Annotated in this window: 210 protein-coding genes and 1 pseudogene (2 of these 211 cut by a window edge); 137 read left to right on the top strand and 74 right to left on the bottom strand. The window is 72.6% G+C overall.

Features of this window, described 5'->3' with window-relative positions; all coding sequences use genetic code 11:
* Positions 1-546, top strand: partial view of a serine/threonine-protein kinase gene (locus tag ACFO0B_RS13760; RefSeq protein ID WP_378612790.1) — the end only. The gene continues 1,872 nt to the left of window position 1, outside the view; only the last 546 of its 2,418 coding nucleotides appear in the window; the start codon falls outside the window, past its left edge; its stop codon occupies positions 544-546.
* A gap of 107 nt (positions 547-653) precedes the next feature.
* On the opposite strand, the gene ACFO0B_RS13755 is transcribed toward ACFO0B_RS13760, so the two are convergent.
* Positions 654-1,010, bottom strand: a complete 357-nt coding sequence (locus ACFO0B_RS13755) for a DUF1707 SHOCT-like domain-containing protein (protein ID WP_378612789.1) — start codon at positions 1,008-1,010, stop codon at positions 654-656.
* Between the two features lie 7 nt (positions 1,011-1,017).
* On the bottom strand, positions 1,018-1,521 hold the full coding sequence (locus ACFO0B_RS13750; protein ID WP_378612788.1) for a hypothetical protein: 504 nt from the start codon (positions 1,519-1,521) through the stop codon (positions 1,018-1,020).
* Positions 1,522-1,823: 302 nt separating this feature from the next.
* On the opposite strand from ACFO0B_RS13750, the gene ACFO0B_RS13745 reads away from it, so the two are divergent.
* Positions 1,824-2,558 (top strand): MerR family transcriptional regulator, encoded by a 735-nt coding sequence (locus tag ACFO0B_RS13745; protein WP_378612787.1) that lies wholly within the window; start codon positions 1,824-1,826, stop codon positions 2,556-2,558.
* Between the two features lie 11 nt (positions 2,559-2,569).
* On the opposite strand, the gene ACFO0B_RS13740 is transcribed toward ACFO0B_RS13745, so the two are convergent.
* Complete coding sequence (locus tag ACFO0B_RS13740; RefSeq protein ID WP_378612786.1) at positions 2,570-2,920, bottom strand: hypothetical protein; 351 nt, start codon at positions 2,918-2,920, stop codon at positions 2,570-2,572.
* A 586-nt stretch (positions 2,921-3,506) separates the two neighbouring features.
* Here ACFO0B_RS13740 and ACFO0B_RS13735 point away from each other — a divergent pair.
* From ACFO0B_RS13735 to pdxS, 10 genes are all read left to right on the top strand, one after another.
* Positions 3,507-5,714, top strand: coding sequence for a solute carrier family 23 protein (locus ACFO0B_RS13735; RefSeq protein WP_378612785.1), 2,208 nt, complete (start codon positions 3,507-3,509; stop codon positions 5,712-5,714).
* Positions 5,715-6,001: 287 nt separating this feature from the next.
* Positions 6,002-6,364 carry a TIGR02611 family protein gene (locus ACFO0B_RS13730; protein WP_378612887.1) on the top strand — a complete coding sequence of 121 codons (363 nt, stop codon included), beginning with the start codon at positions 6,002-6,004 and terminating at the stop codon, positions 6,362-6,364.
* Complete coding sequence (locus tag ACFO0B_RS13725) at positions 6,361-6,981, top strand: (2Fe-2S)-binding protein (RefSeq protein WP_378612784.1); 621 nt, start codon at positions 6,361-6,363, stop codon at positions 6,979-6,981. Before ACFO0B_RS13730 ends, ACFO0B_RS13725 begins: the two co-directional genes overlap by 4 nt.
* A gap of 159 nt (positions 6,982-7,140) precedes the next feature.
* Positions 7,141-9,195 (top strand): threonine--tRNA ligase, encoded by a 2,055-nt coding sequence (gene thrS / locus ACFO0B_RS13720; protein WP_378612783.1) that lies wholly within the window; start codon positions 7,141-7,143, stop codon positions 9,193-9,195.
* Positions 9,192-9,761 (top strand): HIT family protein, encoded by a 570-nt coding sequence (locus tag ACFO0B_RS13715; protein WP_378612782.1) that lies wholly within the window; start codon positions 9,192-9,194, stop codon positions 9,759-9,761. Before thrS ends, ACFO0B_RS13715 begins: the two co-directional genes overlap by 4 nt.
* Before the next feature lies 1 nt (position 9,762).
* Positions 9,763-10,428 (top strand): phosphatidylinositol phosphate synthase, encoded by a 666-nt coding sequence (gene pgsA / locus ACFO0B_RS13710; RefSeq protein WP_378612781.1) that lies wholly within the window; start codon positions 9,763-9,765, stop codon positions 10,426-10,428.
* 103 nt (positions 10,429-10,531) lie between these two features.
* A complete protein-coding gene (locus ACFO0B_RS13705; RefSeq protein WP_378612780.1) occupies positions 10,532-11,482 on the top strand; it encodes a phosphatidylinositol mannoside acyltransferase in 951 nt (316 codons plus the stop codon).
* Positions 11,479-12,603 (top strand): glycosyltransferase family 4 protein, encoded by a 1,125-nt coding sequence (locus ACFO0B_RS13700; protein ID WP_378612779.1) that lies wholly within the window; start codon positions 11,479-11,481, stop codon positions 12,601-12,603. The genes ACFO0B_RS13705 and ACFO0B_RS13700 overlap by 4 nt, the downstream gene beginning before the upstream one ends.
* A complete protein-coding gene (locus ACFO0B_RS13695) occupies positions 12,603-13,646 on the top strand; it encodes an NUDIX hydrolase (protein WP_378612886.1) in 1,044 nt (347 codons plus the stop codon). The genes ACFO0B_RS13700 and ACFO0B_RS13695 overlap by 1 nt, the downstream gene beginning before the upstream one ends.
* A gap of 357 nt (positions 13,647-14,003) precedes the next feature.
* Positions 14,004-14,906 (top strand): pyridoxal 5'-phosphate synthase lyase subunit PdxS, encoded by a 903-nt coding sequence (pdxS, locus tag ACFO0B_RS13690; RefSeq protein WP_269821865.1) that lies wholly within the window; start codon positions 14,004-14,006, stop codon positions 14,904-14,906.
* A gap of 57 nt (positions 14,907-14,963) precedes the next feature.
* Here pdxS and ACFO0B_RS13685 read toward each other — a convergent pair whose 3' ends face one another.
* Entirely contained in the window at positions 14,964-15,149 is a 186-nt protein-coding gene (locus ACFO0B_RS13685) for a hypothetical protein (RefSeq protein ID WP_378612778.1), read from the bottom strand.
* Between the two features lie 362 nt (positions 15,150-15,511).
* On the opposite strand from ACFO0B_RS13685, the gene ACFO0B_RS13680 reads away from it, so the two are divergent.
* From ACFO0B_RS13680 to ACFO0B_RS13670, 3 genes are read left to right on the top strand one after another with little or no spacing between them, the layout of a single operon-like run.
* Positions 15,512-16,780, top strand: coding sequence for a helix-turn-helix domain-containing protein (locus ACFO0B_RS13680; protein WP_378612777.1), 1,269 nt, complete (start codon positions 15,512-15,514; stop codon positions 16,778-16,780).
* Complete coding sequence (locus ACFO0B_RS13675) at positions 16,777-17,106, top strand: 4a-hydroxytetrahydrobiopterin dehydratase (protein ID WP_378612776.1); 330 nt, start codon at positions 16,777-16,779, stop codon at positions 17,104-17,106. Before ACFO0B_RS13680 ends, ACFO0B_RS13675 begins: the two co-directional genes overlap by 4 nt.
* A 23-nt stretch (positions 17,107-17,129) precedes the next feature.
* A complete protein-coding gene (locus ACFO0B_RS13670; RefSeq protein WP_378612775.1) occupies positions 17,130-18,116 on the top strand; it encodes a hypothetical protein in 987 nt (328 codons plus the stop codon).
* Positions 18,117-18,129: 13 nt separating this feature from the next.
* Here the strand turns inward: ACFO0B_RS13670 and ACFO0B_RS13665 are convergent, their stop codons facing one another.
* Positions 18,130-18,399, bottom strand: a complete 270-nt coding sequence (locus ACFO0B_RS13665) for a hypothetical protein (protein WP_378612774.1) — start codon at positions 18,397-18,399, stop codon at positions 18,130-18,132.
* Between the two features lie 51 nt (positions 18,400-18,450).
* A complete protein-coding gene (locus ACFO0B_RS13660) occupies positions 18,451-19,059 on the bottom strand; it encodes a hypothetical protein (RefSeq protein WP_378612773.1) in 609 nt (202 codons plus the stop codon).
* Between the two features lie 81 nt (positions 19,060-19,140).
* On the opposite strand from ACFO0B_RS13660, the gene ACFO0B_RS13655 reads away from it, so the two are divergent.
* Genes ACFO0B_RS13655 through ACFO0B_RS13645 form a run of 3 tightly spaced genes read left to right on the top strand, consistent with a single transcriptional unit; the run spans position 19,141 to position 21,400 of the window.
* Positions 19,141-19,965 (top strand): acyl-CoA thioesterase, encoded by an 825-nt coding sequence (locus ACFO0B_RS13655; RefSeq protein ID WP_378612772.1) that lies wholly within the window; start codon positions 19,141-19,143, stop codon positions 19,963-19,965.
* The gene (gene pdxT / locus ACFO0B_RS13650; RefSeq protein WP_378612771.1) at positions 19,962-20,591 is read left to right on the top strand and encodes a pyridoxal 5'-phosphate synthase glutaminase subunit PdxT; all 630 of its coding nucleotides are present in this window, start codon (positions 19,962-19,964) and stop codon (positions 20,589-20,591) included. Before ACFO0B_RS13655 ends, pdxT begins: the two co-directional genes overlap by 4 nt.
* Before the next feature lie 56 nt (positions 20,592-20,647).
* A complete protein-coding gene (locus tag ACFO0B_RS13645; RefSeq protein WP_378612770.1) occupies positions 20,648-21,400 on the top strand; it encodes a YebC/PmpR family DNA-binding transcriptional regulator in 753 nt (250 codons plus the stop codon).
* A 2-nt stretch (positions 21,401-21,402) separates the two neighbouring features.
* Here the strand turns inward: ACFO0B_RS13645 and ACFO0B_RS13640 are convergent, their stop codons facing one another.
* On the bottom strand, positions 21,403-21,888 hold the full coding sequence (locus tag ACFO0B_RS13640; RefSeq protein ID WP_378612769.1) for an SRPBCC family protein: 486 nt from the start codon (positions 21,886-21,888) through the stop codon (positions 21,403-21,405).
* Between the two features lie 195 nt (positions 21,889-22,083).
* Here ACFO0B_RS13640 and ruvC point away from each other — a divergent pair, with 195 nt between their 5' ends.
* From ruvC to ACFO0B_RS13620, 4 genes are read left to right on the top strand one after another with little or no spacing between them, the layout of a single operon-like run.
* On the top strand, positions 22,084-22,653 hold the full coding sequence (ruvC, locus tag ACFO0B_RS13635; protein ID WP_378612885.1) for a crossover junction endodeoxyribonuclease RuvC: 570 nt from the start codon (positions 22,084-22,086) through the stop codon (positions 22,651-22,653).
* On the top strand, positions 22,650-23,249 hold the full coding sequence (ruvA, locus tag ACFO0B_RS13630) for a Holliday junction branch migration protein RuvA (protein WP_378612768.1): 600 nt from the start codon (positions 22,650-22,652) through the stop codon (positions 23,247-23,249). The genes ruvC and ruvA overlap by 4 nt, the downstream gene beginning before the upstream one ends.
* Positions 23,250-23,252: 3 nt before the next feature.
* Positions 23,253-24,338 carry a Holliday junction branch migration DNA helicase RuvB gene (ruvB, locus tag ACFO0B_RS13625; RefSeq protein WP_378612767.1) on the top strand — a complete coding sequence of 362 codons (1,086 nt, stop codon included), beginning with the start codon at positions 23,253-23,255 and terminating at the stop codon, positions 24,336-24,338.
* A 34-nt stretch (positions 24,339-24,372) separates the two neighbouring features.
* Positions 24,373-24,888 carry a GtrA family protein gene (locus ACFO0B_RS13620; RefSeq protein ID WP_378612766.1) on the top strand — a complete coding sequence of 172 codons (516 nt, stop codon included), beginning with the start codon at positions 24,373-24,375 and terminating at the stop codon, positions 24,886-24,888.
* Here ACFO0B_RS13620 and ACFO0B_RS13615 read toward each other — a convergent pair.
* Both ACFO0B_RS13615 and ACFO0B_RS13610 read right to left on the bottom strand, forming a co-directional pair.
* The gene (locus tag ACFO0B_RS13615; RefSeq protein ID WP_378612765.1) at positions 24,885-25,481 is read right to left on the bottom strand and encodes a DivIVA domain-containing protein; all 597 of its coding nucleotides are present in this window, start codon (positions 25,479-25,481) and stop codon (positions 24,885-24,887) included. The two genes, ACFO0B_RS13620 and ACFO0B_RS13615, sit on opposite strands and share 4 nt — an antisense overlap.
* Positions 25,482-25,588: 107 nt before the next feature.
* On the bottom strand, positions 25,589-26,227 hold the full coding sequence (locus tag ACFO0B_RS13610) for a TetR/AcrR family transcriptional regulator (protein ID WP_378612764.1): 639 nt from the start codon (positions 26,225-26,227) through the stop codon (positions 25,589-25,591).
* A 78-nt stretch (positions 26,228-26,305) separates the two neighbouring features.
* Between ACFO0B_RS13610 and ACFO0B_RS13605 the strand changes: the two genes are divergently transcribed.
* The 27 genes from ACFO0B_RS13605 (at position 26,306) to ACFO0B_RS13475 (ending at position 58,274) form a co-directional block, all read left to right on the top strand.
* Positions 26,306-27,793: a flavin-containing monooxygenase gene (locus ACFO0B_RS13605; protein WP_378612763.1), complete on the top strand. Its 1,488-nt coding sequence runs from the start codon at positions 26,306-26,308 to the stop codon at positions 27,791-27,793.
* Positions 27,794-27,873: 80 nt separating this feature from the next.
* Positions 27,874-28,257 carry a preprotein translocase subunit YajC gene (gene yajC, locus ACFO0B_RS13600; RefSeq protein ID WP_378612762.1) on the top strand — a complete coding sequence of 128 codons (384 nt, stop codon included), beginning with the start codon at positions 27,874-27,876 and terminating at the stop codon, positions 28,255-28,257.
* Between the two features lie 114 nt (positions 28,258-28,371).
* Complete coding sequence (gene secD, locus ACFO0B_RS13595; RefSeq protein ID WP_378612761.1) at positions 28,372-30,150, top strand: protein translocase subunit SecD; 1,779 nt, start codon at positions 28,372-28,374, stop codon at positions 30,148-30,150.
* Between the two features lie 5 nt (positions 30,151-30,155).
* Positions 30,156-31,397: a protein translocase subunit SecF gene (gene secF, locus ACFO0B_RS13590; protein ID WP_378612884.1), complete on the top strand. Its 1,242-nt coding sequence runs from the start codon at positions 30,156-30,158 to the stop codon at positions 31,395-31,397.
* Between the two features lie 57 nt (positions 31,398-31,454).
* The gene (locus ACFO0B_RS13585; RefSeq protein WP_378612760.1) at positions 31,455-33,158 is read left to right on the top strand and encodes an ABC transporter substrate-binding protein; all 1,704 of its coding nucleotides are present in this window, start codon (positions 31,455-31,457) and stop codon (positions 33,156-33,158) included.
* Between the two features lie 20 nt (positions 33,159-33,178).
* Positions 33,179-33,712, top strand: a complete 534-nt coding sequence (locus ACFO0B_RS13580) for an adenine phosphoribosyltransferase (RefSeq protein WP_378612759.1) — start codon at positions 33,179-33,181, stop codon at positions 33,710-33,712.
* 148 nt (positions 33,713-33,860) lie between these two features.
* Positions 33,861-35,462 carry an ATP-binding cassette domain-containing protein gene (locus ACFO0B_RS13575; RefSeq protein WP_378612758.1) on the top strand — a complete coding sequence of 534 codons (1,602 nt, stop codon included), beginning with the start codon at positions 33,861-33,863 and terminating at the stop codon, positions 35,460-35,462.
* 86 nt (positions 35,463-35,548) lie between these two features.
* Positions 35,549-36,484, top strand: a complete 936-nt coding sequence (locus tag ACFO0B_RS13570; protein WP_378612757.1) for a hypothetical protein — start codon at positions 35,549-35,551, stop codon at positions 36,482-36,484.
* A complete protein-coding gene (locus ACFO0B_RS13565) occupies positions 36,481-37,767 on the top strand; it encodes an adenylosuccinate synthetase (protein WP_378612756.1) in 1,287 nt (428 codons plus the stop codon). The genes ACFO0B_RS13570 and ACFO0B_RS13565 overlap by 4 nt, the downstream gene beginning before the upstream one ends.
* A gap of 24 nt (positions 37,768-37,791) precedes the next feature.
* Positions 37,792-38,463, top strand: a complete 672-nt coding sequence (locus ACFO0B_RS13560; protein WP_378612755.1) for an NUDIX hydrolase — start codon at positions 37,792-37,794, stop codon at positions 38,461-38,463.
* 46 nt (positions 38,464-38,509) lie between these two features.
* Positions 38,510-40,897: a RelA/SpoT family protein gene (locus tag ACFO0B_RS13555; protein WP_378612754.1), complete on the top strand. Its 2,388-nt coding sequence runs from the start codon at positions 38,510-38,512 to the stop codon at positions 40,895-40,897.
* A 359-nt stretch (positions 40,898-41,256) separates the two neighbouring features.
* Entirely contained in the window at positions 41,257-42,861 is a 1,605-nt protein-coding gene (locus ACFO0B_RS13550; RefSeq protein WP_378612753.1) for a cutinase family protein, read from the top strand.
* A gap of 271 nt (positions 42,862-43,132) precedes the next feature.
* Positions 43,133-44,230: a hypothetical protein gene (locus tag ACFO0B_RS13545; RefSeq protein ID WP_378612752.1), complete on the top strand. Its 1,098-nt coding sequence runs from the start codon at positions 43,133-43,135 to the stop codon at positions 44,228-44,230.
* A 15-nt stretch (positions 44,231-44,245) separates the two neighbouring features.
* Positions 44,246-45,019 (top strand): hypothetical protein, encoded by a 774-nt coding sequence (locus ACFO0B_RS13540; protein ID WP_378612751.1) that lies wholly within the window; start codon positions 44,246-44,248, stop codon positions 45,017-45,019.
* Positions 45,016-45,672: a hypothetical protein gene (locus ACFO0B_RS13535; protein WP_378612750.1), complete on the top strand. Its 657-nt coding sequence runs from the start codon at positions 45,016-45,018 to the stop codon at positions 45,670-45,672. The genes ACFO0B_RS13540 and ACFO0B_RS13535 overlap by 4 nt, the downstream gene beginning before the upstream one ends.
* 46 nt (positions 45,673-45,718) lie before the next feature.
* Entirely contained in the window at positions 45,719-46,012 is a 294-nt protein-coding gene (locus tag ACFO0B_RS13530; protein WP_067656720.1) for a hypothetical protein, read from the top strand.
* Positions 46,009-46,266 carry a hypothetical protein gene (locus ACFO0B_RS13525; protein WP_378612749.1) on the top strand — a complete coding sequence of 86 codons (258 nt, stop codon included), beginning with the start codon at positions 46,009-46,011 and terminating at the stop codon, positions 46,264-46,266. The genes ACFO0B_RS13530 and ACFO0B_RS13525 overlap by 4 nt, the downstream gene beginning before the upstream one ends.
* Positions 46,267-46,295: 29 nt before the next feature.
* A complete protein-coding gene (locus ACFO0B_RS13520) occupies positions 46,296-46,916 on the top strand; it encodes a hypothetical protein (RefSeq protein ID WP_378612748.1) in 621 nt (206 codons plus the stop codon).
* Between the two features lie 19 nt (positions 46,917-46,935).
* Positions 46,936-47,754 (top strand): hypothetical protein, encoded by an 819-nt coding sequence (locus tag ACFO0B_RS13515; protein ID WP_378612747.1) that lies wholly within the window; start codon positions 46,936-46,938, stop codon positions 47,752-47,754.
* A 28-nt stretch (positions 47,755-47,782) separates the two neighbouring features.
* On the top strand, positions 47,783-49,264 hold the full coding sequence (locus ACFO0B_RS13510) for a hypothetical protein (RefSeq protein WP_378612746.1): 1,482 nt from the start codon (positions 47,783-47,785) through the stop codon (positions 49,262-49,264).
* Positions 49,261-50,751, top strand: coding sequence for an SCO6880 family protein (locus ACFO0B_RS13505; RefSeq protein WP_233019328.1), 1,491 nt, complete (start codon positions 49,261-49,263; stop codon positions 50,749-50,751). The genes ACFO0B_RS13510 and ACFO0B_RS13505 overlap by 4 nt, the downstream gene beginning before the upstream one ends.
* 7 nt (positions 50,752-50,758) lie before the next feature.
* Positions 50,759-53,401, top strand: coding sequence for a hypothetical protein (locus ACFO0B_RS13500; RefSeq protein WP_378612745.1), 2,643 nt, complete (start codon positions 50,759-50,761; stop codon positions 53,399-53,401).
* Positions 53,402-53,429: 28 nt separating this feature from the next.
* Positions 53,430-53,738 carry a transposase gene (locus ACFO0B_RS13495; protein ID WP_378612744.1) on the top strand — a complete coding sequence of 103 codons (309 nt, stop codon included), beginning with the start codon at positions 53,430-53,432 and terminating at the stop codon, positions 53,736-53,738.
* 7 nt (positions 53,739-53,745) lie between these two features.
* The gene (locus ACFO0B_RS13490; protein ID WP_378612743.1) at positions 53,746-55,431 is read left to right on the top strand and encodes a peptidoglycan DD-metalloendopeptidase family protein; all 1,686 of its coding nucleotides are present in this window, start codon (positions 53,746-53,748) and stop codon (positions 55,429-55,431) included.
* Positions 55,432-55,466: 35 nt separating this feature from the next.
* A complete protein-coding gene (locus tag ACFO0B_RS13485; RefSeq protein WP_378612742.1) occupies positions 55,467-56,024 on the top strand; it encodes a hypothetical protein in 558 nt (185 codons plus the stop codon).
* A gap of 31 nt (positions 56,025-56,055) precedes the next feature.
* A complete protein-coding gene (locus ACFO0B_RS13480) occupies positions 56,056-57,894 on the top strand; it encodes a type IV secretory system conjugative DNA transfer family protein (protein WP_378612741.1) in 1,839 nt (612 codons plus the stop codon).
* Complete coding sequence (locus tag ACFO0B_RS13475) at positions 57,891-58,274, top strand: DUF4913 domain-containing protein (protein WP_378612740.1); 384 nt, start codon at positions 57,891-57,893, stop codon at positions 58,272-58,274. The genes ACFO0B_RS13480 and ACFO0B_RS13475 overlap by 4 nt, the downstream gene beginning before the upstream one ends.
* A 38-nt stretch (positions 58,275-58,312) precedes the next feature.
* Here ACFO0B_RS13475 and ACFO0B_RS13470 read toward each other — a convergent pair whose 3' ends face one another.
* Both ACFO0B_RS13470 and ACFO0B_RS13465 read right to left on the bottom strand, forming a co-directional pair.
* A complete protein-coding gene (locus ACFO0B_RS13470; RefSeq protein WP_378612739.1) occupies positions 58,313-58,870 on the bottom strand; it encodes a hypothetical protein in 558 nt (185 codons plus the stop codon).
* A gap of 232 nt (positions 58,871-59,102) precedes the next feature.
* Entirely contained in the window at positions 59,103-59,975 is an 873-nt protein-coding gene (locus ACFO0B_RS13465; RefSeq protein ID WP_378612738.1) for a peptidylprolyl isomerase, read from the bottom strand.
* A 121-nt stretch (positions 59,976-60,096) separates the two neighbouring features.
* Here ACFO0B_RS13465 and hisS point away from each other — a divergent pair, with 121 nt between their 5' ends.
* The 3 genes from hisS to ACFO0B_RS13450 all read left to right on the top strand — a co-directional run bounded on the left by hisS (position 60,097) and on the right by ACFO0B_RS13450 (position 63,196).
* The gene (hisS, locus tag ACFO0B_RS13460; protein ID WP_378612737.1) at positions 60,097-61,365 is read left to right on the top strand and encodes a histidine--tRNA ligase; all 1,269 of its coding nucleotides are present in this window, start codon (positions 60,097-60,099) and stop codon (positions 61,363-61,365) included.
* Positions 61,366-61,462: 97 nt separating this feature from the next.
* Positions 61,463-62,092, top strand: coding sequence for a hypothetical protein (locus ACFO0B_RS13455; RefSeq protein ID WP_378612736.1), 630 nt, complete (start codon positions 61,463-61,465; stop codon positions 62,090-62,092).
* 93 nt (positions 62,093-62,185) lie between these two features.
* A complete protein-coding gene (locus ACFO0B_RS13450; RefSeq protein WP_378612735.1) occupies positions 62,186-63,196 on the top strand; it encodes a malate dehydrogenase in 1,011 nt (336 codons plus the stop codon).
* 81 nt (positions 63,197-63,277) lie between these two features.
* Here ACFO0B_RS13450 and ACFO0B_RS13445 read toward each other — a convergent pair whose 3' ends face one another.
* The 4 genes from ACFO0B_RS13445 to ACFO0B_RS13430 all read right to left on the bottom strand — a co-directional run bounded on the left by ACFO0B_RS13445 (position 63,278) and on the right by ACFO0B_RS13430 (position 68,412).
* The gene (locus ACFO0B_RS13445) at positions 63,278-64,330 is read right to left on the bottom strand and encodes a 2-oxoacid:ferredoxin oxidoreductase subunit beta (protein ID WP_378612734.1); all 1,053 of its coding nucleotides are present in this window, start codon (positions 64,328-64,330) and stop codon (positions 63,278-63,280) included.
* Positions 64,327-66,264, bottom strand: coding sequence for a 2-oxoacid:acceptor oxidoreductase subunit alpha (locus ACFO0B_RS13440; RefSeq protein ID WP_378612733.1), 1,938 nt, complete (start codon positions 66,262-66,264; stop codon positions 64,327-64,329). The genes ACFO0B_RS13445 and ACFO0B_RS13440 overlap by 4 nt, the downstream gene beginning before the upstream one ends.
* A 99-nt stretch (positions 66,265-66,363) precedes the next feature.
* Positions 66,364-67,377 carry an Rv2578c family radical SAM protein gene (locus ACFO0B_RS13435; RefSeq protein ID WP_378612732.1) on the bottom strand — a complete coding sequence of 338 codons (1,014 nt, stop codon included), beginning with the start codon at positions 67,375-67,377 and terminating at the stop codon, positions 66,364-66,366.
* A gap of 21 nt (positions 67,378-67,398) precedes the next feature.
* Positions 67,399-68,412, bottom strand: a complete 1,014-nt coding sequence (locus ACFO0B_RS13430; RefSeq protein ID WP_378612731.1) for an NAD-dependent epimerase/dehydratase family protein — start codon at positions 68,410-68,412, stop codon at positions 67,399-67,401.
* Positions 68,413-68,549: 137 nt separating this feature from the next.
* Here ACFO0B_RS13430 and ACFO0B_RS13425 point away from each other — a divergent pair, with 137 nt between their 5' ends.
* Together ACFO0B_RS13425 and ACFO0B_RS13420 are read left to right on the top strand one after the other, a co-directional pair.
* Positions 68,550-68,867 carry a type VII secretion target gene (locus ACFO0B_RS13425; RefSeq protein ID WP_378612730.1) on the top strand — a complete coding sequence of 106 codons (318 nt, stop codon included), beginning with the start codon at positions 68,550-68,552 and terminating at the stop codon, positions 68,865-68,867.
* Positions 68,864-70,510 carry a hypothetical protein gene (locus ACFO0B_RS13420; RefSeq protein ID WP_378612729.1) on the top strand — a complete coding sequence of 549 codons (1,647 nt, stop codon included), beginning with the start codon at positions 68,864-68,866 and terminating at the stop codon, positions 70,508-70,510. Before ACFO0B_RS13425 ends, ACFO0B_RS13420 begins: the two co-directional genes overlap by 4 nt.
* A gap of 36 nt (positions 70,511-70,546) precedes the next feature.
* Here the strand turns inward: ACFO0B_RS13420 and ACFO0B_RS13415 are convergent, their stop codons facing one another.
* Together ACFO0B_RS13415 and ypfJ are read right to left on the bottom strand one after the other, a co-directional pair.
* Positions 70,547-71,074, bottom strand: a complete 528-nt coding sequence (locus tag ACFO0B_RS13415; RefSeq protein WP_378612728.1) for a hypothetical protein — start codon at positions 71,072-71,074, stop codon at positions 70,547-70,549.
* 54 nt (positions 71,075-71,128) lie between these two features.
* Positions 71,129-72,049: a KPN_02809 family neutral zinc metallopeptidase gene (ypfJ, locus tag ACFO0B_RS13410; protein WP_233019310.1), complete on the bottom strand. Its 921-nt coding sequence runs from the start codon at positions 72,047-72,049 to the stop codon at positions 71,129-71,131.
* A 166-nt stretch (positions 72,050-72,215) separates the two neighbouring features.
* On the opposite strand from ypfJ, the gene aspS reads away from it, so the two are divergent.
* Complete coding sequence (gene aspS, locus ACFO0B_RS13405; RefSeq protein ID WP_378612727.1) at positions 72,216-74,027, top strand: aspartate--tRNA ligase; 1,812 nt, start codon at positions 72,216-72,218, stop codon at positions 74,025-74,027.
* Positions 74,028-74,137: 110 nt separating this feature from the next.
* Here the strand turns inward: aspS and ACFO0B_RS13400 are convergent, their stop codons facing one another.
* The gene (locus ACFO0B_RS13400; protein ID WP_378612726.1) at positions 74,138-74,830 is read right to left on the bottom strand and encodes a hypothetical protein; all 693 of its coding nucleotides are present in this window, start codon (positions 74,828-74,830) and stop codon (positions 74,138-74,140) included.
* Between the two features lie 418 nt (positions 74,831-75,248).
* Here ACFO0B_RS13400 and ACFO0B_RS13395 point away from each other — a divergent pair, with 418 nt between their 5' ends.
* From ACFO0B_RS13395 to ACFO0B_RS13365, 7 genes are all read left to right on the top strand, one after another.
* Positions 75,249-76,418: a phosphotransferase family protein gene (locus tag ACFO0B_RS13395; protein ID WP_378612725.1), complete on the top strand. Its 1,170-nt coding sequence runs from the start codon at positions 75,249-75,251 to the stop codon at positions 76,416-76,418.
* A gap of 49 nt (positions 76,419-76,467) precedes the next feature.
* Positions 76,468-77,859 carry a replication-associated recombination protein A gene (locus tag ACFO0B_RS13390; protein WP_378612724.1) on the top strand — a complete coding sequence of 464 codons (1,392 nt, stop codon included), beginning with the start codon at positions 76,468-76,470 and terminating at the stop codon, positions 77,857-77,859.
* Between the two features lie 11 nt (positions 77,860-77,870).
* The gene (gene alaS / locus ACFO0B_RS13385; RefSeq protein ID WP_378612723.1) at positions 77,871-80,537 is read left to right on the top strand and encodes an alanine--tRNA ligase; all 2,667 of its coding nucleotides are present in this window, start codon (positions 77,871-77,873) and stop codon (positions 80,535-80,537) included.
* Complete coding sequence (gene ruvX / locus ACFO0B_RS13380; RefSeq protein ID WP_378612722.1) at positions 80,537-81,112, top strand: Holliday junction resolvase RuvX; 576 nt, start codon at positions 80,537-80,539, stop codon at positions 81,110-81,112. The genes alaS and ruvX overlap by 1 nt, the downstream gene beginning before the upstream one ends.
* Positions 81,113-81,141: 29 nt before the next feature.
* On the top strand, positions 81,142-82,686 hold the full coding sequence (locus ACFO0B_RS13375) for an endolytic transglycosylase MltG (RefSeq protein ID WP_378612721.1): 1,545 nt from the start codon (positions 81,142-81,144) through the stop codon (positions 82,684-82,686).
* Positions 82,676-83,527, top strand: a complete 852-nt coding sequence (locus ACFO0B_RS13370) for a shikimate dehydrogenase (protein WP_378612720.1) — start codon at positions 82,676-82,678, stop codon at positions 83,525-83,527. The genes ACFO0B_RS13375 and ACFO0B_RS13370 overlap by 11 nt, the downstream gene beginning before the upstream one ends.
* 104 nt (positions 83,528-83,631) lie before the next feature.
* Positions 83,632-84,087: a B-4DMT family transporter gene (locus ACFO0B_RS13365; RefSeq protein WP_378612719.1), complete on the top strand. Its 456-nt coding sequence runs from the start codon at positions 83,632-83,634 to the stop codon at positions 84,085-84,087.
* Between the two features lie 107 nt (positions 84,088-84,194).
* On the opposite strand, the gene aroB is transcribed toward ACFO0B_RS13365, so the two are convergent.
* The 4 genes and pseudogenes from aroB to ACFO0B_RS13345 form a co-directional block, all read right to left on the bottom strand.
* Positions 84,195-85,313, bottom strand: a complete 1,119-nt coding sequence (gene aroB / locus ACFO0B_RS13360) for a 3-dehydroquinate synthase (protein ID WP_378612718.1) — start codon at positions 85,311-85,313, stop codon at positions 84,195-84,197.
* A gap of 593 nt (positions 85,314-85,906) precedes the next feature.
* A pseudogene (locus tag ACFO0B_RS13355) lies at positions 85,907-86,425 on the bottom strand (shikimate kinase); the annotation flags it as partial.
* A complete protein-coding gene (gene aroC / locus ACFO0B_RS13350; protein ID WP_378612717.1) occupies positions 86,422-87,630 on the bottom strand; it encodes a chorismate synthase in 1,209 nt (402 codons plus the stop codon). The pseudogene ACFO0B_RS13355 and the gene aroC, both read right to left, overlap by 4 nt.
* A 55-nt stretch (positions 87,631-87,685) precedes the next feature.
* A complete protein-coding gene (locus ACFO0B_RS13345; protein WP_378612716.1) occupies positions 87,686-88,159 on the bottom strand; it encodes a prepilin peptidase in 474 nt (157 codons plus the stop codon).
* Between the two features lie 129 nt (positions 88,160-88,288).
* On the opposite strand from ACFO0B_RS13345, the gene ACFO0B_RS13340 reads away from it, so the two are divergent.
* The 6 genes from ACFO0B_RS13340 to ACFO0B_RS13315 all read left to right on the top strand — a co-directional run bounded on the left by ACFO0B_RS13340 (position 88,289) and on the right by ACFO0B_RS13315 (position 93,330).
* Positions 88,289-89,446: a M24 family metallopeptidase gene (locus ACFO0B_RS13340; RefSeq protein WP_378612715.1), complete on the top strand. Its 1,158-nt coding sequence runs from the start codon at positions 88,289-88,291 to the stop codon at positions 89,444-89,446.
* A 50-nt stretch (positions 89,447-89,496) separates the two neighbouring features.
* Positions 89,497-90,060: an elongation factor P gene (efp, locus tag ACFO0B_RS13335; protein WP_378612714.1), complete on the top strand. Its 564-nt coding sequence runs from the start codon at positions 89,497-89,499 to the stop codon at positions 90,058-90,060.
* A gap of 20 nt (positions 90,061-90,080) precedes the next feature.
* On the top strand, positions 90,081-90,593 hold the full coding sequence (gene nusB / locus ACFO0B_RS13330; protein WP_378612713.1) for a transcription antitermination factor NusB: 513 nt from the start codon (positions 90,081-90,083) through the stop codon (positions 90,591-90,593).
* 165 nt (positions 90,594-90,758) lie between these two features.
* Entirely contained in the window at positions 90,759-91,649 is an 891-nt protein-coding gene (locus ACFO0B_RS13325) for a hypothetical protein (RefSeq protein WP_378612712.1), read from the top strand.
* Positions 91,650-91,678: 29 nt separating this feature from the next.
* The gene (locus ACFO0B_RS13320) at positions 91,679-92,371 is read left to right on the top strand and encodes a hypothetical protein (RefSeq protein ID WP_378612711.1); all 693 of its coding nucleotides are present in this window, start codon (positions 91,679-91,681) and stop codon (positions 92,369-92,371) included.
* Positions 92,372-92,421: 50 nt separating this feature from the next.
* Positions 92,422-93,330, top strand: coding sequence for an inositol monophosphatase family protein (locus ACFO0B_RS13315; protein WP_378612710.1), 909 nt, complete (start codon positions 92,422-92,424; stop codon positions 93,328-93,330).
* 45 nt (positions 93,331-93,375) lie between these two features.
* Here ACFO0B_RS13315 and ACFO0B_RS13310 read toward each other — a convergent pair whose 3' ends face one another.
* Positions 93,376-94,593 carry an ArsB/NhaD family transporter gene (locus tag ACFO0B_RS13310; RefSeq protein WP_378612709.1) on the bottom strand — a complete coding sequence of 406 codons (1,218 nt, stop codon included), beginning with the start codon at positions 94,591-94,593 and terminating at the stop codon, positions 93,376-93,378.
* A 62-nt stretch (positions 94,594-94,655) separates the two neighbouring features.
* Between ACFO0B_RS13310 and ACFO0B_RS13305 the strand changes: the two genes are divergently transcribed.
* Positions 94,656-100,343, top strand: coding sequence for a TIR domain-containing protein (locus tag ACFO0B_RS13305; RefSeq protein ID WP_378612708.1), 5,688 nt, complete (start codon positions 94,656-94,658; stop codon positions 100,341-100,343).
* Positions 100,344-100,409: 66 nt separating this feature from the next.
* The gene (locus ACFO0B_RS13300; protein WP_378612707.1) at positions 100,410-100,967 is read left to right on the top strand and encodes a DUF4334 domain-containing protein; all 558 of its coding nucleotides are present in this window, start codon (positions 100,410-100,412) and stop codon (positions 100,965-100,967) included.
* A 50-nt stretch (positions 100,968-101,017) separates the two neighbouring features.
* Here ACFO0B_RS13300 and ACFO0B_RS13295 read toward each other — a convergent pair whose 3' ends face one another.
* Together ACFO0B_RS13295 and ACFO0B_RS13290 are read right to left on the bottom strand one after the other, a co-directional pair.
* A complete protein-coding gene (locus tag ACFO0B_RS13295; RefSeq protein WP_378612706.1) occupies positions 101,018-101,761 on the bottom strand; it encodes an HD domain-containing protein in 744 nt (247 codons plus the stop codon).
* A 47-nt stretch (positions 101,762-101,808) separates the two neighbouring features.
* Positions 101,809-102,432 carry an alpha-ketoglutarate-dependent dioxygenase AlkB gene (locus ACFO0B_RS13290; protein WP_378612705.1) on the bottom strand — a complete coding sequence of 208 codons (624 nt, stop codon included), beginning with the start codon at positions 102,430-102,432 and terminating at the stop codon, positions 101,809-101,811.
* Positions 102,433-102,601: 169 nt separating this feature from the next.
* Between ACFO0B_RS13290 and pyrR the strand changes: the two genes are divergently transcribed.
* From pyrR to ACFO0B_RS13195, 19 genes are all read left to right on the top strand, one after another.
* Positions 102,602-103,210 (top strand): bifunctional pyr operon transcriptional regulator/uracil phosphoribosyltransferase PyrR, encoded by a 609-nt coding sequence (gene pyrR, locus ACFO0B_RS13285; RefSeq protein ID WP_378612704.1) that lies wholly within the window; start codon positions 102,602-102,604, stop codon positions 103,208-103,210.
* Positions 103,210-104,172: an aspartate carbamoyltransferase catalytic subunit gene (locus ACFO0B_RS13280; protein ID WP_378612703.1), complete on the top strand. Its 963-nt coding sequence runs from the start codon at positions 103,210-103,212 to the stop codon at positions 104,170-104,172. Before pyrR ends, ACFO0B_RS13280 begins: the two co-directional genes overlap by 1 nt.
* Positions 104,169-105,476, top strand: coding sequence for a dihydroorotase (locus ACFO0B_RS13275; protein WP_378612702.1), 1,308 nt, complete (start codon positions 104,169-104,171; stop codon positions 105,474-105,476). The genes ACFO0B_RS13280 and ACFO0B_RS13275 overlap by 4 nt, the downstream gene beginning before the upstream one ends.
* Positions 105,476-105,985, top strand: a complete 510-nt coding sequence (locus tag ACFO0B_RS13270; protein ID WP_378612701.1) for a PH-like domain-containing protein — start codon at positions 105,476-105,478, stop codon at positions 105,983-105,985. The genes ACFO0B_RS13275 and ACFO0B_RS13270 overlap by 1 nt, the downstream gene beginning before the upstream one ends.
* Complete coding sequence (gene carA / locus ACFO0B_RS13265) at positions 105,982-107,097, top strand: glutamine-hydrolyzing carbamoyl-phosphate synthase small subunit (protein ID WP_378612700.1); 1,116 nt, start codon at positions 105,982-105,984, stop codon at positions 107,095-107,097. The genes ACFO0B_RS13270 and carA overlap by 4 nt, the downstream gene beginning before the upstream one ends.
* A gap of 1 nt (position 107,098) precedes the next feature.
* Positions 107,099-110,461 (top strand): carbamoyl-phosphate synthase large subunit, encoded by a 3,363-nt coding sequence (gene carB / locus ACFO0B_RS13260; protein ID WP_378612699.1) that lies wholly within the window; start codon positions 107,099-107,101, stop codon positions 110,459-110,461.
* Positions 110,458-111,276: an orotidine-5'-phosphate decarboxylase gene (gene pyrF, locus ACFO0B_RS13255; RefSeq protein WP_378612698.1), complete on the top strand. Its 819-nt coding sequence runs from the start codon at positions 110,458-110,460 to the stop codon at positions 111,274-111,276. The genes carB and pyrF overlap by 4 nt, the downstream gene beginning before the upstream one ends.
* Before the next feature lie 450 nt (positions 111,277-111,726).
* Positions 111,727-112,047 (top strand): integration host factor, actinobacterial type, encoded by a 321-nt coding sequence (gene mihF / locus ACFO0B_RS13250; protein WP_067657004.1) that lies wholly within the window; start codon positions 111,727-111,729, stop codon positions 112,045-112,047.
* Between the two features lie 8 nt (positions 112,048-112,055).
* Positions 112,056-112,640, top strand: a complete 585-nt coding sequence (gene gmk / locus ACFO0B_RS13245; RefSeq protein ID WP_378612697.1) for a guanylate kinase — start codon at positions 112,056-112,058, stop codon at positions 112,638-112,640.
* A gap of 136 nt (positions 112,641-112,776) precedes the next feature.
* Complete coding sequence (gene rpoZ / locus ACFO0B_RS13240; RefSeq protein WP_378612696.1) at positions 112,777-113,052, top strand: DNA-directed RNA polymerase subunit omega; 276 nt, start codon at positions 112,777-112,779, stop codon at positions 113,050-113,052.
* Positions 113,053-113,074: 22 nt separating this feature from the next.
* Positions 113,075-114,292, top strand: a complete 1,218-nt coding sequence (coaBC, locus tag ACFO0B_RS13235; RefSeq protein WP_378612695.1) for a bifunctional phosphopantothenoylcysteine decarboxylase/phosphopantothenate--cysteine ligase CoaBC — start codon at positions 113,075-113,077, stop codon at positions 114,290-114,292.
* A 210-nt stretch (positions 114,293-114,502) separates the two neighbouring features.
* Positions 114,503-115,723: a methionine adenosyltransferase gene (gene metK, locus ACFO0B_RS13230; RefSeq protein WP_378612694.1), complete on the top strand. Its 1,221-nt coding sequence runs from the start codon at positions 114,503-114,505 to the stop codon at positions 115,721-115,723.
* A gap of 99 nt (positions 115,724-115,822) precedes the next feature.
* A complete protein-coding gene (locus ACFO0B_RS13225; RefSeq protein ID WP_449289791.1) occupies positions 115,823-118,030 on the top strand; it encodes a primosomal protein N' family DNA-binding protein in 2,208 nt (735 codons plus the stop codon).
* 177 nt (positions 118,031-118,207) lie between these two features.
* Positions 118,208-118,870, top strand: coding sequence for a PadR family transcriptional regulator (locus tag ACFO0B_RS13220; RefSeq protein WP_378612693.1), 663 nt, complete (start codon positions 118,208-118,210; stop codon positions 118,868-118,870).
* A gap of 198 nt (positions 118,871-119,068) precedes the next feature.
* The gene (locus ACFO0B_RS13215; RefSeq protein WP_378612692.1) at positions 119,069-120,097 is read left to right on the top strand and encodes an esterase/lipase family protein; all 1,029 of its coding nucleotides are present in this window, start codon (positions 119,069-119,071) and stop codon (positions 120,095-120,097) included.
* A gap of 60 nt (positions 120,098-120,157) precedes the next feature.
* Entirely contained in the window at positions 120,158-120,703 is a 546-nt protein-coding gene (def, locus tag ACFO0B_RS13210) for a peptide deformylase (RefSeq protein WP_378612691.1), read from the top strand.
* Positions 120,703-121,626, top strand: coding sequence for a methionyl-tRNA formyltransferase (gene fmt, locus ACFO0B_RS13205; protein WP_378612690.1), 924 nt, complete (start codon positions 120,703-120,705; stop codon positions 121,624-121,626). The genes def and fmt overlap by 1 nt, the downstream gene beginning before the upstream one ends.
* Positions 121,623-123,203, top strand: a complete 1,581-nt coding sequence (locus tag ACFO0B_RS13200; protein WP_378612689.1) for an RsmB/NOP family class I SAM-dependent RNA methyltransferase — start codon at positions 121,623-121,625, stop codon at positions 123,201-123,203. The genes fmt and ACFO0B_RS13200 overlap by 4 nt, the downstream gene beginning before the upstream one ends.
* Positions 123,204-123,278: 75 nt before the next feature.
* Complete coding sequence (locus ACFO0B_RS13195) at positions 123,279-123,620, top strand: MmcQ/YjbR family DNA-binding protein (protein ID WP_378612688.1); 342 nt, start codon at positions 123,279-123,281, stop codon at positions 123,618-123,620.
* Here the strand turns inward: ACFO0B_RS13195 and ACFO0B_RS13190 are convergent, their stop codons facing one another.
* Together ACFO0B_RS13190 and ACFO0B_RS13185 are read right to left on the bottom strand one after the other, a co-directional pair.
* Positions 123,621-124,556 carry an RNA polymerase sigma factor SigF gene (locus tag ACFO0B_RS13190; protein WP_378612687.1) on the bottom strand — a complete coding sequence of 312 codons (936 nt, stop codon included), beginning with the start codon at positions 124,554-124,556 and terminating at the stop codon, positions 123,621-123,623. It lies immediately after the preceding gene.
* A gap of 14 nt (positions 124,557-124,570) precedes the next feature.
* Entirely contained in the window at positions 124,571-124,993 is a 423-nt protein-coding gene (locus tag ACFO0B_RS13185) for an ATP-binding protein (protein ID WP_378612686.1), read from the bottom strand.
* 111 nt (positions 124,994-125,104) lie between these two features.
* On the opposite strand from ACFO0B_RS13185, the gene rpe reads away from it, so the two are divergent.
* The 5 genes from rpe to ACFO0B_RS13160 all read left to right on the top strand — a co-directional run bounded on the left by rpe (position 125,105) and on the right by ACFO0B_RS13160 (position 128,758).
* A complete protein-coding gene (gene rpe, locus ACFO0B_RS13180) occupies positions 125,105-125,770 on the top strand; it encodes a ribulose-phosphate 3-epimerase (RefSeq protein WP_378612882.1) in 666 nt (221 codons plus the stop codon).
* 60 nt (positions 125,771-125,830) lie between these two features.
* Positions 125,831-126,442 (top strand): riboflavin synthase, encoded by a 612-nt coding sequence (locus ACFO0B_RS13175; RefSeq protein ID WP_378612685.1) that lies wholly within the window; start codon positions 125,831-125,833, stop codon positions 126,440-126,442.
* An 89-nt stretch (positions 126,443-126,531) separates the two neighbouring features.
* Complete coding sequence (locus ACFO0B_RS13170; RefSeq protein ID WP_378612684.1) at positions 126,532-127,776, top strand: bifunctional 3,4-dihydroxy-2-butanone-4-phosphate synthase/GTP cyclohydrolase II; 1,245 nt, start codon at positions 126,532-126,534, stop codon at positions 127,774-127,776.
* A gap of 14 nt (positions 127,777-127,790) precedes the next feature.
* Positions 127,791-128,270, top strand: coding sequence for a 6,7-dimethyl-8-ribityllumazine synthase (ribH, locus tag ACFO0B_RS13165; protein WP_378612683.1), 480 nt, complete (start codon positions 127,791-127,793; stop codon positions 128,268-128,270).
* 2 nt (positions 128,271-128,272) lie between these two features.
* Entirely contained in the window at positions 128,273-128,758 is a 486-nt protein-coding gene (locus ACFO0B_RS13160) for a PH domain-containing protein (RefSeq protein ID WP_378612682.1), read from the top strand.
* A 66-nt stretch (positions 128,759-128,824) separates the two neighbouring features.
* Here the strand turns inward: ACFO0B_RS13160 and ACFO0B_RS13155 are convergent, their stop codons facing one another.
* Entirely contained in the window at positions 128,825-130,765 is a 1,941-nt protein-coding gene (locus ACFO0B_RS13155) for a gamma-glutamyltransferase family protein (RefSeq protein WP_378612681.1), read from the bottom strand.
* A gap of 98 nt (positions 130,766-130,863) precedes the next feature.
* On the opposite strand from ACFO0B_RS13155, the gene ACFO0B_RS13150 reads away from it, so the two are divergent.
* The 8 genes from ACFO0B_RS13150 to tpiA all read left to right on the top strand — a co-directional run bounded on the left by ACFO0B_RS13150 (position 130,864) and on the right by tpiA (position 139,924).
* The gene (locus ACFO0B_RS13150; protein WP_378612881.1) at positions 130,864-131,541 is read left to right on the top strand and encodes an HAD family hydrolase; all 678 of its coding nucleotides are present in this window, start codon (positions 130,864-130,866) and stop codon (positions 131,539-131,541) included.
* A 48-nt stretch (positions 131,542-131,589) separates the two neighbouring features.
* On the top strand, positions 131,590-133,650 hold the full coding sequence (gene uvrC / locus ACFO0B_RS13145) for an excinuclease ABC subunit UvrC (RefSeq protein WP_378612680.1): 2,061 nt from the start codon (positions 131,590-131,592) through the stop codon (positions 133,648-133,650).
* 143 nt (positions 133,651-133,793) lie between these two features.
* Positions 133,794-134,744, top strand: a complete 951-nt coding sequence (gene rapZ, locus ACFO0B_RS13140) for an RNase adapter RapZ (RefSeq protein ID WP_378612679.1) — start codon at positions 133,794-133,796, stop codon at positions 134,742-134,744.
* Positions 134,741-135,811 (top strand): gluconeogenesis factor YvcK family protein, encoded by a 1,071-nt coding sequence (locus ACFO0B_RS13135; RefSeq protein WP_378612678.1) that lies wholly within the window; start codon positions 134,741-134,743, stop codon positions 135,809-135,811. Before rapZ ends, ACFO0B_RS13135 begins: the two co-directional genes overlap by 4 nt.
* Positions 135,802-136,785 carry a DNA-binding protein WhiA gene (whiA, locus tag ACFO0B_RS13130; protein ID WP_067657057.1) on the top strand — a complete coding sequence of 328 codons (984 nt, stop codon included), beginning with the start codon at positions 135,802-135,804 and terminating at the stop codon, positions 136,783-136,785. Before ACFO0B_RS13135 ends, whiA begins: the two co-directional genes overlap by 10 nt.
* 91 nt (positions 136,786-136,876) lie before the next feature.
* On the top strand, positions 136,877-137,896 hold the full coding sequence (gene gap / locus ACFO0B_RS13125; protein WP_233019261.1) for a type I glyceraldehyde-3-phosphate dehydrogenase: 1,020 nt from the start codon (positions 136,877-136,879) through the stop codon (positions 137,894-137,896).
* A 5-nt stretch (positions 137,897-137,901) separates the two neighbouring features.
* Positions 137,902-139,137, top strand: a complete 1,236-nt coding sequence (locus ACFO0B_RS13120; protein ID WP_378612677.1) for a phosphoglycerate kinase — start codon at positions 137,902-137,904, stop codon at positions 139,135-139,137.
* Position 139,138: 1 nt separating this feature from the next.
* Entirely contained in the window at positions 139,139-139,924 is a 786-nt protein-coding gene (tpiA, locus tag ACFO0B_RS13115; protein WP_378612676.1) for a triose-phosphate isomerase, read from the top strand.
* A gap of 51 nt (positions 139,925-139,975) precedes the next feature.
* Here tpiA and ACFO0B_RS13110 read toward each other — a convergent pair whose 3' ends face one another.
* Positions 139,976-140,761 (bottom strand): META domain-containing protein, encoded by a 786-nt coding sequence (locus ACFO0B_RS13110; RefSeq protein ID WP_378612675.1) that lies wholly within the window; start codon positions 140,759-140,761, stop codon positions 139,976-139,978.
* A gap of 99 nt (positions 140,762-140,860) precedes the next feature.
* Here ACFO0B_RS13110 and ACFO0B_RS13105 point away from each other — a divergent pair, with 99 nt between their 5' ends.
* Together ACFO0B_RS13105 and secG are read left to right on the top strand one after the other, a co-directional pair.
* The gene (locus tag ACFO0B_RS13105; RefSeq protein WP_378612674.1) at positions 140,861-142,459 is read left to right on the top strand and encodes an MFS transporter; all 1,599 of its coding nucleotides are present in this window, start codon (positions 140,861-140,863) and stop codon (positions 142,457-142,459) included.
* Positions 142,460-142,501: 42 nt separating this feature from the next.
* Positions 142,502-142,735 (top strand): preprotein translocase subunit SecG, encoded by a 234-nt coding sequence (gene secG, locus ACFO0B_RS13100; protein WP_067657074.1) that lies wholly within the window; start codon positions 142,502-142,504, stop codon positions 142,733-142,735.
* Positions 142,736-142,741: 6 nt separating this feature from the next.
* Here secG and ACFO0B_RS13095 read toward each other — a convergent pair whose 3' ends face one another.
* Positions 142,742-143,575: an SDR family NAD(P)-dependent oxidoreductase gene (locus ACFO0B_RS13095; protein WP_378612673.1), complete on the bottom strand. Its 834-nt coding sequence runs from the start codon at positions 143,573-143,575 to the stop codon at positions 142,742-142,744.
* A 55-nt stretch (positions 143,576-143,630) separates the two neighbouring features.
* On the opposite strand from ACFO0B_RS13095, the gene ACFO0B_RS13090 reads away from it, so the two are divergent.
* Positions 143,631-144,587 (top strand): alpha/beta fold hydrolase, encoded by a 957-nt coding sequence (locus ACFO0B_RS13090; RefSeq protein ID WP_378612672.1) that lies wholly within the window; start codon positions 143,631-143,633, stop codon positions 144,585-144,587.
* Here the strand turns inward: ACFO0B_RS13090 and ACFO0B_RS13085 are convergent.
* The 7 genes from ACFO0B_RS13085 to tkt all read right to left on the bottom strand — a co-directional run bounded on the left by ACFO0B_RS13085 (position 144,584) and on the right by tkt (position 153,810).
* Positions 144,584-145,066, bottom strand: coding sequence for a hypothetical protein (locus ACFO0B_RS13085; protein ID WP_378612671.1), 483 nt, complete (start codon positions 145,064-145,066; stop codon positions 144,584-144,586). The two genes, ACFO0B_RS13090 and ACFO0B_RS13085, sit on opposite strands and share 4 nt — an antisense overlap.
* 109 nt (positions 145,067-145,175) lie before the next feature.
* Complete coding sequence (locus tag ACFO0B_RS13080; protein ID WP_378612880.1) at positions 145,176-147,221, bottom strand: thiamine pyrophosphate-dependent enzyme; 2,046 nt, start codon at positions 147,219-147,221, stop codon at positions 145,176-145,178.
* 118 nt (positions 147,222-147,339) lie between these two features.
* The gene (gene pgl / locus ACFO0B_RS13075; protein WP_378612670.1) at positions 147,340-148,068 is read right to left on the bottom strand and encodes a 6-phosphogluconolactonase; all 729 of its coding nucleotides are present in this window, start codon (positions 148,066-148,068) and stop codon (positions 147,340-147,342) included.
* The gene (gene opcA / locus ACFO0B_RS13070) at positions 148,058-148,969 is read right to left on the bottom strand and encodes a glucose-6-phosphate dehydrogenase assembly protein OpcA (protein WP_378612879.1); all 912 of its coding nucleotides are present in this window, start codon (positions 148,967-148,969) and stop codon (positions 148,058-148,060) included. The genes pgl and opcA overlap by 11 nt, the downstream gene beginning before the upstream one ends.
* Positions 148,966-150,522, bottom strand: a complete 1,557-nt coding sequence (gene zwf / locus ACFO0B_RS13065; RefSeq protein WP_378612669.1) for a glucose-6-phosphate dehydrogenase — start codon at positions 150,520-150,522, stop codon at positions 148,966-148,968. Before zwf ends, opcA begins: the two co-directional genes overlap by 4 nt.
* A 4-nt stretch (positions 150,523-150,526) precedes the next feature.
* Positions 150,527-151,663 (bottom strand): transaldolase, encoded by a 1,137-nt coding sequence (gene tal, locus ACFO0B_RS13060; RefSeq protein WP_378612668.1) that lies wholly within the window; start codon positions 151,661-151,663, stop codon positions 150,527-150,529.
* A gap of 5 nt (positions 151,664-151,668) precedes the next feature.
* A complete protein-coding gene (gene tkt / locus ACFO0B_RS13055; RefSeq protein ID WP_378612667.1) occupies positions 151,669-153,810 on the bottom strand; it encodes a transketolase in 2,142 nt (713 codons plus the stop codon).
* A 260-nt stretch (positions 153,811-154,070) separates the two neighbouring features.
* On the opposite strand from tkt, the gene ACFO0B_RS13050 reads away from it, so the two are divergent.
* A complete protein-coding gene (locus ACFO0B_RS13050) occupies positions 154,071-154,958 on the top strand; it encodes a heme o synthase (RefSeq protein ID WP_378612878.1) in 888 nt (295 codons plus the stop codon).
* On the opposite strand, the gene ACFO0B_RS13045 is transcribed toward ACFO0B_RS13050, so the two are convergent.
* Positions 154,955-155,920, bottom strand: a complete 966-nt coding sequence (locus ACFO0B_RS13045; RefSeq protein WP_378612877.1) for a quinone oxidoreductase family protein — start codon at positions 155,918-155,920, stop codon at positions 154,955-154,957. The genes ACFO0B_RS13050 and ACFO0B_RS13045 overlap by 4 nt on opposite strands.
* 62 nt (positions 155,921-155,982) lie before the next feature.
* Between ACFO0B_RS13045 and ACFO0B_RS13040 the strand changes: the two genes are divergently transcribed.
* The gene (locus tag ACFO0B_RS13040) at positions 155,983-156,333 is read left to right on the top strand and encodes a hypothetical protein (protein ID WP_378612666.1); all 351 of its coding nucleotides are present in this window, start codon (positions 155,983-155,985) and stop codon (positions 156,331-156,333) included.
* A 385-nt stretch (positions 156,334-156,718) separates the two neighbouring features.
* Here ACFO0B_RS13040 and ACFO0B_RS13035 read toward each other — a convergent pair whose 3' ends face one another.
* The 7 genes from ACFO0B_RS13035 to ACFO0B_RS13005 form a co-directional block, all read right to left on the bottom strand.
* Complete coding sequence (locus ACFO0B_RS13035) at positions 156,719-157,600, bottom strand: universal stress protein (RefSeq protein ID WP_378612665.1); 882 nt, start codon at positions 157,598-157,600, stop codon at positions 156,719-156,721.
* A gap of 325 nt (positions 157,601-157,925) precedes the next feature.
* Positions 157,926-158,894, bottom strand: coding sequence for a COX15/CtaA family protein (locus ACFO0B_RS13030; RefSeq protein ID WP_378612664.1), 969 nt, complete (start codon positions 158,892-158,894; stop codon positions 157,926-157,928).
* Between the two features lie 41 nt (positions 158,895-158,935).
* On the bottom strand, positions 158,936-159,721 hold the full coding sequence (locus ACFO0B_RS13025; RefSeq protein WP_378612663.1) for an ABC transporter permease: 786 nt from the start codon (positions 159,719-159,721) through the stop codon (positions 158,936-158,938).
* A complete protein-coding gene (locus ACFO0B_RS13020) occupies positions 159,718-160,650 on the bottom strand; it encodes an ABC transporter ATP-binding protein (RefSeq protein ID WP_378612662.1) in 933 nt (310 codons plus the stop codon). Before ACFO0B_RS13020 ends, ACFO0B_RS13025 begins: the two co-directional genes overlap by 4 nt.
* Positions 160,647-162,323, bottom strand: coding sequence for a polyprenol phosphomannose-dependent alpha 1,6 mannosyltransferase MptB (gene mptB / locus ACFO0B_RS13015; RefSeq protein WP_378612661.1), 1,677 nt, complete (start codon positions 162,321-162,323; stop codon positions 160,647-160,649). Before mptB ends, ACFO0B_RS13020 begins: the two co-directional genes overlap by 4 nt.
* A 101-nt stretch (positions 162,324-162,424) precedes the next feature.
* Complete coding sequence (locus ACFO0B_RS13010) at positions 162,425-163,681, bottom strand: RNA polymerase sigma factor (RefSeq protein WP_378612660.1); 1,257 nt, start codon at positions 163,679-163,681, stop codon at positions 162,425-162,427.
* 1 nt (position 163,682) lies between these two features.
* Positions 163,683-164,105 (bottom strand): YciI family protein, encoded by a 423-nt coding sequence (locus ACFO0B_RS13005; RefSeq protein ID WP_378612659.1) that lies wholly within the window; start codon positions 164,103-164,105, stop codon positions 163,683-163,685.
* Positions 164,106-164,357: 252 nt separating this feature from the next.
* Here ACFO0B_RS13005 and ACFO0B_RS13000 point away from each other — a divergent pair, with 252 nt between their 5' ends.
* The 9 genes from ACFO0B_RS13000 to ACFO0B_RS12960 all read left to right on the top strand — a co-directional run bounded on the left by ACFO0B_RS13000 (position 164,358) and on the right by ACFO0B_RS12960 (position 171,747).
* Positions 164,358-165,137 (top strand): helix-turn-helix transcriptional regulator, encoded by a 780-nt coding sequence (locus ACFO0B_RS13000; RefSeq protein WP_378612876.1) that lies wholly within the window; start codon positions 164,358-164,360, stop codon positions 165,135-165,137.
* Positions 165,134-166,570: a Fe-S cluster assembly protein SufB gene (gene sufB, locus ACFO0B_RS12995; protein ID WP_378612658.1), complete on the top strand. Its 1,437-nt coding sequence runs from the start codon at positions 165,134-165,136 to the stop codon at positions 166,568-166,570. The genes ACFO0B_RS13000 and sufB overlap by 4 nt, the downstream gene beginning before the upstream one ends.
* A complete protein-coding gene (gene sufD / locus ACFO0B_RS12990; RefSeq protein WP_378612657.1) occupies positions 166,570-167,745 on the top strand; it encodes a Fe-S cluster assembly protein SufD in 1,176 nt (391 codons plus the stop codon). The genes sufB and sufD overlap by 1 nt, the downstream gene beginning before the upstream one ends.
* 31 nt (positions 167,746-167,776) lie before the next feature.
* A complete protein-coding gene (gene sufC, locus ACFO0B_RS12985; RefSeq protein WP_378612656.1) occupies positions 167,777-168,547 on the top strand; it encodes a Fe-S cluster assembly ATPase SufC in 771 nt (256 codons plus the stop codon).
* Between the two features lies 1 nt (position 168,548).
* Positions 168,549-169,805 carry a cysteine desulfurase gene (locus tag ACFO0B_RS12980; protein WP_378612655.1) on the top strand — a complete coding sequence of 419 codons (1,257 nt, stop codon included), beginning with the start codon at positions 168,549-168,551 and terminating at the stop codon, positions 169,803-169,805.
* A gap of 3 nt (positions 169,806-169,808) precedes the next feature.
* The gene (sufU, locus tag ACFO0B_RS12975) at positions 169,809-170,270 is read left to right on the top strand and encodes a Fe-S cluster assembly sulfur transfer protein SufU (protein ID WP_378612654.1); all 462 of its coding nucleotides are present in this window, start codon (positions 169,809-169,811) and stop codon (positions 170,268-170,270) included.
* Positions 170,267-170,632 carry a metal-sulfur cluster assembly factor gene (locus ACFO0B_RS12970; RefSeq protein ID WP_378612653.1) on the top strand — a complete coding sequence of 122 codons (366 nt, stop codon included), beginning with the start codon at positions 170,267-170,269 and terminating at the stop codon, positions 170,630-170,632. Before sufU ends, ACFO0B_RS12970 begins: the two co-directional genes overlap by 4 nt.
* Positions 170,633-170,742: 110 nt before the next feature.
* Positions 170,743-171,183, top strand: a complete 441-nt coding sequence (locus ACFO0B_RS12965; protein ID WP_378612652.1) for a DUF4189 domain-containing protein — start codon at positions 170,743-170,745, stop codon at positions 171,181-171,183.
* 63 nt (positions 171,184-171,246) lie between these two features.
* The gene (locus ACFO0B_RS12960) at positions 171,247-171,747 is read left to right on the top strand and encodes a GNAT family N-acetyltransferase (RefSeq protein ID WP_378612651.1); all 501 of its coding nucleotides are present in this window, start codon (positions 171,247-171,249) and stop codon (positions 171,745-171,747) included.
* Between the two features lie 209 nt (positions 171,748-171,956).
* On the opposite strand, the gene ACFO0B_RS12955 is transcribed toward ACFO0B_RS12960, so the two are convergent.
* A complete protein-coding gene (locus ACFO0B_RS12955; protein WP_378612650.1) occupies positions 171,957-173,324 on the bottom strand; it encodes an FAD-dependent oxidoreductase in 1,368 nt (455 codons plus the stop codon).
* An 85-nt stretch (positions 173,325-173,409) separates the two neighbouring features.
* Here ACFO0B_RS12955 and ACFO0B_RS12950 point away from each other — a divergent pair, with 85 nt between their 5' ends.
* Together ACFO0B_RS12950 and ACFO0B_RS12945 are read left to right on the top strand one after the other, a co-directional pair.
* Positions 173,410-173,967, top strand: coding sequence for a TetR/AcrR family transcriptional regulator (locus ACFO0B_RS12950; protein ID WP_378612649.1), 558 nt, complete (start codon positions 173,410-173,412; stop codon positions 173,965-173,967).
* A gap of 60 nt (positions 173,968-174,027) precedes the next feature.
* Positions 174,028-174,744 carry a siderophore-interacting protein gene (locus ACFO0B_RS12945; protein WP_378612648.1) on the top strand — a complete coding sequence of 239 codons (717 nt, stop codon included), beginning with the start codon at positions 174,028-174,030 and terminating at the stop codon, positions 174,742-174,744.
* Here ACFO0B_RS12945 and ACFO0B_RS12940 read toward each other — a convergent pair.
* From ACFO0B_RS12940 to ACFO0B_RS12915, 6 genes are all read right to left on the bottom strand, one after another.
* Positions 174,719-175,333 carry a dihydrofolate reductase family protein gene (locus ACFO0B_RS12940; RefSeq protein ID WP_378612647.1) on the bottom strand — a complete coding sequence of 205 codons (615 nt, stop codon included), beginning with the start codon at positions 175,331-175,333 and terminating at the stop codon, positions 174,719-174,721. The two genes, ACFO0B_RS12945 and ACFO0B_RS12940, sit on opposite strands and share 26 nt — an antisense overlap.
* 139 nt (positions 175,334-175,472) lie before the next feature.
* Positions 175,473-177,005, bottom strand: coding sequence for an acyl-CoA synthetase (locus ACFO0B_RS12935; protein WP_378612646.1), 1,533 nt, complete (start codon positions 177,003-177,005; stop codon positions 175,473-175,475).
* Between the two features lie 90 nt (positions 177,006-177,095).
* Entirely contained in the window at positions 177,096-177,779 is a 684-nt protein-coding gene (locus ACFO0B_RS12930; protein ID WP_378612645.1) for a hypothetical protein, read from the bottom strand.
* A gap of 2 nt (positions 177,780-177,781) precedes the next feature.
* Positions 177,782-179,071, bottom strand: a complete 1,290-nt coding sequence (locus ACFO0B_RS12925; protein ID WP_378612644.1) for an acyl-CoA dehydrogenase family protein — start codon at positions 179,069-179,071, stop codon at positions 177,782-177,784.
* 2 nt (positions 179,072-179,073) lie between these two features.
* A complete protein-coding gene (locus ACFO0B_RS12920; protein WP_378612875.1) occupies positions 179,074-179,745 on the bottom strand; it encodes a TetR/AcrR family transcriptional regulator in 672 nt (223 codons plus the stop codon).
* Between the two features lie 2 nt (positions 179,746-179,747).
* Entirely contained in the window at positions 179,748-180,488 is a 741-nt protein-coding gene (locus ACFO0B_RS12915; RefSeq protein ID WP_378612643.1) for an SDR family NAD(P)-dependent oxidoreductase, read from the bottom strand.
* Between the two features lie 150 nt (positions 180,489-180,638).
* Here ACFO0B_RS12915 and ACFO0B_RS12910 point away from each other — a divergent pair, with 150 nt between their 5' ends.
* The 3 genes from ACFO0B_RS12910 to ACFO0B_RS12900 all read left to right on the top strand — a co-directional run bounded on the left by ACFO0B_RS12910 (position 180,639) and on the right by ACFO0B_RS12900 (position 184,485).
* The gene (locus ACFO0B_RS12910) at positions 180,639-182,828 is read left to right on the top strand and encodes a malate synthase G (RefSeq protein WP_378612642.1); all 2,190 of its coding nucleotides are present in this window, start codon (positions 180,639-180,641) and stop codon (positions 182,826-182,828) included.
* 57 nt (positions 182,829-182,885) lie between these two features.
* The gene (locus ACFO0B_RS12905) at positions 182,886-183,647 is read left to right on the top strand and encodes an NAD(P)H-dependent oxidoreductase (protein WP_378612641.1); all 762 of its coding nucleotides are present in this window, start codon (positions 182,886-182,888) and stop codon (positions 183,645-183,647) included.
* Positions 183,648-183,912: 265 nt separating this feature from the next.
* Positions 183,913-184,485, top strand: a complete 573-nt coding sequence (locus tag ACFO0B_RS12900) for a hypothetical protein (protein WP_378612640.1) — start codon at positions 183,913-183,915, stop codon at positions 184,483-184,485.
* A gap of 7 nt (positions 184,486-184,492) precedes the next feature.
* On the opposite strand, the gene ACFO0B_RS12895 is transcribed toward ACFO0B_RS12900, so the two are convergent.
* The 13 genes from ACFO0B_RS12895 to ACFO0B_RS12835 all read right to left on the bottom strand — a co-directional run bounded on the left by ACFO0B_RS12895 (position 184,493) and on the right by ACFO0B_RS12835 (position 201,057).
* On the bottom strand, positions 184,493-186,037 hold the full coding sequence (locus ACFO0B_RS12895) for an LVIVD repeat-containing protein (RefSeq protein ID WP_378612639.1): 1,545 nt from the start codon (positions 186,035-186,037) through the stop codon (positions 184,493-184,495).
* Positions 186,038-186,212: 175 nt separating this feature from the next.
* A complete protein-coding gene (locus ACFO0B_RS12890) occupies positions 186,213-188,318 on the bottom strand; it encodes a UvrD-helicase domain-containing protein (protein ID WP_378612638.1) in 2,106 nt (701 codons plus the stop codon).
* 83 nt (positions 188,319-188,401) lie between these two features.
* The gene (locus ACFO0B_RS12885; protein WP_378612874.1) at positions 188,402-189,214 is read right to left on the bottom strand and encodes a 3-methyladenine DNA glycosylase; all 813 of its coding nucleotides are present in this window, start codon (positions 189,212-189,214) and stop codon (positions 188,402-188,404) included.
* Positions 189,215-189,414: 200 nt separating this feature from the next.
* Positions 189,415-190,479 carry a hemolysin family protein gene (locus ACFO0B_RS12880; protein WP_378612637.1) on the bottom strand — a complete coding sequence of 355 codons (1,065 nt, stop codon included), beginning with the start codon at positions 190,477-190,479 and terminating at the stop codon, positions 189,415-189,417.
* A complete protein-coding gene (locus ACFO0B_RS12875) occupies positions 190,472-191,857 on the bottom strand; it encodes a hemolysin family protein (protein WP_378612636.1) in 1,386 nt (461 codons plus the stop codon). The genes ACFO0B_RS12880 and ACFO0B_RS12875 overlap by 8 nt, the downstream gene beginning before the upstream one ends.
* 254 nt (positions 191,858-192,111) lie before the next feature.
* On the bottom strand, positions 192,112-193,548 hold the full coding sequence (locus ACFO0B_RS12870; protein ID WP_378612635.1) for a GuaB1 family IMP dehydrogenase-related protein: 1,437 nt from the start codon (positions 193,546-193,548) through the stop codon (positions 192,112-192,114).
* 19 nt (positions 193,549-193,567) lie between these two features.
* Complete coding sequence (locus ACFO0B_RS12865; RefSeq protein WP_378612634.1) at positions 193,568-194,431, bottom strand: DMT family transporter; 864 nt, start codon at positions 194,429-194,431, stop codon at positions 193,568-193,570.
* Positions 194,432-194,724: 293 nt separating this feature from the next.
* The gene (locus ACFO0B_RS12860) at positions 194,725-196,296 is read right to left on the bottom strand and encodes a DEAD/DEAH box helicase (protein ID WP_378612633.1); all 1,572 of its coding nucleotides are present in this window, start codon (positions 196,294-196,296) and stop codon (positions 194,725-194,727) included.
* A 261-nt stretch (positions 196,297-196,557) separates the two neighbouring features.
* The gene (locus ACFO0B_RS12855; protein WP_378612632.1) at positions 196,558-197,496 is read right to left on the bottom strand and encodes a M56 family metallopeptidase; all 939 of its coding nucleotides are present in this window, start codon (positions 197,494-197,496) and stop codon (positions 196,558-196,560) included.
* A 62-nt stretch (positions 197,497-197,558) separates the two neighbouring features.
* Positions 197,559-197,975 carry a BlaI/MecI/CopY family transcriptional regulator gene (locus ACFO0B_RS12850; RefSeq protein WP_378612631.1) on the bottom strand — a complete coding sequence of 139 codons (417 nt, stop codon included), beginning with the start codon at positions 197,973-197,975 and terminating at the stop codon, positions 197,559-197,561.
* 78 nt (positions 197,976-198,053) lie between these two features.
* Positions 198,054-198,905: an ABC transporter ATP-binding protein gene (locus ACFO0B_RS12845; protein ID WP_378612630.1), complete on the bottom strand. Its 852-nt coding sequence runs from the start codon at positions 198,903-198,905 to the stop codon at positions 198,054-198,056.
* Entirely contained in the window at positions 198,902-200,020 is a 1,119-nt protein-coding gene (locus tag ACFO0B_RS12840) for a FecCD family ABC transporter permease (protein ID WP_378612629.1), read from the bottom strand. Before ACFO0B_RS12840 ends, ACFO0B_RS12845 begins: the two co-directional genes overlap by 4 nt.
* On the bottom strand, positions 200,017-201,057 hold the full coding sequence (locus ACFO0B_RS12835; protein ID WP_378612628.1) for a FecCD family ABC transporter permease: 1,041 nt from the start codon (positions 201,055-201,057) through the stop codon (positions 200,017-200,019). The genes ACFO0B_RS12840 and ACFO0B_RS12835 overlap by 4 nt, the downstream gene beginning before the upstream one ends.
* A gap of 125 nt (positions 201,058-201,182) precedes the next feature.
* On the opposite strand from ACFO0B_RS12835, the gene ACFO0B_RS12830 reads away from it, so the two are divergent.
* From ACFO0B_RS12830 to ACFO0B_RS12805, 6 genes are all read left to right on the top strand, one after another.
* Positions 201,183-201,968: a hypothetical protein gene (locus ACFO0B_RS12830; protein ID WP_378612627.1), complete on the top strand. Its 786-nt coding sequence runs from the start codon at positions 201,183-201,185 to the stop codon at positions 201,966-201,968.
* Positions 201,969-202,528: 560 nt separating this feature from the next.
* Positions 202,529-202,912: a PaaI family thioesterase gene (locus ACFO0B_RS12825; protein ID WP_378612873.1), complete on the top strand. Its 384-nt coding sequence runs from the start codon at positions 202,529-202,531 to the stop codon at positions 202,910-202,912.
* Positions 202,913-202,985: 73 nt separating this feature from the next.
* Positions 202,986-203,288 carry an urease subunit gamma gene (locus ACFO0B_RS12820; RefSeq protein WP_378612626.1) on the top strand — a complete coding sequence of 101 codons (303 nt, stop codon included), beginning with the start codon at positions 202,986-202,988 and terminating at the stop codon, positions 203,286-203,288.
* Positions 203,285-203,611, top strand: coding sequence for an urease subunit beta (locus ACFO0B_RS12815; RefSeq protein ID WP_378612625.1), 327 nt, complete (start codon positions 203,285-203,287; stop codon positions 203,609-203,611). The genes ACFO0B_RS12820 and ACFO0B_RS12815 overlap by 4 nt, the downstream gene beginning before the upstream one ends.
* Positions 203,608-205,329, top strand: a complete 1,722-nt coding sequence (locus ACFO0B_RS12810; RefSeq protein ID WP_378612624.1) for an urease subunit alpha — start codon at positions 203,608-203,610, stop codon at positions 205,327-205,329. Before ACFO0B_RS12815 ends, ACFO0B_RS12810 begins: the two co-directional genes overlap by 4 nt.
* A gap of 23 nt (positions 205,330-205,352) precedes the next feature.
* Positions 205,353-206,021 carry an O-methyltransferase gene (locus tag ACFO0B_RS12805; protein ID WP_378612623.1) on the top strand — a complete coding sequence of 223 codons (669 nt, stop codon included), beginning with the start codon at positions 205,353-205,355 and terminating at the stop codon, positions 206,019-206,021.
* 85 nt (positions 206,022-206,106) lie between these two features.
* Here the strand turns inward: ACFO0B_RS12805 and ACFO0B_RS12800 are convergent, their stop codons facing one another.
* Entirely contained in the window at positions 206,107-207,120 is a 1,014-nt protein-coding gene (locus tag ACFO0B_RS12800; protein WP_378612622.1) for a zinc-binding dehydrogenase, read from the bottom strand.
* A gap of 62 nt (positions 207,121-207,182) precedes the next feature.
* Positions 207,183-207,854: a TetR/AcrR family transcriptional regulator gene (locus tag ACFO0B_RS12795; RefSeq protein ID WP_378612621.1), complete on the bottom strand. Its 672-nt coding sequence runs from the start codon at positions 207,852-207,854 to the stop codon at positions 207,183-207,185.
* 78 nt (positions 207,855-207,932) lie between these two features.
* Between ACFO0B_RS12795 and ACFO0B_RS12790 the strand changes: the two genes are divergently transcribed.
* The 5 genes from ACFO0B_RS12790 (at position 207,933) to ACFO0B_RS12770 (ending at position 212,415) form a co-directional block, all read left to right on the top strand.
* The gene (locus ACFO0B_RS12790) at positions 207,933-209,438 is read left to right on the top strand and encodes an MFS transporter (protein ID WP_378612620.1); all 1,506 of its coding nucleotides are present in this window, start codon (positions 207,933-207,935) and stop codon (positions 209,436-209,438) included.
* A 218-nt stretch (positions 209,439-209,656) separates the two neighbouring features.
* Positions 209,657-210,199, top strand: a complete 543-nt coding sequence (locus ACFO0B_RS12785; protein ID WP_378612619.1) for a hypothetical protein — start codon at positions 209,657-209,659, stop codon at positions 210,197-210,199.
* A gap of 161 nt (positions 210,200-210,360) precedes the next feature.
* Positions 210,361-210,990 carry an urease accessory protein UreF gene (locus ACFO0B_RS12780; protein ID WP_378612618.1) on the top strand — a complete coding sequence of 210 codons (630 nt, stop codon included), beginning with the start codon at positions 210,361-210,363 and terminating at the stop codon, positions 210,988-210,990.
* 17 nt (positions 210,991-211,007) lie between these two features.
* A complete protein-coding gene (gene ureG / locus ACFO0B_RS12775) occupies positions 211,008-211,715 on the top strand; it encodes an urease accessory protein UreG (protein WP_378612617.1) in 708 nt (235 codons plus the stop codon).
* A 1-nt stretch (position 211,716) separates the two neighbouring features.
* A complete protein-coding gene (locus tag ACFO0B_RS12770) occupies positions 211,717-212,415 on the top strand; it encodes an urease accessory protein UreD (protein ID WP_378612616.1) in 699 nt (232 codons plus the stop codon).
* A 262-nt stretch (positions 212,416-212,677) separates the two neighbouring features.
* Here ACFO0B_RS12770 and ACFO0B_RS12765 read toward each other — a convergent pair whose 3' ends face one another.
* The 4 genes from ACFO0B_RS12765 to ACFO0B_RS12750 form a co-directional block, all read right to left on the bottom strand.
* Positions 212,678-213,454, bottom strand: a complete 777-nt coding sequence (locus tag ACFO0B_RS12765) for a hypothetical protein (protein ID WP_378612615.1) — start codon at positions 213,452-213,454, stop codon at positions 212,678-212,680.
* 143 nt (positions 213,455-213,597) lie between these two features.
* Complete coding sequence (locus ACFO0B_RS12760; protein ID WP_378612614.1) at positions 213,598-215,130, bottom strand: NAD(P)/FAD-dependent oxidoreductase; 1,533 nt, start codon at positions 215,128-215,130, stop codon at positions 213,598-213,600.
* 166 nt (positions 215,131-215,296) lie between these two features.
* Complete coding sequence (locus ACFO0B_RS12755; RefSeq protein WP_378612613.1) at positions 215,297-216,148, bottom strand: tat pathway signal sequence; 852 nt, start codon at positions 216,146-216,148, stop codon at positions 215,297-215,299.
* 132 nt (positions 216,149-216,280) lie between these two features.
* Positions 216,281-216,487: a hypothetical protein gene (locus ACFO0B_RS12750; protein WP_378612612.1), complete on the bottom strand. Its 207-nt coding sequence runs from the start codon at positions 216,485-216,487 to the stop codon at positions 216,281-216,283.
* A gap of 248 nt (positions 216,488-216,735) precedes the next feature.
* On the opposite strand from ACFO0B_RS12750, the gene recC reads away from it, so the two are divergent.
* Genes recC through recD form a run of 3 tightly spaced genes read left to right on the top strand, consistent with a single transcriptional unit; the run spans position 216,736 to position 225,328 of the window.
* Positions 216,736-220,095: an exodeoxyribonuclease V subunit gamma gene (gene recC, locus ACFO0B_RS12745; protein ID WP_378612611.1), complete on the top strand. Its 3,360-nt coding sequence runs from the start codon at positions 216,736-216,738 to the stop codon at positions 220,093-220,095.
* Entirely contained in the window at positions 220,092-223,433 is a 3,342-nt protein-coding gene (locus ACFO0B_RS12740; RefSeq protein ID WP_378612610.1) for a UvrD-helicase domain-containing protein, read from the top strand. Before recC ends, ACFO0B_RS12740 begins: the two co-directional genes overlap by 4 nt.
* Positions 223,430-225,328 (top strand): exodeoxyribonuclease V subunit alpha, encoded by a 1,899-nt coding sequence (recD, locus tag ACFO0B_RS12735; protein WP_378612609.1) that lies wholly within the window; start codon positions 223,430-223,432, stop codon positions 225,326-225,328. Before ACFO0B_RS12740 ends, recD begins: the two co-directional genes overlap by 4 nt.
* On the opposite strand, the gene ACFO0B_RS12730 is transcribed toward recD, so the two are convergent.
* On the bottom strand, positions 225,325-226,017 hold the full coding sequence (locus ACFO0B_RS12730; protein WP_378612608.1) for a TetR/AcrR family transcriptional regulator: 693 nt from the start codon (positions 226,015-226,017) through the stop codon (positions 225,325-225,327). The genes recD and ACFO0B_RS12730 overlap by 4 nt on opposite strands.
* 136 nt (positions 226,018-226,153) lie before the next feature.
* Here ACFO0B_RS12730 and ACFO0B_RS12725 point away from each other — a divergent pair, with 136 nt between their 5' ends.
* Together ACFO0B_RS12725 and ACFO0B_RS12720 are read left to right on the top strand one after the other, a co-directional pair.
* Positions 226,154-227,704, top strand: a complete 1,551-nt coding sequence (locus tag ACFO0B_RS12725; RefSeq protein WP_378612607.1) for a succinic semialdehyde dehydrogenase — start codon at positions 226,154-226,156, stop codon at positions 227,702-227,704.
* 11 nt (positions 227,705-227,715) lie between these two features.
* Positions 227,716-228,549 carry an SDR family oxidoreductase gene (locus ACFO0B_RS12720; protein WP_378612606.1) on the top strand — a complete coding sequence of 278 codons (834 nt, stop codon included), beginning with the start codon at positions 227,716-227,718 and terminating at the stop codon, positions 228,547-228,549.
* Here the strand turns inward: ACFO0B_RS12720 and ACFO0B_RS12715 are convergent.
* Together ACFO0B_RS12715 and ACFO0B_RS12710 are read right to left on the bottom strand one after the other, a co-directional pair.
* Complete coding sequence (locus ACFO0B_RS12715; protein WP_449289790.1) at positions 228,527-229,462, bottom strand: methyltransferase; 936 nt, start codon at positions 229,460-229,462, stop codon at positions 228,527-228,529. The genes ACFO0B_RS12720 and ACFO0B_RS12715 overlap by 23 nt on opposite strands.
* Before the next feature lie 41 nt (positions 229,463-229,503).
* Positions 229,504-230,165 carry the 3' portion of a YdcF family protein gene (locus ACFO0B_RS12710; RefSeq protein WP_378612605.1) on the bottom strand. It continues 208 nt past the right edge of the window, so only the last 662 of its 870 coding nucleotides appear in the window; the start codon falls outside the window, past its right edge; the stop codon is at positions 229,504-229,506.

The raw sequence follows: 230,165 nt of genomic DNA, 5'->3' as shown, positions 1-230,165 counted from the left end.
GCCGAACTCGCGCTGAGCGAGCCGGGGGAGGCCGAGCGCTGGAGCGCGGCGGCGATCGAGTACTACCGCACCGTGTGGCGCACCGACCGGGGCGCGGTGAGCGCGGCCTTCGGGCTGGCCAGGCGGCTCGCCGCCGAGCAGCGGGTGCCGGAGGCCGTCGAGATCCTCGACCAGGTGCCCGATGCCTCGCGCTACCACGGGATCGCCCGGCTCACCGGGTGCCTGCTGCTGGTCTCGCGCCCGGCCGCCGAGATCACCGAGGCCGATCTGGCCGAGGCGGCGGCCAGGCTGGAGGCCGCGCCGGACGAGCCGCGCGCGCTGCAGCTGCGGATCGTCGTCCTCGGCGCCGCGCTGCAGTCGCTGGACGCCGAGCCGCGCACGGTGCGGGCGGACAGCACCATCCTCGGTACCCCGTTCACCCGGCCCGGGCTGCGCGCGGGGCTGGAGACCGCGCTGCGCGCGCTCGCCCGCGGCGCGCCGCAGCGGCTGCACCGGTACCGCCTCGTCGACCTGGCCAACTACGTCCGGCCCCGGACCCGGTTCTAGCCCGGCGGCTCTCGTCGCGGCGCGAGGCGTAGCCCCGGTTCGCAGCTCGCCGCGGCGCACTACGAGGCGCACCCGAGCCCGGCGGCGACCGGTACCGCGCCGGGAGTTCAGCCCGGTCGCACCAACACCGGGCGGAGCAGCAGCGGGACGGCGAGCAGCCCGAGCAGCCAGGCCCACTGGCCCGTGAGCACGGTCAACAGCAGCGCCAGACAGGCGAGTGCGGTGGCGAGCACCGCCCGCCGCACCCCGGGGCGCGGAGCCGGTCCGGGCGGCCCCGGCGGCACCCCGGCGGGCAGGTCGGCGAAGGACTCGGCCAGCTCCGCCCTGCTCTCCGCCGCCGCCACCGCGGCGCTGCGCACCTCGAACTCCGGCAGGCTCAGCCTGCCGGAGCCCAGGTGCTCGGTGAGCTCGCGCATGGCGCGCTCGCGGTCGGCGTCGCCCGCACGCGGATCGGATGCGGCCACGGCCTGCTCAGATCAGCATGCCGTCGTAGCACAGGCTGGACGAGCGCCAGGACGGCTGCGGCCCGGTCCCATGATCGAAGCGCCACTGCGCGATCGGTGCGGCGGCCTTCCAGAACGGCGGTCCGCTCGCCCCCCAGACCACCTCGTAGACGTCCTCGGCACCCTCGATCAGCTGGCTGCCGACGCAGTAGTCGGTGTAGGCGGTCCCCGGTTGCAGCGCACCGCCGCTGAAGCTGCCGGACGGCGCCGAGCCGGCGCCCGGATTCGGCACCGTGCTCGGCGCGCCGGTCCGGCCGCCGCGGAACCAGTGCGAGCTGAGCCCGTCCCAGCCGCACTCGAAGCTCCAGCCGCCTGCCACGACCTCGGACAGGTAGGGGTGCGAGACGCCGGCCCAGAGACAGGCGATGCCCTCGTCGGCCTGCGCCGCACCGCCGCCGAGCCCGGTGCCGATCGCACCCGCGGCCACCGCAACGCACGCGGCCATCGCCCGTGCCGCGAACCTCGTGAACATCGAAGCCTCCACTCCCGCGGCGCGCTACATGCCGCTATATAACGAGACGTTATCCATGGGTAAACTGTGCTGTCGAGCGCCTCGCCTTCCCGGCGCTGGGAAATCGCGGGCGCCGATGCGGTTGCCCGGGACTTGCGCCGGGCCGGAAGGGCCGCCGTTCCGTGCCGGGTCACCGGGTTCGGGTCGCGATGTCCGGCCGGGCGCGCGCGGCGTTGTGCGGAGTCACGAATCCGGCGCCGCGCCCCGGCGGGGCGGCGCGCGGCGCGCCGTGCCCGGCACGCCGGATATGGTTTCCTTAGTGCATGTCTGCGGGTGTTGAGTACACGATCGATGAGCTGGCGCGTGCGGCTGACACGACGGTTCGCAGCGTGCGCGTGTACCACGAGCGCGGCGTGCTCCCCCCGCCGCAGGTGAAGGGGCGCACCGGTTTCTACAGCCGGGAGCACCTGAACCGGATTCGCACCATCAGCCGATTGCTGGATCGCGGAATCAAGCTCAACGGGATCCGGGAGCTGCTGGAGGCGTGGGACCGGGGCGACGATCTCGGCGACGTGCTCGGGGTCTCCGAGGCCGAGGAGCTGGACGGCGCCGCGGCGGGCAGCGGCGAGACCATCTCCGCCACCGACCTCGACGAGCGGTACCGCGCGGTACCGAACGGGCTGACCAGGGTGGTCGCCGCCGGGCTGTACGAGCCGGTGGACGCGACCACCTACCGGATCGCCGACCCGCAGCTCATCGCCGTTGCCGAGCAGCTCGGCGCCGCCGGTGTCCCGGTCGCCGACGTGCTCGACGAACTGGACCGGTTGCGCGGCGATTGCGAGCGCATCTCGCGCCGCTTCGTCGAGCTCTTCCAGCGCACCGCGTGGCAGCCGTTCCTGGAATCGGAGCGCACCGCCGCCGACGTCGCCGAGCTCGCCGAGCGGGCCGAGGTCACCAGAACCGCGCCGGGGCGGCTCGCCGCCGAGCTGGTGAACCGGTACACCGCGCGCTACCTGGCCCAGGACACCGAGCTGAACGAGGCGCTGCCCGGCGCCTGAGCCGCACGCCCCTAGCAGTAGCGGGCCTGCGGCTTGCAGACCGTCCAGCCGTCCTCGTTGTCCGAGCGCGACCAGGTGGTGTTGTCATTGCCCCCGCTGCCGGAGTTCACCGACTGCCCCGGGTAGTTCTCGGCGTAGTAGGCCCTGCGGTTGTCCCTGGTCTCGGCCCGCGAGCGCGGGTCGTCCGACCCGTGGTGGTAGCCCCTCGGGTCGATGTGGTCCCAGCCGGTGTCGTCGCGGCCGAAGCGCGAATCCCGCGGTGCGGCGCCCGCGGTACCGGCAGCGCCCGCGATGACGCCGGCGACGGTGCCGGTCAGCGCGAGGGTGGCGAGGATGCGGCGGGTGGTCGAACTGGTGGTCATCGGGAACTCCATTCGAATAAGTGCACACTCTGTAGTGCGCCGTTATCCAACGGTACGTTGAAGACGTGTCGATGCGCGGAGAGTCGTTCCCGCTGCTGGGAAGCTCCACACTATGTGGACGGTCACAGGTTGATTGTGTGCGCCATTCGTCCGACCTGGGACTTTCCACATGCTTTGGTTCATCTTTACTATTGGGGCGACCTCAGCGTCACGGTCACGTACCAAGGGCGCCGCGCTCCCGCGCGGCGCGTTCGATGCCGCACATGTTCCGCCGATGAACCGGGGTTCGGCCCCGGCGAAGGAGAAATATGTTCACCGACACCGACGTCGCCCCGCGTCTCCGCCCGACGGGCGAGAAATGTTGAAGCGCAAGGGTTTCAGAACGTCCGCGTAGCAATCCGCCCGGCAGCGGAGTTCTCAGGCTTTGCTAAGTCATTACCAATACCCTTGCTTTTCATTGCACCCCGGCCCGTAGCAGCGCCGGGGCATCGCTCCACCGCGACTGCCGGTTCGCGGTCTGCTCCCCGTCGGATTTCGTGATCGTCAACCGACCCCGGCTGTGCCCGGGGTCGGCGAAGGAGAAGACATGGCAATCGAGAACGACCTCGCTCCACCCGGCCGCCCCGCCCTGCGGGAGCGGATGAATTCCGTTCTGCGCCACGATGTCCCCGCCTCCATCGTGGTGTTCCTGGTCGCGCTCCCGCTCTCGCTCGGCATCGCGGTCGCCTCCGGCGCGCCGGTGGAGGCCGGGCTGATCGCCGCGGTCGTCGGCGGCATCGTGGCCGGGCTCCTCGGCGGGTCGGTGCTGCAGGTCAGCGGCCCCGCCGCGGGGCTGACCGTGGTGGTCGCCGAGTCGATCAACCAATTCGGCTGGCGCAACACCTGTTTCATCGTGGTTGCCGCCGGCGTGCTGCAGATCCTCTTCGGGCTGAGCCGGGTGGCGCGCGCCGCGCTCGCGGTGGCTCCGGTGGTGGTGCACGCCATGCTGGCCGGGATCGGCCTGACCATCGCGCTGCAGCAGGTGCACGTGCTGCTCGGCGGCGCATCGCAGAGCAGCGCCTGGCGCAACATCACCCAGCTGCCGGAGCAGGTCGTGCACCTGCACGTCTGGGATGCCGCCATCGGGCTGGTCGTCGTCGCGATCATGATCGGCTGGCGCCGGGTGCCGAAGCGGCTCGCGGCCGTGCCCGGCCCGCTGGTGGCCGTCGTGATCGCCACCGTGCTCTCCCTGGTACTCCCCACCGATGTCGAGCGCATCGTGCTGAACGGCTCGCTCTTCGACGCCATCGCGCTGCCGCAGATCCCCGACGGCGGCTGGGCGGCCGTCGCGCTCATGGTGCTCACCATCGCGCTGATCGCCAGCGTGGAGAGCCTGCTCTCGGCGGTCGCCATCGACAAGATGCACGACGGCAAGCGCACCGACTTCGACCGCGAGCTGATCGGCCAGGGCTCGGCGAACGTGCTCTCCGGCCTGGCAGGCGGGCTGCCGGTGACCGGCGTCATCGTGCGCAGCGCGACCAATGTGGCGGCAGGGGCGCGCAGCCGGGCCTCGGCGATCATGCACGGCGTCTGGCTGCTGCTCTTCTCGGTGGTGCTCGCCTCGCTCGTGGAGCAGATCCCGCTCGCCGCGCTCGCCGGGCTGCTCATCGTGATCGGCATCCAGCTGGTCAAACTCGCGCACATCAAGCTCGCCAAGCGCACCGGTGACCTGCTGATCTACGTTTCCACCATTCTCGGCGTCGTCTTCCTGAACCTGCTGGAGGGGGTGCTCATCGGGCTCGCGCTCGCCTTCGCGCTGCTGCTCTGGCGGGTGGTCCGGATCCACGTGCACGCCCAGCAGGTGCCCGGCTCCGAGCAGTGGGTGGTGCGGATCGACGGCTCCTGCACCTTCCTGGCGCTGCCGAAGCTCACCGGCGAGCTGGGCAAGGTGCCCGCGGGCGCCGATGTGACGGTGGAGATGACGGTCGACTTCCTCGACCACGCTGCCTTCGAGGCGCTGGAGGAGTGGGTGCGCCAGCAGGAGAACGGCGGCGGCTCGGTGCACTTCGTCGAGATCGGCAGCGCGCGGATGGCCGACGCCACCGCGGGTCCGCCCGCCCGCGGCATGGGCCGCGCCATCTGGGACGACATCCTCGGGCCGTGGCGGCACGAGGAGGCGCCGGAGGACAGGGTGACCGCGGGGGTCGCGGCCTACCACCGCAGCCACGCGCACGTGGTGCGGCCGCACCTGGACGAGCTGCGCGACCGGCAGGACCCGGATTCCTTCTTCCTCACCTGCGCCGATTCCCGGATCGTGCCGAACGTCATCACCAACAGCGGCCCCGGTGACCTGTTCACCGTGCGCAACGTCGGCAATCTGGTCCCGGTCGCCGGTGACCCGTCGGTGGAGGCGGCGCTGCTCTTCGCGCTGGCCGAGCTGGACGTGCGCAGCGTCGTCGTCTGCGGCCACTCGTCCTGCGGGGCCATGAAGGCGCTGCACTCCGGCGCGGAGGCCGGTCCGGAGATCGACGCCTGGCTGGCGCACGCCGCGCCCAGCCTGGAGCGGTTCCGGCGCGGCCACCCGGTCGCGCTCGCCGCCCGCGCGGCCGGCTTCGGCGAGGTCGACCAGCTGAGCATGGTGAACGTGGCCGTGCAGCTGGAGACGCTGCGCGCTCATCCGGCCGTGCTCGAGCGCGGCGCGGTGGTCACCGGGCTGTTCTTCGACATCGCCAGCGCGCGGGTGGTCGAGGTGACCGTGGACGGGATCGCGCAGATCGACGAGCGCGGGCAGCGGCGCGTGCTCGAACCGGTGTGACACCGTGGCTCGCCCGGTGCCGTCCGGGCGGGCCGGGTCACCGGCCCGCCGGGCGGGTTCGCCGCTGTGACCGGCGCGCTGAGTCGGCGGGCTGTGGTGGCCCGGCCCGCTGAGCGGGCGAGCCGCGGTGCTCGGCCCGCCGAGTGGGTGCGTTCGCACTGCCCCGCGCACTCGGCTCGTACGCTGGGCTGGTGACCATCGAGCCGGACCCCGTCGCGCCCGCGCCGCCCGACGACTCCACGGAGACTCGCGCCCGGCGCGAGCACAAGTACGCCTGGCGGCGCCGGATCGCGGAGCGCCGCGGCGTCGAGTTCGGCTATCGGATCCTGGTCGCGCTGGCCGGGGCCACGGTGCTCGTGCTCGGCATCATCGCCATTCCCTACCCGGGGCCGGGCTGGGCCCTCGTCTTCGCCGGGCTCGGCATCCTGGCCAGCGAATTCGCCTGGGCCCAGCGTGTCCTGCGGTGGCTTCGCGGGCGGTACCGGCAATTCATGGCATGGTTCTCGGCGCGCGGCCCGCTGGTGCGCGCGCTCGCGGCGCTCGGTACCTTCCTCCTCGTCGTCGCGACGCTCTGGGTGCTGAATACGTTCTCGCTGGTCGGCGGCTGGATCGGAGTGGAATGGCCATGGTTGCGCAGTCCTCTGAAGTGACCGGGACGATCGGTGGCGCCGCGCTGCGCGACCCCGCGTGGGTCACCGCGCGGATCGCGGAGATGGGCCGGAGCTGGGGCACCGACTCCTGTCGCGCCGCAGGCACGCTGTGGTGGTGCATGGTCGCGTCAGCACTGGTGAAGCCGGTGGTCGGGGCCTACGCCGCGCGGTCGGCGGTGCCGACGGTCGAGCTGGACCGGATCAACTGCCCGGTGCGTGCCGACGGCGGCATCGAAACGATCTCGCTCGCCGACGATCCCGCGCCCGACCCGCGCGCGGCCGCCCAGGCGTTGCGCGCCAGCCTGATCTCGGTGATCGCCACCGTCGCCCAGGCATCGGGTGCGGGCATCCCCGCACTCTGGGCGGTGGTCGCCGACGCCATCGGCAACCGGGCCATCGACGCGGGCGCCCCCGCGATCGCCCCCACGCTGGCGCACGACGTCGGCGGCAAGCTGCCGACACCCCGCTTCCAGGAGGTCGCGGGCCGCACCTTCGTCAAGCGGATCTCCTGCTGCCTGGTCTTCGAAGCCCCCGGCTGCGCCATGTGCACCAGCTGCCCCAAGCGCCCCGCCGCCGAGCGCGAGCAGCTGCTGACGGCACTGACCACCGGGAACTGACTCCCGGCGAACCCACGGCGGCGGTGTCCGTCGGCGCACCCGCCCGGCGGTGCCGATAGCATGGCAGCGCCGGAGCACACGGGTGCCCGGCATCGACGCGGGATCCGCCCCCCCGAGGCGGGAAAGCCCGTGCCCGACGACGCCGAGGAGAGCTCAGCCGTGACCATCTCAGCCCCGATCAGTCCTGCCACCCACGTCCGGGTGCCTGCCGGGACGACGGCGGGTGCCGCGGTGCGCGAGGCGGGGCTGCCGACCAAGGGCCCGGACACCATCGTGGTGGTGCGCGACGCCGATGGCCTCAAGGATCTCTCCTGGGTCCCCGAGGCCGACGTCGAGGTCGAGGCGATCGCCGCGAACACCGAGGCAGGCCGCAGCGTGATCCGGCACTCCGCCGCGCACGTGCTGGCCCAGGCGGTGCAGCAGGAGTTCCCCGAGGCCAAGCTCGGCATCGGCCCGCCGATCAAGGACGGCTTCTACTACGACTTCCGGGTCGACCGGCCGTTCACCCCGGAGGATCTGGCCAAGCTGGAATCCCGGATGAAGAAGATCGTGAAGGGCGCCCAGCGCTTCGCCCGCCGCGTGGTCGACGTCGAGGAGGCCAGGGTCGAGCTGGCGGGCGAGCCGTTCAAGCTGGAGCTGATCTCCGACAAGTCCGGCATCGACGACCCCGAGGTGATGGAGGTCGGCGGCAAGGAACTCACCATCTACGACAACCTGGACCCGCGCTCCGGCGAGCGGATCTGGGGCGACCTCTGCCGAGGCCCGCATATCCCGACCACCAAGTTCATCCCGGCCTTCAAGCTCACCCGCAGCTCCGCCGCGTACTGGCGCGGCGACCAGAGCCGCGAGGGGCTGCAGCGCGTCTACGGCACCGCGTGGGAATCGCCGGAGGCGCTGGAGCAGCACCTGCACCTGCTCGCCGAGGCCGAGCGGCGCGACCACCGCAAGCTCGGGCTGGAGCTCGACCTCTTCAGCTTCCCGGACGAGCTCGGCTCCGGGCTGCCGGTCTTCCACCCGAAGGGCGGGATCATCCGCAAGGAGCTGGAGGAGTACTCGCGGGCGCGGCACGTCGCGGCGGGGTACGAGTTCGTGAACACCCCGCACGTCACCAAGGGGCACCTGTTCGAGGTCTCCGGCCACCTGGACTGGTACCGGGACGGCATGTTCCCGCCCATGCAGCTCGACGCCGAGTACAACGAGGACGGCACCGTCCGCAAGCCCGGCCAGGACTACTACGTCAAGCCGATGAACTGCCCGATGCACAACCTGATCTTCCGCTCCCGCGGCCGCTCGTACCGCGAGCTCCCGCTGCGGCTCTTCGAGTTCGGGTCGGTGTACCGGTACGAGAAGTCCGGCGTGATCCACGGCCTCACCCGGGTGCGCGGCATGACCCAGGACGACGCGCACATCTACTGCACCAAGGAGCAGATGCACGCCGAGCTGACCAGCACGCTGCAGTTCGTGCTCGGGCTGCTCGCCGACTACGGCCTGGACGACTTCTACCTGGAGCTCTCCACCAAGGACCCGGTGAAGTTCGTCGGCTCGGACGAGATCTGGGCGGAGGCCACCGAGACGCTCGCCAAGGTCGCCGCGGCCTCCGGGCTCGACCTGGTGCCCGATCCGGGCGGCGCCGCCTTCTACGGCCCGAAGATCTCGGTGCAGGCCAGGGACGCGCTGGGCCGCACCTGGCAGATGTCCACCATCCAGCTCGACTTCAACCTGCCCGAGCGGTTCCAGCTGGAGTACACCGCCGCCGACGGCACCAAGCAGCGGCCGGTGATGATCCACCGCGCGCTCTTCGGCTCGATCGAGCGGTTCTTCGGCGTGCTCACCGAGCACTACGCGGGCGCCTTCCCGGCCTGGCTGGCGCCGGTGCAGGTGGTCGGCATCCCGGTGGCCGACGCCTTCGCCGAGCACCTGGACGCGGCGGTCGAGCGGCTGCGCGACGCCGGGATCAGGGCCCAGGTGGACCGCACCGACGACCGGATGCAGAAGAAGATCTTCAACCACACCGCGCAGAAGGTGCCGTTCATGCTGCTGGCGGGGGAGCGCGACGTCACCGCGGGCGCGGTGAGCTTCCGCTTCCGCGACGGCAGCCAGGTGAACGGCGTCCCGGTGGACGACGCCGTCGCCACCATCCTCGCCTGGATCGCCGCGCGCGAGAACGCGTCGCCGAGCGCGGAGGGCTTCGAGGTCCGGAAGGCGGGCATATGAGCGAGGAGTTCGTGGTCCGGGGGGCGGGGGAGCCGGATCGGCTCCAGCGGCTGTGGACCCCGTACCGCATGTCCTACATCTCCGAAGCCGCCACCGCGACGCCGAAAGCCGACTCCACCGGCCACCCCTTCACCGACATCCCGCTGATGACCGACGAGGACGGCCTGGTCATCGCGCGCGGCGAACTGGTGTACGCGGTGCTGAACCTGTACCCGTACAACCCCGGCCACCTCATGGTGGTGCCGTACCGCAGGGTCGCCAAGCTGGAGGATCTCACCGACGCGGAGGCCGCCGAGCTCATGGCCTTCACCCAGGAGGCGATCCGCACCATGAAGCGGGTCTCCTCCCCGCACGGCTTCAACGTCGGGCTGAACCTGGGCGGGGTGGCGGGCGGTTCGCTCGCCGACCACCTGCACCAGCACGTCGTCCCGCGCTGGGGCGGCGACGCCAACTTCATCACCGTCATCGGCGGCGCCAAGGTGATGCCGCAGCTGCTGCGCGACACCAGGGCGCTGCTCGCCGACGCGTGGAAGAACCCCGAGCCCGCCGCGAAGGATGTCGAGTGAGGTGCTGAGCTTCTTCGGCCGCGCGACCTTCGCCAAGGCCACCGCCCCGCTCGGCCGCGCCCTGGTGAGCACCGGGCTCACCCCCGACGCGGTGACGCTGATCGGGACCGCGGCCACCATCGCGGCGGCGGTCACGCTCTTCCCGGCCGGGCACCTGTTCTGGGGCACCATCGTGATCTGGCTGTTCGTCATGTTCGACATGCTGGACGGCGCCATGGCCAGGGCGCGCGGCGGCGGCACCAGGTACGGCGCGGTGCTCGACGCCACCTGCGACCGGGTCGCCGACGGCGCCATCTTCGGCGGGCTGGCCTGGTGGGCGGTGTTCCACGAGAACAGCAAGCTGCTGTTCGCCGCGACGCTGGTGGTGCTGGTGACCTCGCAGGTCATCTCCTACGCCAAGGCGCGCGCCGAGGCGAGCGGGCTCTCCGCCGACGGCGGGCTGATCGAACGGCCGGACCGGCTGATCATCGTGCTGGTCGGCGCCGGGCTCACCGGAATGGCCGGGTACTGGGGCATCGAGTGGCTCACCTGGGCGGTGCACGTCGCCATGTGGATCCTCGCGGTGCTCAGCATCATCACGGTCTTCCAGCGGGTGCTCGCGGTGCGCAGCTCACCCGGCGCCCGCGACCTGCTCCCGCCGGCGGCGCCAACGGCGGAAGCCGGATGAGCGCGCGGCTCGCTGTGCGCGGCCCGCGCAACGGAGTCCCCGCGGTGCCGCGTGCCGGTGCGCCCGCATCGACTGCGGGCCCGCGTCGGTCCGGGAGTCTCGGATGAGCCTCGGCGAGCGGGCGGCCGCACTCGGCTACGCCGCGGGCTGGCGCGTCGTCCGCGCACTGCCGGAGGGTCTGGCGCGCAATGCGTTTCGCATCGGCGCGGATCGCGGCGCCCGCAACGGCGGCCCGGATCAGCTGCGCCGCAACCTCGCCCGGGTCCTCGGCGTCGCCCCGGACGCGGTACCGGACACGCTGATCCGCGATTCCCTCCGCTCCTACGCCCGCTACTGGCGCGAGGCATTCCGCCTCCCGACCATGGACCACGCCGCACTCGGCCGCTCCCCGCTGCTCCCGGTCGAGGGCCGGGCCAACCTCGACGCCGCCCTGGCCCGCGGCAAGGGCATGCTGCTGGTCCTCCCGCACTCCGGGAACTGGGACATGGCCGGAGTCTGGCTGGTGCAGAACTACGGCGGCCTCTCCACCGTGATGGAGCGGCTGAAGCCGGAGTCGCTCTTCGAGCGGTTCGTGGCCTACCGCGAGAGCCTCGGCTTCGAGATCTTCCCGCTGACCGGCGGCGAACAGCCCCCGTTCCGCACCCTCGCCGCCCGCCTGCGGGCCAACGGCATCGTCTGCCTGCTCGGCGAGCGCGACCTCACCGGCCGCGGCGTCCCGGTCACCTTCTTCGGCGAGCGCACCTGGATGCCGGGCGGCCCCGCCGCGCTCGCCGTCGAGACCGGCGCCGCGCTGCTCCCGGTGCACCTCTGGTTCCGCGAGACCGAGGACGGCACCGAGGCGTGGGGGCTGCGCGTCGGCGCCGCCATCGACACCGCGGCGGGCGTCGCCGCCGCCACCCAGGCCCTCGCCGACTCCTTCGCCACCGGCATCGCCGAGTACCCCGCGGACTGGCACATGCTGCAACCACTCTGGGAGGGCGACCTCTCCGACCGCAGGCGCGCGCTGATCGAGGCCGCGCGGGCGGGCAGCCCCGATGTCGAGGCGGACGGATGAGGATCGGCATGGTCTGCCCGTACTCGTTCGACGTGCCCGGCGGCGTGCAGGCGCACGTCGTCGAGCTGGCCAGGGTGCTGATCGAGCGCGGCCACCGGGTGAGCGTGCTCGCGCCCGCCGCCGACGAGACCGAGCTGCCCGACTTCGTGGTCTCGGCCGGCCGCGCCGTGGCCATCCCGTACAACGGCTCGGTCGCCCGCCTCGCCTTCGGCCCGATGGCCTACACCCGGATCCGGCGCTGGATCGAGACCGGCGACTTCGACGTGCTGCACATCCACGAGCCGAACGCACCGAGCCTCTCCATGCTGGCGCTGAAGATCGCCGAGGGGCCGATCGTCGCCACCTTCCACACCTCGACCACGAAATCGCTGGTCCTCAGTACTTTCCAAGGCGTGCTGCGGCCGTACCACGAGAAGATCACCGGCCGGATCGCCGTCTCCGAGCTGGCTCGGCGCTGGCAGGTGGAGGCGCTCGGCTCGGACGCGGTGGAGATCCCGAACGGCGTCGACGTGCAGGCCTTCGCCCGCGCGCCGATGCTGCCCGGCTACCCGCGCCCCGGCGGCACCGTGCTCTTCCTCGGCCGCTACGACGAGCCGCGCAAGGGCATGGCCGTGCTGCTCGCCGCGCTGCCCGCGTTGGTGGCCGGGCACCCCGACGTGCGGATCCTGGTGGTCGGGCGCGGTGACGAGGAGCGGCTGCGCCGCGAGGCCGGGCCGCACGCCGACCGGCTGCACTGCCTCGGCCAGGTCTCGGATGCCGAGAAGGCCGCCGCCATGCGCAGCGCCGACGTCTACGTCGCGCCGAACCTGGGCGGCGAGAGCTTCGGCATCATCCTGATCGAGGCCATGGCCGCAGGCACCGCGGTGGTCGCCAGCGAACTGGACGCCTTCCGCCGGGTGCTGCGCGACGGCGCCGCGGGCGTGCTGGTCCCGATCGGCGACGCCGCCGCGCTCGCCACCGCGCTCGGCGACCTGCTCGCCGACGCGGAGCGCCGCGACGAGCTCGTGCGGACCGCGACCAGGGTGGTCGGCGAGTACGACTGGCCGGTGGTGGCCGAGCAGATCCTGCGGGTCTACGAGACCGTCACCGTCGGCGACGAGGGCGTGCGGGCCGCCGGATGATCACCTTCTCGGCCACAACGGTCCTCGTCCTCGCGATCGTCGTCGCGGCGCTGGCCGCGCTGGCGCTCTGGGCCTACGCCACCGCCAACCGGCTGGACCGGCTGCACGTGCGCAACGACCAGTCCTGGGCCGCACTGGAATCCGCGCTGGCCCGCAGGGCGGTGGTCGCGCGGGCGGTGGCGCTCGCCATCGCGGGCCCGGTCTCCGACCCGGCCGTCACCGAGCAGGCACGCAGGCTCACCGCGCTGGCCGGCCGCGCCGAGCGCGCCGAACGCGGGGAGCGGGAGGTGGCGGAGAACCGGCTCGGCGCCGCGCTCGCGGCCGTCGACATCGAGCACCTGCGCCCGCAGCTCATCTCCGAGCTGGCCGACGCCGAGGCGAGGGTGCTGATCGCCCGCCGCTTCCACAACGACGCCGTGCGCGACACCCTCGCGCTGCGCACCAGGCGCCCGGTGCGCTGGCTGCACCTCGGCGGCACCGCCCCGCTGCCCACCTACTTCGAGATCCCCGAGCGCACCACCCCTGCCGCGTCGACGGGGCTCGCCGTCGACACCAGCCGCACCTCCGCCCGCGTGGTGCTGCTCGACCACTCCGGCCGGGTGCTGCTCATGCGCGGCTCCGACCCGAAGACCCCGGAGACCGCCTTCTGGTTCACCATCGGCGGCGGCGTCGAGCCGGGGGAGACGCTGCGCCAGGCCGCCGTGCGCGAACTGCACGAGGAGACCGGGCACATCGCCGACCCCGCCGCGCTGCGCGGCCCGATCTGGCGCCGGGTCGCGGTCTTCCCGTTCGACGGCGAACTCATCCGCGCCGAGGAGCTCTTCTTCGTGCTCCGGGTGCCCGCCTTCGCGCCGAACCCGGCCTCGCTCACCTTCGTCGAGCGCCGCTCGATCTCCGGCAACAAGTGGTGCACGCCCGACGACATCGTGGCACTGGACCGCTCCGGCGAGACCGTCTATCCGTACCAGTTGGACGAGTTGCTGGCCGAGGCGTCGGCCGTCGCCGATGGCGGTGACGAGCCCGAGGTGCGCTCGATCCGCTGAAACATACCTGTGATCTGCTGCACAATCGAGGGGCATCGGGGTGCCCGGCTCCCGGGGTCGGGTACCCCTGAACGGACGCGCGTCTTTCGGGGGCGCGCAGAGGTGGAGGTAGCACATGTCGTATCTGCTGTTCGATTTCCTGACGCCGCTGATCGGCCCGGCCGCCGCGACGTACTGGGCCGAACTGCTGGTCGTCGCTCCGCTGTAACGGTCGTCACGATCGCGGCGGGGTTGCTGTAAGTGTCGGTCCGGTACCAGACCAGTGGTGCCGGACTGGCTATCAAGTGGCCTGCCTGGCACGCCTAGAATCGGGAGCGTCCCCCCGATCGATTGGCGCACATGACCCAGGAGTTTGCCGTGACCACCCCCGAACCCACCCCGACCACCGGTACCGCCCGCGTCAAGCGCGGCATGGCCGAGATGCTCAAGGGCGGGGTGATCATGGACGTCGTCACCCCCGACCAGGCGAAGATCGCCGAGGACGCGGGCGCCGTCGCGGTGATGGCGCTGGAGCGGGTCCCCGCCGACATCCGCGCGCAGGGCGGCGTCTCCCGGATGAGCGACCCCGACATGGTCGAGGGCATCATCGCCGCCGTCTCCATCCCGGTGATGGCCAAGGCCAGGATCGGCCACTTCGTGGAGGCGCAGATCCTGCAGAGCCTCGGCGTCGACTACATCGACGAGTCCGAGGTGCTCACCCCCGCCGACTACGCCAACCACATCGACAAGTGGAAGTTCACCATCCCCTTCGTCTGCGGCGCCACCAACCTCGGTGAGGCCCTGCGCCGGATCACCGAGGGCGCGGCCATGATCCGCTCCAAGGGCGAGGCCGGTACCGGTGACGTCTCCAACGCCACCACCCACATGCGCAAGATCCGCCAGGAGCTGCGCCGCCTCTCCTCGCTGCCCGAAGACGAGCTCTTCGTCGCCGCCAAGGAACTCCAGGCCCCCTACGAGCTGGTCCGCGAGGTCGCCGAGACCGGCAAGCTGCCGGTCGTGCTCTTCACCGCGGGCGGCATCGCCACCCCCGCCGACGCCGCCATGATGATGCAGCTCGGCGCCGAAGGCGTCTTCGTCGGCTCCGGAATCTTCAAGTCCGGCAACCCCGCTCAGCGCGCCGAGGCGATCGTCAAGGCGACCACGTTCTACGACGATCCGGACGTGCTGGCGAAGGTGTCGCGCGGGCTCGGCGAGGCCATGGTCGGCATCAACGTCGAGGAGATCCCCGAGCCCCACCGCCTCGCCGAGCGCGGTTGGTGATCTTCTTCCCGAGTGCTGCCCGGTACCGAAAAGTGCCGGGCAGCAGTCGTTTCGGTGTCACCGCTCCCACAGAGTCGCGCAGGGAATCATGGGCAGCTCGTCGGTGAGCTGATCGTCGACGGTTATCTCCGCGTCCGGCGACCAGTCGCGGAGGGTGCTCTCGAGCCGACCGGCCGCGGTGTCGCTGACGCGGTAGTCGAAGATCGCCCCACCCGCATACTTGATCCGTATGTGCCTATCCACGGCTACTCCCACTCGTCCCCGGCGGCCGGTTCGGATAGGCAGGCCAGCGCCGCAATTCCCGGTAAGCAGTCGTGGGCGGGGCCGTGGTGGTGAAATTGGAGGATCAGCGCAGCAGCCTGTGGCGTCAGATGATCGGGATCGAATCCGCAATTCAGCCATCGTTCGTCTACCGCCCCCATGCCGCGCCCCGCCTTTTCTGTTGGCTCGATCGCTCAACGGTCTCCCGCGCGCGGACGCCGCGACAGGTACCGAGTGGGTACCTGTCGGGTACGCGCCGCGTAGGAGGAACTGTTTTCGCTGAGTGGCTAGGCTGAGCGCACCATGAGGCGATGCCGGGTCGAGTCCGGCGAACGGGGGAGCTGATGGGCGTGATCGGGAAGTGGACCGGACGCGAGGTCACCGTCCTTCGACAAGCTTTGGGCATGCGACAAGAGGCATTCGCTGCTCACACGGGGGTGTCGGTGGAATTGGTACGCAAGTGGGAGAAGCGCAAGGAAACCATCACGCTGAGCGTCCCGTACGCGGCGCGGATGGACCGCAAACTTCAAGAAGCCGGAGAGGCCGTCGCTGAACGCTTCTGGAAGCTACTGTCGCTCGAGCGGTCTACCGTAGGGGCGAGTTCCCTCGGGCTCGGAGGGGAGGGCCCCGTGCAACGTAAGAGATTTCTGCAGGTGATGACCGGCTCTGCTACGGGGCTGGCGCTCGCCGCGCACTCCGATTCCCGGAGAGGAATCGGCTCGGCACCCGAGTTGATGGACTATTTCCGCAACCAGCTCGCGGGGCACTACACCGCTGATGCTCTCCTGGGCCCGGTTCACCTGATTCCTACGGTGCAGGCGCAGACCGAACTCCTCATTGCGATGGCGCGCGAAGGAAATGTGGCCATCCGCAGCGATCTACTCGAAATCGGGGCATCCTTCGCGGCTTTGCTCGGATGGCTCTACCAGGATGCGGGAAAGCTCAGCAGCTCGCTGCAGTGGCGGCATACCACCCTGGCGCTCGCTCACCGCAGCGGCCGACCCCGGATTATTTCCTACGCCTTGTCGAACATGGCGATGCTGGCGCTCGACAACGGTGACGGTGCCATGGTGGTCGAGTACGCGCAGGCCGCGCAAGCGGTCGGGACGAGCCTATCTCCCAAGTGCCGGGTTCTGGCCCTGCAGCACGAAGCACACGGTCACGCTATGTGCGGCGAGCGGGCCGCCGCGGATCGATTGCTGGACAAGCTCGACGCACTCATCCCGAAAGTCGATGACCAGGACCCCTGGGGCAATGCCTGCCGACGAACGCCGCACTACGTCCACGTTCAGCGAGCGACCTGCTACGGGCGCACCGGTGCCAAGCGAGATGGTGTCGCCGCGGCCGACCTCTGGGACGAGGTCATGGACTCGATGCCGGATCGCGCGCGCCGCGACAACGCCGTATTTCGCGCGCGGCAGGCCGCTGCGCTGGCGAAAGTGCCCGACCCCGATCGAGCCGTTCGGGCCGCTGCCGAGGCGGCCGAGGCTTACGCATCGACCGGTTCGGTCCGGCTTCGCCGCGAACTGGAGGTCGTCGGCTCCCGTGCCGCCGGCTGGTCGGATTCGTCGGCAGGCCGCGAGCTGCGGACGATCCTAGGATCGGTCACATGAGCACCCCGCCTGTTCCGCTCGACGACGACCAGATCGCCGAGGCGCTCGCGACCGTGCCCGGGTGGACACGCGAGGGCAATGAGATCACCCGGACCTTTGCTCACACCTATCACGAGTGCGTTCACCTCGCGGTCTACGTCGCAGCGAAGGCGCGCGAGGTGAGCCACCACCCCGACATCACGATCACTTGGCAGAGAATCGAATTCCGGAGCACCACCCACGATGCCGGACACGTCCTGACCGAGCGGGACTTCGACCTCGCCCGGCATATCGACCGAATCGCCGCAGCCGCCGGAGCGGAACCGGTCCCCGATTCAGCCCTGTGAGGTGCGGATCGACATGAACCGACGTGAAACTGCTGGTCGCCATCACCGCGGTCGGGACCCTGCCCGCCGTGCTGGCGGGGCTCGATGACGCAGCACGAAGCCGCCTCGGGTACGCACTCGGCGGCAAGGTCGATCGAGCCGCCATCGAGCAACTCGAAGCCGTCACCGAGGTCACCGCGCAGCAGTACGAATCGTTCGGTCCCCGCGCGGTGGCCGCGATTCGGCGTGGCCAAGCCGAACTGGTCGAGACCCTGCTCCCGGACTGTCCCGCCGCACTGAGAACCCGCCTGTATGCCGTACGGGCATCGTTGGCACGGGTGATCGGCTGGCAGGCGTATGACGCCGGTGATATGCGCGCGGCGATGGCCCACTACGAGGTAGCGCGCTCTGCGGCGGACGATGCCGCTGATCCGGCGCTGACCGCGTTGGTGCTGTGCAACGCCTCCCTTGCGGCGATCCGCGACGGCCGTCCCGGACTCGGCGTCGATCACGCTGCCGCCGCGCGCTGGTGGGCCACCCGGGCGCAGAATCGGCTGCTCACTGCCTATGCACTGGATATGGCCGCCGAAGCGCATGCCGAACGCGGCGAGGCCCGGGAGTGCCGCAGCGCGCTCGACGAAGCCGACGATTTCATCAACAACGCCGAACTCACCCTGCCGACTTACGTCTTCGATGCGGCCATCCACTACGGCTTTCGCTCGGAATGCCTGGTTGGAGTGGGCGACCGCCTACCTGCTGTCACTGCGGCGCGTCGCTGCGTCGAGCTGATAGATCCGGCCTACGCCCTCTCCCGAGGATTCGCGGAAATCGGACTCGCCGCAGCGCTCGCGCATGCGGGGGAGATCGAGGAATCTGTGCGGATCACCCGCGCCACGAGCACTGTTGCCACTGCCTACGGCTCGCCCCGCCTCGCGTCGGAGGTCAGGAGCACACGACGCACGCTCGCGGCCGCCGCGCCGGACGCACCCGCGGTACGGGACCTGGAGGAGTATCTCGCCACCACGTTGTGAGGCCCTGCCGAGGCTAGGGACGCTCCACGGGCGCGTCCTCGCCGAGCCACGCCGGGTCGATGGTGCCGAGCCCGGCGGCGACAGCCGTTGCGGTCTCCTTCCAGGAGATCAGCTCGGCCATCGCCGGATGCGGCTGGTCGGTGGACATGCGGGCTGCGTTGACGAGGTCCTGCGCGCAGGCTTCGCGGTCCGCAGGCGATAGGGCGAGCATCCACGGGTATGCCTCGGCCAGTGAGCTGCGGTCATCGCGGACGACGGCGATGAGCTGCGCGGCGGACTGCATGGATGCAGGGTATTCGGAAGTTCGGGTGCGTACCGGCACCGCGCCTCGGGATCAGATGCGAAGCGCGGGCTTGTTCGGGTGATCCCAGCGGACCGCGAAATCGGCCTCCTCCGGGTACTCCACGGCGTGCGCGAGCAGCGCGGGCACGGTCCAGCGCTGATCGTCGGGGGTGAGCCGATGGAGTGCAGGCTCGCTCAGCTCGAGCCGGACCGTGGTATCGAAGGCGAGGCCGCGGCCGAGGAGCATGGGGCCGGACACCACGAGGACGGTGCCGTCCGAGGCGTCGCGGAGGGTGGCGCGGGCGGAGCGGTCCGCGACCTCGTCCCAGAGCGCGGGGAGCCAGCGGCCGCGTTCGCGGAGGGCGCGGAGGACCTCGCGGTCGAGGGCGGCGTAGTCGAACCAGGCGTCGCGGTAGGAGTCGATGTCGTCGCGGCCGTACTCGAGCCGCAGCGAGGCGGGGCGCACGTAGCCGTGCAGTGGCACCGAAGCCGCGTCCCGGCCGGTTTCGCGGAGTCGCGAAACAAGCAGATCAGCAAGGGATTCGGGATCGGCCGCGTCGGCACCGTCCACCGCGACGACGGTGCGCTCGGCGCGGCTGAGCACCCGCTCGGCGATCCGGGCGACGAGCTCGCCGGGGCTCAGCGGTCGATAGGTCGGCACGGCTCCATCTCAGCAAACGGCTGCGCGGCAGGTCCGCCGGGTGCCGCCGACCCCACCGACCGGCCGGGATACTCTCAGCTCATGGCGACAATCGAAGAGGCACTGGAGATCGAGCGGATCGAGCGGGACATCTTCCGCGGCGCCTCGGTCAAGACGCAGTTGCCGCGCACCTTCGGCGGTCAGGTCGCCGGGCAGGCGCTGGTGTCGGCGGTGCGCACCGTCGAGCCGCGCTACCAGGTGCACTCGCTGCACGGGTACTTCCTGCGGCCGGGCACGCCGGATCAGCCCACCGTCTACCAGGTCGAGCGGATCAGGGACGGCCGCTCGTTCTGCACCCGCCGGGTCACCGCGATCCAGGAGGGGCAGGCCATCTTCACCATGTCGGCCTCGTTCCACACCGGCGACCAGGGCCCGGCGCATCAGGACGTGATGTCCGACGTGCCGACCCCGGACGAGCTGCCCGACGTCGCCACCACGCTCAGCGAGGAGAGCCTCTGGCTCATGCGCGAGTGGGAGCACTGGGACATCCGGATCGTGCCGCGGGACCGGGTCACGGCCAGGCGGGGTGTGGTGTCGCCGCAGCAGGTGTGGTTCCGCTACCGGCACCCGCTCTCGGACGACCCGCTGCTGCACGTCTGCACCCTCGCCTACATGAGCGATATGACGCTGCTCGGCTCCTCCAAGGTGACGCACCCGGACGAGCCGACCCAGGGCGCCTCGCTGGACCACGCCATGTGGTTCCTGCGCCCGTTCCGCGCCGACGACTGGCTGCTCTACGACCAGTCCTCGCCGTCGGCCGGCTTCGGCCGCGCGCTCACCGGCGGCAAGATCTTCGACCGGGAGGGCAGGCTGGTGGCCGCCGTGGTGCAGGAGGGGCTGATCCGCACCCTCAGGGACAAGCGGTGACGGCTCGGCCACTCGTCGGCGTGCTGGCGCTGCAGGGCGATGTCCGCGAGCACATCGTGGCGCTGGAGAAATGCGGCGCCACCCCCACCCTGGTCCGCCGCGCCTCCGAGCTCGCCGCGGTGGACGGCCTGGTCCTGCCCGGCGGCGAGTCCACCACCATCTCCAAGCTGCTGCAGACCTTCGAGCTGCTGGAGCCGCTGCGCGCCCGGCTGCGCGCCGGGATGCCGGCCTTCGGCTCCTGCGCCGGAATGATCCTGCTCGCCTCTGAGGTGCTCGACACCAGGGCCGACGCCGAGCACCTGCACGGCATCGACATGACGGTGCGGCGCAACGCCTTCGGCCGCCAGGTCGACTCGTTCGAGGCCGACCTGGACTTCGCCGGGCTGGACGACGGGCCGATGCGCGCCGTCTTCATCCGGGCGCCGTGGGTCGAGCGGGCCGGGGAGGGCGTCGAGGTGCTCGCCACCGTGCCGCACGGCCCGGCCGCCGGGCGGATCGTCGCGGTCAGGCAGGGGGCCGTCGTGGCCACCTCCTTCCACCCCGAGGTGACCGGCGATCTGCGGGTGCACGAACTCTTCGTGGACCTGGTGCGGCGGGGCAAGGCCGAGCGCGACGACCTCGGCTGAGGCGGGCGAGTAACGTACACACGTCGAACGTGCCACCGACTCGAAGGAAGTAGGGAATGAGCGGCCACTCCAAATGGGCCACCACCAAGCACAAGAAGGCCGCGATCGATGCCAAGCGAGGCAAGCTCTTCGCGAAGCTGATCAAGAACATCGAGGTGGCGGCGCGGCAGGGTGGCGGTGACCCCGAAGGCAACCCGACGTTGTTCGACGCCATCCAGAAGGCGAAGAAGTCGTCGGTCCCGAACGACAACATCGAACGGGCGCGCAAGCGCGGCGGCGGCGAGGAAGCCGGCGGCGCCGACTGGCAGACCATCATGTACGAGGGGTACGGCCCGAACGGGGTCGCGGTGCTCATCGAGTGCCTCACCGACAACCGCAACCGCGCCGCGGGCGAGGTCCGCGTCGCCATGACCCGCAACGGCGGGAACATGGCCGACCCGGGCTCGGTGGCCTACCTCTTCCACCGCAAGGGCGTCGTCACCCTGGAGAAGAACGGCCTCTCCGAGGACGACGTGCTCACCGCCGTGCTGGACGCGGGCGCCGAGGAGGTCAACGATCTCGGCGAGGCGTTCGAGGTGATCAGCGAGCCCGGCGATCTGATCGCCGTGCGCACCGCGCTGCAGGCGGGTGGCATCGACTACGACTCCGCCGAGTCCGGCTTCCAGCCGTCGGTCTCGGTCGCGGTCGACGCCGAGGGCGCGCGCAAGGTGATCAAGCTGGTGGACGCGCTGGAGGACAGCGACGACGTGCAGAACGTCTACACCAACGCCGACATCTCCGACGAAGTGCTCGCCGAGCTGGACGACTGAGCTCACCCCAGGCGCTGGAAGTACTCCTGCTGCGCGGGGAAGTAGTCGCCGAAGTCGGGGCGGTCCGTGCCGGAGCGGGCCGCCCCGAGCAGGTCGAGGTAGTACTCCCAGCCGGGGCCGACCATGCCCGGGTCGGCGCTGTCGTCCAGGTGGTGGATCAGCGCCAGCTCGGTGCCGTCGGCGGTGGCGGTGAGGACGAGCTCGAGGTGCCAGGAGCCCGCCTCGTCGACCGCGCGCAGCTCCAGGCGCCGGGGCGGCTCGCAGGTCTCGACGAGCATGTCCGTCCAGGGCTCGCCCTCCTCGAAGACCATCCGCACCCGGATGGCGCCGCCCGGCTCGCCCTCCCAGGGGCCGAACCACCGCGCGGTGCGCTCGGACTCGGTGAGGTCGGCCCAGACCTCGGCGGGCGGCGCGGCGTACCGCCGGGTGAGCACCAGATCGCGGCCGGTGGCGGTGCGCTGCAGGGTGCCGGTGGGTTCGGGAGCCACGGTGTTCCTCCGTCCGGGGGCGGGTCGGTTTCGCCCGCATTGTGCCCCGCGGGTCCGACAGATCACCGGCGGCCGCGCCGGGGCGCGGGGCGCGGCCCCGCATGACCAACCCTTGCTACCGTGTCGCCCGGCGGCGGAAACGACCGTGTGAGCTAAACTCTCGAACAATTGTTCGCCCAGAGGGAAGGGGTCGGGGTGCGGGTGATGGGCGTCGACCCCGGGCTCACCCGGTGCGGCCTCAGCATGGTGCAGGGCGGCCGCGGCCGCACCGTCACCGCGCTGGACGTGGACGTGGTGCGCACCCCGCCCGAGCTCGACCTGGCCAACCGGCTGCTGCTGGTCGCCGATGCCGCCGAGCGGTGGATGGACACGCACCGCCCGGAGGCGGTCGCGGTGGAGCGGGTCTTCGCCCAGCACAACGTGCGCACCGCCATGGCCACCGCGCAGGCGGGCGGGGTGATCGCGCTGGCCGCCGCGCGCCGCGGCATCCCGGTCGCCTTCCACACCCCGAGCGAGGTCAAGGCCGCGGTCACCGGCAACGGCGCCGCGGACAAGGCCCAGGTCACCGCCATGGTCACCCGGATACTCGGACTTCAGGTCGCACCCAAGCCCGCCGACGCCGCGGACGCGCTGGCGCTGGCCATCTGCCACTGCTGGCGGGCGCCCCTGCTGGACCGGATGGCGAAGGCCGAGCAGGCCGCCGCGGAGGCGCAGCGCAAATACAAGGCGAGACTGGCCGAGCAACGGAAGGCGGTGCGGCCGTGATCGCGTCGGTGCGCGGCGAGGTACTGGAGATCGCGCTCGACCACGTGGTGATCGAGGCCGCGGGCGTCGGCTACCGGCTCAGCGCCACCCCGGCCACGCTCGCCGGGCTCACCCGCGGCGAGCAGGCGAGGCTCTACACCGCCATGATCGTCCGCGAGGACTCCATGACGCTGTTCGGCTTCGCCGACACCGAAGCGCGCGAGCTCTTCGGCCTGCTGCAGACGGTGAACGGGGTCGGCCCGCGGCTCGCCATGGCGGTGCTCGCGGTGCTGGAGCCGGAGGCGCTGCGCAAGGCGCTCGCCGAGGGCAACCTGACCACGCTCACCCGGGTGCCCGGCATCGGCAAGCGCGGTGCCGAGCGGATGATCGTCGAGCTCAGGGACAAGGTCGACGCCGTCCCGGTGCAGTCCGGCGGCGGGGTGGCAGCTGCCGCGGCGGGCCCGGTGCGCGACCAGGTGATCGAGGCGCTCACCGGCCTCGGCTTCCCGGCCAGGCAGGCCGAGCCCGCGGTCGACACCGTGCTCGCCGAGCAGCCGGGTGCGGGTACCTCGGCGGTGCTGCGCGCCGCGCTCTCGCTGCTCGGCAGGAACCGGTAGCCGATGGACGACACGGATTTCGCCGACGACGACTCCCCGGTCGCCGCGGTCGAGCAGCCGTCGGACGGCGAGCTGGAGGCCGGGCTGCGGCCGCGCTCGCTGGACGAGTTCATCGGCCAGCCCCGGGTCAGGGAGCAGCTGGCGCTGGTGCTGCGCGGCGCCAAGCAGCGCGGCGGCACCCCGGACCACGTGCTGCTCTCCGGCCCGCCCGGGCTCGGCAAGACCAGCATGGCCATGATCATCGCCGGCGAGCTCGGCACCGCCCTGCGGGTCACCTCCGGCCCCGCGCTCGAGCGGGCCGGTGATCTGGCCGCCATGCTCAGCAACCTGGTCGACGGCGACGTGCTCTTCATCGACGAGATCCACCGCATCGCCCGCCCGGCCGAGGAGATGCTCTACCTCGCCATGGAGGACTTCCGGGTCGACGTGGTGGTCGGCAAGGGCCCCGGCGCCACCTCCATCCCGCTCGACATCGCGCCCTTCACCCTGGTCGGCGCCACCACCCGCTCCGGTTCGCTGACCGGGCCGCTGCGCGACCGCTTCGGCTTCACCGGCCACATGGATTTCTACGACCCCGACGAGCTGCTGCGCATCCTGCTGCGCTCGGCGCGGATCCTCGGCGTCGTCATCGACCCGGACGCCGCCGCCGAGATCGCGGGCCGCTCCCGCGGCACGCCGCGAATCGCCAACCGGCTGCTGCGCCGGGTGCGCGACTACGCCGAGGTGCGCGCCGACGGCCACGTCACGCTGGCCATCGCGCGCGCCGCGCTCGAGGTGTACGACGTGGACGGCCTCGGGCTGGACCGGCTGGACCGCGCGGTGCTCGGCGCGCTGGTGCGCGGCTTCAACGGCGGCCCGGTCGGCGTCTCCACGCTGGCCGTCGCGGTGGGGGAGGAGGCGGCCACCGTCGAGGAGGTGTGCGAGCCGTTCCTGGTCCGCGCCGGGCTGGTCGCCCGCACCCCGCGTGGCCGGGTCGCGACCACGGCGGCCTGGGAGCACCTCGGCCTGGTGCCGCCCGCGGGCGCGTTCAACGGCTCGCTCGAGGTGCGAGCGCACGAATCCCAGCAGACGCTGGACCTCTTCGACTGAGCACCGCCCCGGGCGCGCGGTTAGAGTCGGTCGAATGACGGTCGTCCAGTCCGTGCTCGGTCGCATTCCGGAGCCGCACCGCAGCACCGTGATCCGCCACCGCGAGCTGCTGAAATTCGCTGTCGTCGGCGCGATCACGTGGTTCATCGACACCGGCGTCGTCTACGCCCTCAAGCTCACCGTGCTCGGCGAGAAGCCGCTCACCGCGCGGCTGCTCGGGGTGCTGATCGCCACCATCGCCTCCTACATCCTGAACCGCGAGTGGTCCTTCCGGACCAGGGGCGGCAGGCAGCGGCACCACGAGGCCGCGCTCTTCTTCGCGGTCAGCGCGCTCGGCATCGGCGTCACCATGATCCCGCAGGCCGTCTCGCTCTACCTGCTCGACCTGCGGGTGCCGTTCGTCGGGCCGGTCACCCAGGCGGTGGCGAACTTCGTCAGCGGGCAGATCCTGGGCGTGCTGCTCGCCATGGCCTTCCGCTTCTGGGCCTTCCGCCGCTTCGTCTTCCCGGACGACCTGAACGCGCCGGTGCCGGGCGGGCCCGGACGCTAGGTGCGCTGCTCCAGCGCGGTGATCACCAGGTCGAGGAAGGCGTCGACCTCCTCGCGGCTGTACCCGCGGGTGCCGAGCCTGGCGCCGGTGAACCGCACCTCGCGCACGTCGGCGGCGGTCAGGGTGCCCGGCCCGGTGTGCGCGAGGGTGGTGGCGACCAGGTCGAGGAAGGCGTCCACCTCCTCCTCGTCGTAGCCCCTGCGGTCGAGCACGGCGCCGGTGAACCGCACCCGGTGCACATCGTCGGGGGTGAGGATGGCGCCGCCGCCGTTGCTGTGTGCGCGCTGCTCCGGTGCCGGGTGCCCGCCGTTCTGCCTGGACTCCAGCTCCAGCCGGATCCGGTCCAGGTACTCGTCCACCTGGTCGGTCCGGTAGCCGCGGCCGCCGAAGCGCGGGACCGGGAAGGTCACCCGGCGCACGTCGTCGGCGGTGAGCGCGCCCGCGCCCGCCAGGGTGGCGGCGACCGACTCCAGGAACTCGTCGACGCGGTCGGCGTGGTAGCCGCGCTGCCCGAGCGGCGGCCGGTCGAAGTGCGCGCGGCCGACCTCGTCCGGGGTCATCCGCGGCGGAGCGGGGGCGCGTCCTGCCAACACCTGCGACTTCCTGATCGACCGGTTCATTCCGAACAACGTGTGAAACCCCCGCGAGAGTGGTGGACCCCGGAACACGATACCGAGGCGGCCGCTCCCGCGGTCCTGGTTCAGCCGGGGCCGCCGACGGCTTCCCGGCGCACGCCGTCCACCAGCAGCCGCCGGATCGCCTCGGCGAGCGCGCGCACGTCGCCCTCCGGGTCGCGCAGCCCGTGCAGCACGGCCGCGAGCAGCATCCCGGTGACCGCCTTCGCGGTGTTCGCGGTGTCCAGGTCGGCGCGCAGGTAACCCCGGTCGACGCCGTGTTCCAGGTACCCGGCGGTGAGCGCGTCGGCGGTGTCGAGCAGGCCGTACAGCCGGGCGGTGAGCTCGTCGTCGATCCCGGTGGCGTGGAAGAGCAGCAGCTGCGCCACCCGGCGGTCCTGGACCAGGATCACGGTCAGCGCGGCGCCGATCCGCTCGATCTGGGCCCGGTAGTCGTCCAGCGTCTCGGCCGCGTCCGGGGAGTTCTCGGTGGCCAGCGCCGTGACGATGCGCGCGGCGAGATCGTCGATGACGTGGTCGATGATCTCCCGCTTGTTGCTGAAGTAGCGGTAGAAGGTGCCGTGCCCGATGCCGAGCTCGGTGGCGATGTCGGCGATCCCGGTCGCGTGGTAGCCCTTCTCGGCGAAGCAGACGAACGCGGTGTCGATGATGTCGCGGCGCAGCTCCGCTTTGCGGCGGTCGGCCCGCGTCGATGGCTTCGTCACCCCGCCGATGATACGGTCGGTGCACTGCGGAATGACATGTCATTCCGTGACGGATGGGTCACGAGGGAAGGTGTGGCGATGGCGCGGTACGACGCGATCGTGGTCGGCGCGGGGTTCGGCGGGATGGGCGCGGCCATCCAGCTGGATCGGCTGGGGTTGAGCGACTACGTGATCCTGGAGCGGGAAGCCGACCTCGGCGGCACCTGGCACGTGAACCGGTACCCCGGTCTCGCGGTCGACATCGCCTCGGTCACCTACTCGTACTCCTTCGAGCCGAATCCGTACTGGTCCCGGCTCTTCGCGCCGGGGGAGGAGCTGCGCCGCTACGCGCAGCACGTGGCCGAGCGGTACGGGCTGCGCCGCCGGATGCGCTTCGGCACCGCCGTCGAGCAGGCCCGCTGGGACGCCGACCGGCGGCACTGGGTGGTCACCACCGGCTCCGGCGAGCTGACCGCGCGCTTCCTGATCACCGCGACCGGCTTCCTCTCCCAGCCCTACACCCCGCCCTTCCCCGGTATCGACGGCTTCACCGGGCGGATCGTGCACACCACCGCCTGGCCGGACGATCTCGACCTGACCGGGCAGCGGGTCGGCGTGATCGGCACCGGCGCCACCGCCGTGCAGCTGGTCCCCGAGCTCGCCGACGTCGCCGCCGAGCTCACCGTCTTCCAGCGCACCCCGATCTGGGTGGTGCCCAAGGTCGACACCCCGATCCCGGCCGCGGTGCAGCGGCTCTTCGCCGCGTTGCCGGTGACGCAGCGGGCCGCGCGGCTGGCCAACACCGCGGTGCTGGAGGCGATCATGGTCGCCGGCGTGCTGGAGTTCACCAGGGCCAAGGTGCTGAACCGGGGTGCCGGGCTGCTGGCGAAGGCACACCTGCGCACCTCGGTGCGTGATCCGGAGACCAGGCGCGCGCTCACCCCCGGCTACGACTTCGGCTGCAAGCGCCCGACCTTCTCCAACCGCTACTTCCGGGTCTTCAACTCCGCGCACGTGCGGCTGGAGACCGGAAGCATCGCGGAGGTGACGGCCGGCGGCATCGCGCTCGCCGACGGCTCCGAGGTCGCGCTGGACACGCTGGTGCTGGCCACCGGGTTCGACCTGTGGCAGGCCAACTTCCCGGCCATCACGGTGCGCGGCCGGGACGGCGTCGACCTCGGCGCCTGGTGGCGGGCGAGCCGGTTCCAGGCCTACGAGGGCATCACCGTGCCGCGCTTCCCCAACTTCCTCAGCCTGAACAGCCCGTACTCCTACAGCGGGCTGTCCTACTTCACCACCGTCGAGGCGCAGATGAAGCACATGGGCAGGCTGCTCGGCGAGCTGGCCCGGCGCGGCGCGGCCACCTTCGAGGTCACCGAGCGCGCCAACGCGGAGTTCCTGGACCGGGTGACCGAGCGGCTCGGCACCTCGGTGTTCTACGGCGGCGACTGCGGGTCGGCGCGCAGCTACTACTTCGACCCGCACGGCGAGGCCGCGCTGCTGCGCCCGACCAGCACGCTGAACGCGCACCGGGAGGCCGTGCGCTTCCCGCTGGACGACTACGTCTACGGTGGCGTGCCCGCCTGAGTGCGGGGCCGGTTCCGCCAACTGGCAGACTGTGTGGGTACCTGTCCACCCCACCCACGAACCAGGAACTGACGTCGACGATGGAACTGCTGTTTCCGCTGCTGCTGGTCGCTCTGCTCGTGCCGATGTTTCTCGGCGTCCGCCGCCAGAAGCGTGAGGCCGAGAAGGTCTCGGCGATGCAGAACGACCTGAAGATCGGGGATCGGGTGACCACCACCTCGGGGCTGTACGGCACCGTGGTCGAGGTCGACGAGACGACCGTCGATCTCGAGATCGCGGAGGAGGTCGTGACGACCTGGCTGCGCCAGGCCGTCCGCGAGGTCCGCACCGACGACGAGACCGTCGTCGAGGAGGCGGGCACCGCCGATCCGGTCGTGCTCGCCGAGCCCGAGCCCGAGGCCGCCGCTCCGGCGAGCGCCGAGGAGACCCCGGGCCAGACCGAGACCCGGCTCACCAAGGACTGACCTCGCTCGTCGCGGTTCATGCGGTCCGCGCCGGTACCCGGTGCGGACATGTCGGTGCGCCCGCCTCGGCGCGCGCCGGTTCCACTCGACTTCCGCTCTAGGAGATGACGCACCGTGCCTCCGTCACAGGGATCGGCGCATCCATGGCGACTGCTCGGGCTCTTCGTTGCCCTGCTCGCTCTGATCTACGCACTGGTTTTCTTCACCGGGGACAAGTCCCCGACCCCGAAACTCGGCATCGACCTGCAGGGAGGCACGCGGGTCACGCTGACGGCGCGCACGCCGGACGGCAGCAGGCCGAGCCGGGACAGCCTCGAGCAGGCGCAGTCCATCATCGAGAACCGGGTGAACGGTCTCGGCGTCTCCGGCTCGGAGGTGGTGATCGACGGCGACACGATCGTGATCACCGTCCCGGGTGAGGACGGCCAGCAGGCGCGCACCCTCGCCACCACCGCCAAGCTCTACGTGCGCCCGGTGCTGACCGCGGTTCCGGCCGCCGGCCGCAACACCGCGCAGACCCCGGCCGCCCCGGCGCCCGCGCCCGCCCCCGATGGCGTCGCTCCGGCTCCCGCGCCGGACGGCGCGGCGCCCGCGCCCGCCCCCGAGGTCGCGCCCGCCCCGCAGCCGCGGCTCTTCCCGGCCCAGGTGCCGCCGGAGCCGGCGCCGCCGATCGAGCAGGTCCCGCCGGGTGAACCCGCGCCCGCGCCGCCCGCCGATCAGGCCCCGACCCCGGCCCCGACGCCCACCCCGGAGCCGAGCTCCGGCGATGATCTCACCCCGGCCGAGCAGGCCCGCGCCGAGATCGCCGAGGCGAAGGCCACCAGGCAGAGCACCGACCAGGCCGTGCAGCAGCTGGCGCTCGCCACGCTCGACTGCACCAAGCCCGACCCGCTGCGCGGCAACGACGACCCGAACCTGCCGCTGGTCGCCTGCGCGAGCGACGGCACCGAGGTCTACCTGCTGGACAAGAGCCGGATCGACGGCCAGGACATCGCCGACGCCAGCTCCGGGCTGAACCAGCAGCAGGCGCGGCACGAGGTCTACCTGGAGTTCGAGTCCGGCGGCAGTGACGAGTGGGCCGCGCTCACCGGCGAGTACGTGCAGAAGCGGGTCGCCTTCGTGCTCGACTCGCAGGTGGTCTCGGCGCCGGTGGTGCAGCAGGGCCCGCAGCAGGGCGGCCGCACCCAGATCTCAGGCAACTTCACCGCGGCGTCGGCGAAGGAGCTGGCCAACACGCTGAAGTACGGTTCGCTGCCGCTCTCCTTCGAGACCTCGGAGGCGCAGACCGTCTCCGCGACGCTCGGCCTCTCCTCGCTGCGCGCGGGGCTGCTCGCCGGTGCGATCGGGCTCGCGGTGGTGCTGCTCTACTGCTTCGCCTACTACCGGATGCTCGGGCTGCTCACCGCGCTCTCGCTGATCGCCTCCGGCTTCGCGGTCTACGGCATCATGGTGCTGCTCGGCCGCTGGATCGGGTTCACCCTCGACCTGGCGGGCGTCGCCGGTCTGATCATCGGCATCGGCATGACCGCCGACTCGTTCGTCGTCTTCTTCGAGCGGATCAAGGACGAGATCAGGGAGGGCCGCAGCTTCCGCTCGGCGGTGCCGCGCGGCTGGCAGCGGGCCAGGCGCACGATCCTCTCCGGCAACGCGGTCAGCTTCATCGCCGCCGCGGTGCTCTACATCCTCGCCGCGGGCCAGGTGCGTGGCTTCGCCTTCACCCTCGGGCTGACCACCATCCTGGACGTGGTGGTGGTGTTCCTGGTGACGGCGCCGCTGGTGCTGCTCGCCTCGCGCACCGCGTTCTGGTCCAAGCCCGCGGTCAACGGCCTGGGCGCGATGCAGCAGGTCGCGCGGGAACGCTCCGCGACCCGCCCCGCACTCGGGAAGGCGTGAGCACCGTGACGAACAACGACACCGACCGCGCGAGCGGTTACTCGCTGGAGAACGGCACCAACGCCACCGAGGTCACGGACGTCTTCACGCCCGTGCAGCGGGCGCACGCGCGCGGCTTCTTCAGCAGGCTCTACACCGGAACCGGCGCCATCGACGTGATCGGCAACCGGCGCCGCTGGTACCTGATCAGCGCGGTGATCGTGCTGATCGCGCTGGCCAGCATGGCGATCCGCGGGTTCAACTTCGGCATCGATTTCGAGGGCGGCTCGCAGATCCAGTTCCCGGCCGGGTCGGCCACCACCGAGCAGGTCGAGCAGACCTACTCCGGCGCGCTCGGCTTCGACCCGGAGTCGGTGCAGACCGTCGGCACCGGCGGCTCGGCCACCGTGCTGATCCGTTCGGAGGCGCTGGACGCGACCCAGGTCGACCGGCTGAGCGCCGCGATCTACGAGCGGTTCCAGCCGCAGGACTCCGACGGCAGCCCGAGCCGGGCCTCGATCAGCGTCTCCGACGTCAGCGAGACCTGGGGCGGCCAGATCACCCGCAAGGCGCTGATCGCGCTCGCGGTGTTCCTGGTGGTCGTCTCGACCTACATCGCCATCCGCTTCGAGCGGGACATGGCGCTGGCCGCGCTCGCGGCGCTGGTCTTCGACGTCGCGGTGACCGCGGGCGTCTACTCGCTGGTCGGCTTCGAGGTCACCCCGGCCACCGTGATCGGCATCCTGACCATCCTCGGCTTCTCGCTCTACGACTCGGTGGTCGTGTTCGACAAGGTCGAGGAGAACACGAGGGGCATCCTGCACCTGAACCGCCGCACCTACGGCGAGCAGGCCAACCTCGCGGTCAACCAGACGCTCATGCGTTCGATCAACACCGCCCTGATCGGCATGCTGCCGATCGTCGGGCTGATGGTGATCGCGGTCTGGCTGCTCGGCGTCGGCACCCTCAAGGACCTGGCGCTGGTACAGCTGGTCGGGCTGCTCGTCGGCACCTACTCCTCCATCTTCTTCGCGACGCCGCTGCTGGTTTCGCTCAAGGAGCGGTGGGGTCCGGTGGCGGCGCACACCAGGAAGGTGCAGGCCAAGCGGGCCGCCGCGGCCGCGGAGCGGGTCGGCGCCGCCGCCGAGCGGCGCGCGGGCACCGCGACCGCCCGCAGTGCCCAGGAGGCGGAGCCCCGGCGGGCCCGCGGCGCGGGCCAGGGCCCGCGGGCGGGTTCGCGCCCCAGCGGGAAGCGCAGCCGCCGGTAGCAGTGGCGGGGCCGCCGGGCCCCGGTGAGATCGTTCGGGAGCGAAGGGGTTTCGACGTTGCGACTTCCACGCCGCGGGCACCGGCCCGGGATCCGAGCGCGGCGGGTGGTGGCCGCGCTCACCGCCGCGATCGTCGCGGCCGGGCTCGGCGCCGGGTGCACCAGCGAGAGCCAGGTGCCCTCCATCGGCTATGCCACCGACGCGGTGATCAGCAGCTACAACGGCGGGACGACGGTGGGGTGGGCCAGCGGCTCGCCCGCCGTCTTCGGCCGGGTGCTCACCGGGTTCTTCTACACCGGCCCGGACGGCCAGCAGGTGGCCGACACCGACGTCGGCACCGCCAAGGAGGTGCCGGGGGAGGCGCAGACCATCCAGTACCGGCTCAGCCCGGACGGCGTCTACTCCGACGGCATCGCCACCTCCTGCGACGACCTGGTCTTCACCTGGGCCGCGCGGAGCGGCCGGTTCACCAGGGACGGTGCGCCGCTCTTCGACAGCGCGAGCACCGCCGGGTACGAGGACATCGAGCGGATCGACTGCGAGCCCGGCTCCAAGGACGCCACCGTCGTCTTCCGCCCCGGCCGCCGCTACGTGCCGTGGCGCACGCTCTTCGCCGCCGGTGAGCTCATGCCCGCGCACGTCGCCACCCAGGCCACCGGGGTGGCCAACCTGATCGGCGCGGTGCGCACCGGCGAGCTGGTAGCGCTCGGCAAGCTCGCCGACTTCTGGAACACCGGCTGGACCATGACGCCGGGCGCGCTGGACGCGAGCCGCTTCCCCTCGGCCGGCCCCTACCGCATCGGCTCCTACAGCGAGAGCGAGGGGCTGGTGCTCGTCGCCAACGAGCGCTGGTGGGGCGCGAAGCCGGAGACCGGCCGGATCGTGGTGTGGCCGAAGGGAACCGACCTCGCCGCCAAGATCGGCGACAATGCCGTCGGGGTGATCGACATCGGCGCGGGCTCGGTGCCGGAGCTGCCGCTGGACGGCTTCTCCGCCAGCACGATCCCCGGCCGCGGCGCCGAGCAGCTCGTGCTCAGCACCGGCGGCGTCTTCGCCGGGGTGCAGCCGCGCCGGGCGCTCGCCGCCTGCGTGCCGCGCAAGGCGCTCTTCGACAGCCTCGGCTCGGTGCCGGAGCGGCCGGAGCGCGGGATCGGCTCGGCCATGCTGAACGCCCATATCGTGCAGCAGGATTCGCTGTTCTACGAGGCCGCCACCGGCGCCGCGCAGAAGTACGCGACGGTCGACCCGAACGTGAAGGCCGGTGAGCTGACCGTGCGGATCGGCTACCGGACCCCGGACGCCCGCCGCGCCGCCACCGTCAGGGCCATCGCCGACTCCTGCCGCGCCGCCGGGATCACCGTCGTCGACGCGGGCGCCCCCGACTTCCAGCCCACCCGGCTGGCCGAGGGCGCGGTGGACGCCGTGCTCGGCGGCACCGCCGCCGCCACCGGCCCGGCAGGGGCGAGCACCGAGGTGGCCGCGATGTCGGCGCTGCGCACCGGGAACGGCTCCAATGTCGGGCGGTTCGGCAACGGCCGCTTCGACGCCATCACCGACCAGCTCGCCGCCGACAACGCCTCCGCCAGCCAGCTCGGGTTGCTCACCGAGGCGGAGAACCTGCTCTGGTCCGAGCTGCCGAGCATCCCGCTCTTCGCCACGCCCCGGTTGATCGCCTTCGGTACCGGGCTGCGCAACGGCGTCGCCGGGCCGACCCAGGGCGGCACCGGCTGGAACATGGACCGCTGGCGGCTGACCCGGTGACCGAATCGGAGGGGAACCCGATGAGCGCGCACACGAAGGCCGCCGCCGCGGTGCACCGGCTCACCCGCTGGCACGACGACTTCCCCACGTCGGGGGTGCGTTTCGCCGACCTCACCCCGGTCTTCGCGGACGCCGCCGGCTTCCGCGCGGTGCTCGACGGGCTGGCCGCCTGCGCTCCGGACGCCGACCTGATCGCCGGGGTCGACGCGCGCGGCTTCCTGCTCGGCGCCGGTGTCGCGGCGAGCCTCGGCACCGGGGTGCTCGCCGTGCGCAAGGGCGGCAAGCTGCCGCCACCGGTGGTCTCCCGCGAGTACACCCTGGAGTACGGCACCGCCGCGCTGGAGATCCCGGCCGACGGCGTGCGGCTGCGCGGCAGGCGGGTGCTGCTGCTCGACGACGTGCTCGCCACCGGCGGCACGCTGGCCGCCGCCGCCGAGCTCTTCGCCGAGGCGGGCGCCGAGGTGGTCGCGGCCGCCGTCGTGCTGGAGATCGGCTTCCTGGCCGGGCGGGCCAGGCAGGGCGACTACCCGGTGACCGCCATCGTCACCGTCTGAAAAGGGGTTGACCCCGGCGGTGGTGCCGGGGTTACCCTGAATCGTCTTGTTCCCGACGAAACGGAGCGGCTGTTGCTGATCTGAGGTCTCGCCCGGGCGGCCCGTATCTCGCGCGCCGCGTACCGTCGCAGTCACCTCGGGAGCAACCGTGCCCACTCCTCCGTCTTCGCTGTCCCTGTCCGACGTCACCTTCACCTGGCCGGACGGCACCCCCGTCTTCGACGGGCTGACCGCGACCATCGCCCCTGGCCGCATCGGGGTGGTCGGTGCCAACGGCGCGGGCAAGTCCACGCTGCTGCGGCTGATCGCGGGTGAACTCACCCCCGGCCGGGGCTCGATCACCCGACCCGGCCCGCTCGGCTACCTGCGGCAGGACATCGGCCTCGGCACCGGGCTCCGGGTCGACCGGGTGCTCGGCATCGACGCCGTGCGGGCCGCGCTGCACCGGATCGAGGCGGGCGGCGGCACGCCCGCCGACTTCGACACCGTCGGCGCGGGCTGGGACGTCGAGGAGCGTGCGGTGGCGCTGCTCGCCCGGCTCGGCCTCGGCCACGTCGCCGACGGCCCCGCCGCGCTCGACCGCACCATCGGCACGCTCTCCGGCGGCGAGACCGTGCTCCTCGGCCTGGTCGCCGAGCTGCTCGCCGAGCCCGCCGTGCTGCTGCTCGACGAGCCGACCAACAACCTGGACGGCGTCGCCAGGCAGCGCCTCGCCGACGTGCTCGCCCAGTTCACCGGCATCGCGCTGGTGGTCAGCCACGATCGGGAGCTGCTCGACGGCATGGACGCCACCGCCGAGCTGTACCGGGGCGGGCTGCGGCTCTGCGGCGGCGGCTTCGGCGAGTACGAGCGGATCGTCGCGGCCGAGCAGGAGGCCGCGCAGGCCGCTGTCCGGGATGCCCGCGGCGACCTGCGGCGGCAGCGCCGCGAGCTGGTCGAGACCCGAATCAAGCTGGATCGCCGGGTGCGCTACGGCCGCATGCTCGCCGAGACCAAGCGGGCGCCGAAGATCATCGCCAACGCGAAGAAGCGCAGCCAGCAGGTCTCCGCCGGCAAGCTGCGCAACACCCACCTGGACCGGCTGGAGACCGCGCGCGACCAGCTGCGCGGCGCCGAGGAGGCGGTGCGCGACGACCGCGAGATCCGCATCGAACTGCCGCGCACGCTGGTGCACCCCGGGCAGGAGGTGGTCGAGCTGACCGGTGCCGCGCTGCCCGGGGGTGTCGCGGTGGAGCTGCGGGTGCACGGCCCCGAGCGGATCGCGGTGACCGGGCGCAACGGGGTCGGCAAGACAACGCTGCTGCGCCGGATCGCCGAATCCGGGCCCGAGGTGCCGTGGAAGCTGCTGCCGCAGCGGCTCGACGTCCTCGACGACGCCCGCTCGGTGTTCGAGAACGTGGCGGCCGCCGCGCCGCACGCGGAGGCGCAGGAGGTGCGGGCGCAATTGGCCCGCTTCCTCTTCCGCGGCGCTGCCGCCGACGCCGCGGCCGGCACGCTCTCCGGCGGCGAACGGCTGCGCGCCGCGCTCGCCACCGTGCTGCTCGCCGACCCCGCGCCCCGGCTGCTGCTGCTCGACGAGCCGACCAACAACCTGGATCTGCCCAGCCTCGGGCACCTCACCCAGGCGCTGACCGGCTACCGGGGCGCGCTGGTCGTGGTCAGCCACGACGAGCGCTTCCTTGCCGAGCTCGGCCTCACCCGCGTGCTGCGCTGCACCGGCACCGAGGTCGAGGATCTGCCGCTCACCTGACCTCGCTCGGGCGCCGAATCATCGGCAACCTTGCCGGACTAGATTTGGTTATCTACACTAAAACTACTTCACGGGAGGAGACGGACATGGGATACGGACACTGGGACGACACCGCCTACCGGGCGGCGGCCACCTTCCGCGCCCGGCGCGGCCAGGACGACTTCGGCTACACCGCCGAAATGCGCGACCGGCCCTACGACAGCTGGCGGGCGCACCCGAGCCTGGAGCCGTTCGGGGTGCGGGCGCGCGAGTGCCGCGATTCCGACGAGCACGGCGCCGCGCTGCCGATCGCGGTGCTCTTCGACGTCACCGGCTCGATGGGCCGGGTGCCGCGGATCATGCAGAACAAGCTGGGGCTGCTGCACGGCCTGCTGCGCAGCCGTGGCTACGCCGACGACCCGCAGCTGCTCTTCGGCGCCATCGGCGACGCCGACAGCGACCGGGTGCCGCTGCAGGTCGGCCAGTTCGAGTCGGACAACCGGATGGACGAGCAGCTGCGCTCGATCCTGCTGGAGGGCGGTGGCGGCGGCCAGAAGTCGGAGAGCTACGAGCTCGCGGCCTACTTCATGGCCACCCACGTCACCACCGATGCCTGGGACAAGCGCGGCAAGCGCGGCTACCTGTTCCTGATCGGCGACGAGCTGAACAAGCCGCGGCTGGCGAGCAGGCACATCCGCGCCGTGATCGGCGACAGCGTGCGGCAGGACGTCTCGGTGCAGTCGATCTACCGCGAGCTGGCCGAGCGCTGGCACGTCTACTTCATCCTGCCGGACCAGTCCAGCTACTTCCACGATCCGGAGATCGCGGAGCACTGGCGCGGGCTGCTCGGGCAGAACTTCCTGAAGCTGGACGATCCGGCCGCGGTCTGTGAGCTCATAGCGCTCACCATCGGGCTCGGCGAGGACCGGGTCGACCTGGCCACCGGCCTCGCCGACCTGCGCGATGTCGGCGCCACCGGGGCCGACGCGGTCGCGCGCACACTGGGCGAGCGCAAGGCGCTGCCGGGGAAGCGGACGGCGTGAACCGAGGTTCCGGCGGTGTCCCGGGTGCGGTGGGCAGCGGCCACGTGATCGTGGTCGACCTCGGCTTCGGGGACGCGGGCAAGGGAGCGACGGTCGACTGGCTGTGCTCCCCGGCGGCGGGGCTCGGCCCCGCCGCCGTCGTCCGGTTCAACGGCGGTGCGCAGGCCGCGCACACCGTCGTGGCGGGCGCGCGCACGCACACCTTCGCGCAGTTCGGGTCGGGCACCCTCGCCGGGGTGCCGACGCTGCTCTCCCGGCACGTGCTGGTCGAGCCGATCGCGCTCGCCGCCGAGGCCGAGGCGCTCGCGGCGCTCGGCGTGCCCGACCCGCTCGGGCTGCTCGCCGTCGACGGCCGCGCGCTGCTCACCACCCCGATCCACATCGCCGCGAACCGGGCGCGGGAGCGGGCCCGCGGCGCAGGCCGACACGGCTCCTGCGGGCGCGGGATCGGCGAGACCGCCTGCTACGCACTGGAACACACGGCCCCGACCGTCGCCGACTGCGCGCACCCGGACCGGCTGCGGGCGCTGCTCACCGCGCTCGCCGCGCACTACGCGCCGCTGCTCGACGGCAGCGGGTTCGGCCACGAGCCGGTGGACGAGCTGGTCGGCATGTACCGGGAGTTCGCCGCCGCCGTCCGCATCGTCGGCGCGGGCGAGCTCGCCCGGCTCGCCCGGCGCGGGCCGCTGGTGTTCGAGGGCGCGCAGGGGGTGCTGCTCGACGAGTGGCGCGGTTTCCACCCGCACACCACCTGGTCGACGGTCGAGCCGAGCAACGCCCGCGCGCTGCTGGCCGGGATCGGCGCCACGGGCACCGTGCTCGGCGTCACCAGGACCTACCAGACCCGGCACGGGGACGGCCCGTTCCCCACCGAGGATCCGGCGCTCGACCTGCCCGAGCCGCACAACGGCACCGGCCCCTACCAGGGCCCCTTCCGCCGCGGGCACCTCGATCTGGTGCTGCTGCGCTACGCGCTCGAGGTGTGCGGCGGGGTCGACGGGCTGGTCGTCAACCACCTCGACGTGCCCGGCCCGCTCCGCGTGGCGACGGCCTACCGCACCCCCGGCGGCACGGTCAGCCGCCTGCCCGTCGGCGCTCGGCGGGACCTGGGCCACCAGGAGTCCCTGACCGCGCTCCTGCGTTCCGCCACACCGCGATCAGTGGAGCTCCCCGCCGACATCCCCGCCTACCTGGAGCGCGAACTGGGTACCCCCGTGTTGCTCGCCGGTAACGGCCCCGACCGGTCCGATCGCCGCCCCACCCCTGCCACTTGCGCGGCCTGATCGCCGCCGCGCGAAAATAGCGTCATGCAGTCGGTCGTATCAGTGGACGTGGTGACGCTGCGGTTCTGGGGGGAGGACCAGGGCATCCGGCTCGGGGTCGCGCCGCGCGGGCACCCGCCCTTCGCCGGCGAGCTCGCGCTGCCCGGCGTGCTGCTCGGCCGCGGCGAACGCCTGGTCGCCGCCGCGCACCGCGCCCTCGTCACCAAACTCGGCGCCCCCGAACCCGCCATCGCCGCCATCGGGCAGCTGGTCACCTTCGACGAACCCAGCCGCGACCCGCGCGGCCCCACCCTCTCCATCGCCATGTGGGCGGTGCTCGGCCCGCACGACAGCCCCGCGCAGTGGGTCTCCTTCGACAGCGTCCCGCCGCTCGCCTTCGACCACAACGCCATCGTCGGCACCGCCCGCACCCTCCTCACCGGCCTGCTCTGGAAAGACCCCGCCTTCACCCGCGCCCTCCTCGGCCATCGGTTCCCCGCCACCCGCGCCGTCGAGCTCGCCACCTCGGTGCACGGCACCCGGCCTGACCCCGCCAATCTCAACCGGACCCTCGCGAGCGTCCCCGGGTTGAATCGAACCGGGGAGCGGCGCAGAGTGAAGGCCACGGGTCGCCCCGCCGCGGTCTGGGCTTTCGACGATGATCAGCCCTCGCAGCCTTTGCACACGCGCGGGACGGTATCGCCTGATCGGGACTAAAGTGGGTGATTCCTCGGGGCACCGGGGTGATCAGAGAGGCGGTGGCATGACTCAGCATCTGGACGAGGTGAACGCCGGGAACGCGGCGGACGAACCCCGCCCCGAGCCCGAGCAGGCCGCCGCGACCACCGAGGCGTCCGCCGCGCCCGTGCCCCCGCGCAGCGGGTCCGCCGCGGTGCCCACCTCCGCTTCGCGGCGGGTGCGGGCCCGGCTGGCTCGGCGGATGACCGGGCAGCGCGGCATCGCGGCGGTGAAGCCGGTGCTGGAGCCGCTGGCGACGGTGCACCGCGAGCTGTACCCCAAGGGCGACCTGGTCCTGCTGCAGCGCGCCTTCGATGTGGCGGACGAGCGGCACAAGCACCAGTTCCGCAAGTCCGGCGACCCCTACATCACGCACCCGCTCGCGGTGGCGAACATCCTGGCCGAGCTCGGCATGGACACCGTCACCCTGACCGCGGCGCTGCTGCACGACACGGTGGAGGACACCGGCTACTCGGTGGAGCAGCTCACCGCCGACTTCGGCCGCGAGGTCGCGCACCTGGTCGACGGCGTCACCAAGCTGGACAAGGTGAACCTGGGCGCGGCCGCCGAGGCCGAGACCATCCGCAAGATGATCATCGCCATGGCCCGCGACCCGCGGGTACTGGTGATCAAGGTCGCCGACCGGCTGCACAACATGCGCACCATGCGCTTCCTGCCCCCGGAGAAGCAGGCGAAGAAGGCGCGCGAGACGCTCGAGGTGATCGCCCCGCTGGCGCACCGGCTCGGCATGGCCACGGTCAAGTGGGAGCTGGAGGATCTCGCCTTCGCCATCCTGCACCCGAAGAAGTACGACGAGATCGTCCGGCTGGTCGCCGACCGCGCCCCCTCGCGCGACACCTACCTGGCCCGGGTGCGCGCGCTGATCGTCAACAACCTGACCGATTCCCGGATCAACGCGGTGGTCGAGGGCAGGCCGAAGCACTACTGGTCGATCTACCAGAAGATGATCGTCAAGGGTAAGGACTTCGACGACATCCACGACCTGGTCGGCATCCGGATCCTGTGCGAGGAGATCCGCGACTGCTACGCCGCGGTCGGCGTGGTGCACTCGCTGTGGCAGCCGATGGCGGGCCGGTTCAAGGACTACATCGCGCAGCCGCGCTACGGCGTCTACCAGTCGCTGCACACCACCGTGGTCGGCCCGGACGGCAAACCGCTCGAGGTGCAGATCCGCACGCACGAGATGCACCGCACCGCCGAGTTCGGCATCGCCGCGCACTGGCGGTACAAGGAGACCAAGGGCAAGCACACCGTCGACTCCACCGAGGTCGACGAGATGTCCTGGATGCGCCAGCTGCTGGACTGGCAGCGCGAGGCCGCGGACCCGGCCGAGTTCCTGGAGTCGCTGCGCTTCGACCTGAAGTCGCCGGAGATCTTCGTGTTCACGCCGAAGGGCGATGTGATCACGCTGCCGCAGAAGTCGACCCCGGTCGATTTCGCGTACGCGGTGCACACCGAGGTCGGGCACAAGTGCATCGGCGCCAGGGTGAACGGCAGGCTGGTCGCGCTGGAGCGGCAGCTGGAGAACGGTGAGGTCGTCGAGATCTTCACCTCGAAGGCGCAGAACGCCGGGCCCAGCCGGGACTGGCAGAACTTCGTCGTCTCGCCGCGCGCCAAGGCCAAGATCAGGCAGTGGTTCGCCAAGGAGCGGCGCGAGGAGGCGCTGGAGACCGGCAAGGAGCAGATCTCCAAGGAGGTCAAGCGCTCCGGGCTGCCGCTGCAGCGGCTGATGAGCGCCGACGCCATGGGCTCGCTGGCCAAGGAGCTGCACTACGACGACGTCTCCGCGCTCTACACCGCGGTCGGGGAGCACCAGGTCTCCGCCCAGCACGTCGTGCAGCGGCTGATGGCCCAGCTCGGCGGCATCGGCGATGTGGAGAACGAGCTCGCCGAGCGCTCCACTCCCTCCAGCACCCCGGCCAGGCAGCGCGTCACCGGCGACGCGGGCGTCCTCATCCCCGGTGCGACGAACACGGTCGCCAAGCTCGCCAAGTGCTGCACCCCCGTCCCCGGCGACGCGATCCTCGGCTTCGTGACCAGGGGCGGCTCGGTCAGCGTGCACCGCACCGACTGCACCAACGCCGAATCCCTGCAGGCCCAGCAGGAACGCATCATCGCGGTGGAGTGGGCCCCCTCGCCCTCCTCGGTCTTCCTGGTGGCCATCCAGATCGAGGCCCTGGACCGCACCCGCCTCCTCTCCGACGTCACCAAGGTCCTGGCCGACGAGAAGGTGAATATCCTGTCGGCCTCCGTCACCACGCACGGCGACCGAGTGGCCATCAGCAAGTTCACCTTCGAGATGGGCGACCCGAAACACCTGGGCCACGTCCTCAACGTCGTCCGCAACGTAGAGGGCGTCTACGACGTCTACCGAGTGACCTCGGCGGCGTAATCCGGCACGGGCAGTGCTGGGGCAGTGGTTCGATCTTGCGGCGCGACACGAACGGCTCTCTGTTTGCCCGCAATTCGCCCCACGACGGCGGTCGCGGTGGTAACTTCCTCCCCGCGGCCGTTCCGTGCCGCGCGGCGCACCCGGCGCCACGCGTGGAAATCGGAAACTTGCGGTGTGCCGCCGAGCGATCGCCGTCGAAGTGTCGCGGACACCACGGTGTCCCGCGGAATGTTTCCGCCGCGCCCGCAGTCATAGCCGGAATCTGTTACGGTCTATTGCGTTTCGAAGCGTCCTGTTGGCTCGGCGATACGGACTGATTGCGAACCGCTATGGCAACGTACACGGGAAGAATCTCGGGAATGCTCGTCGCGTTCGCCGTCGCTGTGGCGACCGCAACCACGGGCACCGCCGCCGCGCAGCCACCTGCCGGGCCCTCCACGGAGCTGGAGATCACGTCGTGTCCCGCGCTGTACGCGCTCGGGATCCAGGGCACCGGTGAATCCTCGCCGGACGCCGCGCCGAGCACCGACACCGGAATGCTCTCCACCGTCTTCCGGCCGCTGCTGGCCAAGGCGAGCGATCCGGGGCTGGTCGATCGCGCCTACGTGCCGTACGAGGCGGGTTTCGGCGGCGCCGTCGGCGGTCAGCAGGCGCCGTACTCGGAGTCCATCACCGGCGGGCTGGTCCGGCTGCGCACCATGGCCAAGCAGGTCGCCGACCGCTGCGGCGAGACCCGTTTCGCGATCGTCGGGTACTCGCAGGGCGCCCACGTCGCGTCGATGTTCGCGCAGGAGGTCGGGCAGGGGCACGGTGTGCTGGCCGCCGACAAGGTCGCGGCCGTCGCGCTCTTCGGCGACCCCACCCGCAATCCGGGCGCCCCGCTCTTCCCCGGCGCGCCGGGCAAGGCCGCCCCTGATGCCGCCCCCGGCGTCTCCGGCGACGAGATCGCGAGCATCGCCGCGCTGCCGCAGGCGCCGGCCACCGGCGGCGGGATCGGCCCCGAGCGGGACCGGGCGGCCAACTTCGGCTCGCTCACCGGCCGCGTCGCGAGCTTCTGCGCCGCAGGCGATCTCGCCTGTGACGCCCCCGAGGGCGCGCCGATCCTCAAGGCCGTGGCCAATATCGCCGGCCAGGCCAAGCTGAGCGGCGGCGACCCGATCGCCTCGCTGGTCTCCATCTCGCAGGCGCTGGCCTTCACCTCGATCAAGACCGCCACCAGGGTGGTGAACGAGGACATCTCCGGCACCTCGCTGGCGAATCTCTCGATCGCACCGAAGCAGTCGATCTCGCAGCGGCTGGCCGACGCCTCCGACCCGCGCACCCCGCTCGATCTGAACGGCGCCTTCAAGGCGATGCTCAAGGTCGGCATGATCGGGCTGAACGCGGTGGTCACCGTGGTGAAGACGGTGCTCAACCCGACCGCCATCGCCGAACTCGCGACGGCCGCGCTGAGCAACCCGCCCGCCGCGCTGCTCCTGCTCGGCACCAAGCTGCTCGGCGCGATCCCGCAGCTGATTCCGCCGACCACGGTCTCCCGCCTGGTCAGCCAGGCCTTCGAGGCGGTGGTGCAGAACATCACCGACAACAGCGAGTTGCTGAACACCACCACCTGGGTCCGCTACTGGGACACGGTGCAGCGGCACGGCGCCTACGGCAATGCCGCCGTCTCGGCCAACGGCGACGCCCCGACCCAGTTCGTGGCGGACTGGCTCGCGGCGACGGCGCACGACATCCACGCGACCATCGGCAGCGGCGGGAAGCCGTCCGGCGCGGCGCCGAAGGTACCGACCGGATTCTTCGACGGCAGCACCGGCGCGTCTCCGACACCGGCTCCGTCGGGTACGGGACAATTCCCCTTCGGGAGCGGAGTCGACGGCGCCTCCTCCGGAGGCTCGGTGCCGTCGGCGCCCCCCGCCGACCGACCCGATTCCGCAGGCAACGCCTATCCGTTCTCCAGGAACTGAACGCCGAGAAGGGCCGATTCATGCCGCAGCACGCGCCCCGATCAGCGGGAATGGGGGAATGTTGAAGTCGTACAAACAACTGTCGCGATGGTACGGGGCGTTGGAGCCGCAGGCCGCGGCCGCCGCGCCGGAGCCTCCGGCAGCACCCGGTCCCGACCCGGACGCCGCACCTCCGGCCACACCGCTCCTCTCGGTAGACCCGGCCGACGCCGTCGAGGGGCGTCGACCGGACCCGGAGCAGACGCCTGCCGCGGCCGCGGAGCCGCCGATCGTGGCGGAGGTCGTCGAGCCCGTGCTCGTCGAGCCCCCGGTGGAACCGGTGGTCATCGCGCCCATCGGCAGCGAACCCGAGGTCGCGGAGACCGCGGCCGAGCCGCCGCGCCCGGTGATCGATGCCGAGGTGGTCCAGGTCGACACCGGAACCGCCGCGAGCACCCCGCCGGACGAGATCGACGACGAACTCAAGTTCCCCTGGGAGCGCGAGGCCGAGGCAGCGGCGGCCGCCGAACCCGACGACATCCCGCGGCTGCGCCCGCAGCAGGCGGACCCGCTGGACGACGCCGACCTGTTCGGCGACGCCGACCTCGCCGGCGACACCGTCACCCCGATCGACGCGCGCCGCGGCGAGCGCGAGCAGTGGCAGGGCGAGCAGTGGCAGGGTGACGACCGCTTCGACAACTACGTGCCGAGCGATGTCACCGCGCAGCGCAGCGAGTTCGTCGGCGGCTGGTCGGACTGGGTCGGCGCGGGTCCGGCCGCGCCCGGCCGGGACGACGACGGGGCGGTGCGCACCCTGCCCGGCCCGCTCGCGGTGCGCGCGCAGGCCCCGCCGGAGGAGGGCAGGCGCCGCCGCGCCTTCGTCGTGCTCGGCGTCGCGGTGCTGCTGCTCGTGCTCGCCGCCTTCGGCGTGGTCTACCTGCTCGGCTCCGGTACCGACCGCACCGGCTCGGCCCCGGTCGTCCCCTCCGCCATGCAGTTCAGCAGCGCGGGCGGCCCGGCCGCCGAGTGCCGGGCGAGCCGCACCCCGACCGAGGTGCGCGGCGCGGGCCGGGGCGGCGCCATGTCCGGGCCGGACGCCATCCTCGCCTTCCAGTACGCGTACTACGTCGACCGCAGCGGCGCCGCCGCGCGGCAGCTGGTCGCGCCGGAGGCCGCGGTCTCGCCCGCGGAGGTGATCCAGCGCGGAATCGACTCCATCCCGGCCGGGACCACGCACTGCGTGCGGATCACCGGGGTGGGCGACAATCGGTACTCGGTCGAGGTCACCGAACAGCGGCCGGGTGGAGTCCCCGCGTCCTACAGCAGGCAGACGGTCACCACCGCGGAGATCGGCGGCCGCACCCTGATCACAGGTATCGCGGCCGGGTAGAGGAGAGCAGTAGCGATGGGAGAGGACAGGAGTTCCCGGGCCGACCGGCAGCGACCGATCCTGGTGGTCGGGGGCTGTGGCGGCGCGGGCACGACGACGACGGTGCTCGGGCTCGCGGGTGCGCGGGCCGCGGGCGGCACCCCGACGGTCGCGGTCGACGCCACCGCGGCAGGCGGCGATCTGGCGCTGCGCGGCGCCGACGAACACCTGCACCCGATCAGCCTGCAGTCGTGGCTCTACGGCCGCGGCGACGACGAGCCCGCCCCGCTCAAGGAGTGCCTGTCCCGGGCCTCCTCCGGGATCGGGCTGCTCTGGCGGGACGAGGCGCCGCTGCGCCGCCGCGCGACGTATCTGACGGTGGCACGGGCGGTTTCGCAGGCCGGCTTCACCGCGGTCTACGACGGCGGAAGCCCGATCGCCGCGCGCCAGTTGCGCCCGCTGCTCGACGACGCCGAGATCGCGCTGGTGCTGGCGATCCCGTCGCGCACCGACGCCGCCAATCGGCTGCGGGTGACGCTGGAGTGGCTGGACGACCAGTTCGGCGCCGCCGACGAGGGGCCGGGCGGCGGCATCGTCGGCGATACCACCATCGTGGTCTCGCATCAGCTCCCCGACTCCGATTCCCGGGTGGCCGAGCATCTGCGCGAGCACCTGGCCGGTTGGGTGCGCGAGATCCGCGAGATCCCGTACGACCCGCACCTGGCCCGCGGCGAGCTGGTGCAGCACGGTGAGCTGGCCGATGGCACCCGGGCGGCCTACGACGAGCTACTGCGCAGCGTGGCATCATGACCGCGGCCATGAAACTTCCGCGCCGCTCCGCTCCGGAGCCGGGAACGGCGGGCGTCATCGCGCCGCCGGAGTCCCGGCGTGCTCCCATCTGGCAGCGTCCGGTGCCGGGAATCGGGCGCGCGCCGCTGGTCTGGGTGCTGGGTGTACACGGGGGCGCCGGAGCCAGTACGCTCGCGCATGTGCTTGCGCCAGTGGCGGATTCGAGCCGCCGCTGGCCCGGCGTCTTCGAGCGTGAATCGCCGTTCGTCGTCCTCGTCGCCAGGGAGACCATCCCCGGGCTGACCCGTGCGCACGATCTGCTCCGCCAGCACCTCTCCGGCTACGCCGGCCGCGCCGATGTGCTCGGCCTGGTCACCGTCGCCGCCCGCCCCGGCAGGCTGCCCGCCGAGATCCGCAGGTACCGCGATGTGGTCGGCTCGCTGGCCGGCCAGCTCTGGCAGGTGCCGTGGGTCGAGGAGTGGACCCTGGTGGAGCCGGAGAAGCTACCGGTGTGGACACCGGGAGACGTGCAGCTGCCGCGCAAGCGCCGGATCGATCCGCTCGACGAGGTGCCGCCGGAGATCCACCGGCTCGGCTCCGAGATCGTCGCGGCGGCCCGCTCGGCCCTGCGCGAATCCAGCTACGACGCCGACGAGCGGATGTTCGAGGAGTGAACGCCGTGTCGAACCACGTCATCTCCGCTTCGAGAAAGGTATCCGGATGAGCGCGCTGCTGCTGGCCGTACAGGACGCGGGCACGGTCCTTGCCCAGGTCGGCAACCCGACCCCCGAGGCGCCGCCCGGATCCGAGAAGATTCTCCAGCTGGTCCGCTACCTCACCTGGTTCGTGCTGCTCGCCGGGATCGTCGCCATCATCTACGCGGGCGGCAAGTTCGCCTGGGAGCGGTGGACCGGCGGCGGGCTGGAGTCGCCGAAGATGGTGGCGGGGGCCATGATCGGTGGTGTCGTCGCGACCAGCGCGGGCACCATCATGAACGCCGTCATCGGGACGTGAGGTCGGCCGTGCTCGCCTACAAACAGATGCCGGCCGACGTGCTCGAGCCGCTCATGCAGCTGCTGAACTGGCTGCTCTGGTTCGTGCTGCTGGTCTGCCTCGCCTGGATGATCCTGTCCGCGGGGCGGCTCTGGATGGCCTTCAAGTCCGACCTGGCCGTGAACGACGCCTCCTTCGGCGTGCTCATGAGCCTGCTCGGCGCGATCGTGGCCAGCACCGCCTCCGGCATCGCACTCGCGTTCCTGCCTGCGTGACGCCGACGGTCAGGGGGAGCTCCAACATCATGAATCGAATCCAGAGACCCGGTGCGGGCGCGGTCGGCCTCGCGCTGCTGATCGCCGCGAGCACCGCCTGCGGCGGCGGTGACTCCGGCGAGTCCGGCCCCGACCTGAACGCCGCCCCGAGCAATGTGCGCTGGCAGTCCTTCCAGGGCGTCGCGCTGCCGCAGTCCGACCAGGGGCCGCGCTCCGGCGCGGACGGCGCGGCGACCGGCTTCGACCACTCGCCGCCCGGCGCGGCGGTGGCGGCCATCGTGCACACCGTCCGGCTCTCCATCGCGCCGGACGGGCAGTGGTCGCAGGTGGTGAACCGGGAGGTCGTTCCCGGCCCCGCGCGCGACGAGTGGGCGATCAACCGGGTGCAGCTCTCGATCACCGGCCCGGCCGCCGCCGAGTACGCGCCGCGGGTGCTCGGGTACCGGGTGACCGATTACACCGACGAGCGCTCGACGGTCGACGTCTACACCGAGTACTCGGACTCCTCGCGCGCCGTCACGCACACCACCGTCGAGTGGTTCGACGAGGACTGGCGGCTGCGGCTGCCCGATCCCGGGTCGACCGTGCGCCCGGTGGACGCCGTGGACCAGGTGCCCGCGGAGATCGTGCAGCTGGAGGCCCCGAAGTGAGCGGGCGGGGGGAGGTGCCGTGAGCGGCAAGGATTCCGCGGCGCCGCGCGAGCGCGTCTCCTTCGGCGTCGTCGCCTCCGGCGCGGTGCTGGCGCTGATCCTGATCGTCGGCTTCGTCGTCTACCTGAACCGGGGTGACGCCGACGCCACCGTGGCGCTGCCACCGGCCGGAAACACCGGGACGGGAACGGGTTTCGCCTCTCCGGAGGCGGATTTCCTCGGCCGCCGGGTGGACATCCCGAACAACTCCGCGGGGCAGCCGCTGCCGCAGGACACGAGTAAACAGCGCAAGCCGGGCGACCCGGCCTGGCTCACCGCCGCCCCGATCGGGACCACCGCGCCGCAGGGCTGGCAGCGGGTCTACGGCGCCTCGGTGCCGTTCTCCACCTCGGACGGCCCGGCCCGGATCGAGAACGGCCTCGCCGTCGGCTACGCGCACACCCCGCAGGGCGCCGCGCTGGCCGCCGCGCAGATCACCTACCGGCTGAACGCGCGCCCGGCCAACCGCGACCTGTACGTCACCCAGGTGCGGGTCTCGCCGCAGCAGCTGTCCGCGTACGAGAACGCGCTCGCCGCGGACAAACTGCCGGAGCAGCAGCCGGAGAAGGTCACCCGCTACCTGGTGGCCCCGGACGCCTTCAAGATCGACGACTACGCCGACGACCTGGCGATCGTGCGGCTCGCCGCGCGTGGCCCGGTCGTCGACGGCAAGCAGCTGTGGGCCGCCGTCCGGCTCGTGGTGGTGTGGGACGCGGGCGACTGGCGGCTCAAGCCGACCTCCTCGACCAACTCGCAGACCGAGTACCTCGAGACGCTGGAGGGGTGGACCCGATGGTGATCAGGCACTACATCGAGGGGTGGATGCCATGCTACGGCGGATAATCACGATTCTCGCGGTCGTCTTCACGGTGACGATGGCGACCCCGATGATCGCCTACGGCCAGACCTACGGCTTCGACGAGGCGTGTAACGAGCTGCACGACACCCTCGACAGCGTCGGCATTCCCGGCGTCTCGCTGGGTGATGCCGCCTCGGCGGTGTGCAAGGCGGGCAATGCCGCCTCGCATCCGGCCGATGCCGCGACCGCCGTCAAGGACAAGGCGTGGGATTCCACCTTCGGCAAGGTGGTCGACTCGCTGATGAACGGCCTCGGCGAGGCCATCGTGCTGTCGCTGACCTTCTGGATGCGGGTGCCGAACGAGGCGGCGAGCGACTCCGGGTCGCTCTTCACCAAGATCAACGAGTACACGTATCAGATTCAGATATTGCTGCTCATAGCCTCGGTGATCCTCTCCGGCGCGCGGTTGGCCGCGGCCAGACGCGGGGCCGCGGTGAGCGAGGCGGCCGAATCGTTCCGGATGTTCGCCCGGGTGGTGTTCAGCTCCTGGATGCTCGGCGCGGTGATCGTCGCGGGCACCCAGGCGTCGGATCGCTTCGCGGACTGGCTCATCCAGGACGCCACCAACGGCAATGCCAAGGACATGGCCGAGCTGATGGTGAAGACCAGCAAGCTGCAGGCGTTCTCGCCGGGGCTGGTGCTGATCATCGCGATCGTCGGGCTGCTCGGCGCGCTGGCGCAGATCGTGCTCGCCATCGTCAGGCAGGGGCTGCTGATCATCGCGGCGGGCGTGCTCCCGCTGGCCGCGGCGTCGTCCGGGATGGACCTCGGCAAGTCCTCATACCAGAAACTGGTCGGCTGGATCATCGCCTTCATGCTCTACAAACCGGTGGCCGCCATCGTCTACATGATCGCCTTCACCACCGCCGGGCACGTGGACGGCCTCACCCCCACCGGCGGGCTGCCGGAGGGCGAGGAGGCGCAGCGCATGTTGGTCGCCATCGTGCTGCTCTGCTCGGTCGCCTTCGTGCTGCCCGCGCTGATGCGGCTGGTGACCCCGGCGGTCGCCATCGTCGGCAGCGGCGGCTCCGGCCTCACCGCGACCGGTGGCACGCTGGTCGCGGCGGCCGCGCTCGGCGCCATGGGCACCAAGGCGGTCGGCACCCGCACCGCCGCCGCGCCCGGCCGGGCCGGCTACGTCAGCGGCAGCGGCACCGGGCCGCGGCCGCCGGGGGGCGCGGGCGGAATGCGGCCGTCGCCGCGCCCGACCCCGCCGCGCGGTGGCGGCGGTGGGGCGGGCAATGCCGCGGCCCCGCCCGCCGCGCGCGCCTCCGGGCCCGCGGGGGCAGGCGGGGTAGCGTCCGGGGCATCCCGGGTGGCAGGTCGGGTCGCGTCCGCGCGCGCCGCCACCTCGGGGCTGAACCGGGCGGATCAGGCCATGGGCGACATGGCGGGTGACCGCTGGGCCAACCGGTCGCCCGATCTCGGGAGGAGCACCATTCCGCGATGACGAGCACCGATACCTACGAGCGCCGGTCCTACGGCCTCTGGCAGAAGCCCCGCAGCGCAGGCCTGTTCGGCCTGCGCTGGGAGGAGACCGTCATCGGTTTCGTCGTCGTGATCACCGCGCTGATCTGCGCGATGGTCGGCGGCTTCCAATGGGGGGTGATCGTCGGCGGCGTCGGTGTCGTCGTGATGGTTCCGCTGGTGTGGCGGTCCGGAGGGCGCTCCGGGTACGAGACGGGAATTATGATGTTCAACTGGATGCGGTCGCGCAATCGCGGCGAGCACGTCTACCGCGGCGGCCGGTTCTCCCGGATCCCCGGCGGCGTCACCCGGCTGCCCGGGCTGCTCGCGCCCTCCAAGCTCTACGAGGGCATCGATGCGGGCGGCTACAGCTTCGGCATGATCCACCTGCCGCAGTTCGCGCAGTACACGGTGGTGCTCCGGGCCTGGCCGCAGGGGCACGAGGCGGTGGACCAGCCGGTCATCGACCGCTGGGTCTCGGCCTGGGGCACCTTCCTCGCCTCGGTCGGCCAGACCAGCGACATCATCGCCGTCGTCCCGGTGATCGACACCGTGCCGGAGACCGGAAACCGGCTGCTCACCGAGGTCTCCACCATCACCCGCCCGGATGCCCCCGACCTGGCGCAGCAGGTGATGTACGAGCTCGCGACCGAGCTGCCGCAGGAGCGGGTGCAGCTGCTGCCCCGGGTCGCGATCACCTTCAAGGCCACCACCGCCGAGCGGCGCAAGAACCCGGCCGAGGAGGCCGTGGAGATCGGGCGCAGGCTGCCCGGCATCTGCGCCGCGCTCGCCGAGGCGGGCGTGCGCGCGCAGCCGATGGCGGCCGAGGAGGTCATCGCCTTCATCCGGCGCAGCTACGACCCGGCCGCGCAGGCCGACCTCGAGGTCGCCGCGGGCGAGCCCGGCGGGCACGGCCTGGACTGGGCCGACGCCGGGCCGGTCTCGCACGACGAGAAGTGGGACCACCTGCTGCACGACGGCGGCCGCTCGGTCACCTGGGAGATGGACGCCGCCCCCGAGGGGGCCGTCGACGAGCGGGTGCTGCAGCGCCTGCTGGCGCCGAACCCGGAGGTGCCGCGCAAGCGGATCGCCATCGTGTACCGGCCGCACTCGGCCGCGGACGCCGCCGAGATCGTCGACGACGACTTCAAGAACGCGCTGGTGGCGCAGCAGAGCGAACGCGGCGTCGTGTCGGCCGCGGCAACCCTGCGGGTGGGCGCCACCCAGCAGGCGCGAGAGGAACAGGCACGTGGTCACGGCGTTACGCGGTTCGGCGCGCTCGTGACCATCACCGAACCGATGCGCGGAGATCTGCCGCGCATCGAGGCGATTACCCGCGACCTGTCCACACAGGCGCGGCTGAAGATCCGGCGGTGCTACCGGTACCAGGCGGCGGCCTTCGCGGCCTCCCTCGGGTGCGGTGTCATCCTGCCGGAGCACGCGACCATTCCGAAGGCATTGGCGGGGTGAGCGATCCATGGCACGTGACTACGAACCACCGGTCCGGGACCGGGACAGCGCTCCGGCGCGCCGCGGCTCGCGGCGCGACTCGCGCGAGAACCGCGCCGACCACGAGCAGTGGCCGGACCCGGCGCTAGCCGAGCCGCCCCGGCGCAGGCCGGTGCCGCCGACCCTGGAGCCGCCGGACAGCGAGGGGCGCCCGCGCGGGCGTCGCGCGCCGGACGCCCCGCCGCGGCAGCGCGACGACACCGGTCGCCGCGCCCCCGGACCGGACGCGCCCGCCCCCGAGGCCAGGCGCGCGCCCGAGCGGCGCCGCCCGGCGGCGGAGGACGAGGCCGGGCGCCGACCGGCGGCCGAGGGACGCCGGGCACCCAGCGGCGGTGACGCCGCTCGCAGGCCCGCCCCCGAGCGGCGTGCGCCGGAATCGGGCCGTCCGTCGGCCGAGGCGCGCCGTGCGGCCGTCGACGGCGATACCGGGCGCAGGCCGGTCGCCGACCGCCGGGCCCCGGAGCCGGGCCGTCCGTCGGCCGAGGCGCGCCGTGCGGCGATCGACGGCGACACCGGGCGCAGGGCCGCCGCCGAGGCGCGCCGCACGGCGGTGGACGGCGACACCGTGCGCCGCCCCTCGGCGGAGAGCGCGCGCCGGGCGCCGGAATCCGGCCGGGATCCGGTCGAGAACGGCCGCCGCGCGGCGGAATCCGCGCGCGCCGCCGCCGAGGCGAGGCGCGGCACCGCACCGCGCCGGAGCGAGGGCGAGGTGGCCAGGCGCTCCCCGGACGACGTCGCCCCGCGCCGCCAGCCGGAGCCACCGGCCCCGCGCCGGCCCCGCCCGGCGAACCTGCGCAAGGAGCGGCAACCGCGCCGCGACCGCGACCGCCGCGACCAGAAGCCGGACTACACCGCCGACCGCGCCATGGGCAACGCCGACCCGGCCGCCCGCCGCGCCAAGGCCCGCGCCGACAAGCGCAAGCAGCAGGGCCCCTCGGTCCTGGACGACGCCACCCGCACCCAGCTGGAGGCGATCGCCCGCGAGCAGAACGGCCTGCGCGCGGTCTGGGCGCAGTTCCGGATCACCACCGACGACGCCCGCCGCCGCAACGCCGCCGCCCGCACCGAGCAGTCGCACGAGGACGGCTTCGACCGCGCCACCGCGCAGCTCACCGACCGCGGCTACGCGGGCCCGGGCGGCGGCCGGATGAACGTCGTCGGCCGCCCCGTCGAGTACCGCGCCACCACCGCCCAGGTGGCCGGGCTCTGGCCGTGGTCGGTCGGCGCGGGCGCGCCGCTGATCGGCACCCCCCTCGGCTCGCACCTGCACACCGGCGCCCCCGTCTGCTTCGACCCGATGAACTGGTTCCTGCGCGGCAGCTTCATCACCGCGCCCAGCCTGTTCGTGCTCGGGCTGAACGGTTTCGGCAAGTCCTCGCTGGTGCGCCGGATCGTGCTCGGCGGCATCGCCCAGGGCATCACCCCGCTCATCCTGGCCGACGTCAAGCCGGACTACCGCAAGATGGTCGAGATGGTCGGTGGCCAGGTGATCGACCTCGGCTACGGCCACGGCCAGCTCAACCCGCTGGCCGCCGGCGTGCTCGGCTCGGTCGTTCCGCTGCTGGACGAGCTGCCGGAGCTGCAGCTGCAGGTGCTGCAGGACCTGCGCGCCAGGCAGGTCACGCTCGTCGCCGGGCTGGTCGAGCTGGTTCGCGGCGCCAGGGTGCGCGATTACGAGGAGACGCTGATCTCCACCGCGCTGCGCATCCTGTACCGGCCGGGCAGCGGCTACACCCCGGACAGCCCGCCGATCATGGAGAACCTGCTCGAGGTGATCGTCGACGGCGGCGAGGAGCTCATGCTCGACGCGGGCGCCGACGACGAGGCCGAGTACCAGGTCGCCATCAAGAACCTGCGGCGCTCGCTGCGCGCGCTCACCCAGGGCCCGTTCGGCGCGGTCTTCAACGGCCAGACCTCGGTGCCGATCGACACCTCCGCGGTGGCGGTGGCGATCGACGTCTCGCACATCCCCACCGGCGACAAGAAGCTCAAGGCCGCGGTCATGCTCGCCTGCTGGGCGGACGGCTTCGCCTCGGTCGAGGCGGCGCACGTGCTCGCCGACGCCGGGCTCGGCCCGCAGCGCTACTTCCAGGTGGTGATGGACGAGCTGTGGCAGGTGCTCGGCCTCGGCGACTTCATGGTCGATCGGGTCGACGAGCTGACCCGGTTGCAGCGCACCATCGCGACCGCGCTGATCATGATCAGCCACACCATCAAGGACCTGCAGGCGCTCGGCTCCGACGCGGCGATCGCCAAGGCGCTCGGCTTCCTGGAACGCGCGCGCGCCAAGATCTTCGGCGCGCTGCCCGCCGAGGAGATCCACCGCCTGGACAGCACGGTGCCCTTCACCGCGGCCGAGCAGGAGATGGTGACCAGCTGGTCGGCGCCGCAGGCACTCACCGGCGAGGCGCTCAAACCGGGCCAGCAGCGGCCGTCGCCGCCCGGGACCGGCAAGTTCCTGCTCAAGATCGGCGAGGACCGCAGGCCGGGCATCCCGTTCCACATGGAGTTCACGCTCTCCGAGAAGGAGAGCGGGATCCACGAGACCAACCAGCGGTTCAGCGAGTTCACCGAGTCCACCCGGCGTGGTGATTCCGGGAGCGCGGCGTGAGTACCGCGGTGGACCCGAGGTGCGCCCGATGATGCCGCACCGGTCGTACCGCCGGGTCTCCCCTGAGGTGCGGCAGGCGGCGGTGCAGCAGGTGCTCGCGCTGGCGAGCACGCTGAGCAGCGAGTCGGAGGCGTGCCGGATGGTGGCCGACCAGATCGGTGTGCACACCAACTCGGTCCGCAACTGGGTGCGGGCCGCCGAGGGGCCGAGCCTGGAGCGGATGGACGCGGCGGCGCTGCGCCGCAAGGTGGCGCTGCTGCAGCAGCAGCTCGCCGCCGCCGCCGAGATGAACCGGACCCTCGCCGACACCCTGAACGAGACCCGGCGCCGCACGTGAGCCCTCGGTGAACGCGCGCAGCATCCTCTACTTCGCACTGGGCAGCGTCATCGGGCTCATCACGATCGTCCTGGTGATCGTGTTGCCCGCCGCCGAGGATCCGTGCGAGGACGCGAGCGTGCTCGGCTCCGCCTCGGTGCTCCCGCCGCTGGGCGGCTACGCCCCCGGCGACCCGCGCGCGGGCGCCACCGCCGCCCCGGACGGCACCGGCGCGGCGAACACCCCGGCCGCCGCGGCGAACCCGTCCGCCACCGGCACCCCGTCGCTCGCCGCGGGCGCGGGCCCGCTGCGCCGCACGCTGCCGCTGGCCACCGGCACCTACTCGGTCTCCGACACCTTCGGCACCCGCGGCGGCGCGCACCGCGGCGTCGACTTCGCCGCCGCCGACGGCACCCCGATCTACTCGGTCGCCGACGGCCGGGTGGTCGCCGCCGGACCCGCCTCCGGCTTCGGCAACTGGATCGTCGTCGACTCGGTGGACACCAACGGCCGCGGCTACTCCGCGGTCTACGGCCACATGTGGGACAGCGGCGTCGGGGTCGCGGTCGGCGAGACCGTGCGCGCGGGCCAGCCCATCGGCGAGGTCGGCTCGAACGGCGAGTCCAGCGGCCCGCACCTGCACTTCGAGGTGGTGCCTGGCGGCCGCTTCACCGGGGGAAGGCAGATCGACCCGATGCCCTGGCTGGACGGCGCGCCGACCCCGGATGTCGGTGGGGCTCGGGCCTACTCGGCCGACCCGCGCTGCAGCCGCGGCTTCGGCAGCGCCGGTGGCGCGCTGGCCGACGGCAAGGTCCCGGCCGAGCTGGAGATCTGGTATCGCAGGGCGGGTTCGCTCTGCCCGGAGATCACCCCGTCGCTGCTGGCCGCGCAGGCCAGGCAGGAGTCCGGCTTCCGGCGCGGGCTGACCTCGCCCGCGGGCGCGCAGGGGCTGGCGCAGTTCCTGCCCGGCACCGCCGCCTCGACCAACCCGGACGACGGCCAGCCCTACGTCATCGACGCCGACGGCAACGGCACCGCCAGCGTGTGGGACGACGGCGACGCCATCATCGGCCAGGGCCGCTACATGTGCGCCATCGCGGGCAAGATCAACGGCTGGATCGCGGACGGCCGGGTGCGCGGCGACGTCGTCCCGCTGACGCTGGCCGCCTACAACGCGGGCGAGGGCGCGGTGCTCGCCTCCGGCGGCATGCCGAACCAGTACGCCGCGCACCTCTCCGAAACCGCGCCCTACGTGCGCAATATCCTCGCGATGGAGCCGGAGTACCGCGACCCCGGCTCCAACGGCCGCTTCACCCCGGAGGAGGGCGGCGGCACCGCGCAGGTGCTGGCCGCCGCGCAGGAGTGGGTCGGCACCCCGTACGTCTGGGGCGGCGGCGGGCCGCAGGGCCCGAGCAGCGGCGGGCTGGACGGGCCCGGGCTCACCGCGGCCGCGGTCTTCGCGGCCTCCTCCGGCACGGTCACGCTGCCGCGCACCGCCGAACAGCAGTGGGAGGCGGGCTCCGAGGTGCCGCTAGCCCAGGCCACCCCGGGTGACCTGGTGTTCAGCGGTTTCGGCTCGCGCGGCCCCGCGCAGGTCGGGGTGTACGCGGGGAACGGCAGCATGCTGCAGGCGGTGCCGGGGGCGAACGGTCGGGGCGGCGGCGTCACCGAGATGCCGGTGCCCGGCGATGCCAGGGCGAGGAGGGTGCTGTGATTGCTCGGCCGACGTGCGCGGACGCGTTACCCTTGATGAGCAAGGGGAATTCACGCGCGACGCTGGTGGTGGTGCTGATGGCGGGCATCGCGGTGCTGCTCGCGGCCTGCGGCGGCCGGGAACCGGATGCGTCCGCGCCCGGCGCGGCGAGCCGGGCGACCTCGACCACCCGGCTGCTGGAGGCGGTCCCGGCGCCGGACCCGGTCACCCCGGACGGCGTCGCGGTCGCGGCGCTGCGCGAGATCTACACCTGGAACCCGGCCGCCGAGGCGCCGGGTGATTCGCTCGCTCGAGCCAGGAAGTTCCTCGGCCCCAGCCTGATCCGCACCGCCGATGCCCCCGCCGCCGACGGGCCGAAGCCGACCCTGCAGTGGGGGGAGTGGGCCGCCGCCGGGGCGACGGTGCGGGCCTTCACCTTCGCCTCCGGCGAGCGGCCGCCGGCGGCGGCGGATCCGAACGTGCAACAGTTCAAGATCGGAATCGAGCAGACCGTCGAATACCGGAACGGCAGGCAGGAGCAGTTGCCGCCGGCCACCGTGATCGCCACCGTGGTGCGCACCGCCGACGGCTGGCGGCTCGACGGTTTCCGCTGACCCCGTTTCATCACAGAGTCCGGAGGAGCGCATGGCAAAGAAGAACGTGGTCCAGGACCCGGCCGAGGTCGGGCCCGACCTCGGGCTGTACGCCGTCTACGCGGGCTTCGCGGTCTTCGGCACGCTGTATCTCTCGCTGCACCTCGGCAACTGGTTCGTGACGCCGCCGCAGGACATGCCGTTCAACCCGGTGGACATCGTCATCAAGCTGGTCAAGGGCGAGATCCGCTGGCCACCGGCCACCACCGCGCTCATCCTGCTGGCGATCGCGCTGGTGATCGCCTTCGCGCTGCTGCGCAAGCGCCGGGCGAAGAAGGCGTCGGTCGGGCGGCTCGGGGTGGACGACAAGGCCGACAAGATGGGCAACGGCGGTGCCATCGCGGCGCTCACCGAGGCGGGGGTGCGGGCCAAGGCCGAGCAGCTCGGCACCCGGTTGGAGCCGGGCCACAGCCCGGGCGTGCCGATCGGTATCGGGGTGGCCGACGGCGTCATGCTCTACGGCTCGTACGAGGATCTGCACCTCGACATCTGGGGTCCGCGGCAGGGCAAATCCACCTCCCGGGTGATCCCGGCCATCCTCACCGCCATCGGCCCGGTGCTGGCGACCTCGAACAAGCGCGATGTCGTGGACGCGACCAGGGATGTCCGGGAATCCAAGGGCAGCCGCACCTTCGTCTTCGACCCGCAGGGCGTCGCGGGGGAGGAGCCGACCTGGTTCTGGGACCCGCTCAAGTGGGTCGATGCCGCGCACGAGGGCTGCGAGATGCGCGCCGCCCGGCTGGCCGGGCACTTCGCCGACGGCGACGACGGCGAGGATGCCAAGGGCGACGCCTTCTTCGACCCGGAGGCCGAGGACCTGCTGGCCGGGCTCTTCCTGGCCGCCGCGGTCGGTGACGGGCCGGGGGAGCCGCGCCCGATCACCCAGATCTGGGAGTGGGTCACCAACCCGCTCGACACCGAGCCCATCGAGCTGCTGCGCCGGGCCAGGCACCACTTCACCGCCTCCGGCCTCTCCGCCCAGTACAACGCCGACCCGCGCACCAAGAGCGGCATCTTCGGCACCGCCAAGAAGATGGTGCGCTGCCTCAAGCTCTCCAATGTGCACCCGTGGGTGTCGCGGGGCGACGACCGGCGCGAATTCGACGAGCTGGCCTTCCTGGAGGGCAACGGCACCCTCTACAGCCTCTCGCTCGAGGGCCGCGGATCGGCATCGCCGCTGGTGAGCGCGCTCACCGAAGCGGTGATCGACGTGGCGATGCGCAAGGCGTCGAAATCACGCGGCGGCAGGCTGCCGGTCCCGCTGCTCGCGGTGCTGGACGAGGCCGCGAACGTGGTGCGCTGGAAGGATCTGCCGAAGCAGTACAGCCACTTCGGCTCGCGCGGCATCGTCGTCATGACGGTGCTGCAGTCCTGGGCGCAGGGCGTGCGCTGCTGGGGTCAGGCCGGGATGAACGCGCTCTGGGCGGCCGCGAACATCAAGGTGCTGGGAAGCGGGGTTGACGACACCAACTTCCTGCGCGAACGCTCCGAGGCGATCGGCTCGCACGACGCCATCTCGCAGTCGGTCTCGGAATCCAGTGGCGGCAAGAGCTTCTCCCGCTCGCTGAGCTCGTCCACCACGTTCAGCGTGCAGGCACTCGCCCAGCTGCCGCGCGGCCGGATCATCGTCTTCGCCTCCGGCGCGCCGCCCGTACTCGTTCGAACGGTGCCGTGGTGGGAGAGCGAGTACGCTGCCGAAGTGAAGAACTCCATCTCGCGGCACGATCCGCAGCGCAAGACGGAGATCACCGACCTCTACGGTTCGCCGTCGCTCGACAAGAAGATCGCCGGTGAGGATCAGGGGCATATCGAGGAGGTGCGGCCGCTGTGACGGAACCGCAGCAGCCCATGGTCTACGCGACCGTGGTGGAATTCGTCGAGAACTACCTGAGCGTGGTGTACCAGCGCCAGGTCACCGACCTCGGCGACACCGTCTGGTGTCCGGAGTGGTACAAGCACGCGGAGGCGGCGGCGCGGCTGGACGCCCTGTGGCGGGCCTTCGAGCACTACCGGCTGGACGGCGCGACCGGGATGAGCGTGTGGTTCCTCGACCACGCCGATCCGCACATGACGAAGCTCTTCGACCCGCGCGGGCCGTTCAAGTACTGCAGTGTGCGCAACGGGCACAAGGACATGCTCAACCCGCTGCCGGTGAAATCGCCGCAGCAGGGCGTTTTCGCCGATCCCACGCTGGGCGAGTACCGGATCTGACTGCCGTTGCCGGGCGGCGCGCCGCCCGGCAACGCCAGTCAGTTGCGGGTGCGCTGGAGGCCGCGCGAATCCTGCTCGCGTCCGCCGCGCTGCACCGACGGCGCGTCCGGGCGGGTGCGCACCGCCTCCTCCGGCGGTGCGCCGTGGCCCATCTCGACCAGCATCCGCACCGCGGCGAGTTCCGGCGCCACGCCCAGCCTTTCGAGGTGCTGCGCGATGGCGCTGCGCCGCTCGGCGGAGTCGTAGCGGATCGTCGGCGTCGCCTTCATCGCGGACTCGGCCGCGGCCATGCCGACCGAGTCCCGCTCGGCGGAGAGCCGATCCTTCTCCAGCGAGAGCCCCTTGGACGGCGTGGGCGCCCGGTCCATCAACCGGCTCAGCTCGACATTGCGCGGATCCTTCGCCTTGGATTCCCGCGCCTCGCGGACCTGGAGCTCCCTGGCCTCCTTCATCCTGGCCTCGGTGACCTTGACGCGGGCTTCGGCTTCCTTCTGACCGCGCTCCCTGGTGCGGAGCGCGACCAGTGTCGCGATCTGCAACATGGTCCGCATCACCGCGGCAGTCTCTTTGCCGATATCGTCCAGTTCCTCGGCCATGGCTGGCTCCCCGATGCCGCAGTTATCTGATGTGGTGGTGCACCAGACGAACGTCGCGGGACCTGTGAGGGACCACTCGGTAGGCAAATCGCTACCGGCGGAACTCCCTTCAGGTCCCGCGACCGAGAATGCTCCTCAGTCGAGGTTACAGGATGCTGCGACGAATGTGCGCGCCAACGGCGCGTTCCTGCGCATCGATCTGCGCAGAACCGGCGTCGAGTACCGGGCGGTTTCAGTCGATCTGGACGGTGTTCAGCGTGATGGGCTGGTTCGGCGCGCCGTCTCCCGGGCCACCGGCGTTGTTCGTGCCGACCGCGGCGATCCGGTCCAGCGTCGGCGTGCTCGCGTCGTCGACCCGCCCGAAGATCGTGTACTGCGGCGGGAGCTGGGAATCGCCGTAGACCAGGAAGAACTGGCTGCCGTTCGTCCCCGGCCCGGCATTGGCCATGGCGAGCACGCCGCGCTGGTACGGGACCGCTTCGCCCGCGGCGGGATCCATCTGGTCGTACTGGTCGGTCGGGTACTCGTTGTCGTACTCGTAACCGGGGCCGCCGCTTCCGGTGCCGGTGGGGTCGCCGCACTGCAGCACCTTCAGCCCCTCGCTCGCGGTGAGGCGGTGGCAGTCGGTGCCGTCGTAGAAGCCCTGGCTGGCCAGGCTGGCGAAGCTGTTGACGGTGCACGGCGAGGCCGCGTTGTCCAGGGTGACGCCGATCGGGCCCTGGTTGGTGTCGATGCTGATGCTCAGCGTGGCGTCGGCGCCGGTGGTGGGGATGCCGGTGGTCCTGCTCGGCTTCTGCACCGGCTTGTCCGCGGGCTTGGCGCCGTCCCGGTAGGTGCAGTCGACGGTCGCGGCCTTCGGCTTCGCCGCGGGCAGCTCGCCGGCGACCGGGGTGCTGGAGAGCGAGGCGTCGGCCTGGTCGGCGGTGCTGTCGTCGCCCCTGGTGAGGAAGTACACGCCGACACCCGCCGCGGCCACCACCACGACTCCGAGTACCGACCCCGCGATCGTCAGCCGCCTGCGCTTGCGCGCCCGCTCCGCCCGGTTGGCCAGCTGGCGTTCCAGCTTCCGCTTCGCCGCGGCCCGGCGCTGTTCGTTGCTCGGCACTGGCAGATCCTCCCGTTTCCGTGACTTCCGGCATACGAGTGTGCCATCCCTTCCTGAGACGACTCGCAGCCGTGCGGAACCGGTTGGACTCCGTACCCCCGGTGGAGGAAACTGGACCATCGTGACCAAGACCAGCAGCTTCTCCGCGCCCAAGGGAGTCCCGGACTACCTGCCCCCCGCTTCGGCCGAGTTCGTCGCCGTGCGCGACGGGCTGGTCGGGGCCGCCCGGCTGGCCGGATACGGGCATGTGGAGCTGCCGATCTTCGAGGACACGGGGCTCTTCGCGCGCGGCGTCGGCGAGTCCACCGACGTGGTCAGCAAGGAGATGTACACCTTCGCCGACCGCGGCGAGCGCAGCGTCACGCTGCGCCCCGAGGGCACCGCGGGCGTCATGCGGGCGGTGATCGAGCACGGCCTCGACCGCGGCCAGCTCCCGGTCAAGCTCTGCTACGCGGGCCCCTTCTTCCGCTACGAGCAGCCGCAGGCCGGGCGGTACCGCCAGCTGCAGCAGGTCGGGGTGGAGGCGATCGGGGTGGACGACCCGGCGCTGGACGCCGAGGTGATCGCCGTCGCCGACGCGGGGTTCCGCGGGCTCGGGCTCACCGGCTTCCGGCTGGAGCTCACCTCGCTCGGCGACGACACCTGCCGCCCGCAGTATCGCGAGCTGCTGCAGGAGTTCCTGCTCGGGCTGCCGCTGGACGAGGAGACGACGCGCCGCGCGCGGCTGAACCCGCTCCGCGTGCTGGACGACAAGCGCCCCGAGGTCCGCGAACTGACCGCGAACGCCCCGCTCATGCTCGACCACCTCTCCGAATCGGCCAAGGCGCACTTCGAACAGGTGCTCGGCCACCTGGACGCGCTCGGCGTGCCGTACGTGGTGAACCCGCGCATGGTCCGCGGCCTCGACTACTACACCAAGACCACCTTCGAGTTCGTGCACGACGGCCTCGGCGCGCAGTCCGGGATCGGCGGCGGCGGCCGCTACGACGGGCTGATGGCGCAGCTCGGCGGGTTGGAGCTGTCCGGGATCGGGTTCGGCCTCGGGGTCGACCGCACCGTGCTCGCGCTGCGCGCGGAGGGCAAGGAAGCGGGGAACCCGGCGCGTTGCGACGTCTACGGGGTGCCGCTCGGCGACGCCGCCAAGCAGCGGCTCGTGGTGCTGGCCGGGGAGTTGCGCGCGGCCGGGATCCGGGTGGATCTCGCCTACGGGGGGCGCGGCGTCAAGAGCGCCATGAAGGCCGCCGACCGCTCCGGCGCTCGCTTCGCACTCGTCCTCGGCGACCGCGACCTCGCCGATGGCACGATCGGGGTGAAGAACCTGGCCGACGGGGAGCAGCGGCAGGTGCCGCTGGCCGAGGTGGCCGGCGTGCTGCGGGATCAGCTCGGCTGAGCCGGAAAGGAGAGCCCCGGATGAACGAGGACGCCGCCCCCGAGGACGCCGCCCCGAAGCCCGCCCCGGCCCCGCCCCGGCCCCGGCCCGGCCCCCGGTGGGGCTGGATCTGGTCGAGTCCGAGGCGTACGCCCCGATGCTGCGCAGGCTCGCCGCGTTCGCGGCCGGGGCCGGGCTGATCGCGGCGCTGCTGGCCGCGGTGCTGCTCGGCCCGACCCCTGCGCTCGCGGTGTTCCTGGTGATCGCGGCGCCGACCGTGCTCACCGTCGCGGCGGTGCGCCGCCGTCGGATGTGGCTGGCGGGTGGGGTGATCCACGCGCGCGGCGTCCTCGGCGAGCGCCGGGTGGACGCGGCCGCGGCCACCGAGGTCGCGGTGCTGGTGCTGCCGGGGCGGATCAGCCGGGTCGCGCTGCGGATCACCGCGGGCGGTCCGGCGATCACCGTTCCGCTCGCGCTCTACACCGGCGGCCCCGGCGCCGATGCGGGCGAGGCGCGCGGCCGGGAGCTGCCGCTGCTCGGGCTGCGCGGCCTCGCCGACGCGCTCGCGGCCGCCCCGCTGGCGGCGGCGCTCGCGCTCTCCTCGGTGCTGGTGGCGCAGCTGCGCGCCGAGGCGCGCGACGCCCCGCTGGAGCAACGCCCGCTCTACCGCGCGGTACGGGCCGCGCTGGACGCCGGGCACCGGCGCGCCGTCGTGCTCAGCGACCGGGAGATCGCCGACCTGGTCTGAGCTGTCTGCTCGCTCACCTTCGGCGGCCCGCGGCGGTGAGCCTCAGTAGGGTTGGGAGCGTCCGTGCACCCCGCTCAACAGGAGAGCCCCGTCGTGACCAGCACCGATCGCACCGCCCCGGTGACCGTCGCCGTCACCGGCGGCGCGGGCCAGATCGCCTACGGGCTGCTCTTCCGCATCGCCTCCGGCGCCATGCTCGGCGCGCGGACGCCGGTGCGGCTGCGGCTGCTGGAGATCCCGGCGGCGGTCGCCTCGCTCGCCGGCGTCGCGATGGAGCTGGAGGACGGCGCCTTCCCGCTGCTGGAGTCGGTCGACATCAGCGACGACCCGTGGACCGGCTTCGCCGGCGCGAACGTCGCGCTGCTGGTCGGCGCGCGGCCGCGCACCGCGGGTATGGAGCGCGGCGACCTGCTCGCCGCCAACGGCCCGATCTTCACCGAGCAGGGCGCCGCGATCAACGCCGTCGCCGCGGACGACGTCAAGGTGCTCGTGGTCGGCAATCCGGCCAACACCAATGCCTTCATCGCCGCGAGCAATGCCCCCGACGTCCCGGCCGAGCGCTTCACCGCCATGACCCGGCTGGACCACAACCGCGCGCTCGCCCAGCTGGCCCGCAAGACCGGGGCGCCCGCCGCCGAGATCGCCCGCGTCGCGGTCTGGGGCAACCACTCCGCCACCCAGTACCCGGACATCACGCACGCCACCATCGGCGGCAGGGACGCCCGCGCGGTGATCGCCGACCCGGCCTGGGTGGAGCGCGACTTCATCCCGACCGTGCAGCAGCGCGGGACCGCGATCATCGAGGCGCGCGGCGCCTCCTCCGCGGCCAGCGCCGCGAGCGCCGCCATCGACCACATCCACGACTGGGTGCTCGGCACCGCGCCCGGCGACTGGACCTCCATGGCGGTGCCGTCGGACGGCTCCTACGGTGTGCCCGATGGGCTGATCAGCTCGTTCCCGGTGACCTGCGCCGACGGCGAGTACCGGATCGTGCCCGACCTGGAGATCGGCGACTTCTCCCGGGCCAGGATCGACCTCAGCGTGGCCGAGCTGGCGCAGGAGCGTGCCGCGGTGGTCGACCTCGGCTTCGCCAAGAAGGACTGATTTCTTCCGGCCCCGGGCCGGAAGCGGTCGCCCGGTGCCCCGGGGCTGCCGCTGGGCTGGTGGGCTGCCGCGCAGGTGCCGTCAGTCCGCGGGCGGACCGACGGTCCAGGTTTCGGGGCCGTCGAGCAGTGCCTGCAGATCGCCCGGCTCTCCCGCGGCGGCGAGCTGGGCCCGCACCCCGTCGTCGTAGGTCGGGCGCGCGACATCGCGCAGTACGCCGGTGACCACATGGTTCAGCTGCTGGTCGCCGAGCCGGGCAAGGGCGTGCGCGTACCCGGGGTCGGCGCTGTGCGCGTCGTGCACGACGACCTCGACCTCGCCCACATCGTCCGCCCGCACCACCGCCAGCCCGAAACCCGAGCGCACGACGGCGAATTCGCGCTCGGCGCCGAAGCGCAGCGGCTCGCCGTGCCGGAGCGGGATCAGGCGCCGCGGCGCCTCCTCGCGGCGCAGCACGTCGAACGAGCCGTCGTTGAAGATCGGGCAGTCCTGCAGGATCTCCACGAAGGCAGCGCCCCGGTGCGCGGCCGCCGCGCGCAGCACCTCGGTGAGCCCGGACCGATCCGAATCCAGCGCCCGGCCGACGAAGCTCGCGTCCGCGCCGAGTGCGAGCGCGAGGGTGTCGAAGGGGTGGTCCACCGAGCCGAGCGGCGTCGACTTGGTGACCGTTCCCGGCTCCGAGGTCGGCGAGTACTGCCCCTTGGTGAGCCCGTAGATCCGATTGTCGAACAGCAGGATCGTCAGGTTCACATTGCGCCGCAGCGCGTGGATCAGGTGGTTCCCGCCGATCGAGAGCGCGTCGCCGTCGCCGGTCACCACCCACACCGAGAGGTCCGGCCTGGTCACCGCGAGCCCGGTGGCGATGGCGGGCGCCCTGCCGTGGATGGAGTGGATGCCGTAGGCGTCCAGGTAGTAGGGGAAACGGCTGGAGCAGCCGATCCCGGAGACGAACATCAGGTTCTCCCGGCGCAGCCCGAGCTCGGCGAGGAAGCCGCGCACCGTGGCCAGGATGACGTAGTCGCCGCAGCCGGGGCACCACCGCACCTCCTGGTCGGTGGTGTAGTCCTTCGCCTTCTGCGGGGTCAGCGAAAGCGGCACGTGGGCGAGCCCGTTGTGCCCGTCGGTGATCGTCATCGGTCGCCCCCGGTCCGGTAGGTCGCCCGCGCGCGGGCGGCGAGATCCTTGTCCCGCTCGAGGTCCCGGATCGAGCCGTCCAGCGCGGCATCGATCACGCCGACGAGCTCGGCGGTGCGGAAGGCGGTTCCGGTGGTCCTCGTCCACGGCACCACGTCCACCAGGTAGCGGGCGCGCAGCAGCAGCGCCAGCTGCCCGCCGTTCAGCTCCGGCGCCACCACCGTGCGGTACCGGCCGAGCACCGCGCCGAGGTTCGCCGGGAACGGATTGAGGTGGCGCAGCTGCGCGTGTGCGACCGAGCGGCCGCGGCGGCGCGCCCGGCGGCAGGCCTCGCCGATCGGGCCGTACGAGCTGCCCCAGCCGATCAGCAGCAGCTCGGCGGCGCCGTCCGGGTCGTCCACCGCGAGGTCGGGCACCGCGATGCCGTCGATCTTCGCGCGGCGCAGCCGGACCATGAGGTCGTGGTTGGCCGGATCGTAGGAGATGTCGCCGGTGCCGTCGGCCTTCTCCAGACCGCCGATCCGGTGCGCCAGCCCCGGCGTGCCGGGCACCGCGTACGGGCGGGCCAGCGTCTCCGGGTCGCGGGCGTAGGGCAGGAACTCGCGCTCGGGGTCGGGCGCGGCGAAATCCGGGTCGATCGGCGCCAGCTCGGCCACGCGCGGGATCGCCCACGGCTCCGAGCCGTTCGCGATGGCGCCGTCGGAGAGCAGCAGCACCGGGGTGCGGTAGGTCAGCGCGATCCTGGCCGCCTCGATCGCAGCGGCGAAACAGTCGGCGGGGGAGCGCGGGGCGAGCACCGGCACCGGCGACTCCCCGTTGCGGCCGTGCAGCGCCTGCAGCAGGTCGGCCTGCTCGGTCTTGGTGGGCAGCCCGGTGGAGGGGCCGCCGCGCTGTACGTCGACCACCACCAGCGGGACCTCGGTCATCACCGCCAGCCCGATCGTCTCGCTCTTCAGCGCCAGCCCCGGACCCGAGGTACTGGTGACCCCGAGCGCGCCGCCGAGCGCGGCCCCGAGCGCCGCGCCGATCCCGGCGATCTCGTCCTCGGCCTGGAATGTGGTGATGCCGAAGGCCTTGTGCCTGCTCAGTTCGTGCAGGATGTCCGAGGCCGGGGTGATCGGGTAGCTGCCGAGGAACACCGGGATCCCGGCCAGCCTGCCCGCTGTCACGATGCCGTGGGCGAGCGCGGTGTTCCCGGTGATCTGCCGGTAGGTGCCCGCGGGCAGCGCGGCGGGAGCGACGTGGTAGGTGGTTGCGAAGCTCTCCGTGGTCTCGCCGTAGGCGAACCCGGCCCGGAAGGCGAGCAGGTTCGCCTCCGCGATCTCCGGCCGCTTCGCGAACTTCTCCCGCAGGAAGCGCTCGGTGCCACCGATCGGGCGGCCGTACATCCAGGAGAGCAGCCCGAGGGCGAACATGTTGCGCGCCCGCTTGCCGTCCTTCTTCCCCGCGCCCGCCGCCTCGGTGGCGCCCGCGGTGAGCGCGGTCATCGGCACCCGGTGCACGACCAGGTCGCCGAGAGTGCCGTCGTCCAGGGGATTTTCGGCGTACCCCGCCTTGGCCAGGTTGCGCCGGGTGAACTCGTCGGTGTCGACGATGACGGTGCCGCCGCGCGGGAGCTCGGCCAGGTTGGCGGCGAGCGCGGCCGGGTTCATGGCGACCAGCACGTCGGGCTGGTCGCCCGCGCTGAGGATGTCGTGGTCGGCGATCTGGATCTGGAACGACGACACCCCGGGCAGCGTGCCCTGCGGCGCCCTGATCTCGGCCGGGAAGCTGGGCTGGGTGGCGAGGTCGTTGCCGAATGCGGCCGCCTCGTGCGTGAAGCGATCCCCGGTGAGCTGCATGCCGTCGCCGGAATCGCCGGCGAAGCGGATGACGACGCGATCCAGCGGGGTCGGCCCGCGGGCCTCCGCCGGATGCTCGGGGGGCACAGTCACTGCCTGCCTCACCGTCCTCGTCGTCGAGTGGTGCTCGGGGCGCACCCGCCAAGGTACTCCCGCGGGGCAGCGCCGTCCGGCGTACTCGCGGATACCGGCTCAGCCGAAGAGAGCGAGCTGCGGGGCCGACCCAGGCTCGGGGCGCGGGGGCGGTGCGCCTGCGACGCTGTCGCGCACCAGCCCGTGCCGCTCGCGCAGCGGGTCGACCCGCCCGCGCAACCAGCTCGCATACTCCGGCGAGACCGTCGCGCCGCGCCCGTACAGCTGCCGGTAGCGGCGCAGGAGCGCCGGGTGGTGCTCGGCCACCCAGCCGAGAAACCAGCCCTTCGTACTGCCGCGCAGGTGCATGGGGAAGGCGGTCGCCGACTCCGCCCCGGCCCGCGCCAGCGCGGCGAACAGCGCGTCCAGCTGCTCGCTGCCGTCGGTGAGGTACGGGATCACCGGCGCCACCATGACGTTCACCGCGAACCCGGCGTCGGCCAGCGCGGCGATCAGCTCCAGCCGCGCCTTCGGCGCCGGGGTGCCCGGCTCGAGGCCGCGGTGCAGCTCCGGGTCGAGCATCGAGAGCGAGACCGCGATCCGCACCGGGACCTCGCCCGCCGCCGAGGCGAGCAGCGGCAGATCCCGGCGCAGCAGGGTGCCCTTGGTGAGCACCGAGAACGGCGTGCCGGAGGCGGCGAGCGCCCGGATGATGCCGGGCATCAACCGGTACCTGCCCTCGGCGCGCTGATAGGGGTCGGTATTGGTGCCGAGCGCGACCGGCTCGCGGCGCCAGGACTTGCGGCGCAGCTCGCGCCGGAGCACCGCGGCCACATTGGTCTTCACCACCAGCTGGGAATCGAAATCCGCGCCCGCGTCCAGCTCCAGGTACTCGTGCGTCGGGCGGGCGAAGCAGTACCGGCAGGCGTGTGAACAGCCCCGGATGGGGTTCACCGTCCAGCGGAACGGCAGCGTCGAGTTCTCCGGCACCTCGTTCAGCGCGCTCTTGCAGAGCACCTCGTGGAAGGTGATCCCCTCGAATTCCGGCGTGCGGACGGTGCGGACGAAGTCGGCCCGGCTCAGCCCGGGTAGCGCGCCGTCGTCCGCGTCGAGGGACTGCCCCTGCCACCGCACGCCATCAGTCGAACACCAGTTCTAGGCGGTGTCAAGCGTGTCCGCGGGCGCCTGGCGCGGCGGCAGGGTGCCGTCGGCGAAGAAGCGCACCAGGTCGGACACGGTTTCGGGCATCGGCCGCGGCTGATATCCGAGCTCCGCGCTCGCCCTGCTGTGATCGACCTCCGGCGCGGAGACCAGCGCGCCGAGCGCGGCCTTCGAGACGATATCGGTCTTGAACAGCTTGCCGAGCGGGGCGAGCAACGGGATCGCCCGCTCGACCGGGCGGGCCGGGATGGTGAAGCGCGGCCCGCGGGTGCCGCCCGCGCGCGCGGCGGTGCGGCACAGCTCCGGCATCCGGACCATCTCCCCGCCGAGCAGGTAGTTCTCGCCGGTGCGGCCGCGCTCGCCGGCCAGGACGAGTCCGTGCGCGACATCGCGCACGTCGACCAGGTCGAAGGCGCCGTCGATCATGGCCGGGAGCCGGCCGCGGGCCGCGTCGCGCAGCGTCCGGTTGATCCGGGAGAGCGGCGTGCCGTGGTCGGCCGGGCCGTAGACGCCGGTCGGGTTGCAGAGCACCGCGTCCAGCCCCTGCTCGATCACCGCGCGCAGCTCCTGCTCGCCCGCCCACTTGGAGCGGTCGTAGACCGGCAGGCCCGGGTCGGTGGAGCGTCCGGAGCTCTCGTCGATCCGGCCGCCGCAGCCGTACTGGTCGTAGGCGTGGATGGAGCTGGCATGCACCAGCCGCCGCGCGCCGGTCGCGAGCGCGGCCTCGGCGACCACCCGGACGCCCCTGGTGTTCACCCGCCAGGCCAGATCGTTCCGGTCGGCCAGGGTGATCACCGCGACCAGGTGGTAGACGATCTCGGCGCCGTCGATCGCGGCGCGCACGGCCGCCGGGTTCAGCACGTCGGCGCTCACCCAGGTGACGCCGTCCGCGGCGGGCCCGGCGGGAACGGCACGGTCGACGGCGATCACCTGGTGACCGCGGTCGGTGAGCAGGGGGAGGAGGTTGGAGCCGAGGTATCCCGCGGCGCCGGTCACTGCGACCTTCATGGCGACGACAATATAGAACTTGTTCTAATTTGCAACACGTTCTACTTTTTTCGGGCCTCCGGCAGGCTGAATCGGTGCAGGGCTCTGCGTTATATTGGGCCGACGAACGTGTACGACGATGTTGGGGGGCAACTCGGATGACCGATCTCTCGGTGGACACCGACGGGGTGCGGGATTTCGCCGCGACGAATGCCGGGGCGGCGGCGCAGATCGCCGGGGCGGGGAACTTCGACGCGGTGGCCAATGTATCCGCGCTGACGCCGGTCTTCGGCCTGATCGGGGCCGACTACCTGGTCATGTTCGCGGCCGCGCAGGTGCTGCAGGCACGCGATATCAACGACCTCTCCGGCAAGGTCGGCAAGCTCTCGAACTCCGCGTTCAACGCGGCCGCGGCCTTCGACGGCCAGGAGACCGCGAGTGCCGCCGGGCTCGGCGCGATCGGGGCGGCGCAGTGAGGCCGCTCGACACCGGCGTGATCGGCCCGGCCGCTGAGCCGGAGCAGCTCGCGTCCGAGGCGCTCACCGCGACCATCGACCCGTCGCGGTACGCGATCCAGGATGTGGTGCTGCCGCAGCTGCCCGCCGATCTCGAGCCCGTCGATGCGCCCGAATTCGTGCTCTCGCAGCGGATCACGGACGAGCCGGGCAACAACTCGGCGCTGCCGGGCGGGCTGCCCGGGCTCTCCGGGCACGGCACCGGCGACGGCGCGCAGGACGTACTCGCCGGGCTTCCGCCCGAGGTCGCGGGCGGGGCCGACGCCCTGCTCGGCACCGCGACCGGGGCGCTGGACGGCGCGAATCAGCTGGCGCAGCAGGCGTCCTCGGCGCTCGGCGCGGCCGTGGCGCCGGTCGCGAGCGGCGTGCAGCAGGCCGCGCAGGACAGCGGGCTGCTCGGCGGCGGCGACACCGGAGCTCCCGCGGCGCCGCTGCCCGCCCTGCCCGCCGACCCGGTCGGCGCGCTGCTCAACGGGCTCGCGCTGCCCGCGCTGCCCGGCGTCGACCTACTCATGAAGCCGATCCTGGATCTGCTCGGCAGCTTCGGCACCGGCGTGCTCGGCGCGCTCGACCCGACCGCCGTCCTCAGCGCCTCCTCGAAGGTCATCGACACCGCCATGCAGGTGGCCAAGGGCAGTCTCACGACCGTCGACCAGCTGTGGCAGGGGCAGGCCGCGCGCAACGCGCAGGTGGTGGGGCAGCAGGCGCAGAACCAGGGCACCGAGACCAGTCAGCGCGGGATCGATATCTCCGAGATCACCCAGCGCGCCGCGGCCGCGGTGCAGCAGGGCAACGCGCAACTGCTCGGCATCGCCTCATCGCTCGCCGGCCAGGCGGTCGCGCTCGCCCCGGTGATCGTGACCCCGCCCGCGCAGGCGACGCTGATGGCGACGGCCACCGAGCACCTGGGCCGGGCGGTGACGGTGGCCAATGCCACCCGCGGTGATCTGGCCGGGAAGACGGCCGAGCTCACGGCGGCGGTCAACCAGCTGATCGCGCCGGGCGGCGGGCCCGCGCCGCAGGAGGTCGCGCAGGCGGTGATGCAGAACATCGCCGAGCCGATCATGTCGCAGGCCAAGGACCAGGTGGAGTCGGCGACCACCGCCGCGGGGCTGGACACCCCGGTCTCGACGAGCGGCACGCCGTCGACCACCCCGGCGTCGGTGACGCCGGGTACCGCGCCGAGCAGTCCGGGTACGCCCGGCATCGTGCCCGGCTCGCCCACCTCCCGCCCCGGCACCCCCGGCTACAGCCCCGGCACGCCGAACAGCACCGTGACACCCAAGGTGACACCGCTGCCGAACGCCGTGATCTCGCCGATGCGCGGGGTCCCCGGCGTGCCGGGTACCCCGCTGGCCGGCGGGGTGCCGAGCACCACGGCGACCTCCACGGCCGGCTCGTCCGGCTTCATGGGCGGGGCCGGCGGTGCGGCGGGCACGGGCCAGCGCGGCGACGACGAGCACGGCCGCACCGTGCAGCCGTACCAGAGCCGGACCGGAAACGACGACCTCACCGGCCCGCTCGGGGAGTCGACGCCCGAGGTGATCGGGGCGACGCACACCGACGAGCTGTTCGGCACGGACTACGACCAGGACCAGTTCTGAGGGTCCGGGGCGGGCGAGCGCCCGCCCCGGATCAGCTCAGCGCTGCTCCTCGAAAGCCGCCAGCACCTTCCGGTAGAGCTGGTCGAACCGGTCCCGCGCCTTCTTCTGGTCGTCGTTCAGCCCGTCGGTGAAGCCGGGGGCGTAGACGATGGCGTGCACCGCGTCGGAGTCCCGCTCCGGCATGACATCGATGATGCGCGAGCCCTGGTCGGAGACGCCGGGCATGCCGAGGTCCAGCTTCGCCAGCTCCGCCGTCTCGCTCACCGCCGCCTTCAGGACGTCCGCCGGGACCGTTCCCCCGACCTCGTGCGGCGCGTCATCCGGACCGCGGTCCGTGGCGACGGCGTCCGGCACCCGCACCGCGCGGCCGTCGGCGTACACCTGCAGCTCGGGGCGCAGGTCCACCCTGGTCTGCCAGCCGTTCGGGATGGTGGTCAGGGTGAGCAGCGGGACGGCGGCGGAGGCCGGCGTGGCGCTCGGCGCCGCGGGCTCGGCGTGTGCCGTGCCCGGCCCGCCGAGCAGGGCGGAGATCAGCAGCACCGGCAGCAGCAGCGCTCGTCGCATCGTGTGTCCTTCTCTCGGAACGGCTTCGGGAGGGTTCCCGGCCGCAGACGATGGTCAGCGCAGGGCAGGGGGGTTGTCCAGGTTTCGCGCCGAATAGGTGTCGCACGCAGCCAACTGGCCGGTTCGGTACCCGGTGAGGAACCACTTCTGCCGCTGGTCCGACGAGCCGTGCGTCCACGCCTCCGGATTGACCCGGCCCTGCGAGGCCCGCTGGATCCGGTCGTCGCCGACGGCCGCCGCCGCCGACAGCGCGTCCTTGATGTCGGTCTCGGTGAGCGGCTTCAGGAACGGGGTGTCGCTGCCCGGCGCCGGGGTCTTGTCGGCGTAGTGCGCCCACAGCCCGGCGTAGCAGTCGGCCTGCAGTTCGGTGCGCACCGCGCCGGACTCGGCGCCCTGCGGGTCGTTCTGCGCCCTGGCGATATCGCCGAGCTGGGTCTGGATATGGTGACCGACCTCGTGCGCGACGACGTACTCCTGGGCCAGCGGGCCGCCGCTGGAGCCGAACCGGTCCACCAGCTCCTGGAAGAACGAGGTGTCGAAGTAGGCGTTGTTGTCGGCCGGGCAGTAGAACGGGCCGACTTCGCTGGTGGCATTGCCGCAGCCGGTGCTCACCGCGCCGGTGAAGAGCGTCAGCTTCGGCTGCTCGTACTGCACCCTGGCCTGCGCGGGCAGCTGCTCGGTCCAGACCGCGTCCAGGCTCTGCGCGGTGAGCACCACCCGGCAGTCCACGTAGCGGTTCGCGTCGGCGCCGGTCTTGCAGTGCTCCGGGGTGCCCTCGGTGGCGCTCTGCCCCTCGGTGCCGCCCGCCCCGGTGAACTGGCCGAGGATGGAGCCGGGGTCGCCGCCGAGCAGCAGTGCCAGCACCACCAGGATGATGCCGCCCGCGCCACCGCCCAGCGCGATCTTGCCGCCCCGCCCCGGCCCCCCGCTCGAGGCTCGATTCGGGTCGATCTGCAGGCCCTCGTTGAAGGTCATGTCGTCGCTTTCTGTTCGAACTGCCCGCGCGCCGGTACAGCTTGGCACGGCTATACCCGGTCAGGGTGGACGGATATCGGTTTCCCCTCGCTCGGCGGGTCTCACTACGATGGCTACCGCACTGGTCACGCCCTACCGGTGCCCGGACCCCGTCGAAAGGAACCCCGTGCTGCGCACCCACTTGGCCGGCTCGCTGCGAAGCGAGCACGCCGGCCGGACCGTCACCCTCACCGGATGGGTGGCCCGGCGGCGGGACCACGGTGGCGTGATCTTCATCGATCTGCGCGATGCCTCCGGTGTGGTGCAGGCGGTGTTCCGGCAGGGTGAGGCCGCCGGCCAGGCGCACCGGCTGCGCGCCGAGTACTGCGTGCGGATCACCGGCGCGGTGGAGCTGCGCCCGGACGGCAACGAGAACCAGGAGCTGCCGACCGGCGCGATCGAGATCGACGTCACCGAGCTGGAGGTGCTGAACGAGAGCGCCCCGCTGCCGTTCCAGCTGGACGAGCAGCCCGGCGAGGAAACCCGGCTCAGGTACCGCTACCTGGATCTGCGCCGGGACACCCCGGCGCACGCGATCCGGCTGCGCTCGAAGGCGAACGCCGCCGCCCGCTCGGTGCTGGCGGGGCACGAGTTCGTCGAGGTCGAGACGCCGACGCTGACCCGCTCCACGCCCGAGGGCGCGCGCGACTTCCTGGTGCCCGCGCGGTTGCAGCCGGGCAGCTTCTACGCGCTGCCGCAGAGCCCGCAGCTCTTCAAGCAGCTGCTCATGGTCGGCGGCATCGAGCGCTACTACCAGATCGCGCGCTGCTACCGGGACGAGGACTTCCGCGCCGACCGGCAGCCCGAGTTCACCCAGCTCGACCTGGAGATGAGCTTCGTCCGGCAGGAGGACGTGATCCTGCTCGCCGAGGAGATCCTGGCCGCGCTGTGGCAGCTGATCGGCTACGAGATCCCGACCCCGATCCCGCACATGACCTACGCCGATGCCATGCGGCGCTACGGTTCGGACAAGCCGGACCTGCGCTTCGGCGTCGAGATCACCGAATGCACCGAGTATTTCGCGAACACTCCGTTCCGGGTGTTCCAGGCGCCGTACGTGGGTGCGGTCGTCATGCCCGGCGGTGCGAGCCAGCCGCGGCGGCAGCTGGACGCCTGGCAGGAGTGGGCCAAGCAGCGCGGCGCAAAGGGGCTGGCCTACGTGCTGGTCGGCGCGGACGGCGAGCTCGGTGGGCCGGTGGCCAAGAACCTGAGCGAGGACGAGCGGGCCGGGCTGGCCGCGCACGTCGGCGCTGTGCCCGGCGACTGTGTCTTCTTCGCGGCCGGGCCGGCCAAGGCGCAGCGCGGGCTGCTCGGCGCGGCGCGCGGGGAGATCGCGCGCAAGGTCGGGCTGATCGACGAGAACGCCTGGTCCTTCGTCTGGATCGTGGACGCGCCGCTCTTCGAGCCGGCCGCCGACGCCACCGCGGGCGGCGACGTCGCGCTCGGGCACTCGGCCTGGACCGCCGTGCACCATGCCTTCACCTCGCCGAAGCCGGAGTCGCTGGAGACCTTCGACACCGACCCGGGCTCGGCGCTCGCCTACGCCTACGACATCGTCTGCAACGGCAACGAGATCGGCGGCGGCAGCATCCGCATCCACCGCCGTGACGTGCAGGAGCGGGTCTTCGCGGTGATGGGCATCGAGCCGGAGGAGGCGCGGGAGAAGTTCGGCTTCCTGCTCGACGCCTTCGCCTTCGGCGCCCCGCCGCACGGCGGCATCGCCTTCGGCTGGGACCGGATCGTCGCGCTGCTGGCCGGGCTGGACTCGATCCGCGAGGTCATCGCCTTCCCGAAGACCGGCAACGGCGTCGACCCGCTCACCGACGCGCCCGCCCCGATCACCCCGCAGCAGCGCAGGGAGGCCGGGTTGGACGCCGAGCCGGAGCAGAAGGACAGGGCGAAGGGCAACGGCGTCGCCGCTGCCGCCCAGCAGAACTGAGCGCGAACGGGCGGCGGTCCACGGGGACCGCCGCCCGTTCGGTCAGACCGGGGGAGTGTGCACCGCCCACGAGCGCGCGGAACGCCGCCCTCTCGCGACCGGCGACCGGGTCACACCGGAGAGAGCGCGCCACCGGTGAGCGTGCGGAACGCGTAGGTCACCGCGAGGGTGGCGATCGGGAACGCCACCAGCAGCCCGAGCCCGCAGGCCAGGAACCCGAGCAGTGTGATCACCAGCACGGCCAGCGTCAGCAGCACGACCGGCCACAGGTTGCCGACCACCAGACCGGCACTGGCCCGCAGCGCGGCGAACGGCCCGAGATCCTGGTCGATCACGAAGTGCAGCGAGAACATGCACAGCACGCCGACCACGATGCCGGGCAGCAGGCAGAACGCCGAGGCCAGCAGGGTGAGGGTGAAGGCGAGCAGCGCGGTGAGCACCACATTGCCCGCGTTCAGGTACTGGAAGAACGCCCCGAAAGTGGGGCGGTGCCCGTCGCATTCGTAGAGCGCGCCGCGGATCATGGCCGCCTGCAGCACCCACACGCCGACGATCAGCACCAGGAACAGCAGCAGAACGGCGAAGAGCGAGGTCGGCTCGAAGATCCGGACCACCAGCACGAACACCAGGTACAACAGGACGCCGAGCGCCGAGATCGCGATCCAGGTCGGGATGTCCGCGCGGAACTTCTCCCAGCCGTAGCTGATCGCCCGCCCGACGTCCAGCGCCTCCGGCGCGCGGTTCTCGTAGCCGTACTGCGGCCGATCGTCCGGGTAGGCGCTGGCGCCGGAGCCGCTGTACATCTGCTCGGTGGGGTCGGGCCCCGTGCCTTGCGGGCCGTATGCCGGACCCCCGTATCCCGGACCGTCCGGTCCGGGATCGTAACCGGGGGGCGCGGGTTGCGGCGCGGAGTGCTTCGGCCCGGTACCCTGAGGCTGCGAGCCGGGCTGGCCGTAACTTTCGGTCATCGTCCGGGGACCCTTTCGACGCGGGGGCGGTGGCGGCGGAACGCCAAGCCTACGCGGAGATGGTGTGCCCATGCCGAAGGTCGGATCATGGTGTGCCACACCACGGTCGAGATCGAGGCGACCCGACTCGCGCGGGCGATGCCGAGCACGACGGCGCGTGTTGCGCGGTCGCCGTGCCGGACACGCCGGGCGACGCGGAAAGGTTGTCGAACCGCTCGCTGAAAGTGACCCGTTGCGAGTACTTTGAGAGACGATGACCGCACTATTGGCCGAACGCGCCGCCGAAGTCGTGGCCGCAGCGCAACATTTGCTCACGAAGCGAATGGGCGCTCCGGTGAAGCTGAGTGATCCGACGGAACTCGGCGGGAGCGGCAGAACCACGGTTCTGCGGGTCCGCGTCGCGGAGAACGCCTTCTCCCTACCGCGCACGCTGATCGTCAAGCAGGTGAACGGCTCCGGCGCGCCCGGCGTGCCCGGCAGCGTGGTGCCCGGGGTCGTCGGCAGCGACTCCGCCTTCCTGCGCGAGGCGGTCTCCTACCAGTTCACCACCGCACTCGGCCGGGAGCACCGTCCCGGCGCCTACCTGGTCGCCTACGACCTGCCCGCCCGGCTGCTGATCCTCAGCGACCTCGGCGAGAACGCGAAGATGACCCACGTGCTGCGGGCGGGCACCAAGGCCGCCACGCACAACAGCCTGATGGCGTACGCGCAGGCGCTCGGCCGGATGCACGCCGCGACCGTCGGCCGGGAGGCCGATTTCGTCGCGCTGCTGCGCCGCGTCGATGTGGTGCACCGGATGGACGGCATCGCCCAGCAGGCGCAGGCCGCGGTCTCCGAGGTGCCCGGCATGCTGGAGCGCGAGCTCGGCGTGGACGTGCCCGGTGAGATCGCCGAGCGCATCGTGCGCGGCAACCGGCTCTTCACCGCCGGCCGCTTCCGTGCCTTCAGCCCCTCGGACCTGTGCCCGGACAACGTCATCCTGAACGAGGAGGGCGCGCGGTTCCTCGACTACGAGTGGGGCGGCTTCCGGGACGCCTCGCTGGATGTCGCGTACGCGCTGGTCTCCTTCCCCGGCTGCCTCTGCGACGTCGAGCTCTCCCGCAGCCGGGGGCAGCAGATGATCGAGGCCTGGCGCTCCGAGGTGGTCGGGGTCTGGCCCGCGCTCGCCGACGACGAGATGCTGGCCGAGCGGATCCTGGAGGCCAGGCTCATCTGGGTCTGGCTGAGCACCTACTGGTTCCTGCCCGTCGACCACCTGCGGATCGCCGCCGCCCGCGAGCACGGCCTCTCGGTGCCGCGCTCCGAGGCGCTGATCAACCGGTGGGCCGCACTGGCCGAGGACGCCCGCTGCATCGGCGACGACCACGTCGGCGACTTCGCCGAGCGGGTCTCCGCGACGCTGGAGGAGCGCTGGTCGGTCTGACCGCTCGGCTCGCTGAGCCGCGTCGGACCCGGCCGGTACGGTCGAACCCATGAGCGAAGGGCTGTTCGACGTGCCCGGATCGGCGTCCGCCGAGCCGGAGTTCGCCGCCGTCGAATTCCGCGGCGCGGGCGAACTCGTCCCGCTCGCCGTCCGGATGCGTCCGGAGACCCTGGACGAGGTGGTCGGCCAGCGGCACCTGCTCGGCCCCGGCTCCCCGCTGCGCCGGTTGATCGAGGGCTCCGGCGCGGCATCGGTGCTGCTCTACGGCCCGCCCGGGACCGGAAAGACCACGCTCGCCGCGCTGGTCTCCACCGCCACCGGCCGCCGCTTCGAGGCGCTCTCCGCACTGTCGGCCGGGGTCAAGGAGGTGCGCGGCGTCATCGAGCTGGCCAGGCGCAGACTCACCGCGGGGGAGCAGACCGTGCTCTTCATCGACGAGGTGCACCGCTTCTCCCGGACCCAGCAGGACGCCCTGCTCGCCGCGGTGGAGAACCGGATCGTGCTGCTGGTCGGCGCCACCACCGAGAACCCGTCCTTCTCCGTGGTCTCGCCGCTGCTCTCCCGTTCGCTGGTACTGCAACTGCGCCCGCTCACCCCGGACGACATCCGCGCGGTGCTGCAGCGCGCGCTCGCCGACCCGCGCGGGCTCGGCGGCGTGTACACCGTCACCGACGAGGCCATGGAGCACCTGGTGCGAATCGCGGCGGGCGATGCCAGGCGCGCGCTCACCGCGCTGGAGGCGGCCACCTCCTCGGCCACCGGCGGCGCCGTCGACCTGGCGCTGGTCGAGGCCAGCGTGGACGAGGCCGCCGTGCGCTACGACCGCGCAGGCGACCAGCACTACGACGTGATCAGCGCCTTCATCAAGTCCATCCGCGGTTCCGACGTGGACGCCGCGCTGCACTACCTGGCTCGGATGATCAGCGCCGGCGAGGATCCGCGGTTCATCGCGCGCAGGCTCGTCGTGCACGCCAGCGAGGACGTCGGCATGGCCGACCCCTCCGCGCTGCAGACCGCGATCGCCGCGGCGCAGGCCGTGCAGCTGATCGGCATGCCGGAGGCGAAGCTGGCGCTCGCCCAGGCCACCATCCACCTGGCCACCGCGCCGAAATCCGGTGCGGTGGTCGCGGCGATCGGCGCCGCGCTCTCCGACGTCGGGGCGGGCAAGGCCGGCTCGGTGCCGCCGCACCTGCGCGACGGGCACTACGCGGGCGCCGCCGGGCTCGGCAACGCGCAGGGGTACCGCTACCCGCACGACCAGCCGGGCGGGGTGCTCGCCCAGCAGTACCCGCCGGACGAGCTGGTCGGCGTCGACTACTACACGCCGACCGAGCACGGCGCCGAGCGCGAGGTCGCCGCCAGGGTCGGAAAACTGCGCCGGATCGTGCGCGGGCTGCGCACCGGGCCGGGCAGCGGAAAATCGGATGAACCGGGCCGGTAGGCTGGACTTCCGTGCAGACCCACGACATCCGACGGCGCTTCCTGGACCATTTCGTCCGTGCCGGACACACCGAGGTGCCCAGCGCCTCGCTGATCCTGGCGGACCCCAACCTGCTGTTCGTGAACGCGGGAATGGTGCAGTTCAAGCCGTACTTCCTGGGGCAGGAGGAGCCGCCCTACCCGCGCGCGACCAGCGTCCAGAAGTGCGTGCGCACCGGTGACATCGACGAGGTCGGCATCACCACGCGGCACAACACCTTCTTCCAGATGGCGGGCAACTTCTCCTTCGGTGACTACTTCAAGGAGCAGGCCATCGGCTTCGCCTGGGAGTTGATCACGAAGTCGCAGGAGCAGGGCGGCTACGGCTTCGACCCGGAGCGGATCTGGGTCACCGCCTACGAATCGGACCCCGAGGCCGCCGAACTCTGGCAGCGGATCGCCGGCATGCCCGCCGAGCGGATCCAGTTCCGCGACGGCAAGGACAACTACTGGGACATGGGGGTGCCCGGCCCGGGCGGCCCGTGCTCGGAGATCTACTACGACCGCGGCCCCGCCTACGGCCGCGAGGGCGGCCCGGTCGCCGACGAGGATCGCTACATCGAGATCTGGAACCTCGTCTTCATGCAGGACATCCGCGGTGACCAGAGCCCCAAGCAGGGCCACCCGCCGATCGGCACGCTGCCGAAGAAGAACATCGACACCGGCATGGGCGTCGAGCGGATCGCCATGCTGCTGCAGGGCGTCGAGAACGTCTACGAGACCGACCTGCTGCGTCCGATCATCGCCGAGGCCGAGCAGCTGACCGGCCGCTCCTACGGCGCCGACGCCGGCGACGACGTGCGCTTCCGGGTGATCGCCGACCACGCCCGCAGCTCCGCCATGCTCATCTCGGACGGGGTGAACCCCGGCAACGACGGCCGCGGCTACGTGCTGCGCAGGCTGCTGCGCCGGATCGTGCGCTCGGCCCGGCTGCTCGGCGCCGAGAAGCCGGTGATGGCCGAGCTGATCACCGTCGTCTCCCAGCTCATGGCGCCCTCGTACCCGGAGCTCGGCACCGACTTCCGCCGGATCGAGACCGTCGCCGTCGGCGAGGAGACCGCCTTCCTCAAGACCCTGAGCACCGGCTCCACCCTGTTCGACACCGCCGTCACCGAGGTGAAGGCGAAGGGCAGCAGCACGATTCCCGGCTCCGAGGCGTTCACCCTGCACGACACCTACGGCTTCCCGATCGACCTCACCCTGGAGATGGCCGCCGAGGCGGGGCTCAGCGTGGACGAGGCGGGCTTCCGGTCGCTCATGGCCGAGCAGCGGCAGCGCGCCAAGGACGACGCGGCCGCCCGCAAACACGCGCACGCCGACCTCAGCGTCTACAAGGAGCTGATCGATCGCGGCGCCACCGAGTTCACCGGCTTCGCCGAGCTCACCTCCGAGGCCACCGTGTTGGCGCTGCTCGCCGACGGGGTCCGGATTCCGGTCGCCTCCGAGGGGCAGCAGGTCGAGGTGATCCTGGACCGCAGCCCGCTCTACGCGGAGTCCGGCGGGCAGATCGCCGACCGCGGCAGCATCACCGCCACCGGGCTCCGGCTGCGCGTCGACGACGTGCAGAAGATCGCCAAGAAGCTGTGGGTGCACAAGGGGACGGTCGAGCAGGGCGCCGTCACCGAGGGCGACGTGGTGCTCGCCCAGGCCGACCCGGCCTGGCGCCGCGGCGCCACCCAGGGCCACTCCGGCACGCACATGGTGCACGCCGCGCTGCGCCAGGTGCTCGGCCCGAACGCGGTGCAGGCCGGCTCCCTGAACAAGCCCGGCTACCTGCGCTTCGACTTCAACTGGCAGGGCCAGCTCTCCGAGCAGCAGCGCGCCGACATCGAGGCGGTCTCCAACGACGGGGTCGGCGCCGACTTCCCGGTGAACACCTTCGTCACCGACCTGACCGAGGCCAAGCGGATGGGCGCGCTCGCGCTCTTCGGCGAGAACTACGGCTCCGAGGTGCGCGTCGTCGAGATCGGCGGCCCGTTCTCGATGGAGCTCTGTGGCGGCACGCACGTGCAGCACTCCTCGCAGATCGGCCCGATCACGCTGCTCGGCGAGGCCTCGGTCGGCTCCGGCGTGCGCCGCGTCGAGGCCTTCGTCGGGCTGGACTCCTACCGGTACCTGGCCAAGGAGCGGGCGCTGCTGGCCGGCGTCGCCTCCTCGCTCAAGGTGCCCTCCGACGAGGTGCCCGCCCGGGTCGAGCAGCTCGTGGAGCGGCTCAAGGTGGCGGAGAAGGAGCTGGAGCGCAACCGCACCGCCGCGGTGCTGGCGAGCGCGGCCACCTTCGCCGAGCGGGCCGAGCGAGTCGGCTCGGTGCTGCTGGTCGCCGCCGCGGCGCCGGCGGGCATCGGCGGCGGCGATCTGCGCACCCTGGCCACCGACATCAAGGGCAGGCTCGGCAGCGAGCCCGGCGTCGTGGTGCTGCTCGGCAACGCCGACGGCAAGGTGCCGTTCGTGGTCGCGGTGAACAAGCCCGCCCAGGAACTCGGCGTCAAGGCCGGTGACCTGGTGGCCAGCTTCGGCCCGGGTATCGCAGGCCGCGGCGGCGGCAAGCCGGAGATGGCGCAGGGCTCCGGCTCCGACCCCTCCGGCATCGAGGCGGGGCTGGCCGCCGTGCGCGGCCGGGTGGGTGAACTCGCCGGCTGATGGCTGCTTCCGAACGGCACGGGCCGCAGGCGGGCGCCCGCCCCGCCGACCGGCCGGATCCGGCGAGCGACCCCGGTCGCGGCAGGCGGATCGGTATCGATGTGGGCAGCGTGCGCGTCGGCGTGGCCGCCAGCGACCCGGACGGCATCCTCGCGACCCCGGTGGAGACCGTGGCACGGGCGAAGGCCCGAGGATCGAATTCCGCCACGGCGCCGGATATCGCACGGTTAGCCGAGATTGTGCGGGAGTATGAAGCAGTCGAGGTGATCGTCGGGCTGCCCCGCACATTGCGGGGGGAGAACGGCGCATCGGCCGACATGGCCATCGCGTTCGCGGATCGGTTGCGGGAAGCGGTCCAACCGGTTCCCGTCCGACTCTCCGACGAACGGTTGACTACCGTGTCAGCTGCACGTGCATTGCGGGACAGCGGGGTTCGCGCGCGCGGCAGCCGGCAGGTGATCGACCAGGCGGCGGCGGTGGCGATCCTGCAGGGTTGGTTGGACGAACGGAGCTCGGTGGTGAAGTCGGTCGAACGCACGGTGGGACCCGATGGCGAGGTGCCGCCGCATGTCTGACCGCCCGAGCCGGGGGGAGGCGTCCCGGCATGTCTGAGCGCTGGGCGCGGGCCGAGGAGCGCTACCGCCAGAAGGAGGCCGAGCGCCGCTACAAGCGCAGGGCCCCCGCGACCGCCGAACCCGAGTGGGACGGCTACGACGACGAGACCAGGGTCATCCCGCGCTACGACGACCAGGTGCCCGGCGGCTACCCCGAGGAGCCCTACCAGGCAGGCGCCTACCCTGGCGACGGGGTCTACCCGGACGACCCGCCCGGCCACGCCGACCCCGAGCACTACCCGGACGAGGAGCCGCCGCGCCGCGGCCCGCGCAGGCCGCGCCCGGCCGCCGAGTCCGGGCGCCGCGACGACGAGGAGACGGGCACGCGCGCGCGGCGCGGGCCCGGCCGCTCCGGTCGCAAGTCCTCCCGGATCGCCTCCCGCAAGGCCGAGGAGCGCAAGCGCCGCAGACGCAACTTCTGGCTGATCGGCGCGCTCTTCGCGGTGCTCGTGGTGGCCGCGGTCGGCTACGTCGGGAGCAAGCTGGTCGGTGGTTACACCCCGGCCGAGGATTTTGCCGGTCCCGCAGGCGACCCGGTGGTGGTCGAGGTGAAGCCCGGCGACACCGCGACCCAGATCGCCGCCTCCATGTACGACAGGGGCGTGGTCGCGAGCAGCGCCGCGTTCTACGAGGCGGCCGTGCAGAACTCCGCCATGAGCGGCGTGCAGCCCGGCTTCTACGCCATTCCGAGCCGCAGCCCGGCCGAGGCCGCCGTCGCCGAGCTGGTCGGCGGCGAGAGCCGGGTCGGCAACGTGGTGATCTCCGAGGGCAGGCAGCTGCACGACCAGCACGACGTGAACACCACCGCCCGCAAGGAGGGCATCTACACCAAGATCGCCGCGGCCAGCTGCATGGGCACCACGCCGAAGTGCGTGACCTACGAGCAGCTCGACGCCGCGGGCGCCTCCGCCGACCTGGCCGCGCTCGGCGTCCCGGAGTGGGCGCGGGAGGCGGTGCGCGAGGTCCCGGACCGGCAGCGCCAGCTGGAGGGGCTGATCATGGCGGGCTCCCTCGACTTCGATCCGAGCGGCACCCCGGAGCAGATCCTCGCGCAGCTGGTCAGCACCAGCGCGCGCAGCTACGAGGCCTCCGGGCTGCTGCAATCCGGCGCCACCAACCAGCTCACCCCGTACGAGACGCTGATCGCGGCCTCGCTGGTGGAGCGCGAGGCGCTGCCGCAGGACATGGGCAAGGTGGCGAGGGTGATCGTGAACCGGCTGAAGGTGGACCAGCCGCTGCAGTTCGACTCCACGGTGAACTACGCGCTGGACAAGACCGAGGTGGCCACCACGGACGCGGACCGGGCCACGAAGACCCCGTGGAACACCTACGCCATGTCCGGGCTGCCCGCCACCCCGATCTCCTCGCCCTCGCTGGAGGCGCTGAAGGCGATGGAGAACCCGACGCCCGGTGTGTGGCTGTACTTCGTGACCATCGACCAGAAGGGCACCACGCTCTTCACCGAGTCCTACGCCGAGCACCTGCGCAATATCGACCGCGCCCTGGAGAGCGGGATCCTCGACAGTGGGCGCTGACGGCGGAGGTGGCCGCGCGGCCGGAAGTGTGCGGCGCGCCGCCGTGCTCGGCAGTCCGATCGCGCACTCGCGCTCGCCACAGTTGCACCTGGCCGCCTACCGCGCGCTCGGGCTGGACTGGAGTTACGAGCGGATCGAGTGCGACGCGGCTGCACTGCCGGGGCTGGTCGCCGGGCTCGGCCCGGAGTGGGCCGGGTTGTCGGTGACCATGCCGGGCAAGGAGGCGGCGCTGGCCGTCGCCGATTCGCGCACGGATCGTGCCGTGCTGGTCGGCTCCGCCAACACCCTGGTGCGGACTGCGGCCGGTTGGCGGGCCGACTGCACCGATGTCGACGGGGTCGCCGGTGCGTTGCGCGAGGCCGGGGTGTCGGAGGTCGAGCGGGCCGTGGTGCTCGGCGCCGGTGGGACCGCCCGCCCCGCGCTGCTGGCTCTCCGCGATCTCGGCGCCACCGAGGTGACCGTGGTGGCGCGGGACGCGGGCCGGGCCGCCGGTGCGCTCGAGCTGGCGGAGCGACTCGGGCTGCGCGCCGCGCACACCGATTTCCGGCTCGACGTACTGCGTGCGCGCTGCACCGCCGCCGACGTCGCGATCAGTACCGTGCCCGCCGCGGCGGCCGGCGCGGTCGCGGCCGCGGTGGCTCTGGCGCCGGTCGTGCTGGACGCGCTCTACCACCCGTGGCCGACCCCGCTGGCCGGCGCCGTCTCGGCCGCGGGGCACACCGTGGTGAGTGGACTGGAGATGCTGCTGAACCAGGCGTTCGGTCAGGTCGAGCAGTTCACCGGGCACCCCGCGCCGCGCGCGGCCATGCGCGCCGCGCTCAGCGCGACGTTCGCGGGCTGACCGGTTCCGCCCGTCTCGGACACCCCGGGCCGGGCGACCCCGGCATTTCCGCAGGAGCGGTACGGTGCCTTGGTTATGGTGATGGGCATGAACGGTAGGTGGACATGAACACATGGGTGCTGCGCGCGGTGGTTCTCGGCGCGCTGGTGGTGCTCCTGCGGGCCGTGCTCGGCTTCGCGATGGTGAACTGGCCCACCCACGGTGGGGTGCTGCGGTTGCTGTGCCTGCTGGTGCTGCTGGTGGCGGTCGTCGGCTGGGGTGTGCTGGACGGCAGGGCCGACCGGGCGCGCATCGATCGCGGCGGCCAGGGCGCCGACCTGACCATGCGCTGGCTGCGGGCCGGGCTGGCCGGTGGGATCGGCAGCGGCCTGGTGGCCTGGATCCTGGACTTCCTTCCCCGGTTCGACCTCGGGGACAACGGGCTGCTCTTCGAGCTGACCGCGGGGGCCGCGTTCATCGTGCTGCTGATCTTCGTGCCCGCGCTGATCGGCGGCGCGATCGGCCGGCGGGCCGGTGCTGGTCGCAGAGCCGGTGCCGAGCCGGAAGCGGCGCACGCGTAGGTAGCGGCTCGGAGCTGCTGGGGCCGGAGGGCCTTGGCGTCCGTGGAAGTGCACGCGGCATCCAGCGAGGGGGCGGTCCCGATCGGGACCGCCCCCTCGTGGTCGGGTCAGAGCAGGACGGCGCCGTTGTCCGGCGTCGGCTGCTTGGCGACCACCGAGTAGGCGGCGGCGAGCAGTGCCGGGTCCGGCCCCTCGAGGCGGCCCGGCTTGGCCGGCCCGTCCAGCACCACGAAGCGGAGCACCCCGGAGCGGGTCTTCTTGTCGGTCTGCATGTGCTCCAGCAGTTGCGGCAGCGCGTCCGCGTCGTACCCGGTGGGCAGCCCGAGCGCGGTCAGGATGCTGCGGTGCCGGTCGGCGGTGGCGTCGTCGAGGCGCCCGGCCAGCCGCCCCAGTTCGGCGGCGAAGACCAGCCCGACCGAGACGGCGGCACCGTGCCGCCAGCGGTAGCGCTCGCGGCGCTCGATGGCGTGGCCGAGGGTGTGCCCGTAGTTCAGGATCTCGCGCAGCCCCGCCTCCCTGAGGTCGGTGCCGACGACGTCCGCCTTCACCTGGATGGAGCGGCGGATCAGCTCGGGCAGCACGTCGCCGGTGGGGTCCAGCGCGGCCTGCGGGTCGGCCTCGATGAGGTCGAGGATCACCGGATCGGCGATGAACCCGGTCTTCACGATCTCGGCCATGCCCGCCACGATCTCGTTGCGCGGCACCGTCTCCAGCGTCACCAGGTCGACCAGCACGGCGGCGGGCTCGTGGAAGCTGCCGACCAGGTTCTTGCCCGCCTCGGTGTTGATGCCGGTCTTCCCGCCGACGGCGGCGTCCACCATGGCGAGCAGCGTCGTCGGCACGTGCACGATGCGCACCCCGCGCATCCAGGTGGCGGCGACGAAACCGGCCAGGTCGGTGGCGGCGCCACCGCCCAGACTGACCACGACATCGTTGCGGGTCAGCCCGATCCGGCCGAGCACCTCCCAGCAGAACCCGGCCACCGCGAGGTCCTTGCCCGCCTCGGCGTCCGGGATCTCGATCCGGTGCGCGTCCACCCCGGTCTCGGCGATCGCGGCGCGCACCGCCTCCGCGGTCTCGGCCAGCGGCGGCTGGTGGAAGATCGCCACCGAGCGGACGCCGCCGCCCGCGGTGACGGACTCGACGAGTTCGCCGAGCAGCCCGCGGCCGACGATCACCTCGTACGGGTCGGCGGTGCGGACCTGGAGACGGATCGGCTCTGTCACGTGTGCTCCGAATCTGTGCGTGTGGTCTGAAGGCGGTTGCGCCCGCGGGCGCGCCGGGCCCTGGCGCGCCGCGCCCCGCCCTCGGTGGACGATGTGCTGGTAGCGGCCGGATCGGCGGACGCCGCGGAACCCGGGCCTCCGGGATCCCCGGCCCGAGCCGAGCTCCGGCTTCCGGTGCCGCGGGCGTGAGCTGCGGCGTCCGGGTTTCCGGCGTCGCCGGCCTGCCCGGCCGCGCCCGAGTCCGGCGCGTCGGCTCCGGTTGTGGTGCCGCCGTTGGCGGCAGCCTCCTGGCGGCGCCCGGTGGCGGTGACCCGGCGCTTGCGCCGTCGCCGCCGAGGCGCACGGGCCGCGGTGCCCTCCGCGGCGACTCGGTCGCCGGAGATGCGCTCGGTGACCGCGCGTTCCGGAGGATTCCTGGTGCTGCCAGCCGCCTTCGCGGCGCGGTCGGCGTCGCCCCGCACCGCGGGCTCCTGCCCCCGCCGCCCGGCTGCGCGGGCCCGCGCCCGGCGGCGCGCCCGCGAACGGCTGCCGCCGTGTGCGGGGATGGGAGCCGCCGCGGGCGCGGCGGCCTCGGGTGCCTCGGTCTCGACGCCGAGCTCGGCCAGGATGGCTCGCACGACCCGGCCGGGGCTGCGTCCGTCGGTGCGCACCCGGATGCTGGAGACCTCGCGGTAGAGCGGCCGCCGGATGCGCATGAGCTCCCGGTACCTGGCCCCGGGGTCGGCGCCGTTGAGCAGCGGCCGCCCGGTGCTCGCCCCGGTCCGGCGCAACCCCTCGGCGACGCTGATCTCCAGGTACACCACCGTCAGCTGGCGCAGCAGCGCCCGCGTGCTCTCGGAGAGCACGGCACCCCCACCGAGTGAGACGACGCCGAGTTCGTCGAGCACGGCGCGGCGTACCACCCGCTCCTCGATCCGGCGGAACTCCGGCTCGCCGTCGGCGGCGAAGATCTCCGGGATGGTCCGCCCGGTCTCCTCCTCGATCCCGGCGTCGGTGTCGTACAGCGGGACGCCGAGCTCCCTCGCCAGCTTCCGGCCGATGGTCGACTTGCCTGCGCCGGGCGGTCCGACCAGCACCACGCGTGGAGCGTGGGGGCCGGTCGGCGCGGTCATCGTGAGCGGCTGCCCGCAGGCACGTGCGGACGGGCCTCCAGCCGCTCCAGGTAGCGCGTGACGTTGTCGGTGGTCTCGGCGAGCGAATCGCCGCCGAACTTCTCCAGCGCCGCCTGCGCGACGACCAGCGCCACCATGCTCTCGGCGACAACGCCGGCGGCGGGCACCGCGCACACGTCGGAGCGCTGGTGGATGGCGACGGCTTCGTCACCGGTCGACATGTCGACGGTGGCGAGCGCGCGCGGCACCGTGGAGATCGGTTTCATGGCGGCGCGCACGCGCAGCGGCTCGCCGTTGGTCATTCCGCCCTCGAGCCCACCGGCCCGGTTGGTCGAGCGCAGGATGCCGTCGGGGCCGGGCCGCATCTCATCGTGCGCCTCGCTTCCGCGCCGCCGCGCGGTCTCGAAACCATCCCCGACCTCGACGCCCTTGATCGCCTGGATTCCCATGAGCGCGGCCGCGAGCCTGGCGTCCAGCCGGTTCTCGCCGCTGGTGAAGGAGCCGAGCCCGATCGGCAGCCCGGTCACGATCACCTCGACGACGCCGCCGAGGGTGTCGCCGTCCTTCTTGGCCGCCTCGATCTCGGCGATCATGGCGGCCTCGGCCGCGGCGTCGAAGGCGCGCACCGGGCTGGCGTCGACGGCGTCCAGATCACCGGGGCCGGGCAGGTGCTCGGCGGTGCTGCGGGCGGTACCGATCGAGATCACGTGCGAGATCACCTCGACCCCGAAGGCCTGGCGCAGGAAGTTGCGGGCGACGGTGCCCGCCGCCACCCGGGCCGCGGTCTCCCTGGCGCTGGCCCGCTCCAGCACATTGCGGGCGTCGTCGAAGCCGTACTTGAGCATGCCGGAGAAGTCGGCGTGGCCCGGGCGCGGCCGGGTCAGCGGGGCGTTGCGGGCCAGCTCGGCGAGCTCGGCCGGGTCGACCGGGTCGGCCGACATCACCGTCGTCCACTTGGGCCACTCGGTATTGGCGATCTCGATGGCGATCGGGCCGCCCATGGTGCGGCCGTGCCGCACGCCGCCGACCACGGTGACCTTGTCGGCCTCGAACTTCATCCGAGCGCCGCGCCCATAGCCGAGCCTGCGACGGGCGAGCTGTGCGGAGATCTCCTCCGACGTCACCTCGACGCCGGCGACCATCCCGTCGAGGAGGGCGACGAGAGCGGGACCGTGGGATTCTCCGGCAGTTATCCAGCGCAACACGGGTTCATCCTCCCATGTCGGGCGGGGTGCCCGGGCACACGGCCCGGCGCGCCGGTCACGACGGGCCGCCCTCGCCGATCGCCGTCGGCGTGGCGACGGCGAACAGGGTCGCGGCGCACATGGCCGGACCGTGCGGCACGGGTTGCCCGCGCACCGGCAGCCCGCGCCGATGCCGCAGGCCGAGCAGCACCAGCCCGGCGACGGCGGTGCCGACCGGCGCGAGCAGTGCCGCCCACACCCAGGCCCGTGCGCCCGCGCAGGCCGCCGCCGCGCCGAGCGCGACCGCGAGCTTCACGTCACCGGCGCCGATTCCGGCGGGGGAGACCAGGTGTGCCGTCAGGTAGACCCCGGCGAGCAGTGCCGCGCCGAACAGCGCGGGAAGGAACTGCCCGCTGCCCGCGGCATAGCCGAGCACGGCGAGCGCACCGGCCGCGGTGAGCCGATCGGGCAGCCGGTGGGTGCGCAGGTCGACGACGGCGGCGAGGGTGCACCAGGCGGCGAAGAGCGGGAGGGCGACGGGAGCGGACATGCGTTCAGCGTGCCGGGGCGGAACGCGGTCGGGAACCGCCGATCCGGCGCCTGTGGACAACTCCGGAGCTGTGCACAACTCTGCCTTTCCCCGGTAGCCGGAGCGCCCGGGCGGAGTAGTTTCGACCCCATGCCCGATGATCCAGCGCCACTGCCCCCCGGGTCGCCCACCGGTGCCCCGCTCGTTCCCGATCACGCCGGACGCCGCGCCGCGCTGCGCGGCCTGCTGGTGGAGAACGGCGTCGACGCCCTGCTCGTCACCGACCTGGTGAACATCCGCTATCTCAGCGGCTTCACCGGCTCCAATGCGGTGCTCCTCGTGCACTCGTGGGACACCAGGGATTCCGAGGAGCGTACGGTGCTCTGCACCGACGGCCGGTACCGCAGCCAGGTCGCGGAGCAGGTCCCCGATCTGCGCGCCGAGATCGCCCGCGCCTGCGCGCCGCGGGTCGTGGCGCTGGCGGGGGAGTGGCAGCTGGGCCGGATCGGCTACGAGAGCCACGTGATGACGGTCGACCAGCACCGCGCGCTGTCGGAGCAGCGCGCCGGGCTGGAGCTGGTGGCGGTGCCCGGGCTGGTCGAGCAGCTGCGGATGGTCAAGGACGACTACGAGGTGGATCGGCTCGCCGCCGCCTGCGCCGCGGGCGACGCCGGCCTCGCCACCCTGCTCGAACGCGGCGGGCTGCGCCCCGGCCGCACCGAGCGCGAGGTGGCCAGGGATCTGGAGTGGGCGATGTTCGAGCACGGCGCCGCCGGGGTCGCCTTCGAGACCATCGTCGCCGCGGGCGCCAACTCCGCGGTGCCGCACCACCGGCCCACCGCCGCGGTGCTCGCCGCCGGTGACTTCGTGAAGATCGACTTCGGCGCGATCGTGGACGGCTATCACTCCGACATGACCAGGACCTTCGTCCTCGGCCCCGCCGCCGAGTGGCAGCGCGAGATCTACGAGCTCGTGCGCGAGTCGCAGCGGGCGGGCCGGGAGGCGCTGCGCCCCGGCGCGAGGACCGGTGACGTGGACGCCGCCGCGCGCGAGGTGATCGAGGCGGCCGGACACGGCGAGTTCTTCGTGCACGGCCTCGGGCACGGGGTCGGGCTGCGCATCCACGAAGCGCCGGGCATCGCGAAAACGGCAACCGGTACACTCTTGTCCGGCGTGGCGGTGACCGTCGAACCAGGTGTGTACTTTCCCGGCCGCGGCGGAGTCCGGATCGAGGACACGCTCGTGGTGCGCGAAGGGGGCCCGGAACTGCTCACCCGCACCGGCAAGGACCTGACCGAGGTCGGCTGACCCGGTCGCCGCGAACCCCCATACGCAGACAACGAGGAGACCCGAGCACAGTGGCGGACACCAGTGACTTCAAGAACGGCCTGGTGCTGAAGATCGACGGTCAACTTCAGCAGATCACCGAGTTCCAGCACGTCAAGCCGGGCAAGGGCCCCGCCTTCGTGCGCACCAAGCTGAAGAACGTGCTGTCCGGCAAGGTGGTCGACAAGACCTTCAACGCGGGCGTCAAGGTGGAGACCGCCACGGTCGACCGGCGGGACATGACCTACCTCTACCACGACGGCTCGGACTACATCTTCATGGACGGCGAGACCTACGATCAGCTCTCGATCGGGGAGTCCACCGTCGGCCCCGGCGCCCGCTTCCTGCTGGAGAACATGCAGGTGCAGGTCGCCACGCACGAGGGTGAGGCGCTCTTCGTCGAGCTCCCGGTCACCGTCGAGCTCGTGGTGAAGCACACCGACATCGGCCTGCAGGGCGATCGCTCCACCGGCGGTACCAAGCCCGCCACCCTGGAGACCGACGCCGAGGTGCAGGTGCCCCTGTTCATCAACACCGGCGACAAGCTGCGTATCGACTCGCGCGACGGCAGCTACCTCGGCCGGGTCAACGCCTGACGCCCCCGGCGACCCGAGACGTGGCGGATCAGCCCGCGGACAAGAAGCCCGCGTACAAGAAGCTCGGCGCCCGGCACAAGGCCCGGCGTCGGGCAGTGGACCTGCTCTTCGAGGCCGAGGCCCGTGATGTGGACCCGGCCGTGCTCGCCGACGAGCGGGTCGACCTGGCCGGGCGGGACCAGACGGTCGCGCCGGTCCACCCCTACACCCGGACCCTGGTCGACGGCGTCGCCGACGACCTCGACCGGGTGGACAACACCATCGAGTCCTACCTCCAGGACTGGGCGCTCTCCCGGCTGCCCGCGGTGGACCGGGCCATCCTGCGGATCGCGGTGTGGGAGCTGTTCCACGCACCGGATGTGCCGCCGGTGGTCGCCGTGGACGAGGCCGTCGAACTGGCCAAGGAGCTCTCCACCGACGACTCGCCCGGCTTCGTGAACGGCGTGCTCGGCAAGGTGGTGCTGGTGGCGGAGCAGGTGCGTGCCGCCGCGGCGGCCACCCGCGGCCCGCGCGGTGGCGACGCCGCGAACTGACCGCGCCCGGCGCCGGGCTCCGGCGCCGCGGCGGGTCTGCCGCTGAGGGGGCGGTCGCGGTTCTTCGTTCACCCCTGAACCCCCCTGCGAGGCAATCGGTCCCGGTTCGGTCCTGCCGCTCACACCCCGCCCGTATGCTGGACGCACACGTGGAGGGGAGTTCCGATGACGCGCGCGCTGGCGTGGCTGCGCAACAACATCGATGGGCTCGTGGCGCTGGTTCTCGCGTTCATCGTCGGCATGCTGGCGGTGCTGGATCTGATCGACGTGGACAACGTCAACGCCGTCGTGCTGCTGGTGCTCGGCCTGCTCGCGGGCACGCTGCTGCGCGACCGGCACCTGTCCGCGCAGGCGGTCAGGGACGCGTCGTCGGTGCAGCTGCTGTACGGCTCAGCCATCGGGCACGCGCACACGCTGGCCCGCGGCGGCACCGAGCAGTGGATCTTCAAGGGCGGCACCGGAACCTACATCCGCGCCGTCACGCTGCGCTCCTGCGTGGAGAACGCCAGGCGCGAGCAGCGGCCGCTGCGCATGCAGCTGGAGATCCTCGATCCCGCCGACGAGCAGCTCTGCAAGACCTACGCCCAGTTCCGCACCTCGCTCACCCCGGAGGGTGACCGCACCGGCGAGGCATGGACCACCGACCGCACCAGGCGCGAGGCCTTCGCCACCGTACTCGCGGCCTGTTGGTACCGGCAGCGCTTCACCTTCCTCACCATCGGGGTCGGGCTGTCGAAGGTGATGTCGACGTTCCGCTGGGATCTCTCCTCCAGCTGCGTCATCGTCACCCAGGAGAGCACCAACTCGCCCGCGCTCATGTTCGAGCGGGACAAGCCCTACTACCGCGACCTGAGCCGCGAGCTGGTGGCCAGCTTCAAGCAGGCCAGGGAGGTGGAGCTGAGCCGTGCCGACACCGTGCCGCTGGCCGACGAGCCCTCGGTGGACCAGGTGCGCAGGCTCTTCGACGCGCTCGCGCTGCCGCTGCCCGCCACTTTCACCGACCGCGATGTCGCCGACATCGTGCGCCGCGCCCTGCAGCCGAGGAACCCCTACTGATCGACACCAGCTGACCCCGTGAGCCCCGCATGAAGCGCATCGCCCCGCACCCCGATTCCGACTACCGCCGGCTGCAGCGGCTGCTGGACGGCGGCCGCCCGCACGCCGTGCGGACCTGGGCCGCCGGCTACCTGGCCGCGGTGCTCACCGGCAACCGGCCCGCGCACGCGGTGCGGCACCCGCTCGGCTTCGTCTGCTTCCCGGTGTTCCGGGAGGCCGGGCACGGGGTCTGCCTGCACGTGTGGACCGAGGGGGTGTGCTCCTCCTCGACCACGTCGGCGATCCACGCGCACAGCTGGGACCTGGTGAGCACGGTGCTCTACGGCGAGGTCGGCAACGAAGTGATGGAGATCGACGCGGGCGGTGTCGCGCCGACCCACCGGCTCTACGAAATCCACAGCGGACGCGACGGTGACCAGGTGCGCGGCACGAACCGCATGGTTTCGTATCGCCGCAGGTCGCGGGAGTTCTTCCGGCGCGGCGACGTGTACGACCTGCCGCACGGTGTATTCCATGTATCGGAGGTGGGCGGCGAGGCCGCCACGGTCGCGCTCGGCCGGGATCGGCACGGCAGGCCGGATCTGTCGCTCGCCCCGCCGCACGTCCACGACCACCGGGTGCACCGGACCGTGTGCACCCCCGAGGAGACCCGTCGGGTGGCCGGACTCGTTCTGGCCCGGCTGCGCGACGACGCCCCCAGCGACCGGAGGCCCGATGAATGACACTGGTGCGACGGTCGAGCGGACTCGGCCGGGCGAGCGGAGGCAGACCCATGCGAACACGTGAGGCGGCGACCGCCCCCGGCCTGATCCGGGCGGGCGGCTTCGCCGCGCCGACGGTGAGCACGGTCGCGCAAGCCGCCGCCGGGGTGGCGATCGCGGCCGCCGAGGAGGCGGGCGCGGTGATCCGCGGCGGGTTGCACGGCGCGCTCGGGATCAGCGTCAAGGACGCGGGTGGCGATCTGGTGACCGAGCTGGACCTGCGGGCCGAGCGGATCATCCTGGACCGCATCCGCGGTGCCTTCCCCGGCCACCGGGTGCTGGCCGAGGAATCCGGGGTGCTCGAGGGCTTCGACGACGACTGGACCTGGGTGGTCGACCCGCTGGACGGCACCAACAACATCGCGATCGGGCTGCCGGTCTGCACCGTCGGCGTCGCGCTCTGCCACCGCGGGACCCCGGTGCTCGGCGTCGTGCACGAACCGGTGGCGGGCCACACCTGGTCGGCGATCCGGGGGCGCGGGGCGCGCGGTCCGGACGGCAGGCTGCGCTGCGGCTCCGCTCCGGCGACCGGCTCCGGCCCGGTGCTGGCCTGGTTGCAGGGGTACCCGATCCGGCGCACCGATCCCGCCGCGCGGGCGCTGCGGCTCACGCTGGAGGCCGGTGCCCGCAGGCTGATTCAGCTCTGGTCGCCGCTGCTCTGCTGGATCATGCTGAGCCGCGGGGACATCGATGGCTTCGTCGGCTACGGGGCGGGCCACATCGATCTGCCCGCGGGGACGCTCATCGCGCGCGAGGCCGGGGTGCGGATCGTCGGCTTCGACGGCGCTCCGCTCACCGAGCACATCACCCCGGCCGGGGGCGCCATCGATTTCGTCGCGGCCCGCCCCGAGGTGCTGCCCGCGCTGGCCCGGCTGGTGGAGTCCGCGGCCGGGGTGCGGGTGAGCGGGTTGCCCGGCTGAACAGCCCGGCGGCCGAGGCCGAGGCCCGCGTCCGTGCCCGGGCCGTCAGGCGGTCAGTACCAGGGCGGTGACGGCGCCGACGGTGGCGAGCACCGCCAGCACCAGCCCGGTGAGCACGAACCGGCGCATCGGCACCGAGACCCCGTGCGCCCGGCAGAACTCCAGGCACAGCAGCGTGGCCAGCGAACCCCACGGCGTCACGATCGGGGCCACGTTGGTGCCGATCAGCAGCGCGAGCAGCTGGGTCCGGTTCTCCACCGGCACCACCGCCTCGCCCGCGGTGTAGGCGGGCAGGTTGTTGGCGACATTGGACAGCCCGGCACCGGCCGCCGCGGCCCGGAAGGCGCCTGCCGCACCGGGATCGGCGCCGATCAGCGCGCCCATCAGCTCGCCGAGGCCGAGCCGGCTCAGCGTCGGCACCACGAGAAACAGCCCCACCACGAAGACCAGCAGCCGCCACGGCAGCAGCGACCAGCGCAGCGCGGCGCGGTCAACGACCGCGAAGGCGGCCACCGCCAGCGCCGCGGCCAGCACCGCCGCGACCCCGATCCGCTCGCCGAGCAGCGGGATCGCCGCGACGAAGAGCAGGCACGCGGCGGAGGTTGCGACGAGCAGGGCGCGGTCGCGCGGGCCGTCGAGCCGGACCGGCTCCGGCGGCAGGTAGGTGTCGGCGTCGCGGTGTGCCCGCCGCCAGTAGAACCACCACAGGCAGAGCGCCGTCGCCGCGATCGAGGCCAGCTGCGGCAGCGCCATGGCGGCGGCGAACTCGGTGGCGCTCAGGTCGATCCGCTCGGCGGCGAGCAGGTTGGTGAGGTTCGACACCGGGAGCAGCAGGCTGGCGGTATTGGCCAGCCAGAGCGTGGTCATCGCCAGCGGCAGCGGTGGAATCCGGGCCGGGCCGGCCAGCGCCAGCATGACCGGGGTGAGCAGCACCGCGGTGGTGTCCAGGTTCAGCAGGATCGTGGTGCCTGCCGCGAACGCCACGCAGAGCGCGAAGAGCGCGGGATAGCGGCCGCGGCCCGCGATGGCGAGCCGGTGCGCGATGACGTCGAAGACCTTGGCCCGCCTGGTCAGCTCGGCCAGCACGATGACGCTGCCGAGGAAGAGCAGCAACGGGCCGATCCGGCGCATGTTCGCCACCGCCTCGTCGCGCGGGAGCAGCCCGGTGGCGACGCAGAGCAGGCCGGCCACCAGCAGCCCGATCCGCAGGCGATCCAGCGTGGAGGTGCGGCGTGGCGAGGGGGTGTCGACCGGCTCGGGCACGACCCCATCATGGCAGTAATCGCCTGCGGGACATGTCCATCGGGTGGGCCATACTGTCGGGTGTGGCGGATCAGGGGCGGGCACGGGACTTCTTCGTCAGCTATTCACCGGCCGACGAACGCTGGGCGACCTGGCTGGCCTGGCAGCTGGAGACGGCCGGATACAGCACGCTCATCCAGGCCTGGGACTTCGTGCCGGGCACCAACTTCATCGACTTCATGGACCGCGGCGTGCGGGATTCGTCGGTGATGCTGGCGCTGCTCTCGGAGCACTACCTGGCCTCCCGGTACGGAACCATGGAGTGGCAGGCCGCCATGCGCACCGACCCGGGCAAACTCATCCCGGTCCGGATCGGCGAGTGCGCGCCCGAGGGGCTGCTCGCCACGCTGACCTGGATCGACCTGCTCGGCGTCACCGATGCCGAGCGGGCCCGCGCGGTGCTCTTCGACCGGGTGCGGCAGGTGCTGGCCGGGCGGAACAAGCCCGCCGCCGCGCCCGGGTTCCCGGTCGGGCGCTACGACGACCGGCACTTCCCCGAGCTCGAGCGGGCCGCGGCGGCGGCCGCCGAGCGCGCCAACCGGCACGTCCCGGTGGCCGAGCCCGGCTTCCCCGGCTCGCCGGGCAGCGCTCCGCGGCAGCCCGGCGTGAGCGTGCTGCACATCGCGGGCCCGCGCTTCGGCCGCGGCCTGCTCGGCAACGAACCGGGCACCGCGCGGGACCTGCAGTCCCGGATCTGGGCGAACGTCACGCACGCGGTGGACGCGGGGGTGCCCGCGCCGGAGTTGCTCGTGGTCTCCGGCGATCTCACCGAGTCCGGCAAACCCAAGGAGGCGGACGAGGCGCTCGCCTTCCTCACCGGGCTGCGGGTGCTGCTCGGCCTCGAGCCGGACCGGATCGCGGTGGTGCCGGGCAACCACGACGTCTCCAAGGCCGCCTGCCACGCCTACTTCCTGAACTGCGAGGCCCGCGACCGCACCCCGCAGCCGCCCTACTTCCCGAAGCTGGAGCAGTTCACCCGGCTCTTCGGCGAGCTGTACCAGGGGCTGGAGCACCTGGTCTTCGACGTGGGGCAGCCGTGGACGCTGTTCCCGATCCCGGCGCTGCGGGTGGTGGTGGCCGGGCTGGACTCCACCATGGCCGCCACCCACCTGCCCGAGGACGACCACGGCCTGCTCGGCGAGGTGCAGGCGGCGTGGTTCGCCGAGCGGTTGCGCGCCTTCGAGAACGACGGCTGGCTGCGGATCGGGCTGGTGCGGCACGACCCGCTGCCCGGCCCCGGCGGCGACCCGCGCGACCCCGCGCTGCTGCACGACGTGCCGGTGCTGAGCAGGCTGCTCGGCAACCGGCTCAACCTGCTGCTGCACGGCCCCGGCCCGGGCGGGGTGCTCGCCGACCGGCTGGACGGCGTGCTCCCGGTGCTGCCCGCCGCCGCACCCGGCGCCGCGGAGATCCTGCACATCACCGCCGACGGCGTCGCCCGCTACCCCGCCGGCGCCACCGAGCCCGCGGCGCTGGTCCCGGTCGAGTTCACCGGGGCCGCGGCGGCGCTCACCGCGGCCGCCGACACCCCCGCGCTCCCGGCGGCGCCGGACCCCACCGCCGACGACCCGGCGCTCGACCCGCACCATCGGCTGCTGGCCAGGGTGGCCGAGGTGGTCGAGGCCAGGCACCAGGGCGCCACCGTGCGCCGGGTCGCGGCGGTACCGCCGCACCTGCTGATCACCAGGGACGCGGACGGGGTGACCGTGCAGTCGCGGGTCGCGGTGCACGTCGGCGAGGTGACCCGCGATGTGGTCGACGCGGTGCTCGCGCACGAGCCCGGATTCGGCTCCGAGCTGGTGTACCGCGGCGCGCCGCCGCCGCGCTCGCTGCGCGAGGAGGCCGCCGGGTACGGGCTGCGGGTGCGCAGCTTCAGCGAGTTCCAGGGGCTGCTCGACCTGGACGACTACCTGGCGGGGCAGGCGGCCCGGCTGCGCACCGACCAGCGCTACCCGCCGGAGCTGTACGTGCCGCAGCGGTTCCGCGTGCTCGACCACGGCGACCAGCGGATCGAGGACGACCTCGTCGCCGAGCTGCTCCGGGTGGTCGCCGCGGACCAGGGCCGGTTCGTGCTCGTCCTCGGCGATTTCGGGCGCGGCAAGACCTTCGCGCTGCGCGAGCTGGCGCGCCGGATCACCGAGACCATGCCCGCGCTGGTGCCGATCCTGGTCGAGCTGCGGCACCTGGACAAGACGCACTCGGTGGATGCCCTCGTCGCCGCGCACCTGGCCAACCACGGCGAGGACCGGATCGACCTGAAGGCGCTGCGCTACATGCTCGCCGAGGGCCGGGTTGTCCTGCTCTTCGACGGCTTCGACGAGCTGGTGAACAGGATCAGCTACGAGTTCGCCGCCGATCACCTGGAGACGCTGCTGCGCGCGGCCGAGGGCAAGGCCAAGATCGTCGTCGCGGCGCGTACCCAGCACTTCGCCTCGCGGGCGCAGGTGCTGACCGCGCTCGGCGAGCGGGTCGGGGCGCTGCGGGAGCGGCGTATCCTCGGCATCGAGGAGTTCGGCCCGCCGCAGATCCAGGCCTTCCTCGCCAACCGGTACGGCGGCGACACCGCGCGCGCCGAGGCGAGGATGCGGCTGCTCACCGGGATCGAGGAGCTGCTCGGGCTGGCCCGCAACCCGCGCATGCTCAGTTTCATCGCCGATCTCGACGACCGCAGGCTGCGTGCGGCGGCGGGGGCGCGGCAGGCGGTCGGCGCGGCGGGGTTGTACCGGGAGATCCTCGAATTCTGGCTGTCCTACGAGGCGGATCGGGCAGGCGGCGGCCCGGGGGCCCAGCCGGGGCTGCGGGTGACCGAGATGTGGCAGGCGATCACGGCGTTCGCGCTGCGGGTCTGGGAGACCGGCGAGCCGTGCCTGCGCCGCGCCGAGCTCACCGACGTCGCGCGGGAGCTGGTGGAGCTGGTCGGGCCGCAGCGGCTCTCCATTCCGCAGTCGGCGCACGCCATCGGCTCCGGCAGCCTGCTGGTGCGCACCGACGAAGACCTCTTCGGCTTCATCCACGCCTCGGTGGCGGAGTGGCTGGTGGCGGATCACATCGCGGACCGGTTCCGCGGCGGCGACCGCACTCCGCCGCAGCTGGCACAGGCGCTGCTCTCCCCGCTCTCGGTGGACTTCCTCTGCGACCTCACCGACCCGCGCTCGCTGCGCGAATGGGCCGAGCTGGTGCTCGCCGAGCCGGACGCCGACGAGGTGTTGCGCACCAACGCCATCCGGGTGACCACCCGGCTGCGCAGCTCGCGCTCGGCCGACCTGCGCGGTGCCGTGCTCGCCGGAGAGGACCTCTCCTACCGCGACCTGCGCGAGGTGGATCTCACCGGCGCCGATCTGACCGGCGCCCGGCTGGTCGGCACCGACCTGCGCGGCGCGGTGCTGCGCGATGCCGGGCTGGTCGGGGCGCGGCTGGACGAGGCCGACCTCACCGGAGCCGACCTCACCGGAGCCGATCTGAGCCGCTCCCGGCTCACCCGCACCGACCTGACCGGCGCGCGCACCGACCGCGCGCACTGGCTGCGCGCCGCGCTGCTCGCGGTGACCGGCGCCCCGGACGGGCTGGATCGGCTCGGCGCGGCGGTGCTGCCGGGCGGCCGGGCGATCACCGAGTTCGCGCCCGCCGCGCTCGGCGTCCGGCACGGCTTCCACGCCAGGCACGGCAGGCTGCCGCAGCCGATCGCCTACAGCCCGGACGGCGGCACCATCGCCATCGGCAGCGACGACGGTGGCGTGCACCTCTACGACGCCGACACCGGCCGCCCGCTGCGCACCCTGCAGGGGCACCGGGCCCGCACCTTCGCCGTGCTCTACGCGGGATCGCTGCTGATCAGCGGCTCCGGGGACGGCAATGTCGGGCTCTGGGACCCGGGCACGGGGGAGAGTAGGAACATCCTGCGCGGCCACCGCGAGTGGGCCTGGCCGGTGGTGGCGGGCGACGGGGTACTCGCCACCGGCGACGCGGACGGCGTGCTGCGGATCTGGTCGCTGCCGGACGGTGAGCTGCGGCACGAGACCGAACCCGCGGGGGCGGGCGAGCTGATCTACACCCTGGCTGTGCACGGCACCCGGCTGGCCGCCGGATACCGGGACGGCACGGTCCGGGTCAGGGACGTCGCGACCGGCGCCGAGCTGCACCGCTTCACCGCGGCGACCGGCGCCGTGTACCGGCTCGCCTTCGACCCCACCGGCACCGTGCTCGCCGTGGGCGGCGCCCGCGGCGCACTGGCGCTGTGGAATCCCGCGACCGGACTACACGACCTGCCGGGGCACACCGGCGCCGTCTACACCCTGGCCTTCCACCCGGCCCGGCCGCTGCTCGCCTCCGGCGACACCGACGGCATGATCCGGCTCTGGGACACCGTGACCGGCGAGCTCGCGCACACCGCCGCCGACCACGCCGCCGCGCTCTACTGGGTCGCCTTCGACCAGGCCGGTGACCTGCTCGCCTCCGCCGACAGCGCGGGCGTCGTCTGCGTGCGCGATGCCGACACCGCCGTCACCAGGCACCGGCTCACCGCGCACACCGGGTCGGTCTGGCCCTTCGCCTTCCGGCCCGGTGGCGGCCAGCTGGCCGTCACCGACGACCAGTTCACCACCCGGCTGTGGGACCCGGGCACCGGGCACTGCAGGCACACCCTCGCCGGGCACGGCCGCAGCATCCGCACCGTCGCCTTCAACGCCGACAGCAGCATGCTCGCCGCCTGCGGCAACGACGGCAGCGTCCGGCTCTGGGACCCGGTGACCGGAGGCTCGGGGCGCAGGCTCGTCGGCAGCGAGGACCGGCTGGTCACCTACGAGTCGGCGGCATTCGTGCCCGGCCGCCCGCAGACCCTGGCCACCGTCGGCAACGACGGCAGGCTCAGCCTGCTCGACCTGGGCACCGGGCTCTACGAGCGGCACCTCGGCGTCGACGCCGCGCCGATCTGGGCCAGCGCCTTCGACCCGACCGGCACGCTGCTGGCGACCGCCAACGACGACGACACCGTCGTGCTCTGGCGGCGCACCACCGGCGCCCAGTACCTGGTGTGCCGGGAGCACCGCGGCCGGGTGCGGTCGATCGCCTTCGACGCCACCGGGACGCTCATGGCGACCGGCTGCGACGACTCGCTGGTCCGGGTGTGGGACGTGCGCTCCGGCGAGCTGGTGCGCACCCTGCGCGGCCACACCGACCGGGTGTACGCCGTCGCCTTCCACGGTGCCGCGGTGATCAGCGCCTCCTGGGACACCACCGCGCGGATCTGGGACCTCGGCACCGGTGCGCTCCGGCACGAGCTGACCAGGCACAGCGACCGGCTCTGGACCGCCGCCGCCGACCCGGTCACCGGGCTGCTCGCCACCGCGGGCGACGACCTGGTGGTTCGGCTCTGGGACATCGCCACCGGCAGGCATCTGCACACGCTCGAGGGGCATCGCCGCCGCGTCTGGTCGGTGACCTTCGACCCCGCCGGGAAGCTGCTGGCCGGTGGTGGCGACGACGGCACCGTGCTGCTCTGGGACCTCGCCGACATCGCGGAGCCGCGGATCAGGGCGGCGCTGCTCGGCCTGCCCGAGGGCTGGGCCGCGCTGGCGCCGGACGGCAGATACAAGGTCTCCGGCGACACGGCCGGGCAGTTCTGGCACGTCGTCGGCACCACCCGGTTCGAGACCGGGGAGCTGGACGCGCAGCTCCCGGAGATCCGCAGGCTGGCGCCGGACGAGCCGCTCTGACCGATACCCTGAGAGACAGATACTCTGATCGTTGCACGGGCCCCGACACGAGGAGAGAACACCGACATGGTCGCGATCGACAGCGCTGCCACCGCAGCGGCCGAGCTGGCGCTGCTGCAGCAGTCCGGCGCCACCCCCGAGCAGGCCTGGGCGCTGTTCGACGGCCTGCCCGCCGCCCGCACCGACGAGGTCACGCTGGGGCGCTGGCAGGGCGAGGAGCTCGACACCGGGCACCCGTTCGCCGGTGTGCTCGTGGCCTCCGGCTGGTACGGCAAGCAGTTCGACGGCCCCGAGCAGGTACACCCGCTGCTCTTCGCCGACTCCACCGGCGCCGTCTTCCCGGTCGACCCGCGCCGCGTTCCGCTGACCCTCACCGACAAGGTGCCGCTCGCTGGGGTCCGGCTGATCAACAAGGCCCTCCCGGTGCTCGGGATCGCGCTGCGCACCCGCAAGTACACCGCGCGGCTGCGCGACATCGAGTACCGCGGCGCGGTGAGCGTCGCCATGGTCTACGACCACCTGCCGATCATCGACCACTTCCGGCGGGTCGACGAGCACACCCTGCTCGGCATCATGGACATGCGCGACCTGGCAGAGCCGTACTTCTTCGTGCTGCGCCGCTGAGCCGAGCGCCGCGCCGGGAGCGGCCGCCCGCCGCTCGCGCGGGGCGGGGGTCAGCTCGGTTCGTCGGCGAGGATGGCGGCGAACCGCTCGTCGGCGAGGTCGAGCTGGCCGAGGATGTGCTCCTTGACGTGCTCGGCGAGCGGGGTGTCGGCGCGCCGGACCAGCTCCCGGTAGACGTCGGTGAGCGGGGCGTACTTGCGGGCGAGCCGGGGCATGATCGGGCCCGTGGCGTAGAGGATGCCGACCCCGTTGTCGGTGAAGTCGGAGAGCTTCACCACCCGGCCCCAGGGGGAGCCGTCCAGGCTGGCCGTGATGTGCGCGCGGTAGCGGCGGTGCCGCTCGGCGACGTCGGCCGGGTCCGCCGGGTCGCGCTCCGAATTGGTGACCGCGGCGACGATCTCCGCGACCCGCGCGCCGAACCGCTCGGCGAGCACCGCTAGCGCGGCGGTGCGCGCATCGGTGCTCGAATCCCCGTGCAGCGCAGCCAGTTCGGGAGCATGATCCTCGACCGAGTCGTGCAGTAGCCCGGCGATCACCGGGTCGGCGTCGCGCACCTCGTAGTGGCTGACGATCCGGATCGCCACCCGCAGCAGGTGGCTCAGGTAGGGCTCGCGGCCGTAGCTGTCGTCGCGGTGCAACTCGGCGGCGAGGTCGAGCGCGGCGAGGACGCGCTCCCGCCCGGGTAGCTCGGCCACCTCGCCGAGCAGCCGGCCGCGGAGGCCGTCCTCGCCGTAGACCTCGCTGATGGTGTGCAGCGGCATCACGGCGAGTATCGCCGCCTCCGGTGTGCCCATGCGAGCAATCTATCCCGGCGGGCCTGCCGCGGCCGAGCGAGCGCCGGTCAGCGCACCCCGCGCGGCCGGAACTGCACGCTGATCCGCGGCCCGGCCTGCCGTCTGGTCTTCGGCACCGCGTGCTCCCAGGTGCGCTGGCAGGAGCCGCCCATCACCAGCAGGTCGCCGTGGCCGAGGTGGTAGCGCAGGCTCGCGCCGCCGCCGCGCGGGCGCAGCAGCAGGGCCCGCGGCGCGCCGAGCGAGACGATGGCGACCATGGTGTCGTGCGTGGCGCCGCGGCCGATGGTGTCGCCGTGCCAGGCGACGCTGTCGCTGCCGTCGCGGTACCAGCAGAGCCCGGCGGTGCGGAACGGTTCGCCGAGCTCGGGGCCGTAATGCGCGGAGAGCTCCTCCCGCGCGGTCGCGAGGATCGGGTCGGGCACGGGGGCCTGCTCGCCGTAGAAGCAGAGCAGCCGCGGCACGTCGACCACCCGGTCGTACATCGGGCGGCGCTCGGCCCGCCACGGCACCTCGGCCGCCAGCCGGTCGTAGAGCGCGGTGGCGCCGGTGAGCCAGCCGGGCAGCAGGTCGACCCAGGCGCCCTGCCCCAGCTCGGTGCGTTCCAGCGCGGACAGCTCACCGAGCCCGGCCGCGGGCGACTGGTCGAAGAGCGAGCCCTGCAGGGGGTGCATGCCGGCGACTCTACAGCTATTCGAACACCTGTGCTAGACCGGTCGACGGCGTGGCCGACCTCACATCGCGATACCGCTGGTGAAGGGCACCTTCGCGGCGCTGCTAGGCTCCTTGCTCGGTAAGACATCCTTTAACGGACCGTCCGGTGAGGCGGGGAAGGAGGTCGGCATGGCCGTGCCCGACGACACCTCCGAGCGGCACTCCGCCGATCGGCTCGCGGGCGCTCGCGAGCTGCTCTCGGCCGCCGATGTGGGGCGCACCGTCGCCCGCATGGCGCACCAGATCATCGAGAAGACCGCGCTGGATTCCGGCGAGCCGGACGCGCCGCGCGTCGTCCTGATCGGCATCCCGACCCGCGGCACCACGCTCGCGGCCCGGCTCACCGATCGGATCGAGGAGTTCAGCGGCGTCCGCCCCGCGCTCGGCTCCCTCGACATCACGCTCTACCGCGACGATCTGCGCTCCCGGCCGCACCGGCCGCTGGAGCGCACCTCGGTGCCGGACGGCGGCATCGACGACGCGCTGGTCGTGCTCGTCGACGACGTGCTCTTCTCCGGCCGCACCGTGCGCTCCGCGCTGGACGGGCTCCGCGATCTCGGCCGCCCGCGCGCCGTGCAGCTCGCGGTGCTGATCGACCGCGGCCACCGGGAGCTGCCGATCCGCGCCGACTACGTGGGCAAGAACGTGCCGACCAATCGCTCCGAGGACATCTCCGTGCTGCTCACCGAACACGACGCCCGCGACGGCGTGCACCTGCACCACGGGGAGGAGGCCTGATGCGACACCTGCTGACGGTCGCCGACCTGGACCGGGCGGCCGCCACCGAGCTCCTCGACGAGGCCGAGCGCTTCGAGCAGGCGCTGCTCGGCCGCGAGGTGCGCAAGCTGCCGACGCTGCGCGGCCGCACCGTGATGACCGTGTTCTACGAGAACTCCACCCGCACCAGGGTCTCCTTCGAGGTCGCGGGCAAGTGGATGAGCGCCGACGTGATCAACGTCAGCGCGAGCAGCTCTTCGGTCGCCAAGGGCGAGTCGCTGCGCGACACCGCGCTGACGCTGCACGCGGCGGGCGCGGACGCGCTGGTGGTCCGGCATCCGGCCTCCGGCGCCGCGCACCAGATCGCGCGCTGGCTGGACGCCTGGGCGGTGGCCGAGGGAAGGCAGGGCGGCCCCGCGGTGGTGAACGCCGGTGACGGCACCCACGAGCACCCGACCCAGGCGCTGCTGGACGCGCTCACCCTGCGCCAGCGGCTCGGCGACATCGAGGGCAGGCGGGTGCTGATCGTCGGCGACATCCTGCACAGCCGGGTCGCCCGCTCGAACGTGCTGCTGCTGCACACGCTCGGCGCCGAGGTGGTGCTGGTCGCGCCGCGCACGCTGCTCCCGGTCGGGGTGGAGTCCTGGCCCGCGCGCGTGTCGCACGCGCTCGACGCCGAGCTGCCCGGCGCGGACGCGGTGCTCATGCTGCGGGTGCAGGCGGAGCGGATGAACGGCGGCTTCTTCCCGTCGGCGCGCGAGTACGCGGTCAGGTACGGCCTCTCCGAGCGCCGGATGGCGCTGCTCGACGAGGCCGCGGCGGTGCTGCACCCGGGGCCCATGCTGCGCGGCATGGAGATCGCCTCGCCGGTGGCCGACTCGAACCGGGCCGCGATCCTGCAACAGGTGACGAACGGAGTGCACATGCGGATGGCGGTGCTGTTCCGGCTGCTGGTCGGAACCCACGAGGCGGTGGGCGTGTGAGCGGGCTGCTGATTCGGGGCGCACGGCCGTACGGCGAGGGTGAGCCGGTCGACGTGCTGATCGTGGACGGCGAGATCAGGGAGATCGGGGCCGACCTGGACGCGGGCGACGCGGAGATCGTCGCCGCGCAGGGCCAGGTGCTGCTCCCGGGCTTCGTCGACCTGCACACGCACCTGCGCGAACCCGGCCGCGAGGACACCGAGACCATCGAGACCGGCTCCGCCGCGGCGGCGCTCGGCGGCTACACGGCGGTCTTCGCCATGGCCAACACCGATCCGGTGGCCGACTCGGTGGTCGTCACCGACCACGTCTTCCGGCGCGGCCGCGAGGTCGGGCTGGTCGACGTGCACCCGGTCGGCGCGGTCACGGTCGGGCTGCGGGGCGAGCGGCTCGCCGAGATGGGCACCATGGCAGCGGGCGAGGCCGGGGTCCGGGTCTTCTCCGACGACGGCAACTGCGTCGCCGACCCGCTGATCATGCGCCGCGCGCTGGAGTACGCGCACTCGCTCGGCGTGCTCATCGCCCAGCACGCGGAGGAGCCGCGGCTCACCGTCGGCGCGGTCGCGCACGAGGGGCCGAACGCGGCCCGGCTCGGCCTGGCCGGCTGGCCGCGCGCCGCCGAGGAGTCGATCGTCGCGCGCGACGCCCTGCTCGCCAGGGACGCCGGCGCCCGCGTACACATCTGCCACGCCTCCACCGCCGGCACCGTCGAGCTGCTGAAATGGGCCAAGGCGCAGGGCATCGCGATCACCGCCGAGGTCACCCCGCACCACCTGCTGCTCGACGACTCCCGGCTGGCGACCTACGACGCGGTGAACAAGGTGAACCCGCCGCTGCGCGAGGCGTCGGACGCGGCCGCGCTGCGGCAGGCGCTCGCCGACGGCGTCATCGACTGCGTGGCCACCGACCACGCGCCGCACGCCGAGCAGGACAAGTGCTGCGAGTTCGCGGCCGCCCGCCCCGGCATGCTCGGGCTGGAGACCGCGCTCGCCATCGTCGCGCAGACCATGGTGGCCCCCGGGCTGCTGGACTGGCGCGGGGTGGCGCGGGTGCTGAGCGAGAACCCGGCCCGGATCGTCGGGCTGGACGACCAGGGCCGCCCGATCGCCGTCGGCGAGCCGGCCAACCTGACCCTGGTCGACCCGGACGCCGAGTGGACCGTGCGCGGCAGGGAACTCGCCAGCATCGCGCAGAACACCCCCTTCGAGGAGATGACGTTCCGCGCGCGGGTCACGGCAACGGTGCTGCGCGGCAGGATCACCGCCCGCGACGGTGCGGTCGCGGTGCGAGCGGGAGGGTTCTGATGGAACGCATACTCTGGGTCGTCGCGTGCCTGATCTTCTTTCTGATCGGCCTGTACCTCATGTACCGCGGCTGGCAGAACCGGGCGAAGCGGCAGGCCGAGCGGATCGGCGAGCTGCCCCCGGTCCCGGCCGAGCTCGGCGCCCAGCTGCTGGAGCCGACCACCGGGCTCTACCTGGGCAGCACCATCGCACCCAGCTGGCAGGACCGGATCGCCGTCGGCGATCTCGGCTTCCGCGCCACCGCCGAGCTCACCCGCTTCGAGCACGGCATCCTGCTGGAGCGCTCGGGCGCGCCCGCGATCTGGATGCCGCAGGAATCGATCAGCGTGGTGCGCACCGAGCGCGGCCACGCGGGCAAGGTGATGACCGAGGGCGGTGTGCTGGTGGTGCGCTGGACGCTGCCGACCGGCACCGAGATCGACACCGGGTTCCGCGGCGACGACAAGACCGTGTATCCGGCCTGGACGGCAGCCCCGTCCCGGCCGACGACAGGAGACGACGAGGGATGACAGGACAGCAAGCGGCGCTGGTGCTGGAGGACGGCCGGATTTTCCGCGGCACCGCCTACGGCGCCGTCGGCCAGACGCTCGGCGAGGCGGTCTTCTGCACCGCCATGACCGGGTACCAGGAGACCCTCACCGACCCCAGCTACCACCGCCAGATCGTGGTGGCGACCGCCCCGCAGATCGGCAACACCGGCTGGAACGACGAGGACGACGAGTCCGGGAAGATCTGGGTCGCCGGCTACGCCGTGCGCGACCCGGCGCGCCGCGCCTCCAACTGGCGCGCCACCACCACGCTCCCGGACGAGCTGGAGAAGCAGGACGTGGTCGGCATCGCGGGCATCGACACCCGCGCGCTGGTCAGGCACCTGCGCACCCGCGGCTCGATGAAGGCGGGCATCTTCTCCGGCCCCGCGCTGGCCGACACCGACGAGCTGGTGGCCAGGGTCACCGGCCAGGGCTCCATGCTCGGCGCCGACCTGGCCGGCGAGGTCAGCACCGACGCGGTCTACACCATCGAGCCGGTCGGCGGGCACAAGCACACCGTGGTCGCGGTCGACCTCGGCATCAAGACCAACACCCCGCGGATGTTCGCCGAGCGCGGCATCCGGGTGCACGTGGTCCCGGCGACCACCTCGCTGGAGCGCATCCTGGAGCTGAGCCCGGACGGGGTCTTCCTCTCCAACGGCCCCGGCGACCCGGCCACCCAGGACGGCGCGGTCGCGCTCACGCGGGGCGTGCTGGAGCGCGGGCTCCCGCTCTTCGGCATCTGCTTCGGCAACCAGATCCTCGGCCGGGCCCTCGGCCGCGGCACCTACAAGATGAAGTTCGGCCACCGCGGCATCAACATCCCGGTGCTCGAGCACGAGACCGGGCGCGTCTCGATCACCGCGCAGAACCACGGCTTCGCGCTGGAGGGGGAGCGCGGCGAGCAGTTCGACACCCCGTTCGGCCGCGCCGAGGTCAGCCACGTCTGCGCCAACGACGGCGCGGTCGAAGGCGTCCGGCTGGTGAACGGCCGCGCGTTCTCGGTGCAGTACCACCCGGAGGCCGCAGCCGGCCCGCACGACGCCGCGTATCTCTTCGATCGGTTCTCCGGTCTGCTGGAAGGAGCCTGATATGCCTCGTCGCGAGGATCTGCGCCACATCCTGGTCATCGGCTCCGGCCCGATCGTCATCGGCCAGGCCTGCGAGTTCGACTACTCCGGCACCCAGGCGTGCCGGGTGCTACGCGCCGAGGGGCTGCGCGTGTCGCTGGTGAACTCCAACCCGGCGACCATCATGACCGACCCCGAGTTCGCCGACGCCACCTACGTGGAGCCGATCACCGCGGAGTTCGTCGAGAAGGTCATCGCCAAGGAGCGCCCGGACGCCATCCTGGCCACCCTCGGCGGGCAGACCGCGCTGAACACCGCGGTCGCGCTGCACGAGCGCGGGGTGCTGGAGAAGTACGAGGTCGAGCTGATCGGCGCCGACTTCGAGGCCATCCAGCGCGGTGAGGACCGGCAGAAGTTCAAGGACATCGTCGCGAAGGTCGGCGGCGAGAGCGCCCGCTCCCGGGTCTGCTTCACCATGGACGAGGTCCGCGACACCGTTGCCGAGCTGGGCTTCCCGGTCGTGGTCCGGCCGTCGTTCACCATGGGCGGGCTCGGCTCCGGCATGGCCTACGACCACGCCGACCTGGACCGCATCGCCGGCGGCGGGCTCGCCGCCTCGCCCACCGCGAACGTCCTGATCGAGGAGTCCATCCTCGGCTGGAAGGAGTTCGAGCTCGAGCTCATGCGCGACGGCAGGGACAACGTCGTCGTGGTCTGCTCGATCGAGAACGTCGACCCGATGGGCGTGCACACCGGCGATTCGATGACCGTCGCCCCGGCCATGACGCTCACCGACCGCGAGTACCAGAGGCTGCGCGACCTCGGCATCGCCATCCTGCGCGAGGTCGGCGTCGACACCGGCGGCTGCAATATCCAGTTCGCGGTGAACCCGGCCGACGGCAGGCTCATCGTGATCGAGATGAACCCGCGGGTCTCCCGGTCCTCGGCGCTGGCCTCCAAGGCGACCGGATTCCCGATCGCCAAGATCGCCGCCAAGCTGGCCATCGGCTACACCCTGGACGAGATCGTCAACGACATCACCGGCGAGACCCCGGCCTGCTTCGAGCCGACGCTGGACTACGTGGTGGTCAAGGCGCCGCGCTTCGCCTTCGAGAAGTTCCCCGGCGCCGATCCGACGCTCACCACCACGATGAAGTCGGTGGGCGAGGCCATGTCGCTCGGCCGTAACTTCAGCGAGGCGCTCGGCAAGGTGCTGCGCTCGCTGGAGACCAAGGCCGCCGGCTTCTGGACCACCGGCGACGGCCGCTGGGCCCCGGCGGGCGAAGAAAACGGAGCCGCGACACAGTCGGATCGGGACCGCTTCGCGGTCGAGGAGATCCTGGCCGACCTGCGGGTGCCGACCGAGGGCCGGATCTACCAGGTCGAGCGGGCGCTGCGGTTCGGCGCGGGCATCGAGGAGGTGGCCGAGGCCTCGGGGATCGACCCGTGGTTCGTCGCCGAGGTGGCCGGGCTGGTCGAGCTGCGCGCCGAACTGCTCGACGCCCCGGTGCTGGACGAGCCGCTGCTGCGCCGGGCCAAGCACTACGGCCTCTCCGACGGCCAGCTGGCCGCGCTGCGCCCCGAGCTGGCCGGCGAGACCGGCGTCCGGGTGCTGCGGCACCGGCTCGGCGTGCGCCCGGTCTTCAAGACCGTCGACACCTGCGCCGCCGAGTTCGAGGCGAAGACGCCGTACCACTACTCCACCTACGAGCTCGACCCCGCGGCGGAGTCCGAGGTGGCGCCGCAGCGCGAGCGGGAGAAGGTCATCATCCTCGGCTCCGGCCCGAACCGGATCGGTCAGGGCATCGAGTTCGACTACTCCTGCGTGCACGCCGCGCAGACGCTCTCGGCCGCCGGGTACGAGACGGTGATGGTCAACTGCAACCCGGAGACCGTCTCCACCGACTACGACACCGCCGACCGGCTCTACTTCGAGCCGCTCACCTTCGAGGACGTGCTCGAGGTGTACGCCTCCGAGGCCGCCTCCGGCACCGTGGCCGGGGTGATCGTGCAGCTCGGCGGGCAGACCCCGCTCGGGCTGGCGCAGCGCCTCACCGACGCGGGGGTCCCGGTGGTCGGCACCAGCGCCGCCGCCATCGACCTGGCCGAGGACCGCGGCGAGTTCGGCGACGTGCTGGTCGCGGCCGGGCTGCCCGCGCCCAAGTACGGCACCGCCACCACCGTCGAGCAGGCCAAACGGATCGCGGCCGGGATCGGCTACCCGGTGCTGGTCCGCCCCTCCTACGTGCTCGGCGGGCGCGGCATGGAGATCGTCTACGACGAGCACGCGCTGGAGGGGTACATCTCCCGCGCCACCGAGCTGAACCCGGACCACCCGGTGCTGGTCGACCGCTTCCTCGAAGACGCCATCGAGATCGACGTGGACGCGCTCTGCGACGGCGAGGAGGTCTACCTCGGCGGCGTCATGGAGCACATCGAGGAGGCCGGTATCCACTCCGGCGACTCGGCCTGCGCGCTGCCGCCGATCACGCTCGGCCGCAGCGACATCGAGGCCGTGCGCCGCTCGACGATCGCGCTGGCCACGGGCATCGGGGTGCGCGGGCTGCTGAACGTGCAGTACGCGCTCAAGGACGACGTGCTCTACGTGCTGGAGGCCAACCCGCGCGCCAGCCGCACGGTGCCCTTCGTCTCCAAGGCCACCGCGGTGCCGCTGGCCAAGGCGGCGGCCAGGATCGCCATGGGCGCCACGATCGCCGGGCTGCGCAAGGAGGGCATGCTGCCACCGGACGGCGACGGCGGGCACGTCTCGCTGGACGCGCCGGTCGCGGTGAAGGAGGCGGTGCTCCCGTTCAACCGGTTCCGCCGCGCCGACGGCACCGGGGTGGACTCGCTGCTCTCGCCGGAGATGAAGTCCACCGGCGAGGTGATGGGGATCGACGCCGACTTCGGCACCGCCTTCGCCAAGAGCCAGGCCGCCGCCTACGGCTCGCTGCCGACCGCGGGCACGGTCTTCGTCTCCATCGCCAACCGGGACAAGCGGGCCATGGTCTTTCCGGTGAAGCGGCTGCACGACCTGAAATTCCGCATCCTCGCCACCGAGGGCACCGCGGAGATGCTGCGCCGCAACGGGATTCCCTGCGATCGGGTGCGCAAGCACTCGGACGACGCCACCGCGGCGGACGGCCCGTCCATCGTCGACCTGATCCGGGACGGCGAGGTCGACATGGTGTTCAACACCCCGTACGGCAACTCGGGGCCGAGGGTCGACGGCTACGAGATCCGCAGCGCGGCGGTCGGGGTGAACATCCCGTGCATCACCACCGTGCAGGGCGCCGCCGCGGCGGTGCAGGGCATCGAGGCCGTGATCAACGGCGGGATCGGGGTGCGCTCGCTGCAAGAGTTGCACTCGGTGCTGCGCGGATGACGCCGTTCGGCGAGCGGCTCCGGCAGGCCAAGCGCGAGTGCGGGCCGGTCTGCGCGGGCATCGACCCGCATCCGGGGCTGCTCCGGGAGTGGGGGCTGACGGCGGACCCGGCCGGGCTCGCCGCCTTCGCCGAGATCTGCGTCGAGGTGTACCGCGGGAACGTCGCGCTGGTGAAGCCGCAGGTGGCCTTCTTCGAGACCTACGGTTCGGCCGGGCTCGCGGTGCTCGAGCGCGCCATGGCCGAGCTCAGGGCCGCGGGCACGCTGGTGCTCGCCGACGCCAAGCGCGGCGACATCGGCTCCACCATGGCCGCCTACGCGCACGCCTGGCTGGCCGACGGCCCGCTCGGCAGCGACGCGGTGACCGTCTCGCCCTACCTCGGCTTCGGCTCGCTGGAGCCGGCCCTGGAGCTCGCCGCGGCGAACGGCCGCGGCGTGTTCGTGCTCGCCGCCACCTCGAACCCGGAGGGGCCGCAGGTGCAGCAGGCGCTGGCGGGGGAGCGGGTTGTCGCGCAGGCCATGGTGGACGAGGCGGCGGCGCGCAACGCAGGCGCCGCGGCGGGGTCGGTCGGCGTCGTCGTCGGCGCGACGCTCGCGCGGGCGCCCGAGCTGGGCGCGCTGAACGGCCCGATCCTGATGCCGGGCATCGGTGCCCAGGGCGGCGGCCCGGAGTCGGTGCGCGCGCTGCTGCCCGCCGCCGTACTGCCCGCTGTGGTCCCCGCGGTCTCCCGGGAGCTGCTGCGCGCCGGGCCGTCCCCGCAGGCGCTCCGCACCCGCCTGAGCGAGCTGCAGGATGCCTTCGCCTTCCTCGGCTGAACCACCCGGTACGGCCCCTCTCGCTGCCCGAGCGCGGATCTCTCCGCGCTCGGGCACGACTTTTTCCAGGGCCGGGTACGAAGTTCACAATCGGGAAAAATTCCGCGACACGCCGGAGGTCTTGGTTGGACACGCCGAGATTTTCGAGAAAATTGCAGGTCGCGCGGGTGTCGGTCGGTATCCACCGCGCCCCGGGGGTCGCTACCTCCACGCAAATTCCGGACATTGCACCAAAGTCCCAGGTCGGTGCGGGTTCGGCGAGGTCACGGCGGTGTCGGCGTACCCTCGGTGAGCAGCGCGCGAAACTCTCCCGCGTCCCTCCGCGGAGCCGCGGAATCATGCGCTGACCTGGGGGGCGGGTTCGCAATCGGCGGGCGTCGTGGGTACGGTCGCTGGGACTGTCGGGTTACCGGCAGTCGTTGTTGCAATGAACGATGAGACGGAGGAACCGTGGCCCTTCCCCAGCTGACCGATGAGCAGCGCGCCGCTGCTCTGGAGAAGGCGGCTGCCGCTCGCCGCGCTCGGGCAGAGCTCAAGGAGCGCCTGAAGCGTGGTGGGACCGACCTGAAGAAGGTCCTCGCGGACGCCGAGAACGATGAGATTCTCGGCAAGATGAAGGTGTCGGCGCTGCTGGAGGCCCTGCCGAAGGTCGGCAAGGTCAAGGCGGCGGAGATCATGAGCGAGCTCGAGATCGCCCCCACCCGCAGGCTCAGGGGTCTCGGCGACCGGCAGCGCAAGGCGCTGCTCGCTCGCTTCGACTTCGACGCCTGACGACGAGGGTGGTCGGACACACGCGGAAGGGTCGGCTGGTAGTACTGGTCGGCCCCTCGGCCGTCGGGAAGTCGACGGTCGTGCGTTGCGTGCGGGAGCAGCTGCCGGAGCTGGTGTTCAGCGTCTCGGCGACGACCCGGGCCCCCAGGCCCGGCGAGATCGACGGGCGCGACTACCGGTTCGTCGCCAGGGCGGAGTTCGACGCGATGATCGCGGCGGGCGACCTCCTCGAATGGGCGGACATCCACGGCGGGCTCCAACGTTCGGGCACCCCGGCCGGGCCGGTGCGCGACGCACTGGCCGCCGGCCACCCGGTCCTGGTCGAGGTCGACCTGGAGGGCGCCCGCTCGGTGCGCCGGGCCATTCCGGACGCACTGCTGGTCTTCCTCGCCCCACCGAGCTGGGACGTACTCGTCTCCCGGCTCCGGTCGCGCGGGACGGAATCCCCCGAGGTGATCGAGCGCAGGCTCGAAACCGCGCGGATCGAGCTCGCCGCTTGTGACGAGTTCGACATCGTGATCGTGAACGACGATCTGACCAGTGCCTGTGAGCAGTTGGTATCGTTGTTCGTCAGCACGAATTCCAGCTCGTGACCCGAGCCGGTCGGTGACCCGGTTCTCGCGCCGTACGGCGCGAGAACCCCGGTGGCCCGCCGACCCGCCGCTCATTCCCGTCCGGTTCTCGCGAACCGGACGCTTCCGCCCACCGAGAACGCAGGAGTCTCCTCCAGTGACCGACACCACCGCCGCGCCCGCCTACGACACCCCGATCGGCCTGACCAACCCCCCGATCGACGAGCTGCTCGAGCGCACCTCGTCGAAGTACGCGCTGGTCATCTACGCGGCGAAGCGCGCGCGCCAGATCAACGACTACTACAACCAGCTCGGCGACGGCATCCTCGAGTACGTCGGCCCGCTGGTCGAGCCCGGCCTGCAGGAGAAGCCGCTCTCGGTGGCCATGCGCGAGATCCACTCGGACCTGCTCGAGCACTCCGAAGGCGAGTGAACCCGGCGGGAGCGGAGTGACCATGCGGATCGTCGTCGGCGTCGGCGGGGGGATCGCGGCCTACAAGGCCTGCGCACTCGTCCGGCGGTTCACCGAGACCGGCCATTCGGTGCGGGTCATCCCCACCGAAGCGGCGCTGCAGTTCGTCGGGAAGGCCACCTTCGAGGCGCTGTCCGGGAACCCGGTGCACACCGGGGTCTTCGCCGACGTGCCCGAGGTGCCGCACGTGCGGCTCGGCCAGGAGGCCGAACTGGTGGTGATCGCCCCCGCCACCGCCGACCTGATGGCGCGCACCGCCTCGGGTCGCGCCGACGACCTGCTCACCGCGACCCTGCTCACCGCCCGATGTCCGGTGCTGTTCGCGCCCGCCATGCACACCGAGATGTGGCAGCACCCGGCCACCGTCGCGAACGTGGCGACGCTGCGCAGCCGCGGCGCCGTCGTGATGGAGCCCGCCGCCGGTCGGCTCACCGGCACCGACACCGGCCCGGGCAGGCTGCCCGAGCCGGAGGAGATCTTCGGCCTCGCCGCGCTGCTGCTGGAGCGCACCGACGCCGTCCCGCGCGATCTGGAGGGCCGCCGCGTGGTGATCACGGCGGGCGGCACGAGGGAGCCGCTCGACCCGGTGCGCTTCCTCGGCAACCGCAGCTCCGGCAAGCAGGGCTACGCACTGGCCCGGGTCGCCGCGCAGCGCGGCGCCCTGGTCACGCTGATCGCGGGCAACACCATCGAGATGGCCCCGCCCGCCGCCGTCGACCTGGTCCACATCACCACCGCCGACCAGCTGAAGACCGCCGTGGAGAAGCACTCGGTCGGCGCCGACGCGGTGATCATGGCCGCCGCGGTCGCCGACTTCCGGCCCACCAGCGTCGCCACCACCAAGATCAAGAAGGGCGCCGACGAGCCGGACGTCATCCCGCTGACCAAGAACGAGGACATCCTGGCCGGGCTGGTGCAGTCCCGCGGCGACGGCCAGCTCCCCGGCACCGTCATCGTCGGCTTCGCCGCCGAGACCGGCGACGAGCACGGTGACGTGCTCACCCACGCCCGCGCCAAGCTCGCGCGAAAGGGCTGCGATCTTCTCGTTGTGAACGCCGTCGGCGAGGGTAAGGCCTTCGAGGTCGACACCAACGACGGCTGGCTGCTCGGCGCCGACGGTACCGAGCAGTCGCTTGACCACGGCTCCAAGGCGCTGCTGGCCAGCCGGGTGCTGGACGCACTCGGCCCGCTGCTGCGCTGATTTCCGCACCGGAACGACTGCGGGCGCGGCACCGGAACTCCGGGAGATTTCCGGGCCGCCCCCGCCTCCGCTGGAGGGGTGCCGGAGCGGGACCGGGCGTCCTCGCGGTGTCGCCCCTTTGGAATAGTCTGAGTAGAAGGCTTGCGCACCGGCGGGACACCGCTACTGTCGCAGACCGACCGAGCAACCCGTACGGGGAAGGGAATAACTGTGCCGACGTCTGGCAGCCGCCTGTTCACCAGTGAGTCCGTGACCGAGGGTCATCCGGACAAAATCTGCGACGCCATCAGCGATTCCATCCTCGACGCGCTGCTCACCGAGGATCCGCGCAGCCGGGTCGCCGTGGAGACCCTGGTCACCACCGGCCAGGTGCACGTGGCCGGTGAGGTGACCACCTCCGCGTACGCGGACATCCCGAAGATCGTCCGGGAAAAGGTCCTCGAGATCGGATACGACTCCTCCGCAAAGGGTTTCGACGGCAACTCGTGCGGCGTGAACATCGCCATCGGCGCGCAGTCGCCGGAGATCGCGCAGGGTGTCGACACCTCGCACGAGGTCCGCACCGGCGGCGGCGAGACGACCGAGGACGAGATCGCCAGGCAGGGCGCGGGCGACCAGGGGCTGATGTTCGGCTACGCGAACACCGACACCCCCGAGCTGCTCCCGCTGCCCATCGCGCTGGCGCACCGGCTCTCCCGCAGGCTCACCGAGGTCCGCAAGACCGGTGTGCTGCCCTACCTGCGTCCGGACGGCAAGACCCAGGTCACCATCGAGTACGAGGGCGACCGGGCGGTCCGGCTGGACACCGTGGTCGTCTCCACCCAGCACGCCGCCGACATCGACCTGGACAACCTGCTCGCGCCGGACATCAGGGAGAAGGTCGTCGACTCCGTGCTCGCCGACCTGGCGCTGCCCACCCTGGACATCTCGAATGTCCGGTTGCTGGTCAACCCCACCGGCCGCTTCGTGCTCGGCGGCCCGATGGGCGATGCCGGGCTGACCGGCCGGAAGATCATCGTCGACACCTACGGCGGCTTCGCCAGGCACGGTGGCGGCGCCTTCTCCGGCAAGGACCCGTCGAAGGTGGACCGCTCGGCCGCGTACGCCATGCGCTGGGTCGCCAAGAACGTGGTCGCCGCCGGGCTGGCCGACAAGATCGAGGTCCAGGTCGCCTACGCCATCGGCAAGGCCGCCCCCGTCGGGCTCTTCGTGGAGACCTTCGGCACCGAGAAGACCGATCCGGCGAAGATCACCGCGGCGATCAACGAGACCTTCGACCTGCGTCCGGGCGCCATCATCCGCGACCTGGACCTGCTGCGCCCGATCTACGCGCAGACCGCGGCGTACGGCCACTTCGGCCGCACCGACATCGATCTGCCCTGGGAGCACACCGACCGCGCGGACAAGCTGCGCGCCGCCGCCGGGCTGTAGGCCCGCCGAGCCGGAGTGGACGAACCCGACGCGGACCGTGCCGCCGCCACGGCGGACGGTCCGCGGCCGGGGCATCCCGGCGCGGGCCCGGTCGCACGGGTGCTGCCCCTGCTCACCCCCGCGCACCTGGACCGCGACTTCGATTACCTGATTCCGCCCGGGTACGACGCCGTCGCGCAGCCCGGCGTCCGGGTGCGGGTCCGCTTCGCCGGCCGCCTCGTCGACGGCTACCTGCTGGCCCGCCTCGACCGCAGTGCACACGAGGGAACCCTGCGCCCGCTCGAGCGCGTCGTCTCGCCCGAACAGGTCCTCACCCCCGAGATCGAACGTCTGGTCCGCGCCGTCGCGGCGCGCTACGCAGGCACCCGCGCCGACGTCCTCCGCCTGGCCATCCCGCCCCGCCACGCGCGCACCGAGGGTAAATCGGCAGCCGCGCAACCCGATCCCGCCGCAGTGGAATCCGCACCCGCGCCGCCGAATTCGGCCGACGGCGAACCGAGCGCCCCGAACACGGCTCCCACCGACGACGTCGAGCGTTCCGCCGAACTGCCCGCGCGAACGCGCGATTCCCCGGCGGGGCGGCACGATTCGCCGGCACCACCGCACCGTTCGTCGCACACCGCACAGTCAGCCGAGCGGGAACCGGGCGGGGCAGGCGGCGACACCGACGAGACGGAGGCAGGCGAACCCGTCGCGCAGCAGCCGAGCCCGCCGGTCGACGAGGCGGCATGGTCCCGCTACACCCACGGCCGAGCCTTCCGCGCGGCCCTGCGCGCACAACGCAGCCCCCGCGCCGCCTGGCAAGCCCTCCCGGGCGAGAACTGGCCCCGCCGCCTGGCCGAACTGGCCGCCACCACCGACGCCACCGGCCACGGCACCCTCATCCTCGTCCCCGACCAGCGCGACCTCGACCGAGTGCTGGCGGAATGCCGAGAGCTGGTCGGCGACCGAGTGGTCGGCCTCGCGGCCGGGCTCGGCCCCTCGGCCAGATACCGCCGCTGGCTGGCAGCCCTCCGCGGCACCGCGACGGTGGTGGTCGGCACGAGAAGCGCCGTCTTCGCCCCGGTCCGCGACCTCGCCCTGATCGCCATCTGGGACGACGGCGACGACACCTTCGCCGAACCCCGCGCCCCCTACCCGCACGCCCGCGAGGTCGCCATGCTCCGCGTGCACGAGACCGGCGCCGCCTTCGTCGCCGCCGGCTTCGCCCGCACCGCGGAGATCCAGGCCGTCGTCGACTCCGGCTGGGCGCACGACCTGGTCGCCGACCGTGCCGTCGTCCGCGAGCACGCCCCGCACATCAGCGCCCCCGGCGACACCGATATCGCCCTGGAGCGCGACCCCGTGGCCAGGGCCGTCCGCATCCCCGGCGTCGCCTTCGCCGCGGCCCGCGCCGCGCTGAAGGAGGGCGCGCCGGTGCTGGTGCAGGTCCCGCGCCGCGGCTACGTCCCGGCGCTGGCCTGCGCGCGCTGCCGCACCCCCGCCCGCTGCCGCCGCTGCAACGGCCCGCTCGCGCTGCCCGAGCACGCGGGCGACGGCGCGCACAGCCCGGCCTGCCGGTGGTGCGGCAGCACCGAGGCGGCGTTCCGCTGCCCGGTCTGCGCCGCCCGCGCGCTGCGCGCGGTGGTGATCGGCGCCGCGCGCACCGCGGAGGAACTCGGCCGCGCCTTCCCGGACGTGCCGATCCGCGGCTCCGGCGGCGGAACGGTGCTCGACACCGTCGAGCCGGGCCCGCAGGTCGTGGTCGCCACGGTCGGCGCCGAGCCGCGGGTGCGCGGCGGCTACGGCGTCGGGCTGCTGCTCGACGGCTGGGCCCTGCTCACCCGCGCCGACCTGCGCGCCACCGAGGACACGCTGCGCCGCTGGACCGCGGCGGCCGCGCTGGTCCGGCCGCACGGCCGGGTGATCGTGATGGCCGACCCCGGGGTGCCGACGGTGCAGGCGCTGGTGCGCTGGGACCCCGTCGGGCACGCGCGCGCCGAGCTCGCGGCGCGTGCCGAGGTCGGCTTCCCACCCGCCGTGCGGCTCGCCGCCGTCGACGGCACCGGCGCCTCCGTCGCCGAATTGCTCGCCGCCACAGTGCTTCCCGACGGAGTGCAGGTGCTCGGCCCGGTCCCGCTGCCGGAGAGTGCCCGCCCGCCGTCCGCCGCGGCCGGCAGCGCGCCGGTCGAACGGATCCTGCTCCGCGTCCCGCGCTCCGACGGCGCCGCGCTCGCCCGCGCGCTCACCGCCGCCCAGGCCGTGCGCAGCACGCAGCGCTCGGACGCCCCGTTGCGCGTCCAGATCGACCCCGTCGACATCGGCTGACTCCGGGGCCCGGCGCAAGCCCGCGCCGCCGCACCCGAGCCGATGGCCCGTCGCGATCCGATCGCTCCACCACCCACCTCCGCCCGCCCGGAACAACGCGCGAACTTCTTGCGTTCGATCTATTGTCGATATATCGTCGATACCGTGAAACGAACACGAGAGCCCGAGGAGGCAATCATGGAACACCCACTGCACGGAGAATTCGGCCCGCGTGGCCCCCGCCCCCCGTTCGAACGGGGTCGCGGGCACTTCCGCCGCGGCGGCAGGCACGGCTTCGGTCCGGGGCCGGAGTTCGGTCCCGGCTTCGGTCCCGGCGGCCCCGGTGGTTTCGGACCCGGTTTCGGCCGTGGCCGCGGCCGGGGCGGGCGCGGCAGGCGCGGTGACGTGCGCGCCGCGGTCCTGCTGCTGCTCACCGAGCAGCCGATGCACGGCTACGAGCTGATCCAGCGGATCCGCGAGCGTAGCGAGGACGTCTGGCGGCCGAGCCCCGGCTCGATCTACCCGGCGCTGGCACAGCTGGAGGACGAGGGGCTGATCGTCATCGAGAAGGTCTCCGGCCGCAAGACCGCGAAACTCTCCGAGGAGGGCGTGCGCTACGTCGAGCAGCACCGGGACGAGCTCGGTGATCCCTGGGCGGACGTCTCCGGCGATGTCGGCCCGCAGGCGCGGGATCTGCGCGAGCTGATCGGGGCGCTCATGGGCGCCGTCGGCCAGGTCGCCGCCGCGGGCACCCCCGCGCAGGCGGCGAGGGCGGCCGAGGTGCTCACCGAGGCCCGCCGCAGCCTGTACCGCATCCTCGCCGATGACGACGAGCCCGGAGCGGCCGAGAGCGGAAAGTGACCCCGCACGCGGGGCCGGACACGCCCGGGCGGACCGGGCCTCCGGCCCCGCCTCCGGCACCGGGATTCGGGGCATGACAAACCGCTCCCGACCGGCTTCCCCGCCGCTGCGCAACGGTGCGGCGACCGTGCGGTAACGAAGGTGTGAAAGCACGCCACTCGGCCCGCGAAAAGCGCTGGGCGGCGCGAGAATTGTTGTATGGAACAACCGTCATGGGTGTTGGGTAGGGGATTGTCACAGCTGCGGCGCGGGGCCGCGGTTCTGGCGGTGGTCGCGAGTGCGGTGCTCGGCACCGCCGCGGGGACATATCCGGGGGCGGCGTCGGCGCAGCCGAGCGATTTCCGGGCAGCCGAGGTGCCGACCGAGCAGGGCCCGCCGCAGCCGGACCACCTGGCCGCGGCCTGGTACCAGAAGCAGCATCCGCGCGTCGTGCCCACCGGCACCAACGATTTCGGCTGCACGCCCGATGCCGAGCGCCCGCGCCCGGTGATCCTGGCGCACGGCACCGACTCCTCCGCCTACTCGGACTACTCGGCCATCGCGCCGCGGCTCGCCGCCGCGGGCTTCTGCGTCTTCGCGCTGAACTACGGCGGCGCGCCGGGGGCGCTGAGCTACGGCACCGAGGATCTGCGGGCCAGCGGGTGGCAGCTCGCCGCCTTCGTCGACCAGGTGCTCGCCGCCACCGGTGCCGCACAGGTCGACCTGGTCGGCTTCTCGCAGGGCGCCAACGTCACCCGCTACTACACGAACAAGCTCGGCGGCGCGCCGAACGTCGGGCGCTGGGTGGGGCTGGCCTCGCCCAGCTACGGCGGGGTCATGTACGGACTGGTGCCCATCGCGCAGGCCATCCCGGGCGTGCTGCAGGTCTTCGAGCGGGTCACCTCGCTGGCCGCGGTGCAGCAGGCGCAGGGCTCGCCGGTGATGACCGAGCTCAACGCGGGCGGCGACACCGTGCCCGGCCCGGAGTACATCACCGTCGGCAGCCGGGTGGACGAGATGATCCAGCCGTTCGGCAACATCGCCCTGCACGGCCCGAACGCGCGCAACATCACGCTGCAGGACCTCTGCGCGGCCGATCTGACCGGGCACTTCCACCTGGTCTACGACCCGTTCGTGCAGGACCTGCTGATCGGCGTGCTCGATCCGGACAACGCGCCGGAGCCGGTGTGCACGCCGGTTCCGCTCGGCACCGGCATTCCACAGGTGGTGATCGCGGGCAACTCCTGACCGGCCGGGCGGGCTCTCTAGAATGGGACGACCGTTGTTCCGTCTTCGTGGGAGCCCGCCGTGACCGTCCAGCCCGTTCGCCTCTTCGGCGACCCGATCCTGCGCTCGCGGACCGCCGAGGTCGCCGCCTTCGACGCCGAATTGCGCAGGCTGGTGGACGATCTCACCGACACCATGCACGACGACGGCGGGGTCGGGATGGCCGCGCCGCAGATCGGGGTCGGGCTGCGAGTCTTCGTCTACGACACCGGCGACGCGGCCGGGCACCTGGTGAACCCCAGCTACGAGGTGCTCGGCGAAGCGGAGCAGGTCGGCCCGGAAGGGTGTCTCTCCATTCCCGGCGTGCGCTACGACGTGCGCCGCGCGCTGCGGCTGCGGGCCGCCGGGGTCGACGCCACCGGCGCGCCGGTCTCCTTCGAGGCGGACGGGCTGCTCGCCCGGTGCGTGCAGCACGAGACCGACCACCTGGACGGGGTGCTCTTCCTGGACCGGCTGGATCCGGCCTCGCGCAAGCAGGCGATGCGGACCATCCGCGAGTCGGATTGGTTCGGCGCGGGGATCACGGTGCGGGAATCGCGCGGGCTCGGCACGGGAGGCGGTCGCTGATGCGGGTGCTCTTCGCGGGAACCCCCGACCCCGCCGTTCCGGCGCTGCGCGCGTTGCTCGAGTCGCCGCGGCACGCGGTGATCGGGGTGCTCACCAGGCCCGATGCTGTGGCCGGGCGCGGGCGCAAGGTGAGTCGTTCGCCGGTTGCGCTGCTCGCCGACGAGCACGGCATCCCGGTCTTCACTCCGCGTAAGCCCGGAGAGCCGGAGTTCGTCGAGCAGCTCACCGAGCTCGCGCCGGAGTGCTGCCCGGTGGTCGCCTACGGCGCGCTGCTGCCGGAGCGGATTCTCGGCATTCCGCCGCACGGCTGGATCAACCTGCACTTCTCGCTGCTGCCCGCCTGGCGCGGGGCCGCGCCGGTGCAGGCCGCGGTCGACGCCGGGGACGAGATCACCGGCGCCTCCACCTTCCGCATCGAGGCCGGGCTCGACACCGGGCCGGTGTTCGGTGTGATCACCGAGAAGATCGAGGTCACCGACACCGCTGGCACGCTGCTGGAGAAGCTCTCGCACAGCGGGGCGCACCTGCTCGCCACCACGCTCGACGGGGTCGAGGACGGGACGCTGCACGCGGTGCCGCAGAGCACGGACGGGGTCTCCTACGCGCCGAAGCTCGCGCCGGAGGCGGGGCGGGTGCGCTGGGATCAGCCCGCGCTCAACGTCGGCCGCCGGATCCGCGCCGTCACCCCCGCCCCCGGTGCCTGGACCCTCGTGGACTCGGCCCGGCTCAAACTCGGCCCGGTCGAGCTCGTCGAGGACGAGTTGCCGGTCGGCGCCGTCGAGGTGCGCAAGGACGGGGTCCACATCGGCACCGCCACCACCGCAGTCCGCCTCGGTCAGGTGCAGCCCCCGGGCAAACGCATGATGCCCGCCCTCGACTGGGCCCGCGGAGCGCGGCTCGGCACCGGAACGGTGGTCGAATGAACGGCGATGCCCGCCGCTCCGGCGCGAATGCCGGTGACGATCGCCGCCGGGACCGGGTGGGCGGCCGAGGTGCCGACGACCGTCCGGACGCGAACGGTCGGCGCGCCCCGGAGCGGGACCGGACGGGCGACGCGCGTCGCCCGAGAGCGGGCGCTGATGCCAAGCGCGGACGACGCGGCGACGACCGGCGGCCGGGCAAGGGGCAGGCCGACGTCCGCCCGAGTGGGAAGCGTTCCGGTGCACCGGAGGACGGGGCCCGGCTCGCGGCCAGGGATCTGCTGCGCGACGTGCGCGAACGCGACGCCTACGCGAACCTCGCCCTCCCGGCACTCCTCCGCCGGTACAAGCTCTCCGGCCGCGACGCCGCCCTCGCCACGGAACTCGCCTACGGCACGAGCCGCGCCCGGGGCCAGCTCGACGCCGTGATCGAGGCAGCGGCCGCCCGCCCGATCGCGGAGATCGACGGCGACCTGCTCGACGTCCTGCGGCTGGGCACCTATCAGCTCCTGCGCACCAGGATCGGCGCGCATGCCGCCGTGGACACCTCGGTCGCCCTGGTCCGCGCCGAGCACGGCGCGGGCAAGGCGGGCTTCGTGAACGCGGTCCTGCGCAAAGCCGCGAACCGCACCCTGCCGGAGTGGGTCGAGGCGCTGGCCCCGGCCGACCCGGTGGCCCACCTCGCCTTCGAGCACGCGCACCCGCTCTGGATAGCCCAGTCCTTCGCCGACGCGCTCGGCGCCCGCGCGGGCGAGCTGGCCGCCGCGCTGGAGGCGGACGACGCCCGCCCCGCGGTGCACCTGGTAGCCCGCCCCGGCGACATCACCGCCGAGGAGCTGGCCCTGGTCACCGGCGGCACCGAGGGCCGCTGGTCCCCGTACGCGGTCTACCTGGACGAGGGCGGCGACCCGGGCGACCTGGAGCCGATCCGGGCCGGCATGGCCGCGGTGCAGGACGAGGGCAGCCAGCTGGTGGCGCTCGCGCTCACCCGCGCCGAGCTCGACGGCCCCGACACCGGCCGCTGGCTCGACCTGTGCGCGGGCCCCGGCGGCAAGGCGAACCTGCTCGGCTCGCTCGCCGCCATCGACGGCTACACCGTGGACGCGGTGGAGCGCTCCGAGCACCGCGCCGAACTGGTCCGCCGCGCCACCAGGGACCTCCCGGTCCGGGTGCACGTCGTCGACGGCAGGGACAGCGGCCTCGAGCCCGGCTACGACCGCATCCTGGTCGACGCCCCGTGCACCGGCCTCGGCGCGCTGCGCCGCCGCCCCGAGGCCCGCTGGCGCCGCCGCCCCGAGGACCTCGCCGAGCTCACCGCCCTGCAGCGCGAACTCCTCTCCGCCGCCTACGACCTGCTCCGCCCCGGCGGCGTGGTGCTGTACTCCACCTGCTCGCCGCACCTGGCCGAGACCACGGCCGTCGTCGGCGACCTGGTGCGCCGCACCGGCGCGCGCGAACTGGACACCCCCGCGCTGCTCCCCGGCGTCACCGACGCGGGCGACGGCCCGGCCGCCCAGTTCTGGCCGCACCGGCACGGCACCGACGCCATGTTCCTGGCCGCCCTGCGCAAACCCGCCTGAGCCGCCGCGCCGCGGGAGGAGGGCGGATTCCATTCGTCCAAGCCGCAGCGCACCGCGGCGAGCAGACTCAATGCCATGGCCTGCACCTGGGAGGACGTCGTCGCGCTCGGCCGCGAGCTGCCCGGCGTCGAAGAGAGCACCTGGTACCGCACCCCGTCGCTGAAGGCGGGCGGCAAGGGTTTCGCGCGGCTGCGCACCGAGGCGGAGGGCGCGGTCATGCTGCGCTGCCCGATGGCGGAGAAGGAGGCGCTGCTCGCCTCGGGCGACCCGGCCTTCTTCACCACCCCGCACTACGACGGCTACGCGAGCATCCTGGTCGACCTGGACAAGGTCGACCGCGTCCAGCTCGCCGAGCTGGTCGACGGCGCGTGGTGGCAGGCGGCCCCGGCGAAGCTCCGCGAGCAGCGGGAGGGGTGACTACTCGCGGGTGGTCTGCTCGCGCAGCCGGGCCAGCGTCTTGGCCAGGATCCGGGAGACGTGCATCTGCGAGATCCCCATCCGCTGCGCGATCTGGGTCTGCGTCATGGACTCGAAGAACCGCATGGTGAGGATGCGCCGCTCGCGCTCCGGCAGCCCGGCGAGCAGCGGCCGGATCGCCACGTACTCCTCGACCCGGTCGAACTGCGACTCCTCCTCGCCGAGCGTGTCCAGCAGCGAGGCCTCGGTGTCGCGGCCGAGCGAGGCGGCGTCGATGGAGCTGGGCTGGTAGGCGTTGCCCGCGATCACCGCCTGGGTGACCTCGTCCGGGTCGACGCCGAGCTCGGCGGCGATCTCCTTGGCGGTGGGGGAGCGGCCGAGCTGCTGCGAGAGCGAGTCGATCGCCGCGCCGATCCGCAGGTGCGTCTCCTTGACCCGGCGCGGCACCCGCATGGCCCAGGTGTTGTCCCGGAAGTAGCGCCTGACCTCGCCCATGATGGTCGGCACCGCGAAGGAGAGGAAGTTGGAGCCGCGGCCGACGTCGAACCGGTCCACCGCGTGCACCAGCCCGACCCGGGCCACCTGGGTGAGGTCGTCGAAGGGCTCGCCGCGGCCGCTGAACTTGCGCGCGATGTGGTCGGCGAGCGGGATGCAGCGGTTGATCAGCTCCGCGCGCACCGCGGCGTGCCGCGCGGTGCCCGGCTCGGTGCCGGCCAGGTCGCCGAAGAGCGCGGCGACGTCGTCGTAGCCGGGGACGGAGCCCTTGGCACCGTACTCCTCGACCGCGTCGTCCTCGCCGCCGAGATCGTCCTCCTCCGGATCGTCCACCGCGGCCTCGCCCGCGGTCGCCGCGGCCGGCTCCGGTTCGGGCTGCCGCAGCGCGCTCGCGTCCGGCCCGGCCTCCGCACCGGCCGCGTCGCGCTGTGGCTCGAACACGGGCCGTCCGTCCGTCACGCCTCGGCCCGGGCCCGGCGGAACTCGACCCAGGTCGGGTAGCCGGCGGCGGTCGCGTCGTACGGGGCCTGGTGGGCCTCGACGGAGTCGGCGAGGGTGCGCAGCACGTGCCAGCCGAAGCTGCGCTGATCGGGTAGCCCCTCGGTCGCCGCCAGCCCGCTCACGTGCACGAGCAGGTCGGCCTCGCCGACCACGAAGCGGCAGTTCAGGTAGCTGTCCGGCGCCGCGACCTCGATCAGGTTCGAGCACACCTCGTCGACCGCGAGCCGGACGTCGGCCACCTCGTCCAGCGTGAATTCGCTGAGCAGCACCAATGTTTCGGCGAGCCCGCGCACGATGGGCAGCTGCGAGACCGCGGCCGCCACCCTGATCTCCACCGGGGTGCTGTATATCCCCTTCTCCGCCGAAATGTTGATCACGCCCAGAGGTTACCCACCCGCGCGGCGGCACAACCGCGCGGACCTGCGCTGCGCGCGGCCGATACACTCCGCGCTGTGTCCACTCCGACGTTCGCCCGCCCCGACCGGCCGATGATCGCCCCGTCCATCCTCTCCGCCGACTTCGCCAACCTGGCCGCCGAGACCAGGGCGGTGGCCGGCGCGGACTGGCTGCACGTGGACGTGATGGACGCGCACTTCGTGCCGAACCTGACGCTCGGCCTGCCGATCGTGCAGAGCCTGCTCAAGGCGACCGACATCCCGCTCGACTGCCACCTGATGATCGAGGATCCGGGCCGCTGGGCGCCGCCGTACGCGGAGGCGGGGGCGCACAACGTCACCTTCCACGCCGAGGCCACCGACGACCCGGTCGCCGTCGCCAGGGACATCCGCGCCGCGGGCGCCAAGGCCGGGCTCTCGGTCAAGCCGGGCACCCCGATCGAGCCGTACCTGGAGATCCTGCGCGATTTCGACACGCTGCTGGTGATGAGCGTCGAGCCCGGCTTCGGCGGCCAGTCGTTCATCCCCGAGGTGCTGGCGAAGGCGAAGGCGGTGCGCAGGCTGGTCGACTCCGGTGAGCTGCGGCTGCTGGTCGAGATCGACGGCGGCATCAACGCCGACACCATCGAGGCCGCCGCCGCGGCGGGGGTGGACTGCTTCGTCGCCGGGTCGGCGGTCTACGGCACCGCGGATCCGGCCGCCACGGTGGCCGCGCTGCGCGCCCGCGCGGCCGCGGCGGCGGCCGCCACCGCGCGCTGACCGGCGGGAATGCGCGACCCGGTGCGGGATGTTCGCACCGGTAGACCCGGAGGGAGACACATGTTCACAGGGATCGTGGAGGAGCTCGGCGAGATCGTCGCGGTCGAGCGGCTCACCGACGCCGCGCGGCTGACCATCCGCGGCAAGCTGGTGACCTCGGACGCCGCGCACGGCGATTCGATCGCGGTGAACGGTGTCTGCCTGACCGTCGTCGACGACGTGGTCGTCGGCGACTCCTTCACCGTCGACGTGATGGCCGAGACGCTGAACCGGTCCAGCATCGGGGCGCTCGACATCGGCTCCCGGGTGAACCTGGAGCGCGCCGCCGCGCTGAACAGCAGGCTCGGCGGGCACCTGGTGCAGGGCCACGTGGACGGCACCGGCACCGTGCTCGCCCGCACCCCGTCGGAGAACTGGGAGGTCGTCCGGGTCTCGCTGCCCGCTGAGATCGCCAAGTACGTGGTGGAGAAGGGCTCGATCACCGTCGACGGCACCTCGCTCACCGTCTCCGGGCTCGGCGGCTCGGCCGCCGACGGCGACTGGTTCGAGGTCTCGCTCATCCCGACCACGCTCGCGCTCACCACGCTCGGCTCCGCGCCGGCGGGGACCACCGTGAATCTCGAGGTCGACGTCATCGCCAAGTACGTCGAGCGGTTGCAGCAGCGCGGCTGAGCGGGCGGCGCGGAATGCCTCCCCGCGCAGGCCGTAGTGTGGTGAGGCAAAGTGCCCCCCGTGGGGCGAACACGATGGAGCGCAAAGACGTGACCAGGTTCGACACTATCGAGCGGGCCGTCGCCGACATGGCGGCGGGCAAGGCCGTCGTCGTGGTCGACGACGAGGACCGGGAGAACGAGGGCGACCTCATCTTCGCCGCGGAGAAGGCGACGCCCGAGCTGGTCGCGTTCATGATCCGCTACACCTCGGGCTACATCTGCGTCCCGCTCACCGGCGAGGACTGCGACCGCCTCGGGCTGCCGCCGATGTACGCGATGAACCAGGACAAGCACGGCACCGCCTACACCGTCTCGGTCGACGCCCGCGACGGCATCACCACCGGCATCTCCGGCGCCGACCGCGCCACCACCATCCGGCTGCTCGCCGACCCGAACGCCAAGGCCGACGACCTCACCAGGCCCGGCCACGTGGTCCCGCTGCGCGCCAAGGAGGGCGGCGTGCTGCGCCGCCCCGGGCACACCGAGGCCGCGGTCGACCTGGCCCGGATGGCCGGGCTGCGCCCCGCGGGCGTGATCTGCGAGATCGTCTCCCAGAAGGACGAGGGCCACATGGCCCGCACCGAGGAGCTGCGGGTCTTCGCCGACGACCACGACCTCGCGCTGATCTCGATCGCCGAGATGATCGCCTGGCGGCGCAGGCACGAGCAGCAGGTCGTCCGGATCGCCGAGGCGCGCATCCCGACCGCGCACGGCCAGTTCCAGGCGGTCGGCTATCAGAGCATCTACGACGAGGTCGAGCACGTCGCCCTGGTCCGCGGCGAGATCGGCGACGGTGACGACGTGCTGGTGCGGGTGCACTCGGAGTGCCTCACCGGCGATGTCTTCGGCTCGCTGCGCTGCGACTGCGGCCCGCAGCTCGACGCCGCGCTGGAGCTCGTCGCCGCCGAGGGCCGCGGCGTCGTGCTCTACATGCGCGGCCACGAGGGCCGCGGCATCGGGCTCATGCACAAGCTGCAGGCCTACCAGCTGCAGGACTCCGGCCGCGACACCGTCGACGCCAATATCGAACTCGGGCTCCCCGCCGACGCGCGCGACTACGGCATCGGCGCGCAGATCCTGGTCGATCTCGGTGTCCGGTCCATGCGGCTGCTCACCAACAACCCGGCCAAGCGGGTCGGGCTGGACGGCTACGGCCTGACCGTGAGCGAGCGGGTGCCGATGACGGTGCGCCCGAACGCCGAGAACCTGCGGTACCTGCGCACCAAGCGCGACCGCATGGGCCACGACCTGGTCGGGCTGGACGACCTGGATCTCGGCGAGACCGCGCACTAGGAAGGACCCGAACAATGAGTGGCACCGGCGTACCGAGTTTCGCGCTGTCCGACTCCGCCGACCTCCGGCTCGGCATCGTCGCCTCGCGCTGGCACACGGCCATCTGCGACACCCTGGTGGCGAATGCCGAGCGGGTGGCGAAGGAGGCCGGGGTGCGGCAGGTGACCGTCGTCCGCTGCGCGGGCGCGATGGAGCTGCCGGTGGTGGCGCAGGAGCTGGCCCGCACGCACGACGCGGTGGTCGCGCTCGGCGTCGTCATCCGCGGCGGCACCCCGCACTTCGAGTACGTCTGCGACGCGGTGACCGCCGGGCTCACCCGGGTCTCGCTGGACGCGGGCACCCCGGTGGCCAACGGCGTGCTCACCACCAACACCGAGGAGCAGGCGCTGGACCGCGCCGGGCTGCCCGGCTCCGCGGAGAACAAGGGCGAGCAGGCGGCCGCCGCCGCGCTCGACGCCGCGCTCACCCTGCGCGCGCTGCGCGGATCGGCGTAGCCGTGCCGGTGGTGCGGATCCGCCGCCGGGCCGCCGCGGCGGCGCCGGAGCCGGACTGGGATTTCGAGGTGCGGCCGCGGAAGGCGGTGCGCACCGCGCGGATCGTCGCGGTCGTCCTGCTGATCCTGTTCGTCATCGCGGGCACCGGCATGCGCAACGCCTTCACCGGGGTGAACTTCCGGCTGATCGATCAGATCGCGATGATCGCCATCGGCGTGCTCGCCGCGCTCACCACGCTGCTGCTCACCCGGCCCAGGGTGCGGGTCGGGCCGAGCGGCGTGACGGTGCGGAACGTGCTCGGCGACAGCCGCTTCGGCTGGGAGCACGTCCGCGGCGTCTCCTTCCCCGACCGCAAGGCGTGGGCCCGCCTCGAGCTGGCGCACGACGAGTACGTGCCGATGCTCGCGGTGCGCGCCAACGACGGGCAGCACGCGGTGGACGCGCTCGACCGCATCCGCGAGCTGGGCGCGAAGTACACCGCCGCCTGACCCCGGCGTGCCTCGCCCCGGGACGCGGGAACGCGGGATCCCCCGCGCCCGCCGGCGCGGCCCGGATCAGCGGGTGTCGCCGAGGACCACGCCCTCGCGGCGCGGATCGGCGCCGCCGGTCAGCCCGTCGCCGTCGACCACGATGGCGCTGAGCCCGCTGCTCTGCGGCGCCACCGACACCTGGTGCCCGAGTTCGCGCAGCCGGATCACCAGCGGGTCGCGGTTGCCGTCGTCGGCGGCGTCGATCGCCGGATGCTCGCCGCCGACCCCGGTACCCGGGGTGTTGCCCGCGCCGAACGACACCGCGGAGACCGCCTGCTGCGGATCCAGGCCCCAGTCCAGCAGCCCGACCAGGGTCTTCACCACGAACTGGATGATCACCGAGCCGCCGGGCGAGCCGGTGACCAGCTGCAGGTCGCCCAGCGTGCCCGACCCGTCCGAGCCGAACACCAGGGTCGGGCTCATGGAGCTGCGCGGCCGCTTGCCCGGCTCCAGCCGGTTCGCCACCGGCGCGCCGTCGGTGCCGAGCGGGTCGGCGGCGAAGTCGGTGAGCTGGTTGTTCAGCAGGTAGCCGTCGACCATGTGGAACGAGCCGAACGCCGACTCCACCGTCGTGGTCATGGCGGCGGCATTGCCGTCGCGGTCGACGACCGAGATGTGGCTGGTGCCGTGCTCGGGAGGCTGCGGCCCGGTGCCCAGCGGCACCGGCCCGAAGTCGCCCGGCTGCGCGGTGCCCATGCTCCGGCCCGGATCGATCAGCCCGGCGCGCTGCTTCAGGTACTCCGGTCTCAGCAGCGTCTGCGGCGAATTGCCGGGCAGCGGAACGAAATCGGTGTCCGCCACGTACTTGTTGCGGTCGGCGTAGGCGAGCCGCTCGGCCTCCGAGATCAGGTGCACCGCCTCGGCGCGCGGCCTGCCGCCGTTCGCGTCGAGGTTCTCCGGGCCGAGCGCCGCGAGGTCGAAGTTCGACAGGATGCCGAGCGTGGCGGCCACCGCGATCCCGCCGGACGACGGCGCGGGCATGCCGCAGATCCGGTGCCCGCGGTACTCCGTGCAGAGCGGGTCGCGCTCGACCGCCGTGTACTTCGCCAGGTCCTCGGTGCTGATCAGGCTCGGGGTGCGGCCGCCGGTGCCCGCCCGCGCCGCGTCGACCAGGTTCGCCGCCAGCGCCCCGGTGTAGAAGGCGTCGGCGCCGTCGGTGGCGACGGTGTTCAGCGTCTTGCTGTAGGCGGGGTTGGTGAGCACCGTCCCCTCGCGCTTGGGCGTGCCGTCCGGCTCCAGGAAGTAGCCGCGGGCGTTCTCGTCCCGCGCCAGCTGCGGCGCCGATTCGGCGATCTGCCCGGCCAGCCGGGCGCTGATCGGGAAGCCGCTGTCGGCCAGCGTGATCGCCGGGCCGAAGAGCTCGCGCCAGCCGGTGCTGCCGTGCGCGCCGTGCACCTCGTCCAGCATGCGCAGCACGCCGGGCACGCCGATCGAACGGCCGCTGGCTCGCGCGTCCGGCGCGGGCTCGGTGCGCTCGGTGTCGCTCACCCAGCGCAGGTAGTTCTCGTTCGCCGCCGCGGGCGCCGTCTCCCTGCCGTCGTAGGCCCGCAGGGTATCGCTCGCCCGGTCGTAGTAGAGCAGGAAGGCGCCGCCGCCGATCCCGGAGGCCTGCGGCTCGACCAGGCCGAGCACAGCCTGCGCCGCGACGAGGGCGTCCGCCGCGGTGCCGCCGTCGCGCAGCACCTCGCAGGCCGCCTCGGTGGCGACCGGGTTGGCGGTCGAGACCGCATAGCTCGACGTCCGCACCGTGCTCATCCCGGAGCGGTAGCCGCTCGCGATCTCCGGGTTGGTGGCGATGTCGCCGCCGCCCCCGGTCGGCCCCGCCGCCGTCACCGGCGTCCCGTTCGGGCCTGCCACGCAGGTGCCGCCCGCGGCGTCCTCGCCGGACGAACACCCGGCGGCCAGCCCCACCGTCAGCAGCAGCGCCGCCGTGGCGCCGGACCAGGTTCCCCACACGCGCCTCATGCCAGGACTGTAACGCCGGCGGGTGCGCCCGAGCGGAATGTTCCCGTTATCGGGGAACCCGGGTCGGTACCCTCGGTCGGGTGGCGATCGAGGCGGTGATGATCGACTTCTCCGGCACGCTGTTCCGGCTGGAGGAGGACGAGGACTGGTACGCGGACCTGGTCCGCCCGGACGGCGCGCGGTTCGACGTGCACGAGACGGCGGAGATCATGCGCCGGATGACGGCGCCGGTCGGCCGCACGGTCGATCTGGACGAGGCGGGTAAGCACGCCTGGGCGCACCGCGACCTGGACCCGGCGCTGCACCGCGAGGCGTACCTGAAGGTGCTGCTCGCCAGCGGCGTTCCCGACACCGAGCAGGCCACCCGGCTCTACGAGCGGCTGATCGACCCGGCCGAGTGGGAGCCGTACCCGGACACCGGCGCCGCGCTCGAGCTGCTCGCCGCGCGGGACATCCCGGTCGCTGTGGTCAGCAATATCGCCTTCGACCTGCGCCCCGCCTTCGCCGCGCGGGGCTGGGACCGGCTGGTGCGCGCCTTCACGCTCTCCTACGAGGTCGGCGCGGTGAAGCCGGAGCCGGCCATTTTCGAGGCCGCGCTGACAGTGCTCGGCGCCGCCCCGGAACGCGCGCTCATGGTGGGCGACAGCGCGGAGGCCGACGGTGGCGCCTCCGCGCTCGGCTGCGCCTTCGCCGAGGTGCCGCCGCTGCCGACGGCCGAGCGGCCGGGCGCCCTGCTCGGCGCGCTCGCCGCGTACGGCATCGCCGCACCGCGCTGAGGCCACGCGCCGATCGCCGGTGTCGGAGGCCGTCGATAGGCTGGTTCCGTGGCAGATCCCGCGACGTACCGGCCCGCGCCGGGCACCATTCCGGTGGAACCCGGCGTCTACAAGTTCCGTGACGTGCACGGCCGGGTCGTCTACGTGGGCAAGGCCAAGAGCCTGCGCTCCCGCCTCAACTCGTACTTCGCCGACATCGCGTCGCTGCACCCGCGGACACGGCAGATGGTCACCACCGCCGCGAGCGTGGAGTGGACCGTCGTCTCCACCGAGGTGGAGGCGCTGCAGCTGGAGTACAACTGGATCAAGGAGTTCGACCCCCGCTTCAACGTCAGGTACCGGGACGACAAGTCCTACCCGGTGCTCGCGGTGACGCTGGACGAGGAGTTCCCCCGGCTCTTCGTCTACCGCGGCGCGCGGCGCAAGGGCGTCCGCTACTTCGGCCCGTACGCGCACGCCTGGGCGATCAGGGAAACGCTCGACCTGCTGCTCCGGGTCTTCCCCGCGCGCACCTGCTCCAACGGGGTCTTCAAGCGGCACAACCAGATCGGCCGCCCCTGCCTGCTCGGCTACATCGACAAGTGCTCGGCGCCCTGCGTCGGCCGGGTCACCCCCGGCCAGCACCGCGACATCGTCGACGACTTCTGCGACTTCCTCGCGGGCCGCACCGACAAGATGGTCAAGCAGCTGGAGCGCCGCATGCACGACGCCTCCGACGACCTGGATTTCGAGCTGGCCGCCCGGCTCCGCGACGACGTGCGGGCGCTGCGCCGGGCCATGGAGAAGCAGGCGGTGGTACTCGGCACCGGCACCGACGCGGACGTGATCGCCTTCGCCACCGACGAACTCGAGGTCGCGGTGCAGATCTTCCACGTGCGCGACGGCCGGGTGCGCGGCCAGCGCGGCTGGGTGGTGGACAAGTCGGGCGACGCGGTGGACGTCGCGGGGACCGGCGGCGAGCTGGCCGCCCTGGTCGAGCAGTTCCTCACCCAGTTCTACGGCGAGGAGGCCGCCGTCGCCGGGCAGACCCCGGACGGGCAGTCCGGTTCGGCGGTGCCGCGCGAGGTGCTCGTCCCCGAGCTGCCCACCGACGTGGACGAGGTGCAGGAGTGGCTCGCTGCGCTGCGCGGCGCCGCGGTGCGGGTCAGGGTGCCGCAGCGCGGCGACAAGAAGGCGCTGGCCGAGACGGTGCGGCGGAACGCGGCCGAGGCCCTGGCCCAGCACAAGCTCAAGCGCGCGGGCGACCTCACCTCCCGCTCCGCCGCGCTGCAGGACATCCAGGACGCGCTGGAGCTCGACTCCGCGCCGCTGCGCATCGAGTGCGTCGACATCAGCCACGTGCAGGGCACCGACGTGGTCGCCTCGCTGGTGGTGTTCGAGGACGGGCTGGCGCGCAAGTCCGAGTACCGGCACTTCGCCATCAGGGAGGCCGCGGGCGACGGCCGCTCGGACGACGTCGGCAGCATCGCCGAGGTCACCCGCCGCCGCTTCCACCGGTTGCGCAAGGACCGCGAGGAGGTGGCCGCGGAACTGGACGGCGAGCCCGTGCCGGATGCCGACGCGCCCGGCGACGGCGCGGCGGACGGGAACGGTCTGCCCCTGGACGAGGCACCAACCTCGCGGCCGGGGATCGACCCGCAGACCGGCCGCCCGCGCCGCTTCGCCTACCCGCCCAACCTGTACGTGGTCGACGGCGGCGCCCCGCAGGTGGCGGCCGCCGCCGAGGTCCTCGACGACATGGGCATCACCGACGTCGCGGTGATCGGGCTGGCCAAGCGGCTGGAGGAGGTCTGGGTGCCCGGCGAGCCGGACCCGGTGATCCTGCCGCGCAACAGCGAGGCGCTGTTCCTGCTGCAGCGGGTGCGTGACGAGGCACACCGCTTCGCCATCACCTATCACCGGAGCAAGCGCTCCCGGCGGATGACGGCGTCGGCGCTGGACTCGATCCGCGGCCTCGGCGATGCCAGGCGCACCGCCCTGGTCACCCATTTCGGCTCGGTGGCCAAGCTCAGGGAGGCGACGGTGGAGCAGATCACCGAGGTGCCCGGCATCGGCGTCGCCACCGCGAAGGCGGTGCTCGCGGTGCTGAACGAGCAGGACGCGCGGTGACGGCCGTGCGCGGCGGGCGGGAATGCGTGCCCGGTTTCGCGTACGTTGTCCCTGTGCCCCCGGCCGGATGCGGCCCGGGCGGATCGGAGAGCCCAAGCGAACCCGACCTCGCGCAGGTCGCGTCGGACACGAACCGGTAGGACATGACACGCGTCGACAACACCAATGCCGAGAACCCGGCGCCGGAGCGCGGCTCCGGCGCCACCCGTCCGCAGGTCGAGGTCGTGGTGGTGACCGGGCTCTCCGGCGCTGGCCGCGGCACCGCGGCCCGGGTCCTGGAGGATCTGGGCTGGTACGTCACCGACAACCTGCCGCCCGAGCTGATCGGCCGGATGGTCGAGCTCGGTGCATCGGCCGAGCCGCCGATCCGCAAGCTGGCGCTGGTGATGGATGTGCGCAGCCGGTTCTTCACCGGTGACCTCGGCGTCGTCACCGAGCCGCTGCACGCGCTCGGCGTTCCCACCGGCGTGCTCTTCCTCGAAGCGTCGGACGACGTGCTGATCCGCCGGTTCGGCTTCGCCAGGCGCAGGCACCCGCTGCAGAGCGAGAGCGCCGACGGCACGCTCTCGGCGGGCATCGCCGCCGAACGGCTCCGGCTGGCCGCCGTGCGCGACGCCGCCGACCTGGTCATCGACACCACCGAGCTCTCCATCCACCAGCTGCACCGCAAGCTGGAGGAGGCGTACGGCGGAGGCACGCCCGCCGCGCTGCAGCTCACCGTGCAGTCCTTCGGGTTCAAACACGGCGTCCCGCTCGACGCCGACATGGTGCTCGACGTGCGCTTCCTGCCGAATCCGCACTGGATCCCGGAGCTGCGCGAGCACACCGGCCAGGAGCGGATGGTGCGCGACTACGTGCTCGGGCGGCCGGGCGCGGACGACTACCTGCGCACCTGTCACCACCTGGTGAACCTCACCGCGAACGGCTACCGCCAGGAGGGGAAGCGATACATGACGGTCGCAGTCGGCTGCACCGGAGGCAGGCATCGGAGCGTGGCGATCGCGGAGGCGCTCGCCGCGCTGACCAGCAGCGCGGAGGAGTCCGGCGCGGTCGACACGGTGCGCGTCGTCCATCGGGATCTGGGGCGCGAGTGACGGCGGGCGGCGACCCCGGAGGCGGCCCGGCCCCCGGTGACCTCGCGGTGGCCGCGCTCGGCGGCGGGCACGGCCTTTTCGCCACGCTCTCCGCAGTGCGCAGGCTGACCGATCGGGTGACCGCGGTGGTCACCGTCGCCGACGACGGCGGCTCCTCCGGGAGGCTGCGCGCCGAGCTCGGCATGCTGCCCCCCGGCGACCTGCGGATGGCGCTCGCCGCGCTCGCCGCCGACGCCGGCTCCACGCTGACCAGGGTGGTGCAGCACCGTTTCGGCGGCACCGGCGCGCTGGCCGGGCACTCGGTCGGCAACCTGATCCTGGCCGGGCTCACCGAGGTGCTCGGCGACCCGGTGGCCGCGCTGGACGAGGCGGCCCGGCTGCTCGGCGTCGTCGGCCGGGTACTGCCGATGGCGCCGATCGCGCTGGACATCGAGGCCGACGTCTCCGGCCTCGAGGTCGATCCGCGGGTCAGCCGCTGCATCCGCGGCCAGGTCGCGGTGGCCACCACCCCGGGCACGGTGCGCCGGGTGCGGCTCATCCCCTCCGACCCGCCCGCCGCGCCCGCCGCCGTCTCGGCCATCGAGCACGCCGACGTCGTCGTGCTCGGGCCCGGCTCCTGGTTCACCAGCGTGATCCCGCACGTGCTGGTCCCGCAGCTGCACGAGGCGCTGCTGCACACCAGGGCGCGAAAGGTGCTCGTGCTCAACCTCGCCGCCGAACCGGGCGAGACGGCCGGCTTCTCCGCCGAGCGTCACCTGCACGTATTGTCACAGCACGCACCGGATTTCGGGGTGGACGACATCCTCGTCGACTCCGGCTCGGTCCCGGAGGGGCGCGAGCGCGAACACCTGGCCAGGGCCGCCGGGCAATTGCGCGCCCGGGTAACCTTCTCCGATGTCGCCGAGGCGGGGACCGACCGGCATCACCCCGGAAAGCTCGCCGCCGCACTGGATCAACTGATCAGGCAACCTCGGTCGCAACTGGCAGGGCTTCGAGTCGAGGGACGGCACATGGGCGCGGATGTGCGGACCGGGTTGGGTGGAAAGGAGCGCGTCTCGTGGCGATGACAGCCGAGGTGAAGGACGAGCTGAGCCGGCTCAGCGTGGCGCAGGTGAGTGCGCGGAAGGCGGAGCTGTCGGCGCTGCTCCGGTTCGCGGGCGGGCTGCACATCGTCGGCGGCCGGGTGATCGTCGAGGCCGAGGTCGACATGGGCTCGATCGCGCGCAGGCTGCGCCGGGAGATCTTCGAGCTGTACGGCTACGGCTCCGATGTGCATGTGCTCGGCGCCGGCGGGCTGCGCAAGACCAGCCGCTACGTGGTCCGGGTCTCCAAGGAGGGCGAGGCGCTGGCCAGGCAGACCGGGCTGCTCGACGTCCGCGGGCGCCCGGTGCGCGGGCTGCCTGCCCAGGTGGTCGGCGGCAGCGTCGGGGACGCGGAGGCCGCCTGGCGCGGGGCGTTCCTGGCGCACGGCTCGCTCACCGAGCCGGGGCGCTCGTCGGCGCTCGAGGTCAGCTGCCCGGGGCCGGAGGCGGCGCTGGCGCTGGTCGGCGCGGCCCGGCGGCTCGGCATCGCGGCCAAGGCCCGCGAGGTGCGCGGCACCGACCGGGTGGTCGTCCGCGACGGCGAGGCGATCGGCGCGCTGCTCACCAGGATGGGCGCGCAGGACACCAGGCTCACCTGGGAGGAGCGCCGGATGCGGCGCGAGGTGCGGGCCACCGCCAACCGGCTGGCCAACTTCGACGACGCCAACCTGCGCCGCTCGGCGCGCGCCGCGGTGGCCGCGGCGGCCAGGGTGGAGCGGGCGCTGGAGATCCTCGCCGACGAGGTGCCCGACCATCTCGCCGCCGCCGGGAAGCTGCGGGTGCAGCACCGCCAGGCCTCGCTGGAGGAGCTCGGCCAGCTCGCCGAGCCGCCGATGACCAAGGACGCGGTCGCGGGCCGGATCCGGCGGCTGCTCTCGATGGCGGACCGGCGGGCCAAGGAGCTCGGCATCCCGGACACCGAGTCGGCCGTCACCGCCGAACTGCTGGACGACGCCTGACCGGCGGCAGGTGCATGTCGGTGAGGTCACGGCCTGCTACTAGGGTGAGTAGGGCATCGGAGTATCCGCCTGAAAGCTGAGGAGCGATAACGTGACTGTCCGGGTAGGCATCAACGGCTTCGGCCGTATCGGACGTAACTTCTTCCGTGCGGTGGAGGCGCAGAAGGCGCTCGGTACCACCGACATCGAGATCGTCGCGGTCAACGACCTCACCGACAACGCGACCCTGGCCACGCTGCTGAAGTACGACTCGATCCTCGGCCGGCTGCCGAAGGACGTCTCGCTCGACGGCGAGGACACCATCGTCGTCGGTGACCAGCGGATCAAGGCGCTCGCGATCAAGGAGGGCCCGGCGGCGCTGCCGTGGGGCGACCTCGGCGTGGACGTGGTGGTCGAGTCCACCGGCATCTTCACCGATGCCACCAAGGCCAAGGGCCACCTGGCGGCAGGCGCCAAGAAGGTCATCATCTCGGCCCCGGCCAAGGGCGAGGACATCACCATCGTGCTCGGCGTCAACGACGACAAGTACGACGGCAGCCAGAACATCATCTCCAACGCCTCCTGCACCACCAACTGCCTCGGCCCGCTGGCCAAGGTGCTGCACGACGAGTTCGGCATCGTCAAGGGCCTGATGACCACCATCCACGCCTACACGCAGGACCAGAACCTGCAGGACGCGCCGCACAGCGACCTGCGCCGCGCCCGCGCCGCCGCGCTGAACATCGTGCCCACCGGCACCGGTGCCGCGAAGGCCATCGGCCTGGTCCTCCCCGAGCTGCAGGGCAAGCTGGACGGCTACGCGCTGCGCGTCCCGGTCCCGACCGGCTCGGTCACCGACCTGACCGCCCAGCTGGCCAAGCCCGCCTCGGTGGACGAGGTCAACGCCGCGCTGAAGGAAGCCGCCGAGGGCCGGCTGAAGGGCATCCTGAAGTACAACACCGACCCGATCGTCTCCAGCGACATCGTCACCGACCCGCACTCCTCGATCTTCGACGCGCCGCTCACCAAGGCGATCGACGATCAGATCAAGGTCGTCTCCTGGTACGACAACGAGTGGGGCTACTCCAACCGCCTCGCCGACCTCATCGGCCTCGTCGGCAAGTCGCTCTGACCCGCATGGCTGTCAGGACACTGCAGGACCTCCTCGCGGACGGCGTCGAGGGCAGGGGCGTGCTGGTGCGCTCCGACCTCAACGTTCCGCTCGGCGAGGACGGGCAGATCACCGATCCCGGCCGGATCACCGCGTCCGTGCCGACGCTGAAGGCGCTGGTCGAGGCAGGCGCCAAGGTCGTCGTCACCGCGCACCTCGGCCGGCCGAAGGGCGAGCCGGACCCGAAGCTCTCGCTGGCGCCGGTCGCCGCGAAGCTCGCCGAGGAGCTGGGGCGCAATGTCCAGCTCGCCGGTGACGTGGTGGGCCAGGACGCGCTGGCGCGCTCCGAGGGGCTCACCGACGGCGACGTGCTGCTGCTGGAGAACATCCGCTTCGACAAGCGGGAGACCAGCAAGGACGCCGCCGAGCGCGGCAGGCTGGCCGCCGCGCTGGTCGAGCTGGTCGGCGAGGACGGCGCGTTCGTCTCCGACGGCTTCGGCGTCGTGCACCGCGAGCAGGCGTCGGTCTACGACGTGGCGAAGCTGCTGCCGCACTACGCGGGCACCCTGGTGGCCGCCGAGGTCGAGGTGCTGCGCAAGCTCACCGGCGAGGACTCCGCGGACGGCGCCGACCGCCCGTACGCGGTGGTGCTCGGCGGCTCCAAGGTCTCGGACAAGCTGGCCGTGATCGAGGCGCTCGCCCCCAAGGTGGACACCCTGGTCATCGGCGGCGGCATGTGCTTCACCTTCCTCGCCGCGCAGGGCTTTTCGGTCGGCTCCTCGCTGCTGCAGGAGGAGATGATCGAGACCTGCAAGCAGCTGCTCGATCGGTACGCCGACGTGATCCACCTGCCGCGCGACATCGTGGTGGCGGATCGCTTCGCGGCCGACGCCGAGACGAAGGTCGTTCCGGCGGAGCAGATCCCGGACGGCTGGAGCGGCCTCGACATCGGCCCCGAATCGGCGCGGCGCTTCGCGGCGCTGCTCACCGAGGCGCGGACGATCTTCTGGAACGGCCCGATGGGCGTGTTCGAGTTCGAGGCGTTCGCGGCGGGCACCCGCGGGGTCGCCGAGGCGATCCGCACCGCCACCGGCAAGGGCGCCTTCACCGTCGTCGGCGGCGGCGACTCGGCCGCGGCGGTGCGCGCGCTCGGGCTGCCCGATGACGGCTTCTCGCACATCTCCACCGGTGGCGGGGCCTCGCTGGAGTACCTGGAGGGCAAGGAACTTCCCGGTATCTCCGTGCTCGACGGGGAGGCGTGACATGGCGCGCAAACCGCTGATCGCGGGCAACTGGAAGATGAACCTCAACCACCTCGAGGCCATCGGCCTGGTGCAGAAGATCGCCTTCGCCCTCCCGGAGAAGTACTTCGACCGGGTGGACGTGGCGGTCATCCCGCCGTTCACCGACCTCCGCAGCGTGCAGAACCTGGTCGAGGGGGACAAGCTGCTCGTCGCCTACGGCGCCCAGGACGTGTCGACGCACGACTCCGGCGCCTACACCGGCGAGATCAGCGGCGGCATGCTCGCCAAGCTGGGCTGCAAGTACGCGGTGGTCGGGCACTCGGAGCGGCGGCAGTACCACAGCGAGGACGACGCCACCGTGCTCGCCAAGGCCAAGCAGGCGCTGAAGCACGGGATCACCCCGATCGTGTGCATCGGCGAGGGGCTCGGCGTGCGCGAGGCGCGGACCCACGTCGAGTACAACCTGGAGCAGCTGCGCGGCTCGCTGAAGGGGCTGACGGCCGCGGAGATCGCGCAGGTGGTGATCGCCTACGAGCCGGTGTGGGCCATCGGCACCGGCAAGGTCGCCACCCCGGCCGACGCGCAGGAGGTGTGCGGCGCGATCCGCACCGAGCTGAACACCCTGGCCTCGCCGGAGGTCGCCGGGCAGGTGCGCATCCTGTACGGCGGCTCGGTGAACGCCAAGAACGTCGGCGAGCTGGTCTCGCAGCCCGACGTGGACGGTGCGCTGGTGGGCGGTGCGTCGCTCAAGGGTGACGAGTTCGCCCAGCTGTCGGCGATCGCCGCGGGTGGTCCGCTGCTCTGAGCGGTTGTTCGTGCGGCCCGGTTCGTCTCGGCGGACCGGGCCGTCGCGCGTCTAGGTGGCGCGCAGGGTGAGCCCGCTGCCGTTGTCGTTGCGCAGGGTGAGCAGGTCGGCGTCGACGCTGAGCGTGACGTGGCCGTCGAGGGCGCGCAGCACCGACTGCTCGATCTCCATCACCGCGGGCGGGCAGAGCATCCTGGTGGTCGCCACCCGGAAGGTGGCCGCGCCCTCGCCCACCTCCGCGGTGCCGGTGAGCTGGTTGCAGCCGGCCGAGCCGGTGACCGCGCCGTCCTGCGCGATCCGCAGGGTCGGGGCGGCCTGGTCGATCGCCTCCGCGCGGATCCGCGACTCCGGGGTGAGCAGCTCGGTCACCGTCCAGACGGTGTCGCGCACCGGCCGGTCCGGCTGCGCGATCTTCTTGTCCAGCAGCTCGACGGTCTGGCCCTCGGCGCGCAGGGTCAGCCTGCCGTCGGTGAGCTGCCAGGTCGGAGTGGCGTTCAACAGCCGCGCCACCCACTGGTCGGCGTCGGCGCGGTCGCCCGGGCAGCCCATCAGCGTGCCCGCGAGTTCGCCCACCCGCAGCACGTCGCCGTCGAAGGACACCGGGCCGGTGGTGGTGTTGCACCCGGCGTTCGCCGAGACGTGGCCCTCCGCGAACCGCAGCGTCAGCGGGCCGCCGCCGGGGATCGGGGTGCCGTCGACGGTGGTGGACAGGAAGGTACGGCCCATCGGCGTGTTGTCGGGGGAGGGGGAGTCGGAGCCGCCGTCGTCGGCACAGGCGACGGCCGCACACAGGGCGAACAGCACAACCGCGCCGAAACGCAGCAAGTTGGCCGGCATGCGGGGAATTGTCGCACAGCGTTGAACTGCTGCGCCTTCGGCGCGGCGCGAACCCGGCGTGGCCGGGTTGCGAGCCGTTGCGCTGGATATTGTCGGTCAGTGACAACTGCTGATGCCACCGCTCCGGTGTCCACCTGGGCACCTTTACGCTCCCCGCTGTACCGAGCGCTGTGGATCGCGCAGCTGGTGTCGAATCTGGGCACCTGGATGCAGACGGTCGGCGCCCAGTGGCTGCTGGTCTCCGAGCCGAACGCGGCCACCCTGGTCTCGCTGGTGCAGACCGCGATCACGCTCCCGGTGATGCTGCTCTCCATCCCCTCCGGCGTCCTGGCCGACCTGCTGGACCGGCGCAACCTGCTGCTGGCGGCGCAGTCGGCGATGGCGCTGCTGGCCGCGGTGCTCACCGTCGCCACCGCCACCGGCCACACCAGCCCCGGCGTGCTGCTCACCCTGCTCTTCCTGCTCGGCTGCGGCCAGGCCGTGACGGCGCCCGCCTGGCAGGCGATCCAGCCGGAGCTGGTGCCGCGCGAGCAGATCCCGTCCGCGGCCGCGCTGGGCAGCATGAGCGTGAACATCGGCCGCGCGGTCGGCCCCGCGGTGGCGGGCGTACTGGTCGCCGCCTCCGGCCCGACCCTGGTGTTCGCGCTGAACGCCGCCTCCTTCGTCGGCATCGTCGGCGTGCTCTTCCTGTGGCGCCGCCCGCGCGCCGACCGGCGGCTGCCCAGCGAGCGCCCGCTGGCCGCGCTGCACGCGGGCACCCGCTTCATCCGCGCAGCCCCCGCCATCCGCCGCGTGCTCCTGCGCTCGCTGCTCTTCGTCGCCCCGGCCAGCGCGCTCTGGGCGCTGCTGCCGGTGGTGGCCGCGGATCAGCTCGGGCTCTCCTCCTCCGGCTACGGCCTGATGCTCGGCGCGCTCGGGCTCGGCGCGGTCGCGGGCGCGGTCGGGCTCGGCAGGTTGCGCCGCTGGCTCGACCCGACCGCCCGGCTCGCGGTCGCCGCCGTGCTGTTCGGCATCGCCACGGTCGGGGCCGCGGTGCTCCCGGTGCTCTGGCCGGTGCTGGTGCTGCTGGTCTTCGGCGGCCTGGCCTGGCTGCTCGCCATGTCCACGCTGAACGCCACCATGCAGCTGCTGCTCCCGGCCTGGGTGCGGGCCCGCGGGCTCGCCGTCTACATGCTGGTGTTCATGGGCGGGCAGGCCATCGGCTCGCTGGTGTGGGGGCTGATCGCCGGGGCGATCGGCGTGGTCGCCACGCTGCTCGTGGTGGCGGCGCTGCTCGGGCTGTGCGCGATCAGCACGCTGTGGCTGCCGATCCGGCACGACCCCGAGGCGCTCGACCTCACCCCGGCCAGCTTCTGGCCGGAGCCGCAGCTGGTGGTCGAGCCGGAGCCGGAGGACGGCCCGGTCCTGGTGCTGAGCAGCTACGACGTCGACCCGGGCGACCGTGCCGACTTCCTGGCCGCGATGGCCTTCGTCGGCCGCTCCCGGCAGCGCACCGGCGCCATGGAGTGGCGGCTCTACCGCGACGTCGGCGTGCTCGACCGCTACGTGGAGGCGTTCGTGGTGCGCTCCTGGGCCGAGCACATGCACCAGCACCAGGTCCGGCTGACCGCGCAGGACCGGCTGCGCGAGCAGGAGGTCAGACGCTTCGCGACCGGCGACGAACAGATCACCCACCTGGTCGCGGTGGAGCCACGCTGACCCGGTGCGGAGCATGCCGCGCGCTCCCATAGACTGACGGGCATGCGGATGTTCCTGGATATCCTCCTGATCGTCACCAGCGTGCTGCTGGTGCTGCTGGTGCTGCTGCACCGCGCCAAGGGTGGAGGCCTGTCCAGCCTGTTCGGTGGCGGCATGCAGTCGAGCCTCTCCGGCTCGACCGTCGCCGAGAAGAACCTCGACCGCATCACCATCTTCACCGGGATCATCTGGCTCATCGCCATTCTCGGCATCGGCCTGGAGATCAAGTTCTCCTGACCGCGCTCACCCGGTGCGCGGCACCCGCCCGTCCACGTCGGTGAAGCCGTAGCGGTCGGCCAGATCGGCCACCCGCCACGCCTTCCCGGTGAGTTCGGCGCGCGCCGGGTCCGTCGCCAGCGCGGCGACGGCGCGGCCCGCGAACCTCGGTGTCTCCGCCTCCGCCAGGTCCACCGTCGCCTCGCCGGGCAGCGTCACCAGCCGCCTGCCGTTCTCGTCGGCCGGAATCAGTTGCAGCAGTTCGGTGTCGACGATGCCCGGCCACAGCGACACCACCGTCACCCCGGTGCCGGCGAGATCGTGCGCCAGGTCGGCGGTGAGCCGGTCGACCGCCGTCTTGCCGACCCCGTAGACGGCGTTGTGCAGGTACCGGATCGAGCCGGGCGAGGAGATCTGCGCGATCAGCCCGTGCGCGGCCCGCAGCAGGTCGGCGGCGTAGTGCGCGGCCGCGTAGTGCGAGCGCACCCCGACGTCGAAGGTCTCGTCCCAGGCCGCCGGCGGTACCTCCCAGAACGGCTTGCCCAGGTGCCTGGCCGCGGCGGGGGAGTTGTAGACATTGTTGACCAGCACGTCGAGCCTGCCGTGTTCGGCGCGCACCCGCTCGAAGAGCCCGGCCACCGCCTCGTCGTCGCGGTGATCGCAGACCACCGGCACTCCGGTGCCGCCCAGCGCGTCGACCTCGGCCGCGGTCTCCGCCAGCGTGCCCGGCAACCTGCCCTTGCCGCCGCGCCCGGTCAGGTAGACGGTCGCGCCCGCCGCGCCCAGCTCCAGTGCCACGCCCTTGCCGATGCCACGGCTCGCGCCGGTGACCACTGCGATGAAGTCGGGTGTTCCGCTCATGGTTGCAGCACACTACCGTCGAACGAGAACACGTTCTAGTAGAGGGGAGTGGGCGTTGACGCTCACCCGACGGGAGTTCACGGCAGGCGAGGTCACCATGCGGGTCACCGAGGCAGGTTCCGGCCCGCCGGTGATCTTCTGCCACGGCTTCCCGCACACCGGCTACATCTGGCACCGGCAGCTGAGTGCGCTGGCGGCGGCCGGGTACCACGCGCTCGCCCCCGACCTGCGCGGGGCGGGCGGCACCGCCTGCCCGCCGTCCGGTTGCGCGAACCGCGAGGTGATCGGGGACCTGCTGGCGCTGCTGGACGACATCGGCGCCGAGCGCGCGGTCTTCGCCGGCCTCGATTTCGGCGCGGCGCTGGTCTGGGAGCTGGCCTGGCGGGCGCCGGAGCGGATCAGCAGCCTGATCGTGCTGAACAACGTCTTCCAGCCCCGGCCGCCCAGACCGCCGAGCGAGCTGTGGGCGCGGGCCGCCCGCAAGCACTTCCTGCACCTGGACTACTTCCAGCGCGAGGGCCCCGCCGACGCCGAGCTGAACAGCGCGCCCCGCGACTTCCTGGCCCGGGTCTACTTCGCGCTCAGTGCCGACTACCACTACTTCGACACCTGGCGCTTCCCGCCGGAGAACACCGGCTACCTGGACGTGCTGCCCGAGGCGCCGCCGCTGCCCTGGCGCTGGCTGTCCACCGCGGAGCTGGACACCCTGGCCGCCGAGTTCACCAGGACCGGCTTCACCGGCGGGCTCGGCTGGTACCGCGCGCTGGACCGGAACTGGGCGCTCACCGAGGAGTTCGCCGGGAAGCCGATCACCGTGCCCACGTACTTCCTGTACGGGGAGAGGGATCCGGACATCGAAGGGTTCAGCGGGCGCGACCCGTTCGGCACGATGCGCGAGCACGTGCCCGGGCTGCGCCGGATGGACGAGGTGAGCGGGGCCGGGCACCTGGTGCAGCTGGAGCGCACCGACGAGGTGAACGCGCTGCTGCTGCGCTACCTCGCCGAGCTCTAGCGGTACTCGTCGGCGAGCGCGGCGTACGGCTCCCAGGGCGGGAGTTCGCGCTCCTCGAGGTACGCGCAGAGCCGGTCGAGCAGGAACTGCCAGCGCGGGCCGAGCTCGCGCGCCTCCTGGTGGCCGACGTGCCTGCGGCTCAGCTCGACGGTGGTGACCACGCCGACGTGCCGCAGCCTGACCTCCAGCGCGGAGCCGTCGAGCAGCACGGTCAGCGCGTGCGGCGCCTCGCGGTGCTCGACCCGCACCGCGATCGGGCCGTCGACCGGGCCGTCGAACGGGGTCAGCTGCCCGTCATCGATGCTGCCCAGCCAGGCCGCGACCCGCTGCGGCTCGGTGATGGCCGCCCAGACGGCGAGCACCGGCTGCGCGAACGAGCGCTGGTAGTGCAGCTCCACCAGGTCGCGCGCGGGGACGCCGTGCTCGGGCCGGACCTCGCCGAGTACCGAGTTCGCGGTGTCTGCCGATGCGGTTGCCATGTCGGGGTTCCCTTTCGCCGGTCGTCGATTTCCCCCAACTGTATTGCCGGGAGGTCGCCGCCGAATCGCATTCCGGGTTGTCGATCACGGCGCGTCGCGCGGCCGGTGCTCACCGTCGTAGCAGCTCGCGTGCCGCGCGCTCGATCGTCTCCTCGTCCAGCAGGACGTGCGCGGCCGCGGGGCCGAGCGGGACGAAGCTGTCGGCGCCGGTGACCCGGGCCATCCGGCCGTCGAAGCCGGCGTCGACCAGCGCGGTGAGCACCGATTCGGAGACGCCGCCGCTGCGCCTGGTCTCGTCGGCGACCAGCACCCGGCCGGTGGCGCGGGCAACGCGCAGCAGGTCGGAGGCCGGGAGCGGGGTGAGCCAGCGCAGGTCGAGCACCCGGGCCGCGATGCCGTCGGCGGCGAGGCGGCGGGCGACCCGCAGGCACATCGGGACGGTGTCGGCGAAGCAGACCAGGGTGAGGTCGGTTCCCGCGCCGTACTCGCGGGCGCTGCCGATCGGCGCGTGCTCGGTGCCCGGCGTGCTCACCCAGCCCTCGTCGCCGGGTTCGTGCAGGTCACGGGTGTGGTACAGCGCGATGGGCTCGAGGAAGACGCAGACCCGGCCGTCCACGCGGGCCGCGGCGAGGCAGGTGCGCAGGAGCGCGGCGGCGTCGTCGGCGCGGGCGGGGGAGGCGAGGACCAGCCCGGGGATGTCGCGCAGTGCCGCGACCGCGTTGTCGTTGTGGAAGTGGCCGCCGAAACCCTTCTGGTAGCCGTAGCCGGCGATCCGCACCACCATTCCGTTGCGATAGCGGCCCTGCGAGAAGAACGGGAGCGTGGCGGCCTCGCCGCGCAGCTGGTCGATGGCGTTGTGCAGGTACGCCAGGTACTGGATCTCCGGGATCGGGAGGAAGCCGGCGAGGGCGGTGCCGAGGGCGGTGCCGAGGATGCTCTGCTCGTCCAGCAGGGTGTCGAAAACGCGGCGCGGACCGAACCGGGCGCGGAGGTTCTTGGTGACGCCGTAGACGCCGCCCTTGCGGGCGACGTCCTCGCCGAACACCAGGACGGTGGGGTCGGCGGTGAGTGCCTCGGCGAGGGTGTGGTTGATCGCTGCCGCGAGGGTGAGCGGGGCCGAGGTCTCGTCCGGTGGGCGGTGCAGTCGCTCGACGGCGGCGCGTACGGCGCCCGGGCGGGCGGGGGCGAGCGGGGCGATGACCGCGGCGGTCGAGGTCAGCCCCGGTTCGGTGCGCACGGCGGTGGCTGTTTCGGTGACGGCGGCGTGCACGCGGTCGTGCAGGGCGATGACGTCGACGCCGCGGGCGCTCAGCAGCCGGGCGGTGGCGAGGAGCGGGTCGCGGGCGGCGTCGGCGGCGAGTTCGGCGGGGGAGCGGTAGGCGGACTCCACGTCGGAGCCCGCGTGGCCGAGCAGCCTGGTCGTGCGCAGCCGGAGGAAGGCGGGTGCCCGGTGGTCCCGCACCCAGGCGGTGGCGGCGCGCGCGGTGGCGAGGGTGGCGGGGAGGTCGGTGCCGTCGGCTTCGAACCAGCGCAGGCCGGGGCGGGTGCCGTAGGCGGTGGTGATCCAGCCGGGCGGGGTCGGCACGCTCAGGCCGATGCCGTTGTCCTCGCAGACGAAGAGGATCGGCAGGGGAAGGCCCTGGTGGGCGGTGTGGATCGCGGTGTTGATCGCGCCGGTCGCGGTGGAGTGGTTGGCGGAGGCGTCGCCGAAGGTGCACAGGACCACCGAGTCGGCGGGCCACTCGGGTCGCGCGCCCGAGCGGTTCAGGGCGAACGCCAGCCCGACCGCGCGCGGCAGGTGCGAGGCGATGGTCGAGGTCTGCGGGATGATCGAGGCCTCCGCTCGGCCGAAGACCTTGTGCCTGCCCCCCGCCATCGGCTCCGATCGCGCCGCCACCACGCCGAGCAGGACATCCCGTATCGGGTCCAGACCCGGCACCTTCCGGCAGCGGTGCACGTAGAACGCTCCCGAGCGGTAGTGCAGCAGCGCCGGATCGGTCGTCCTCGTGGCCTCCGCCAGCGCCGCATTCCCCTCGTGCCCCGCCGACCCGATGCTGTAATACCCCCGCTTCGCCGCACCCAGCTCGCGAGCCGCGAAGTCGAGATGCCTGCTCGTCAACTGTGACTCGAACAACCCCGTCAGCACGCCGCCGATATCGGCGCCGCAGGCGGCCGCCGCGACGTGTTCTGCCCGCAACGGGAGCGCAGCACCCACTTCCCCCACCACCCTGGTGAGTTCGCCGCGGAGCCGGTCGGCGAGGGTGGGCACGGGATCAGGCGAGCTTCGCGGCTGCGTCCCGATCCAGCAACCAGAGGGTGGATTCGGCGCCGATGGCGCCCGCGGCGGGGATCTCCTCGGGCTCGGCGCCGGCGAGCGCGGCCGCTACGGCATCCGCTTTGGCGGCGCCGCCGACGACGAGGACGACGTTCCGGGCGCGGCGGATGGCGGGGAGGGTGAGCGTCACCCGGACCGGCGGCGGCTTGGGCGACGCCGTCACCGCGACGACCAGGTCGTGCTGCTCGCGCACGGCGTCGGTGTGCGGGAAGAGCGAGTTGATGTGCCCCTCCCCGCCCATGCCGAGCAGGTGCAGGTCGAAGGCGCCGTGCTCGGCGAGGTGGGCGTGCACCGCGGCCGCGTACTCGGCGGCGGCCTCGACCGGGTCCGGGTACTCGCCGTCCGAGGTCGCCACCGGGTGCACCCGCGCACGATCGACCGGCACGTGGTCCAGCAGCGCCTCCCGCGCCTGCAGCTCGTTGCGCTCCGGATCACCGGCGGGCACGAACCGCTCGTCGCCCCAGAAGACGTCGAGTCTCGACCAGTCGATCTCCCCGGGCGACTCGCGCACCAGCTTCAGCAGCCCGATCCCGGTGCCGCCGCCGGTGAGCACCACCGACGCCGACCCGCGCTCGCGCTGCGCCGCCACCACGATCCGCACGAAGTGATCGGCGGCCGCCGCGACCAGCGCGTCGCCGTCCAGCTCGACCCGGACGCTATCCGTCATAGCTCACCCTCTCGATACCGGCCAGCGCCTCGGCGTAGATCTCGTCCGGGTCCAGCCTACGCAGCTCCTCGGCCAGGCAGTCCCTGGTCTCCCTGCGGGCCAGCGCGATCCGCTGATCCGGGTCGCCGGTGCGGGTGAGCGTGGCGGTCACCCCGGTCTGCGGCCGCGCGATGGTGATCGACGCGGTCGGGCGGCGCAGCTCGACTCGCAGGTCACCGGTCTTCCGCTGCACCGGGCAGCCGAGCTTGGCGGCGAGCCAGCCGGCCAGCATGTCCAGCGCGGGCTCCGCGCGCAGCCCCGAGACCACCACCGACTCCACCGGCTCGTGCGGCGGCTCGTCCAGCTCGGCGGCGAGCAGCGCGCGCCAGTAGGTGATCCGGCTCCAGGCCAGGTCGGTGTCGCCGCTGGCGTAGGAGTCGCGCCGCCGCTTGATCGCCTCCAGCGGGTCGGGGGCGAAGGTGGCGTCGGTGATCCGCCGGGCGGCGAGCCGCCCGACCGAATCCCTGGACGGGAACTCCGGCGCGCCGCGCGGCCACCAGGCCACCATGGGCGTGTCCGGCAGCAGGAACGGGATCACCACGCTGCTCTCGTGGTTCACCAGATCGCCCTGCAGCCGCAGCACGATCACCTCGGCGGCCCCGGCGTCGCCGCCGACCCGGATCTGCGCGTCCAGCTTGGTCGGCGCCGCGCGGTCGCCGCGGGCCAGCACGACGACCCGGCAGGGGTGCTCCCGGCTGGCGTCGTTGGCGGCGTCGATGGCGTCCTCGGCCTCGGAGCTGTCCAGGGTGCAGACCACCAGGGTCAGCACCCGGCCCTGGGTGATCACGCCGTTGGACTCGCGCAGCTTCACCAGCCGCTTCGTCACGTCGCCGGTGGTGGTCTCCGGCATGTCGATGATCACGGCCGCCGCCATTCCCGGCCGGTGCGGGCCAGCATCTCGTCCGCCGACGCCGGGCCCCAGGTGCCCGACTCGTACGGTTCCGGTCTGCCCTGCGCCGCCCAGTGCTCGATCACCGGATCGAGGATGCGCCAGGACAGTTCGACCTCCGCGTTCACCGGGAAGAGCGAGGGCTCACCGAGCAGCACATCCAGGATGAGCCGCTCGTAGGCCTCGGGGGAGGACTCGGTGAAGGCGGAGCCGTAGCTGAAGTCCATGTTCACGTCGCGCACCTCCATGCTGGAGCCCGGCACCTTGGAGCCGAACCGCATGGTGATCCCCTCATCCGGCTGCACCCGGATGACCAGCGCGTTCTGTCCGAGCTCCTCGGTCATGGTCTGGTCGAAGGGCAGGTGCGGGGCGCGTTTGAAGACCACCGCGATCTCGGTGACGCGGCGCCCGAGCCGCTTGCCGGTGCGCAGGTAGAACGGGACGCCCGCCCAGCGGCGGGTGTCCACCTCCAGCGTGATGGCGGCGTAGGTCTCGGTGCGCGATTCCGGGTCGAAGCCCTCCTCGTCGAGCAGCCCGACCACGTGCTCGCCGCCCTGCCAGCCCTCGGCGTACTGACCGCGCGCGGTGGTCGCGTCCAGCGGCTCGACCAGCTTGGTCGCCGACAGCACCTTGATCTTCTCGGTCTGCAGCTGCCGCGGCTGGAAGCTGATCGGCTCCTCCATCGCGGTGAGCGCGAGCAGCTGCAGCAGGTGGTTCTGGATGACGTCGCGGGCCGCGCCGATGCCGTCGTAGTAGCCGGCCCGGCCGCCGAGCCCGATGTCCTCGGCCATGGTGATCTGGACGTGGTCGACGTAGTTGGCGTTCCAGATCGGGTCGAAGAGCTGGTTGGCGAAGCGCAGCGCCAGCAGGTTCTGCACCGTCTCCTTGCCCAGGTAGTGGTCGATCCGGAAGACCGTCTCCTCCGGGAAGACCCTGTTCACCAGGGCGTTCAGCTCGACGGCGCTGTCCAGGTCGTGCCCGAACGGTTTCTCGATCACCACCCGGCGCCAGGGCTTGCGGCCCTCGGCGTCGGTCTGCTGCGGCTGCGCCAAGTCGTGCGCGGAGAGCTTGTCCAGCACCACCGGGAACATGTTCGGCGGGATGGAGAGGTAGAAGGCGTGGTTGCCGCCGGTGCCGCGGTTCTTGTCCAGGGCGGCCAGGGTATCGGCGAGCTGGGCGAAGGCGGCGTCCTCCTCGAAGGTGCCCTGCACGAACCGGATGCCTTCGGCGAGGTGGTCCCAGACCTCCTGCCGGAAGGGGGTGCGGGCGTGCGCCTTGACCGCCTCCAGCACCACCTGGGCGAAATCCTCGTCGGCGTAGTCGCGCCTGGCGAACCCGACCAGGGCGAAGCCGGGGGGAAGCAGCCCCCGATTCGCCAGGTCGTAGATGGCCGGCATCAGCTTCTTCCGGGAGAGATCCCCGGTCACGCCGAAGATCACCATGCTGCACGGCCCGGCTATCCGGGGTACGCGCTTGTCCCGCTCGTCACGCAGCGGGTTCGTCCACTCGTGCACTGTGCCGGCCATCGGGTCAGCGGTCTCCGTGCTCCGCCGCGCCGAGCTCGGCGGCGGTCGTGGAGAGCAGCTCCTCCCACGACTTCTCGAACTTGTCCACGCCCTCGCGCTCCAGCGTTGCGAACACGTCGTCCAGGTCGACTCCGGCGGTGGCCAGCTGCTCGAAGAGCGCGGCGGCCTCGGCCGCCGTGCCGCTCACCGTGTCACCGCGGACCTCGCCGTGGTCCGCGAACGCCTGCAGGGTGGCCTCGGGCAGCGTGTTCACCGTGTTCGGCGCCACCAGTTCGGTGACGTACATGGTGTCCGGGTAGTCCTTGTTCTTCACGCCGGTGGAGGCCCAGAGCGGCCGCTGCCGGTTCGCGCCCGCCGAGGCCAGCTGGTCGTAGGTGGAGCCGTGGCTGCCGCCGTTGAACACCGACTCGTACTCGGCGTAGGCCAGCCGCGCGTTCGCGACGGCGGCCTTGCCGCGCAGCGCCAGCGCCTCGTCGGTGCCGATCGCCTCCAGCCGCTTGTCGATCTCGCTGTCCACCCGGGACACGAAGAACGAGGCGACCGAGTGGATCTTCGCCAGGTCGTGCCCGGCGGTGCGGGCCCGGCGCAGCCCGTCCAGGTAGGCGCCCATGACGGCGCGGTACCGCTCCACCGAGAAGATCAGCGTCACGTTGACGCTGATGCCCTCGCCGATCGTCGCGGTGATGGCGGGCAGCCCCGCCTCGGTGGCCGGGATCTTGATGAACAGGTTGGGCCGGTCGACGATCTTCCACAGCTCGACGGCCTGCGCGGCGGTCTTGTCCGCGTCGAAGGCCAGCCGCGGGTCGACCTCGATGGAGACCCGGCCGTTCACCCCGCCCGAGGCCTCGAAGACCGGGGCGAAGACGTCGCACGCGGAGCGCACGTCGTCGGTGGTGATGGTGCGGATGGCGGAATCCGCGTCGGCGCGCTGCTCGGTGAGCTCGCGCACCTGGTCGTTGTAGGCGTCGCCCTTGCTGAGCGCCTGCTGGAAGATGGTCGGGTTGGTGGTCACTCCGACCACGCCGCGGGTCTCGATCAGCTCGGCCAGGTTGCCGGAGCGGATGCGGTCCCGCGAGAGGTCGTCGAGCCAGACCGAGACGCCCGCCTCGCTCAGCGCGGTGAGATTCGGATTCTGTGCCATGAGCGCTATCCCTTCACGTTCTCGAGCGTGCGGTGTGCGGCATCGACGACGGCTTCGGGGGTGAAGCCGAATTCGCGGAACAGGGTCTTGTAGTCGGCGGAGGCGCCGAAGTGCTCGATCGACACGATCTCGCCCGCGTCGCCGGCGAACCGGTGCCACGGCATCGCGATGCCGGCCTCGACGACCACCCTGGCGGTGGCGCCGGGGGGCAGCACCTCGTCCCGGTAGGCCTTGTCCTGCGCGTCGAACCACTCCACGCACGGCATCGAGACCACGCGGGTCGCGATGCCCTGCTCCTCCAGCGTAGTGCGGGCCGCGACGGCGAGCTGGAGCTCGGAGCCCGTGGCGATCAGAATCACCTGGGGGGTGGCGCTGGACGCCTCGGCCAGGATGTACCCGCCCTTGCTCACGCCCTCGAAGCTGGTGCCCTCGAGCACCGGCAGGTCCTGCCTGGTCAGCGCCAGCGCGGCGGGGCCGCCCAGCCCGGCCCGCTCGTGCGAGACGAACGGCGAGTTGTGCTTGCCGCTGTGCTTCTCCAGCACCGAGCGCCAGGCGTAGGCGGTCTCGTTGGCGTCACCGGGACGCACCACGTTCAGCCCGGGGATGGCGCGCAGCACCGCGAGGTGCTCGATCGGCTGGTGCGTCGGGCCGTCCTCGCCGAGGCCGATGGAGTCGTGCGTCCACACGTAGGTGGTCGGTGCCCGCATGATCGCGGCCAGCCGCACCGCCGGGCGCATGTAGTCGCTGAACACCAGGAAGGTGCCGCCGTACGGACGGGTCGGGCCGTGCAGCACGATGCCGTTCAGGATCGCGCCCATGGCGTGCTCGCGGACGCCGAAGTGCAGCGTGCGGCCGTACGGGTTGGCCTTCCACATCCCGGTGGAGATCTCCTCGGGGCCGAAGCTGGCCGAGTCCGGGATGGTGGTGTTGTTGGATTCCGCCAGGTCGGCCGAGCCGCCCCAGAGCTCGGGCAGCACCGGGCCGAGCGCGGCGAGCACCTTGGCCGAGGCCTTGCGGGTGGCCAGCCCCTTGGCGTCCGGCTCCCAGGTGGGCAGGCCGTCGGCCCAGCCGTCGGGCAGCTCGCCGTTGAAGAGCCGGTCGAAGAGCTTCTTGCCTTCGGGCACGCGCTGCGCCCAGGCGTCGAACTCGATCGTCCAGTCGGCGTGTGCCCGCGCGCCGCGCTCGGCGGCCCTGCGGGTGTGCGCGATGACCTCGGGGGCGACCTCGAAGCTCTTGTCCGGGTCGAAGCCGAGCGCGCGCTTGGTGCCCGCGACCTCGTCCGCGCCGAGCGCCGCGCCGTGCGAGGAGCCGGTGTTCTGCTTGGTCGGAGCGGGGAAGCCGATGATGGTGCGCAGCACGATGATCGAGGGGCGGGTGGTCTCGGCCTTCGCCGCCGCCAGCGCGGCCTCGATGGCGACGACGTCCTCGCCGCCGTTCACCTCCTGCACGTGCCAGCCGTACGCCTCGTAGCGCTTGGCGACGTCCTCGGTGAAGGCGATGGTGGTGTCGTCCTCGATGGAGATCTTGTTGTCGTCGTAGATCAGCGTCAGGTTGCCGAGCTGCTGGGTGCCCGCGAGCGACGACGCCTCCGCGGTGACGCCCTCCTCCATGTCGCCGTCCGAGGCGATCACGTAGATGTGGTGGTCGAACGGGCTCTCGCCGGCGGGGGCGTCGGGGTCGAGGAGACCGCGCTCGCGGCGGGCGGCCATGGCCATGCCGACGGCGGAGGCCAGCCCCTGGCCCAGCGGGCCGGTGGTGATCTCGACGCCCTTGGTGTGCCGGTACTCCGGGTGGCCGGGGGTCAGCGAGCCCCACTTGCGCAGGTTCTTCAGGTCGTCCAGCTCCAGGCCGAACCCGGCCAGGTAGAGCTGGATGTAGAGGGTCAGGCTGGAGTGCCCGCAGGACAGCACGAAGCGGTCGCGCCCCACCCACTCGGGGTCGGCCGGATCGTGCCGCAGGGTGCGCTGGAACAGGGTGTAGGCGAGCGGCGCCAGGCTCATGGCGGTGCCAGGGTGGCCGTTGCCCGCGTTCTGCACCGCGTCGGCGGCGAGGACGCGGACGGTGTCGACGGCCTTGGTGTCCAGGTCCGTCCAGTCGTCCGGGTGGTTCGGCTGAGTGAGCGCGCGGATGTCGTCTGTCACTGACACGACGGAGGTTCTCCTGTACTGGTTTCGTCGACGGCGGGGTGTGCTGCCCACCCTAGAGGTGCCCGGGCCCACCGCCCCCGACAACCCTGGGGTGTCGGGGGTCTACCATCCTCTGTAGTAGTAGCCGACCGGAGGCGATGCACAGCGTGCGAGGAGAAACAGTGCCGATCGATCCACGACAGGACGACCTTGGTGCGCACGGCTCCTCCGGCACCACGCTGGTCGACCGCTTCTCCGGTAGCGGCTTCCCCTCGCGCGCGATGCGCCGGGTGCTCGCCTACATCGCGCTGACCAAGCCGCGGGTCATCGAGCTGCTGCTGGTCGCGACGATCCCCACCATGCTGCTCGCCGATCGCGGCACCGTCGACATCCGGCTCATCCTGGTCACGCTGTTCGGCGGCTGGATGGGCGCGGCCAGCGCCAACACGCTGAACTGCGTGGCGGACGCCGATATCGACAAGGTCATGAAGCGCACCGCCAAGCGGCCGCTGGCCAGGGACGCGGTGTCGACCAGGAACGCCTTCGTCTTCGGCGTGCTGCTCGGCATCGGCTCGTTCGCCTGGCTCTGGTGGCAGGCGAACCTGCTCAGCGGCGCGCTCGTCGTGGCGACGATCCTGTTCTACGTCTTCGTCTACACGCTCGGGCTCAAGCGCCGCACCTCGCAGAACGTGGTGTGGGGCGGGGCGGCCGGGTGCATGCCCGCGCTGGTCGGCTGGTCCGCGGTCACCGGCGGCATCGGCTGGCCCGCGGTCGCGCTCTTCGGCGTGATCTTCTTCTGGACGCCGCCGCACACCTGGGCGCTGGCCATGCGCTACAAGGAGGACTACCGCGCGGCCGGGGTGCCGATGCTGCCGGTGGTCGCCACCGAGCAGGTGGTCACCAGGCAGATCGTGATCTACACCTGGCTCACCGTGCTCACCACGCTGGCGCTGGTCCCGGCCACCGGCGTGATCTACGCCGCGGTGGCGCTGGTGGCCGGGGCCTGGTTCCTGCTCATGGCGCACCAGCTGTACGCCGGGGTGCGGCGCGGCGAGTCGGTGAAGCCGCTGCGGCTCTTCCTGCAGTCGAACAACTACCTCGCGGTGGTCTTCTGCGGGCTCGCGGTGGACTCCGTGCTCGGCTGGGACACCATCGGCAGCCTCTTCTAGGGCGTCAGCACGATCGAGCCGGTGGTCCGGCGGCCCTCCAGATCACGGTGCGCGCGTTCGGCCTCGGCCAGCGGGTAGCTCGCGCCGACCCGGACCGCGAGCGAGCCGTCGGCGATCGCCTCCAGCACGTCGCCCGCGCGCCAGAGCAGCTCGGAGCGGTCGCGGGTGTAGTGCGCCAGCGTCGGGCGGGTGACGAAGAGCGAGCCCGCCGGGTTCAGCCGCTGCAGGTCGAACGGGGGGACCGGGCCGCTCGCCGCGCCGAAGAGCGCCAGCGTGCCGCGGATCCGCAGCGCGCCGAGGCTCGCCTCGAAGGTGTCCGCGCCGACGCCGTCGTACACCGCGGCGACGCCGTCGCCGCCGGTCAGCCCGCGCACCTGGTCGGCCAGGTCGTCGGCGTAGCGCAGCACCTCGGTCGCGCCGGCCTCGCGGGCGAGCGCCTCCTTCTCGTCGGTGGAGACGGTGCTGATCACCCGGACGCCGCGGGCCACCGCGAGCTGGGTCAGGATCAGCCCGACGCCGCCCGCGCCCGCGTGCACCAGCACGGTCTCGCCGACCTTCGGCTCGTACACCGATGTCAGCAGATAGTGCGCGGTCATTCCCTGGAGCAGTGCGGAGGCGGCGACCGCGGGCTCGACCCCGGCCGGGACGCCGATCGCCTTCGCGGCCGGGACCACGGTCAGCTCGGCGTAGCTGCCCGGCGCGTCGGCCCAGGCCACGGTGTCGCCCTCGGCGAATTCGGTGACGTCACCGCCCACCGCGACGACCTCGCCGGTGCCCTCCGCGCCCGGCACGTACGGCAGCTCGACGGGGTAGCGGCCGGTGCGGATGTAGGTGTCGATGAAGTTGACCCCGATCGCCGCCGTCCGCACCAGCAGATCGCTCGGGCCCGGCTTCGGGTCGGGGAGTTCGGCACTCCGCAGGACCTCGGGACCGCCGATCTCGATTACCTGGATGGCACGCATGTGTTCCATTTCTACACCCGCGGGCGGTCGGCGCCGGGCTACCCGCGGGTAAGATCTCGGGTATGAGTGCGCAAGCGACCGAGGCCACGGCGAAGGTGCCGGGCGAGATCGTCAAGTCGGTGCAGACCTTCGTCGCCGAGCACGGGGGGTCGGCCACCGCGGTGCTGCAGTCGCTGGGGACCGAGGGCGTCCGGGTGACGCTGGTCGGCGACGACGGGGTGCTCGGCGACCGGGTCGTCGGCAGCCGGGCAGCCGCCGAGGCCCTGGTCGACCGGGTCGACGGGCTGACCGCCGCCGAGGAGTGGAACCGCGAGCTCAGCTCCGCGGCCACCCCGCGGCGCGGGCACTACGCCCGGATGGCCGGCTGGGTCGCGAAGCAGACGACGTTCCCGAAGGCGCGCAACGAGCGCTGAGCCCGGCCCCCGCACCGGGCGCTCAGTGCACCGGCCTGCCGCAGTGTCGGGCGCGGGGTGCGGCGCCACCGCCGCCCAGCCCGGCCACCCGGCCCTCGCCCCGGCCGCGTGCGTCACGGCAGGCGACGACCGACTGCTCCGCGTCGAACTCCGCGTGCACCACACCGGCCTGGTGCGCGCCAGCGCCCGCTCGCTGAACTCCCGCTCCGCGAATCCCCGCTTCGCCCCGGCATCCGGCCGCCGCTTGCCGGACAGGCCGCTCCCGATCCCCCCCACTGCCCTCGCGCACGCGTCACCCGCCGCATCGAACGCGGCGGAACCGGCGAACATCACCGGTGATCGCCGACGGGCGTCGCGAAGGGGTTCCGGCGCAGGGGGGTTCGGGTCAGGCGGGGAGCCGGCAGAGGACGACCGGGCAGGGGGCGTGGTGCAGCAGATTCTGGCTGGTGGAGCCGATCATGGTGCGCACCAGCCGGTTCCGGCCGTGCGTTCCGGCCACGACCAGGCTCGCCGTCTCCGCCTCGGCGAGCAGCGCGGAGGCCGCGGGCGACTTCCTGACCACGCGGGTGACGGCCACGTCCGGGTACTTCTCCGGCCAGCCCGCCAGCCGCTCGCCGAGCAGCTCGGTCTCGCGCTCGGCGAGCGCCCGCTCGTCCTCCGGCGCGGCCGACCAGCGCAGCAGGTCGGGGTCGTTCCAGGCGTGCAGCGCGACCAGTTCGGTGCCGAGCAGCGAGGCCAGGTCGAAGGCGTGCTCGAGGGCGACGTCGCCGCAGGGGCTGCCGTCCACCCCGGCCAGCACCGGGCCGCGGCCGGGCAGCGGGGCGTCCGGGTCGCCGCGCCAGATCGCGACCGGGCACAGCGCCTTGTCCGCCACCCGCAGCGCGGTCGAGCCGAGCAGCAGGGTGCGCAGCGGGCTCGCGCCCCCGGCCGCGACCACGAGCAGCCGCGCGGATTCGGCGGCGACCAGCAGTTCGGCGGCGGGATCGCCGTCGAGCACCAGCTGGGTCGGCTCGACGCCGGGGCGGTCGGTTTGGACCACGGCGGCGGCCTGCCGCACCGCGCGGCGGCCCTCGGCGCGGAGTAGGTCGCGCAGGTCGGCGTCGGCCCAGCGCGGCGCGACGATCCTGGTGTCGGGTACCGCGATGACGCTCACCAGGATCAGCGGCGCCCCGCGCCTGGCCGCCAGTGCCGCGGCCCAGCGGGCCGCCGCGAGCGCCGGTGCGGTGCCATCGATCCCGACGACGATCGACTGCTGAGCCACCTGCATGGTTGTCCTCCCCAGGGACGTGCGAACCGGTCGCTCCACCTTGGCAGCGAGCGGTCCCGGCGTCATCGGGCCGAGGGACCCCGAAGCAGGGCCGAAAGTCCCTGGTGCGCCGAGTGGTTGCCCGACTCCGGCGGTGGCGGGTCCCGCGCAGGTCGCAGCGGTGCCTTCCTGCCCGCCCGCTGGTCGCCGGAGCTCGAATGGCCCCTGGCGATCGCTGCCGCCTACATCACCCGGCGCAAGCGCCGTTCGACTGGTTTCTGCCGGAGCCGACGGCCCCGGCTCCGGCCCGCTCCACGGGTGAGACGCCGAGGCGGGACCTCGGCGGTCAGGCGGCGGCGGGGGTGGGGTGCTCGGCCGGGACCCGCTCGCGGCGGTGCAGCGCGGCCCAGAGCGCGGCGGTCGCGGCGGTGCAGGCGGCGGCGCCGCCGACGTGCACGGCGACCAACGCCGCGGGCACGTCGGTGAGGTACTGCACCAGCCCGACCAGCGCCTGCGCGCAGACCAGCCCGATCAGCACGAAGAGCCGGGTCCGCACCGCGCGGGTGATCCCCACCGCGTACAGCCCGAAGCCGAGCCCGACCAGCAGCGCCAGGTACCCGACGAGCAACTGCGCGTGCAGGTGCACCAGCGTCACGATCTCGACCTGCAACCGCTCCACCGGCCGCTCGATGCTCTTGTCGCCCGCGTGCGGCCCGGCCCCGGTCACCAGCGTGCCCGCGATCAGCACCCCGGCCAGCGCGACCCCGCTCAGGATCGTCAGCAGGCGCAGCGGTCTCGGCGCCTGCGCCACCCGGACCCCGTCGTCCGGCTCGCCGATCTCGGCGTACAGCACCGTGGCGAGCCACACCATCACCATGGAGACCAGCAGGTGCACCGCGACGGTCCACCAGAGCAGCCCGGTGAGCACGGTGATCCCGCCGATGACCGCCTGCAGCACGGTGCCGCCCGGCATCAGCCAGGCGTACACCAGCACCGAACGCCTGCGCCGCGCCCTGACCACCGCCAGCACCACCAGCGCCGCGCAGAGCGTCACCGCGAAGGTGAGCAGCCGATTGCCGAACTCCACCGCCTGGTGCACCACCGGCACCTCGGAGACCCCGACCGGGGTGAAGCTGCCGGGGAAGCACTGCGGCCAGGTCGGGCAGCCGAGCCCGGAGGCGGTGACCCGGACGACCGCCCCGGTCACCGAGATCCCGGCCTGGGTGAGGATCACCGCGAACGCGATCAGCCGCTGCGCTCGCAACGAGGGGAGCGGGAGCCGGTCGACGATTCGCAGGAAGGCGCGGTACACCACGCGACGATGGTAGCGCGCGTACTACGCCGTGTCGTTGAGGGCTACTGGAACCGGAACCAGCGCACCGCGGCCGCGCCGCCGACCAGCCCCCACACCGCGAGCACCACCAGCCCGAGCCAGTCCACCGCCCCGCGCATGGCCTCCTCCAGCGCCACCGCGAGCGCACCGGAGGGCACCAGCCGGACCAGGGTGTGCACGGCGTCCGGCACCGAGCCCGCGGCGAAGTGCACGCTGGCGATGCCGAGCATGACGAACCAGAGGATATTGGCCAGCGCCAGCACGATCTCCGCGCGCAGGGTGCCGCCGAGCAGCAGCCCGAGCGCGGCGAAGGTGGCGGTGCCGAGCGCGATCACCGCGGCACCGAGCAGCAGCCCGCCCGGCTCCGGCCGCCAGCCCAGCGCCAGCCCGATCGCGCCGAGCAGCAGCGCCTGCACGATCACCACGAGCACCACCGCGCCGCTCTTTCCCGCGATGATGCCCCAGCGCGGCAGCGCCGTCGCGCCGAGCCGCTTGAGCGCGCCGTAGCGCCGGTCGAAGCCGACCGCGATGGCCTGCCCGGTGAACGCGGTCGACATCACCGCGACCATCATCACGGCGGGCACGATGGTGTCCACCCGCTCGGTGCCGAGGTCGCCGAAGGGCAGCAGCGTGAGCCCGACCAGCAGGGTGATCGGGATGAACATGGTGAGCAGCAGCTGCTCGCCGTTGCGCAGCAGCAGCACCAGCTCCAGCCGGGTCTGCGCGGCGAGCATGGCGGCCCGGCCCGCCGGGCGCGGGTCGGGGACGAAGGTGCCCGGCGCGAACCGGTTCTCCGAGTCGGCGCTCATCCGCGCAGCTCCCGTCCGGTGAGTTCGAGGAAGACGTCCTCGAGGCGGCGCTGGTCGATCCGGATGTCGGTGGCGAGCACGTTCTGCCGCGCGCACCACGCCGTCACGGTGGCCAGCACCTGCGGGTCGATCTCGCCCTCGATGAGGTAGGCGCCCGGCGCGGTCTCGCGCGGCGCGAAGCCCTCCGGCAGCGCCCTGGCCAGCAGTTCGAGGTCGAGCTTCGGGGGCGCCGCGAAGCGCAGCTGGCCCGCGGCGCCGTGCGCGGTGACCTCGGCGGGCGTGCCCTGCGCGACGATCCGGCCGCGGTCGATGATGACCAGCCGGTCGGCCAGCTGCTCGGCCTCGTCCATCAGGTGCGTGGTGAGCACGACGGTCACGCCGTCGCGGCGCAGCGCGGCCACCAGCTCCCAGACGATCAGCCTGGCCTGGGCGTCCAGCCCGGCGGTGGGCTCGTCCAGGAAGACCAGCTCCGGCCGCCCGACCAGCGCGCAGGCCAGCGCCAGCCGCTGCTGCTGCCCGCCGGAGAGCCTGCGGTAGGGGGTGCGCCGGTGTTCGCGCAGCCCGAGCATGCCGAGCAGCCACTCCGGGTCGAGCGGGTTCGCCGAGTAGGCGGCGATCAGCTCCAGCATCTCGCCCGCCCTGGAACCCGGGTAGGCGCCGCCGCCCTGCAGCATGACGCCGATCCGCGGGCGCAGCGCCTCGGAATCGGCGATCGGGTCGAGGCCGAGCACCCGCACGCTGCCCGCCTCCGGGCGCAGGAAGCCCTCGCAGATCTCCACCGTGCTGGTCTTGCCCGCGCCGTTCGGCCCGAGCAGCGCCAGCACCTCCGTGCGCCGCACGTCGAAGGTCAGCCCGTCGACCGCGACGGTCTCGCCGTAGCGCTTGACGACGCCGTCGACGCGGAGCGCGAGATCGGAGGCAGCGGTCACGATGTCACACCGTAGGCATTCGCCGGCTGTGACGGAGCCGACACCCCCGTCCGGCGCCAGGGCAACCGGTTTTTGGTGAGTACAACGAACAGCACGACCACGATCACCCCGGCCACCGCCGCGCCCACGATCTGGAACACCTCGAACTCCGCGCCGCGCGGCATGGCGATCACGCTCACGATCGCGGGCACCACCACCGCGGGGCCGCGGAAGGCGGGCCGGGTGGCCCACGCCGCCAGCGGCACGATGGCCCAGAGCAGGTACCAGGGCTGCACCACCGGGAAGAGCAGCACGATGGCGCCGAGCGCGACGCCGAGCGCGCCGACCGGGTGCAGCCGCCCGGTATTGGTCGCCACCAGCATGCGCAGCGCGATGAAGGCGGCGCCGAGCGCGGCGATCGGCCTGGTGATGCTGAGCAGCGCGGTGGTGTGGTCGCCGAGCCCGAGCAGCACGCCGCCGAAGCCGGTGATCACGCCGAGCGCGGTCGGCAGCGACATCCAGCTGCGCACCGCGCTCGCCGTGTTCAGCGTGTAGAGCCAGCCGAAGCCGAGCCCGCTCACGGCGCTGATCGCCACCGTCGTCACCCCCGCGACCAGGGCGAGCAGTAGCGCGGCCCTGAGCACCGACCACGGCCCCGCGCCCCAGCGCCGAGCCAGCGCCATGCCGACGAAGCCGAGCGCGATGATCGAGGTGAACTTGATGGTGGAGGAGAGCGTGATCGTCACCACCCCGCCGATCAACAGGGCGTAGGTGCGGGCGTCGAAGATCGGCGAGTCCTCGATGGCGCGCAGGCAGAACTCCAGCCCCGCCAGCATCAGCCCGAGCATCAGCGCGTCGTTGTGCACCCCGCCGACCAGGTGGAACAGGACCAGCGGGTTGCAGGCGCCGAGCCAGAGCGCGCTCACCGGCGCCACCCCGCAGCGCACCGAGAGCCGCGGCAGCGCCCACACGATGAGCGCCACCCCGGCCAGGGCGAGCGCGCGGTGCGCCCACACCCCGGCGATGATGTTCTCCCCGGTCAGCTCGGCGATACCGCGGCCGACCCAGAGGAACAGCGGGCCGTAGGGCGCGGGGGTGTCGCGCCAGATGGTCGGGACGTTGTTGGTGAGCACGTTGTCGATGCCGAGCCCGGCCACCGGGCCCTCCGAGTACGGGTCGATCCCGCGCCCGGCGATCTCGCTCTGCGCCAGGTACGAGTAGACGTCGTTGCTGAACAGCGGCGGGGCCACGCTCAGCGGCAGGATCCAGAGCAGCAGCGTGCGGTCCAGCTGCGAGCGGGAGACCCGGTGTCTCGGCGAGCCGCCGAGGCTGCCGATGGCGAAGCGGCCCAGCAGCAGCCAGGCGAGGACCACGATGGCCGAGCCGACCATGCACATGGCGAGTGAGCCGGTGTGCGCGCGGGCGAAGATGCCGAGCACCCGGACTCCGGAGACCGGGTTCTGGTGGACCGGCTGGGCGCCGATGCCGAGCGCGGCGATCGCCATGAGCACGGTGCCGGTGGCGCCGAGCAGGCGGATGCGGTCGAGCTGGCGCAGCTCGACGTGGTCGAGCCCGGGGACTTCCTTCTCGTCGGTGTGCAGCACCGCGATGGTGTGATCGGCGGGTACGTCCAGACCGAGAGCTCGGCGTCCGAATGCCACAATCCGACGCCGCGCGCCCGTTAGTACCGCCACGGCGGTCAGCCTAGTCGGCGGATCGGTGCGTTCCGGCGGCGTGCTTCGGATGATTTCTCAACGGCTTCGCCTTCGCGTCGGGTCGATTCGGGGTGCGCGGGTCACACTTCGGAGGCGCGGCGCAGTAGTACCTCGCGTTCGCGGGCGTTGCCGGTCATGGCGGCGGCGGATTCCAGGGCGGCCCGTGCCTCGGCCGAGCGGCCCAGTCGGGCCAGGAGTTCGCCACGGGTGGCGGGGAGCAGGTGGTAGCGGTCGAGCTCGCCGCCCGCGTCGAGCGCGTCCAGGATGCGCAGGGCGGCGGCGGGGCCGGTGGCCATGGCCACGGCAGCGGCCCGGTTGAGTTCGACCACCGGGTTCGGCGCGATGCGGCCGAGGGCCTCGTAGAGCAGGACTATGCGCTCCCAGTCGGTGTCGTCCACCGATGCGGCGACGGCGTGGCACTCGGCGATGGCCGCCTGCAGTGCGTATTTGCCGCGGCCGCGGCGAAGGGCGTCGCCCCTGGCGAGCGCGGTCCTGCCGCGGGTGATGCCGCCGCGCTCCCAGCGGGTGCGGTCCTGGTCGGCGAGCAGGACGGGGTCGCCGTTGCGGTCGAGGCGGGCCGGGAAGCGGGCCGCGGTCAGCTCCATGAGGGCGACCAGGCCGTGTGCCTCCGGCTCGTCGGGGACCAGCTCGGCCAGCACCCTGGCCAGGCGCAGCGCCTCGCGGCTCAGCTCGGGGCGCATCCAGTCGGTGCCGCGGCTGGCGGCGTAGCCCTCGTTGAACATGAGGTAGAGGACGGCGAGGACGCCGGTGAGGCGCCGGCCGAATTCGCTGCGCGGGGGCAGCTCGAACGGGACGTTCGCGGCGGCCAGCGTCTTCTTGGCGCGCACGATGCGCTGCTGCACGGCGGGGGTGGAGATCAGGCAGGCGCGGGCGATCTCCTCGCCGGTCAGACCGCCGACCACGCGCAGCGTCAGCGCCACCTGCGCCTGCCTGGCCAGCACCGGGTGGCAGGAGATGAAGATCAGCCCGAGGACATCGTCGTCGATCCGGTCCGGATCCCACGGCGAGCCGGTCCAGTGCTCCTCGTCGGGTTCGCCTTCGCGCAGCTCCGCGCCGAGCACGGTGAGCCGGTCGTCGTGCCGCTCCGCGCGGCGCAGCACGTCGATCGCCCTGCGCCGGGCGACGGTGGTGAGCCAGGCGCCGGGGTTGTCCGGTACGCCGCGCTCGGGCCACTGCGCGAGCGCGTCCGCGAGCGCCTCCTGGGCGGCGTCCTCGGCGATGCCGAAGTCGCCGAGCGAGCGGGTCAGGGCCGCCACGATGCGCGCGGATTCCATCCGCCACACCGCGGCGACCCGGCCCTGGACCGTTCCGGTCATCTCAGGAGTTCTTCGCCTCGGACTCCGCGCGCCAGCCCGCTTCCTTCTGGATCCACTCGTTGTCGGCCGGGAAGTCCTCGACGCCGGCGATCCGGCGCACCTCGAGCTTGTTGCCCTTGCCGAGCGGCGCCTTGCGGGCCCACTCGGCCGCCTCCTCGGCGGAGGCCACATCGAGGATCCAGAAGCCGTTGAACAGCTCCTTGGTCTCGCCGTACGGGCCGTCGGTGATCAGCGGCTCCTCGTCGGTGAACTCGATGACGAAGCCCTCGGCGGCGTCGGTCAGGCCGTCGCCGCCCGCCAGCACCCCGGCCTTGATCATGGACTCGTTGAAGGCGCCCATCTCGGCGATGATCTGCTCGAAATCCACCTCGGCGGATGCGGCGAGCGCCTCGTCGGTGGTCCGCATGATCAGCATGTACTTCACGGTTCTGCCTCTCTGTCGGGATCGTGTCTCGACCCTCTCACCCACAGCGTCGAACGGCAGCCGGGCAGATCGACACGGACCCCGAAATATTTTCGCGATGTGGCGTTCGTCGCATCCTGGGCTCCGAAAAGCGGGCGAATCGGGCGATTCCCCACCTGAACGGCAGGTCCGCTCGGAGCGGCGATGCGGCAGCTCAGGGCACCCTTATTAGATTTCGGGAAGTAATTCCGCCACACTTGTGTTGTGAAAACCGTGGATTTGCGGAACGAGGACGACGGAACCGGCCGCCCGGCCGGCGCCGCGCCCGCCGCTGTCCCGGTCGAGGGGCAGACCCGCGCCGCCATCGTGCAGCTGCTGCTGGAGGAGGGGCCGATCACGGCCACCGCCGTCGGCAGCCGGCTCGGCCTCAGCCCCGCTGGGGTGCGCAGGCACCTGGACGCGCTGATCGAGTCGGGCCAGGCCAGGGCAGCCCGCTCGGCGCCGTGGCAGCAGCGGGGGCGCGGCCGCCCGGCCAAGCAGTTCCAGCTCACCGCGGCGGGCCGCGGCCGGATGGGGCACGCCTACGACGACCTGGCCGGGGCCGCCATGCGCCGGCTCCGTACGCTCGGCGGCCAGCAGGCCGTCCAGGATTTCGCGCGCGATCGGGTCGAGGCCATCGTCGGCGAGGTCGAGCCGCTCGCGCACGACGACCGGCGCGATGCCGGTGAGATCGCCGAGAAGGCCGACGAGATCGCCGGCGCGTTCGCGGGCGCCGGCTTCGCGGCGACGACGAGGAAGGTCGGCGCCGGTGTCCAGATCTGCCAGCACCACTGCCCGGTCGCGCACGTCGCCGAGGAGTTCCCCGAGCTGTGCGAGGCCGAGTTGACGGCCTTCCGGGAACTGCTCGGCACCCACGTGCAGCGCCTGGCCACCATCGCCAACGGCGACTGCGCCTGCACCACGCACGTCCCGCTCCTCGTACGCGCACCGAAAGCCACCGCTGCACAGCCCGCGGCGGTCACTACCGAGAACTCCGGAAGGAGTGCCGAATGACGACGACCACCGATCCGGTTCAGCCGCTATCCCAGGAAGAGACCATCGCGTCCCTGGGGACCTACGGCTACGGCTGGTCCGATTCGGACGCGGCGGGCGCTGCCGCGCAGCGCGGCCTCTCCGAAGCCGTCGTGCGCGACATCTCGGACAAGAAGAGCGAGCCGGAGTGGATGCTCGACGTGCGCCTCAAGGCGCTGCGCATCTTCGACCGCAAGCCCATGCCGAACTGGGGCTCGAACCTGGACGGCATCGACTTCGACAACATCAAGTACTTCGTGCGCTCCACCGAGAAGCAGGCCGCCTCCTGGGAGGATCTGCCCGCGGACATCAAGAACACCTACGACCGGCTCGGCATCCCGGAGGCGGAGAAGCAGCGGCTGGTCTCCGGCGTCGCCGCGCAGTACGAGTCCGAGGTGGTCTACCACCAGATCCGCGAGGACCTGGAGCAGCAGGGCGTCATCTTCCTCGACACCGACAGCGGCCTGCGCGAGCACCCCGAGCTCTTCCAGGAGTACTTCGGCTCCGTCATCCCGGCGGGCGACAACAAGTTCTCCGCGCTGAACACCGCGGTGTGGTCCGGCGGCTCCTTCATCTACGTGCCGCCCGGCGTGCACGTCGACATCCCGCTGCAGGCCTACTTCCGGATCAACACCGAGAACATGGGGCAGTTCGAGCGCACCCTGATCATCGTCGACGAGGGCGCCTACGTGCACTACGTCGAGGGCTGCACCGCGCCGATCTACAAGTCCGACTCGCTGCACTCCGCGGTGGTCGAGATCGTGGTGAAGAAGGGCGGCCGCTGCCGCTACACCACCATCCAGAACTGGTCGAACAACGTCTACAACCTGGTCACCAAGCGGGCCAAGGCGGAGGCGGGCGCGACCATGGAGTGGGTCGACGGCAATATCGGCTCGAAGGTCACCATGAAGTACCCGGCGGTCTGGATGACCGGCGAGCACGCCAGGGGCGAGGTGCTCTCCATCGCCTTCGCCGGCGAGGGCCAGCACCAGGACACCGGCGCGAAGATGCTGCACCTGGCGCCGCACACCTCGTCGAACATCATCTCGAAGTCGGTGGCGCGCGGCGGCGGCCGGGCCTCGTACCGCGGCCTGGTCCAGGTCAACAAGGGCGCGTACGGCTCCAGGTCGACGGTGAAGTGCGATGCGCTGCTGGTGGACACGGTGAGCCGCTCGGACACCTACCCCTACGTCGACATCCGCGAGGACGACGTCACCATGGGCCACGAGGCGACCGTCTCCAAGGTCTCCGAGGACCAGCTGTTCTACCTGATGAGCCGCGGCCTCACCGAGGACGAGGCGATGGCGATGGTGGTCCGCGGCTTCGTGGAGCCGATCGCCAGGGAGCTCCCCATGGAGTACGCGCTGGAGCTGAACCGGCTGATCGAGCTGCAGATGGAAGGGGCGGTCGGCTGATGTCCGCCGAGAATGTGGCCGAGGCCGTCGAGCGCCGCCCGGCGGTCAACAAGGGTGAGGTCTTCACCTCGTTCGACGTCGACGCCTTCGAGGTGCCGTCGGGCCGCGACGAGGCGTGGCGGTTCACGCCGCTGCGCCGGCTGCGCGGGCTGCACGACGGCACCGCGACCCGCGACGGCAGCGCGACGGTCGAGGTGACCCCGGTGGACGGGGTCACGATCGAGACCGTCGGCCGCGACGACGCGCGCCTCGGCGCGGCCGGGACCCCCGCCGATCGCGTCGCCGCGCAGGCCTACTCGGGCTTCGAGCAGGCCACCGTGCTGTCGGTCGGCGCGGAGGTCGAGGTGGCCGAACCCGTCACCGTGACGATCACCGGCCCCGGCGCAGGCCACACCGCCTACGGCCACCTCCAGGTGCGGCTCGGCAACTTCGCCGCCGCCACCGTGGTGATCGACCTGCGCGGCAGCGGAACCTACGCGGAGAACGTGGAATTCGTGCTCGGCGACAGCGCCCGGCTCACCGTGGTCGCGGTGCAGGACTGGGCCGACGACACCGTGCACGTCACCGCGCACCACGCGCTGCTCGGCCGGGACGCCACGCTCCGGCACACCGCCGTCACGCTCGGCGGCGACCTGGTGCGGCTCACCGGCACCGTGCGCTACGCGGGCCCCGGCGGCGACGCCGAGCTGCTCGGGCTGTACTTCGCCGACGCGGGGCAGCACTTCGAGCAGCGGCTGCTGGTCGACCACGCGGTGCCGAACTGCAAGTCCAACGTCATGTACAAGGGTGCGCTGCAGGGCGATCCGGATTCGCCGAAGGGCGATGCCCGCACCGTGTGGGTCGGCGACGTGCTGATCCGCGCGGCGGCCGATGGCACCGACACCTTCGAGCTGAACCGCAACCTGGTGCTCACCGACGGCGCCCGCGCCGACTCGGTGCCGAACCTGGAGATCGAGACCGGTGAGATCGTCGGCGCCGGGCACGCATCGGCCACCGGCCGGTTCGACGACGAGCAGCTGTTCTACCTGCGTGCCCGTGGCATCCCGGAGGACGTGGCGCGCCGCCTCGTCGTGCGCGGGTTCTTCCACGAGATCATCCAGAAGATCGCTGTCCCCGAGGTGCGGGAGCGGCTGGAGGCGGCCATCGAGGCCGAACTCGCCGCGATCGGCGCCTGACACCGCATTCCACAGCCCCCGAAGGACACTCATGACCACCCTGGAAATCAAGGACCTGCACGCCGCGATCACGACCCCCGAGGGCGAGACCAAGGAGATCCTCAAGGGCGTGAACCTCACCGTGCGCTCCGGTGAGACGCACGCCATCATGGGCCCCAACGGCTCCGGGAAGTCCACGCTCTCCTACGCCATCGCCGGTCACCCCAAGTACACCGTGACCTCCGGCTCGATCACCCTGGACGGCGAGGATGTGCTCGCCATGACGGTGGACGAGCGCGCCCGCGCCGGGCTCTTCCTCGCGATGCAGTACCCGGTCGAGGTGCCCGGCGTCTCCGTGTCGAACTTCCTGCGCACCGCCGCCACCGCCGTCCGCGGCGAGGCGCCCAAGCTGCGGCACTGGGTCAAGGAGGTGAAGGAGTCGATGAGCGCGCTCGAGGTCGACGCCGCCTTCGCCGAGCGCAGCGTGAACGAGGGCTTCTCCGGTGGTGAGAAGAAGCGGCACGAGATCCTGCAGCTCGGGCTGCTGAAGCCGAAGATCGCGATCCTGGACGAGACCGACTCCGGCCTGGACGTCGATGCGCTGCGGATCGTCTCCGACGGCGTCAACCGCTACCAGGAACAGGAGAACGGCGGGGTCCTGCTGATCACGCACTACACCCGCATCCTGCGCTACATCCAGCCGGAGTTCGTGCACGTCTTCGTCGGCGGCCGGATCGTCGCCGAGGGCGGCGCCGAACTCGCCGACGAGCTGGACGCAGGAGGCTACGCCCGCTTCACCCAGACCGCGACCGCCGGAGCCTGATATGACCGCAGCACCCGAGCGCGTGCTCGACGTGGCCAGGATCCGGGCCGACTTCCCGATCCTGAGCCGCACGGTGCGCGAGGGAAAACCACTGGTGTACCTGGATTCCGGGGCCACGTCGCAGCGCCCGGTGGCGGTACTCGACGCCGAGCGTGAGTTCCTCGTCACCCGGAACTCGGCGGTGCACCGGGGCGCGCACCAGCTGGCCGAGGAGGCCACCGACGCCTACGAGGGCGCGCGAGCCGATATCGCGCGCTTCGTCGGCGTCGAGGCCGACGAGGTCGTGTTCACCAAGAACGCGACCGAATCGCTGAACCTGGTGACCTACGCCTTCGCCGACGACCGCTTCCCGTTCCACGTCGGGCCGGGCGACGAGATCGTCGTCACCGAGCTGGAGCACCACGCGAACCTCGTGCCCTGGCAGGAGCTCGCGCGGCGCACCGGCGCCACGCTGAAGTGGTACGGGGTCACCGAGGACGGCCGGATCGATCTCGATTCGCTGGAGCTGTCGCCCGCCACCAAGGTGGTCGCGTTCACGCACCAGTCCAACGTCACCGGTGCCGTGGCACCGGTCGAGGAGCTGGTGCGCCGGGCGAAGGCCGTCGGCGCGCTGGTGGTGCTGGACGCCTGCCAGTCGGTGCCGCACGCGCCGGTCGACTTCCGCGCGCTCGGTGTGGATTACGCGGCCTTCTCCGGGCACAAGATGCTCGGCCCCTCCGGCGTCGGCGTGCTCTTCGGGCGCCGCGCGCTGCTGGCGGAGACCCCGCCCTTCATCACCGGCGGCTCCATGATCGAGACCGTCACCATGGAGCGCAGCACCTACGCCCCGCCGCCGCAGCGCTTCGAGGCAGGGGTACCGATGACCTCGCAGGTGGTCGGGCTCGGCGCGGCCGTTCGATACCTGGAGGCGATCGGCATGGACGCCGTCGCCGCGCACGAGCACGCGCTGGTCGACGCCGCGCTGGCCGGGATCTCCGGGATCGAGGGCGTGCGGATCGTCGGGCCGGCGCAGAACGTGGAGCGCGGCGGCGCGGTCGCGTTCGTGGTGGACGGGATCCACGCGCACGACGTCGGGCAGATCCTGGACGACCAGGGCGTCGCCATCCGGGTCGGGCACCACTGCGCCTGGCCGCTGCACCGGCGCTTCGGCGTCGCGGCGACGGCCCGCGCCTCCTTCGCGGTCTACAACACCCTGGACGAGGTGGACGCGCTGGTGGCGGCGGTGCGGAAGGCTCGCGAGTTCTTCGGGGTTGCCTAGATCATGCGCATGGAGCAGATGTACCAGGAAGTGATCCTGGACCACTACAAGCACCCGCACCACCGCGGGCTGCGCGAGCCGTTCGGCGCCGAGGTGCACCACGTCAACCCGACCTGCGGTGACGAGGTGACGCTCCGCGTCGCCATCGACGACGCCGGCGAGATCGCCGACGTCTCCTACGACGGCCAGGGCTGCTCGATCAGCCAGGCCAGCACCTCGGTCCTCACCGACCAGGTGATCGGGCTGCCGGTGCAGCAGGCCATGAAGGTGGTCGACTCGTTCGGCGAGATGATCTCCAGTCGTGGCACCGTGGAGGGCGACGAGGACGTGATCGGCGACGGCATCGCCTTCGCCGGGGTCGCCAAGTACCCCGCCCGCGTCAAGTGCGCCCTGCTGGGCTGGATGGCGTTCAAGGACGCGGTGGTGCGCATCGAGGATCAGCGATCGAAGGGAAGCGGGTCATGACGGAGACACCCGAGACCACCGCGCCGGAGGCCGAGCTCTCGGCCGAGGACGCCAAGCTGCTCGAGGACCTCGAGGAGGCGATGCGCGATGTCGTCGACCCCGAACTCGGCATCAATGTCGTCGATCTCGGGCTGGTCTACGGCTTCGCGGTGGAGGAGGACGTCGCCGTCCTCGACATGACGCTGACCTCCGCCGCCTGCCCGCTCACCGACGTGATCGAGGACCAGGCGCGCAACGCGCTGGTGCGCAGCGGGCTGGTCGAGGATCTGAAGATCAATTGGGTCTGGATTCCGCCGTGGGGGCCGGACAAGATCACCGACGACGGCCGCGAGCAGTTGCGCGCGCTCGGCTTCACCGTCTGACCGAAGGTTCTGTGCGGCAAGAAATTCCGCCGCTGGACAACCGGGAGCACCGCGAGGATGATTCTCGCGGTGCTCCTCGTCGGTGAGGGGCTGAGCTGGAGGTTCGTCCCGTGTCCCTGCCGCAGCTGTCCCGGTCGGTCGCCGGAGTCGTCGCCACGACGGCGGCGCTGCTCGGCGCCGGGGTCTCCGCCCCGGCGGCCGCGGTCCCGCCGAAGGGGCTCTACTACGGCACGATCTCGCTCTCCGAGTCCACCGGGGTGGTCGCCATCACCACCGACCATCGGAGCTATGTCGCCGCCGACGCCGAGGCGATCAAGAACTGCGGCGTCTACGACTGCCGGATCGTGCTGCAGTACGCCGACGGCTGCGCCGCCGTCGCGCGTGGCGCGGACGGGCGGTTCGGCTGGGCCGCGGCGCCGTCCCGGCCGGAGGCCGAGTCCGCGGCCGTCGCCGGTCTGGGCGAAACAGCCCCGCCGTTCCCCGATCTCGGTAGCGCGTCACCGCGCCCGGCGGTGCTCACCACCTCCGCCTGCACCCGCAATGCGCTCTGACCCGACCCGCCGGGAAGGGGGGTCGGTTTGCTTGAACGTCGCTCGGCTGCCGATCATGGTTCCGTGCTGGTTTCCGATGGTGTGATCGCCCTGCGCCCGATCGCGGTGGCCGATGTCCCGGCCCACCTCGCCGGAGCGGACTCCGCGCTGGTCCGGCTCTGGCCGGACCTCGGCGCCGAGGAATCGGCGGCCGAGCGCTTCGCGGACAGCGCGGCGGCCTGGGAAACCGACGGCCCGGCCCGGCTCTTCGCCGTCACCGAGTTCCCGGCAGCCGAGCTCATCGGGCTGCTGGACATCCGGCTCGCGCGGCCCTACCTGGACAAGGGGCAGGCCAGCATCGAGTACGGCGTATACCCCGAGCGCCGCGGGCGCGGTCTCGCCACCCGCGCCGTCATCCTCGGCTGCCGGTACCTGGCCGCGCTCGGCACGGTCGAGGAGGCGGTGATCCGGGTGGACCCGGAGCACACCTCCTCGGTCGCGGTCGCCCGCCGGGCCCGCTTCCGCTACAGCCACAGTGCCACCGACGGGGACGATCGGGTGGACTGGTACCTCCAGGCCATCTGAGCCCCGCGCCGCGCGGGCACCGGGCGGCCGAATATGCCGGATCGGTCGCGGTGTCCCGATCGCCTGCACGGAGGCGGGGCGCATCGGTCGACGGATGCCGCCGGACCGGCTGTGGTGCTCGGGTGGCTCCCGCCGCGGCCGCATCGCTCCGTGCACCGGAGCGCCGGTGCGGCGACCACCGCCGTCGACTTTGCGCGGCCGGGCCGCGCTCACGCCACCCGGGCGGTGAGGGCGCGGGTGATGCCGCCGCCCGCCGTGCGCAGGGCGGACTCGAGCAGCGCGCCCGCGTTGGCGGCGCCGATGCGGGCGAGCAGCTCCGGCGTGAGCAGCGAGGACGGCCGCTCGACCAGCCCGATCACCTGGAAGAGCGCCGCGGCGACCCGCGGATCCCGCTCCGCCGCCACCAGGATGGGGTCCAGCGCCGCGACCGCGGCCCGCGCCACCGGCCCCTCCGGTGTCACGTGCGGCATGGCCCCGTCGGCCGCGACCGTGAGCTGCCAGGCGTGGTCGATCTCCGGCCGCACCGCCCGGTAGAAGCGGCGCGCCAGATTTCCGGTGCCACTGCTGAGCACCGTGCGCAGCACCGCCATCTGGATCGCCGCCACCGTCATCCCCTGCCCGTACACCGGGCTGAAGCTGCACAGCGTGTCGCCGGTGACCAGCAGCCCGTCCGGGAAGGAGGGCAGCCGCTCGTACCGGCGGCGCAGATTCGCCCGGTACCGGAAGGAGGCCGACGGCTCGGGGTACTCGGCCCGCGCCAAGGCGTCGACGACGTCGTCCGGCGCGAAATGCGCCGCGTAGGAGGCGAACCCGGCGGTGTCGGCAGGCGGCTTCTCGCCGCCGAACCCGATCAGCGTGACGATGTGCCGCCCGCCCTCCACCGCGAAGATCGCCAGCGCCCGCGGCGGCGCCGTCCGCACCCCCGCGGTGATGCTCAGCTCTCCGGCCAGCGCGCCGGCGGGCAGCCGGGCGAAGGCACTGGTGTAGACGATATCGATCGGCGTGCCCTCCTCGGCCGGCCGCGCGTACCCGAACCGCTCCAGCCAGGAGTTCACCGCACTGCCGCGCCCCATGGACGCCACCACCAGATCGGCGTCCAGCCTGCGATCACCGTCGCTGGCCCGCACCAGCACCCCGGTGACCCGCCCGCCACGCGGATCGTGCGAGAGGTCGAGCGCCGCGACCCCGTCCCTGATCCGTACCCCGGGCAGCGCCGCCACCCGGGCCCGCACGTGGTGTTCCAGGTGCGGCCTGCTCGCCTGCAGCGCCACGTGCCCGGTCGCCGCGCGGGCCAGCTGATGCCCCGCCACCGCGAACCGGACCTGCTCCAGCGCCGCGCACTCCACCGCCCCGGAGTCCACCAGCTCCGCGCGCAGGCCGGGGAAGAACTCCTCCAGCAGTGCCGCGCCGCGGGGGAGCAGCCCGTGCACGTGCCTGCCCTGCGGCACCCCGCGCCGCGCTCGCGGCTCGTCCGGCAGGTGGTCGCGCTCCAGCACCGTCACCCGGTCGTAGTGCTCGGAGAGCACTCGCGCGGCCAGCAGCCCGCCCATTCCCGCACCGAGCACGATCGCGTGCATGCCGGACCTCCGGATCGCCGAACTGAGACCGACCGACCATAGAGTCTCATATGGTGTGGCGGCAAGGCCCGGGCATAATGGCCGCGTGACCCGGAACGCCGAGCTCCTGGAGCGGACCGCCCTGGAGATGATGGGCGAGATCGGTCTCGACGCGCTCACCCTCGCCGCCGTCGCGCAGCGCGCGGGCGTCTCCCGCGCGACGGCGTACCGCGAGTTCGGCGACAAGAACGGCATGATCGGCGCCGTCGCCCGCGCCGAGGTCGGGGCGATGATCGCGCTCGGCTACCGCGAGGTCGATCTCTTCGCCCCGCTCCCGGAGGTCGTGCACGCCGCCGTCCGCTTCGCCCTCACCCACCTGCGCGGCCACCCGGTGATCCGCCGGGTCCGCGACCACGAACCCCGCTGGCTGCTCGATGCCGCCATCGCACACGGGAATTCGGCAGGCACCCTGGTCGAGACGGTGAGCGCCTTCGTCACCCCGATCGTCGGCGCCCGTCCGGACGCCGCCGACCTCGCGGTGCCGCCGGAGCAGGCCGCCGAGATCATCGTCCGCATCGTGCTCTCGCACATCCTGGTCCCGCGCAGCGGGCTCTCCGACGGCGAGATCGCCGCCGCCGCGGTCCGCGCGGTGTTGCGCGGCTGACACGCCGCCGATGCGGCATTGGTGTTCTCCGAACACCAATGGTTAGGCTAACCTGACTTTATGAGCAAGGGTCTCGAAGGCCTCATGATGAAGGCCTACCGTGCGGACAACTACAAGCTGACCGTCACCTCGGTCCGCGCCATCACCGACAAGTACATCAGGGTGGGGTTCAGCGGAGGCGGCCTGCTCGCCGACTACCCGGTGCATCCGACCCAGTGGATCCGGATCTGGTTCGACGACGGCAAGGGCAATTACCGCCAGCGCGGCTACACGCTCGTCGACCAGGACGCCGAGAACGACACCTTCGGCGTCGAGTTCGCGCTGCACCACGGCCCCGCCTCGGTGTGGGCGGAGAACGCGCAGGTGGGGGAGGTGCTCGAGGCGTCGGCGATGAAGAATATCGGCGCATCCAACTTCGCGATCCCGGAGCCGGTGCCCGCCGAGTTCGTGCTCTTCGGCGACACCGCCTCGCTGCCCGCCGTCAACTCGCTGCTGCGCGCGATCGGGGACACGCCCGCGCGGGTGTGGCTGGAGTGGCAGTACGAGTCCGACCCGACGCTCCCGGTGCAGGCGGGCCCGCGGCACGAGGTCACCTGGGTGCAGCGGGTGGACGACGGCAGGCTGCTGCGCGAGGCCGCCGAGGGGATCACCCTGAAGCAGGGCACCTTCGGCTGGGTTGCGTGCGACGGCCGCACCACGCGCTCGATCGTGAAGACGCTCAAGACCAAGCACGGTCTGAGCAAGGAGTCGATCAAGTTCCAGGCGTACTGGAAGTGATCCGCTCGTAGACGAGGTGGCAGGCATTGCGGGAGGGCCGGACCTCCCGCTGCCGGTAGTGGCAGCGGGTGCCGGGCCGGAAGAGCGGGGTGCCTGCGCCGAGCACCAGTGGGGCCAGGTGCAGTCGCAGCTCGTCCACCAGTCCGGCCTCCAGCGCCCGGCCGATCAGCTCGCCGCCGCCCATCAGTACCACCGCGCCGTTCCCGGCGGCCGCGGCAGCCCGGTCGATCGCCGACGGCAGCGAGTCCGTGAAGGTGACGCGCAGGCCGAGATCGCGCACCAGCCTGCTCTCGGCCGGGGCCGCGCGCGTGACCACGAAGAACGGCGGCGTGCCCGCCTCCTGCGCGCCGTACCCCATCTCGGCCGTCCAGCCGCCGGGGCCGTCGACCACGTCGTAGAGCCCGCGGCCCATGACGACCGCGCCGCTCACGGCGGTGGCGTCGCGCAGGATCGCGCTGTCCACCTCGTCCCGCTCGCTCACCCAGGCGTGCAGCTCCTCGGCATCGCCGAGCCCGCGGCCGGGGCCCGCGCCCGCTCCGGTCACGTAGCCGTCCAGGGACACGGTGATGTCGGCGATCACGGTCGTCATGGCGGTTCCTCCTCGATCCGGTTGTCAGTACCGACGGAGCGGGGAGCGCCGATTCATCGCCCGGCTCGGCCGGGGGCGGTGGATCCAACCGCCCAGTATGGACAGGCTGGTCATGGCGTGCCTGCCGTGCCCTGTCCGATCACCCGTACCGGGCGCGCAACTTCCCCTTGACCAGCTTCCCGGTGGGCGTGCGCGGCAGATCGTCGGAGAAATCGACGGTGCGCGGCACCTTGTAGTGCGCGATCCGCTCCCGCAGGTAGCCGCGCAGCTCCTCGCCCAGCTCGGGGCCCGGCTCGGCGCCGGGGGCGGGCTGTACGACGGCGAGCACCGATTCGCCCATCTCCTCGTCCGGCACCCCGATGACCGCCACGTCGAGCACCTTCGGGTGCAGCGCCAGCGCGTCCTCCACCTCCTGCGGGTAGATGTTCACACCACCGGAGATGATCATGAACGCCTTGCGGTCGGTGAGGAAGAGGAAGCCGTTGTCGTCCAGGTAGCCGATGTCGCCGGTGGTGGTCCAGGCCGGGTGTGCGGGGTGCACCGCCTCGGCGGTCCTGGCCGGGTCGTTGTGGTAGGCGAAGGGCAGCTCGTCGCGCTCGAAGTAGACGGTGCCGATCTCGCCGACCGGCAGCTCGGCGCCGTCGTCGCCGCAGATCCGGATGGTGCCGAGCCCGGCGACGCCGACCGACCCCGGCTTGCGCAGCCACTGCGCACTGTCGATGAAGGTGGCGCCGTTGGCCTCGGTGGAGGCGTAGTACTCGAACAGGATCGGGCCCCACCACTCGATCATCGCCCGCTTGACCTCGACCGGGCACGGCGCCGCCGCGTGCACCGCCACCCGCAGGCTGGAGACGTCGTACTTCGCCCGGATCGCCGCGTCCAGCTTGAGCATGCGCACGAACATGGTCGGCACCCACTGGCTGTGCGTCACCCGGAACCGCTCGATCGCGGCAAGTGCCCGTTCGGGATCGAACCCGCGCATGATGACCAGCGTCCCGCCGAGCGCGTGCACCACGCCGCCGAAGCGCAGCGGCGCGGCGTGGTAGAGCGGGGCGGGGGAGAGGTAGACGGTGTCGCTGTCGAAGCCGTACAGCGGGCCGAAGATGGCGGTGTAGGTGTCACCGGGGGCCTCGCCGACCTGCCGCTCCGGCAGCGGTTGCCGAATGCCCTTCGGCCGCCCCGTCGTGCCGGACGAGTACAGCATGTCCGCCCCGCGCGGCTCGTCCGCGCGCGGCTCCGCCGACGCGGCCGCCAGCGCCCCCTCGTACGACCCGAACCCCGCGACCTCCCCGCCGAACGCCAGCCGCAGCGCCACCGCTGGCGTCTGCGGCAGCACCTCCACCGCGACCTCGGCGAGCTCCGCCGATGCGATCAGCGCCCGCGCCCCGCAGTCGTTCACGATGTAGGCGATCTCGGGCGCCGACAGGTGCCGGTTCACCGCCGTGATGTAAAGCCCGGATCGCAGCGCGGCCCAGTACACCTCGTACACCTTCGGGTCGTTCCCGGAGAGCAGCGCGAGGTGGTCGCCGCGCCGCAGCCCGGCCTCGTGCAGGTGCCGCGCGAGCCGCACCGAGTTCTCCTCCAGCTGCCGATAACTGAGCGTCTCCCCGGTTTCGGCCACCACGACCGCGGCCTTGTCCGGAAAGCGGTCGACGTGTGCGCCGGGGTACATGCGGCTCCTCGGGGGTGGGCGGCAGGTGTGCTGTGCTGAGCGGAGAATAGCGGAAAGTGAACCGGTGTTCCGATGTTTGCGGGGGAACTCCTACCGCTCGAGCAGCCGCGAGACGCCGTTGTCCGCCGCCGCGGTCCACCGCTCCGGATCGTCCGGATCCAGCCACAGCCGGACCCGGTCGCCGACCGCGAGCGGCCGCGTCGGAACCTGGTGCGCGGGCAAGGTGAGCACCCGTTCCCCGTACTCGACGGTGATCCGGGTGAGCTTCGGGTTCGGGGTGGGCCGGAACCGGCCCAGGCCGTCGTCGGTGATCACCGCCTCGACCTCCCTGCCGGTGGCGCGGAGCTCGCTGCGCCACCCCCGGCGCCGCCGGGCGCCCAGGTGAACCAGGAGCGCCGCGCCACCGGCGACGGCGCCGACGGCGGCGGGCAGCGCCGCGAACGGCGAACCGTCGACCAGCAGCACCAGCGCCGCGGCGAACGCGGCCGCGGCCCCGAGTTCGAGCGGCCCGAGTACCCGCCCCGGCTTCGTGCCGACGGCGGCGTGCATCCGCCACACGCTGGTCAGCAGCAGCGCGGGGAAGATGATCCAGATCCCGGCGAGCAGCGCCGCGATCCAGATCGGCCGGTCGCCGACGACGGTGGCACCGTGCGCGGCGAGCGCGGCGGCGAGGACCGCGGCCACCAGGACGGCGGCCTGCAGCGGGGGAGCGGGGGCCCGGCGCCGCGCGGCGGCCATCCGGTCGCGCGGGGCCGGGTTCAACGATGCGTGCACCGCTACAGATTGCCCACCGCGTGCTCCAGCCGCCGCGCGACCAGGTCGCGGGCCCGCTCGCGCAGGGCGGGGCGGTAGCCGGAGGGGTACACCGGGTCGCCCGGCGCGTAGGTCTTCAGCACCTCGCGGGCCAGCGTGACCTTGTGCACCTCGGTCGGTCCGTCGGCCAGCCCCATGACCTCGGCGTAGGTGAGCATGTCGACGAAGGGCAGGTCGTCGCTGACGCCGATGGCGCCGTGCAGATGCAGCGCGCGCTGCGCGATGTCGTGCATGACCTTGGGCATGGCGACCTTGATGGCGGCGATGTCCTTCCGCACCTTCAGGTAGTCCCGCTCCCGGTCGATGCGCCACGCCGTGCGCAGCACCAGCAGCCGGAACTGCTCCATCTCGATCCAGCTGTCCGCGATCTTCTCCTGCGTCATCTGCAGCGACCCGAGCGCGCCGGAGCGCACCTGCCGGGAGACCGCGCGCTCGCACATCATGTCGAAGGCCCGGCGCACCAACGCGACCGTGCGCATGGCGTGGTGCACCCGCCCGCCGCCGAGCCGGGTCTGCGCGACGACGAAGCCCTGCCCCTGCTCGCCCAGCAGGTGATCGGCGGGCACCCGGACGCCGGTGAAGCGCAGGTGCCCCTCGTGCTCGCTGAACCCGCGCACGTGGAAGTTCTTCACGATCTCCAGCCCCGGCGTGCCCGCGGGCACGATGAACATGGACATGCCGCGGTACGGGCCCGCCGCCGGATCGGTCACCACCATGACGATGTGGAAGGCCGCGAACTCGGCATTGGAGTTGAACCATTTCTCGCCGTCGATCACCCACTCGTCGCCGTCGCGCACCGCGCGCGCGGTGAACAGCGCGGGGTCGGCGCCGCCGGTGGGCTCGGTCATGACGTAGCAGGAGCCGATCTCCCCGGCCAGCAGCGGCCGCAGCCAGCGCTCCTTCTGCTCCGGCGTGCCGTAGTGCGCGAGGATCTCGGCGTTACCCGAGTCCGGCGCCTGGCAGCCGAAGACCGACGGCGCCCAGACCGAGGTGCCGAGCACCTCGTTGAGCAGCGCCAGCTTCAGCTGGCCGAAGCCGGGGCCGCCCAGGTCGGGGCCGAGGTGGCAGGCCCACAGGCCGCGCTCCCGCACCCGCTCCTGCAGCGGACGCAGCAGCGCCATGGCCTCGGTGTCGGTGCGGTCGTAGGGGTTCGGGTAGAGCAGGTCGAGCGGCTCGACCTCGGTGCGGACGAACTCCGCCGCCCACTCCAGCTCCGCCCCGTACTCCGGATCGGTCTCGAAATCCCACGCCATGGTCAACCTTTCGTGCTGTCGCCGACGACGAGGCCGTCGAGCAGGGTTCCCGCCAGGATCTCGGCGATCGCGGCGGGGGTGTGCGGCCCGTGCGGGCGGTACCAGGAGGAGACGGTGTTCAGCATGCCGAGCATGCTGTTGGTGACGACGTGGTCGGCGGTGCGCAGCGCGCCCGCCGCGTACCCGGCGTCGAGCACGGCCTGCCAGCAGCGCTGCAGCCGGTCGCGCAGCTCCTGCAGGTCGGTGGCGCGGTCGCCGGTGAGCGCGGTGACGTCGCGCAGCTGCACCGCGACCGCGCGGCGGTGCGCCACGATCAGCTCGACGTGCGAGCCGATGAGCGCGCGCAGCGTCGTGACCGGGTCGTCGCCGCGGTCGCGGATCCGCTCGGCCGCGCTGAGCATGAGCGTGGTGTAGTCGCGCAGGATGTGCCACAGCAGCTCCTCCTTGGAGCCGATGTGGTAGTAGAGCGCGCCGCGCTGCACCCCCGCCGCGGCGCCGATCTCGGCGACCCCCGTGCCGTGGAAGCCGTTGCGCGCGAACAGCTCCGCCGCCGCGTGCAGGATGCGCCGCCGAGTCTCGATCGCGGTCGACTCGGTCGCGGGCGGGCGCCCCCGCCGCCGCGGCACGGGATCGGTGTCGCGCGCGGCGCCGGCACCGCTCGCCCCGGCGGGCACCCTCACCGCCACCCGCCGTCCAGCGCCAGGACCGCGCCGGTCACGAAACTCGACGCCGGGCCCGCGAGATACAGCGCCGCGCCGACGATCTCCGCCGGCTTCCCGACCCGCCCCAGCGTGCTGCGCCGCTCCAGCTCGGCCCGCAGCTCGTCCGGCCAGGCGGCGGCGATATCGGTGTCGAACGGCCCGCAGCGGATCGTATTGACCCGCACCGCGGGCCCGTAGGTCCGTGCCAGCCCACCGGAGAGCGCCTCCAGCCCGGCCTTCGCGGCGGCGTACGGCACCGCGTGCGGCTCGGGATTCGTCGCCTCGATGGAGGAGATGTTGATGATCGAGCCCCCGCCCGCCGCCGCCATCCGCGCCCCGACCAGCGCGCCGAGCCGGAACGGCCCCTTGAGGTTCACCGCGATCACCTTGTCGAAGAGCGCCTCCGGCACCTCGGCCAGGCTCGGGTAGAGCGGCGATGAACCCGCGTTGTTGACCAGCACGTCCACCCGGCCGAACTCGCCGTACGCCGCCTCGACGAGCGCGTCGCACTGCTCCCAGTGGCTCACGTTGCAGGCCACCGGCAGCGCGCGCCGCCCGTGGTCGGCGCGGATCCGCTCGGCCACCGCGGCGCAGGACTCGAGCCGCCGCCCGGCGACGACGACATCCGCCCCCGCCGCCGCGAAGGCGAGCGCCATCTCCGCACCGAGCCCGCGACCGCCGCCGGTGATCAGTGCGACCTTGCCCTGCAGCGTCATCGACGACCTCTCAGTTCACCCTTAATGTTCCGATCAGTACATTAATCCGGCGCTGACGAGTATCAGGGGGGCGTGACCCCGGCGCGGCTTTACCGACGGGTAACATGACAGCGACTTTTTCCATCGGCCTTCTCGGAAGCGAGGCAGTAGATGACAGAGCGGGTTCAGGTCGGCGGACTGCAGGTGGCAGGCGTTCTCCACGCGTTCATCGAGAACGAGGCGCTGCCGGGAACCGGCGTGGATTCCGCCGCGTTCTGGGCCGGCGCCGAGCGGGTGATCACCGAGTTCGCGCCGCGCAACCGCGCGCTGCTGGCCGAGCGGGACGAGATCCAGGGCAAGCTGGACGCCTGGCACAGCGAGCACCCCGGCGCCGACTACGACAGGGCCGCCTACAAGCAGTTCCTCACCGAGATCGGGTACCTGCGCCCCGAGCCCGCCGATTTCGAGGCGACCACCGCGAACGTGGACGACGAGATCGCCGTCACCGCGGGCCCGCAGCTGGTGGTCCCGGTGAGCAACGCCCGCTTCGCGATCAACGCCGCGAACGCCCGCTGGGGCTCGCTCTACGACGCGCTCTACGGCACCGACGCCATCCCGGAGTCCGGCGGCGCCGAGAAGGGCACCGGCTACAACCGGGTCCGCGGCGACAAGGTGATCGAGTGGGCGCGCAACTTCCTCGACGACTCGGTCACCCTGATCACCGGCTCGCACATCGGCTCCACCTCGTACAAGATCGTGGACGGTGAGCTGGAGGTCGGGCTGGAGGACGGCACCGAGATCGGCCTGGCCGACGCCGCGCAGCTGGTCGGCTACCTCGGCACCCCGGAGGCGCCGACCTCGATCCTGCTGAAGCACAACGGCCTGCACATCGAGATCCAGATCGACCCGGAGTCGCCGATCGGCAGCACCGACACCGCGGGGATCAAGGACGTCGTGCTGGAGTCCGCGGTCACCACGATCATGGACTTCGAGGATTCGGTCGCGGCGGTCGACGCCGAGGACAAGGTGCTCTGCTACCACAACTGGCTCGGCCTGATGAAGGGCGATCTCGCCGAAGAGGTCAGCAAGGGCGGCAAGAGCTTCACCCGCACCATGAACCCGGACCGCGTCTACACCGCGCTGGACGGCTCCGAGCTCACCCTGCACGGCCGCTCGCTGCTCTTCGTGCGCAACGTCGGCCACCTCATGACCTCCGACGCCATCCTCGATCCCGAGGGCAACGAGGTGCCGGAGGGCATCCTGGACGGCCTGATCACCTCGCTCATCGCCAAGCACGCGCTGCGCGACGACGCCGCGCTGAAGAACAGCCGCACCGGCTCGGTCTACATCGTGAAGCCGAAGATGCACGGCCCGGACGAGGTCGCCTTCACCAACGACCTCTTCGCCGCCATCGAGGACGTGCTCGGCCTGGCGCGCAACACCCTCAAGGTCGGCATCATGGACGAGGAGCGCCGCACCACGGTGAACCTCAAGGCCGCCATCCAGGCCGCCGCCGCCCGCGTGGTCTTCATCAACACCGGCTTCCTGGACCGCACCGGCGACGAGATCCACACCTCCATGGAGGCCGGGCCGATGGTCCGCAAGGCCGACATGAAGACGCAGCAGTGGATCCTGTCCTACGAGGACTGGAACGTCGACACCGGCCTCGCCGTCGGGCTGCGCGGCCGCGCGCAGATCGGCAAGGGCATGTGGGCCATGCCCGACCTCATGCGCGACATGCTCACGCAGAAGATCGGCCACCCGAAGGCGGGCGCCAACACCGCGTGGGTGCCCTCGCCCACCGCCGCCACCCTGCACGCCACCCACTACCACCTGGTCGATGTGCTTGCCAGGCAGCAGGAGCTGGTCAAGGGCGGCCGCCGCGCCGACGTCGACCAGATCCTGCAGATCCCGCTGGCCGCCGAGCCGAACTGGAGCGACGAGGAGAAGCGCCAGGAGCTGGACAACAACTCGCAGTCCATCCTCGGCTACGTGGTGCGCTGGATCGACCACGGCGTCGGCTGCTCCAAGGTGCCCGACATCAAAGACGTCGCGCTGATGGAGGACCGCGCCACCCTGCGGATCTCCAGCCAGCTCATGGCGAACTGGCTGCGGCACGGGATCGTCACCGAGGACGAGGTCGTCGCCAGCCTGGAGCGGATGGCGCCCGTCGTCGACCGGCAGAACGAGAACGACCCCAGCTACCGCCCGCTGGCCCCCGACTTCGCGGGCAGCGTCGCCTTCCAGGCGGCCAAGGAGCTCATCCTCGAGGGGACGAAGCAGCCCAACGGGTACACCGAGCCGATCCTGCACCGGCGCCGCCGCGAGGCCAAGGCGCTGGCCGCCAAGAACGGCAGCTAGTTCTCCGCGAACGCCCCCGGCCGGAATCCGGCCGGGGGCGTTCGCGTTGTCCGGGGCATGAAGGTTCTGATCGTGTACGCCCATCCCGAACCCGATTCGCTCACCGGAGCACTGAAAGACGTTGCCGTGGAACAGCTCCGCGCCGACGGTCACGAGGTGGTCGTGAGCGACCTCTACGCCGCAGGCTGGAAGGCGAGCGCCGACGCCGCCGATTTCGGCGAGGTGACCGAGCGCAACTTCATGCTCGCCTCCGGTGCGGCCTACGCAACCGGCACGCTGGCCGCCGATATTCGCGCCGAGCAGGAGAGGCTGCTCTGGGCAGATGCCGTGCTGCTGCACTTCCCGCTCTGGTGGTTCTCCCTGCCGGCCATTCTGAAGGGCTGGGTGGACCGGGTCTTCACCTGTGGCTTCGCCTACGGCGCCGGCGGCACCGCGATTCCCCGCTATGGCGACGGCGTCCTGGCCGGGAAGCGCGGCATGCTGGTGGTCGCGGTGGGCGGGCGCGAGCCGGCGTACTCCGAACGCGGCATCAACGGCCCGATCGACGAGCTGCTCTTCCCCATCCAGCACGGCATTCTGTACTACCCGGGGCTGGATGTGCTGCCGCCCTTCGTCGCGCACGGCACCATCCGGGTGGACGACGAGCGCTTCGCCGAGCTGGCCGGGCAGCTGCGCGGACGGCTCTCCGAACTGGAGCAGACCGAGCCGATCCGGTACCGCAGGCAGGCGGGCGGGGACTACGACCGGGCGCTGCGGCTGGCACCGGGGCGCGAGGTTCCCGGTACCGGGGGTTTCGGGCTGCACGTGCGCGGTCGCTAGGCTGGTGCCGCATCATCCGATCGTTTGGAGGAAAGCACATGGGAAGCGTTGTTCTCGACATCTTCGCGCTGCTGGCCAACCGGGCCGCGGAGTTCTGGAACTGGGCCGCGACCGGCTCGGCGGGTTTCCCCCCGCTGTGATGTCCGGCTGAGGCATCCGCCGCACGATCCGACCCCCGGCTCCGGCCGCCACCACCGCTGCGGTGGCGGCTGGACCCGGGGGTTTCGGGTCTCCGGAACCGGCCATACCCCTTAGGGTGACGGACATGAATTCGGTTGCGACCCAGCGGCGTCGCCGCCCCACCTGGTTCCGGGTCTGGACATTCCTGCTGCTCTTCGCCGTGATCGTGGTGGGCGCGCTGCTCTTCTGGCAGCTCGGCGCCGAGGGAACGCTCCCGGTCCGGACCGCGCTCTTCGGTGCGCTCGGCGTGCTCGGATTCCTCGCGCTGGTCACCTGGCTGGTCAGCCTCGTCCGCTACCGCTCGCCGCTCGGCGCGCTGGGATCGCTGCTGGTCATCGCGGTGCTCGGGGTCGCGGTGTGGCAGAACGTGCCGGAGCGCGCCGGGTGGCGGGTGTCGGTGAACACGCTGGAGGGGCGCGCGGAGTCGTGCGAGGCGCCGGGGCCGGACCGCACCCGGCTCGGCGTCTACACCTTCCGCTTCGTCGGGCCGAAGCAGGGCGGCTGCTTCTTCTACCTGGACGCCGAGTCGCAGGAGTCGCACGGGTTCGCCCGGTTCCCCGACGGGCAGCCGAACGCCGAGACCGAGGTGGCGGGCGCTCCGGCCATCGAGTACAGCTCGTGGTACAACGGCTGGTACAAGTTCACCGAGGTCGGCTGAGTCGCGCTCAGGAGCCGACGGTCGAGCGCTGGTCCGGCGGCGGCGTGTAGACGTCGCCGTCCAGGTTCAGCACCAGGAAGCCGTTGTCCGAACAGGACACGTACAGCTGGTTGCCGCGCCACTCCGGCGGGGAGAGGCACCAGTCGGTGGAGACGTCGCCGAAGAGCAGCCTGCCGGTGCGCGGGGTGAGCGCGTCGGCCCCGGAGAACTGGCCGTCCAGCACCGCGCGCAGCGCCGAGGGGCCGCTCATGATCGGAATGCCGGTGAGCGAGGCCAGCGCGTGCGGGGAATTCCACAGGCCGAGGTTCTGGCCGGTGCGCGCGGGCGGGTTGTAGTAGGCGATCTCCCGGATGTTCCACGGGTCGCGCACGTCGAAGACGCGGATGCCGGAGGAGATCCAGCCGCAGGCCAGCGCCGTCGGGTTCGCCGGCCGGTCGGCGGTGCAGTAGTGCGATTCGTACGCGAAGACCGAGCCGCCCATCGACGACCCGATATTGCTGTCCAGATTCTGCGGCAGGTTGATCTCCAGCTTGATCTTGCCGACCACATCCGGCGCGGCATCGTCGGCGACATCGACGAGCTTGACCCCGCCGGAGCCGCCCTCGTCCACCGTGAAGAGGTACGGGTGGCCGTCGTAGGTCACCGGGATACTGTGCTGGGTGGCCCAGCCGTCGGTCCAGAACACCCGGCCCAGGTGCGGTACCTGCGGATTCGGGTCGCGCCGCTGAATCGCGGAGACGTCGAGCACGGTGAACCCGCCGAGCGCGGAGAGGTAGAGCCGGTTACCGTCCGGGCTGACGCCCAAGCCGTGCTCCTCCATCCCGGCGACGCCCTGCCAGATCACCCGCGGACGGGTCGGGTCGGTCAGGTCGACCGCGCTGAGCAGCCCCGGCACGATCCCCGACGACCAGTAGGTGTTGCCGTCCGGCGAGAAACCGCCCTCGTGCGTGGTGATCGGCAGCGGTTGCAGCGGGTCGGTGCCGGGGCCCGGGTTGAGCAGCCGCGGGTGCGCGCAGTCCGAGATGTCGTAGACGGAGAGGAAGCCGGCGCCGATCAGCAGCGGAACACCGGTTCCGACCAGCAGCTTCCGCTCCACGTTCACCTTCAGCGACTCCCAGGTGCCCGCCAGCATCGCGGGTTCGGTGAGCGTGACCGTCGGGCGCGGGTTCGCCGGATCGGAGACGTCAAGCACCTGCACGCCCCTGGTCTCGCCGAGCAGCGCGCCGGGGAAGAAGCTGCCCAGGTAGGCGCAGTGCTCGAAGCTGGTCGAGGTGATGCCCGCGCCGCGGCCCGCCCAGCTGCCCGCCAGGGACATGTTGCAGCGGTAGCCGAGGGTGCTTCGCCCCGAGTCCCGGTCCCTGGCCGGGACGTCGCCCTGCAGGCCGGGCTCGGGGAGGTCGTCCGGGCCGCAGTCGGCGCGAGGGACGGACGTTGTTCCCACGTCGAGGAATTCTCGGAGCTGAATGTTGAAATCGGGTTGCGCCGAGACGACGCCCGGGGTGGTCAGGATCGCGAGGATCAGGGTCGCGAGCAGGATCTGGGCTCGGTGCATCGTCGCACCCCTTTCGTCCATCTCAGACAGTTGGATGGTACGACGGAGACCTCTGACCAGGGACGGAATTCACCCCGCTTGTATTCCCTGGGCGAAACGCCCTGTGTGAGGGGGAAATCGCAGGGGTTGCAATCCTCGGCTATCGGAGCGCGAAAGTGAAACCTCGCTATTGCGCCTATTTCCTACTCTCGGTCGCCCGGGCCGCGAGCAGACGCCGCTCGGCGACGGCCGGCCGATCTTCCGCTTCGGGTGGGCGCACCACTGTGAGACCGGCCCCGGTGAGGATGCTCAAATCCAGCGACCAATTCCGGGCGGACCTGTACTCCCAGGAGCGAAACGCCTCGACGACGTGCTCCTGCGCTCGCGTGGCGGACATCCCCGTGACCCGCATCAGATGCCGGAAAGCCCGGTCTTCGTTGCCGCTCACCTGAGCGTATCCGAAATGGGTGGTCAAGTGACAGTCACTGCAGAGCAGGATGATCCGCCGCAAGCTCTGAACGGTACGAACCTCGTCGTAGTCCCATCGTTCGTGAGCTTCCAGCCGTCGTCGTTCCGCCGGGTCCTTACCGACGCCACAGACCTCGCATCGGTGCTCGGCTCTCGTGTTCACCATGCGCCGCAGACGCTCCCAGTCCCTGCTGTCGACGCAGTAGCGGACGTTGGTGAACCAGCACGACGACGGCACCAGGTCCACGAAGAGGCCGGTGCCGAAGTGGCGGTCCTCGCCGGGGAGTAGCGGCGGTACATCGGGCCGTACGTCGTGCGGCTGCCCCTCCGGATGGTCCTGGATCCAGGTCAGACCGCCGAGGTCGAGGTGATTTCTGGCGCGAGTGACAGCGACGTAAGCCAACCGGGCGTCGGCGCCGTCGATGGGAAGCGGGCGACCGTCATCGTCCTCGCCCGGGACGGGAAAGTCGTCCGCGAGGCGCACGGTGCTCCATTCACGACCTTTCGCCTTGTGCGCGGTCGACACGATCAACTCTGCCCTGCGCTCGTTGCTCAATTTGCCGACCGCGTCGAGCACTGCGTCTGCCCCGTGCCGGTCGATCAAATTCACGAACGAATAGAGGTCTTTACCGGAAGGGTCGTCGATCGCATACTCCTGAACTTCACCCCATGAGGAGAACAGGAACAGCTCGGGGTGGGCTGCACGACGGCCCGCTTTCAACTCGCGTGCGGCCACGGCGAGCGAGCGTAGCTGGCCACCGCCACCCACCAGGGCAACCGCTACACCCGCCTCGAGGGCCGTCATGACTTCGAGCATCGCACCGGAGTTCGTCCTGCACAGGACAGCGTTCGCCCGGGACGCGGGACCGACGGTGGTCGCGATCTGGTCATGCCCGCTCAGTCTGATCGGTGCGTCGATGATGGACAACCAGCGATTGGCCTCCTCCGCCACCGCCGGACCGAATCGGAAGGACCGGGTCAGACCGAGTTTCGTTCCGCCGAAGCCAGCCATCACGTCCTGCGCTCCGCGCCAACCGTAAATGGCCTGGGCCGAGTCTCCGACCATCACGAGTTGCGCCGAACCACGCTGCGCGCTGAAAATCTGCTCGACTACGGGATTCGTGTCCTGAGCCTCGTCGAGCAGGATGTAGGCGTAGTCCAGGACCGGCCGGCTGAGCGCCCACATCTTCAGGTAGTGATCGTGCTCGAATCGGACTGTTCTGCCCTCAGGGTCCTGAATATCGCTCCAGGCCTTCACCGCGAAGGGAAGTACGGCGGCGGCGAGTGCGTCCCTGTGTGTGCTGCTGAGGCCATGCAGTAGAGCTACATGATGGGCACCGATGACGTCATCGGCCGAATAGCAGAAGCGGCGCACGGTTTGAACCACCGCATGGGCGAGCGCGAGTGGTGCGACATTTCGATTTCCGATACGTCTCTCGCCGCGAATACCCAACCCGTTGGCGACTTCCCTCCCCGGAAGTCGTGGAGCGTCCAGGCGCCGCTTGAACCGATGGCCGACACTGCGGTATGCCATCCGGTGCGCCGTTCCGCACGCGACGGTACGGGGGAACTGCCCTGCCGCATCGTCGGCAATGGCTCGATTGAATGCGATGTAGAGGCCGCTTTCGGTTGTGGTCCCCGCCAGCAGACGCAGAGTGGTTGTCTTACCGCTTCCCGCGCCGGCCTGGATTGCGAGATGATCACCTCGGGCGAACGCCTCGACCGCTGCTTGCTGTTCGTCCGTTCGCGTGATCGTCCCGCGCACCTGAACTCCCCGCTCTCGTGATCGTCTGTCGCCGATCATGCCACCGTCCACCGACAGATCGGCCGGCACTCCGTAGCATTCGGTCCAGGAGCGCGCGCGGATTCGAAACTCGAGAAGCGCTGCAGCGCAATCTTATCCGTACTACACGGCGGTCAGGTTCCGCGCCGTGCTGTGCGCCGGAGCAGGTGGTCGCAGTGCTCGAGGAGGGTGCGGCGGAGGGGGAGGGCGCGGCGGGCCAGGTCGGATTGGGCGCGGACGTAGTCGGCTCGGCCGGAGGGGGTTTCGATGGGGACGGGGGTGTAGCCGTAGGCGGACAGGTCGTAGGGGCTGGCGCGCATGTCGAGTTCGCGAGCGGCGCAGGCGAGTTCGAAGCAGTCGAGGAGCAGGGCCGACGGGAGCAGGGGGGTGAGTTTGAAGGCCCACTTGTAGAGGTCCATGCCGGCGTGGAGGCAGCCGGGTTGCTCGCTGGCGACCTGCTGTTCGCGGGTCAGGGCGAGGTCGTTGCGGCCTACCGCGTCGGGGGTGAAGAAGCGGTAGGCGTCGTAGTGGGTGCAGCGGAGGTCGAGGGATTCGACGACGTTGTCGGTGCCGGAGCGTCCCAGACGGAGGGGGGTGGCGTGGCGGGTGTCGTCGGTGCGGTAGACCATCGCCCATTCGTGCAGGCCGAAGCAGGAGAGGCGGGGTTGGCGCTCGGCGGTGGCGCGGAGCAGGGCCGCGACGAACGAGACGGTGTCGCGGCGGCGGGCCAGGAAGGCGGGGTCGGCGGCGTGGCAGCCGGGGGCGATCGCGTGGTAGCCGCGGACTTCGGCGTACTCGGGGGAGTCGGCGAGGGCGATGCCGAAGCCGGGGTGCCAGCGGCGGAGCTGGCCGGGCTTGTGGCCGTAGTAGGTGAAGAGGAAGTCGAGCACGGGGTTTTTCCCACCGGCGGCGCGGCGGCGCAGGTAGCAGCCGACCAGGGCTTCGATCCGGTCGCGGTGCGCGGCGGCGAGCTCGTGCCACGCGGCGCGGCGGAGGGGCGCGCGGTCGGCGCCGGGCGGAACGCGCCCCGTGGTTTCGGCGGTGCGCTCGGCGCTCTCGGGCGCGCGGTCCGGCTCGGGATCGCGAGGTGCGGCCGCGCTGTCGGGGACGGCGGTCCCCGTCCCCGCTGACCGGAGGGAAGCGGAGCTCACTCCGCGACCCGGTGCGTCGTGTCCCGGACCGTCCCGACGAACTCCTCGACCAGATCCTCCAGCGCCACGATCCCGACGGTGGTCCCCCTGCTGTCCACCACCCGCCCGAGGTGGCTGTTGGTTCGCCGCAGCCGCGCGAGCGCCTCGAACAGCGTGGTCCCGGCGCTCACCGTCGGCAGCGGCCGGATGTCGGTGCGCGGGATGACGGTCTCCGGCCCCGCCTGCTGATCGACCACCTCGTCCAGCACGTCCTTGATGTGCAGGTACCCCATCAGCGACCCCTCGCGGGCGCGCACGGGGTACCGCGAGAACCCGGTCTCGGCGACCGCGGCCTCGATGTCGCCGAGCGTGGTCCCGTCGCCGCGCAGCGGGACGGTGCGGGTGGCGGCGAGCGGCACCATGACCTCGCGGACGATCCGCTCGGAGTTGCCGAGCGCCTGGGTGAGGCGGCGGTGCTCGTCCTCGTCGAGCAGCCCCTCGGAGCGGGACTCGCCGATCATCTCGGCGAGCTCCTCGCTGGAGACGGTGCCCTCCAGCTCGTCCTTCGGCTCGACCCGCAGCAGCCGCAGGGAGAGGTTGGCGCAGAGGTTGTAGAAGGCGATGAGCGGTTTGGCGATGCGCAGCCACATCAGGTGCGCGGGGACGAGCAGCAGCGCGACCCGCTCCGGGCCGGCGAGCGCGATGTTCTTCGGGATCATCTCGCCGAACAGGATGTGCAGCACGACGACGATGGCGAGCGCGAGCGCGAACGACACCGGGTGCAGCAGCCCCTCGGGCAGCCCGGCCAGCTCGAACGGCCGCTCCAGCAGGTGCGCCACCGCGGGTTCACCGACCCGGCCGAGCAGGATCGAGCAGATGGTGATGCCGAGCTGGGCGGCGGCCAGCATGATGGAGAGGTTCGCGGCGGCGCGGATCACGGTCTCCGCGTTGCGCTTGCCCTGCGCGACGAGCGCCTCCAGCCGGTCCCGGCGGGCCGAGATGAGCGCGAACTCCGCGCCGACGAAGAAGGCGTTGCCCGCGAGCAGCACCACGGTCAGCGCGACGCCGAAGAGATCACCCATGGTCGCGCTCCCCCGGTATCAGTTTCTCGGCGGGTACCGGAAGCAGCCGGATCCGGTCGATGCGCCTGCCGTCCATCCGCTCCACCCTGGCGATCCAGCCGCCGTCGTGGCCGTCCGAGCCGAAGCCGTGCGGCGGTGGCGGCAGCACCACCCGGTCGCCCGCGGCCGGGATCCGGCCGAGCACGGCGAGCACCAGCCCGCCCAGGGTCTCGTACTCGCCCTCGGGGGCCTGGTAGCCGGTGGCGTGGAAGATCTCGTCGATCCGGAGCAGCCCGGAGCAGTCCCAGCCGTCGGCGACCTTGCGGATCTCGCGCTCCTCCTCGTCGTGCTCGTCCCTGACGTCGCCGAGGATCTCCTCGATCAGATCCTCCATGGTGACGATGCCCGCGGTGCCGCCGTACTCGTCCTCGACCAGCGCCACCTGCATGCCGTGCGCGCGCACCCGGTCCAGCACCTCGTCGCCGTCCAGACTGTCCGGCACCACCGGGACCGGGCGGGCCAGCAGCCGCAGCCTGACGGTGTGCCTGGTCGCGGCGGGATGGCTGAAGGCCTGCTTGACGTGCACGACGCCGATGGTGTTGTCCAGGTCGCCGTCGACGATGGGGAAGCGGGAGTAGCCGGTCCGGGCGGCGGCGGCGAGCAGGTCGGCGATGGTGTCGTCGCGGTCCAGCGACTCCACCTTGACCCGGGGGGTCATCAGATCCTCGGCGCTGCGGCTGCCGAACCGCAGCGAGCGCTCGATGATCTGCGCGGTGCGCTGGTCCAGTGCGCCGCGCAGCGCGGAGGTGCGCACCAGCGAGCCGAGCTCCTCGGGGGAGCGGGCGGAGCGCAGCTCCTCGGCGGGTTCGATGCCGAGGCGGCGGACCACCAGATTGGCGGTGTTGTTCAGGAAGTGGATCATCCAGGAGAAGACCACGGAGAAGGCGATCATCGGCCCGGCGGTGGCCCGCGCGGCGGCGAGCGGAACGGCGATGGCGATGTTCTTCGGCACCAGCTCGCCGTAGATCATCGAGAGCGAGGTGGCCAGGACCAGGGCAAGGGCCAGCGCGATGCCGGAGGCGGCCGCCTCGGAGGCGCCGACCGCGGTGAAGATCGGGTGCAGCAGCCGGGCCAGCACCGGCTCGGCGATGTAACCGGTGATCAGCGTGGTGATGGTGATGCCGAGCTGGGCGCCGGAGAGCTGGAAGGAGAGCGTGCGGTGCGCGTTGCGCACCATCCGGGAGCGGCGGTCACCGGTGCGCGCGTGCGCCTCGACGGTGCTGCGCTCCAGCGCGGTCAGCGAGAACTCGGCGGCGACGAAGAGCGCGGTGCCCGCGGTCAGCGCGACGAAGCCGAGCAGGCTGAGCACGGTGAGCAGAATGCCGAGCACGGTCACCACCGCCCCGGGGCGGGGGCGAACGGGAAGCCGGGGATATCACCCGGCTCGGTAGAGGAGCCCTCCTGAGTGGCGCCCTCGGACGCGGGTGACAAGCGGATCCTTTCGGAAGCGGGTGGCGCGTTCTTCGGTGAAGCGGCGGCTCGACGCTGCGGCCGCGGCGCCGGGAACGGCTGGGTGGCACCGTCGCCGACGGTGCCGACGACGGCCATGTTACCGGGCGCGCCCCCGCGACTCCGGCGCCGCCCCCGGCGGTGTCACCAGCCGCTCGGGAGCGGGCGGCCCTCCGCGAAACCGGCCGCCGACTGCACGCCGAGCACCGCGCGCTCGTGCAGCTCGGCGAGCGAGCGGGCACCCGCGTAGGTGCAGGCGCTGCGTACGCCGGAGCAGATGTGGTCGATCAGGTCCTCGACGCCGGGGCGCTCGGGGTCGAGCCGCATCCGGGAGCTGGAGATGCCCTCCTCGAAGAGCCCCTTGCGGGCCCGGTCGAAGGCGCTGTCCGCGGCGGTGCGGGCGGCGACGGCGCGCTTGGAGGCCATGCCGAAGCTCTCCTTGTAGGCATTGCCGTCGCGGTCGATCCGCAGGTCACCGGGGGATTCGTAGGTGCCGGCGAACCAGGAGCCGATCATCACGTTCGCCGCGCCGGCGGCGAGTGCGAGGGCGACGTCGCGCGGGTGCCGCACGCCGCCGTCGGCCCAGACGTGCACGCCGAGTTCCCGTGCGGCCGCGGAGCACTCGGCCACCGCGGAGAACTGCGGGCGGCCGACGCCGGTCATCATCCGCGTGGTGCACATGGCGCCGGGGCCGACCCCGACCTTCACGATGTCGGCGCCCGCCGCGGCCAGATCGCGGGTGCCGTCGGCGGAGACCACGTTGCCTGCCACCAGCGGCACGCCGAGGCCGAGATCGGCGACGGCGCGCAGGGTTTCGAGCATCTTGGCCTGGTGGCCGTGCGCGGTGTCGATGACGAGCAGATCGGCGCCCGCGTCGACGAGCGCCTTGGCCTTGGCCGCGACGTCGCCGTTGATGCCGACGGCCGCGGCCACCCGGAGCGCGCCGCGCGCGTCGACCGCGGGGGCGTAGATCCCGGCCCTGACCGCGCCGGTGCGGGTGAGGATGCCGGCGAGGGTGCCGTCCGGCGCGGTGAGCACCGCGAGCTCGGCGTGCGCGGCCTCCAGTGCGTCGAAGACGGCGCGTGGCGAGGACTCCACCGGGGCCTGCACGAAGTCGGTGGCGGCCACCTCGCGCAGCCGGGCGAAGCGATCGACGTCGGCGCAGGCCGCCTCGGTGACGACGCCGACCGGGCGGCCGCCGTCCACCACGACGACGGCGCCGTGCGCGCGCTTGTGGATGAGCGCGACCGCCTCGGAGATCGAGTGGTCGGGATCGAGGCTGACGGGGGTGTCCGCGGTGAGCGAGCGGCTCTTGACGAAGGCGATGGTGCTCGCGGCGGCGGCGAGCGGCAGATCCTGCGGCAGCACCACGATGCCGCCGCGGCGCGCGACCGTCTCGGCCATGCGGCGCCCGGCGACGGCGGTCATGTTCGCCACGACCAGCGGGATGGTGGTGCCGGAGCCGTCGGCCGTCGCGAGGTCGACGTCGAACCGGGACGCCACGTCGGTCCGGTTCGGGACCAGGAAGACGTCGTCGTAGGTCAGGTCGTAGGGCGGCTTCTGACCGGGAAGGAACTGCACTCGTCCGATGGTACCGAGTTCAGGCCGGGTCCGGGACGGCCTGTGCCTGCGAGCGGGAGAGGATGAGCGTGGTCACCAGCATGACCACCACCGCGATCGCGCAGACCCCGAGCGCGACCGGGCCCGCGCGCAGCCGTTCGCCGAGCACGGCGAGGCTGAAGACCACCGCGACCAGGGGTTCGGCGATGGTGAGCGCGGGCAGCGAGGCGGAGAGCGGCCCCGCCTGGAAGGCGCGCTGCTGGAGGTAGACGCCGAGCAGCCCGGCCGCGATCAGGGCGTACAGCTGCCAGCCGGTGAGGATGTGCGGGATGCCGTGGCGCAGTCCGGCCATCGTCGAGTCGGTGAGCGCGACGGCGAAGCCGTAGAGCGAGCCGGATGCGGTGCCGAGCAGCAGGGCGCGGGCGGCGGGGGTGGTCTCGGCGGCGCGGGCGGAGAGCACGGCGAGCGCGATCAGCGCGAGCAGGACGATGCTGGGGAGCAGCCAGTTCCTGGTCGGGGCGATGTCGTCGGCGTCGGTCGGCTTGCCGATGATCAGGAAGCTCGCGAGCGCGACGGTGAGCGCGGCGGCGGCCACCATCGAGCCGGTGTCGATCCGGCGCCGGTCCAGCCGGGCGGCCAGCGGGAGCGCGAAGATCAATGCGCTGACCAGGATCGGCTGCACCAGGAGCACGGCACCGAGCGTCAGCGCGACCACCTGGAGGGCGTAGCCGCCCGCGTCGCCGATGGTGGCGGCCAGCCAGCGCGGGTTGCGCAGCAGGCTGGAGACCAGCGGCTGGTCCTCGGGGACGGCGGCGGCCGAGCGCTGCTGCGTCACCGCGGCCACCGCGAAAAGCAGGGCGGCGAGGAGTGCGCAGGCGACGGCGGCCGCCGGGTGTCCGGTCATCCGGATAGTTTGCCCGGTGATTGCGGTCGGGCGCGCGGTGCGGCGGGGAACCGCCGCGGTGCCCGGACCTTCACGGCGTGTCGGAAGATCCGGGCGTGTCGCGTGCAGCGTGTTCGGCAGCGCAGGCGCAGGAGGGTGTCCGGTGACCGCGACCGCGGCACCCGCCGAGCGATGGGCGGCGCGGACGAGGCGACGGCCGCGCTGCGCCGCCGCGGCTCGCGGGGCAGGATGCCGACGGGACCGGGGGTCCCGACGGCCGCCGGAGCACTGCCCGCGAGCCGCCGCGCGAACGCCTACGGGGCGCCGACGCTCCGGCTGGCGCGGCGACGGCCGCCACCGTGCTCGCCGGACCGGGGCGTGGTCCGGGTGTCGCCGCCGCGTGAGGCGCCCGCGTGCGTGCGGGCGCCCGCCGTGCGGCTGCCGCCGGAGCGGGTGCCCGGCTCGGCCTGCGCCCCGGCGGACCGCTGGCCCTGCCGTGCGCCGCCCGTGCTCGGCCGTGCGGTCTGCTCGCCACCGGCGGCGCGCTCGCGGCGGGGAGCGCCGGAGCGCTGGCCGCGCGCGGCCTCGCCCTGACGAGCACCGCCACCGCCGCCACCGCGATTGCGCCGCCGCGGCGCCCTTGCGGCCGCGCCATCGGCCGAAACCTGTTGCTGCGCGGGCGCTCCCGGGGTCGGCAGCGGAATGCCGCTCGGGGTGCGGGCATCGGTGATCCGGACCAGCGTCGCGTCGCCCGGCCGCACCGGCGTCGGCTTCAGGTCGAGCCCGGCCTTGCGGGTCATGGCGATCGTGTCGGAGCGCTCCTCCTCCATGGCGATCGTGACGACGACCCCGACCTCACCGGCGCGCGCGGTGCGCCCGGCGCGGTGCAGGTAGGCCTTGTGCTCGATGGGCGGGTCGGCGTGCACGACGAGCGAGATGCCGTCCACGTGGATGCCGCGGGCCGCCAGGTCGGTGGTGACCAGCACCGGGACCGAGCCGTCGGCGAAGGCCGCCAGGGTGCGGACCCGGTTGTTCTGCGCCTTGCCGCCGTGCAGCGCGCCCGCCGCGACGCCGGAGGCGCGCAGCTGCTTGGCCAGCCGGTCGGCGCCGTGCTTGGTGCGCACGAACAGGATGGTGAGGCCCTCGCGGGAGGCGATCTCGGCGAGCACCTGCCGCTTGTCCGCCTTGGTGGTCACCAGCAGGTGGTGCGACATGGTGGAGACGGCGGCCTCGGCGGGCGCGGTGGAGTGGGTGACCGGGTCGGTCAGGTAACGCTGCACCAGCTTGTCGACGCCGCGGTCGAGGGTGGCCGAGAAGAGCAGCCGCTGCCCGTTCTTCGGGGTCTTGTCCAGCAGCTTGGTGACCTGCGGCAGGAAGCCGAGGTCGGCCATGTGGTCGGCCTCGTCCAGGGTGGTGACGGCCACGTCCGAGAGGTTCGCCGCGCCCTGGTTGATCAGGTCGGCGAGCCGGCCGGGGGTGGCGACCAGCAGGTCGACGCCGCGGGCGAGCCGGGCGGACTGCCTGCCGATCGGCGCGCCGCCGACCACGGAGGCGACGCGGAGCCCGAGGGCGCGCGCGGGCTCCTCCAGCGCGCGCTCGATCTGCGCGGCCAGCTCACGGGTGGGGGCGAGGACGAGGCCGCGCGGGCGGCCCGGCTTGGCGGGAGAACCGCTGAGCCGCACCAGCATCGGCAGCCCGAAGGCGAGGGTCTTGCCGGAGCCGGTCGGCCCGCGGCCGAGCACGTCCCGGCCGGCCAGCACATCCGGGATGGCGGCGGCCTGGATCGGGAACGGGGAGTCGAAACCCGCGCGCCGCAAGGCCTGCACGAGCACGGCCGGGAGGCCGAGCTCGGCGAAGGTGGGCACGGCAGGGGAGGGGGAGGTCACGAAGAACCTTTCACGGAAGAGCACGCGGCGGTGTCGTCGCGTGATGCGGGGGGTGCTGCTGCGCACCCGTCGGGCCGGCGCGAGATATCGCGGAATGGTCCGCCCGCAGGGAATGCCGCCACTCGGCGGCCCTGGCCCGGCTCGCTCGCGCGTCCGGGGCCGGTAGCGGAAGAGCATCGCATCCGGGCCCGGCGACAGGCCGGAACCCCCAGGATAGGCGATCATGGTCGGAAAAGCCGAACCGAGTGGTACGAGTCTCGATCAGCTGCGGAAGAGCCGGCTCAGCTCCACCAGCCAGGGCACCGCGACGGCGAGCGTCGGGACCACGAGAATGGCGGCCGAGCCGAGGTAGGCGGCGAGCGCGATCCGCGGGTCGCCGCCGGGGCCTGCTAGCCGCTGGATCCGGATCAGCGTGGTCGGGCCGCCCGCGGCGAGCGCGCCCTGCGGCGCGGTGGATTTGGCGCAGGCCACGAGGGCCCGGGCCAGCGGCGTCGGGCCGGTGACCTTGACCGCGGAGTCGTCGGCGAGCAGTTCGATGAGCAGCTTCACCGACCCGAGCGCGGCCTTGCTGCGCACCACCCGGGGGAAGGCCTCGTGCACGGCGGTGAACGCCTCCAGCACCAGGTCGTGCCTGGCCCGCAGGTGCGAGCGCTCGTGGCTGACGATGGCGGTGATCTCCGGGTCCTCCAGGTTGGTCAGCGTGCCCTCGCTGAGCACCACCCGCTGCCGCAGCCCGGGCAGGCAGTAGGCGATCGGCTCGGTGGCGGCCAGCACCCGGATGTCGGCGGCCCTACGGGTGTCGCCGCTCTGGTCGAGCAGGTCGACCAGCATGCGGTGCCGCGATCGCCTGCGCCTGGTGTGCACGCCGACCCGGACTGCTGCCCAGATGAGCCGCGCACCGACCAGCAGGGTGAGCGCGAAGACGGTGATGTAGGCGACCCAGAGCGGGAACCCGAGCGCGTCGATCTCGCGGGTGGGCGAGGTGGTCGGCCTGCCGTCGGGGCCGGGGACGAGCAGCTCGCTCGCGATGGCGAGCCCGGAGCCGAAGGCGCTGAGCACGGCGGCGAGCGCGATGGCCTGCCAGAGCACGAGGGCGGCCCGCGGCGCGCGGTAGGGCCAGCTCGCCCGGCTGAGCAGGGCGGGGGCCGGCCCGGCGAGAAGCAAGGCGAGACCGGCGAAGACCGGCGCGGTTGCGTTCATCGACTCAGCTCACTGCGTTGTGGGACCAGGACGCTCACGGCATTGTGAGGCCGGTGTCGAGCCTACTGCGGGGACGGCGTGCTGTCGTTCCCGGTTTCGTTCTGCGGCGGGTCGGCGGCTTCGAGTTTGGCCAGCGCCTCGCGCAGCGCGTCCGCCTCGTCCGGGCCGACCTGCTCGACGAAGTGCACGAGGGCGGCGGCGCGGCTGCCCGCGGCGTCGGCCTGCTGCAGCGCGTCGACCATGAGGCTGGCCACCAGCTCGTCCCTGGTGTGCACCGGGGCGTACCGGTGCGCCCGGTCGTCCCGGCGCTGCACGACCAGGTTCTTCTTCGCCAGCCGCTGCAGCACCGTCATCACGGTGGTGTAGGCGAGCTCGCGGCGCGCGGCCAATGCCTCGTGCACCTGCCGTACCGTCTGCGGTTCGTCGGCCGACCACAACTGGTCCATGACCGCTTTTTCGAGTTCACCCAGACCTGCCATCCCTCGATTCTAGGGACTCAACGACACGAAGGCGTACTACAGGGCGTCGTAACCAAAGAATAACTGATGTGGGATCGATCACCCGGGGTGAGCGTCGGCCTTCGCCGGAGCGTCGGCGCCCGGCTTGCCGTGCACGTGCCTGGCGCCGATCGGGACGACCAGCGGCCGCCCCGACATCGGGTCGTCCAGCACCGTGGCCTCCAGCCGGAACACCTCGCGCAGCAGCTCGGGGGTGACGATCGCGGCCGGGGCGCCCTGCGCCACGATCCGGCCGTCGGCCATCACCACCAGCCGGTCGCTGTAGCGGATGGCCAGGTTCAGGTCGTGCAGCACCATGACGACGGTGCGGCCGAAGTCGTCGTGCAGCCGGTCCACCAGGTCGAGCACCTCCAGCGAGTGCGCGAGGTCGAGGTAGGTGGTCGGCTCGTCGAGCAGCAGGATGTCGGTGCCCTGGGCCAGTGCCATGGAGATCCAGGCGCGCTGGCGCTGGCCGCCGGAGAGCTCGTCGAGCGGGCGGTCGGCCAGGTCGGCGATGCCGGTCTGGGCCAGCGCGACGGCGACCGCGTCCTCGTCGCCCGCCGACCACTGCTGGATCCAGGACTGGTGCGGGTGCCGCCCGCGCGCGACCAGGTCGGCGACGGTGAGCCCCTCGGGCGCGATCGGGGTCTGCGGCAGCATGCCGACGATCCGCGCGACGTCCCTGGTGCGCATGGCCGAGATGGCCTTGCCGTCCAGCACGACCTGCCCGGCGCTGGGCCGGAGCAGCCGGCCGAGCGAGCGCAGCAGCGTCGACTTGCCGCAGCCGTTCGGCCCGATCACCGTGGTGACGACGCCGGGCGCGATCTCCAGGCTCAGCCCGTCGACGATCACCCGATCGCCGTACCCGAGGGTGACCGCCTCCGCGGTGAGGTGGTGTTCAGCGCTGGTCATGAGACGGTGGCCTTCCGATTCATCCGCACGAGCAACAACAGCAGGAACGGCCCGCCCAGCGCCGCCGTCACGATGCCGACCGGCAGGTCGACCGGGATCAGGGTGCGGGCGACGATGTCCGAGCCGACCACCAGGATCGCGCCGAGCAGCGCCGAGGCGACCACCGGCTCACCCGGGGTGCGCAGCAGCCTGCGGGCCAGCTGCGGCGCGGCCAGCGCGACGAAGCCGATCGGCCCGGCCACCGCGGTGGCCATCGCCGCGGCCAGCACCGCCGTGCCGATCAGCAGCGCCTGCTGCGCCTGGATCCGGACGCCGAGGCCGCGGGTGGTCTCGGCGTCCATCCGGAGCACCGCGAGGGTGCGGGCGGAGCAGGCCGCGATCACGAGCAGCACGGCGGTCACCACCGCGACCGGGACGAGCTTGCCGGTGTCGGTATTGCTCACCGAGCCGGTGAGCCAGAGCTGGGCCCTTGTCGCCTCCTCCAGGTCGGCGCGGGTCAGCATGTAGCTGATCGCCGAGAGCAGGAAGGCATTGACGCCGATCCCGATCAGCACCAGTCGCAGCCCGGTGGCGCCGCGCTCGCCGGAGGCGCTGCGGCCCCAGGCGAGCAGGTAGATGGCGACGGCGGTGAGCAGCCCGCCCGCCAGTGCGGCCAGCGGGGTGCCGAGCGTGGAGAGCAGCCCGGTGGTCGCGCCCCCGGTGCCGACCACCACCGCCACCGCGCCGAGGCCGGCGCCCGAGGTGATGCCGAGGATGTCCGGGCTGGCCAGCGGGTTGTGCAGGATCGACTGGGTGAGTGCGCCGGCGAGCCCGAGCGCGGCGCCGACCACCACCGCGGTGAGTGCCCGCGGCAGCCGGGAGTCGAGCACGATGAAGCGCTGCGAGCGGGTGCCGCCGCCGGACAGCACGTCGAGCACCCGGCCCAGCGGCAGTGTGGTCTCGCCGACCGCGATATCCACGCAGAAGAGCACGACGAGCACCAGGGTCAGCGCCAGCGCGGTGAGCAGCAGGGCTGGCCGGAACACGGTGGAGAAGCGGGGGGGGCGCAGCGGCCTGCGCACCGCGCGCAGGTTCTCCTTCGCCGGCTTCGGGTCGTGCGGGGCCGAGATGCTCACAGGCTCACCAGCTTCCGCCGCCGGACCAGCAGGACGAAGAAGGGCGCGCCGACCGCGGCCAGCATGACGCCGACCTGGAGTTCGCCCGGCCTGGCCACCACCCGGCCCAGGATGTCGGCGGTGAGCAGCACCAGCGCGCCGAGCAGCCCGGACCAGGGCAGCAGCAGCCGGTAGTCCGGCCCGGTGAAGACCCGCGCCAGGTGCGGGACGACGAGCCCGAGGAACGAGATGGGGCCGACCGCCGCGGTGGCCGCGCCGCACAGCACCACCACCGCGGCGAAGCCGAGCGCCCGGTTCCTGGTGACGTGCACGCCCAAGCCGCGCGCGACCTCGTCGCCGAGGCTCAGCAGGTTCAGCCCCGGCGCGGCGGCCGCGGCCAGGACCAGCCCGAACAGCAGGAAGGGGACGACCTGCCAGAAGACCTCGGCGTCCCGGCCCGCCACGGTGCCGACCACCCAGAAGCGGTAGGTGTCCAGCGCGGTGGCGTCCAGCAGGACAACGGCATTCGTCATGGCCTGCAGGAAGGCGGTCATGGCCGCGCCTGCCAGGACCAGGGTGAGCGGGCTCGCCCCGCCCGCCGACGAGGCGGCGAAGACCGCGAGCCCGGCCAGCAGCGCGCCCGCGAAGGCGAACCAGATGTACTGCTCCGGCGCGGTGAAGGCGAAGAGGTAGACGGCGAGCGCGGCAAGGAAGGCGGCGCCCGCGTTCAGCCCGAGCAGCCCGGCGTCGGCCAGCGGGTTGCGGGTGTAGCCCTGGACCAGCGCGCCCGCGACGCCCAGCGCGCAGCCGGCGAAGAGCGCGAGCACCGTGCGCGGGAAGCGGAGGCCGCGCACGATCTCGGCCTCGGTGGAGCCGGCCGGGCAGCTGAACGGGCCCCCGGGGCAGGTGAGCGCGTCACGGACCGCGCGGTACACGGTGAGCGGGTCGAGGAAGCGGGTGCCGACCGCGACGCCGGCCACCGCGGCGACCGCGAGCAGGGCGAGCAGGACCAGCAGACCGGTGCGGCGGCGCCGTGCGAGCGAGGGGAGTCCGGTCACGGCAAAAATTCTCTCCTGCTTCAACGGTGGTGCAAGTACCGACAAGTCTGGTAAGCCTAACCTATCTTTGAGCTACACCCGTTACCGGAGCCCCGTTCTCACCGGGCTCGCGCCGAGGAGGTCCGATGACCGAGATCATGTCCGACCGTTGCCTGTCCGACGGTCTTCGGAATGCGGCTGTCCGGCGCGGGGAGATCGGATTCGAGCACTGGCGCCCCGGCAGTCCGCGCCGGCCGGAGCAGGCCTTCGCCCGGGTCGGCAACCGGCTGCGCGCGCTGCAGCCGGAGCATCCGCGGGTCTACGCCGTCGCCGCCATGGCCGACCAGGGCAAGCGGCGGTGGTGGCGGCTGGCCGACGGGCTGCGGGAGGGGCGGATCGAGGCCATGTACCGGCGGCACGCCGCCGAGATGGTGCGCAGTGAGGTCGCCGCCGAGGTGGTGGCGACGGCGCTGATCCACGCGGTGGTCGGGCGGGTGACGGCGGCGCTGGTCGCGGATGGGCGGGCCTGGGATCCCGGGCTGGAGAACCTGTGGATCCACACCGACAACGACGGCGGGATCGACTGGGCCGGGCTCTCCGACACCAGCATCCGGGTGCTGGACGGGGATCGGATCGCCCGCGAGTCCGGGGCGCTCGCGCTGCCCTGCGAGGAGGCCATGTTCCTGTGGCTGGCGCATCGCTGCGAGCCTGCGCTCGAGCTGGCGCTCGATGCGCTGAGCAGTTGCGCAGGGTTGACGCCGCGTCGGTTCTGGGCGTTGGTCGGCGAGTCCATCGCCGGGGCGGCGACCTATGTCCCCGCCCTGGCCGGGACGGACCCCGCGCTGGGTGCCCGGCGCGGCCACGGTTTCCTGCACGCGCTGGAAGGCCGCGGGCTTCCGCTGCGGCGCAGCATCGGTTGCCTCGTGCGCTGACGCACGGACAGCGCTCGCTCCCGCGGCTCGAGTTCTGCCGCGGGAGCGGTGTGGCACCGTGCGTCGCGAGGGGAGTGTTCAACGGTTGCGGACGGCTCCGACGTACACCGTCCCCGCCCCGGCGATTCCGCCGCGACCACCGCGTTCCGCGCGGCCGGTGCCGTACGTCGACGGGGGCCGGCGCAGAACCGGCTGCACCGCGAACGACCGGATCTCCGACGGCGGCGGCGCCTGGGCAGGCAAGGCGGCGGCCGGGCTGGGCCGGCACTGGGGAATCTGCGGGTGAACGGGGAGCCGCTGCCGGTGGCCGGGCACTTTGAGAAGAAGGGAGCGGCGGGCTTCGTCGAAACGAAGCCCGCCACACCGGGATCGGGGTCACCGCAGCCCTCGGGACTCACCGGATCCATCTGCACTCGATCCGAGCGCCGGTTATGACTATAGGGCAGGCTTACCTAAGTCCGCAATACCTTCGTTCGAAGCGGACCGGCGGTGGTGTAAAGGTGGAGGACATGAGCGCATCCGACACCGGCTTCTCCCTGTCCGACCTGACCCCGGAACTGATGAACGAGGCCGACAAGGGGTACTTCACCGACTTCATCGGACTGCGCTATACCGAGATCTCGCCGGACCGGGTGCGCGCCGAGTGGACCGTCACCCCGAGCCTGCACCAGCCGGCCGGGATCCAGAACGGCGGTGTCTACTGCACCGTGGTGGAGACGCTCGCCAGCGTCGCGGGCGGGGTCTGGTTCGGTGAGCGCGGCACCGTCGTCGGGGTGAACAACAACACCGACTTCCTGCGCGCGGTGCGCGAGGGGCTGCTGCGCGGCGAGGCGACGCCGATACATCGCGGCCGCTCGCAGCAGCTGTGGGTGGTGGTGATCACCGACGAGCAGGACCGGGTGGTGGCGCGCGGGCAGGTCAGGCTGCAGAACCTGGCCGGCTGATCTTGCCGGGCGGCCGGGGTTCGGCCGTGCCAGAATGACCGTTCGTTCACCCCTCGACCGGTCAGGAGCCCCGATGCGTCTCTCGCCGCACGAGCAGGAGCGGCTGCTGTTGAGCTACGCGGCCGAGCTGGCCCGCCGCAGGCAGGCCCGCGGGCTCCGGCTCAACCACCCGGAGGCGATCGCGCTGATCTCCGACCACGTGCTCGAGGGCGCCAGGGACGGCCGCACCGTCGCCGAGCTCATGACCTCCGGGCGCACCGTGCTCGGCCGCGCCGACGTCATGGACGGCGTGCCGGAGATGATCCACGACGTCCAGGTGGAGGCCACCTTCCCGGACGGCACCAAGCTGGTCACCGTGCACCGGCCGATCGGATGAGCGGCGTGATCCCCGGCGAGTACCTCTGCGCCGACGGCAGCATCGAGCTGAACGCAGGCGCCGCGCGCATCGAGCTGACCGTGCTGAACGCCGGTGACCGCCCGGTCCAGGTCGGCAGCCACGTGCACTTCCCGCAGGCCAATGCCGCGCTGGAGTTCGACCGCGCCGCCGCGCACGGGCACCGCCTCGACATCCCGGCGGGCACCGCCGTCCGCTTCGAACCCGGCCTGCCGCAGCAGGTCTCGCTGGTTCCGCTCGGCGGCAGCCGCGAGGTGCACGGCATCAGCCTGACTCCCCCCGGACCCCTGGACGGCCCCCGATGAGCGAACTCGGACGCGAGCGCTACGCGCAGCTCTTCGGCCCCACCACCGGCGACCGCATCCGGCTCGCCGACACCGACCTGCTGATCGAGATCACCGACGACCTGAGCGGCGGCCCCGGCCGGGCCGGTGACGAGGCGGTCTTCGGCGGTGGCAAGGTGCTGCGCGAGTCCATGGGGCAGTCCCGCGCCACTCGCGCCGACGGCGCACCGGACACCGTGATCACCGGCGTCGTCGTGGTCGACCACTGGGGCATCGTCAAGGCCGACGTCGGGATCAGGGACGGCCGGATCGTCGCGCTCGGCAAGGCGGGCAACCCGGAGACCATGACCGGCGTGCACCCGGACCTGGTGGTCGGGCCGAGCACCGAGATCATCGCGGGCAACGGCCGCATCCTCACCGCGGGCGCCATCGACTGCCACGTGCACCTCATCTGCCCGCAGCTGCTGCCGGAGGCGCTCGGCGGCGGCATCACCACGCTGATCGGCGGCGGCACCGGCCCGGCCGAGGGCAGCAAGGCCACCACCGTCACGCCGGGCGCCTGGCACCTGGCCCGGATGCTGGAGGCCACCGATTCGTGGCCGGTGAACGTCGTGCTGCTCGGCAAGGGCAATACCGTGAGCGCCGAGGCCATGTGGGAGCAATTGCGCGCGGGCGCGGCCGGTTTCAAGCTGCACGAGGACTGGGGCTCCACCCCGGCCGCCATCGACGCCTGCCTGCGCGTCGCCGACGCCTCCGGCGCCCAGGTCGCGCTGCACTCGGACACCCTGAACGAGGCCGGGTTCGTCGAGGACACGCTGGCCGCCATCGCCGGGCGCGGCATCCACGCCTACCACACCGAGGGCGCGGGCGGCGGGCACGCACCGGACATCATCACCGTCGCCTCGCACCCGAACGTGCTGCCCAGCTCCACCAACCCCACCCGCCCGCACACCGTCAACACCCTGGACGAACACCTGGACATGCTCATGGTGTGCCACCACCTGAGCCCCTCCATCCCGGAGGATCTGGCCTTCGCGGAGAGCCGGATCCGGCCCTCGACCATCGCCGCCGAGGACCTGCTGCACGATCTCGGCGCCATCTCCATGATCGGCAGCGACTCGCAGGCCATGGGGCGGATCGGCGAGGTGGTCATGCGCACCTGGCAGACCGCGCACGTCATGAAGCGCCGCCGCGGCGCGCTGCCCGGCGACGGCGCCGCCGACAACCTGCGGGTGCGCCGCTACATCGCCAAGTACACGATCTGCCCGGCCGTCGCGCACGGCCTCGACCACGAGGTCGGCTCGGTCGAGGTGGGCAAGCTGGCCGACCTGGTGCTCTGGGAGCCCGCCTTCTTCGGCGTGCGGCCGCACGCCGTGCTCAAGGGCGGCGCCATCGCCTGGGCCGCCATGGGCGACGCCAACGCCTCCATTCCCACCCCGCAGCCGGTGCTGCCGCGCCCCATGTTCGGCGCGGCACCGCCGGTCGCCGCCGCCACCTCGCTGCACTTCGTCAGCGAGCACGCCATCACCGCCGGGCTCGCGGGGAAGATCGACGTGCGGCGCAGGCTCGTGCCCACCGCCGACGTGCGCCGCCGCGGCAAGGCCGACATGCCGCTCAACGACGCCATGCCGCACATCGAGGTCGAGCCGGACACCTTCACCGTGCGCATCGACGGCGAGGTCTGGGCCGAGGAGCCCGCCACCGAACTGCCGATGGCGCAGCGCTACTTCCTGTTCTGAGCCGCGGTGGCAGACTGACCCCCATGACGTCGTCGCAATGGGCCGAGGTGGACCGCTACATCGTGGACAACCTGGTGGTGGACGGGGCGGGGGCGGCAGCGCTCGACGCCAACGCCGCCGCCGGGCTGCCCGCCATCGATGTGTCGCCGCCGCAGGCCAAGTTCCTGCACCTGCTCGCCCGCACCGCGGGCGCGCGCCGGGTGCTGGAGATCGGCACGCTCGGCGGGTACAGCACGCTGTGGCTGGCCCGGGCGGTCGGGCCGGCCGGGCGTGTGGTCACGCTCGAGTTCGAGCCGGAGCACGCCGCGGTGGCGCGGGAGAACCTGGAGCGGGCGGGGGTCGCCGATCGGGTCGACATCCGGGTGGGGGCCGCGCTGGACAACCTGCCCGGCCTGGCCGACGAGGATTCGGAGCCGTTCGACTTCGTCTTCATCGACGCGGACAAGGTGAACAACTCGAACTACGTGCTCTGGGCGCTGCGGTTGACGCGGCCCGGGTCGGCGATCGTGGTCGACAACGTCGTCCGCAACGGCGGGCTCGCCGACGAGAAGTCCGACGATCCCGCCGTGCAGGCCGGGCGGGAGCTGGTCGAGCTGCTCGCCGCCGAGCCGTCGCTGGATGCGACCATCGTGCAGACGGTGGGGGCGAAGGGGTGGGACGGGTTCGCGTATGCCGTCGTGAACGGGGGCTGATCCGGCCGGACCCGAGGGCCGCGTTTTCGGAGCCGGTGCGGTCAGGCCGGAGCCGATGTTCGTGTTCCGGCCCCGGCGCGGCTGCTCAGGGGATCAGCACCACTTTGCCGGTCGTCCCGCGAGTCTCCAGCGCCTTGTGCGCGACGGCCGCTTCGGCCAGGGGGAACCGGTGCACCACCGGCCTCCAGCGGCCCTCGTACCAGGCGTCGAGGGCGCGGATTTCCAGGACGCGGATGTCGCCACCGACCGGGGCGAGCATGGCGGGGCCGAGCACCACCGTCGAGGTGCGGTCGCCGCCGGGTGGAAGCAGGACCGGCGGGCCGGCCGCACCGGGTTCGGCGGACCAGCCGTAGACGACGTGCGTTCCGCCGGGGCCGAGCAGGTCGAGCGCGGCGCGCGCGATCGGCCCGCCCACCGCGTCGAAGAGCACGTCGACCGGCTTACCGAGCCGTTTCCGCACCTCGTCGGCCCACCCTGCGTCCAGGTAGTCCACCGCATGATCGGCGCCGAGCGAGCGCACCAGCTCCACCTTGGCGGGGCCACCCGCCACCCCGACGACCTCGGCGCCCGCCTCCTTCGCCGCCTGCACCAGCAGTACGCCGAGCCCGCCCGCCGCCGAGGTCACCAGGACGACCGTGCCCGGCCGGACGGTGGCGAACTGCAGGATGCCGACGGCGGTGCGCCCGGTGCCGATCAGCGCGACCGCCTCGGCCGGGTCGGTATTTTCCAACGATCGCTTCGCCGCCGCCCCCTCCACCTTCGGCAGCCGATGGAGTCGATCCGCCGCGACGACCGCCAGTTCGGCGTAGCCGCCGGGCACCATGCCGAGGTGCGCGACCACCGGGGCACCCAGCCAGCCGGGATCGACCCCCTCGCCCAGCGCGTCGACGGTCCCGGCCACCTCGCGGCCGGGGATCGTCGGCAGCCCCGGCGCGGGCATCGGCCCCGGTTTTCCCTGCCGCAGCACGGTATCGAGCACGTGCACCCCGGCCGCGGCGACCGCGATTCGCACCTGCCCGGGGCCGGGCTCCGGGTCCGGGACCCGGTCGAGGCGCAGGTTCTCGGCGGGGCCGAAGGCATGCAGTCGGATGGCGCGCACGGGCGGAACTCCTGTCGTCGAACGGATTCCGCTCCAGCCTGCAACCTCGAGCGAGGTCGAGGTCAAGCGCGCGCGTGCAGCGCGGCGAAGCCGTCGCAGAGCGCGTCCAGCCCGCTGCGCAGCACCAGGTCGTTGTCGAGGGCGTCGAGCCCGCGTCCGGCGAGCCCGCCGAGCGCGTCCGGCATGTCCGCCACGGACTGCCCGGTGAGCAGCGCCCGCAGCGGGCTCCCCGCCCCGTCGCGATCCTCGGTCCGCCGCACCAGTACCTCGCTGACCAGCGGCAATGTGCAGCCGGAGATGTAGTTCCAGACCGCGAAGGCCATCCGGGTCGCCTCGGCGGTGTCCACCCCGAGCTCGCCGAACCCCTCCACCAGCCAGGCCAGGCAGCGCAGGCTGTACGGCCCGAAGCTGTAGCGCGGCATGGCGAACGCCAGCAGCACCCACGGATGCCGCTGGTAGAGCGCGCGATCCACGTCCGCGGCGATATGCACCCGCCGGCGCCAGCTCCAGCGCTCGCCCGCCGGGGGAGCGGGGTAGGGGTTGCGCCGCGAGACCTCGTCGGTCATGGCGGCGAGCAGCTCGTCCTTGTTCGCGACGTGCCGGTACAGCGACATCGCGCCGACGCCGAGCCGATCGGCGATCCGCCGCATGGAGAGCCCGTCCAGCCCCTCGGTGTCGGCGACGGTGATCGCGGTATCCACGATCGAGGCCCTGGTGAGTTTGGATTCGGCCATGCGTACACTGTACCCGGAATGCGTACGGTGTACGCGTGGTTACACCGGCAGACGACGAGCACGAGGAGGCGACCGACGATGACGTCCGTGGACGATGCGGTGACGGCGACAGCGGCCGGTCCGGGCCCGCGCCGCGCCTGGCTCGGCATGTCGGTGCTGCTGCTGCCGGTGCTGCTGGTCTCGATGGACATCTCGGTCCTGTTCCTCGCCATGCCGACGCTCTCCGCCGACCTGGCGCCCTCGGCCGCCCAGCAGCTGTGGATCCTGGACATCTACGGCTTCCTGCTGGCCGGGCTGCTCATCACCATGGGCAACCTGGGCGACCGCATCGGCAGGCGCAATATCCTGCTCGCCGGCTCCGCCGTCTTCGGCATCGGCTCGATCCTCGCCGCCTTCGCCACCGGCCCGGAGATGCTCATCGCGGCGCGCGCCCTGATGGGGATCGGCGGCGCGACGCTGCTGCCCTCGAGTCTGGCGCTGATCTCCGTGATCTTCCCCGCGGCGCGGCAGCGCGGCGTCGCCATCGGTGTGTGGACCGCGTTCTTCGCGGGCGGCTCGGCGGTCGGCCCCGTGGTCGGCGGCTTCCTGCTGCACCACTTCTGGTGGGGTTCGGTGTTCCTGGTCAACACCCCGGTGTTGCTGGTCCTGCTCGTGGCGGGCCCGTTCCTGCTGCCCGAGCACCGCGCCGTCGACCGCGGGCTCTTGGATCTGCGCAGCGTCGCGCTTTCCATCGGCGGCATCCTCCCGGTGGTCTACGGCGTGAAGCACGCCGCCGCCGAGGGCCTCGACGCCGAAGCCCTGGTCACCTTCGCGCTCGGCGTGCTTCTGCTGGTCCTGTTCGTGCGCAGGCAGCGCCTCCTCGACGACCCCCTGCTCGACCTTCGGCTCTTCGCCAACAGGACCTTCTCGCTCGCCATCGGCGCCAGCCTCACCGGCATGATGTCGCTCGCCGCCCTGAGCTACCTCGCCAGCGTCTACCTGCAGTCCATCACCGGCCGCGACCCGCTCGCCGCCGCCTGGTTCGGCATCCCCATGGCCGTCGCCGTCTTCGTCTTCTCCATCGGCGGCTCCGGGATCGGCCGCGCCCTCGGCACCCGGCTCGCCTTCGTGGTGGCACTGCTCGCCTCGGCGGTGGGCAACCTGATGCTGCTCGGCGTCGGCGTGGACGGCGGCGTCTGGTGGTACGTCGCCGGTTCCGCCCTGACCGGCGTCGGCTACGGCGTCGCCTTCACCCTGGTCTCGGATGTCTCCGTCTCCTCGGTCCCGCCCGAGCGCGCCGGCTCCGCCGCCGCCACCTCCGAGACCAGCTTCGAACTGGGCAACGCCCTCGGCCTCGCCCTGCTCGGCTCGCTCGCCACCGCCGTCTTTCGCGCTTCCAGCGGGACGTCCGGCACGCTCGGCGACGAGTTGCGCGAGGCTGGTTCGGATGCCGGGCGGGTGGCGACGGTCCAGGAGTCCTTCGTCACCGGCATGCACACCGCCACCACCGTCGGCGCCCTGCTCCTGGTCGTCATGGCGGCGGCCACCTGGTTCTTCGGATCCCACAAGCAAACTGGCGCAGCGGAGGCTCGCCGCGCTCACTGATTCGTCATCGGCACAGGCGGCCTTGTCTTCCTCCAATCCCGCCCGTCAGGGACGGCCGACAGTAGTAGCCCCAGGTGAAGAGCCCCAGCAGGGCTCGTCTGCGCGTGAGAGGCCACCGATCCAGGTGCGCCTCCGATCGCTAAGGTGGTGCCGACCGGTCAGACCGCGGAGGGGGACCAATGGATAGCTGGGGCAACAACCCTGGCACAGTCGAAGCAGTGGCAACCGTCGGAGCAGCAACCTTTGCCGTCGCTGCGATCGTTGTCGCTGTGATCTCAATGCGTGAAGCACGAGCGCAGGGTCAGATGCTTCAGGCGGAAGTCCGAGATCGGATGCGCCCCTGGGTCGGATTGTTCGGTTTCGACTTCGTGCGGGATCACACAGGAAAGCCGGCACTGCGCCTGCAACTGCGGAACTTCGGCCCTCTTCCTGCACGGCGAGCAAGGCTGTGCCTCATTATCGAACCCGCTCAGAGCAATCCCGGCGAACAGCCGAATCCGATCAACTACCGAGAGCCCACTCAGAAAGTGTTGGTGCCAGAGGAGGATGGGAATTATCGTATCTCGCTTGCCCAGTTCCCGCAGTTAGAGGGCTGGATCTCTGATGGGCGAGATACCGTCGTCAAAGGCACCTTCGAGTACGCGCTCGATGAGCGGGTACTCGAGTCCAAATTTGAAGCAACACTGTGGTTCAGCAAACCACCGCCGCCTTCGCCGGGGCCGTTGGTCGAGATGAATTGGCGTAATACCTTTGCGACGTGAGTTCTCGAAGTTGATCGTAGATTCCTCGGTGCCAGCGCTGAACGTTCGGCACAAATACGGCCGAGGGCGGGAAGTCGATGTCTAGCAGCGCTCGAGTGTCACACGGTGTCGGTCGAATGGGCCGAGCAGCGAAACGGGCGGGAGACCCCTAGAATCAGCAAATGCTCTCGACCCTGCTCGCGCTGGCCGACTCCCGGCTGCCGATCGGCGGTCACGTGCACTCCGGCGGTGTCGAGGAGGCCATCGCCTCCGGCCTGCTCCGCGACGCCAGCACCGTCGAACAATATCTGGCCCGCCGCGTCCGGACCACAGGCCTGGTCACCGCCTCTCTCGCGGCCGTGGTCTGCGCCGGAACACTCACCCCTGCGGCCGCCGAAGAAGAGGCCGATGCCAGGACCCCATCGCCTGCGGCAAGGGACGCTTCTCGAGCGCAGGGGCGCGGCCTGCTCCGGCTCGCGGGCAAACTCCGCCCCGGTCCGATTTGGGCGGAGTTGAACCCGCGCCCGCATCTGTCGACCGTCTTCGGCCTGGTCGGCCGGGAGTACGGCGCCACCCCGCAAGAGATCGCGAATGTCGTCGTTTACACGACGTTGACCGGCGCCGCGACTGCCGCCCAGCGACTCCTCGCCCTCGACCCCGCCGCCGTCGCGGCCACCACATTCCGCCTCGCGGAACTCTGCGACGAGACGGCACGCACGGCCGCGCTGGGCCCGGCCGCACTCTCCGACCCCCTGCAGGACGTGCTCGCGGAACGCCATCCGCAGCGCGAAATGCCCCTGTTCGCCAGCTGACCCGGAAGGAACACCGAATGCCCCCGCACCTCATCGACGGTGAACCGCACGACCACGCCCATGACCGCCCGAAGCGGGAGCGCGTGCCGGGCGAGGCGCTGCGGGTGGGGATCGGCGGCCCGGTGGGGTCGGGGAAGACGGCGCTGGTCGCGGCGCTGTGCAGGCAGCTGCGGGACGAGCTCTCGCTGGCCGTGCTGACCAACGACATCTACACCACCGAGGACGCCGACTTCCTGCGCAGGCACGCGGTGCTGCCGGACGAGCGGATCACCGCGGTGCAGACCGGCGGCTGCCCGCACACCGCCATCCGCGACGACATCACCGCCAACCTCGATGCCATCGACGACCTGGTGGCCGCGAACCCGCCGCTGGATCTGATCCTGGTCGAGTCCGGCGGCGACAATCTGACCGCCACCTTCTCCTCGGGGCTGATCGATGTGCAGATCTTCGTGGTCGACGTGGCGGGCGGGGACAAGGTGCCGCGCAAGGGCGGGCCGGGCGTCACCTTCTCGGATCTGCTCGTGGTGAACAAGACCGATCTGGCGCCGCTGGTCGGCGCCGACCTCGGGGTGATGGAGCGGGACGCGGCGAAGGTGCGGGAGGGGCGGCCGACGGCGCTGATCTCGCTCACCGCGGATCCGGCGGCGACGCCGGTGCTGGCGTGGGTGCGCGAGCAGCTGCGCGCGGTGGCCGAGCGGGACACCGCCGGGTCGGCGGCGCACTGAGGTGCGCACCGTCCTGCGCGTGCTCGCGGCACCCGGTATCTCGCCGCGGATCGAGGCCGAGGGCGGGATCGCGGCGCGGCAGACCGGGCCGGAGACGGTGCACCTGATCGGCACCGCCGCCACGCCGCTCGGCGGCGACCACCTGGAACTGGTGCTGGAGGTGCTGCCCGGCGCGCGGCTGCGGGTGCGCTCGGTGGCGGCCATGATCGCGCTGCCCGCGCGCGGGACGCCGGATTCCACCGCGCGCTGGCGGCTCACGGTCGGGGCCGGTGCCGAGCTGGACCTGGACACCGAGCCGACGATCGTCGCGGGTGGGGCGCGGCACCGCACGGTGACCGAGCTGCGGCTGGCGCCGGATGCCGCAGTGCGGGTCAGGGAGCGGGTGCGGATCGGGCGGGCCGGGGAGGACAACGGGCACTGGACCGGCGATCTGATCGCCGACATCGACGGCGCGGAGTCCGTCCCGCTGCTGCGGCATCGGCTGGAGCTGGGGTCGGGGAGCGGCACCGACGACGCGCTCAGCGCGCCGCGCACGCTGGAGAGCGTCCTGCGCTATCCGGACGATCGCCCCGCCGAAACCGTCGGCCTGACCGCGTCCCACCTCCCGCTCGGAGCGGGCGGCAGTCTCTTCACCGAGGTCGGGATCGTCCGGCCCGGCCGGACGGAACCTTCGCGGGCCGTCGTCGCAGCCCGCGCCTGAACGCGCGCCGCGTACCGGCGGGCGGCGCAGAGCGAGTGTTGTTCCGCGCGGTGCGCGCTTGGCCGGATTCGCGGCGCACCGACCGTTGTCGTCGCGGCACGTACGACGCGACGGCCGCGATCACACGGCCGCCATGCGCACGACGGGCTACGGTCGCGCATTGCCGCCTGTAAAGCACGATGCGGCGGCGACCGGCAAGAACCCGGCCCCCACCGCGACGCGCGGTGCGCCGAAGAACTCCGGCGCACCGCTCTACTGCGAACTACTGAACCGGCGCTCCGAACCCCGGTGTCCCGTACCCGATCCCCGCACCGACGGCGGCACCGATCGCCCCGCCGAGCGCGGCGGCGGGCACCGCGATCACGGCACCGCCGATGGCCCCGCCGAGGATGGGCCCGATGAGCAGCCCGATCGGCAGGAACGGCACCCCGGCGAGCAGCCCGGCACCCGCGCCGACGATCACCGACGCCGAGGTGATCGGCATCGACAGGTTGGTGGCGACGGTCGCCCCGATCGCGGCCGAACTGAGCGTCTGCGCCGCCATCTTGTCCGACCGGCTCCGCTCCATCCCGATCGAATCGTAGAAGGTCGCCAGCTGCGCCTCCGCCTGCGCGGCGCCGTCGTTCACCGCGAACACCTGGTCCGGCGCGAGGAACCCGGGGGTGTCGACGATGATGTCACCGATCCGGATCTTGCCCTCCGGCGGCGCGATCGGCGCCACCGCCTCGACCGGAATCGGGCCGTGCGGCGCCCCGGCGGGCGCGAGGTAGCCCTGGTCGGGCATGGCCCGATAGAGCGGCGCGTCCACCGGCGCACCGGCGGGCACGGCGACCGGTGCGGGGCCGGTCAGGTCGAGCAGGGGAGCGGCGAGCTCCGGCAGCGCGATCTCCGCGGGCTGCCCGGCGAACAGCGCGGCCAGCGGATCGGCCGCGGTGCGCTGCTCGGGCTGGGTCACCGGGTCGGGCGAGCCGGGGTCGGCGTTCGCGGTTCCGGCGCCGACGAGCGCCACGACCAGCGGCAACGCGCCCAGCGCGACCATCGATCCGATCTTCTGCCGCTGGGCGCTGGGCGCCCGGTGCCTCCCCGGTTGTGCCCCCACGATGGCCATACGTCACCTTTCATCCGGCTGGAACGACAAATCCCGACGTTCCTCATTCGGATCTGGGTGCGCTGTCGGATGGGTCACACGGCGGGTCGGCTGCTCTCCTGCTTTCCCGGCCGTTCGCCACCGGCCGGCTCGGTGGCCGTGCCGTCCTCGATGTCCGCGGTGGTGGTCGACTCCCCGAGCGCCGCGTCCAGCGGGACCTGGCTGCCTAGGTGGCCCTGCCGATCTCCGGGCGGGGCGCCGAGCGCGGCGGCGAGCTCGTCCGCCTCCTCCTCGTCGGCGTTCACCGCCTCCAGCGCGAGCCGGGCCATCACCCACTGCTCGGTCGCGGCCATCTGCCCGCGGCTGCGGCCGGAGAAGGTCACGAACCACTGGATCACCGTGACGATCCGGCTCCGGTACCCGATCAGGTAGTAGAGGTGCAGCGCCAGCCAGGCCAGCCAGGCGATGAAGCCGCCGAACTCCAGCTTGCCCACCTGGCACACCGCGCTGAATCGCGAGACGGTGGCCATGCTGCCCTTGTTGAGGTATTTGAACGGCTTGCGCTCGGCGGGCTGCTGCCCGTTCAGCCCGGCCTTGATCTGCTTGGCGGCGTAGGTCGCGCCCTGGATGGCGCCCTGCGCCTGGCCGGGCACGCCGGGCACCGACATGAGGTCGCCGACCACGAAGACGTTCGGATGGCCCTTGATGGTGAGGTCCGGCTCGACCACGACCCGCCCGGCCCGGTCGGTCTCGGTGCCGTCGGAGCGCTCGGCCAGCATCTTCCCGAGCGGGCTTGCCTGCACGCCGGCGGACCAGACCTTGCAGGACGATTCGATCCGGCGAACCGTGCCGTCCTTGTCCTTCACCGTGACGCCGTTGGCGTCGATATCGGTGACCATGGCGTTGAGCTGCACCTCGACGCCCATGTTCTCCAGCCGGCGGCGGGCCTTGTTGCCCAGCTTCTCGCCCATCGGGCCGAGCACCGCGCCCGCGCCCTCCAGCAGGATGACCCTGGCGTCGCGCGGGTCGATGTTCTTGAAGGTGCCCTCCAGCGTGCGGTCGGCCAGCTCGGCGATCTGCCCGGCCAGCTCGACGCCGGTCGGGCCGGCCCCGACCACGACGAAGGTGAGCAGCCGGTCGCGCAGCTCCTGCGTGGTGGCCAGTTCGGCGCTCTCGAAGGCGCCGAGGATGCGGCCGCGTAGCTCGAGCGCGTCGTCGATGGTCTTCATGCCGGGCGCGTAGGTGGCGAACCGGTCGTTGCCGAAGTACGACTGCTGCGCGCCGGTGGCGACGATCAGGCTGTCGAACGAGGTCCGGGTGGTCTGGTTGAGCAGCCGCGAGCTGACGGTCCTGCGCTCGAGGTCGATGTCGGTGACGTCGCCGAGCAGCACCTGCACGTTCTTCTGCTTGCGCAGCACCAGCCGGGTGGCGGGGGCGATCTCGCCGACCGAGAGGATGCCGGTCGCCACCTGGTAGAGCAGCGGCTGGAAGAGGTGGGTCGATGTCTTCGAGATCAGGGTGACGTCCACGTCGGCGCGCTTGAGGTGCTTGGCGCCGAACAGGCCGCCGAACCCGGAACCGATCACCACCACCCGGTGCCGATGCGTCTCCACGGGCTCAGTGCTCATCGTCGTGCTCCTCGACAGACGGGGGCGTACCCCAGTGTTGCGGACACGCCTACCGTAGTCGGCCGGTGCGCGAGCGTCACGGCGAGTCGCGGTGCGTCGGGAGAACGCGCGTGCCGCGGCACCGATGGGTGCCGCGGCACGGGAGGTGCGCCGGGAAAGGCCGGGGTCAGCGTCCGGAGAAGAGGATCTTCGCGACCTCGGTGTCGGTGGCGGCGCCCTCGGTGTAGCCGCCCTCGTCGCCCATCGCGGTCATGATCGCCAGGGTGTAGCGCTCGCCGGGTCCGGCGAAGCCGACCGAGTTGACCACCCAGCCACCCTGCTCGGCCGACCAGCCGTTCTTCAGGCCGGGGCGCATCCTCTCGCCCGCGCCCCAGACGCCCCAGTGCTGGTTGGAGTCGACCGAGCGCATCCGGTCGAACAGGTAGCCCCGGTCGTCCGGGTGCATCTGGGTGAAGATGTTGTCCAGCAGCCGGTCCAGGTCGGCGGCGGTGCACTTCTGGAACGACCAGTCCGGGAAGAGCGCGGTCTCGGTGGGCTGCGGTACCAGGGTGTTCATGCCGTTGGCCCGGAACGCGTTGTTGAACGCCATCCGGTCGATGCCCGCGTACTTGGTCCACAGCACGTCGGTGGCGTGATCGTTGGAGGTGGCGAGCATGGACTCCAGCAGCCCGCGGTCCTCGGGCGACAGCTGGATGGCGCCGACCCTGGCACGGTTCAGCAGGTCGGCCGCGATGGCCAGCTTGATGGTGGAGGCGGTCCACACCGAGTTCTCGGCGTGCTCGTTGGCGTACACGCCGCCGGTCACGCGGTCGCGCACCACGTAGCCGGTGCTGCCTGGGCGGCCGGCCAGGTAGGCGTCGGCCTTGGCGATCCGGCTGCTCAGGTCGGCGTCGAAACCGGCGAGAGTGGCCTGTTCCAGCATCGGGATGCCGGGCGCGGCCTGCGCGGCGGGGAGGGAAACGGTACCGCTGGAGACGATGATCGCCGCCGCGGCGAGGGCACAGACGGATGCGGCCACGCGGGGAACAGACCGGGTGGCGGCCAACTGATGACGCACGGTTGCCCACGATGGCACATCGCCGACGCGAATGCACGTCCCGATCCGGCTACCGGCCGGTACCCCGGCCGTAATCCGTTGTGCCCCTGCGCTTCAGCGGAACGCGGCGCGCAATTCCTCGACCGTGCGGCCGTTCAGCCGGTAGCAGTGCTCGAAGGCCTCGCCGTGCCGATTCCGCGGCCACGCGTGCAGCACGACGCCGCGCCCGAAGTGCCGTGAGTTCACCAACTCCCAGTGCTCGCCGACGCGGCGAACGGTGAAGCCGCCCTTCGGAAGCAGGGGAGATACCAGCGCAACCATGAGCGCGAGACCAGCCTTTCGAGATACAAGCCCTGTGCATCCCCCCGGACGGTGCCGTTCCTCCCTCGACGCAGCACTGTGGCACATTCGACTACCCCGGCCTCGTGCCACCGCACCCGACGCGCCGGGACTGTGGTGCAGATCACGTGGCGCGGGCGGGCCCGGACGATCCCAGCGGGTCGCCGGGGCCGTGGGCAGCCGCCGGGCGTATAACCGTTGCGGAAACGCACGATCGTCGAGGGGGTGGCATGCCGCTGCACATCCATCGTGCCGAGCGCGCCGACACCCTGGCCGACGCGCTGGCGCGGCAGCTGGCGTCCCCGCCCGCCGACCCGTTCGCCGCCGAGGTGGTGGCGGTGCCCGCCAAGGGGATCGAGCGCTGGCTGGCCCAGCGGCTCTCCGGCGTGCTCGGCACCTCGGGGCCGGGCGCCGCGGACGGGATCGCGGCCGCGATCCGCTTCCCCTCGCCCGCGGCTCTGGTCACGGAGTGCCTTGCCGCGGCGAGCGGGCTCGCGGCCGCGGATGATCCGTGGGAGCGGGACCGGGTGGTCTGGGCGCTGCTGCGGGTGCTGGACGGGGTGCTCGGTGCGCCCTGGGCCGCCGTGCTGACCCGGCATCTCGGCGCGGAGCACCGGGCGGGGCGGCGCTTCGCCACCGCGGTGGGGCTGGCTGCGCTCTTCGAGAGCTACGCGGCGCAGCGGCCGGAGCTGATCATCGCCTGGGCGGCGGGCGCGGACACCGACGGCGCCGGGCGCCCGCTCCCCGCCGACCTGGGCTGGCAGCCCGCGCTGTGGCGGGAGCTGCGCGCGGCGATCGGGGTGCCGGGCCCGGCCGAGCGGCTGGCCGACGCCTGCGCCCGGCTGCGCGCCGACCCGGCGAGCACCGCGCTGCCGCACCGTCTCTCGGTCTTCGGCCCGACCCGGCTCCCCGCCGACCAGCGCGCGGTCCTCTCCGCCATCGCCGCCCACCGCGACCTGCACCTCTGGCTCACGCACCCGAGCCCCGCGCTCTGGGACCGCCTCGCCGCCCGCCCGCCCGCCCTGCTCCGCAGCGCCGATACCAGCATCCGCGCGGTCCGCAACCCCCTGCTCGCCGGCCTCGGCCGCGACGTCCGCGAACTCCAGCAGCGGCTGGCCGGCTGCGACGCGGAGATCCTCGACGAGTACCACCCGCCCGCGCCCGCCGCGCCGAGCGCCGGTCGGGAGTCCGGTCTCGGAGCGCCACAAACCGCCGCCCCGCGCACCCTCCTCACCGCCGTCCAGGCCGCCGTCCGCGAGGACGCCTGGCCCCCGGCCCCCGACCCGTCCCTCGCGGACGACGGCACCGTCCGCATCCACCTCTGCCACGGCCGGGACCGCCAGGTCGAGGTGCTCCGCGACGCACTGCTCGGCCTCTTCGCCGCCGACCCCACTCTGGAACCGCGCGACGTCCTGGTCATGTGCCCTGACGTCGAGACCTTCGCCCCGCTGGTGCGCGCCGCCTTCGGCTCGCGGGGCAGCGCCGACGGCCCGGACGAGCACGCGCACCCCGGGCACCGGCTCCGGGTCCGGCTGGCCGACCGCGGCCGCGCCGTCACCAACCCGCTGCTGACCGTGGTCGCCACCCTGCTGGAGCTGGCCGACGGCCGGGTCACGGTGACCCAGGTGCTCGACCTGGCCGCGGCCGAGACCGTCCGCCGCCGCTGTGGTTTCGACGACGACGAACTGGAGCGGCTGCGCGGCTGGGCCGCCGATTCCGGTGCCCGCTGGGGCATCGGCCTGCGCCAGCGCCAGGCCTACGGCCTCGCCGACTTCGCGCAGAACACGCTGAACACCGCGGTCGACCGGATCCTGCTCGGCGTCACCGCGGCCGAGACCGACGGCGACTGGCTCGACCTCGCGCTCCCGCTGGACGACGTGGACAGCAACGACGTCGACCTGGCCGGCCGCTTCGCCGAGTTCGTCGACCGGCTCGCCGTCTGCCTGCGCGACCTGCGCGGCCCGCGCCCGGCCCCGGAGTGGAGCGCGGTGCTGACCCGCGCGCTCGACCTGCTCTGCGACGTCCCCGAGCACCTGGCCTGGCAGCGCACCGAGGCGCGCACCGAGCTGGCCGCGGCCACCGAGCACGCGGGCGAGGTGGTGCTGCGCCTCGCCGACGTCGCCACCGTGCTCGCCGGACGGCTCGGCACCGCGCCGACCAGGGCCAACTTCCGCACCGGCGAGCTGACCGTCTGCACCCTGGTGCCGATGCGCTCGGTGCCGCACCGGGTGGTGGTGCTGCTCGGCCTCGACGACGAGGTCTTCCCGCGCGCGGGCGGCGTCGACGGCGACGACGTGCTGGCCCGCGACCCGCAGGTCGGCGAGCGCGAGCCGCGCGGCGAGGACCGCCAGCTGCTGCTGGACGCGGTGCTCGCCGCGCGGGAGCGGCTGCTGGTCTGCTACACCGGCGCCGACCCGGTGACCGGCGCGCACCGCCCGCCCGCGGTGCCGGTGGCCGAGCTGCTCGACGCCCTGCGCGCGCACACCGGCGCCGCCGCGGACCGGGTCGTCGTCCGGCACCCGCTGCAGAGCTTCGACCGCAGGAACTTCGCACCGGAGAACCCCTTCGGCTTCGACCCCGTCGCGCTGGCGGGCGCCAGGGCGGCCGCGCGGCCCCCGCGCCCGCGCCCCGCCTTCCTCGCCGCCCCGCTGCCCCGGCCCGAGCCGGGCGACGTGGAGCTGGCCGACCTGATCGCCTTCGTCGAGCACCCGGTGCGCGCCTTCCTCGGCCAGCGGCTCGGGCTGCGGGTGCCCGACCACGAGGAGGAGATCGACGACCGGCTCCCGGTCGAGCTGGACGGCCTCGCCAAGTGGGACCTCGGCGAGCGGCTGCTCGCCGCCCGGCTCACCGGCACCGACCCGGAGACCCTGCGCGCCGCCGAGTGGCGCCGCGGCGGCCTGCCGCCCTTCGCCTTCGGCGCCGCCGTGCTGGACGAGGTGGAGCGCACCGTCGAGACCCTGGTGCGCACCGCGCAGCCGCACTACGAGATCCCCGCCCGCGCGGTGGACATCGGGCTCGACCTCGGCAACGGCCGCAGGCTCACCGGCACCGTGCCCGAGGTGCACGGCGACCGGCTGGTGCGCACCACCTTCTCCCGGGTCGCCGCCAAGCACCGGATCGCGGCCTGGGTGCCGCTGCTCGCGCTGACCTGCACCGAGGACCGCTCCTGGCAGGCGCTCACCATCGGGCGCGGGAGGTTCCGCACCCCCGCCTGGCGCAGCGAGCTGACCGCCCCGGAGCCGCCCGCCGCGCTCGGTGTCCTGCGCACCCTGGTCGCCATGCGGGACGCCGGGCTCAGCGAGCCGCTCCCGATCGCGCCGACCGCCACCGCCGCCTACGCACAGAGCCGCATGCTCGGAAATCGCAGGGAGGACGCGGAATACGCCGCCCTGCAGGAGTTCGACGGCGACTACGGCGACAACCGGGATCGGCACCTGCGCTACGTCTGGGGCGAGCGGGTCACGCTGGCGGCGCTGCTCGCAGCGCCCGCCCCGCAGGGCGGCGGCGCCGGCGAGCCGACCCGGTTCGGCGCGCTGGCCAGGCGGCTCTGGGAGCCGCTGCTCCGCGCCGAGCAGCAGGGCAGGCCGTGAGCCGGGCCGCGACCGGGACCACCACGGCCGAGCCGGTACCCGACGCCTTCGACCCCGCCGGGCCCCTGCCGACCGGCACCACGGTGCTGGAGGCCAGCGCGGGCACCGGAAAGACGCACGCCATCGTCGGGCTCGCGGTGCGCTACGTCGCCGAGGCCGGGATCGACATCGCCGATCTGCTGCTGGTCACCTTCAGCCGGGCCGCGACCCAGGAGCTGCGCGAACGCACCCGCGACCGCTTCGTCGCGGTCGCCGCCGCGCTGGCCGAGCCGGAGCGGGCGGCCGCGCACGACGACGAGCTGGTGCGCGCGCTCGCCGCCGCCGAGCCCGCGCTGCGCAGGCAGCGGCTGCTGGCCGCGCTCGCCGAGTTCGACGCGGGCACCATCGCCACCACGCACAGCTTCTGCCAGCGCATGCTGGACGAACTCGGCCTCGCCGGGGACGACGACCCGGGCAGCAGGCTGGTCGAGAACGTGGACGAGGTGGTGCAGACCGTGGCCGACGACCTCTACCTCGCCCGCTACGCCCGCACCGAACCGCCCTTCCCGCTGAAGGCCGCCCGCGCGCTGGCCCTGGCCGCCGTGCACGACCGGCACGCCACCCTCGCCCCGGACGGCGACGGCGAGGCGGGCGAGCGGGTCGCCTTCGCCACCGCCGTGCGCGCCGAGACCGAGCGCCGCAAGCGGCTGCTCGGGCTGCGCGACTTCGACGACCTGCTGGTGGTGCTGCACGAGGTGCTCGCCGACCCGGTGCACGGCCCGGCCGCGCGGGCACGGGTGCGCGAGCGCTTCCCGGTGGCGCTGGTGGACGAGTTCCAGGACACCGACCCGCTGCAGTGGGAGATCCTGCGGCTCGCCTTCCACGGCGCCTCGACGCTGGTGCTGGTCGGCGACCCCAAGCAGGCCATCTACGCCTTCCGCGGCGCCGAGGTGCTCAGCTACCTGGACGCCGTCGCGGTCGCCGACGCCAGGCACGAGCTGACGCAGAACCGGCGCAGCGACGCCGGGCTGCTGCGCGCGCTGGCACACCTGCACGGGGGCGCCGCGCTCGGGCACCCGGCGATCACCGTCGCCGCGGTCGAGCCGACCAGGGAGTGGAGCAGGCTCACCGGCCCGGACGAGCGGATCGTTCCGCTGCGGCTGCGCTGCCTGCCGCGCACCGGCGCCGGGCCGCTCGGCTCGTCGGGGTTTCCACAGATCGGGCGGGTACGGGAGCGAGCCGCGGCCGACCTCGCCGACGATGTGGTCGGGCTGCTGGAGTCCGGGGTCCGGCTGCGGGACCGGGCCGGGGTGCTGCGCGACCTCGGCCCCGGCGACATCGCGGTGCTGGTGCGCACCCGGTCACAGATCGAGGTGGTGCGCGCCGCGCTGGACCGGGTCGGGGTCGCCTCGGTGCTGGCCGGCGGCACCAGCGTCTTCGGCACCCCGTCGGCCACGCACTGGCTCTGGGTGCTGCGCGCCCTCGAGCAGCCGCACCGCTCGGACCGGGTGCGCCTCGCCGCCTGCACCCCGCTGCTCGGGGTGGACGCGGCCGAGCTCGACCGCGGCGGCCCCGAGCTGACCGGGCGGATCAGCACGCTGCTGCGCGAGGCGGCGCGGCTCTTCGCCAGGGCGGGCTTCGCGGCGGTCTTCGAGCGGCTCGCCGCCGCGACCGAGCTGGCGCCCCGGCTGCTCGCGGTGCGCAACGGCGAGCGCGAGCTCACCGACCTGCGGCACCTCGCCCAGCTGCTGGACCAGGTCGCGCTCACCGACGGCCTCGGCCTCACCGCGCTCACCCGCTGGCTCGGCGACCGGGTGCGCGACCCAGCCTCCGGCAGCGTCGCCGACCGCAGCCGGAGGCTGGACCGCGACTCCACCGCGGTGCAGATCGCCACCGTGCACGCCAGCAAGGGGCTGGAGTTCCCGATCGTCTACCTGCCCTTCGCCTGGGACAGCGCGCGCAACCCGAAGCCGGCGACCCAGCTCTACCACGACGGCCGGACCCGGGTGCTCGACGTCGGCGGCCCCGACGTCCCCGGCGCCGCGGAGGCCAAGCGCAGGGCGGAGGCGGAGGAGTCGGGGCAGGAGCTGCGGCTGCTCTACGTCGCGCTGACCCGCGCCATGTGCCAGGTCGTCGCCTGGTGGGCCCCCGCCTGGGGCACCGACAGCGCCCCGCTGCACCGGATGACGCTCGGCCGCCCCGACCGCGGCGCCGAGGTGCCCGCCCGCGCGCCCGTCCCCGCCGACGCCGCCGCGCTGGCCGCGCTCACCGCCTGGGCCGCGCCCGCCGACGGCGCCATCGCGGTCTCCGCCCCGGACGGGGCCGCCCCCGCCGAGCCGCGCCGCATCCGGGTCGAGCCGCACACCGGCGCGCTGGCCGCCGCGCCCTTCGACCGGGCCCTCGATCACCAGTGGCGCCGCACCTCGTACTCCGCGCTCACCGCGGGTGCGCACGAGGCCGCCGCCGCGGCCGAGACCGAACCGGAGGACGACCGCGCCCGCCCGGACGAACCCGCAGGAACCCCGGTCCTCGACCCGGACGACCCCTTCGCCACCGCCGCTCCCGCCGCCGCCCCCTCGCTGATGAACACGCTGCCCTACGGCGCCGAGTTCGGCACCCTGGTGCACGGCGTGCTCGAGCTGGTCGACACCGGCGCCGCCGATCTCGCCGCCGAGGTGCGCGCCCGGTGCCTGACGGCCGTGCACGCCGCGGCCTCCGCCGCCGACCCCGATGTGCTTGCCGACGCGCTGCTCGCCGTCCTGCACACCCCGCTCGGTCTCGGCCGCACCCTGGCCGAGATCCCGGTCTCCGACCGCCTGAGCGAGCTCGACTTCGAGCTGCCGCTGGCCGGTGGCGAGCGCCCGGCGGCGGCCGCGGCCTCGCTGCCCCGGATCGCCGCGCTGCTGGCGCGGCACCTGCCCGCCGACGACGTCCTCGCCGGGTACCCGGCGCAGCTGGCGCAGCTGGACGGTGGCGCGCTGCGCGGCTACCTGACCGGCAGCATCGACGCGGTGCTCCGGCTGCCGGGCCCGCGCTTCGTCGTGGTCGACTACAAGACCAACCGGCTCGGGCTCGGCGACCTCACCGTCGCGCACTACACCGGGGAGCGGATGGCCGCCGAGATGATCCGCTCGCACTACCCGCTGCAGGCGGTGCTCTACGCCGTCGCGCTGCACCGCTTCCTGCGCTGGCGGCTGCCCGGGTACGACCCGGCGCGGCACCTCGGCGGGGTCAGGTACCTGTTCGTGCGCGGCATGATCGGCCCGGAAACCCCCGACGGAGCGGGCGTTTTCGACTGGGCCCCGCCCGCCGCGCTGGTCACCGAGCTCTCCGACCTGCTGGCGGGGGAGCCCGGGTGACCTCGATCCAGATCGCGCAGCGCGGCACCGGGCTGCTCCGGCTCTTCAACGAGGCCGGGGTGCTCGCCTCGGCCGACGTGCACGTGGCCACCCGGCTGGCCCGGCTCGGCCGGGAGGAGCGCGAGGAGGTGCTGCTCGCCGCGGCGCTCGCGGTGCGCGCGGTGCGCTCCGGCTCGGTCTGCCTGGAGCTGGACCGGATCGCGGAGATCGGCGTCGACGCCGACGAGACCCGCGAGCCCGCCCCCGGGCTCGACCCGGCCGCGCTGCCCTGGCCCGATCCGGCTGCGCTGGTCGCCGCGCTGCGCACCAGCCCGCTGGTCCGCGGCGGCCCGGCCGGGCCGCTGCGCCCGCTCCACCTGCTGGAGGGCGGCCCGGACGGCGGCCCGCTGCTCTACCTGGACCGCTACCACAAGCAGGAGCAGATCATCCGGCGGGTGCTCACCGAGCGTGCCGCCTGCCATCCCGCGGTCGACCCCGCGCTGGTGCGCCGGGAACTCGACCGGCTGTTCGGCGCCGCGGGCACGGCGGACCGGCAGCGGCTCGCCGCCGCGGTCGCCGCCACCCGCTGGACCACCGTGGTCGCAGGCGGTCCCGGCACCGGCAAGACGCACACCATCGCCCGCATCCTCGCGCTGCTGGTGGCCGAGCGGCTCGCCCGCCCCAAGCTGCCCGCGCTGCGGATCGCGCTGGCCGCGCCCACCGGCAAGGCCGCGGCCCGGCTGCAGGAGGCGGTGCGCGAGCAGGCCGCCGAGATCGGGCTGCCCGAGCTCACCGCGGCCACCCTGCACCGGCTGCTCGGCTGGCAGCGGGGCCGCGCCACCCGCTTCAAGCACCACGAGTTCAACCGGCTGCCCTACGACGTGATCGTGGTGGACGAGACCTCCATGGTCTCGTCCACCCTGATGAGCAGCCTGCTCGCCGCGCTGCGCCCGGACACCCGCCTGGTCCTGGTCGGCGACCCCGACCAGCTCGCCTCCGTCGACGCGGGCGCCGTCCTCGCCGACCTCGTCGCCGGCCCGACCCGCGGCGCGGGCAACCCGGTCCTCGCCGAGATCGTCGGCGCCGCTGCGCCCGCGGAGACCGGGTCGACCGGCGGCGTCTCCGCCACCGAGGCGCTGACCCCGCGCGAACGGGAGCGCCTCGACGGCGGCATCGTCCGCCTGACCCGCGGCCGCCGCTTCGGCGGCACCATCGCCGAACTCGCCGTCGCGGTGCGGGCGGGCGACGCGGACACCGCGCTCGCACTCCTCACCTCCGGCGCCGACGACGTCGAACTCCGCGCCCCCGACGACATCGCCGCGGTCCGCGCCGACGTGGTCACCGCGGCCCGCGCCGTCACCGCCGCCGCCATCGACGGCGACGCCGAGCGAGCCCTCGCCGCCCTCGAATCGCACCGCCTCCTCTGCGCGCACCGCCAGGGCCCGTTCGGCGTCGAACGCTGGGACCGCCTCGCCGCCGAATGGGCGGCCGCCGGCGGCGCCACCGCCGACCCGCAGCAGCACCTCTGGTACCCCGGCCAGCCCCTGCTGGTCACCGCCAACGACCACGAGGCCAGGATCTACAACGGCGACACCGGCGTCATCGTCCGCCTCCCGGACGGCACCCTGCGCGCCGCGCTGCACCGCGGCAGCACCCCGTACCTGGTACACCCCACCCGCTTCTCCGCCGTCGTCTCGGTCTTCGCGATGACCATCCACCGCAGCCAGGGCAGCCAGTACGGCACCGTCTCGGTGGTGCTCCCCGAACCCGAGTCCACCCTGCTCAGCAGGGAGCTGCTCTACACCGCGATCACCAGGGCGCGCGGCCGGGTCCGGGTGATCGGCACCGAGGCCGCCATCCGGGCGGGCATCGACCGCCGCGTGCTCCGCGCCAGCGGACTCTCCCGCCCCGGTTAATCGCGCAGCAAACCGGGGATCGTCAACGCGTACTCCAGGTCGGCGCGGGTGCCGAGCGTGGTGAGCAGCACCCGGATCATGGTCAGCCGCGCCTCCTCCACCACCGCGGCCTCCGGCTCGGAGCCGGGCGCGCTCGCCGCCGAGACCCGGTAGACCACGTACTCGCAGAGGTGCAGCGCGGCATCCAGGTCCAAGGGGGTGGGCACCGGGCGGTCGAGTACGTGGAAGGTCTCCCGGATGATGCCGCGGATGTCCTCCAGCGCCTCCTCCCGGTAGGCCGAGACCGGCGAGCCCGGGTCGTGCAGCTCGGCGAAGAGCGGCCGCAGCATGGTGCCGTGGCCGCGCGCCCAGGCCAGGTAGGCGTCGATCAGCCGGATACCGAGCTCGACGCCCTCGATCGGCGCGGTGGCGGAGCCGAGCGCGGTGCGGATCCCGCCGACCAGCTCCTGGTTGGAGACGGTGAGCAGCGCGTGCAGCGGCTCGGCGGCGTTCGCGAAATAGCGGTAGAAGGTCGGGCGCGCCAGCCCGGCCCGGTCGATGATCTGCGCGACACTGAGCCCGCGCGAACCGGTACCGGTGAACACCGCGGCGGTGGCCGCCACGATCCGGGCGCGCACCTCGTCGGCCTGCTCCGGCGTCTGCGGGGGGCGGCCCCTGCGGGCCGGGCGCTCGGTGTTGTGAGCGGTCACAGTTCCCTGCCATCGCCGCATGTGGCACGGGACGTGACGCTTGACACCGGGGGTCGCACGGCCATTACTCTAACAGCAGTGTTCATTTAATGAGCGCCCATCGACCACCGCCCCGAACACCACGGAAGAGCCGCCCATGACGTCTGCCGCCCTGCCCGCCGACCTGGTCAAGCCGTTGCTGGAGCGGGCGACCGCGGGCGGCGCGCCGTCGGTGGAGGTGTTCGCCCCCGCCACCGGCGCCAAGATCGCCGACCTGCCGCAGTCCTCCACCGATGACATCGAGCGCGCCTTCAGCACCGCCCGTACCGCGCAGGCGCAGTGGGCCGCGCGGCCGGTGCGGGAGCGGGTCGCCGTGCTGCGCAAGCTGCACGACATCGTGCTCGGCGAGCAGGAGACCATCCTCGACATCGTGCAGACCGAGACCGGCAAGGCCCGCGCGCACGCCTTCGACGAGGTCGGCGATGTCGCGGTGAACGCCAGGTACTACGCATCGGTGGCGAGCAAGCTGCTCTCCACCCGGCGCCCGCGCGGCGTGCTCCCGGTGCTCACCCGGGTCGATGTCAGGCAGCGGCCGAAGGGCGTCGTCGCGGTCATCTCGCCGTGGAACTACCCGCTCGCGCTCGCCGTCTCGGACGCGCTGCCCGCCCTGGTCGCCGGCAACGCCGTGGTCGCGCGGCCGGACAACCAGACCGCGCTCACCGCGCTCTGGGCCATCGACGCCGCCGAGCGCGCCGGGCTGCCGCGCGGGCTCTGGCAGGCCGTGCTCGGCCGCGGCCGCGACATCGGCGGCGAGGTGATCGCCCGCGCCGACTACGTCGACTACACCGGCTCCAGCGCCACCGGCCGCACCATCGCGCAGCAGGCGGGCGAGCGGCTGATCGGCTACTCGCTGGAGCTCGGCGGCAAGAACCCGCTGCTGGTGCTCGCCGATGCCGACGTGCCGCGGGCCGCCAAGATCGCGATCCGCGCCTGCTTCGCCTCGGCGGGCCAGCTCTGCGAGTCCATGGAGCGGATCTACGTGCACGACAGCGTGTACGACCGCTTCGTCGCGGAGTTCACCGCGCACACGAAGAACATCGAGCTCGGCGGCGCGCTGGACTACAGCGCGGGGATGGGCTCGCTCACCTTCCAGCGCCAGCTCGACACCGTGCGGCAGCACGTGGACGACGCCGTCGCCAAGGGCGCGACGGTGCTCGCCGGCGGCAAGCACCGCCCCGACCTCGGCCCGTACTTCTACGAGCCGACCGTGCTCGCCGACGTCACCGCGGAGATGACGGTCTACCGCGAGGAGACCTTCGGCCCGGTGGTCTCGGTCTACCGGGTGGCCTCCGACGACGCCGCGGTCGCCGCCGCCAACGACACCGCCTACGGCCTGAACGCCAGCGTCTGGACGAAGGACGCGGCCCGCGGCCGGGCCGTCGCGGCCCGGATCAACGCGGGCTCGGTGAACGTCAACGAGGGCTTCATCGCCGCCTGGGGCAGCTCGGACGCCCCCTCCGGCGGGCTCGGCATCTCCGGCACCGGCCGCAGGCACGGCCCGGAGGGGCTGCTCAAGTACCTCGACACCCAGACCATCGCGCAGCAGCGTGTGCTGCCGATCGCCCCGCTGCCCGGCATGTCCGAGGAGCTGTGGGCCAAGACCATGACGCTCTACTTCGGCGTCATGAAGACCCTGCGACAGAAGTGAGGAACGCAGCGATGAAGCTGGAATCGGTCGCCGGGCGCACGGTGCTGGTCACCGGCGCCGCCATGGGGCTCGGCAAGCTCTTCGCCACCACGGCGGTGCACGAGCGCGCCGCCGCGGTGGTGCTCTGGGACATCAACGAGGCCGCGCTGAAGGAGACCGCGGCCGAGCTGACCGAGCTGGGCGGCACCGTGCACTACCACGTCGTCGACGTGTCGTCGCAGGAGGCGATCACCGAGGCCGCGGCCGCGGTGCGCGCCGAGATCGGCGATATCGACATCCTGGTGAACAACGCGGGCATCGTGCGCGGCAACCAGTTCTTCTGGGAGACCACGAACCGCGCCGACATCGAGAAGACGATGGCGATCAACTCGCTGGCGCCGATGTGGATCACGCTGGAGTTCCTGCCCGCCATGGTGGCGTCGAAGTCGCCGTCCCGGGTGCTGAACATCGCCTCGTCGGCCGGGCTGGTCTCGAACCCGCGGATGAGCGTCTACGCCGCCTCCAAGTGGGCCGCGATCGGCTGGTCCGATTCGGTGCGCATCGAGCTGGAGCAGGCCGGGCACGAGCACGTGAAGATCACCACGGTCTGCCCGACCTACATCGACACCGGCATGTTCGACGGCGCCAAGGGCTTCTGGTTCACCCCGATCCTCAAGCAGGACGTGGTGGTGCAGACCTCGTGGACGCAGATGAAGGCCGGGACGCCGCTGCTGGTGCTGCCCTGGACCTCGCGGTTCAACAAGGCGCTCTCCGGGCTGCTGCCGATCCGGGCCCGCGACCTCTTCCTGAACACCGTCGGGGTGTACCGCTCGATGGACCACTTCACCGGGCGCAAGGAGAGCTGAGCGTCCCGATCACCACGGTCGTGCCGTGCTCGCCGGACCCGGCGAGCCGGCCGGCCAGGTTGTTCTCCGCCAGCGCCTGCAGTGCCGGATCGGCTTGTGCCGCGCTGGTTTCCATGAGGACGTGACCGCCGGGGGCGAGCCACTCCGGCACGCGGGCCACCACCCGGCGGAGCACGTCGAGCCCGTCCGCGCCGCCGTCGAGCGCGCGGCGCGGCTCGTGCTCGCGGGCCTCGAGCGGGAGGGTGGCGACAGCGTCGCTCGGCACGTACGGCACGTTCGCCAGCAGCACGGCGATCGTGCCGCGCAGTGCGTCCGGCAGGGCGTCGAACAGATCGCCTCGGTACACCAGGGGCGTGCCGGCGCCGCGTGCGGTCGGCGTCGCCGACCCGGCTGCCACCGCCGTCGAGGCGCCACCTGGGACGCGGTCGCCCCGTTCGGCGGCGGACCCGAGATTGAGCCGCGCGCAGGCGACCGCGGCGGGCTCGATATCCGCCGCCACCAGCTGGACCGCGACCTCCCGTGCACAGGCCAGCCCGAGCGCCCCCGTACCGCAGCACAGGTCGACCAGCACCGGTGCGGGCCGATCCGCCTCGTCCGGCACTGCGTCCACCGGCCGCGCACCCGCGGCCCGCAGCAGCGGAAGCGCCGCGTCCACGAGCTCGGCCGTCCGCGCCCGCGGTACGAACACGCCGGGCGCGACCCCTACCCGCAACCCGCGGAACTCGGCCCACCCGAGAATCTGCTCCAGCGGCTCCCCGCCGACCCGCCGCGCCACCAACGCCTCCAGCTCGCCGCCCGCGTCGATCAGCAGCCGCGCCTCGTCCTCGGCGAAGACACACCCCGCCGCTCGTAACCGCGCCACGATCGCCTCGACAGCGGCACGATCCGGGGCGGGGCGGGGGAGCGCGGACACCGCGTCATCCTGCGCGCCCCCGCGCGCCCCGTCCACCCTTTTCAGCGGCTGGCGGCCAGCCGGAAGGTGCGGGTGGCGTCCAGGTAGATCCCGCGCTGCCCGGCCCGGCTCGGCGGCGGCAGGTTCGACACCAGCTGCTCCAGCGAGACCATCGCCCCGACGACGGCGGTCCCGGCGACGATGAAATCGGCGACCGCCCGGCGGATGTGGTTCGGCGAGGTCACCACGACGGCGCTGGTCAGCCCGGCATTGCGGAGCAGGTCGGTGCTGAACAGCGCGTTCTGCACGGTCGAGCCCGCCCGGTTCTCCACGATGATCCGGCCCGCCGGGATCCCGCGCCCGATCAGCCAGCCCGCCATGGCGTCGGCCTCGGCGACGCCGTTCTGCGGATTGCCGCCGGTGACGACCAGCCGGGAGAAGGGTGCCGCGATCGCCTGCACCCAGGCCGCGTTCAGCCGGTCCACCAGCTCCGGGCGCAGCGTGCCGTCCGGTAGCAGGCCGTAGCCGAGCACGACGATGCCGGTCTGCGGGCCGATCAGCGCGGGCAGCGGATTGGGCAGCGTCCCGACGGCGGCGCCGATGGCGTCCAGCACCCGGCGGGTGCCGTTCGCGCGGGCCGGATCGAGCCCGGCGAGCCTGCGGAAGGCGTCGTCCACCCCGATCCGGTCGCCTGCGTAGTGCGACCAGACCGCCTGCAGCGCGA

This window comes from Nocardia jiangsuensis (assembly GCF_042650385.1).
Taxonomy (GTDB): Bacteria; Actinomycetota; Actinomycetes; order Mycobacteriales; family Mycobacteriaceae; genus Nocardia; species Nocardia jiangsuensis.
Note: the sequence above shows the minus strand (reverse complement) of the source record. Positions and strands in the feature narration are given on the sequence as shown.

Coding starts and splice junctions, on each gene's coding strand:
- ACFO0B_RS13290 (WP_378612705.1), bottom strand. CDS start 102,432: ATGCACCCCCTGCAGGGCTCGCTCTTCGACCAGTCGCCCGCGGCCGGG.
- ACFO0B_RS12900 (WP_378612640.1), top strand. CDS start 183,913: ATGAATTCGGTTGCGACCCAGCGGCGTCGCCGCCCCACCTGGTTCCGG.
- ACFO0B_RS13505 (WP_233019328.1), top strand. CDS start 49,261: ATGACGAGCACCGATACCTACGAGCGCCGGTCCTACGGCCTCTGGCAG.
- ACFO0B_RS12910 (WP_378612642.1), top strand. CDS start 180,639: ATGACAGAGCGGGTTCAGGTCGGCGGACTGCAGGTGGCAGGCGTTCTC.
- ACFO0B_RS13425 (WP_378612730.1), top strand. CDS start 68,550: ATGACCGATCTCTCGGTGGACACCGACGGGGTGCGGGATTTCGCCGCG.
- secG (WP_067657074.1), top strand. CDS start 142,502: ATGCGGATGTTCCTGGATATCCTCCTGATCGTCACCAGCGTGCTGCTG.
- ACFO0B_RS13520 (WP_378612748.1), top strand. CDS start 46,296: ATGAATCGAATCCAGAGACCCGGTGCGGGCGCGGTCGGCCTCGCGCTG.
- ribH (WP_378612683.1), top strand. CDS start 127,791: ATGAGTGGCACCGGCGTACCGAGTTTCGCGCTGTCCGACTCCGCCGAC.
- ACFO0B_RS13150 (WP_378612881.1), top strand. CDS start 130,864: ATGATCGACTTCTCCGGCACGCTGTTCCGGCTGGAGGAGGACGAGGAC.
- ACFO0B_RS12940 (WP_378612647.1), bottom strand. CDS start 175,333: ATGACGACCGTGATCGCCGACATCACCGTGTCCCTGGACGGCTACGTG.
- ACFO0B_RS13555 (WP_378612754.1), top strand. CDS start 38,510: ATGACTCAGCATCTGGACGAGGTGAACGCCGGGAACGCGGCGGACGAA.
- pgl (WP_378612670.1), bottom strand. CDS start 148,068: ATGACGGATAGCGTCCGGGTCGAGCTGGACGGCGACGCGCTGGTCGCG.
- ACFO0B_RS13120 (WP_378612677.1), top strand. CDS start 137,902: ATGGCTGTCAGGACACTGCAGGACCTCCTCGCGGACGGCGTCGAGGGC.
- ACFO0B_RS12945 (WP_378612648.1), top strand. CDS start 174,028: ATGAGCAAGGGTCTCGAAGGCCTCATGATGAAGGCCTACCGTGCGGAC.
- fmt (WP_378612690.1), top strand. CDS start 120,703: ATGCGGGTGCTCTTCGCGGGAACCCCCGACCCCGCCGTTCCGGCGCTG.
- sufU (WP_378612654.1), top strand. CDS start 169,809: ATGCGCATGGAGCAGATGTACCAGGAAGTGATCCTGGACCACTACAAG.
- ACFO0B_RS13705 (WP_378612780.1), top strand. CDS start 10,532: ATGAGCCTCGGCGAGCGGGCGGCCGCACTCGGCTACGCCGCGGGCTGG.
- ACFO0B_RS13445 (WP_378612734.1), bottom strand. CDS start 64,330: ATGACGATCACCGACGGGCACAACGGGCTCGCCCACGTGCCGCTTTCG.
- ACFO0B_RS13415 (WP_378612728.1), bottom strand. CDS start 71,074: ATGCGACGAGCGCTGCTGCTGCCGGTGCTGCTGATCTCCGCCCTGCTC.
- ACFO0B_RS12725 (WP_378612607.1), top strand. CDS start 226,154: ATGACGTCTGCCGCCCTGCCCGCCGACCTGGTCAAGCCGTTGCTGGAG.
- yajC (WP_378612762.1), top strand. CDS start 27,874: ATGGAACTGCTGTTTCCGCTGCTGCTGGTCGCTCTGCTCGTGCCGATG.
- ACFO0B_RS12830 (WP_378612627.1), top strand. CDS start 201,183: ATGACCGAGATCATGTCCGACCGTTGCCTGTCCGACGGTCTTCGGAAT.
- ACFO0B_RS13500 (WP_378612745.1), top strand. CDS start 50,759: ATGGCACGTGACTACGAACCACCGGTCCGGGACCGGGACAGCGCTCCG.
- ACFO0B_RS13045 (WP_378612877.1), bottom strand. CDS start 155,920: ATGCGTGCCATCCAGGTAATCGAGATCGGCGGTCCCGAGGTCCTGCGG.
- ACFO0B_RS13745 (WP_378612787.1), top strand. CDS start 1,824: ATGTCTGCGGGTGTTGAGTACACGATCGATGAGCTGGCGCGTGCGGCT.
- ACFO0B_RS12980 (WP_378612655.1), top strand. CDS start 168,549: ATGACCGCAGCACCCGAGCGCGTGCTCGACGTGGCCAGGATCCGGGCC.
- ACFO0B_RS13700 (WP_378612779.1), top strand. CDS start 11,479: ATGAGGATCGGCATGGTCTGCCCGTACTCGTTCGACGTGCCCGGCGGC.
- ACFO0B_RS13340 (WP_378612715.1), top strand. CDS start 88,289: ATGCCCGATGATCCAGCGCCACTGCCCCCCGGGTCGCCCACCGGTGCC.
- ACFO0B_RS13025 (WP_378612663.1), bottom strand. CDS start 159,721: ATGAGCGCCGACTCGGAGAACCGGTTCGCGCCGGGCACCTTCGTCCCC.
- ACFO0B_RS13085 (WP_378612671.1), bottom strand. CDS start 145,066: ATGGCAACCGCATCGGCAGACACCGCGAACTCGGTACTCGGCGAGGTC.
- ACFO0B_RS13715 (WP_378612782.1), top strand. CDS start 9,192: ATGAGCGAGGAGTTCGTGGTCCGGGGGGCGGGGGAGCCGGATCGGCTC.
- ACFO0B_RS13530 (WP_067656720.1), top strand. CDS start 45,719: ATGAGCGCGCTGCTGCTGGCCGTACAGGACGCGGGCACGGTCCTTGCC.
- ACFO0B_RS13390 (WP_378612724.1), top strand. CDS start 76,468: ATGAGCGAAGGGCTGTTCGACGTGCCCGGATCGGCGTCCGCCGAGCCG.
- ACFO0B_RS12750 (WP_378612612.1), bottom strand. CDS start 216,487: ATGGTTGCGCTGGTATCTCCCCTGCTTCCGAAGGGCGGCTTCACCGTT.
- ACFO0B_RS13295 (WP_378612706.1), bottom strand. CDS start 101,761: ATGGGCACACCGGAGGCGGCGATACTCGCCGTGATGCCGCTGCACACC.
- ACFO0B_RS13200 (WP_378612689.1), top strand. CDS start 121,623: ATGAACGGCGATGCCCGCCGCTCCGGCGCGAATGCCGGTGACGATCGC.
- rapZ (WP_378612679.1), top strand. CDS start 133,794: ATGACACGCGTCGACAACACCAATGCCGAGAACCCGGCGCCGGAGCGC.
- ACFO0B_RS13040 (WP_378612666.1), top strand. CDS start 155,983: ATGAGTGCGCAAGCGACCGAGGCCACGGCGAAGGTGCCGGGCGAGATC.
- ACFO0B_RS13750 (WP_378612788.1), bottom strand. CDS start 1,521: ATGTTCACGAGGTTCGCGGCACGGGCGATGGCCGCGTGCGTTGCGGTG.
- ACFO0B_RS13560 (WP_378612755.1), top strand. CDS start 37,792: ATGCAGTCGGTCGTATCAGTGGACGTGGTGACGCTGCGGTTCTGGGGG.
- ACFO0B_RS13110 (WP_378612675.1), bottom strand. CDS start 140,761: ATGCCGGCCAACTTGCTGCGTTTCGGCGCGGTTGTGCTGTTCGCCCTG.
- ACFO0B_RS12765 (WP_378612615.1), bottom strand. CDS start 213,454: ATGGTCGCGCTGGGCGCGTTGCCGCTGGTCGTGGCGCTCGTCGGCGCC.
- ACFO0B_RS13315 (WP_378612710.1), top strand. CDS start 92,422: ATGCGAACACGTGAGGCGGCGACCGCCCCCGGCCTGATCCGGGCGGGC.
- ACFO0B_RS12825 (WP_378612873.1), top strand. CDS start 202,529: ATGAACGAGGCCGACAAGGGGTACTTCACCGACTTCATCGGACTGCGC.
- ACFO0B_RS12905 (WP_378612641.1), top strand. CDS start 182,886: ATGAAGGTTCTGATCGTGTACGCCCATCCCGAACCCGATTCGCTCACC.
- carB (WP_378612699.1), top strand. CDS start 107,099: ATGCCTCGTCGCGAGGATCTGCGCCACATCCTGGTCATCGGCTCCGGC.
- ACFO0B_RS12760 (WP_378612614.1), bottom strand. CDS start 215,130: ATGAGCACTGAGCCCGTGGAGACGCATCGGCACCGGGTGGTGGTGATC.
- pyrF (WP_378612698.1), top strand. CDS start 110,458: ATGACGCCGTTCGGCGAGCGGCTCCGGCAGGCCAAGCGCGAGTGCGGG.
- ACFO0B_RS13375 (WP_378612721.1), top strand. CDS start 81,142: ATGTCTGAGCGCTGGGCGCGGGCCGAGGAGCGCTACCGCCAGAAGGAG.
- ACFO0B_RS12925 (WP_378612644.1), bottom strand. CDS start 179,071: ATGGCGTGGGATTTCGAGACCGATCCGGAGTACGGGGCGGAGCTGGAG.
- ACFO0B_RS12720 (WP_378612606.1), top strand. CDS start 227,716: ATGAAGCTGGAATCGGTCGCCGGGCGCACGGTGCTGGTCACCGGCGCC.
- ACFO0B_RS13605 (WP_378612763.1), top strand. CDS start 26,306: ATGGCGCGGTACGACGCGATCGTGGTCGGCGCGGGGTTCGGCGGGATG.
- sufC (WP_378612656.1), top strand. CDS start 167,777: ATGACCACCCTGGAAATCAAGGACCTGCACGCCGCGATCACGACCCCC.
- ACFO0B_RS13740 (WP_378612786.1), bottom strand. CDS start 2,920: ATGACCACCAGTTCGACCACCCGCCGCATCCTCGCCACCCTCGCGCTG.
- pyrR (WP_378612704.1), top strand. CDS start 102,602: ATGGCCGTGCCCGACGACACCTCCGAGCGGCACTCCGCCGATCGGCTC.
- ACFO0B_RS13570 (WP_378612757.1), top strand. CDS start 35,549: ATGGGATACGGACACTGGGACGACACCGCCTACCGGGCGGCGGCCACC.
- ACFO0B_RS13270 (WP_378612701.1), top strand. CDS start 105,476: ATGGAACGCATACTCTGGGTCGTCGCGTGCCTGATCTTCTTTCTGATC.
- sufB (WP_378612658.1), top strand. CDS start 165,134: ATGACGACGACCACCGATCCGGTTCAGCCGCTATCCCAGGAAGAGACC.
- sufD (WP_378612657.1), top strand. CDS start 166,570: ATGTCCGCCGAGAATGTGGCCGAGGCCGTCGAGCGCCGCCCGGCGGTC.
- ACFO0B_RS13155 (WP_378612681.1), bottom strand. CDS start 130,765: ATGAGGCGCGTGTGGGGAACCTGGTCCGGCGCCACGGCGGCGCTGCTG.
- ACFO0B_RS13220 (WP_378612693.1), top strand. CDS start 118,208: ATGGAACACCCACTGCACGGAGAATTCGGCCCGCGTGGCCCCCGCCCC.
- ACFO0B_RS12795 (WP_378612621.1), bottom strand. CDS start 207,854: ATGGCCGAATCCAAACTCACCAGGGCCTCGATCGTGGATACCGCGATC.
- ACFO0B_RS13655 (WP_378612772.1), top strand. CDS start 19,141: ATGGCGACAATCGAAGAGGCACTGGAGATCGAGCGGATCGAGCGGGAC.
- ACFO0B_RS12850 (WP_378612631.1), bottom strand. CDS start 197,975: ATGGCAGGTCTGGGTGAACTCGAAAAAGCGGTCATGGACCAGTTGTGG.
- ACFO0B_RS13400 (WP_378612726.1), bottom strand. CDS start 74,830: ATGTACAGCGGCTCCGGCGCCAGCGCCTACCCGGACGATCGGCCGCAG.
- ACFO0B_RS13035 (WP_378612665.1), bottom strand. CDS start 157,600: ATGCAGGTGGCTCAGCAGTCGATCGTCGTCGGGATCGATGGCACCGCA.
- ruvX (WP_378612722.1), top strand. CDS start 80,537: ATGGCTGCTTCCGAACGGCACGGGCCGCAGGCGGGCGCCCGCCCCGCC.
- ACFO0B_RS13580 (WP_378612759.1), top strand. CDS start 33,179: ATGAGCGCGCACACGAAGGCCGCCGCCGCGGTGCACCGGCTCACCCGC.
- ACFO0B_RS12805 (WP_378612623.1), top strand. CDS start 205,353: ATGACGTCGTCGCAATGGGCCGAGGTGGACCGCTACATCGTGGACAAC.
- tal (WP_378612668.1), bottom strand. CDS start 151,663: ATGGCACAGAATCCGAATCTCACCGCGCTGAGCGAGGCGGGCGTCTCG.
- ACFO0B_RS13470 (WP_378612739.1), bottom strand. CDS start 58,870: ATGGCCGAGGAACTGGACGATATCGGCAAAGAGACTGCCGCGGTGATG.
- tpiA (WP_378612676.1), top strand. CDS start 139,139: ATGGCGCGCAAACCGCTGATCGCGGGCAACTGGAAGATGAACCTCAAC.
- ACFO0B_RS13300 (WP_378612707.1), top strand. CDS start 100,410: ATGGTCGCGATCGACAGCGCTGCCACCGCAGCGGCCGAGCTGGCGCTG.
- ACFO0B_RS13665 (WP_378612774.1), bottom strand. CDS start 18,399: ATGCAGTCCGCCGCGCAGCTCATCGCCGTCGTCCGCGATGACCGCAGC.
- ACFO0B_RS12820 (WP_378612626.1), top strand. CDS start 202,986: ATGCGTCTCTCGCCGCACGAGCAGGAGCGGCTGCTGTTGAGCTACGCG.
- ACFO0B_RS13215 (WP_378612692.1), top strand. CDS start 119,069: ATGGAACAACCGTCATGGGTGTTGGGTAGGGGATTGTCACAGCTGCGG.
- ACFO0B_RS12955 (WP_378612650.1), bottom strand. CDS start 173,324: ATGCACGCGATCGTGCTCGGTGCGGGAATGGGCGGGCTGCTGGCCGCG.
- ACFO0B_RS12790 (WP_378612620.1), top strand. CDS start 207,933: ATGACGTCCGTGGACGATGCGGTGACGGCGACAGCGGCCGGTCCGGGC.
- ACFO0B_RS12895 (WP_378612639.1), bottom strand. CDS start 186,037: ATGCACCGAGCCCAGATCCTGCTCGCGACCCTGATCCTCGCGATCCTG.
- ACFO0B_RS13485 (WP_378612742.1), top strand. CDS start 55,467: ATGAGCAAGGGGAATTCACGCGCGACGCTGGTGGTGGTGCTGATGGCG.
- ACFO0B_RS13050 (WP_378612878.1), top strand. CDS start 154,071: ATGCGCCGGGTGCTCGCCTACATCGCGCTGACCAAGCCGCGGGTCATC.
- recC (WP_378612611.1), top strand. CDS start 216,736: ATGCCGCTGCACATCCATCGTGCCGAGCGCGCCGACACCCTGGCCGAC.
- ACFO0B_RS13510 (WP_378612746.1), top strand. CDS start 47,783: ATGCTACGGCGGATAATCACGATTCTCGCGGTCGTCTTCACGGTGACG.
- ACFO0B_RS12970 (WP_378612653.1), top strand. CDS start 170,267: ATGACGGAGACACCCGAGACCACCGCGCCGGAGGCCGAGCTCTCGGCC.
- ACFO0B_RS13535 (WP_378612750.1), top strand. CDS start 45,016: ATGACCGCGGCCATGAAACTTCCGCGCCGCTCCGCTCCGGAGCCGGGA.
- ACFO0B_RS13480 (WP_378612741.1), top strand. CDS start 56,056: ATGGCAAAGAAGAACGTGGTCCAGGACCCGGCCGAGGTCGGGCCCGAC.
- ACFO0B_RS13735 (WP_378612785.1), top strand. CDS start 3,507: ATGGCAATCGAGAACGACCTCGCTCCACCCGGCCGCCCCGCCCTGCGG.
- ACFO0B_RS13175 (WP_378612685.1), top strand. CDS start 125,831: ATGTTCACAGGGATCGTGGAGGAGCTCGGCGAGATCGTCGCGGTCGAG.
- ACFO0B_RS12845 (WP_378612630.1), bottom strand. CDS start 198,905: ATGACCAGCGCTGAACACCACCTCACCGCGGAGGCGGTCACCCTCGGG.
- ACFO0B_RS13550 (WP_378612753.1), top strand. CDS start 41,257: ATGCTCGTCGCGTTCGCCGTCGCTGTGGCGACCGCAACCACGGGCACC.
- ACFO0B_RS12780 (WP_378612618.1), top strand. CDS start 210,361: ATGCTCTCGACCCTGCTCGCGCTGGCCGACTCCCGGCTGCCGATCGGC.
- ACFO0B_RS13095 (WP_378612673.1), bottom strand. CDS start 143,575: ATGAGCGGAACACCCGACTTCATCGCAGTGGTCACCGGCGCGAGCCGT.
- carA (WP_378612700.1), top strand. CDS start 105,982: ATGACAGGACAGCAAGCGGCGCTGGTGCTGGAGGACGGCCGGATTTTC.
- coaBC (WP_378612695.1), top strand. CDS start 113,075: ATGCGGATCGTCGTCGGCGTCGGCGGGGGGATCGCGGCCTACAAGGCC.
- ACFO0B_RS13540 (WP_378612751.1), top strand. CDS start 44,246: ATGGGAGAGGACAGGAGTTCCCGGGCCGACCGGCAGCGACCGATCCTG.
- ACFO0B_RS12855 (WP_378612632.1), bottom strand. CDS start 197,496: ATGAACGCAACCGCGCCGGTCTTCGCCGGTCTCGCCTTGCTTCTCGCC.
- ACFO0B_RS13620 (WP_378612766.1), top strand. CDS start 24,373: ATGACGGTCGTCCAGTCCGTGCTCGGTCGCATTCCGGAGCCGCACCGC.
- ypfJ (WP_233019310.1), bottom strand. CDS start 72,049: ATGACCTTCAACGAGGGCCTGCAGATCGACCCGAATCGAGCCTCGAGC.
- ACFO0B_RS13345 (WP_378612716.1), bottom strand. CDS start 88,159: ATGTCCGCTCCCGTCGCCCTCCCGCTCTTCGCCGCCTGGTGCACCCTC.
- ACFO0B_RS13395 (WP_378612725.1), top strand. CDS start 75,249: ATGACCGCACTATTGGCCGAACGCGCCGCCGAAGTCGTGGCCGCAGCG.
- ruvB (WP_378612767.1), top strand. CDS start 23,253: ATGGACGACACGGATTTCGCCGACGACGACTCCCCGGTCGCCGCGGTC.
- rpe (WP_378612882.1), top strand. CDS start 125,105: ATGATCGCCCCGTCCATCCTCTCCGCCGACTTCGCCAACCTGGCCGCC.
- ACFO0B_RS12880 (WP_378612637.1), bottom strand. CDS start 190,479: ATGGGTGATCTCTTCGGCGTCGCGCTGACCGTGGTGCTGCTCGCGGGC.
- zwf (WP_378612669.1), bottom strand. CDS start 150,522: ATGGCCGGCACAGTGCACGAGTGGACGAACCCGCTGCGTGACGAGCGG.
- ACFO0B_RS12815 (WP_378612625.1), top strand. CDS start 203,285: ATGAGCGGCGTGATCCCCGGCGAGTACCTCTGCGCCGACGGCAGCATC.
- ACFO0B_RS13675 (WP_378612776.1), top strand. CDS start 16,777: ATGAGCACCCCGCCTGTTCCGCTCGACGACGACCAGATCGCCGAGGCG.
- ACFO0B_RS13010 (WP_378612660.1), bottom strand. CDS start 163,681: ATGACCGGAACGGTCCAGGGCCGGGTCGCCGCGGTGTGGCGGATGGAA.
- ACFO0B_RS13680 (WP_378612777.1), top strand. CDS start 15,512: ATGGGCGTGATCGGGAAGTGGACCGGACGCGAGGTCACCGTCCTTCGA.
- ACFO0B_RS13320 (WP_378612711.1), top strand. CDS start 91,679: ATGAAGCGCATCGCCCCGCACCCCGATTCCGACTACCGCCGGCTGCAG.
- ACFO0B_RS13325 (WP_378612712.1), top strand. CDS start 90,759: ATGACGCGCGCGCTGGCGTGGCTGCGCAACAACATCGATGGGCTCGTG.
- ACFO0B_RS12865 (WP_378612634.1), bottom strand. CDS start 194,431: ATGACCGGACACCCGGCGGCCGCCGTCGCCTGCGCACTCCTCGCCGCC.
- ureG (WP_378612617.1), top strand. CDS start 211,008: ATGCCCCCGCACCTCATCGACGGTGAACCGCACGACCACGCCCATGAC.
- ACFO0B_RS13195 (WP_378612688.1), top strand. CDS start 123,279: ATGGCCTGCACCTGGGAGGACGTCGTCGCGCTCGGCCGCGAGCTGCCC.
- ACFO0B_RS13365 (WP_378612719.1), top strand. CDS start 83,632: ATGAACACATGGGTGCTGCGCGCGGTGGTTCTCGGCGCGCTGGTGGTG.
- ACFO0B_RS12935 (WP_378612646.1), bottom strand. CDS start 177,005: ATGTACCCCGGCGCACACGTCGACCGCTTTCCGGACAAGGCCGCGGTC.
- ACFO0B_RS13495 (WP_378612744.1), top strand. CDS start 53,430: ATGATGCCGCACCGGTCGTACCGCCGGGTCTCCCCTGAGGTGCGGCAG.
- ACFO0B_RS13645 (WP_378612770.1), top strand. CDS start 20,648: ATGAGCGGCCACTCCAAATGGGCCACCACCAAGCACAAGAAGGCCGCG.
- ACFO0B_RS13430 (WP_378612731.1), bottom strand. CDS start 68,412: ATGAAGGTCGCAGTGACCGGCGCCGCGGGATACCTCGGCTCCAACCTC.
- ACFO0B_RS12810 (WP_378612624.1), top strand. CDS start 203,608: ATGAGCGAACTCGGACGCGAGCGCTACGCGCAGCTCTTCGGCCCCACC.
- ACFO0B_RS13280 (WP_378612703.1), top strand. CDS start 103,210: ATGCGACACCTGCTGACGGTCGCCGACCTGGACCGGGCGGCCGCCACC.
- ACFO0B_RS12915 (WP_378612643.1), bottom strand. CDS start 180,488: ATGACGCTGCAGGGCAAGGTCGCACTGATCACCGGCGGCGGTCGCGGG.